The following is a 228,340-nucleotide window of genomic DNA, read 5'->3' as shown; positions in this document are numbered from 1 at the left end:
TCCAGGCCGTTGTCCAGGGTGATCAGCGCGAAGCGGCCGGCCCCGGCCGGCAGGTCGAAGTGGCGTACGTGCGCCGACGTGACGACCTCGTCGGGAAACAGGTCGGAGGCCTGCTTCAGAAGCTCGGCGGTGGTGCTCACTTGTCCCCCTCGAAGTGCGGGTTCTCCCAGACGACCGTCGCGCCCATGCCGAAGCCGACGCACATGGTGGTCAGGCCGTAGCGGACGTTCGGCTGCTCCTCGAACTGGCGGGCCAGCTGCGTCATCAGACGCACGCCGGAGGAGGCCAGCGGGTGCCCGAAGGCGATGGCGCCCCCGTACTGGTTGACGCGCTCGTCGTCGTCCGCGATGCCGTAGTGCTCGAGGAAGGCCAGCACCTGCACGGCGAAGGCCTCGTTGATCTCGAACAGACCGATGTCGGAGATCGACAGACCCGCCTGGGCGAGGGCCTTCTCGGTGGCCGGGATCGGGCCGTAGCCCATGACCTCCGGCTCGACACCCGCGAAGGCGTACGACACGAGGCGCATCTTCACCGGCAGGTTGTTCTCGCGGGCGAAGTCCTCGGAGGCGATGATCGAGGCGGTCGCACCGTCGTTCAGGCCGGCCGCGTTACCGGCGGTGACCCGGCCGTGGACGCGGAACGGCGTCTTCAGACCCGACAGGTTCTCCAGGGTGGTCCCCGGGCGCATCGGCTCGTCGGCGGTGACGAGACCCCAGCCGGTCTCGCCGCCCTCCGGGTTGGTGCGGCGCACCGAGATCGGCACCAGGTCGGCCTGGATCTTGCCGTTGGCGTACGCCTTGGCGGCCTTCTCCTGCGAGCGCACCGCGTACTCGTCCGCGCGCAGCTTGGTGATCTGCGGGTAGCGGTCGTGCAGGTTCTCCGCGGTCATGCCCATGAACAGCGCGGACTCGTCGACCAGCTTCTCGCTGACGAACCGCGGGTTCGGGTCGACGCCCTCGCCCATGGGGTGTCGGCCCATGTGCTCGACACCGCCGGCGATGGCGACGTCGTACGCGCCGAAGGCGACGGAACCGGCGACCGTGGTGACGGCGGTCAGGGCGCCGGCGCACATGCGGTCGATGGAGTAGCCGGGCACGGAGGTCGGCAGGCCGGCGAGGATGCCCGCGGTACGGCCGATGGTCAGGCCCTGGTCACCGATCTGCGTGGTCGCGGCGACGGCGACCTCGTCGATCTTCTTGGTGTCCAGACCGGGGTTGCGGCGCAGCAGCTCCCGGATCGCCTTCACGACGAGGTCGTCGGCACGGGTCTCGTGGTAAATGCCCTTCGGGCCCGCCTTGCCGAACGGGGTACGGACGCCGTCGACGAAGACGACATCCCTGACGGTACGAGGCACGATTGGCTCTCCTCCAGGGTGCGGGATGGCACTGCTGCGATGCGCTGAGCGCGCGCTCAGGCCCATGCTACTTATGAGTAACGTGACTGCCCAGTCCTGGAGGGGGGAGCGGCGAAGGTCACACGGAAGTGCGCCTCGGGTGGTGGAAGTGCGCCTCGTCCTCGGGCGCCTCTTCAGGGGCGCGGGGAACTGCGTGAGCAACCCCCACGACCCGCGGGCCGGTCCCGACGGTCACCGAAACGCCGTGAGGTGACACCGGGTCCGCGGTGGGCGGCGTGCCCAGCTCGAAGATGCGGGCGTTCCCCGTCAGCAGCCGCCGGGTACGGGCGGGCCGGGACCGGTGCGCGGGTGACGTGAGCACAGGGGTTCCTCTCAGACGGTGGGACAGGCATCCGGACGGTCGTCGGCCCGTGTCATGACGGGCGCCGCGAGGGCACAGATGAGCAGCGGACCGCGGCCGGCCGCGTCGTCGTACCCGAGCCGGACGGTGGCCGGGCCGCACACCACACCGAGCGCGTCGAGCACCCGGACCGTGTAGCGCGCGAGGACCCGCGCCGACGAGCCGCTCGGCGCGCCCGTTCCGGCAGGGGCGTCCGCCCGCAGCCCGGTGACGACGTGCTCGGGCCGTCCGCCCGGGCCGGGGCGGGTGACGGTGCCGACCGTGTACCGGCGGCGGCCGGGCAGTTCGGTCAGCACCAGCTGCGGGCTGCCGGAGTGCTGGGCGGCCGCGTGCCACAGGGCGGGCCAGGCCGTGTCGATCCGGACCTCGTCCGCGCATTCCACCGCGTCGACCGGGGCTCCGGCGGCTGCCGGGGCGAGCAGATAGCCGGCCGCGGGGTGCGACCGCGCCCAGGCCACGGCCTCGGCCGGACACGCGGTACGGATGCCCCGCGGCGCCGGGATCCCCACCCGGGCCAGCCGGGCCGCCTGGGCACCGCGGTCGTATCTCAACGGCGAGGACGCCGGATCGGGTCCGGGGAGGCGAAGCTGCCAGGCGATCCGCTCGGCCAGTTCGATGCCCCCGGTCCCGCCCGCGACGACGGCCGACACCCCCAGCGCCCGCAGCCCCTTGACCGTCTGCCGCAGCCCGCGGTGCACGACGGTGCCGCCGTACCCGGCGGGCAGCGCCGCGTTCCGGTACGCCGGCGGGCGCAGCCGGTGCTCCGGAAGGACGGCCACGGTCCGCCAGCCGTGCCGGGCGAAGGCCTGCGGCCACGGTCTGCCGCCCTCGTACGGCGCGACCACCGCCGCGGTACCGACGGCTGGATCGGTCCCTGACGCGGTTGCGGCGACAGAAAGGGCGGTGGTCATGACGGCGGTCTCCCGAGCGGATGTCGGCGGGGCGGGGTCAGGGTTCGGTCCGCCGCCCCGGCCGGTGAAAGTGTCTGAAAGGGCACTGCCGGGCCGGGTCGGGCCGGCAGCCCCGGCCCCGTGATGCCGAGCCTGTTTGGACCGAGTGGTCTCTTCTGCTCTGCTTCCCCTCTGTGGCGGCCTCGTCCCGCTGAACGGACCGTCGTTTCCCTGTATTTCCGAGCAATCCGAGGGATGTGGGAGACGGTTGCCCAGGTCGTTCGGTCGGCCGAGGGGGCGTGATGCCTGTGGTGTCATGACGGTCTCCCGGCTAGAAGGGACCGTTCGGTCTGTTCTGTCTTCGCCAGTCTGGAACCCGGGCGCGGTCACGTCAAGCGAGGGCCGGTCGCGGGCGGTGCCCGGCGCGACGGCGGTAGTATCTGGACGCTGATCAGCGCGTACGCGAGGGGGCGTCCCGACATCCGTGCGCGGCTTTCCCGGACGAAGCCCGTTCGGTCATGAACCCGTTGGTGGGCCTCGAAGGCGAGATCGAATGAGCAACCCGCGCAGGCCGCGACGCCAGCAGCAACGCGCCATCGACACCCGGCAGCGAATCCTCGACACCGCCGGCGCGCTTTTCGTGAAGGACAGCTACGAAGGCACGTCGGTCGGCGATCTCATCACCGCCGCACGGACCAGCAAAGGGGCCTTCTACCGGCATTTCCCGGGCGGAAAGATCGAAGTGGCGACGGCCATCATGCACAACACGCTGACCATGGACGGCCTGCGGGAACAGCGGATCATGCTCCAGGAAGTGGTCGACATCGGAATGATCCTGGCCCACCGGATCTCCCGCGAGAACGCCCTTCGGGCCGCTCTGCAGCTGTCGTTCCACAGCAATGCGCCGGAGACCTACGGAACTCCGTGGCCGGACTGGATCGCTTTCAACACCGGGCAGCTCACGGAGGCGCGGCGACGCGGTGAGCTGAAGGCTTTCGTCGATGTCGAGGAACAGGCCTGTCAGATCGCGGGGAACTGGGCCGGAGTGGTGCTCATCTCGAACACCCTCGACCGGCACATGCGCAATGTCGAGGCGCGGATCTCCCGCATGTACCGCAATCTGCTGACCGCGATCGCGGTTCCGGACCTCCTGCCCGAGATCGACTTCTCCGTGCACCGTGGCAGGTACCTCTACACCGGGTTCCTGGAGGACCAGGCCGCCCAGGCCGATCCGGCCGACCTGGAACCGCCGCAGGACGAACCGGTCCCGGAGGACCGTGAGCCGCCGTCCGCCTAGGCGGACAGCGCAGCCACCAGCACCGGTGTCACCTGCTCCACCTGCCAGGGCCGGGCGCCGTACCCCTCCAGCGCGGCCCCCACGGTCTCCGCGTCGACCACCTGCGGCGGCTCCCAGCAGAGCCTGCGGACGGTGTCCGGCGCGATGAGGTTCTCCTGCGGCATGGTGAGCTGCTCGGCCAGCGCCGAGACCGCGGCCCGGGCCGCCGACAGGCGTGCCGCCGCGGCGGGGTCCTTGTCCGCCCACGCCCGGGGCGGCGGCGGTCCCGTCACGGGCTGTCCCGGCTGCGGCAGCGCGGGGTCCGGCAGCGCCTTGGCGCGGTCCACCGCCGCCTGCCACTGCTCCAGCTGCCGCCGTCCCATCCGGTGGCCGTAGCCGTTCAGCCCCGCGAGCGCGTGCACGTTGGCGGGCAGCGCCAGGGCGGCCTCCACGATGGCCGCGTCACTGAGCACCTTGCCCGGCGACACGTCCCGCTTCTGGGCGATCCGGTCCCGGGTCTGCCACAGCTCGCGTACCACCGCCAGCTGTCGGCGCCTGCGCACCTTGTGCATACCCGACGTGCGGCGCCAGGGGTCCTTGCGCGGCTCGGCCGGCGGCGCGGCCGCGATCGCGTCGAACTCCTGCCGCGCCCACTCCAGCTTCCCCTGCCGGTCCAGCTCCTTCTCCAGGGCGTCCCGCAGGTCGACGAGCAGTTCGACGTCCAGTGCCGCGTACCGCAGCCAGGGCTCGGGCAGCGGCCGGGTCGACCAGTCGACGGCGGAGTGGCCCTTCTCGAGCACGAAGCCGAGGACGCCCTCGACCATCGCGCCGAGCCCGACCCGGGGGAACCCGGCGAGCCGGCCGGCCAGCTCGGTGTCGAAGAGGCTGCTGGGCGTCATGCCTATCTCGCGCAGACAGGGCAGGTCCTGGGTGGCCGCGTGCAGCACCCACTCGACGCCGGCCAGTGCCTCGCCGAGGCCGGACAGGTCGGGGCAGGCGACGGGATCGATCAGCGCGGTCCCGGCGCCCTCGCGGCGCAGCTGGACGAGGTAGGCGCGCTGGCCGTAGCGGTAGCCGGAGGCGCGCTCGGCGTCGACGGCGACGGGTCCGGAGCCGGCGGCGAAGGCGGCGATCACGCCGGCCAGCGAGGCCTCGTCCACGACCACCGGCGGAATGCCCTCACGGGGCTCCAGCAAAGGGACCGGTGCCCCCGTCACAGAAGATCCGGCGTCGTCCGGAGGGGTGCCCCCGGTGGTGCGCAGTGAACTGTCTGCTGCGGTGTCTTGGGCGTCCGTCACATGTCAAGGGTATCTGTGTGTGGACGGCGCCCGTCGACGGAACGTTCCGTCGACGGGCGCCGGAGGGTCGTAAACCAGTCAGGCCGGTGAAAGATCAGGTCCACGAACGGGGGACAACAGGTTACGGGGCGAAGCCGGGCCGGCGGCCGGTCGGTCCCGTCGGTGAACGTGTGACCGGTCGGTGACCGGCCGTCAGTCACCGGCGATCGGTGGTCGGTGACCGGTGCGGCCGACGGCGGGCGTCCGGCCGTCGACGGTCGGACGTCGGTGGTGGGCCATCAGTGGTAGGCGCCGACAGCGGCAGGCCGTCGGAGGTGGATCGGTCAGTGGATGATGCCGGTGCGCAGGGCCACGGCGACCATCCCGGCGCGGTCGCCCGTGCCGAGCTTGCGGGCGATGCGGGCGAGGTGGCTCTTGACGGTCAGGGCGGACAGCCCCATCGAGACACCGATCGCCTTGTTCGACTGGCCTTCGGCGACCAGCCGGAGCACCTCGACCTCGCGGCCGGAGAGCTCGCGGTAGCCGCCCGGGTGGCTCGGGGCACCCGGGGGGCGGCGGTGCATACGGGCGGCGGAGCCCATCGGAGCGGCACCGGGTCGGGTGGGGAGCCCGATGTTGGTGCGGGTGCCGGTGACGACGTAGCCCTTGACGCCGCCGGCCAGGGCGTTGCGCACGGCGCCGATGTCGTCGGCGGCGGACAGGGCCAGGCCGTTGGGCCAGCCCGCCGCGCGGGTCTCGGACAGGAGGGTCAGGCCGGAGCCGTCGGGGAGGTGGACGTCGGCGACGCAGATGTCGCGGGGGTTGCCGATGCGGGGACGAGCCTCCGCGATGGACGAGGCCTCGATGACGTCGCGCACACCGAGCGCCCACAGGTGGCGGGTGACGGTGGAACGGACGCGCGGGTCGGCCACGACCACCATGGCGGTGGGCTTGTTCGGGCGGTAGGCGACCAGGCTTGCGGGCTGCTCTAGGAGAACGGACACCAGGCCTCCTGGGGTGGGGGGACGGGGCCGGCTTGTGGGGAAGAAGCCGGGACGAACCGTGCTTTCAAGGTCACAGTCGTCTTCGGCACCAAACCCGTCCGCCTTTAGAGAATGATCACGATCTGGTGAGTAACAATACGTGCAATTCGGACACGCGATCGATCATCCGAAGATCGAATCGGTTCGGGCCGTTGCCGTACGGGACAGAAAGTGGCCGTATCGACAAAGGGATGGTCAATGAAGGGTGAGTCGACGGGACTCGGGTGGACAGGGTGATTCGACGGGACCCGGGTGGACGGGTCCCGGTCGCGACGGTGCGGCTCAGCGCGCCTGCGGGTCCCGGCGCTGCGGCAGCGTGACCACCGAGGCGTCGCCGGGGGCGGCCGGCGGCAGGCCCGCGACCTGCGCCAGCAGATCGCACCAGGAGGCGAGATGGGCGGCGGTGTCCGGGACGCCGGTGCGGCCCTCCCGGGGCGTCCAGGAGGCCCGGATCTCGATCTGCGAGGCGGCGGGGCGCGCGGACAGCCCGCCGAAGTAGTGCGAACTGGCGCGCGTCACGGTCCCGCTCGGCTCGCCGTACGACAGGCCGCGCGCCTGGAGCGCACCGGTCAGCCACGCCCAGCAGACGTCCGGCAGCAGCGGATCGGCCGCCATCTCCGGCTCCAGCTCCGCGCGGACCAGCGTGACCAGCCGGAACGTGCCGTGCCAGGCGTCGTGCCCGGCCGGGTCGTGCAGCAGGACGAGACGCCCGTCGGCCAGATCCTGCTCACCGTCGACCACCGCCGCCTCCACGGCGTACGCGAACGGGGCCAGACGCTGCGGGGCGGGCGTCGGCTCCACCTCGACCTGCGGCCGCAGCCGGGCACCGCGCAGCGCCTCGACCGCGGCCCGGAAGGCCGGCGGTACCGGTGGCGCCGCACTCCCGGTATGCCCTTCGTCCTCCTCGGTGTCCTTCCCCTCGCCCATCCCGCCAGCGCCGTCCGACAGTCGTCCCTGAGCCGCAGCCATGCGGGGAAGAGTAAGGGGAACGACGCCTTCGCGCAGGGAGAGACACCACCTAAGGACCATGTAAGGGCGGCGCGGGCCCGGTGTCCGGCGCGTGCGAGACTTGCCGTTGTGAGTGCGAACGGAAGCCCCGCGGGCCAGCAGCCGACAGCGACGTACGACAGTGCCTTCCTGAAGGCGTGCAGGCGTGAACCCGTGCCGCACACCCCCGTGTGGTTCATGCGACAGGCCGGCCGCTCGCTGCCGGAGTACCACAAGGTGCGCGAGGGCGTTCCGATGCTGGAGTCGTGCACGCGGCCCGAACTGATCGCCGAGATCACCCTCCAGCCCGTCCGCCGGCACAAGGTGGACGCGGCGATCTACTTCAGCGACATCGTCGTCCCGCTCAAGGCCATCGGTATCGACGTCGACATCAAGCCCGGGGTCGGTCCGGTCATCGCGCAACCGATCCGCACCCGCGCCGACCTCGCCCGGCTCCGCGACCTCACCCCCGAGGACGTCTGGTACGTCACCGAGGCGATCGGCCTGCTCACCGCCGAGCTCGGCCCGACCCCGCTGATCGGCTTCGCCGGCGCCCCCTTCACCCTCGCGAGCTACCTCGTCGAGGGCGGCCCCTCGCGCACGTACGAGAACGCCAAGGCGATGATGTACGGCGACCCGGAGCTCTGGGCCGACCTGATCGACCGCCTGGCCGACATCACGTCCGCGTTCCTCAAGGTGCAGATCGAGGCCGGCGCCTCCGCCGTCCAGCTCTTCGACTCCTGGGCCGGGGCGCTGGCACCCGCCGACTACCGCCGCTCGGTGCTGTCCGCCTCCGCGAAGATCTTCGAGTCCGTCGCCGGTTACGGCGTTCCGCGCATCCACTTCGGGGTCGGCACCGGCGAACTGCTGAAGCTCATGGGTGAGGCGGGCGCGGACGTCGTCGGCGTCGACTACCGGGTCCCGCTCGACGAGGCCGCCCGCCGCGTCGGCCCCGGCAAGGCGCTGCAGGGCAACCTCGACCCGACCGTCCTGTTCGCCGGCAAGGACGTGGTGGAGACCAAGGCACGCGAGGTGCTCGACGCGGCCGCCGGTCTCGAAGGCCATGTCTTCAACCTGGGGCACGGCGTGATGCCGGCCACCGACCCGGACGCGCTGACCCGCCTCGTCGAGTTCGTCCACACCGAGAGCGAGCGCTGATCTGCTCCGCTACCAGCCGTGCCGGGGCCGGGCCCGCCTGCCGAACAGCAGGCCGCGCGGCTCCGGCGGCGGAGGCGTGCCCGGCTTGAGCGGCCAGGCGAGCACCATGCCGACCAGGAAGCCGACGATGTGCGCCGCGTACGCCACGGTCCCGGCGTCCGAGACGCCCTCGCCGGACGAGTAGACGGCCTGGAGCACGAACCAGAAGCCCAGCACCAGCCAGGCCGGCAGCCGCAGCGGCAGCGGCAGGAAGATCAGGAACGGGACCAGCACCCAGACCCTGGCCCTCGGGTAGAGGACCAGGTACGCGCCGAGGACACCGGCGATCGCGCCGGACGCGCCGATCAGCGGGTCGCCCGACGAGGCGTTGAGGAGTGCGAAGCCGTAGCCGGCCGCGTAGCCGCAGAAGACGTAGAAGAGGAAGAAACGGATGTGGCCCATCCGGTCCTCGACGTTGTTGCCGAAGATCAGCAGGAACAGCATGTTGCCCAGCAGGTGCAGCCAGCTGCCGTGCAGGAACATCGCCGTGAAGACCGACAGCGCGGGTGACTTGTCGTAGCCGGGCGGGCCGACGACACAGCCGGGGCCGCTCCGGCCGATGCCCACCTGGCCGGTCGGGACCACCTGCGGCATCTGATGGTGGATCAGCTCCCGCGGGACCGCCGCGTAGTGGTCCATGAAAGCCTGCAGATGACACAGCTGCGCCAGATCGCTGCCGCCGGCCACCGAGCCGGCTATGCCGGGGGTGAACAGGAAGACGAGCACGTTCGCCGCGATCAGCGCGTACGTCACGTACGGCGTGCGACGCACCGGGTTCACGTCATGAACGGGGATGACCACAGCTGACTAGTGCCCAGGGCGGGGGCGCTCGATGCGCGGCGACCCCCGGTGAACGTCGTCACCCGCGCGTGCGTATGTCCTTGCGACCGACGTGAGGCTCAGGCGACGTGAGGAACAGGCGATGAACGAGCGGGTTACTCCCCAGGCATTCCCTCCCATGCAGGCCCTGCCCGACGGTGAGGCCGAGATCTCCCTTGTCGTACGGCTGCCCTGGGAGGACGTGGCACGGCTCGGCCAGGAGGCGGGGCGGCTCGCCGCGCAGATGCAGCGGCCGGTGACGCTGGACGAGGCGGTGAGCAACCGGCTGCGGTCGACGCGACCGGCGGCGGCGCATGCACGGGCGGGGGCCGAGCAGCCGGCTGCCGTGGCTGCGCCGGGAGGGGCGGGGGTCACTTCGTTGCCGCGGATCAGTGGGACGGCTTGACCGCCGTTGCGGGGTGCGGGTGTGGCTGGTCGCGCCCCGCGGCGGAGCCGCACATCGACCTCGGTGCGGGGTACGCCCCGCGCCCCTGGGTAGGTGGCCCTGAGGCCTGTCAGGAAGCTCGCACCTTCGCCGTGGCTTTCCTCGCCGCCACCAGTACGGGGTCCCACACGGGGGAGAACGGTGGTGCGTAGCCCAGGTCCAGGGCCGTCATCTGCTCCACCGTCATGTTCGCCGTGAGGGCGACGGCCGCGATGTCGACCCGCTTGCCCGCGCCCTCGCGGCCGACGATCTGGACGCCGAGCAGGCGGCCCGTGCGGCGTTCCGCGAGCATCTTGACCGTCATGGGGTTCGCGCCGGGGTAGTAGCCGGCGCGGCTCGTGGACTCGATGGTGACCGCCTCGAACCGCAGGCCCACCCGGAGGGCGTCCTTCTCGCGCAGGCCGGTGCGGGCGATCTCCAGGTCGCAGACCTTGCTCACCGCCGTACCGACGACACCCGGGAACGTGGCGTAGCCGCCGCCCACGTTGGTGCCGATGACCTGGCCGTGCTTGTTGGCGTGGGTGCCGAGCGGGATGTACTGCTCCTGGCCCGAGACCAGGTTCAGGACCTCCACGCAGTCGCCGCCCGCCCAGATGTCCTCGTGTCCGCGCACCCGCATCGCGAGGTCGGTGAGCAGGCCGCCGTGCTGTCCGACGGGCAGGCCCGCCGCCTCGGCGAGGCCGGTCTCCGGGCGGACGCCGATGCCCAGGATCACCACGTCCGCCGGGTACTCGGCGTCCTCCGTGGCCACCGCGCGCACGCTGCCGTCCTGGCCGGTGAGGATCTTCGTGACCGCGGCGTCGTTCACCATGGTGATGCCGAGGCCCTCCATGGCCCCGTGCACCAGGCGGCCCATGTCCGGGTCGAGCGTGGACATCGGCTCGCTGCCGCGGTTGACGACGGTCACCTCGTAGCCCCGGTTGATCAGCGCCTCGGCCATCTCGACGCCGATGTATCCGGCGCCGACCACCACGGCCCGGCGGCCACGCGTGCGTGCCAGCGTGTCGAGGAGGGCCTGGCCGTCGTCCAGGGTCTGCACGCCGTGCACCCCCGGCGCGTCCGCGCCCGGCATGTCGGGGCGGATCGGGCGGGCGCCCGTGCCGATGACGAGCTTGTCGTACGGCGTCCAGGACTCGGCGCCGGAATCGACGTCACGCGTGCGTACCCGCTTCCCGGCCACGTCGATCTCCGTGACCTCGGTGCGCATCCGCAGGTCGATCGCGCGGGCCCGGTGCTCCTCGGGCGAGCGGGCGATCAGCTCGTCCCGCTCCCCGACGTCGCCGCCGACCCAGTACGGGATCCCGCACGCCGAGTAGGAGGTGAAGTGGCCGCGCTCGAAGGCCACGATCTCCAGTTCGTCCGGTCCCCGCAGCCGACGCGCCTGGGACGCCGCGGACATGCCCGCGGCGTCACCACCGATCACGACCAGTCGTTCCCGCCCACCGTTCATGCTCATGCGAACACGCTACGGGGCGCGGTCATTTCGGGCTCGCTCAGGTCTCGCTACCGGGCTGCGCGGGGGAACGGCGCCTGCGCAGGAGCTTCCACCACAGCAGCGCCGCCACGGCCGCCAGTACCGCGAACGGCAGGGCCGCGCCCAGGGCCAGGACGATCCAGCGCAGCATGGTGACGAAGACGTGCCAGCCGCCGGACACGGCGTCCACGAACCCCGGCGAGTCGTCCTTCGCCGCCCGGTGAACCGGCGTCGGGGTCAGGGACAGCGTGATCGTGGCCATGCTCGTGCGGTCCTTCAGGGACGCCTGCTGGGCCAGCAGCGACTCCAGGTCGGCCTCCCGGCTGCTCAACTCCCCTTCCAGGGTGACCACGTCACTGAGCTTGGCCGCCCGGTCCATCAGCTCGCGGATCCGGGCCACGCTGGCCCGCTGCGACCTGACCCGGCTGTCCACGTCCACCACCTGGTCGGTGACGTCCTGCGCCTTCGCGGTGCGCTCGATCAGCTTGCCGGCGCCCTGGAGGTCGCCGAGCACCTGGTCGTACTTCCCGGCGGGCACCCGGAGGACCACGCGGGTGCGTTCACGGCCACCGGAGTCCCGGGTGGTGGTCTCGTCGCCGACGTAGCCGCCGGCGTCCTCGGCCGTGGTGCGGGCCGCGTCGAGGGCCTTCGGCACGTCCTTGACCTGCACGGTCAGGGAGGCGGTGCGGATGATCCGGGTCACCGTGAGGTCGGGTGCGGTCCGGTCGGCCCCGCTGCCGCCGTCCTTGGCGCCCGCGGAGCCCGCCGCCTCCTTGGCGGCGCTGTTCGCGCCGGCCTTGGCATCGCCGGCCGAGCTGCTGCTGTCGGAGGTGGCGTGCGCACCGCATCCGGTGAGGACGAGCGCTGCGGCGAGCAGAAGGCCGGCGAAGGCGGGTCGTACGGGATGGCGCATGGTTCCCCCCGGGGGTGGTGACGACTGACGCGACTTCGACGCCGGGGCGGCGCGGGACGTTCGGGGGCCGACGGTCCCGGTGCGGTCACGGTCCGGACGCGTACGGGTCACCGGGCCGGAGCGGGGCTGTCGGCGGGGTCTGAGAGAGTGGGCCTCATGAGCGCAACGGGCATGGGCCAGGTCGTCGTCATCGGAGCCGGGATCGCGGGGCTGGCCGCGGCCCACCGGTTGCTGGAGCGGGGCGCGCGCGTGACCGTGCTCGAGGCCTCGGAGAGAGTCGGCGGCAAGCTGCTGCCGGGCGAGATCGCGGGCGTGCGGGTCGACCTGGGCGCCGAGTCGATGCTGGCCCGCAGGCCCGAGGCGGTCGCCCTCGCCCGCGAGGCCGGGCTCGGCGAGCGGCTGCAGGCCCCCGCCACCGCCACGGCCGCGATCTGGACCCGGGACGCCCTGCGCCCCATGCCCAAGGGCCATGTCATGGGCGTCCCCGGCACCGCCGCCGCGCTGTCCGGGGTGCTGTCCGACGAGGGTCTCGCCCGCATCGAGCGCGACGCCGACCTGCCCCGCACCGAGGTCGGCGACGACGTGGCGGTGGGCGAGTACGTGGCCGCGCGCCTCGGCCGGGAGGTCGTCGACCGGCTGGTCGAGCCCCTGCTCGGCGGGGTCTACGCGGGCGACGCGTACCGCATCTCGATGCGCTCCGCGGTCCCGCAGCTCTACCAGGCCGCGCGGACCCACGACTCGCTCACGGAGGCCGTCCGGGAGATCCAGGCCAAGGCGGCGGCGAACCAGCAGACCGGGCCGGTGTTCATGGGCATCGAGGGCGGTGTCGGCACCCTGCCGCGCGCGGTCGCCGAGTCGGTGCGCGCCCGCGGCGGCGAGATCCGCACCGGCACGCCCGCGACCGGACTGCGCAGGGAACCCCGGGGCTGGCGGATCACCACGGCCGACCGCGAGCTGCACGCCGACGCCGTGATCGTCGCCGTACCGGCGCCCGTCGCCGCCGGCCTGCTGCGCGCCGAGGCACCCGCCGCCGCGGCCGAGCTGTCCGCCGTCGAGTACGCCTCGATGGCCCTGATCACCCTCGCCTACCGCCGCGCCGGGCTCGACCTGCCCGCCGGCAGCGGCTTCCTCGTCCCGCCCGTGGACGGCCGCACCATCAAGGCGTCCACCTTCGCCTCCCAGAAGTGGGGCTGGATCGCCGACGACGACCCGGACACCGTCGTCCTGCGCACCTCGGTCGGCCGCTACGGCGAGACCGCGGTCCTCGACCGTGAGGACCGCGAGCTCGTGGACCTCTCCCGGCACGACCTGCGCGCGGCCACCGGCATCGACGCCACCCCCGTCGCCACCCGTGTCACCCGCTGGACCGAGGGCCTGCCCCAGTACCCGGTCGGCCACCACGCGCGCGTGGCCCGCGTCCGCGAGCACGTCGCCGGACTCCCGGGCCTCGCGGTGTGCGGCGCGCAGTACGACGGTGTCGGCATCCCCGCCTGCATCGCGAGCGCGTACGCGGCGGTGGACCAGCTGGCGGGCGACCTCAGGGGCGTCGAGGAGCTGACGGCCAACCCGGTGCAGAGCCTGCACGGGGGAGCGGGAGAATAGGGACCATGAGTGACGACGCCTCCACCACCGAGTCCGGCAGGATCCCGAACAAGGGCAAGCTGGCCAAGGACCTCAACGAGGTCATCCGCTACACCCTGTGGTCGGTCTTCAAGCTGAAGGACGTGCTGCCCGAGGACCGCGCGGGCTACGCCGACGAGGTCCAGGAGCTGTTCGACCAGCTCGCCGCCAAGGACGTGACCGTCCGCGGCACCTACGACGTCTCGGGGCTGCGCGCCGACGCCGACCTGATGATCTGGTGGCACGCGGAGACCAGCGACCAGCTCCAGGAGGCGTACAACCTCTTCCGCCGCACGAAGCTGGGCCGCGCGCTCACGCCGGTGTGGTCGAACATGGCGCTGCACCGCCCCGCCGAGTTCAACCGCTCGCACATCCCGGCGTTCCTCGCCGACGAGACCCCCCGCAACTACGTCAGCGTGTACCCGTTCGTGCGGTCGTACGACTGGTACCTGCTGCCCGACGAGGACCGCCGCCGGATGCTCGCCGACCACGGCAAGATGGCCCGCGGCTACCCGGACGTGCGCGCCAACACGGTCGCCTCGTTCTCCCTCGGCGACTACGAGTGGGTGCTGGCCTTCGAGGCCGACGAGCTGTACCGCATCGTCGACCTCATGCGCCACCTGCGCGGTTCCGAGGCCCGCCGGCACGTCCGCGAGGAGGTCCCCTTCTACACCGGGCGCCGCAAGTCGGTGGCCGATCTGGTCGCGGGCCTCGCCTGACGCTTGTCAGTGCCGGCCGGTCTTGCCCTTCAGGGAGTCCCGCAGGTTCTTCCGCCGGGCATGGTCGGCCGGCGCGGTCGCCTTCGGCTCCGCGTGCCCCGCGCACGAGGCGTGCCGCTGCGGGAGCCGGCCCTCCAGCAGGTAGGCCTCCAGGTAGCCGTTCACGCACTTGTTGGGGCCGCCGCCGATGCCGTGCGTGCCCGCGTCCCGCTCGGTCACCAGCACCGAGTCGGACAGGCGCCGGTTCATCTCCAGCGCGCCCGCGTACGGTGTGGCCGCGTCCCGTTCGGCTTGCAGGATGAGCGTCGGCGGCAGCTCGCCGGGGCCCGTGCGCACGTCCAGCGGCTGCTGCCGGGGCACCGGCCAGTAGGCGCACGGCAGGTTCATGAAGGCGTTGTCCCAGGTCTCGAAGGGCGCCACGCGCGCGAGCCGGGTGTTGTCCCGGTTCCAGGCCGCCCACTTCGTCGGCCAGGCCGCGTCGTTGCACTCGACGGCCGTGTAGACCGCGTTGCCGTTCTCCGCCTCGGCGGCCGTCTCCGCCGCAGGTGCCGCCAGCCGGACCAACGGCTTGGCGTCCCCGTGCAGGAACCTCGACAGCGCCTGCGCGCGGCTCGGCCAGAAGTCGTCGTAGTACCCGGCCGACAGGAACGCGCCCTGCAGCTGCCCCGGCCCGACCTTCCCGCCGGCCGCCTTCTTGGCCAGCCGCCTGCTCGCCTTGTCGTAACTCGCCTGCACCTCGGCGGCCGTGTTCCCGAGCTTGTAGACGGCGTCGTTCCTGGCGATCCACTCGCGGAAGTCGGCCCAGCGGCTCTCGAACGCGGCGGACTGCTCCAGGTTGTTCCGGTACCAGACCTGCGACGGGTCCGGGTTCACCGCCGAGTCCAGCACCATCCGCCGTACGTGCGAGGGGAAGAGGGTCGCGTACAGCGCGCCGAAGTAGGTGCCGTAGGAGGCACCCATGAAGGTCAGCCGGTTCTCGCCGAGCGCCGCGCGCAGCACGTCCAGGTCGCGGGCGTTGTTGAGCGAGGTGTAGTGGCGGAGCCTGCTCCCGGAGCGCTTCAGGCAGCCCTGGGCGTACGCCTTCGCCTCCTTGATCCGGGCCTTCTTGTACTCCTCGGAGGGGTGTGCCGGCGACTGCGAGGGCGCTTTGTAGAAGTGCTTGGGGTCGACGCAGGACAGCGGGGCTGAGTGGTCGACGCCGCGCGGGGCGTAGCCGACCAGGTCGTAGGCGGCGGCGATGCGCTTCCACTCGGGCTGCGCGCCGATCATCGGGAACAGCATGCCGGAGGCGCCGGGGCCGCCCGGGTTGTAGACCAGGACGCCCTGCCGGGGGACCCGGCGCTTGCTGTTGTGCGGGTCCTTGTGGGTGGCCACCACGCGGCTGACGGTCAGTCGGATCTGCTTGCCGTCCGGGTGCGCGTAGTCCAGCGGGACGCTCACCGTGCCGCAGCGGAAGGTGTCCGGCGCCTCCAGGTCGGCGGCACACCTGCCGAAGTCGATGCCCGCCACGCGCGCCCGCGCGGCGGCCACGGCGGTGCCGTGCAGTTCGGCCGCCGCCGTGTCCGGGACGCGGGGGGCGCTCCCGGCCGGGGCGGCGGCCAGGGCGGTCAGGATCAGGGACCCGGCGGCCGAGTACAGGGCGGGGGCTTTCATGCGTATCCCTTCGGTGCAACGGCTGCGGTGGCGTGGCGGCAAGGACACCGCAGCGACTGCACGGCAGCAATAAAAGGGATATTTCGACCGGTTGTCGGTGAAGGCAAGCACCATCGGGCCGGTGTCGGCGCAATGCCCCCTATGCGCCCCCGCTCACTCCCGCGGCAGCTGGTCCCGGTGTGCGAAGGCCGCACGCAGCTCCGGTTCGCCGATCGCGCGGATGCCCCGGACGGCGACGGACGCCAGCAACGAGTGGTCGTCGGCCGCGCGGTTCGCCCGCCGGTGCAACGTGCCGAGCAGCCGCTGGCCGGCCGGCGAGGCCCAGCGCGAGTAGGGGTGCACCTCGACCCGGGCGATGGCCAGGCAGCTCAGCGTCAGGGTGAGGGGCAGCGCGAACCAGACGGCGACCAGGTCGCGCGGCATCTCGGTCGGAGCGGGCAGCGTGAGCGCCACGACGGCGAGCCCGAGGATCGCCAGCGCGGCGGCCCGGACCTGCCGGACACCGGAGGCGACCGTCGTCCGCGCCGCCGCGTCGGGCACCGCGAGCCCCGCCCGCACCAGCTCCTCGCCGAGACTGCGCACCGCGTCCGTGTCGGCCGCCGCCGAGCGCACCGGGGCTATCCGGGACTGGCCCTCGGGTCCGATGGCCCCTATCACCGACCGCTCCATCTCGTCCCGCCCCCGCGGGTCCACGACGGTCGCCCAGCCGGTGTGGGCGAGCAGCAGCCGCCGTTGCCGGGCCATGGAGACCAGCGTCACATCGGCGACCCGCGCGGGGCCGCCGGACAGGAACGCGGCCTCGTACAGCGTCAGATCGTGTCCGTGGCCCGCGTCCGCGTCGGCGGCCGCCGTCCGTACGGCGGCCAGGCACAGCCGGGTGCAGGCGGTGCCGGCGACGGCCCAGGCCAGGAGCAGGAGAAGGACCCAGAACATGACATGTTTCTATGCCAGGGTCCTGGCCACCGCCATGCCCTGTTCACATTGCGGACCGAGTGTTGTAGGTATGTGACGTTCCGTTTCCCGTGCAGGTCAGGGGTTCTGGGCGGCCGGCTCCGGACTGGCGGTGGCGGGCGGCAGCGTGTACGTCGGGGACGGCGCCGACGTCGGAGACGGCGCCGACGTCGGCCCCGGTGCGATGGGGGTCGCGTCCGCCGGGGCGACGACGGGCGGTGCGGCCACGGGCGAGGGCGTGCCGGCCAACTGCTGGGCCAGCGTCCCGAAGTCGACGTAACCGGTCGCCTCCAGGACCTTGATGTGGTCCAGGACGGTGCTGTTGGCGTCGTCGGCTAGATCGCGGACCAGGGTGTTCTGGGTGGCGGCGCGGACCTGGGCGACCACGGAGAAGACCCGGCCGTGCGCCAGTCGCACGATGTTCGCGAACTCCCGGTCGAAGTCCTGCCCCTGCGCGGCGTTCAGCGTGGCGAGCCACTGCTGCTGCTGGACGTTCGGCGTGTTCGGGATCGGCACGCCGAGCTGGGTGGCGACGGTGCGGACGTGGGCGTCGAGGGAGGTGTGCCCGTCGACGAGATGCTGCCCGGCCGTCCGTACGGCGGCCGTGGTGCCCTTCTGCTCCGCCATCTCGCCGGCCGGCAGCTCCCAGAGCCCGGCGAGGCGGACCTTCACGACGAAGTCCCGGTCCTGCGCGGACAGCGGGCCGTACGCCGTCGACACGGTCTGGGCGCTGAGCACGTTCACCGAGCCGGTGGGGTCGGAGCGGTCGGCGTACGACCAGATCGGGAACACCAGGGCGGCGAGGGTCGCCGCGAGACAGACGACGATCAGCCCGGTACCGCTGAATATGCCTCGTCCCTGGACGGGGGGTCGGGGTCGCGCACGCATGATGCCTCCTGCACCGCACGGTGGGGGCTTCGCCGTGCGGGGTTGGCATATTACCGAGGGGCCGCCGCAGGGGTGCCGTCGGTCGGTCGGCCGCGGGGGCTTTGTGGCTGGTCACACAGTTCCCCCGCCCCCGGGGCACTAGCCGTGCCTTGGCAGCACCCTCCGCGCCAGGGACCGCCGAGGTGCCGCCCCCGCCCGCTCCAGCCACCACTGCTCCAGCCGCCGGTGAGAGGAACCGTCCCCGGCCCGCAGCAGCGCGCCCGCGAACTCCAGGGCGTCCCGCCGGTAGCCCCCCGTCATCGGCCGCTCCTGCGCGTACGCCAGGAACGCCGTCCGGTATCCCGCCCCCAGGATCTCCGGCAGCTCCGGCGCCACCTTCGCCACCACGTCGGCCCGCTTCGCCGCCAGCGCCCGTGCCTGCACCCCCATCCGCGCCCGGTCGAACCCCTCCGGCACGGGCGTCCCCGCGACCAGCGACGACAGCATCGCGGTCTGCGCGAGCCCGACCCGCTGCCGGACGGCGCCGGGGACGTCGGGGGCGGCAGCCAGCGGCGAGGGCACCCACGGGCCGCCGGCCACCGCGCCCCCGGCCGAGACCGCCGCCCGGATCGCCGCCAGCTCCCCCTGCAGCTCCTCCCGTTCCGGGAAGTTCTCGTCCCGCTCCAGCAGGACTCCGGGCGGCGCGACCCGGGACGCGAGGCCGGTCAGGATGTCCAGGACCGCCGGGGGCACCGGGTGGGCGTGGCTGTCGTGCCAGACACCGTCCCGCTCGAAGCCGCCCGCGACGTGGACGTAGGCGATCGCCTCCACGGGAAGTTCGGCGAGAGCCTTGGCCGGGTCCTCGCCCCGGTTGACATGGTTGGTGTGCAGGTTCGCCACGTCGATCAGCAGCCGTACCCCGGTACGGTCGGCGAGGTCGTACAGGAACTGCCCCTCGGTCATCTCCTCGCCCGGCCACGAGACGAGCGCGGCGATGTTCTCGACGGCGAGCGGCACGGGCAGCGCGGCCTGGGCGATGCGGACGTTCGCGCAGAGCACGTCGAGGGCGTCCCGGGTGCGCGGGACGGGGAGCAGGTGGCCCGCTTCCAGGACGGGCGAGGCCATGGCCGGGCCGCCCGCGCGGACGAACGCGATGTGCTCGGTGACCAGCGGCGAACCGAGCGCCGCCACCCGCTCGGCGAGCGCGGCGAGCCGATCCTCGTCGGGGCGGTCCGCGCCGCCCAGGCCCAGCGAGACACCGTGCGGTACGACCGTCACCCCGCGCTCGCGCAGCCGCCGCAGCGACTCGGGGAGGTGGCCAGGGCAGGTGTTCTCGGCCACGACCTCGACCCAGTCGATGCCCGGCATGCGTTCCACGGCGTCCGCGATCTCCGGCCGCCAGCCGATGCCCGTGCCCAGCCGCTCCAGGGTCATGGTCGTCCCCCTCCTGCCCCGACCTGTTCCGGATGACGGGGGTATGGCCCCGGAGCGCGGCCGCGAACCGTGTTGTCTGCCGCTTCAGAGCAACATTTGAGGTTCGCCGTCGCGCTCCGGGGAGCTCTCGAGCCACCGGCCGAGGGCGCTGCCGGCCGAGGACCCCGCCCTCGGAGTCCTCCGGGTCGCCGGTTCAGTGCCAGGACGTACGGGTGGGGCGGCGACGACGTTCAAACAGACGGCAAAGTTCGCCAGGGACGCCAAAAAGGGCGAGGTCAGCGCAGTGCCGGATGGTCCGCGACCACTGTGCAGCTGCCCGGCGCGATCTCGGTGAAACCGGCGTCCCGCACCAACGGCAGCCCGCTGCTCGTCAGTTCACGCCATGCGGCCGGATCGGCGGCCCGCACGGCGAGCGGGAACCCGGCGTCGCGCCATGCCTCCCGCTCCTCCTCCGACAGCGCCCACCAGGCCAGTTGGGCACCGTGCCCGGCCTGCGCCATCGCCTTCCCGGCCGACATCTCCAGCTCGGGGTTCAGCCACAGCACGGGCACGGACCGGTCGGCGCGCCCCGGCGGCTCGGGGTCGTCCAGCTCGGTCCCGGACACCTGCAGTTTCGCCAGGTCCCGGGGCCACCCGTCCAGGGGAACCGGCGGGAACACCCGTACCTCGGCCGACTTCCCCGTGAGGGTGATCCCGGGCAGTTCCCCGGCCCGCCGCCACTCGGCCCCCCGGGCCCGCCGCACGACCTTCCGGATCCGCGCGTCCTCCCAGTCCCGAACGGCCTGTGCCCACTCCCCGTCGCCGAGAGCCCGCTCGTCACTGAGCATGCTCAGCACGGCCCGGGCAGCGGTTTCGAGTGCGTCGGTCCGCGCAGGCGGTGCCGACTTCTCTATCCGCACGACGAGAGGGAGCACGAACTGGGGTGCTTCGTCACGCGCGGTGGGTTCCGTCTTGAACGGGCTGTCGCCGGGTGACATGGAATCAACGCTCACCCCCTCACCCTAAGGGGCGCTGGGGGCCACCCCCCCGGCCGAAGGCTGGGGGAGGACTGCGCGACCAGCCACAACGCGACCGCGGTCCGAGACGGTGCACGCTCCCACGGCGGGATCGCACGACAATGTCCCCATGCACCGTGATCTTGAACTGGCCGGCGTAGGCCGCCGCTACGGCATACGCGGCCCCTGGGTGTCAAGGGACGTCGACCTCACCCTCACCCCCGGCTCCCTCACCCGCGTGGAAGGAGCGAACGGCACCGGCAAGTCCACCCTGCTCCGCATCGTCGCCGGCATAGACACCCCCACCGAGGGCCGCGTCACCGGCCGCCCCCGTACCGCGTACGTCCCCGAGCGCTTCCCCTCCGCCCTCCCCTTCACCCCCGCCGGCTACCTCACCCATCTCGGCACCGTCCACGGCCTCTCCCGCAGGTCGGCCGCCGCCCGCGCAGCGACCTGGCTGGAGCGGTTCGGCGCCGCGGCCTACGCGGCCACGCCCATGGCCCAGCTCTCCAAGGGCACCTCGCCCGCGCACTGCTGGGCACCGCGGTCGGCGCGCTCACCAACCGCCCGCTGCTGCGCTCGCCGGGCCGGGCGGTGCCCACGATGCTGCTGGCCGCGCTGCTCGCCGTGGTGGTCGGGGGGTCCCCGGCACACGCGGCCGTCAGCGGTCTGGTGACCGGTTCGGAGTCGGGCCGGATCCCCGTCTCCCCCCTGCCGGTGGCCACGGCGGTCCTGCTCACCGCCGCGGCCTTCACCCTGGCCTGCGCCCTCAACGGCCGCCGCTCATCCTGAACAGGCGGCCCGCTGGGCCTCCTGCCACTCACACCGGGGGCACAACGTGATGCCCTTGTACGACTCCGGGTACTCCGTCGGCTCCCGGCACAGCACGCACTCCGCGTACGGCGGTCCCTCCGCCGCCGGCGGCTTCTCGGCCTCGTCGGTCGTGCAGTAGCCCTCGTCGCTCATGCCTCCAGCGTAGGACGGTCACCGGTGACCCGGCGTCTGCCCGATCAGCTCGGAGACCTTCACGAACCGGAAGCCCCGCTTGCGCAGTTCCGGTACGACGGTCCGTACCACCTGCTCGGTGGTCGGGGCGGCGCTGCGGGTGCAGTGCATGACGACCACGGAACCCGGCTTCACCCCGTCCAGCACCTGCTTGGTCACCGCGTCGGCGTCCGTCGCGAAGGCGTCCCCGCTCACCACGTCCCACTGCACCGCGGTGACCCCGAGCGCGCCGACCGCGCGCAGCGCCTGCCGGTCGTAGCAGCCGCCGGGGAAGCGGAAGTACGGCATCGGGTGCGGCACCCCGGCGCGGAGCAGGGCGGCGTAGGCGCGCTCCACGTCCGACTTCATGTTCGCGGCGGCGACCCTCGGAAGGCCGTAGCAGTCGCCGGTGAACGCGTAGTGGCTGTAGGAGTGGTTGGCGACCTCGAACTGCGGATCGCGGCCGAGCGAACGGGCCTGGGCCGGGTACTCGTCGGCCCAGCGGCCGGTCATGAAGATCGTGGCCGGCACCTTCAGCCTGCGCAGGGTCGCGATCAGCGCAGGGTTGTCGAAGTGCTCGCCCTTGGCCGCGCGCGGCCCCTGGTCGGCGGTCATGTCGGCGTCGAAGGTCAGGGCGACGGTCTTGCCCAGGGTGCGCGGACCGTTCGTGAAGACGGGGGCCGTACCGCCGGGCCCGGGGGCGAGCGTGGGCGGCGGGGTGGCGGAGGAGGAGGCCCTGGGGGGAGCCGGGGGGCCGGGGTGGGGGGCCTCGGTGGTGCCACAGGCGGCGAGCGCGGCGCCCAGGGCGACACATACGGTGGTCGTACCGGTAAGACGGCGTGCTAGTCGGATCACCGTACGAACGTAGGTCGGTATGTCCGATTTTCGGGTATGGCGCGACGGGCGGCACGGCCCTGGGTCACCCGGGCGGCGGCCCCGTCCGCGCGGTGGTCTCGTCGATCTCGGCCGGGGCGTCGCCGTTCGGCCCCGGCTGCCGGCCACCGGCCCGCTCCAGGAACCGCAGCAGTTCCACCGGGAACGGCAGGACCAGGGTGGAGTTCTTCTCGGCTGCCACCGCGACGATCGTCTGCAGCAGCCGCAGCTGCAGGGCCGACGGGGTGTCCGCCATCTGCTGGGCCGCCTCGGCCAGCTTCCTCGAGGCCTGGAGTTCGGCGTCGGCGTTGATGATCCGGGCCCGGCGCTCCCGGTCGGCCTCGGCCTGGCGGGCCATCGAGCGCTTCATCGTGTCCGGCAGGGACACATCCTTGATCTCGACCCGGTCCACCTGCACGCCCCAGCCCACGGCCGGGCTGTCGATCATCAGCTCCAGGCCCTGGTTGAGCTTCTCGCGGTTGGACAGCAGGTCGTCCAGGTCGCTCTTGCCGATGATGGACCGCAGTGAGGTCTGGGCCATCTGCGAGACGGCGAACTTGTAGTCCTCGACCTTGACCAGCGCGCTCACCGCGTCGACCACCCGGAAGTAGACGACCGCGTCCACGCGCACGGTGACGTTGTCGCGGGTGATGCCCTCCTGGGCGGGGATCGGCAGCGTCACGATCTGCAGGTTGACCTTGTACAGCCGGTCCACGAACGGGATCACCAGATTGAAGCCGGGCGTCCGCACGTCACCGGAGACGCGGCCGAGCCGGAACAGCACGCCCTGCTCGTACTGCTTGACGACCCGTGCACCGGCGGCCAGGTACAGCGCGCCGACGCACAGCGCCGCCACCACCGCGACCAGCAGCTCCTGAACCATCACGACCCCCAGTCAGAGAGGCCCGATATGTCTGTTGCTGCAACGATATGCCCGGTGGGACGGTCGGGGCCACGGCTCCGGGCAGCTGGTCCGGGCCGGGGTGCCGAGGGGCGTCGGCACCCCGGTCCGGGGCGGCCGCCGGCTCAGGCGGCCGTGACCCTCACCGGCTCGGTGTCCGCGTCGCTGTGCCGCTGGGCCCAGCTCTCCAAAGCGGTCCGGCAGGCGTGATCGAGGTGGTGCAGCCCAGAGAGGTCCACCCGGATCGGGCGGTCCTGGGGCAGCGCCTCCAGGCTGTCCAGGATCTTCGGCAGCCGCAGGAAGGTCGCGTTGCCCGACAGGTGGGCGTCGATCGGTCCCGCGCCCTTGTCGACGACCTCCAGTTTGAGGTGCGAGGCCTCCCAGGCGGTCTTGACGATCGACAGGGCGAGCCCGATCAGCACGCCCTCGAACATGCTCACCGCGACGATCGAGACCGCCGTGACGACGAGGACGACCGCCTCGCCCCGGTGCTCGCGCCAGAGCACGGCCAGCGCGCGCACCGGGATCAGCTTGGCGCCCGAGTAGACCAGGATTCCGGCGAGCGCCGGGATCGGTATGTATCCCAGCACTCCCGGCAGCAGGGCCGCGAACAGCAGGAGCCAGACGCCGTGCAGCACCCGGGACGCCTTGGTGCGGGCGCCCGCCTGGACGTTGGCCGCGCTGCGCACGATCACTGCGGTCATCGGCAGCGCGCCGAGCACCCCGCAGAGCGCGTTGCCCGCGCCCTGGGCGATCAGCTCCTGGTTGTACCGGGTGCGCGGACCGTCGTGCAGCCGGTCCACGGCCGCCGCGCTGAACAGCGACTCGGCGGACGCGATCAGCGTGAACGCGACGATCGTGCCGATCAGCCCGGTGCTCGCCAGTTCGCCGAAGGCGCTCAGCGGGGGCGGCTGGACCGAGTCCAGCAGCCCGTGCACCTCGACGGTGGCGACCGGGAGGCTCAGCAGGAAGGCGGCCAGGGTGGCGAGGCCGACGGCGGCCAACGGTCCGGGGACCGTCCGCACCTTCGCCGGGGCGTACTTCCACAGCACCAGGACCGCGACCGTGCCCGCGCCGAGGGCGAGCGAGGCGAGCGCCGCGCCGTCCCCGAGGGCGTCCAGGAACGCCCCGGGCAGCCCGGCTATCTTCCCGGGGCCGGACTCGGGAGCCTTGGCCGCGAGCGCCGGATACAGCTGCCCGGCGATCAGCACCAGACCGATTCCGGCCAGCATGCCCTCGACGACGGAGACCGAGATGGCCCGGAACCAGCGCCCCAGCCGCAGCACACCCATGGCGATCTGGAGGACACCGGTGACCAGCACGATCACCCCGAGCAGCGGCAGCCCGAACTCCCGCACCGCCTCGAAGACGAGCACGGTCAGACCGGCGGCCGGCCCCGACACCTGAAGGCTGCTGCCCCGCAGCATCCCGGTGACGAGACCGCCCACGATGCCGGTGACCAGGCCGAGTTCGGCCGGGACACCGGAGGCGACGGCCACGCCCACGCAGAGCGGGAGCGCGACCAGGAACACGACGAGAGAGGCGGCGAAGTCCTGACGTATGTAAGGGAACTTGGTCATCGTGGCGCTCACAGGGCCTCGAAGGTGTCGGTGCCGGCGCGGTGTTCGCGCACGGCACCGGTGTGGACCTCGTAGTACCAGCCGCGCAGGGTCAGTTCGCCCGCGGGCAGCTTCCTGTCGATGCAGGGGTACGAGCGCAGCCGCAGCAGCTGGGCGAGCACGTGGTTCTGCACGCCTTCCGCGACGGCCGGGTCCTCGGCCGCCCCGCTCGGCCGCGGTCCGGCGCTGGCCAGCCAGTCCCGTACGGCGGGTACGGCGGTCAGGTCGTCGCCGCGCACCAGCGCGCCGACGGCACCGCAGTGCGAGTGCCCGCAGACGACGATGTCGCGGACGCCGAGCACCTCCACGGCGTACTCGATGGTGGCCGCCTCGCTGGTGGGGGTGGTCGAGGCGTACGGCGGGACGATGTTGCCCGCGGTGCGCAGCTCGAAGAGCTCGCCCGGGCGGGCGCCGGTGATCAGGGCCGGGACGACCCGGGAATCGGAGCAGGTGATGAAGAGCACCTGCGGGGACTGGCCTTCGGCGAGCCTGGCGAACTCCTCAGGGCGTTGTCCGAACGTACGGGCGTTGTCGATGAGGGGCTGCATGGTGTGTGGATTCCTCCTGGCGCGCTACAGCGGCGCGTCGGGCTTGCACGACGTTTGTGGGGGGAGAGGGCGTGAGGAGCCCCGGGCAGAGCCCGTTCCGTCAGCAGCGGAAGACCTGAAGTGCGGCCGGTGAGTGGGCTCTGGACGCTCTCGACGTGCTGTGGTGCCCGGCCGTGGCGGGCACCGGGGTGCGTATGGCCTCGGTGTGCCGTGTGCTGGGCGGACGGTCGTCCGCCCAGCCGGCGGTGGCGCTGCGATGGCGGTCGGCGCTCCGCGGCGAGCCGGGCGGCTCGCCGCAGTGTCCGTGGAGGTCGCGGAGGATGTGCGAACCGGCGCGGACGGCCTTCGCCGAGGACTGCGGCCCGCGCTGGGCTTTGGCCTCGACATGACTGAGGGTGTGCGCGGCTGCGAAGGTTTCCACAGGCGCGAAGAACTGGACGGCGAGCAGGGCGGCGGCCAGGAGCGAAAGCACGGTCCGGGCAGTCTTACCTCGGAACATGAGCCTCCCTCGCGGCAGTTCACGCCTCTCGTGTGCACCAAGCACAAGTCAACGGTTGGTCAAGAAACACGTTAACCCTGCAAAGTTGTTTGCAGGGTTAACTCGGTGTTGCGAGCCGAAGAGAGCGTGAAAAGTGCCGGTGGCGTGGCCTGATCGGGCTCTTGACCCGGCGAGTCCGATCGAATAACGACGCGATCACGGGCGCCTAGTCGGTGGCCACGAGCCCCTTGGCGTCCCTGGCCAGGGCGGTGAGCCGGGATATGGCGCGGAAGTACTTCTTCCGGTAGCCGCCGTTCAGCATCTCCTCGCTGAACAGCCGGTCGAAGGGCAGTCCTGAGGCCAGGACCGGGACCTCGCGGTCGTAGAGCCGGTCCGCGAGGACCACCAGACGCAGCGCGGTCGACTGGTCGGGCACCGGCTGCACGTCCGTCAGGCAGACCGCGGTCAGCCCGTCGGTGAGCGCGCCGTACCGGCTCGGGTGCACCTTGGCCAGGTGATCCAGGAGGTGCCGGAAGTCGTCGAGCGAGGCGCCCGGGGTGGCGTGGGCCGCCTTCGTCACCTGTTCGTCGGAGTACGGCGCCGGTGCCTCGGGCAGGCCGCGGTGGCGGTAGTCCTCGCCGTCGATGCGCAGGGTGCGGAAGTGGGCCGACAGCCCCTGGATCTCGCGCAGGAAGTCGGCGGCGGCGAACCGGCCCTCGCCGAGCTTGCCCGGCAGGGTGTTGGAGGTGGCGGCGAGCGCGACACCCGCCTCCACCAGACGCCCGAGCAGCGTCGACACCAGGACCGTGTCGCCGGGGTCGTCCAGCTCGAACTCGTCGATGCACAGCAGGCGGTGGCCGGAGAGGGTCTGCACGGTCTGCTGGAAGCCGAGGGCGCCGACCAGGTTGGTCAGCTCCACGAAGGTGCCGAACGCCTTCAGGGCGGGCTCGGCGGGCGTGGCGTGCCAGAGGGAGGCGAGCAGGTGGGTCTTGCCGACGCCGTACCCGCCGTCGAGGTAGACGCCGCGGGGCCCGGCCGGTGCCTTGGGCGCCTTCGCCTTCCCGAAGCCGAAGAGGCCGCGCCTGCCCCCGGCCACCGCGTGCGCCCCGCCGAGACCGCCGGCGAACCCTTCCAGGACCCGCACGGCCTCGGTCTGGCTCGGCTGGTTCGGGTCCGGGAGGTAGGTGGCGAAGCGGACCGAGTCGAAGCGGGGCGGCGGCACCATCTCGGCGACCAGCCGGTCCGCGGGAACGTGCGGCGAACGGGCGCACAGGGACAGCGGGGCCGCGTCGGCTATGGGGCTGACCTCGGATGCGGCGGGAGAAGACGACACGGTTACCCATGCTAAGCGCTCGGCCGGAAGTGCCGCGATAGGCCACCGGTCCGCCGCGGCCTCGTCGTGGCTGGTCGCGCGGGTCCCCACGCCCCTCGGGTGCGCTGCCTGACCGCAGCTGACTTCGTCCGACCTGTCCGGCTGCCGTGCCAGACTGCACGACATGCGACGCCTGTTCCCTGTGACCGAACAAACAGCTGCGCGGGCCTTTGGCGGTCCGGCCGAACGGGAGGGGGCCGAGGGTCGCGGTCCCGTCGACCGGGAGTGGAGCCTCGCCGAGCTGGCCCTCGCCTATGCCTACCCCGAGTCCGCCGGGCGGGAGGCGTGGCTGCGCGCCAACATGGTGTCCACGCTCGACGGGGCCGGGCAGCACGACGGCCGGTCGCAGCCCATCTCCGGCGCGGCCGACATGCGGATCTTCGGCACCCTGCGCGGGCTCGCGGACGTCGTCGTCGTGGGCGCGGAAACGGTACGGCAGGAGGGGTACCGGCCGGTACGCCAGCGGGCGGAGTTCGCGGGTGCCCGGGCCGCGGCCGGCCAGGGCGTGGTCGCCGCGGTCGCCGTCGTCACCGCGAGCCTCGACCTCGACTACTCGCTCCCGCTGTTCACCTCACCCCTCGTGCCCACGCTGATCCTCACCGGCGCGGCCGCCGCCCCCGACCGCGTCGCCGCCGCCGAGAAGGCCGGCGCCCGCGTGGTGGTCGCCGGTGACGGGGTCGGCGTCGACCCCGCCCGCGCGGTCCGTGCCCTGGCCGGCCTCGGCCACACCCGGCTGCTCACCGAGGGCGGACCCCGGCTGCTCGGGCAGTTCGTCGCCGCCGGCGTCCTCGACGAGCTGTGCCTGACCGTCTCCCCGATGCTCACGGCGGGCGACGCGCAGCGGATCGCCGGGGGACCCGGTGTCGCCGTACCGCGACGCTTCGAACTAGTGTCCCTCCTGGAAGAGGCCGGATTCCTGTTCGGTCGCTACCGCCGGTCCTGAAATCAGCGGAATGTACCGTTCCGCTTAGCTTCCGGCGGGCAAACTGAATCCGGCAGTACCCGTGCGATCACGGGGCAGGATGGTTTCCGCAGGGGTGCCGGCCCCACGGAGGACAGAGGGTCGTGCGGCCCTCTAGGGAGAAGAGGCGCCTGGTGTTCACAAGCGTTCTGATGATCGAGAAGGCCCTGACGTCCGCCGACGTGGATTTCGTCACCACCTTGCACGGGGACGAGCAGGTCGCCTTCCACGTACTGCTCCAGCCGCGTGGCGACCAGGCGGACCGCCTGCTGCGGGCCATCGACGACATCGCACTCGGCGAACTCGACGAGGCGACGCGCGAGCGCGAGACGCCGGAGGGGGATGCGGCGAAGGGCCCCGCGGAGCAGGCGCTGGACGTGTCCCTGACGGCTCTGCGGGCGGCGGGCAGCACGGCGGAGGGGCGGATGGTCGAGGACCACCCGCTGGACGCGCTGCGCAAGCTGGTGGAAGAGGTGGGCGCGGACGAGGTGATCGTGCTGACCGATCCGCACTACGTGGAGGAGTTCTTCCACCGCGACTGGGCGTCGCGGGCGCGGCACAAGGTGGGGGTACCGGTGCTGAAGCTGTTCTCGCACAGCAAGGTGTAGGCGCCGCAGGAGTGTGGGGTGCGGTGCGTCGGCGGGTGGGTGCGCGGGGGCTGGTCGCGCGGTTCCTCCCCCAGCCTCCGGCCGGGGGTGCCCCCAGCGCCCCTGGCCGGGCGCTGATGCTCGCGCCCCTTGCAGGGCGCCCGGTGTCCGAGCACATAGGCTAGGCACGCTTTCGCACGTCACCGTCTCTGGGAGAAACACATGGCACCCGGCCTTCCTTCCGCCATGGAGCGTCCGCACTTCATCGGGATCGGCGGCGCCGGGATGTCGGGGATCGCCAAGATCCTCGCGCAGCGCGGGGCCGAGGTGGCCGGGAGCGACGCCAGGGAGTCGGAGACCGCCGGGGCGCTGCGGGCGGTCGGCGTCACCGTGCACATCGGGCACGCGGCCGGGCACCTCGCCGACGACGCCAGCTGTGTCGTCGTGTCGTCGGCGATCCGGAAGGACAACCCCGAGCTGGCCCGCGCGGCCGAGCTGGGCGTCCCGGTGGTGCACCGCTCCGACGCCCTCGCCGCGCTGATGGACGGCCTGCGGCCGATCGCGGTCGCCGGCACGCACGGCAAGACCACCACCACGTCGATGCTCGCGGTGTCCCTGACCGCGCTGGGCCGCGGCCCCTCGTACGCCATCGGCGGCGACCTCGACGCGCCCGGCTCCAACGCCCTGCACGGCGAGGGCGAGATCTTCGTCGCCGAGGCGGACGAATCCGACCGCAGCTTCCACAAGTACGCGCCCGAGGTCGCCATCGTCCTCAACGTGGAGCTCGACCACCACGCCAACTACGCCTCGATGGACGAGATCTACGAGTCCTTCGAGACCTTCGCCGGCCGGATCGTGCCCGGCGGCACGCTGGTGGTCAACGCCGACCACGAGGGTGCGCGGGAGCTGACCCGGCGGGTGGCGGGGAAGGTCCGGACGGTGACGTACGGCGAGGCCGCGGACGCCGACGTCCGGGTGCTGTCCGTCGTACCGCAGGGCCTGAAGAGCGAGGTCACGGTCCTGCTGGACGGGACCGAGCTGACGTTCACGGTCTCCGTGCCCGGCCGGCACTACGCGCACAACGCGGTCGCCGCGCTGGCCGCGGGCGTGGCCCTGGGGGTCCCCGCCGCCGAGCTCGCGCCCGCCCTGGCCGCGTACACGGGTGTGAAGCGGCGCCTCCAGCTCAAGGGCGAGGCGGCCGGCGTCCAGGTGATCGACTCCTACGCCCACCACCCGACCGAGATGACCGCCGACCTGGAGGCCATGCGCGCCGCGGGCGGGGACGCCCGGATCCTGGTCGTCTTCCAGCCGCACCTCTTCTCCCGCACCCAGGAGCTGGGCAAGGAGATGGGCGACGCGCTGGCCCTCGCGGACGCCTCGGTCGTCCTCGACATCTACCCGGCCCGTGAGGACCCGATCCCCGGCGTCACCAGCGAGCTGATCGTCGAGGCGGCGCGGGCGGCCGGTGCCGAGGTCACGGCCGTGCACGACAAGGACGAGGTCCCCGCCGTCGTTGCGGGAATGACGAAGCCCGGTGATCTGGTTCTCACCATGGGCGCGGGAGACGTGACGGACCTGGGCCCGAGGATCCTGGAACGCCTGGCGAAGTGAGGGGCTGAGAGTCATGTCGTACGACGTCGAGAAGCCGGACGAGCAGTGGCGGGCGGAGCTGTCGCCGGCCGAGTACGCCGTGCTGCGTCAGGCGGCGACCGAGCCGGCCTTCAGGGGTGAGTACACCGACACCAAGACCAAGGGCGTGTACTCCTGTCGCGCCTGCGGTGCCGAACTGTTCACCTCCGACACGAAGTTCGAGTCCCACTGCGGGTGGCCGAGCTTCTACGACCCGAAGGACACCGACGCGGTCGAGCTGATCGAGGACCGCACCCACGGGATGGTGCGCACCGAGGTGCGCTGCGCGCGCTGCGGCTCGCACCTCGGGCACGTGTTCGAGGGTGAGGGGTACGCCACCCCGACCGACCAGCGCTACTGCATCAACTCGATCTCGCTGCGGCTGACCGCCGACGAGAGCTGAGTCCGGCCGGGCCCGTCTTCGGACGGGCCCGTGGGCCGGGCGGCTGGTCCCCGGACCGGCGCGGATTGAGATTCCGTGAGGGTGCCGGGTGCCGCGCGGTGGTTCCAGGGCCGAAGGGGGCCCGCGTCCGCCGACGTACGCAGCCGCGGCAGGGCGGTCCAGCTCGGCGGAGGAGGCGGGGGGTGGAGCGCCCCGCTGGAAGAGCCGCGATGTGCGGTCAGTCGTCCGCGGCGCCGTCGTGGCTGGTCGCGGAGTTCGCCGCGCCCCTGCGGGGCGCCGCCGAACCCGCCTGCTTCCTCGGCAGCGTCAGGGTGAACACCGTGGTGCCCGTGGCGCCGTCGGCCAGGCCGATGGTCCCGCCGTGCGCCTCCACCAGCGCCCGGGCCACCGACAGGCCGAGCCCGCTGCCGCCGCGGTCCCGGCTGCGGGCCTTGTCGACGCGGTAGAAGCGGTCGAAGACCCGGGCGCGGTCGCCGGCCGGGACGCCGGGGCCGTGATCGGCGACGCTCACTGACGCCGAGTCCGCGGTGACCGTGACCGCGACGGAGACCGGGGTGCCGGTGGGCGTGTGGACGGCCGCGTTGGTGAGGAGGTTGTCCAGCACCTGGCGGATCCGGACCGGATCGAGGCGGACCGGCACCGGGTCCGGGCCGGCGGTCACCGTCAGCGGGTGGTCGGCGTGGGCGGCGCGGAAGGCGTCGGCCGCCTCCCGGACCAGTTCCGTCAGGTCTGCCCGCTCCAGCCGCAACGGGGTCTCCACCTCGGCCGCGTCGAGCCGGGCGAGCAGCAGCAGGTCGTCGAGGAGGATGCCCATCCGGGCCGCCTCCGCGCGCAGCCGGGCCAGGTGCCGCTCGCGTTCCTCGGGCTCGTTGGCGGCGGCGTACTGGAAGAGGTCGGCGTAGCCGCGTACCGACATCAGGGGGGTGCGCAGCTCGTGCGAGGCGTCCGCGACGAACCGGCGCAGCCGTTGCTCGGCCTCGGCGCGCACGGCGAGCGAGTGGTCGATGTGCTCCAGCATCGTGTTGAAGGCGGTGCGCAGTTCCTCGACCTCGGGGCCGCCGCCCCGCTTCGCCGCCCGTAGCGGCAGCCGGGCCGCCGACTCCGTCAGGTTGTGCGAGGCGATGCCGTGGGCCGTGTGCGCCATGTCGCTCAGCGGTTCGAGACCGTGCCGCAGCAGTCGGCGGCCGAACACCACCAGCGCCAGCAGCGCCAGCCCGAAGGCCACCACCTGGACCGTCACCAGCTGCCGTACCGTCGCGTCGATGCTGTTCGTCGGCGCCCCGCTGACCAGCACCACCCCCGGCTCCACCGCGCAGCCGCGCAGCCGGTACTGGCCCTCGCCGGTCAGGTCCTCGGTGCGCAGCACCTCGGTGCCTGCGGCGATCTGTGCCTTCGCCACCGAGGTGAGCGGGGCGATGTCCGCGGGCAGGTCGCCGCTCTCCTCGGGCTCGCGCAGCACCGGGGTGCCGTCCGAGACGTCGTACACGGCGTAGTACCAGTGGTAGTACTTCTTGCCCTGGAGCGTGCCGTTCTGCGCGATGCTCTTGGACTGGGCGACCTGAGCCAGCCCCAGCTGGTCGTCCAGCTGGGCCGAGAGGTAGTCCCGCATGTACATCGTCAGCGACGTGCCGACGACCGCGAACACCACCAGCGCCAGCGCCCCGAGCCCCAGCGCCAGCCGGGTGCCCAGCCGCATCGCCCGGTACGAGCGCCGCAGCCGGGCGATCACTCCGCGGCCTGCTGCCGTATGACGTACCCGAAGCCGCGCACGGTGTGGATCAGCGGTTCGCCGTCCTCGTCCATCTTCCGGCGCAGCCGGCTGACCACGAGCTCCACCACGTTCGAACGGCCGCCGAAGCCGTATTCCCACACGTGGTCGAGGATCTGCGCCTTGGTGAGCACGGCCGGCGATTTGCGCAGCAGGTAGCGCAGCACCTCGAACTCGGTCGGCGTCAGGGAGAGCAGCCGGTCGCCGCGACGCACCTCGCGGGTGTCCTCGTCCATCGTCAGGTCGGCGACCCGCAGTACCGAGCGCTGGAAGCCGGGACCGGCGCTGCGCCGCAGGACCGTGCGCAGCCGGGCCATCAACTCCTCCACCGCGAACGGCTTGACCAGGTAGTCGTCCCCGCCCCGGGTCAGCCCCGCGACCCGGTCGGCCACCCCGTCGCGGGCCGTGAGGAACACCACCGGCACCATCGTCCCGGAGTGCCGCAGCCGGTCGAGCACACCGAAGCCGTCGAGGTCGGGCAGCATCAGGTCGAGCACGACGATGTCCGGCCGGAACTCGGCGGCCCGCGCCAGCGCGTCCTCACCGGAGTACGCGGTGACCGCGTCCCAGCCCTCGTACCGCGCGACCGTCGCGACCAGGTCGGCGATCGGCGGGTCGTCGTCCACGACGAGGAGTCGTACTTTTTCCACCCGCTCATACTGCGGCACGCGGCCGTGGCCGCCAGACCCGTGCCCTCACCGAAAACACATCGATAACCAGTTGAAAGTCGTCCGACAGGAAAACGACAGCGGCCACGGGTGAAGCTCGACTCCCAGGACCCGACCAAGGAGCGGCCCACCCGTGACGACCGTCCCAGCACCCCCTGCGCCCCCTACGCCCCAGGGTGGTGGCCCGGCCCGCCCGTCCCCGACCGGCTGGCCCCGCGCGAACTGGCCCGGCTCGTGCCGGACATCGCCGACCGGGACGTCTTCCTGTGCGGGCCGCCCCCGATGATGAACGCGGTCCTGCGCACCCTGGGTGACCTGGGCGTGCCCAAGCCGCAGATCCACTTCGAGCGTTTCAGCCTGGCGGGATGAGAGAGACACCGTGCAGCGAGCCATACCCGTCGTCGTCCTGAGCATCGCGGGCCTGGTCCCCGTCTGGCGCTACGAGCCGTCGACCGGCGGTACGACCACCGCCGGCACGTCCGCCGCCGAGCCCGCACCGAGTTCCTCGGCCGCCGCCTCTTCGGGGACGGTGGTCAAGGGCACCACCGTCACCACGGACAAGGGCCCGGTGCAGGTCCGGGTGACCTTCTCCGGGGACAGGATCTCCGCGGTCACGATGCTCCGGCAGCCGAACCATCCGCAGACGGCGGCCGCCGTGCCGGTGCTGGTGTCGGAGACACTGAAGGCACAGAGCGCGGACGTGGACACCGTGTCCGGGGCGGATGCCGTGGCCACGGCCGCCTTCGCGATGGGTGCCGAGGGCGTGGTATGGGCGGCCGCGCATCCCGGCTGTGAGGTGTTCGCGGTGGACGCGGGGCGGCAGGTGCTGCGCACGGCGGGCTTCCCGGTCGCGGGGGAGCGGCCGGCGGCCGCCTGACGCGTCCCGGCGGCTCAGCGGACGGGGGAGGGGTGCTCCTTCGCCAGGCGTGCGACGGACTCCGCGGCCGCGTCCAGCGCCGCCGTCCGCTCCTGGTCGGTCATGCGGGCCGGCGCGTGGGTGACCACCGGATCGAGGACCTGGAAGCCGACGAACTCCAGCATTCCGCGGCGGATGTGGAACAGGAAGTCGTCCAGCGCGCCGTAGGTGCCGCCGGGCCGGAACGCCTCGCCGGAACCGCCGGTCGTGACCAGCAGGACCGCGCGCTTTCCGGCGAGGGCCCCCTGGTCGAAGAGCCCGTGCTCCCCGCCGAAGACCTCGCCCATCACGAAGACCCGGTCGATCCATCCCTTGAGGACGGCGGGCAGCGAGGACCACCACAGCGGGAACGACAGCACGAGCAGGTCGGCGGCGAGCAGCCGGTCGAGATGGTCGCGGACGGCCGCGTCGAGCGTCCCCGCCGCGACGGCCCGCATCTGCTCGGCCTGCGGCTTGAACGGGCCGTCCACCGGTGCGAATTCCTCGCGGCCGAGGACCGGGGCCCAGCCCTCGGCGTAGAGGTCGAGGACGTCGACGCGGTATCCGGCCTCGCGCAGGACCCGGGCGGCGGTGGTCATCTGGGCGGTGTTGAACGAGCGGGGCTCGGGGTGAGCGTGCACGATCAGTGCGGCGGGCGCGGCATCGGCGGCATCGGCGGCAGCGGAGGTCGACATGAGGAGATCATATCGACATATTGCGATGCGTCAATGGGAGTTGGGGGTCAGAGAGCGGTGCCGATCGTCTCCGCCAGCCGCGCCAGCCGCTCCTCGGCACGTCGGTAGTGGGTGAACTTGCCCACCCTCGTGGGGTGTACGAGCCCGGCCCGTTCGAGGGTGCTCATGTAGCTGGAGACCGTCGACTGGGAGAGCCCGGACTTGGCCTGGATGTGCATGACGCACACGCCGACCGACCGGCGGTCCGCGATCGGCTCGTACGCGGCGAAGTGCGTGTCGGGATCCTTCAGCCACTGCATGATCTGCAGCCGGGCCGGGTTGCCGAGGGCCTTGAACACCTCGATCAGGCCGTTCGGGTCCAGTTCCGCCGTCGCTGCCATGTGCCACCGTTCCCGTCGATCACTCCGACACACCACGATATCTCGATGCGAAGGGGGAGCGGGTCGGCCCATGTGGGACGCGTCCAGTCGGCACGGACCGCTGTACGCGCTCACGGCAGTGCCGTGCTTCTTCACCCGGGTCGCGACCTCGGAGTCGGTGCCTGACCGCCGTTGGGGCGGTCCTGGGGCTTCACCGGGCGAGGAATGGAAATCAGGCAACCCGCAGGTGGCGCACGGCGGACGACGGGCAGGTCACAAACTGAAGAGGATCAGTCAGCTGCCAAAGCGCTGAAACACTTCCGGTTTAGACTCTGGCAGAACAGCCTGCGCCACGGCGACCGTGGTCGATATCTGGGCACTTTCTGGCAAACCCGAAGGGTATTCGGCGTTTTGATACGGATAGATTCAGTCACCAAGCGGTACCCGGACGGTACGGTCGCCGTCGACCGGCTCTCCCTGGAGATACCGGACCGTTCGATCACCGTCTTCGTCGGCCCCTCGGGCTGCGGCAAGACGACGACCCTGCGGATGATCAACCGGATGGTGGAGCCCACCGAGGGCCGCATCCTCCTGGACGGCGCCGACATCCACGCGCAGCCGGTCAACACCCTGCGCCGGTCCATGGGTTACGTCATCCAGAACGCCGGTCTCTTCCAGCACCGCACCATCATCGACAACATCGCCACCGTGCCCCGGCTGCTCGGCTGGACCAAGCAGAAGGCGCGGGCGCAGGCGGCCGAGCTGATGGAGCGGGTGGGTCTGGACTCGGCGCTCGCCAAGCGGTACCCGTACCAGCTCTCCGGCGGCCAGCAGCAGCGCGTCGGCGTGGCCCGGGCGCTCGCCGCCGACCCGCCGGTGCTGCTGATGGACGAGCCGTTCTCCGCCGTCGACCCCGTGGTCCGCAAGGGTCTCCAGGACGAACTCCTGCGTATCCAGGACGAGTTGGGCAAGACCATCGTCTTCGTCACCCATGACATCGACGAGGCGATCAAGCTCGGCACGATGGTCGCCGTGATGCGCACCGGCGGCCATCTCGCCCAGTACGCTCCGCCGGCCGAACTGCTCACCGACCCCGCGGACGCCTTCGTCGAGGACTTCCTCGGCGCCGACCGGGGCATCCGGCGGCTCTCCTTCTTCCCGTCCGCGGACCTGGAACTGCAGACCGCCCCGATCGTCGCGATCGACGCCGACGCCGCCCGGCTCGGCGCCCGCGCCACGGCCGGCGCGCCCTATCTCCTCGTCACGGACCTGGACGGCAGGCCGCTCGGCTGGGGCGAGCCGCGGACCCTCTCCGCCGGCTCGATCCGCGCAGAGCAACTCGTCCCGTACGGACGCCCTTTCGTTCCCGGCCGCGACTCGCTGCGCGCCGCCCTGGACGGTTCCGTGCTCTCGCCGACCGGCTGGGCCGTGGCCGTGGACGGCGAGGGACGCGCGGTCGGCGTCGTCTCCCAGCAGGTCATCGGCGCCGCGATCCGCACCGCCCACGCCGAGGGCCGCGACGACGCGAAGGTCGGGGGATGAGCGGCTTCTTCGACATCCCGAGCGACCTTCAGAACACCTACTTCGGCCTGATCGGCCTGCACCTGCGCGAGGCCCTGATCCCCGTGCTGGCCGGCCTCCTGGTCTCGCTCCCCGTCGCCCAGCTCTGCGTGCGCTTCCGCTGGCTGTACCCGCCGGTGCTGGGCGTGACCACGATCCTGTACGCCATCCCCTCGCTGGCCTTCTTCGTCGTCCTCATCGACTACACGGGCCAGACCGAGACGACGGTGATGATCCCGCTCGCCGTGTACAGCCTGGTGGTCCTGGTCCCGGCCATCGTGGACGGCGTCCGCTCGGTCCCGGCCGAGACCCTGGCCGCCGCCACCGCGATGGGCCTCGGCCCGGTACGCCGGTACTTCCAGGTGCAGCTGCCGATCGCCGTCCCCGCCATCATCGCGGGCCTGCGGGTGGCCACCGTGTCCAGCATCTCCCTGGTCAGCGTCGGCATGCTGATCGGCAACCAGGGCGCGCTCGGCAACCTGCTCAACGACGCGAACATCTACCACCGCCCCGAACTGGCGGTGAACTCGGTCGTGACCACCGCCGTGCTGGCCATCCTGGCCGACGCCGTCCTCGTCCTCGTACGCCGTGTGCTGACGCCCTGGATGCCGAAGGAGAGCGCCCGGTGAACGTCCTCAACTTCATCCACGCCTTCTTCAGCGACAGCAGTCACTGGCACGGCTACGACGGCATCCCCACCCGGCTCTGGGAGCACGTCCAGTACTCCCTGGAGGCGCTGGCCTACGCGGCCGTCATCGGCCTGCCCATCGGTCTGGTCACCGGCCACTACGGGCGCGGCGGCAACACCCTCGCCCTGATCGCCACCGCCGGCCGGGCACTGCCCAGCTTCGGTCTGCTGGTCCTGATGTTCATCTGGCTCGGCTTCGGCATGCTGCCGGTGATGATCCCGCTGGTGATCCTCGCGGTGCCGCCGATCCTGGTCACGACGTACGAGGCGATGCGCTCGGTCGACCCGTCCCCGGTGGACGCGGCTCGCGGCATGGGCATGCCGGAGTCACGCGTCCTCTTCCAGGTCGAACTCCCGGTCGCCCTTCCGCTGATCCTCAGCGGCCTGCGCTCGGCGGCGATCCAGATCGTCTCGACGGCGACCATCGCGGCCTACGTCAGCCTCGGCGGCCTCGGCCGCTACATCATCGACGGCCTCTACCAGAAGAACTACGAGAAGGTCGTGGGCGGCGCCACCCTGGTGGCGGCGATGGCCCTGGCGACGCTGGGCATCTTCTGGGCGCTGCAGCGGCTGACGGTCTCGCCCGGAGTACGCCAGGGCAACTGACTCAGGGCGCTGGGGGGTACCCCCGGCCGGAGGTCGGGTGGGGAACTGCGCGCTCAGGCACACACGGCCCGCAGCTCCCCACCCACCGCACTACTCCCCACTGCGCGCCAGCGCCAGTTCCAGCACAACGAGCAGCGCATCCCGCACAGAACCCCGTTCCCGCGCGTCGAAGACGACCAGCGGCGTACCGTCGGCGACATCCAGCGCCCACCGCACCTCGTCCAGCGTGTGCTCGACGCGTCCGTCGAACGCGTTGATCGCGACGGCGAACGGAATCCCCTTGTGCTCGAAGTAGTCGACCGCCGCATAGCAGTCGTCGAGGCGACGCGTGTCAACGATGACGAGCCCGCCGAGCGCGCCTTCCACGATGTCGTCCCACATGAAGCCGAACCGTTCCTGCCCGGGCGTGCCGAACAGGTACAGCTTCAGTGTCGGGTCGATGGTGATGCAGCCGAAGTCCATCGCCACGGTCGTGGTCGTCTTGCGCGGGGTGAGCGAGAGGTCGTCCACACCCGCCGCGACCTCGGTGATCGAGGCCTCGGTGGTCAGTGGCTCGATCTCCGAGATCGAGCCGACGGCGGTGGTCTTGCCCACGCCGAAACCGCCCGCGATGACCATCTTCACCGGCAGCGGCGGCCGGACGGCCGTACGCCCGGTGCCACGGGTCAGCGAGTCAGTCGGTGTCACGGAGTACCCCTCGGGAGTCGGGGATGGCCCGCAGGCCATCGATAACCCTGCGCAGGACGGACGAGTCGTGGGTGGCCTCGAAGTCGGGCACGTGCACCGTCAGCTGCCCGGCCTCGCGCAGGTCTTCGGCCAGCACCCGGACCACGTTCAGGTGCAGCCGCAGCCGGGCCGCCAGTTCCGCGAGCGACTGCGGAATCCGGCACGCGGCGATGATGTCGTGCTGCTCGAAGGAGAGCCGGTCCAGGGCGGTGAGTCCGGCGGCGGTGGCCACCACCTGGGTCTCGACGGGCATCGCCGGTCCGGAGGCGCTGTCCGCCACCCGGCCGGCGGTGACCAGGAACGGCCGTACGGCCGGGGCGGGGCCGACCGGGTCCGGGCCCGGAGGCGGGTCCGCCATGGCTGTGTCTTCCTCTCTCGGCCTTCTCGGCTGTGCCGACCGGCGATGCCGGTCAGCGCGTCTGTGGGACGCCGACGCTGTTCTTCAGTTCCAGGACGAGCTGCGGACTGAGCGCCGTACCCGCGCGGTTGGCGAACAGCGTCATCTCGTAGGCGATGTTGCCGAGCTTGGCCTCCTTGTCGGCGACCACGCCGAGCACGGCGCCGCTGCCGATCGCGGAGACGATGACATGGCCGCCCTCCAGGTCGATGATGACCTTGTTGAGGCCGCCCAGGCCGTAGTTGCCGGACGCGCCGGCGGCCAGGCTGGTGATGCCGGAGACGATCGCGGCCAGTCGCTCGGAGTGGGCGCGCTCACGCAGTTCCGAGACCGCGATCAGCAGACCGTCGGAGGACACGGCGATCGCGTCGACCACGCCGGCGGTCTCGGTGGCGAAGCGGTTCAGCAGCCAGGTGAAGTCGGCTGCGGCCGCCTGCAGGTCGGTCGGCGTGACGCCGCCCGTCGGGGTGTCACCTGTCGACGTGCTCACTGCTCGGCTCCTTCCGGAAGGTGGTTCTGGTCCTGCGGGGGGTGCAGGGGGTCGGTGCGCGGTGCGGGCCGTTCGTAACTCCCGGTGTCGCCCTCGCGCCGGGCGCGTTCCACCGCCGCCTCGAACTCGTCCAGGGCGTCCCGTTCGGCCTCGGCGTCGCGGGTGCGCGGCGTCTGGGCGAGGGTCTGGGCGGCGCCGACGGTGGTGCGCAGGGTCGCGCCGCGTACCCGGCGGCGCAGCGGGCGGGGCCCGTCTGCGGAGTCGGGGACGGCGTCTGCGTCCGCGCCGGCGGGGGGTTCGCCGGAGCGTGCGGCCGGGATCAGCGGGGGCTGCGGCGGCTCGGGCTCGGGTGCGGACTCGCGGCGCGGCAGCCGGCGGGGGAGCGGGCTCTCCTGCTCGGCCCAGGAGGGCACCGCGACGGCGGGGGTCGGGCCGGTCGGTTCGGCCGCTGCCGTGGGCGCCGCCGGTATCGCCGGCGCCACCGGTACGGCAGGACCGCCGGCGCCGGTCGGCTCCGTGGTGAACGGGGTGCCGGAGGTGTTCGCCACCGCGCTCATCGTCAGCAACAGGCGGGTGGGCAACGTCACTTCGGCGGTCACACCGCCGCCCGGGGTCCGGGTCAGCTCGACGCCGATCTCCCAGCGCCGGGCCAGCGCACCCACCACGAACAGACCGAGCACCTTGGTCGGCACCAGGTCGAGGCGTTCACGGCGGATCAGGCGCTGGTTCTCCTCGGCCAGCCGCTCGGCGCTCATGCCGAGGCCATGATCGGTGACAACGATGTGTGCGCCCGCCTCGCTGGAGCGGACGGTCACCTCGACGGGGCTGCCGGCCGGCGAGAACGACACCGCGTTCTCCAGGAGTTCGGCCACCATCAGCGTGAGGTCGCCGATGATGTCCGGCTCGATCATGGCCTCCGTGCCGGCGTACAGCCGTACCCGCTGGTAGCCCTCGATCTGGCCGAGCGCGGCCCGGACCACGTTGGACACCGGGGTCGGCCCCGCGGCCAGCACGGTCTCGCGAATGCCGGCCAGCAGCATCAGGCTGTCGGCGTTGCGGCGCAGGCGGACGGCGATGTGGTCGATGGAGTAGAGGCGTTCGAGGAGGGCCGGGTCGGTCTCGGCCCGCTCCACCGCGTCGATGAAGGCGAGCTGGCGGGTGGTCAGGTTGCTGACGCGGCGGCCGACGTTGCCGAACATCTCGGCGGTGTTGCGGCGGCTGAGCACCTGGCGTTCGAGCAGGGCCGCGGCGGTGGTCTGCACCTGGTTGAACGCCTCGGCCAGGTCGCCGATCTCGTCGCGCGCGGTGACCGGCATGTCCCGCAGCCGGGGCGGGCCGGAGTCCTCGGCGTCGTCGTCGGCGACGCGGGCGAGTTCGCGCCCCGCCACCTCGGCGACCTCGTGCGCGACCCCGGTCAGGGCCTGCACCGGGCGGATCACCGAGCGGCGGACCAGCGCCGCGAGGGTGATCCAGAGGACGAAGCCGAGCAGCGCGCCGCTCAGCAGCAGCACGGCCCGCAGTTCGGCGGCGCGGTCGGCGGCGTCGGCCCGGTCGGCGATCTGGCCGATGAGCGAGGTGGTGATGGTCAGCCGGGCGGTGGCCTGCTGGAGATAGGCCGGGTAGTCGGTGAGCGCGTCCTTGACTGCCTGCCGGATCTGGTCCTGGTTGCCGGACTGCAGCTTGGTCGGGTCGATCTGCAGCTCGGCGAAGGACTCGGCGATGGTGCTCTGGGCCTTGGTGTGCTCGACGTCGGCCAGCTGCCGCGCCTGGCCCTCGGTGGCGAACCGGCTGAACCGTTCGGCCTGGTGCTGGTACAGGTCGTAGGCGCCGACCGCGTTGGTGAACTCGATCAGGGCGTTGGTGTCACCGGTCGTCGCCGCGAGCACGTTCGTCTCGAAGGCGCCGTGGGCGGCGTCCGCGCGCAGCAGCGAGTCCAGCAGGTTGCCGGTGAAGGTGTCGGCGAGGTTGGCGTTGCGGTCCAGGCCGAGGCCGTCGATCAGGTCGTTGGACGCGTTGGTGTAGGCCGGGTCGATGTTGTCGGCGGGGAGGTAGGACTGCTCGACGGAGTCGCGGAGGCTGGACAGCCCCTCGATCTGCCGCAGGGCGGCCGCCTCGCTGTCCGGCAGCCGGTCGCCGAAGGTGTCGCGTACCTCCGCGACCTGGGAGTCCACCGTCTTCTGGGCCGCGCGGTAGGCGGCCGCCGAGGGGGTGGAGTAGCCGGATTCGTAGCGCGCGGAGAGCAGGATCGCCTGCTGGTGCTCCGCTTCGACGCTGTCCACGAGGCGTGCCACCTGCGCGCTGTCCCGGACCGTCTGCGCGACGTCCTCCGCGCTGGTGGACTGCCCCAGCAGGTCGGTGAAGACGTAGGCCAGCAGTACGGCGATGACGGCGAGCGGGACACCGACCAGCAGGTTGAGCTTGCGCCGGAAGGGCCAACGGTCGGCGAAACCCCGTATCCCGCCCCGCGCCTGGGCGGGCCGGACGGGCGCGTCCACCTGGTTCGTGGACACCGGGCCTCCTTCATGAGGGTGTCTGGTCTGGGGGGCGTCTTCACCCCGAGCTGTTGCTGAACGACACCGAGTAGCGGGCCCCGTGCACCGCTGTGACCGATATCAACTGCCGTGAGACTACAGCGTTCTTGAAGCTCGATTCCGCTTGCTCTTTATCAAGAATCCGTTACAAAGAGACCGCTCTCCGTCCACAACTGGCCACGGATCGAAGCCAATCGGTAACCCGGAGGCACTTGACTCACCGAGAACCGGCTGGATTGGATCGTCGGGAGTGGTTCGCAACAGCCCGTGGCGCAACAGCTCCCGCGTGGTTCGCAACACCCCCACCCTTCCCACAGCTCCCGGAACGGCAACCGTGACTTCCAACACCCTTCCCAGCAGGTCAATCCGGACATACCGAGGCGTGGCGGCCGTCGCGCTCGCCGCGACGACGGCCCTGCTGGCGGGCTGTTCCTCCTCCTCCAGCGACAGCAAGTCCGACCCGCTGTCGGACAGCAAGGCGAGCGGGGACACCGTGGTCGTCGGCGCCAACAACTTCGCCGAAAGCAACCTGATCGCCGACATCTACGGCGAAGCGCTCAAGGCCAAGGGCGTGAAGGTCACCTACAAGCCGAACATCGGCAGTCGTGAGACGACCTACGGACTGCTCAAGAACGGGTCGATATCGGTCCTGCCCGAGTACAACGGCGCCCTGCTCGCCTACCTCGACCCGAAGGCGGCCCCGAAGACCATCGAGGAGACCACCTCGGCCATCGAGGCCAAGCTGGACTCCAAGCTGACGCTGCTGAACCCGGCGGCCGCGCAGGACAAGGACACGGTGACGCTCAACGCGGCCACCGCCGCCAAGTACAACCTCACCGAGAAGTCCTCCATAGCCGACCTCAAGACCATCGCCAAGGACCTGGTCATCGGCGCCTCGCCGGAGTTCCAGACCCGTCAGCAGGGCCTGGTCGGCCTGAAGTCCGTCTACGGCCTGGAGTTCAAGTCCTTCAAGGCGCTCGACGCGGGCGGCGCGCTCACCCAGGCCGCTCTGAAGAAGAACGCGGTGCAGGCCGGCGACATCTTCAGCACGGACCCGACCATCACCAAGGAGAAGTTCGTCGTCCTCCAGGACCCGAAGAACCTCTTCGGCTTCGAGAACGTCCAGCCCCTCGTATACAAGAGCGCCCTGAACCAGACGGCCACCGACGCCCTCAACGCCGTCTCCGCCAAGCTGGACACGGCGACCCTGCTGGACCTGGACACCCAGGTGCAGTCGGGCAACAAGGACCCGCTGGACGTCGCCCAGGCCTGGCTGAAGAAGGTCGGCCTCAGCAGCTGACCGTGCCCGACCTGCCACGGATCGTCCCTGGACCCTCCTTGGACCGTGTCGTGCTCGACGGCAACGGCCTCGGCCTGACCGGACTCGTCCGGCTGGCCGACGCCGTTGCCGTTCCCCTCGTGCCGTCCGAGGCGCTCGACCGGGTCCGCCGGGCCCACGAGCGCGCCGGGCACCTCGCCGCCCGGGGCCGCTGGTACGGCCGCGGCACCGGCGTCGGCGCCCACCGCTCCGTCACCGTCGCCCCGGCCGACGCGGCCGGCCACACCGTGCGCCTGCTGCGCAGCCACGCCGGCGGCGCGGGCCCGCTGCTGCCGGCCCGTCAGGCCCGCGCGCTGCTGGCCGTCCGGGCCAACCAGCTGCTGGCCGCAGGCTCCGGCATCCACCCCTCCTTCGTCACCGGGCTGACCGAGGCGCTGCGCCTCGGTGTGCACCCCGCGGTCAACGAGTACGGCGGGGTCGGCACCGGCGACCTCGCCGCCCTGGCCCAGACCGGCCTCACCCTGATCGGCGAACGCCCCTGGCTCACCGCGTCCCCCGACGCCGAACTGCCCGCCCCGCTCACCCTCCGCCCCGGCGACGCGCTCGCCCTCCTCAGCAGCAACGCCCTCGCCCTGGGCCGGGCCGCCCTGGCCTGCCACGACCTGGACGTGCTGCTGCGGGCCACGCACGCGGTGGCCGCCCTCTCCCTGGCCGCCGTCTCCGGATCCGCGGAGGCGTACGCCCCCGAGGTGCACGCCCTGCGCCCGTACCCCGGCCCGGCCAGGGCGGCGGCGGAGGTACGACGTCTCCTCGCGATCCCCGGCCACCCGGTCACCACCGGCCGCCGCATCCAGGACCCCTACGGCTTCCGCGCCTTCCCCCAGGTCCACGGTGCGGCCCTGGAGGCCGCGGACCGGCTCCGCCACGTCATCGAGACGGAGATCAACTGCCCCACGGAGAACCCGGTCCTGGCCCCCGACGGCAACGTCTACCACCACGGCGGCTTCTTCGCGGCCCCGCTCGCCCTGGCCCTGGACGGCCTCGACCTCGCCCTCCTGCAGACCGCCCAGCTCTCCGCCGCCCGCCTCCAGGCCCTCACCCGCCCCGACCTCACGGGCCTGCCCGCCTTCCTGACCGCGGGGCCGGCCGGCAGCTCCGGCACGATGATCCTGGAGTACACCGCCAACTCGGCCCTGGCAGAGCTCCGTTCCAGCGCGGCCCCGGCGTCGGCGGGCCACACCGTCCTCTCCCACGGCCTGGAGGAGGCCGCGAGCTTCGCGGACCAGGCGGCGAAGCAGGCGGAACGTGCGGCCGAGGCCTTCCCGGTGGTACTGGCCTGCGAACTGGTCGCGGCCGTACGGGCGTTGCGGATGGGCCCGGTGGAACCGACGGTGCCCGCCTTCACACTGGCGGCAGCGGCCCTGTCGGCAGACATGGAGGACCGTGCGCTGACAGGTGACGTGACGACGGCGATGGAACTGCTGCCCCTCCTGGCCGACGTGTGAAAAGCGCCCGCGTACTGGCGGCGGGCGTGAGTCTCACGCCCTGGCCGATCGGCCTGACGGTGCCGTCGAACGCCGTACAGCAACCGGGGGCGACACCGGGCGTGGCGGTCCTGGGGAGTGCCTGTCCGGACGGCTCGGCGGTGACGGCCTGCGCCGTGGCCGTGCGCCCGGCCGCGCTCTGCTGGGCCACGAGCCGGCGGATGTGAGCGCTCCCCTCCCGCCGGCCCCGGCCCCGGCCTCGCTGCGGTCCGGTCAGAGGTCGAACTCGTGCGGCGGCAGGTCCAGCGTGTAGCACGCCTCGCGGACCACGGCCTGCTCGGTCTTGTCGAAGTCGCCGTCGGCGCCGCCGATCACGATGCCGATCTGGATGACGGCCCGCGCCTCGGCCGGCTTCTTCTTCGCCTTGGCCACCTCCTGGAGCACACTCACCTTGCCGAAGGCGAAGTCGGCGGTCAGCTTGTTCAGGTTCTCCTCGAAGCGGCGGCGCAGGTCGTCCGCCGGGAAGTTCTGCAACACCTCGTTGGTGGCGATCAGCTGGGCGACCCGCTGGCGCTCGGCCGGGTCGATGGTGCCGTCGGCAGCGGCCACGAGCGCGCACATCGCCATGCTCGCGTCCCGGAACGCCCCGCTCTTCAGGTCGTTCTTCTTCGCCACCAGCTGGGTCTGCATCTGCGTCGCGGAATCCTTGATGCGGTCCCACAGGGCCATGCGCACTCACTCCTCGGTCGGAAAGCAGCCTGCTTGCCAAAAAATTACTTCTACAACACCGTAGAAACTTGCGCGGCGGCCGATAAGTTCCCGCGCCCTAAACTGTCCCTCCGGCCCGGTGGACAGAGCGCGGTGGACAGGAGGACCACGACGGTGGCGACGGTGCCCGGCAGCGGCTACGCGGACCCCACCGCGGACGTGCTCGCGGAGGCGGCCGCGGCCTTCGGGCTGCTCGCCTCGCCCGCCCGGCTGCACATCGTCTGGGCGCTGGCCCAGGGCGAGAGCGATGTCACGGGCCTCGCCGAGCGGGTCGGCGGCGCGCTGCCCGCGGTCAGCCAGCACCTCACGAAACTGAAGCTGGCCGGCCTCGTCCGCTCCCGCCGGGAGGGCCGCCGCCAGGTGTACCTGGTCGACGACCCCGACGTCGTCGACGTCGTACGCCTGCTCGTCGGCCGTCTCACCGCCCGCACCACGAGCGCCGAAGTCCCGGCCCCCCGACAGCTCCATGGCCTCTGAGGGCGAGGCAGCCACCTCGCTGCAGGTGCTGCGCCGGCTGGACACGGGACCGCGCGGGCTGACCGAGGCCGAGGCCGCGGCCCGGCTCACCGATCTCGGCGCGAACTCCCCGCCCCTGCCGCACACCGCCTCCTGGCCGCTGCGCTGCGCCCGTGCCCTGCGCGACCCCTTCACCGCCGTCCTCCTCACCCTCGGCCTGGTCTCCGCCCTGGTCGCCTCCTGGGGCACGGCCGTCGTCATCCTCGCGCTGGTCGCCGTCAGTTGCGGACTGCGCGCCGCGGGCGAACAGCGCGCCGACCGCTCGCTGGCCGCCCTGCGCGAACTCGTCGCCGGCACCGCCACCGTGCTGCGCCGGGCCGGCCCGGAAGCGGAGCCACGTCCGCGTGAGGTCCCGGTCGCCGACCTGGTCCCGGGCGACGTCGTCCGGCTCGGCCCCGGCGACCTGGTCCCGGCCGACGTACGGCTGCTGCGCGCCCGTGGGCTGACCGTGCACCAGGCCGTGCTGACCGGCGAGTCCGTGCCGGTCGCCAAGGCCGCCGCCGACGTCCCGGCCGCGGCGGCCTCGGGGCCCTTCCAGGAGCCGTACCTCTGTTTCCAGGGCAGCGGGGTCGCCTCGGGCAGCGCCACGGCGGTGGTCGTGGAGACCGGGGAGCGGACCCGGTTCGCCGCCGCGCAGTGCGTCGCGGGCGGGCGACGGGAGGCGAGCGCCTTCGACCGGTCCGTGCACGGCATCTCGTGGGTGCTCATCCGCTTCATGCTGCTCACCCCGCCGCTGGTCCTCATGGCCAACGCCGCCCTGCGCGGCCGCGGTCTCGAGACACTGCCCTTCGCGGTCGCGGTCGCCGTCGGGCTCACCCCCGAGATGCTCCCGGTGATCGTCACCACCTGCCTGGCCCGGGGCGCCGCGCTGCTGGCCCGCGCCCACCGGGTCGTCGTACGACGGCTGCCCGCCCTGCACGACCTGGGCGCGGTCGACGTGCTCTGCCTCGACAAGACCGGAACCCTCACCCAGGACCGGCCCGTCGTGGAACGCGCCCTCGGACCCGACGGTGCCGACGACCCCGAAGTGCTGCGCTGGGCGGCCGTCGGCGCCTGGTGGACCCTGCAGCTCGCCGAACTGCCCGTCCCCGACGCCCTCGACGAGGCCCTCCTCACGGCCGCCGGGCCGGTCGGGGAGGAGTACGACGGCGTCGGCGCCGTCCCCTTCGACCCCGGGCGGCGCATCGCCACCGCCGTCGTCGCCGGCCCCCTCGGCACCCACGTCCTCGTCACCAAGGGTGCCGCCGAGGACGTACTGGACCGCTGCGACCTCGACCCCGCCGAACGCGAGCGCCTCCTCGCCCTCGCCGCCCACGAGGCCGGCGCCGGGCTGCGGGTCCTCGGTGTGGCCACCGCCCGGCGCCCGGCCCGCACCCGCCCCCGCGCGGCCGCCGACGAGTACGGCCTCACCTTCCGCGGCCTGGTCACCTTCCGCGACGCCCTCGCACCGGGCGCGGCCGAGGCCCTGCGCGGCCTCGCCGGCCTCGGGGTCAGCGTCCGTGTCCTCACCGGCGACCACCCGTCGACCGCCGCCCGCGCCTGCCGGGACCTCGGCCTGGCCGCGGGACCGGTGGCCGTGGCCGGTGACCCCCTCGACCCGGACGCCGTCGTCGTCGCCCGCTGCACCCCCGAGGACAAGGCCCGGATCGTCGCCGGGCTGCGGGCCGCCGGGCACACCGTCGGATTCCTCGGGGACGGCGTCAACGACGTGCCCGCCCTGCGCGCGGCCGACGTCGGGATCGCGCCGCGAACGGCCGTGGACCTCGCCCGCGAGACGGCCGACGTGGTGCTGGCCGACAAGGACCTCGGCGCGATCGGGCACGCCGTCACCGCGGGCCGGCACAGCAGCGCCAACATCGCCTCCTATCTCCGGGTCACGCTCTCCTCCAACCTCGGCAACGTCATCGCGATGCTCGCCGCCGGCCTGCTTCTCCCCTTCCTGCCGATGCTCCCGGTCCAGGTGCTGGCCCAGAACCTCTGCTTCGACGCCGCCCAGCTCGCCTTCGCGTACGACAGGCCCGGACCTGCGGCCCTGCGCCGCCCGACCGTGCTGCGGCCGCGTGCCTTCCTGCGGTTCATCACCGGCTTCGGGGTGCTCAACGCGGTCGCCGACCTCGCCACCTTCGGCGTCCTCGGGCTCGCCCTGCGCGGCCCCGACGCCCTCGACGACGAGGCCGTCTTCCACTCCGCCTGGTTCACCGAGAACCTGCTCACCCAGGCCCTGGTGATGTTCCTGCTGCGCTGCGGCACCCGCTCCGGGCCCGTCGGCCGCGCCGCCGCCGTCCTCGCCGCCGTCGGCCTGCTGCTGCCGCCCGGCCCGCTGGGCGCGGCCCTGGGCATGACCGGCCTGCCGCCCGCCTACTACGTGCTGCTCGCCGCCGTCCTGGGGCTGTACGCCCTGGCGCTGCGGACGGTTCGGGCGGTGCGGGCACGCCACGACCGGCGGTAGCGATGGCGGGCCGGGTCCGGGGGGCGTTTCTCCCGCCGGGTTGTACAGTTGCGCAATGTAGCAATCGTCGCTGCTCGGCCGGGGCGCATGCAGCGCCCTCCGTCGGCACGGAAAAACGTGAGAAAGGGAGGGGGCGGTCATGCTCCGCAACGGACTCGAACCCTGGCATCTGCTGGTCGTCGCGATCGTCTTCATCGTGCTCTTCGGTTCCCGGAAGCTGCCCGACACCGCCCGCGCCCTGGGCAAGTCGATGCGCATCCTGAAGAGCGAGGCGAAGGCCATGAAGACCGACGACACGGCCGCGGCGGCGCCGGTGGAGCCGACGTCGGTACAGATGGCGGCGGAGCCGGCCGCGGCCGCCGCGCAGCCGGAGCCCAGGACGGTCGGCGAGCCGACCGTCTCCGCGAGCTGACCCCGCCCCGGCGTCAGTCCTCGTCCCCCTCGAAGAAGTCCCCGATCTCGTCGACCACCTCGGCCGCCACCATGCCACCGACCACCCCGAGCGCGAGGCCCGCCGCACCGGCGGCGACCGCCGTGCCGAGGCCCGGTCCGGAGCGCGGGTGGCCGTCGTGGTGTCCGCCGTAGTGGTGCGCCCCGCAGTGGAGCCCTCCGCCGTGGTGCTCGCCGTGGCCGTATGCCGCGTGGGCGCCGTAGGCCTCCCGGTGGGCGATCAACTGGCGGATCCAGCCGTCGACCTCGCTGCTCCAGTCGAGGGTGCGGGCGTCCTCGTGGTGGACCGTGAAACGGGTCAGCGCGTCGTGCCCGGCGGAGAACAGGCCACCGCGCTTGTCCGCTTCCAGGACCACCTCCAGGCCGGCGGGGGAGGCGAGGAAGGTCAGCTCGACCTCGGTGACCGCGTGCGCGTACTGCGGCGCCGGGGCCAGCTCGACCTCCTGGTAGAACGGCAGGTGCTGGCCGGTGCCGCCGATCCGGCCGTACTCCAGGTCCGCTGAGCGGAAGCCGAAGCCCAGCCCGCCGAGGGCCTCGAGGACCGCCTCCTGGACGGGCAGCGGCCCGACGGTGAGCGGGTCCAGATCGCTTTTGTCCCGGGCGCCGGCCACCCCGACCTCCGTGCGCACCCCGAGCAGGATGCCCAGCGGCTGGCCGTGCAGCTCGGTGACCGGTGTCTCCCACGGCACCGGCACGCTGAACGGAACCTCCCGCTCCTCCTCCGCGCCGAGCCGGAAGCCGCCGCCCACGGTGAACCGCTCGAAGACGACCGCGCCCTCGCTCTCGCTCTCCTCGTGCTCCGCCTCGACGCGCGCGAGCAGCTCGAGTCCGATGTGCTCGACGTCCACCGCCGCCGAGCCGCCCTTCAGCCACACCCGCCCCGACAACACCCCGCCGGGCACCACCGCGCCACCGTCGAGCACCGTGTCCACCGAGGGACCGCCGACCCCGATCGCCCCCAGCAGCCGTTTGAACACCATGAAGCCGCCGCTCCTTCGCCGTACTCGTCACGCACACCCCGGCCGGCCACACGCCGTCCGGCTGCCCGGTGAACTCACGACAACGGCAAAGAAGTTCCCAAGTCACCTGTTCGGGGGAGCGCGCCTCGACAGGGCGCCGGGGGAGTCCCCGGCCGAAGGCCGGGGACGCGGCGCGCCGAGCTCCCCGGACATACCGGAGGAGGCGGACGGAAACCCATCGGCCCGCCTCCTGCGGTATGTGTCAGACCGCTTCCGCACCCTCGCCGAACCCCTGCGCCGCCGCCCGCGCGGCCTTGCGCCGCTTGCGCCGGCTCACCCGGGGCTCCTGGTCCGGCAGCCAGCCGAAGATCAGGCAGCTGCCGACGGCTCCGAGGAGGAGGCCGACGAAGAAACCGCCCAGGTTGGAGGTGACCCAGCTGCCCAGGGAACACAGCATGCCGAGGATGGAGTAGAAGAGGCGCTGTCCGGGGCTGAAGAGGGTCAGCAGGCCGCACAGCACCATGATCACCGGCAGCAGGTATCCGACCACACCCTGCATGCCGACATGGATGATGACGTCCAGCGAGGCCTTCTCGGTGAGCAGGATCCATCCGCCGCCCAGGGTCAGCAGCAGCCCGCCCAGGAACGGCCGACGGGCCCGCCAACCGCGGAAGGCGGGCCGCCACCCCTGAGGTGGAGTGTCTGTGCCGGACATCAGCAACCCGTGTCGCTGAAGCTGAGTTTCAGGCCGGGAAGCGTGAACGTCCCGGCGGTCGTCTTGTAGTTGGTCTGCCGCAGGTTGTCGATGTGCACGGTGTCGGCCTGCTGGCTGAAGACGCCCGCCGGTCCCTGGACCCCGGCCTTGTCGAGGGTGCTCGCGTCGTTGCCGATCTCGATGTTGTTGAAGGATGCGTCGCCCGACAGCAGGGTCGAGTCCGTGGTCAGACCGGTCGCCTGCACCTTCGACGAGCCGCTGCCCGCCTTGATGAGCAGGTTGGTGCCGCCGAGGTCGACGCTCTGGCACAGGGAGTCCAGAGTCGCCTTCTTGATCGCGGAGGTGACGACCAGCACATCGCCGCCGGTGTCACCGGCGTTCGGGCTGTCCTTGATCATGTGGTCGAGCGCACCGAACTGCTCGAAGCCGGTGCCGTCGAGCGACTTGGCGGTGACCGTGAAGGGCATACCGGAGATGTACAGCGACACCCCCAGCGCCCCCTGCGCGGTCAGGACCGCGAGCCCCGCGAGGCCCAGCGCGGCCGGCACGGCCATCACGGCGGCCCGGCGTGCCCGGACCCGTCCGCGTCTCGGTGCCCCTCCGGTGTCCCCGGTGGTGTCTGGTGTTTCGGAAAGAGAACCGCTTCCCGGGTTCTCAGGCGTGTCGTCGGCGGACGGAACGTCCGGGGACTCGGCCATGTCTGCTCCCATGCATTAGTCACGCGGGTTGGGCTTCAGTGGCACGTTGTCCTGGCGCGGACAGCGGCTGCCGCGCACGCCTCCTCACAACTCCCGGCGGGTGCAAGGGCTTTCTCGTTACGCAGCAGTAGCCAAGCCGCAAGTTACCGGCGGTTACTTTTCAGGGTCAAGACAGTTGTGAAAAAAGGGTGTTGAATTCGCGTCAATTGTGTTCCGACCATGCATTCCCATGATCGAATGCTCAACTCCCTTGCTCGGCCTTGACGTTGACGGCCAATCAGGTCTACAACTCTCCCTGGTTTCCATCGGATCCGTGGCGCCGGATCCGCCGAGCGGCATCGACCGCTTCCCGGCCTCTTCGATCACCGCTCCGCTCAGCGGCGTCGGCTCGGTCGCTTCCCCCCAGGGACCGTGCCCGAACGCCTCTTGACCGGCCCGGCCGGAGGCCTAACCCCCCCCAGGCTTTCGGCCGGTGTCCGGCCTGGCTGCCGTTGCCGGCCCGTCACGTACGGAGAAGGCGTGACGAGCCGGCAACGGCCGACGCCGCATTCGCGCGCCCCGGAACCCCCCATCTCACCCCACGCAGAACCCCCCTAGGAAAGAGGCACCCGCATGCGTACGCGTAACCTCCTCGCTCTCGCCGGTACGGTCGTCGCCCTCTCGGTCGCGGCCACCGTCCCGGCCTCCGCCGACGGCGCCGTGCTCACCACGGGCAGCGCCGGCGGCACCGCCGTCGCGGTCGGCGACACCCTCAGCGCGTCGCTGGCCGGCGGCACCACCGCCACCCTCTACTCCAGCGCCACCAGCACCAGCGGCATCACCTGTGCGGCCTCGACCTTCACCGCGACGGTCACCGACAACCCGGCCGCCTCCGGCACCGCCACCGAGTCGGCCGGCGCGCAGACCTTCAGCAGCTGCACCAGCAACGTGACCGGCGTGACCGGGGTCTCCAGCATCACGGTCAACAACCTGCCGTACACCACCACGGTCTCCTCGGACGGCACGGTCGCGGTCACCCCGCCGAGCGGCTCGACCATCCAGACCACGGTGAAGCTGACCACCCTCCTGGGCAGCATCACCTGCGTCTACCAGGCCCCGAGCCTGGCCGGTACCAGCTCCAACACCGACAACAGCCTCGCCTTCAGCAAGCAGGCGTTCACGAAGTCGTCCGGCTCCATCCTGTGCCCCTCCGCCGGCTACTTCACCGCCAAGTACGCCCCGGTCAGCGACAACGGCGCCCCCGTCTTCGTCAACTGACCCCCTAACACAGGCCGTCAGCGTCGACGCAGACGCAATGCCAGGGCGGCGCCGCCGGTGAGCACCAGCACCGCCGCGGCGCCGCCCGCCAGCAGTGGCGCCGACGGGCCCGAACCGGGGTCCGTGTCGGAGGCCACCGGAGTGCTGTCGGCGGTGGTGGGCCCGGTCGTCGGGGAGACCGGGGTCGCCGCCGCCGTCCGCTGTGCCCGCGAGGCATCGCTCTCCGAGGCGCCGGGAGCCGGTGTCCTGGTCGGTCGTGGCGTCGTGCCCGCGGTCGCGCCGCCGTCCTTCTGGCCGCCCTGCGCCGCGCCCTTCGCGGCCTCCTTCTCCGGCGCCTTCTTCGCCGTGAACACCACGTCGGAGCATGAATAGTAGGTGTCCGGCGTGCTGCTGGTCTGCCAGACGGTGTACAGCACCTGACGGCCCGTCCGGTCGGCCGGCAGCGCCGCGGTGAAGTGGTACGCACCGTTCGTCAGCGGCGGGTCCTTGAACTCCGCGAAGGGCTGCGCGGGCAGCTCGGACCACGTCAGCGGCTTCGCCGGGTCGTATCCGGGCTTCGTCAGGTACAGCTTGAACGTGCCGGAGTGCGCGATCGTCGCGGCGTACGTCATCGTCATCCGGGCGCCCGGGGCCAGTTCGGTCGCGGGCCAGTCCGCGCGCGCCAGGTCGAGCCCCTTGTACGCCGGCAGGCTGCCGCCGCACAACCTGCCGTCCGGAATCACCTGCCGGTCCCGGCCGTTCACGCCCGCCACCCGGATGTCGTCCCACGCGACGAAGTTCTGTCCGCTCGCCGCGATCGCCGCCCTGCAGGCCGCCGTCGCGGCACTGCCGCCGCTCGGGGAGCAGCCGTAGGCCCGGCTCACGGGATAGGTGGGCGCGCCGTGCGCCCGGGCGGACCCCGCCGCCCACGACAGGAGCAGGAGCGGGGCCGCGGCGGCGGCTCCCGCGACTCTCAGGCGGGTGGTCGTCCGGGTCATGCGGGACGTCTCCTCGGCGGGCGCGGGTAGGGGGTTCTGCCGCATTGAGTACGGAAAGCGGCGCCGCGCCGTTCAACGCGGTTGGTCACGGGGCCGGTCGACATGCGGGCCAACGGATGGATCGTCCGGTTTGCCGACTTTCCGGGCGCCATTGAGAACCAACCGCGCGGCTCGTATCGTGTCGATCACCGATGGCCGCCCGGTCGACCGCGGCGCTTCCGGAAACCGGCGCGAACACGAGGGAGGAGCGCGTTCTGATCCCGTGCGTTCGTGCACTGCGGGCCCCTGTTCACGTGTCCCCACGCTCGCCCCGCACGTGTCCGGCACCAGGTCCCGCACAGTTGCCTCCCGTTGCCGCACGGTGAGCTATCGTGTGCGTGGGGTGAAAAACAAACCGCATGCCCCGTCGGTTTGGCAGCCCAGACGTCGTTGAAGCCGTGCAGTACCGAAGCCGTGAAGGAGCATCGAGTCGATGGCGAGGCAGCTACGCGCGGAGCAGACCCGCGCCACGATCATCACGGCCGCCGCCGACCTCTTCGACCGGCACGGCTACGAATCCACCAGCCTGAGCGAGATCGTCGAACACGCGAAGGTCACCAAGGGGGCGCTCTACTTCCACTTCGCCGCCAAGGAGGACCTGGCGCACGCCATCATGGAACTCCAGTCCCGCACCTCCGGCCAGCTCGTGCGGGAGATGGACAGCCGCGGCTACTCCTCGCTGGAAGCCCTGATGCGTACCACGTTCGCGATCGCACGGCTCTCCGTGGACGGCCCGATCCCGCGGGCCGGCCTGCGCCTCGCCACCGCGGACGTCACCGTACGGCCGCCGCTCAGGCACCCGTTCACCGAGTGGCTGGAGTTCGCGACCCGCAAACTCACGAGCGCCGTGAAGGAGTCCGACATACACCCGGACATAGACGTCGGCGCGGTCGCGCACTCCCTGGTCTGCTTCTTCGTCGGCACCCGGGTCGCCGGCCGCAACCTGGAGCCGGTGGGGCGGCTGCCGCGCAGGGTCGCCGAGATGTGGCACCTGATGATCCGCAGCCTGGTCCCGGTGCACCGGCGGGCCCGCTACCTGACCCTCGCCACCCAGCTGGAGCGCGAGATCAGAACCGCCTGACAGGTGCTGTGCGGTGCGGCGGAGCCGGGCGGCCCGCGCGATAGCGTGGCGCTCATGCCCGACTCCGCCCAGCCGCCCGTGATCCTCGGCACCACCGGCCCGTTCCCGCACAGCGTGCTGGCCGAACGGCACCCCGCGATCATCCGCCAGGTGCGGGACGCCTTCCCGTACGGCCCCGAGCAGCACCGCGCCCTCGACGCGCTGCTGCACAACTGCACCGAGGGCGTGATCGAGCCCCTGCCCGCCGACGCGGGCGACTGGCGCGACTGGGGTCTGGACGCCCACATCGGCCGGTCCTGGTTCGACGTGCCGTGGCTGTGGTCGGAGAGCTACTTCTACCGCAGACTCCTCGACGCCGTCGGCTACTTCGGCCCCGGCCCCTGGCAGGGGATCGACCCCTTCCGCCCCTTCAAGCTCGCCGAACTCGACGCCAAGGAGACCGACGAGGAACTGGCCGCGCTCGACGACCTCGGCGACGACCCGGACCGCGCCCTGCTGCACGGCTCCCTGTGGGGCAACCGCGCCGACCTCGGCTTCCGGCTCTCCGCCGCCGAGTCGGGTGAGGCCGTCGCCGCCCTGGTCGCCGACGACAGCGCCGCCCTGTGGCCGCTGCTCCACGGCGGCGGCACCCTGTGCCTGGTCGCCGACAACGCGGGCCGCGAACTCGTCCCCGACCTGCTGCTCATCGCCCACCTCCTGGACACGCACCGCATCGCCCGCGCGGTCCTGCACATCAAGCCCTGCCCGTACTACGTCTCCGACGCCACTACCACCGACGTGCTCGACGCCCTGCGCAGGCTCATCGCGGCCCCGGGCGCCGCCGCCGGTTACGGCCGTACCCTCTGGTCGGCGATGGCCGACGGCCGCCTCACCGTGCGCGCCCACCCCTTCTCCTGCGCCCCGCTGCCGTACGCCGAGATGCCGGGCGACCTGCGCGCCGAGTTCGCCTCCGCCGCGCTGACGATCTTCAAGGGCGACCTCAACTACCGCCGTCTGGTGGGCGACCGGCTCTGGCCGCCGACCACCCCCTTCGCCGACGTCACCGCCTGGTTCCCGGGCCCGGTGGCCGCGCTGCGCACCCTCAAGTCCGACGTGGTCACCGGCCTCTCCGCGGACACCGAAGCGGCCCTGGACGCGGCCGAGGGGGAGCACTGGCGCACGGCCGGCACCCATGCTTTGATCCAGGTCAACCCAGGTGCATCGGCAGCGACTTGAGTCCGTTGATGAAGTTGGACACGAGCCGCCCGGCGGGGCCGGCCGGCTCCAGGACGGCCGGGGCCTGCGCGTAGAGCGTGCGCAGTTGGAGCCGGGCGAAGTGGGCGCCCAGGCAGACGTGCGGCCCGTCCCCGAAGGACACGTGCGGGTTCGGCGCCCGGGTGAGGTCGAGGCGGTCGGGCCGGGTGAAGGCCCGCTCGTCACGGTTGGCCGAGGCGTGCAGCACGACCACCTTGTCGCCCTCTCCGATGCGCCGGCCGCCCAGCTCGGTGTCCCGCGCGGCGGTACGGCGGAAGGTCAGCACCGGGGGATGCCAGCGCAGCAGCTCGTCCACCGCGCTGTCCGGGGCCGCCTTTCCCGCACGCAACAGGTGGTAGGAATCCGGGTGTTGGGCCAGCGCCAGCAGTCCGCCGGGGGCGGCCGAGCGCACCGTGTCGTTGCCCGCGACGGTCAGCAGGAAGAAGAACATCTCCAGTTCGCCGTCCGCGAGTCCGGCGTCGTGGGCGAGGGCCGTCATGACGTCGTCGGCCGGGTGCCGGCGCTTGTGCGCAGCAAGTTGCCGGGCGTACCCGAACATGTCCCGGAGCATCGCGGGCGACCGCGGATTCACCGGCCTGCCTTCTCCGTCGAGCGTCCCGGGACCGCCCTCGTCCGGGTCCTGGTAGCCGATCACCCGCTGCGTCCAGTGCAGCAGCAGCCCCCGGTCGCTCTCCGGGACACCCAGCAGATCGGCGAGGTTGAGCAGCGCGTACTCGTCGGTGACGGCGGCGACCAGGTCCACGGTGCCGTCCCCCGCCCGCGCCGTCGCCAGCGCCCCGGCGAACAGGGTCCGCGCCCGCTCCCGCACCGCGGCCGCGAAGCGCTCGATCCGCCCCGGCGTGAAGGCGCGGCTCACCGAGCGCCGCAGCCGCCCGTGGTGCGGCGGATCCTGGTTGAGCATCATGCGCCGGATGAACGGCAGGTCCTCCGGGTCAGGATCCCGGATCTGGGTCGCGCCGAGCCGTGACGAGTACGTCCCCGGGTCCTTGAGCACCCGCACCACGTCCGCATGCCGTGCCACCGCCCAGAACCCCGGGCCGGCCGGCCAGCCCAGCACCTCCGGCTCCCGTTGCCAGGACACCGGGTGATGGTCGCGCAGGACGCGGTAGTCGGCGTACGGCACGGTGACCGCGTACCGGCGCGGATCGAACACATCGGGTACGGGCGGGGCTTCACCGCCGCCGACGGAGAGGGTCATGCGACCACGGTGGCCCGTGCGGCGGGGCCGGGCAAGACGGGCCGCAGCAGGGCGGCAGCCCGAAGGTGCGCTCCGCGCACGCCTCGCGGGGGCCCTGTCCGCCCGGAATTCCCGGATTTCCGTCCCGGTTCACGCGATGGTGTGATCATGTGGCGCGCGGTGGATGGCCCTTGTGACGCTCGGGTAGGGCCCCGGCCATGACGCAGCCGTTCGAACTCCCGCACTTCTACATGCCGTATCCCGCGCGGCTCAACCCGCACCTGGAGGAGGCCCGGGCCCATTCCACCGAGTGGGCCCGCGAGATGGGCATGCTGGAGGGGTCCGGGATCTGGACCCAGGCCGACCTGGAGGCACACGACTACGGCCTGCTGTGCGGCTACACCCACCCCGACTGCGACGGCCCCGCCCTGTCGCTGATCACCGACTGGTACGTGTGGGTGTTCTTCTTCGACGACCACTTCCTCGACATGTACAAGCGCACCCAGGACCGCGCCGCCGGCAAGGCCCACCTCGACCGGCTTCCGCTGTTCATGCCGCTGGACCCGGCGCAGCCGGTGCCGGAGCCGCAGAACCCCGTCGAGGCGGGCCTCGCCGACCTGTGGGCGCGCACGGTGCCGTCGATGTCGGTCGACTGGCGGCGGCGCTTCTCGGTCGCCACCGAGCACCTGCTGAACGAGTCGATGTGGGAGCTGTCCAACATCAACGAGGGGCGGATCGCCAACCCCGTCGAGTACATCGAGATGCGCCGCAAGGTCGGCGGCGCCCCCTGGTCGGCCGGGCTGGTGGAGTACGCGACGGCCGAGGTGCCCGCCGTCGTCTCCGGCGCACGGCCGCTCAGGGTGCTCATGGAGACCTTCGCCGACGCCGTGCACCTGCGCAACGACCTGTTCTCCTACCAGCGCGAGGTGGAGGACGAGGGCGAGAACAGCAACGGTGTCCTGGTCCTGGAGACCTTCTTCGACTGCACGACGCAGGAGGCCGCCGACGCGGTCAACGACATCCTCACCTCCCGCCTCCACCAGTTCGAGCACACCGCGCTCACCGAAGTCCCGGCTCTCGCCGCCGAGAAGGGCCTCACGCCCGACCAGGCCGCCGCGATCGCCGCCTACACCAAGGGTCTCCAGGACTGGCAGTCCGGCGGCCACGAATGGCACCTGCGCTCCAGCCGCTACATGAACCAGGGTGCCGTCCCCTCCTCGCCCTGGCAGCAGCTCTCCGGCCCCGGGACCGCCGCCGCGGACGTCGGCGCCTTACTGGCCGCGGCAGCCGCGGAGCGCCTGCGCGCCTACACTCATGTGCCCTTCCAGCAGGTCGGCCCCTCCCTCCTGCCCGACTTCCACATGCCGTACGAGGTCGAGCTCAACCCGCACCTCGACGCCGCCCGGCCCCGGCTGGCCGCCTGGATGCACGGCACCGGCATGCTGTCCGAGGGCGTCTGGGACGAGGACCGGCTCGCCGCCGCCGACCTCGTGCTGTGCGCCGCCGGCCTCGACCCCGACGCCGGACCCGAAGAACTCGACCTCAGCGCCCAGTGGCTGGCCTGGGGCACCTATGCCGACGACTACTACCCCCTCTGCTTCGGCGTCCGGCGCGACCTGGCCGGTGCCCGGCTCGCCACGGCCCGCCTCTCGGCCTGCATGCCCCTCGCCGACGAACCCGTACCGGTGCCGGCCACCGGCATGGAACGCGGCCTCGTCGACCTGTGGGCCCGCACCACCGCCGGGATGGGCCCCGAGGACCGGCTCGCCCTCAGGGAGTCCGTCGACCGGATGACCGAGAGCTGGCTGTGGGAGATGTCCAACCAGCTCCAGCACCGGATCCCCGACCCGGTCGACTACCTGGAGATGCGCCGGTCCACCTTCGGTTCGGACCTGACCCTGAGCCTGGCCCGCCGCGGCCACGGCCCCGCGATTCCCCCGGAGGTGTACCGCAGCGGCCCGGTGCGCTCCCTGGAGAACGCCGCCATCGACTACGGCATGCTCGTCAACGACGTCTTCTCCTACCAGAAGGAGATCCAGTACGAGGGCGAGCTGCACAACGCCGTCCTCGTCGTGCAGAACTTCTTCGGCGTCGACTACCCGACCGCGCTCCACGTCGTCCACGACCTGATGACCCAGCGGATGCAGCAGTTCGAACACGTCGTCGCAAGCCAACTGCCGCTCGTGTGCGACGACTTCGAGCTGTCCGCCGAGGCGCGCGAGGCCATGGACGCCTACGTCCGCGACCTGCAGAACTGGATGGCCGGCATCCTCAACTGGCACCAGCACGTCGACCGCTACCAGGCGGACCACCTCGCCCGCCGGGCCCACGGCTTCGTCCCGGACCGCCCCCCGCTCGCCCCGGTGCTCCCGGTCGGCTGACGACCCCCGTCGCGCGGCTCCCTACCGGAGGGAGGCGTGCAGACCCCGGGCCCGCTCGGCCTGCGCCAGGTCGCCGAGCCGCTCGAACTCCGCGGCCAGCCCGAGCAGCGGTGCCGGATCGAGGTCCGTGCCGCTGCCGGGACGCAGCAGCAGGCTCTGGTCCACGAACATGTTGTCCAGGCTGCGGATCAGCGCCACCCGGGCGAGCTCGGGCATTCCCTGCTCGGCCGCCAGCCGCACCCACGTGGACAGCGGCTCGGCGGCCGGGTCGCCGGGGACCTCGTGCCGTACCGACTCCCACAGGGGCGGTCGGGGGTGCGGGTCGAGCAGGTCGTAGGCGCCGCCTTCGTCCGCGTTCAGCAGGAGGAAGTCGGGCTCGGTGCGCAGCAGGGCCGTGTGCAGCATGCCGAGCAGTTCGATGGGGGAGCGGTCGGGCAGGCCCAGGGCCGACCGGAGTTCGGCGCGCTCCTCGTCGATGCCGTGGTACTCGCGGATCTCCTCCTCGATCTCCGCCACGCGCGCCAGGATCGCCGTCCCGCCGTCCGCCGGAGACAGGTGCAGGAGGTCACGCCAGCCCGGCAGGCCGATCATGATCTCCAACGCCTCGTCGACGGACGACCCTATGATCCCGGCCGAGCCCTCCGAGTCCGCGTACAGCAACGAGCCGTCCGCGCAGACGAAATAGGTGCCGCCGGTGCCGCTTCCCGCCACCGCTTCCAGCGGGCCGCCGGAGGCGAGACGAACCGGCTCGGCATGGCCGTGGACGGCCCGGTCCAGGTCGAAGTCAAAGGGATACGCCGCGAGTTCGGCCAGGCGGCGGTGTTGCCGAAGCAGCCGCAGACAGTGATCGGTCATGTCACAGAACGTAACAGCCGCCACTGACAACGAGGTCCGACGACAACGAGGTCCGACGACGACGAGGTCCGACGACGACGAGGTCCGACGACGACGGGGTCCGACGACAACGAGGTCCGACGACGACGAGGTCCGACGACGACGGGGTCCGACGACGACGGGGTCCGACGACAACGAGGTCCGACGACGACGAGGTCCGACGACGACGGGGTCCGACGACGACGGGGTCCGACGACAACGAGGTCCGACGACAACGAGGTCCGACGACAACGAGGTCCGACGACAACGAGGTCCGACGACCACGGGGTCCGACGACCACGGGGTCCGACGACCACGGGGAGCGTGGCGGCCCGGCGCGGGGCGGTCTCGGCAGGACCGTCCTTCCCGCCGTCCCGCCGTCCCGCCGTCCCGCCGGTAGGGTGGCGTGTTCGTTGTGCCGGCCGGAGATACGGAGCGATGGATCACGCATGGATGCTGAAGGCGACGGCAGCCGGACGGCCGCCCGCGACTTCGAGACGCTCCGGATCCGACGGGTGTCCGGCTCCGCCACGGGCGTGAACTCTGTTGTGGCCGAAGCGGTTCCGGCTCCGGGTGAAGGTTCAGGCGCCGAGCGGTCTTCCGGTCTCATGAAGTCCAGCGCTCTGATGGCGGCCGGCACCCTGGTTTCCCGTCTGACCGGTTTTCTGCGCACTCTGGTCATGGGGGCCGCGCTGGGTGTGGGAACGCTCAACGACACCTATCAAGTGGCCAACACGCTCCCCACCATGATCTACGTGCTGGTCGGCGGAGGAGCCCTCAACGCGGTCTTCATCCCGCAGTTGGTGCGGTCGATGAAAGAGGACTCCGACGGAGGTGCCGCGTACGCCAACCGTCTCATCACCCTGGTCGTCACGTTCCTCGGCTCGGCGACCCTGATATGTGTCGTGGCGGCGCCGGAGTTCATTCGCGTCATGTCGCCCTCGATGGCCACTCACCCCGACCAGATGCGGGTCGCCGTCGCCTTCACCCGCTACTGCCTGCCCACCATGTTCTTCATGGGGATGCACGTGGTGATGGGTCAGATCCTCAACGCCCGGGGGCGGTTCGGCGCCATGATGTGGACGCCCGTCCTGAACAACATCCTGATCATCGCCGCCTTCGGGTCGTTCGCGTGGGTTTTCGGCACGGCCTCGCGCTCGGGAATCTCGGCATCGACGATCACACCGCAGGGAATACGGCTGCTCGGTGTCGGCACTCTTCTGGGGCTGGCGGTTCAGGCACTGGCCATGGTCCCCTACCTGCGCGACTCGGGATTCCGGACCCGCCTCCGCTTCGACTGGCGTGGCCATGGCCTCGGGAAGGCTCTCGGCCTGGCGAAATGGACTTTCCTGTTCGTGCTCGTCAATCAGGCCGGCATGGTCGTCGTGACGCGCCTTGCCACCGCGGCCGGCGCGACCGCGGAGAAGACCGGACACCCCGGCACCGGCATCACCGCGTACAACTACGCGCTTCTCCTCTGGCAGATGCCGCAGGCCATCATCACCGTCTCCGTGATGACAGCCATTCTTCCCCGCATCGCCCGCGCGGCCGCCGACGGCGATCACGGAGCGGTCCGGGACGACATCTCACAGGGCCTGCGTACGTCAGCGGTCGCCATCGTTCCCTGTGCTTTCGCGTTCCTCGCTCTCGGGGTGCCGCTGATCCAACTGCTCTACGCCGGAGCCGGGGAGGAAGGAGCCCGCAACATCGGCTTCGTTCTGATGGCCTTCGCCCTGGGGCTGATCCCCTACTCGGTGCAGTACGTGGTACTGCGCGGGTTCTACGCCTACGAGGACACCCGGACGCCCTTCTTCAACACCCTCGTCGTCGCGCTCGTGAACGCCGCCGGATCCTTCGCCGCCTATCTCCTGCTCCCCGCGCGGTGGGCCGTGACCGGCATGGCCCTCACTTACGGCCTGGCCTATGTCATCGGCGTCGGCGTCGCCTGGAAACGGCTCCGCGGCCTACTCGGCGGTGACCTCGACGGCCGTCGGGTCGTTCGCACCTACGCCCGTCTCGTCGGGGCCGCCCTTCCCGCGTCCCTGGCGGCCGGATCCGTCGCCGGCTGGCTGATGACAGCGATTCACACCCCCGCTGTCGCCGCGCTCACGGCACTCGCCGTCGGATCGACCGTACTGATCGCTCTGTTCGTCCTTCTCGCGCGCTTGATGCGCATCAGCGAAGTCGACGCCATGGTGAACATGGCGCGGGCTCGTCTCGGCCGCTGAACGACACGGCCGGCCGGGAGCCCGACGACGGGCCCCGCCTGACGCCGACGCGCGCGCCCGCTCGTCAGTCTCACTCGTTCGTGTCTCGTCGCGCCCGCGTGCGCCGGGTAGAGCTCGGGGTGGAGGCGAACCATGGAACAGACCGCATTGCGTCCCAAGCCGATCCCAGGTCAGGAGCGCGGGGACAGCCCCCCACCCGACCCGGCCCGCCGTCCGCACGCCGCGCGCCGCCGCGGCCGCCATCTCAGGACCCTGCTGTTCGGAACGTTCGTCGGCACCGTCCTGGTGCTGTCCGGGATCGGCCTCGGCACGGTGGGCGCCACGGTGATCGGCATGAGCAGGCTGGCCGAACTGCGGCAGCAGACCCCGCCGCCGGCCCCGACCCACGCGCCCCCGGCCACTCCGACCCCCTCGCCGACGCCCGCCGCGACCCTGGGCCTGGAGGCCGTCGACGCGGAGAAGGTGGGCGCGCTCGTGGTGGGCGTCCATGTGCCGGGGCCGGGCTACACGGCGGGGCTGGTCAGGGGCGACGTGCTGCTCCAGTTCGGCGGCACCCGGATCGACAGCGCGGCCGACCTGGTCCGGGCGGTGACCGACGCCCGGCCGGGGAAGGAGGTCAGACTCACGGTGCGGCACGCGAGCGGGGGCTACCAGCAGCTGACCGTGGTGCCGGGCGTCGTCGTCTGAGACACCCACACGGACGCGCCCCAAAGGGGCGCGGGGAACGGCCCGAGCAGCCACAACTCACCCGCACCGGCACCACAACCGCGAATCACCACAATGGCTTCGCCCGAACCGGCTCGCGCACCCCCGCCGCACCCGGCAGGATGCTCCCGGAGGCACCCTCACCCGCGCAAGGAGGCCCTGGATGACCGGCACCGCCGCCCCCTTCACCGCCGGCGACTACAAGTCCCGCATGACGCGCGCTGCGCACACCGCGGCGGACGCCGGGCTCGCCGGTCTTCTGATCGCCCCCGGCCCCGACATGGTGTGGCTCACCGGCTACACCCCCACCGCGGTCACCGAGCGGCTCACCCTCCTCGTCCTGGTTCCCGGCAGGGACCCCGTGCTGGTCGTCCCCACCCTGGAGGCCCCCGACGCCGAGAAGGCCGACGGCGCGGCGGTGCTGACCCTGCGGGACTGGACCGACGGCACCGACCCCTACGCCGTGACCGCCGGGCTGCTCGCCGAGGACGGCCGCTTCGGTATCAGCGACAACGCCTGGGCCATGCACCTGCTGGGCCTGCAGCGGACACTCCCCGACACCTCCTACGCCTCCCTCACCGACGCGCTCCCCATGCTCCGCGCCGTCAAGGACGCGGCCGAGCTCGACCTCCTCGCCGCCGCCGGAGCGGCCGCCGATGCAACGTTCGAGGAGATCCGCAAGGTTCCCTTCGCCGGCCGCCGCGAGTCCGACGTCGGCCACGACCTCGCCGACCTGCTGCGCCGCTTCGGCCACGAACAGGTCGACTTCACCATCGTCGGCTCGGGGCCCAACGGCGCCAACCCGCACCACGAGGTCGGCGACCGGGTCATCCAGGACGGCGACATGGTCGTCCTCGACTTCGGCGGCCTCAAGGACGGCTACGGCTCCGACACCACCCGCACCGTGCACGTGGGCCCGCCGACCGCCGAGGAGCGCGAGGTGCACGACATCGTGCGCGCCGCCCAGGAGGCCGGCTTCCGGGCCGTACGCCCCGGCGCCGCCTGCCAGGAGGTCGACCGGGCCGCCCGCGCGGTCGTCGCCGACGCCGGGTACGGCGAGTTCTTCATCCACCGCACCGGCCACGGCATCGGCGTCACCACGCACGAGCCGCCGTACATGATCGAGGGCGAGGAGCAGCCGCTGGTGCCGGGGATGTGCTTCTCCGTGGAGCCCGGCATCTACCTGCCCGGCCGCTTCGGCGTGCGGATCGAGGACATCGTCACGGTGACCGCGGAGGGCGGCCGTCGTTTCAACAACACCACCCGCGAGATGGTTGTCGTGGGCTGACCCACCCGGCCCCGGCACCACCGCCCGCCCCTACCCCATCCCGAACGGCAACGGCGCGATCCATGACCCAGGCTCCGACTCCCACCGCGGACACCGTCCGTCGACTGGTCCGTTCGCTGCTCAAGGAGAGCGCGGACGACGCCTCGGGCCCCGACGTGCGGCCCGTCGCGGAGGGCGGTGGACACTCCACCTGGTGGGTCGGCACCCGGCACGTGCTGCGCCTCGCCCCCGACCGGGAGGCCTCCGTCCGCCAGCGCCGCGAACTGCGGCTGCGCGACCTGATGCGGCCGCATCTGCCGGTCGCGGTCCCGGCCGGGGTGGCGACCGGCGAGTGGGCGCCGGGGCTGACGTACACGCTGGACACCGTGATCCCCGGCGGTACGGCCGAGGAGCACGACGTCTCCGCGGTGGGCGAGGCGGACCTGGCCGGGCTGCTCACCGGGCTCCGCGAGGTGCCGGTACGGCAGGCCGAGACGCTCGGCGTGCCGCGCACCCCGCCGCGGTCCCTGGAGGCGCTGCGCAGGATGGCGGTGCCCGCCGCCGAACGGCTCGCCGCCGCCGACGAGTTCGACCCGTCCCGGCTGCTCCAGCTGACCCCGCCGGGCGCCGCACAGCTCGCCGCCCAGCCCGGTACCGCCGTGCTGGTCCACCACGACCTCAAGGGCGAGCACCTGGTGGTCAGCGCCGACGGCAGGGTGCGCGGCGTCCTCGACTGGACCGACGCGGCGGTCGGCGACCCCGCCGAGGACATCGCCGGGCTCGCCCTCGCGGTCGGCTCCGGCGCGGCCGTCCGCGCGGCCACGCTCGCCGGCTACGGCGCCCGGCCCTGCCTGCGCGGCCTGTGGCTGGCCCGCTGCGACACCGTCGTCCGGCTCACCGACCGCCTCGAAGGCCGCGGCGACAGCCCCCTGCCGCTGCTGCGCACCCAACTCCGGCGCGCCTGGGAGACGATCCTGCTGGAACGGGTGACGGAACTGCGCGAGGACACCGGGGGCACCGAGGACGACGAGGAGCTGTAGCGGGCCGCCCGGAGCAGGAGCCGGGCCGGGGTCAGGCCTGGGTGAGCACCACGCACGACTCGCCCGGCACCCGCAGCATCCCGTCCGGGTCCGGTGCCGCCACGGTGTCCCACGCGGCCAGCACCTCCACCCGCCCGGTGCCGAGCGGGATCGCGGCCGGCTCCGTGCCCAGGTTCACCGCCACCCGAACGTCCCCGCGCCGGAACGCCAGCCAGCGTGCCGCCTCGTCGTACGCCACCTTGGTGTCGGCGAGATCGGGATCGGTGAGGTCCGCCTGCTCACGGCGCAGCGCCAGCAGGCGCCGGTACCAGGCCAGCACGCGCGCGTGCGGCTCGCGTTCCGGTTCCGACCAGTCCAGGCAGGAGCGGTCCCGGGTGGCGGGATCCTGCGGGTCGGGCACGTCCTCCTCGGCCCAGCCGTGCGCCGCGAACTCCCGCCGCCTGCCGCGGCGTACGGCCTCCGCGAGGTCCGGGTCCGTGTGGTCGGTGAAGAACTGCCAGGGGGTGCCGGCCGCCCACTCCTCGCCCATGAACAGCATCGGTGTGAAGGGCGCGGTCAGGCTCAGCGTGGCGGCGCAGGCCAGCAGGCCGGGGGAGAGGGACGCCGAAAGCCGGTCGCCCTGGGCGCGGTTGCCGACCTGGTCGTGGGTCTGGGTGTAGCCGAGCAGCCGGTGCCCGGCCACCCGCGCGCGGTCCAGCGGGCGGCCGTGCCGGCGGCCGCGGAAGCTGGAGTACGTGCCGTCGTGGAAGTAGCCGCCGGTGAGCGTCTTGGCGACGGCGGCGAGCGGGGCGCGGGCGAAGTCGGCGTAGTAGCCCTGGGACTCGCCGGTCAGCGCGGTGTGCAGGGCGTGGTGGAAGTCGTCGTTCCACTGCGCGTCCAGGCCGAACCCGTGCTCCGCGCGCGAGGTGATGACCCGCGGGTCGTTCAGGTCGGACTCGCCGACCAGGAAGAGCGGCCGGCCCGACTCGGCCGCCAGGCCGGCCACGGCGGACGACAGTTCCTCCAGGAAGTGGCACGCGCGCGTGTCGCACAGGGCGTGCACCGCGTCCAGGCGGAGCCCGTCGATCCGGTAGTCGCGCAGCCAGGCCAGCGCGCTGCCCACCAGGTACGCGCGCACCTCGTCCGACCCGGGCGCGTCCAGGTTCACCGCCGAACCCCAGGGCGTCTGGTGGGCGTCCGTGAAGTAGGGCCCGAACGCGGGCAGGTAGTTGCCGGAGGGGCCGAGGTGGTTGTGCACGACGTCCAGGACGACACCCAGACCGAGTTCGTGGGCCCGGTCGACAAAGCGCTTCAGTGACTCGGGGCCGCCGTACGGCTCGTGCACCGCCCACAGCGAGACGCCCTCGTACCCCCAGCCGTGCCGCCCGGGGAACGGGCACAGCGGCATCAACTCCACGTGCGTGACCCCCAGTTCCCGCAGGTGGCCGAGGCGGGCGGCGGCCGCGTCCAGGGTGCCCTCGGGGGTGTACGTGCCCACGTGCAGCTCGTAGAGGACCGCGCCGGGCAGCGCGCGCCCCGGCCAGGCGGCCCGCCACTCGTGGCGCTCGTGGTCGACGACCGCGCTGAGCCCGTCGGGCCCGTCCGGCTGGCGGCGCGAGCGCGGGTCGGGCAGCACCGGGCCGTCGTCCAGCGCGAACCCGTAGCGGGTGCCGTCCTCGGCCGCCGCCTCCCCGGTCCACCACCCGGACCGGTCCGGGTCGCGCTCCAACGCGCGCTCGGCGCCGTCGCAATGGAGCGTCACACGGTCTGCCTGCGGTGCCCACACCTCGAACTGCACGGACGGTCCCCTTCGTCTGGCTCATCGTGAGGTAGTACGTCCATCGTGCCGTGAAAAGAGATCAATCCGCTTTGAATCCCGGCTTTGCGGAACGGGTGTCGCCGTCCGTACGCGCGCGGGACGGCCGTTTCCCCGTTTTCTGGACACCCGGGGTTCACTGACCCAGAATCGGCAGCGTGACGTCGTCCTTCGAGTTCCACACCTACCCCGCGCGGCTGTCCGACGCGGAGCGCGACAAGGCGCTGAGCCTGCTGCGTGACGGCGTCGCCATGGGACGGCTGTCGCACGACACGTTCGTGCGCCGCATGGAGCTGGCACTCGCCGCCCGCCGCGCCGACGAACTCGCCGCGCTCACCGCCGACCTGCCGCAGGAGAACCGCTTCGCGCGCCTGCTCTTCGGCACCGTCGAGGCCGTCTCCGGCTTCACCGTACGGCTGCGCCGGGCCTGGCAGGCCGAGCGGCTGCCCAAGCTGCTGCTTCCGCACCCGGGCAACGGTCATCCGCTGCGTATCGGCCGCGACCCCGCCAGCGGGCTGCGGCTCAACCACGAGACCGTCTCACGGGTGCACGCCGAACTCCGCCACCAGGGCGGCCTCTGGGTCCTCAGGGACCTCGGCTCCACCAACGGCACGACCGTGAACGGCCGCAGGGTGACCGGCGCCGCCGTCGTCCGCGAGGGCGACCAGGTCGCGTTCGGCCGAATGGCGTTCCGGCTCGCGAGCGACTGAACCGCGGGCCCGTCCGCCGCCACCTGGCCGTGTCCCGTGCGATGGCCGAAAAGTGATTCTCCGTCGCGGTGTTGACGTACCCCGCAAGTCGTGACTGACTGTGCGTGAACCGTGCACACCATGTGAATCGACGGCACCGCTCTGTGGAGGTGTGACCTGCCGCCCCTCCTCCAGTACCCGTCCGTCGACGAGCTCGCCTCGCGGGCGGCCGCGCTGGTCGCCGACCGCCCCCGGGACGCCCGGCTGCGCAGGGTGGGGACCTCCCGCGCGGGCACCCCGATGTGGCTGCTTTCCATCGGTCACGGCACCCGGCACGTCCTCGTCGTCGCGGGCCCGCACGCCAACGAACCCGTCGGCGGCGCCACCGTGCTCCGTCTCGCCGACCGGCTCCTCGCCGACCCGAGGCTCACCGAGGACGCCGACGTCACCTGGAACCTGCTGCTGTGCCTGGACCCCGATGGCGCACGGCGCAACGAGGGCTGGCTGGCCGGGCCGTACACCCTGGGCCACTACTTCCGGAACTTCTTCCGGCCCGGCTTCCTGGAGCAGCCCGAGTGGCTGCCCGACGGGGCGGAGGCCGCCGCGCTGCCCGAGACCAGGGCCCTGCTCCGCCTCCAGGACGAGCTGCGGCCCTTTCTCCAGTGCTCGCTGCACGGCGTCGACGTCGGCGGCGGCTTCGTCGAGCTGACCCGCGAGCTCCCCGGCCTCGACCGGCGCCTCGCGCACACCGCGACCCGGCTCGGCATCCCCCGCGAACTCGGCGCCTACGACACCCTGTACTGGCCCGCCCTGGGCCCGGCCGTCTACCGCGTCCCGCCGCCCCGCCGGGGTGACCTGGCGGCCGCCATCACCGAGGCAGCCGTCGAGTCCACCTGGTTCCACCCCTACCGGCACGGCACGGTCACCGCGATCGTCGAGGCGCCCATGTGGGGCGTGGCCGCCGTCCAGGACGGCACACCGCCCGCCGACCGGGACGCGGCGCTGCGCTCGGTGAGCCGGACGCTACGGCGCGACACGGAGCTGCTGGACGGTGTCCTGGCCCGGATCCGGCCGCAGCTGTACGCGGCGCCGGACGCGGCCCGGCTGCTCGCGCCGGTCGACGACTACCTGCTGGTCCGCCCCGGCCTCGCCGACGCCTGGGACCCCGACGCGGGCGCCGGCAGCGCCCGCCCGCTGCCCCCGCTCAGCTCCGCCCACCTGGCCGCCCTGCGCATCGCCGGGCGCCGGCTGGTCCTGCGCACCGCCGGGATGCTGCACCAGCTGCTGCGCAGCACCGGCCACGACCCGGCCGCCGCCCTGCCCGACCTGGACCGGCTGATCGACATCTGGTGCGCGGACTACCACGACGTCCTCGGCGCGCGCTGGATCGCGGTCGCACGCCAGGCGGAGTACCAGACGAGGGTGGTCCTGAGCGCCTTCGAACTGGCACGCCGCCACGCGCGCGTGACGGCCCGATCGGGTGAGCCGGACTGGGGAACCGCGTCCGCCGTGCCGATGCACGGGGAATGACACATCTCAGCAAAGCGACAGCGGCCTGCGGTGCCCTGCTGGCCGCGGCCGCCCTCCTCGCCGCCGGCCCGGCCCAGGCCGCGCCAGCCGCGACGCACGGCGGCGACTACCTGTACCTGACCGTCACCCAGGGCGAGAACCAGTCGGACGACGCGCACGGCGCCGTCCTGCTGTGCGACCCGCCCCAGGGGTACGCGCACGCGGCCGAGGCCTGTGCGGAACTCGCCGCGTCGGGCGGTGACATCGCCCGCATCACCCCGGCCAAGGACGCGATGTGCCCGATGGTCTACGCCCCGGTGACCGCCCAGGCGCGCGGGCAGTGGAACGGCAGGCCGATCGAGTACCGCGAGACGTTCCCGAACGCCTGCCAGATGGCGGCCAGGACCGGACCGGTCTTCGCCCTCGACGACTGAGCCCGAGGGCGGCGTGCGGCCCCCCGGGCCAGGACCCGGCCCCGGGCCTCACGCCGCCTGCTCACGCGCGTGCTGGGCGGCCGCCAGCACCGTCCTGGACTGATGCTCCACCTGGCGCTCCAGCGGCACCCAGCGGGCCTGGAAACGCTCGCCGTAGGCCTCGCACCAGGAGGCCACCAGTTCCTCCAGCCGCGGCGCCGCGCGGTCCTCCGCCTCCCGCAGCACCCGCAGCAGCATCGACGCGGCCCGCAACGGCAGCCGCCGTCCGAAGGCGTCCACGCTGCCGACGTACGCCATCGTGGTGTCGACCGGCGGCCGCTGGATCCAGTCCTCGGCCAGCCCTGGGATCAGCCCGAGCGCCCACCGGGCGGCCCGCAGCAGCGGCCCGTCCAGGCCGCCCAGGGCGTCCAGCCTGGGCAGCGCCTCGGCCAGCAGCCGCTCCACCTCCCGCGAGTCCCGCTGCAGCCGGAGCGCCAGCCGCCGCATCGCCGCCGCGGGGGCCGGGTGCGGCGCCGGGTCGTCGACCAGGTCGCTCGCCCACATCGGCACCTCGACCACCGCGGTGAGACCGCCGTACCGGTGCGCGTGGTACCAGGTGCTGTGCCGTGCGTCGTCCGGCATGCTCGGGTACGCCACCCCCGTCTCCGGGCCCGGCATCACCCGCACCCCGGGCCCGGAGTGCGGCCAGCCCGCGGCGTCCGAGGCACCCGTCTCCACCGGGATGTGCAGCTCCGCGGCGGACTTGGCGAACGGTTCGGCGAGCCCCGGCACGTCCCTCGTCAGCTGCACCCAGCTGCCGCCCAGGTCGGTGCCGTGCAGGGTCACCTGGAGGTAGGGGCGCAGTTCGTCGATCACCCCGAGTAGGGCCCGGGTCTCGGGCGGCAGCCGGTCCGGCGGCAGCACCGACGGCGACCACTCCGGCTGCTCGGGGCCCGCCGGCCGGTAGAAGCCGAGGTGGTAGTCGAACAGGCTGCGCGGGGCCGGGGTGACGTGCAGGCTCGCCCCGTCCGGGTCCGCGCAGAGCAGGAAGTGCCAGGAGTTCGTCGCCCGCAGCTCCCGCTCGTTCAGCACGCGCTCGGCCAGTACCTGGAGGGTGCCGCCCCCGGTCGGCTCGTTGGCGTGGGCACCCGCGACCACCAGGACCGCCCGCCGGGCGTGTCCGACGGACAGCAGGTGCAGCGGTCTGCCCGCGCGGGATACGCCGATCTGCCGCAACGTGCACAGGCCGGGCCGGTGCGCGGCCAGCGCCCGGGCGGTGGCGACGAGTTCGGGAACACTGGGGTAACGCAGCTCCGGCAGGAGACTCACCCCCGACTTGTCCGCCCGGCTTCGCATTCCCCAGTCCCGCACGGCATAGGTGAACTGTCAAGAACCTCCCGGGGGAGGCTCCAGGGGGCGCCCAGAGGCATCTGCCGTCGGCCGGTGGGGCTTGTCGGCGCCGACAGGGGTGCGAAGCCACTACGGGGCGCGGAACGGCTCCGCGCGCCGATAACCGACGCGGTCTGCGACCGGCAAGTTTCAGCAAACCGACGGATCAGCCACATATTCACTCGTACGAGTGAATTCTGGTACCAGTACCCGCCAGTTCCAGCCAGACCCCTTCAGCCGTGTCAGTCCTCTGTTAAAGCCCTCTGTCGGTTCCTGTCGGCCCCCCCCTCGGTTCCTGTCGGCCCCCGGTCAGCCCTCGTCTCCCACCCGCTCCAGCAGCGCCACCGGCAGCCCCTCGAAGAGCTCGCCCGCACGCACGTGCCCCGTGAACTCCCGCTCCGGAGCCAGCAGGTCCGCCCAGCGGCCCGGCGGCAGCGGCAGGACCGTGTCCCGCCAACCGCCCGCTTCGGCCAGCCGCAGCGACAGCCGGGTCACCGCCGTGACCACCTCCCCGGAGCGCGCGAACGCCAGGCAGTGCGCGGCGGCCGGCCCCGTGGCGGCCAGCGGCGTGTACGACGCCGTGCCGCCGAAGACGTCCGGGCGCCGCGCCCGCAACCGCAGCGCGGCCGCCGTCACCGCGTCCTTCTCGCCCGGGTGTTCCGGCGGGAAGGCGGCCGGCCGCCGGTTGTCCGGGTCCACCAGCGCCCGGTACTCGCCCTCCGTGCCCTGGTAGACGTCCGGCACCCCCGGCATCGTCAGATGGACCAGGGCCGTCCCCAGCACGTTCGCCCGCACATGCGGCTCCAGCGCGGCCCGGAAGTCCGCCACGCGCTCTCCTGGCGCCCCGCACGGCCCCGCCGCGACGAACGAGACCACCGCCTCCTCGTACGGCGGCTCCTGCTCCGTCCAGCTCGTGTACAGGCCCGCCTCCCGCACGTGCTTCACCAGCGCCCCCCGGACCCGCTCCGGATCCGCCGGGCCGAGCCCGAACACCGTCTGCCAGGCCGCCCAGGCCAGCTGCGCGTCCGGCACCCCCTCCTCGTCCCGGGTCACCTCGGCCAGCACGTCCACCCAGCGCTCCGGGCACTCCGTCAGCACCGCGAGCGCGGCCCGTACGTCGGCGCTGCGCTTGGTGTCGTGCGTCGTCACCACCGTCCCGGTGAGCGGCCAGTCGCGCTGCACGCGCGCGCAGTACGCGTGGAAGGCGTCGGGGGACACGCCGGGGCTGCCCGGGTCGCCGCCCACCTCGGTCGCCGACAGCAGCGGCACATAGCGGTAGAACGCCGTGTCCTCCACGGACTTGGCCCGCAGCGCCGACGCGGTCTGCGCGAACCGCGTGCGGAACTCCTCGACCTCCGGGCCGTCCCCCGCCAGGAGCAGCCCGCGCACCACGTCCACCGCGCCGCTCTCTTCGGGCACCACGAAGGCCCGCCGGGCCTCCTCGGCGGCCTCCGGGGTGACCACGGAGGCCACGTCGCCGGAGGCGTACGGCCGGTACACGCGCATGCGCACCAGCAGCTCCTGCAGCGCGGTGCGCAGCGCCCAGGGCGCCCGGTCGCGCAGCGCGGGGTCCGGCGACGTCGCGCACACGCGCGTGGCCGCCCGCGTCAGCCGGTCCGTCTCGGCCGCCAGCTCGTGCGTGATCACCTTGTACGCCGCCCGCCGGACCGTGGCCGCCCAGTCGCCGCCCCGGTCCGTCTGCGGGGCCGCGAAGCTCCGGTAGCCGCCGAGCAGTTCAGCCGCGCCCGCGGTATCCGTGAACAGGCCGTCCACGTGCCGCAGGGCGTCGTACCCGGTGGTCCCCGCGACCGCCCAGCCGGCCGGCAGGTGCTCACCGTCGGCCAGGATCTTCTCCACCACCGTCCAGCGTCCGCCGGTCGCCTCGTGCAGCCGCGCGAGATAGCCGTCGGGGTCGGCGAGGCCGTCGGGGTGGTCGACGCGCAGCCCGTCCACCACGCCCTCGTGCAGCAGCTGGAGGATCTTGGCATGGGTGGCCTCGAACACCTCCGGGTCCTCCACCCGCACCCCGATCAGCTCCGAGATGCTGAAGAACCGCCGGTAGTTCAGCTCGGTGCGGGCCAGCCGCCACCACACCGGGCGGTACCACTGGGCGTCCAGCAGCTCCGGCAGCGGCAGGTCCGCCGTGCCGTCGCGGAGCGGGAAGGCGTGCTCGTGATACCGCAGCACGTCCCCGTCGACCGCCAGCTGCCCCAGCACCTCGCCGACCGGGCCGCCCAGCACCGGCACCAGCAGCTGCCCCCCCTGTGCCTCCCAGTCGATGTCGAACCAGCGCGCGTACGGCGACTTCGGACCCTCCCGGAGCACCTCCCACAGGGCGTGGTTGTGCCGGGGGGACATCGCCATGTGGTTCGGCACGATGTCCACGACGAGGCCGAGACCGTGCTCCCGCGCGGTCCGCGACAACGCCCGCAGTCCCTCCTCGCCGCCCAGCTCCTCGCGCACGCGCGCGTGGTCGACCACGTCGTAGCCGTGCATGGAGCCCGGGACGGCCTCCAGGACGGGGGAGAGGTGGAGGTGGGAGACGCCGAGCGAGGCGAGGTACGGCACGGCGGCTCGGGCGGCCGGGAAGGGGAAGCTGGGCTGGAGCTGGAGTCGGTAGGTGGCTGTCGGCACGGTGAGGGCGGTTCGCTCGGCTGTCATGCGGACGTATGTACCCGTCTGGTCGGCTTCTGTGTCACGGGGTGCGGTACCCCGCCCCAAAGGGGCGCGGGGTCGTGTCGACTCCGCGGCTCCACCGCGTGGACGGGACCAGCCCCCAACGGCCCGCACCTGCCCAACGGCCCGTCGGAGCACGCATCCCTACGCCGGCCTCTTCAACACGGTCAGGCTCCGGCCCACCAACGTCAGACGTTCGCCGCCGTCCACCTTCGGTCCGGCCGACACCGGCTCCGCCTGCGCCGTGTCGACGACCACCTCCCACTGCCGGCCGTGGTTCACCGGGACCACGAAGTCCAGCGGCTCCGGCGACGCGTTGAACATCAGCAGGAACGAGTCGTCGGCGATCCGCTGGCCCCGTGTGTCCGGTTCCGAGATCGCGTTGCCGTTGAGGAAGACCGTGAGGGCCGACGCCTGGGCCGAGTCCCAGTCCCGCTGGACCATCTCGTGGCCCTCGGGGGTGAACCAGGCGATGTCGGAGAGCTCGTCGTGGGTGCCCTCCACCGGGCGGCCGTGGAAGAAGCGGCGGCGCCGGAAGACCGGGTGCTCCTTGCGCAGCCGCGCCATCGCGCGCGTGAAGGCCAGCAGCTCGCTGTCGTCGTCGGGGGCCGGCCAGTCCACCCAGGACACCTCGTTGTCCTGGCAGTACGCGTTGTTGTTGCCCTGCTGGGTGCGGGCGAACTCGTCGCCGTGGCCGAGCATCGGCACGCCCTGGGACAGCATCAGCGTGGCGATGAAGTTGCGCATCTGCCGTTCGCGCAGTTCGAGGATCGCGGGGTCGTCGGTGTGGCCCTCGGCGCCGCAGTTCCAGGACCGGTTGTGGCTCTCGCCGTCCCGGTTGTCCTCGCCGTTGGCCTCGTTGTGCTTGTCGTTGTACGACACCAGGTCGTGCAGCGTGAAGCCGTCGTGGCAGGTGACGAAGTTGATGGAGGCCAGCGGGCGGCGGCCGTCGTCCTGGTAGAGGTCGGAGGAACCGGTCAGCCGGGACGCGAACTCCGCCAGCGCGCGCGGCTCGCCGCGCCACAGGTCGCGCACGGTGTCCCGGTACTTGCCGTTCCACTCCGTCCACAGCGGCGGGAAGTTGCCCACCTGGTAACCGCCCTCGCCGACGTCCCAGGGCTCGGCGATCAGCTTCACCTGGGAGACGACCGGGTCCTGCTGCACCAGGTCGAAGAACGACGAAAGCCGGTCCACCTCGTGGAACTGCCTCGCCAGGGTCGCCGCGAGGTCGAAGCGGAAGCCGTCGACGTGCATCTCGGTGACCCAGTAGCGCAGTGAGTCCATGATCATCTGGAGGACGTGCGGGGACCGCATCAGCAGCGAGTTGCCGGTGCCGGTGGTGTCCATGTAGTAGCGCGGGTCGTCCGTCAGCCGGTAGTAGGACGGGTTGTCCAGGCCCCGGAAGGACAGCGTCGGGCCCAGGTGGTTGCCCTCGGCGGTGTGGTTGTAGACCACGTCGAGGATCACCTCGATCCCGGCCTCGTGCAGCGCCCGGACCGCCGACTTGAACTCCAGGACCTGCTGGCCGCGGTCGCCCCAGGAGGCGTACGCGTTGTGCGGGGCGAAGAAGCCGATGGTGTTGTAGCCCCAGTAGTTGTTCAGGCCCATGTCGACCAGCCGGTGGTCGTTCATGAACTGGTGGACCGGCATCAGCTCCAGGGCCGTGACGCCGAGCGCCGTCAGGTGCTCGACGACGGCCGGGTGGGCCAGGCCCGCGTAGGTGCCGCGCAGCTCCTCCGGCAGGCCCGGGTGGCGCATGGTCAGGCCCTTCACATGGGCCTCGTAGATCACCGTGTGGTGGTACTCGGTGCGCGGCCGCCGGTCGTCGCCCCAGTCGAAGTACGGGTTGATCACCACCGACGTCATGGTGTGCGGCGCCGAGTCCAGGTCGTTGCGCTTGTCGGGGTCGCCGAAGTGGTAGCCGTACACCTCCTCGCCCCAGCGCACCGACCCGCTGACCGCCTTCGCGTACGGGTCGAGCAGCAGCTTCGCCGAGTTGCAGCGCAGCCCGCGCCCGGGGTCGTACGGGCCGTGCACCCGGAAGCCGTACCGCTGTCCCGGCATCACGCCGGGCAGGTAGGCGTGCCGGACGAAGGCGTCGCTCTCCCGCAGTTCCACCGCCGTCTCGGAGCCGTCGTCGTGCAGCAGACACAGCTCCACTCGGTCCGCGGCCTCCGTGAAGACCGCGAAGTTGGTCCCGGCGCCGTCGTACGTGGCGCCGAGCGGATATGCCTCTCCAGGCCAGACCTGCATGAAGTCGACTCTTCCAGGTGTGTCCTGCGCCCGGGGGCGCCTTGGTCATGAGTCTGCCCGAAAGTAATGGAACCCCTCGTGACTTACGTCCCTCTTACCCCGCGACCAGTGCACACAGCAGCCCGTGTGGCGACGTGTGCCGAACCAGTGGGGCAATCACGTACTCCCTGTGACCGAGGGGGAGTAGGGGGAAGATGTGCGCAAGATAGTGCACCGCCATCTGGGCAAGGTGGTGGCCGGTGCGGGACTGGCGGTCGCGGGGACCGCCGTGATGGTCGGGATCACCCTGCCGGGCACGGCGGGGGCGAACGAGTCGGGAGGCGGCGACGGGAACGGCGCGGTCGCCGCACAGCAGGCGGGCCAGGGACAGGACGCCGTCAAGCCGGGCGTGGTGGAACAGGCGCCGGCCGAGGGGAAGAAGGGCACGGGCAGCGACCCGCTGACCGACGACGAGACCAGGCGCGTCGAACAACTCGCTCTGACCAAGCAGATGTTCAGCGCCGGGGAGAACGTCGAGGGCCGGCGCGGCCCGCAGCGGCTCAGCGTCGATCTCGCCGAGCCGGACGCGAACGAACTGGACAGCTCGGACGCGCCGCGCCGCGCGGACGTGACGTTCTACGACTACCGGGACGACACCCTCGTCACCCGGACCGTCAACCTCGACACCGGCAAGGTCGAGCACACCACCAGCAGCAAGGGCGTCCAGCCGCCGCTCAGCCACGACGAGAACGTCGAGGCGATCAAGCTGCTGGTCGCCGACCCGCTCGGCGCCGGCCTGAAGGCGGACTTCAAGGACGCCACCGGCACCGCGCTGACCGATCCGGAACAGCAGCTGCTGCTCAACAGCGCGGTGTACCGCGCGACTCCGGGCGCCCAGCCCGCCGCCCTCGGCACATGCGGCCAGCACCGCTGTGTGCGGCTCTTCCCGAAGGTGAAGAACGGGCCGTGGATCGACGCCAGGTCGCTCATCGTCGACCTGAGCGCGCGCAAGGTCGTGAAGCTCGGCCGCTGAGCCGGCCCCTCCGTTCACCTTTCCACCTGCATCTCCCGTACCAGGAGTCACTTCGTCATGCCCGTGAACCTGCGCGCGAGCACGCGCGTGCCCAGAATCCGTCATGCCCGCAGGACGGCCGCGGTGGGCCTGGCCGCGGTCGCGCTGGCCGCCGGCGCCACCACCGCGGCCGGACCCGCCGTCGCCCAGCCGAAGCGGGCCGCCGCGGCCGCCGCCGACTGCTCGGCCGCCTACCGGATCGAGCAGAAGCTCTCGACCGGGACCACCTGGCGGATGTGCTGGCGCTACGACAGCAAGGCCGGACTCGTCCTGGAGCACATCTCCTACCAGCCCAAGGGCGAGTCGGCCCCCATCAAGGTCCTCTCCAGCGCCCGCCTCGCGCAGATCGACGTCCCCTACGACGACGGCAGCGTCGAGTACGACGACCTGACCGGCTTCGGGTTCGCCCAGGGCCTGGTGCCGCTCGACTCGGCCGAGTGCCCCGGCGGCACCATCAAGACCGTCAAGGTCCCCGAGGCCTGGGACCCGGCCCACCCCAACGTCAACGGCCTGTGCACCACCACCCGTTCGCGTGGCCACGCGTACCGGATGCAGGCCGACACCGGCAACCGGGTGTACCAGCAGCAGGGCAAGGACCTGCTCATCTACACCGTCAACAAGGTCGGCTGGTACGAGTACATGACCGAGTGGCGGTTCCAGGACGACGGCACGATCAACATGAACGTCGGCGCCACCGGCAGCCTCTCGCCGGGCGACTACGACGCCGGGGACGGCCGCGGCTGGCCGATAGGCAAGGGCGCCCACGCCTACGCCACCAGTCACGCTCACAACGTCTTCTGGAAGCTGGACTTCGACCTCGACGGCTCCTCCAAGAGCCGTGTCGAACAGTACGACTCGAAGGTCAGCGCCCCCACGCGCGGCCAGGAGGCGCCCACCGACAAGACCACCCTCACCGATGTCACCAAGGAACTCGCCGGCGACGCCGAGAACATGCGCTGGTGGCGGGTGGTCAGCACGGCCGGCAAGAACAAGGACGGGCACGCGCGGTCCTACGAGATCGTTCGGGGTGCCAGCAACAAGTACCCGGGCCACGCCTTCACTTCGCACGACGTCTACTTCACCCAGTACGACAAGTGCGAGCAGTTCGCCAGTAACAACCCGGGCTGCCCGAGCGGTCACCCCAAGACCGTCGACAAGTTCGTGAACGGGCAGACCCTCACCAACCCCGTGGTCTGGGTGAACGTGGGTTTCCACCACATCGCGCGCGACGAGGACCAGCAGCCGATGCCGGTCCACTGGCAGGGCTTCTCCATCGCCCCGCGCGATGTCACCGCTATGAATCCGCTCACTCCGGCAGCTCTTGCTGATCAGAACGGTCAGCCCGGAAACGGTAGTTGAGAAACGACCTGTCCATCCGGCTGCACCGCCGACCACTCCCGGAGTACCCTTCCTTGATCGTTGGCACAGGGAGAGCTCGGGGGAGCGGAAGGCGGTGCACGGGTGGGCTCGGGAGGCCTGGAGCTGCCCCCTGGTGACGAGGGTCACGAGGGGAACTCCACAGACGTCCCGCCCGGCGCGGTGTCCCTGGCCCGGCCGATGGACGCCACGGGCTCCATCGGGCCGGAGCTGGAGTGGGACGCCGACGCCTGGCTGGAGGTGCGTACGCGCGCCCAGCGGGCCGGCCGGGCCTACATCTGGCTGAACCTCGTCGAGCAGCGGATGCGCGCGGTCGTGGCCGCCGTGCTGCGGCCCATCTACGAACCCGTCCACGGCGACGAGTGGGTGGTCGCCGCCGCCGGCCCGGCCGGCCAGGAGTGGGTCCAGCGGGCCGTCGCCGTGCGCGAGGTCAGCCGCCGCAAGGGGTACCTGCTCGATCCCGCCGACGACAACGTGCTCAGCTTCCTCACCCTGCCGCAGCTGCGCGAGCTGATGGTCCAGCACTGGCCGTGCTTCGAGCCGTACTTCGACGAGCGCCGGGACGTCGAACTCGCGCTGGACGAGCTGGAGGTGACCCGCAACGTCGTCTCCCGCAACCGGGCGCTGTCCGGGGCCGTCCTCGACCAGGCCGAGCGTGCCTCCGCCCGGCTCCTGGAGATGCTCGGCGCGGGCGGCGACGTGCCCTCGGCACGCCGGCTGCCGGTGGACGCGGTGGAGGACCTGGTCGGCGACCGCTACGCCGACGTCGTCGCCGTCCACCCCGACCGGGTCCGCCTCATGCGCCAGTTCCCGGCCGAGGACCTCTTCGGCGGGGCCCGTCGCCTGGACGCCATCGGCATCGGCCTCAACCTGCTCGTGCAGAACTTCTCCGGCCGCCGGCTGGTGCGCCTCGCCGAGACCGGCTGCCGGGTCCGCCTCCTCTTCCTCAACCCCGCCTCCAGCGCGGTCAAGCGCCGAGAGCGCGAACTCGGGATGAAACGGGGCGAGCTGGCCCGCTCGGTCGAGATGAACATCCTCCACATGCGCCGCGTCCGCTCCCGGCTGCGCGATCCGGGCGCCTTCGAGATCCAGGTGTACGACGACACCCCCCGCTTCTCCGCCTACCTGGTCGACGGGGACGGCGCCGACGGCGTCGGGATCATCCAGTCCTATCTGCGCGGGGCGCGCGGGATGGAGTCACCGGTGCTGGTGCTCCGCAACGGCAGCAAGGTGGTCAAGTCGGACGACGTCGTGGAAACAGGTCTCTTCCCGACGTACCGCGAGGAGTTCGAGACGGCTTGGGCGGATTCGCGCCCGGTGTCCTGACGCGTGCCCGCGACGGTGACCCGTGGGTAAGCGGAACGCGGTCCTCTGATTGTCAGTGGGGCATGCGAGGGTGGAGACCACTGGGGGAAAGCACCACCAAGAAGGGGGGCCGCCCATGGGCTGGCACCAGGAGCTCCTGATCGGCTTCGACCTGGAGACGACGGGTACGGATCCGCGCGAGGCGCGGATCGTCACGGGGGCCGTGATCGAGGTCAGGGCCGGGCAGGAACTGGGCCGCCGCGAGTGGCTGGCGGATCCGGGCGTGGAGATCCCGGCCGAAGCGGTCGCGGTGCACGGCATCAGCAACGAGCGGGCGGCGGCCGAGGGCAGACCGGCCGACCAGGTCGCCGACGCCCTCGCGGACGTCCTCACCGGCTACTGGAAGACGGGCGTCCCGGTCGTCGCCTACAACGCGACCTTCGACCTCACCCTGCTCTCGGCGGAGCTGCGCCGGCACGGACTGCCGTCCCTCTCCGACCGCCTCGGCGGCCTCGACCCGGCACCGGTCGTCGACCCGTACACCATCGACCGCTGGGTCGACCGCTACCGCCGCGGCAAGCGGAACCTGGAAGCGGTGTGCGCCGAGTACGGCATCACCCTCGCCGCCGCCCACAACGCCTCGGCCGACGCGCTCGCCGCGGCGCGCCTGGCCGGTGCGATAGCCGAGCGGCACCCGAAGATCGCGGCGCTGGGTCCGGCGGAGCTGCACCGGCGCCAGGTGGAGTGGTACGCGCAGTGGGCGGCGGACTTCCAGCAGTTCTTGCGGCGCAAGGGGGAGGCCGACGCGGTGGTGGACGGGGCGTGGCCGTTGCGGGAACTGGCCGGCGCCGTCTGAGTGCCGGGCCGGTCACGTGGTTCGTTTGCCGCGGGCCGGTGGGGGCTGGGCGCGCCCACGCGGCGGAGACGCACAGGGACACAACTCCACGCCCCTGAAGGGGCGCCGTGGTTCAGAAGGGATACCACCGCACCGACTCGTCGCCCTCCCGTAGCGACGCCACCCGGCGCTCGAATTCCGCCAGGGCCTTCGGGTTGCTCGGGGCGTGCTGGGCGACCCATGCGCAGCTCGCCGTCTCCCGGGCACCGCGCAGCACGCCGCACCCCTCCCACTCCCGCACATCCCATCCATAGGCCTGGGTGAACGCGTCGTACCCCTCGGCGGGCAGCCCGTACCGGTCGCGGGACAGTGCCATCACCACCAGGTCGTGCTCGCGCAGGTCCGAGGAGAAGGTCTCCAGGTCGACCAGGACCGGGCCGTCCGGGCCGACGTGCACATTGCGGGGGAGCGCGTCCCCGTGGATCGGCCCCGGTGTCAGATGGGGTGTCAGCGCGGCCGCGGCCGCGGCGAAACCGTCCCGGCGCTCCCGGAGATACGCCGCGTCGGCGGGGTCGATCGCCGCGCCGGCCAGCCGCAGCCAGCGCTCCACACCGTCCAGCAGCTCGCGGGGCGGCAACGCGAAGGGAGGAGAGGGCAGGGCGTGCACGATCCGCAGCAGTTCGGCCAGATCCCGCGGCTCGGCCGGCCGCACCGGATCCGGCAGCCGGTGCCACACCGTCACCGGGTGGCCTGCGACGAGCAGCGCCTTCGGCTCGGCGGCGCGTACGGCCGGTACGTCCGCCTCCGCCAGCCATCCGGCGATCGCCAGCTCACGCCGGGCCCGGTCGAGGAGCTCGGCGTCCCGGCCGACCTTCACCACCAGGTCCCCGGCCGCGAACACCGCGTTCTCGCCCAGCGCCAGGAGCGGGGCGTCGGCCGCCGCACCGGGCAGGACACCCGCCGCGGCCAGTACGTCCCGCGCCCGTGCCTCGTCCATCGCCCGCCTCCGTGTCCGTTCCCGGCGCCCGGGTGCCCGCCGCTGTGCGGGTGCACACGGCGTCGCCTTCTCGCCGTCCGGCGGCCAGTCTCGCATCCGCGGAGGTGGGACGGTGTGCGCGGTGTCTTGACGGGGCAACCGGCCTTCACGACCATGTCCAGGCCCGGCCGGGCCGCGCAAAGGGGGACGACGTGGCATTGGTTACCGACGTGGCGAGTGCGGGGCGGCCGGCCGCCGCCCGTGTCAACGGCCGCGGCGCCTGGTTCCTGGTCCTGCCCGCCCTGATCCCGATCCTCGTGCTGAGCGTCGGTCCGCTGCTCTACGGGATCCTGCTGGCGTTCACCGACGCCCAGTCGGGCCGGACCGCGGCGACGCGGTGGATCGGCGGTCTCAACTTCCGGGACCTGCTGCACGACACCCTCTTCTGGGAGTCGTTCCGGATCGGCCTGGTCTGGGCCGTCGGCGTGACCGTGCCCCAGTTCCTGCTCGCTCTCGGCCTCGCCCTCCTCCTCGACCAGGAGTTGCGGCTGCGCTGGCTGGCCCGCGCGCTCGCGATCGTGCCGTGGGCGATGCCCGAGGTCGTCGTCGGCATCATCTGGCGGCTGGTCTACAACCCCGACGCGGGTGTCCTCAACGTGACCCTGCGCGACCTCGGCCTCGGCGACGGCCGGGACTGGCTGAGCGGTCTCGGCACCGCCCTGCCCGCCGTGATCGTCGTCGGCGTCTGGGCCGGGATGCCGCAGACCACCGTCGCCCTGCTGGCCGGACTCCAGAACACCCCGCGCGAACTGCACGAGGCGGCCGCCGTGGACGGCGCCGGCGCCTGGCGCCGCTTCCGCGCGGTCACCTGGCCCGCCCTGAGGCCCATCGCGCTGGCCGTCACCGCACTCAACCTGATCTGGAACTTCAACTCCTTCGCCCTGGTCTACGTCCTGACCAACGGCGGCCCCGGCGGCAAGACCCGGCTGCCGATGCTCTTCGCCTACGAGGAGGCCTTCCGCTACGGCCAGTTCGGGTATGCGGCAGCGATGGGCTGTGTGATGGTCGCGGTGATCGCGGTGCTGCTGGCCGTCTTCCTGACCGGCCGGCTGCGGGGCGGTGAGGACGCGTGAGGACCCGTACCGCAGCCCGCGCCGGCCAGTACGCGGCCCTGCTCGCCTATCTTGTCTTCCTGGCCTTCCCGCTCCTGTGGCTGCTCTCCACCGCCTTCAAGTCCCCGCAGGAGCTCGGCAGTCTGCATCCGACCTGGATCCCCAGGCACCCCACCCTGGACAACTTCCGCCAGGCCTTCGACGAGCAGCCCCTGCTGCGCGCCGGCCTCAACTCGCTGCTCGCCGCGCTCGGCGCCGCGCTGATCGCCGTCGTGCTCGCGACCCCGATGGCGTACGTCATGGCCCGGCGCCGCACCGCTCTCTCCCGGGCGGCGACCGGGTGGGTGGTGATCAGCCAGGCGTTCCCGTTCGTCCTGGTGATCATCCCGCTGTTCCTGGTGCTGAAGAACCTACGGCTCGTCGACTCCCTGTTCGGGCTGGTGCTGGTGTACGTGGTGTGGGCGCTGCCGTTCGCGCTGTGGATGCTCGTCGGATACGTCCGCGCGGTGCCCGTGGAACTGGAGGAGGCGGCGGCCGTCGACGGGGCCGGCCGGCTGCGGACGCTGGTGTCGGTGACGGCACCGCTGCTGGCGCCCGGGATCGTGGCGACCGGGCTGTTCGCCTTCGTCACCGCATGGAACGAGTTCTTCTTCGCGCTGGTGCTGCTGAAGACTCCGGAGAAGCAGACCCTGCCGGTCGTCCTCACCCACTTCATCGGGGCGGAGGGCGTCGCCGACCTGGGCCCGCTGGCGGCCGCCGCCTTCCTCGCCACCCTGCCCTCGCTGGTCGTCTTCGCGCTGGTCCAGCGGCGGATCACGGGCGGGATGCTCGCCGGGGCGGTGAAGAGCTGATGCGCACCCGGATCGGCTCGGCCGTCGTCGCACTCCTCCTGCTGCTCGCGGGCTGCACCTCCGCCGCCCGCACCGGCGGCCCCGTCACCCTGCGGTTCCAGTCCCTGGCCTGGCAGGACGAGTCGGTCGCCGCCAACAAGGAGCTGGTGAAGGAGTGGAACGCCACCCACAGGGACGTCAAGGTCGAGTACGTCCAGGGCAGTTGGGACAGTGTCCACGACCAGCTGCTGACCTCCTTCGAGGGCGGGGAGGCGCCGGACATCATCCACGACGCCTCCGACGACCTCGCGGACTTCGCCTATGGCGGCTACCTCGCCGACCTCTCCGGTCTGCTGTCCCACCGCCTGAAGTCCGACATACCGCAGCGCAGTTGGCGGACGACGACCTTCGGGAACGGCATCTACGGGGTGCCCTTCCTCCAGGAACCGCGGGTACTGATCGCCAACAGGACCTGGCTCGCCGAGGCCGGGGTGCGGATCCCCACCCCCGCACACCCCTGGACATGGGTGGAGTTCCGGAAGATCACCAAGCGGCTCTCCGGCGACGGCAGGTACGGCGTCGCCTGGCCGCTCAAGGAGCCGGTGTCCGCCACGCTCAACCTGTCGCTGTCGGCCGGCGGGCAGCTCTTCCGCCGGGGCGCCGACGGCAAGGTGACCGTGCGGTTCGGGGCCGCCGACCAGGTCGTGCCGCGCACGGTCCACGACCAGGTGAACATCGACCACAGCGCGCCCGGCTCCACCCTGGGCAGCGGCGGTTCGGACACCCTGCCGGGCTTCTTCGGCGGCAAGTACGCGATGGTCCCGCTCGGCTTCTCCTACCGCCAGCAGATCGTCCAGCAGGCACCCAAGGGCTTCGACTGGGAGGTGCTGCCCGCCCCGGCCGGTGCCGACGGGCTCGCCCAGGGCGTCAGCCCACAGACGCTGTCCGTCGCCGCGGACAGCCCGCACAAGAGGGAGGCGGCCGAGTTCATCGACTTCCTGCTGCGGCCGGAGAACATGGTCCGGCTGGCGCTGGGCGACTGGATGCTGCCCACCGGCACCCAGGCCCTGCAGGACCCCGCCCTGCACACCGCCAAGTACGGCTGGGCCACCGGCACCGCCCTGGCCGGACACCTCAGCCCGGCCCCCGCCCAGACGGTCCGCGGCTACCCCGAGTGGAAGGACAAGGTGGCCACCCCGGCCCTCCAGGAGTACTACAGCGGCGCCGTCGGCCTCGACGAACTCCGCCGGCGCCTGGAGAAGGACGGCAACCTGGTACTGGCCCGCTACCAGCGCTGAGGCCCGCAAGGGACAGGGCCCGTCGGCTCCCCCGGAGACCAACGGACCCTGTGTCGAAGGGCGTTGCCGCACCTGTCACCGCACGGCTCAGACCGGCAGCCGCTCCTGCTCGCCTCGCGCCGCCGGCGCGACCGCCTCCGGCGACTCGTCGTGCGTCAGGTCGGGCAGCCACCGTAGCCAGCTCGGCAGGTACCAGTTGCGCTCGCCGAGCAGGGCCATCACCGCCGGGAGCAGGACGCCCCGGATGACGGTCGCGTCGATGAGGACCGCGGCCGCCAGGCCCACGCCCATCTGCTTCATGGACTGCATGGACAGCGTGCCGAAGATCGCGAACACGGCGACCATGATGACGGCCGCGCTGGTGACGACCCCGGCCGTGGTGACCACGCCGTGCTGGATCGCCTCCCTGGTGGACCGGCCGCGCAGCCGGGCCTCGCGGATCCGGGAGACCACGAACACGTGGTAGTCCATCGACAGGCCGAACAGGATCACGAAGAGGAACAGCGGCAGCCAGGTGACGATCGCGCCGACCCCCTCGGCGCCCACCAGCGAGGCGCCCCAGCCGTGCTGGAAGACGGCGACGAGGATTCCGTAGGCGGCGCCCACCGAGAGCAGGTTGAGCAGGATCGAGGTGACCGCGACCGTCAGCGAACGGAACGAGAGCAGCATCAGGAGGAAGGCGAAGACGACCACGAAGGCGAAGACCGGGACGACCGAGCCGAGCAGCTGGTCGTTGAAGTCCTGGTTGCCAGCGACGTTGCCGGTGATCGGCGCCTGCACGCCGGCGACCTTGCCGAGCGTGGCCGGCCGTACGTCGTCGCGGAGCTTGTGCAGGCTCTGGCCGGCCCTGTCCATGTCCGAGCCGCCGACCAGCGGCACGGTGATCAGGGCGACGTTCTGGGCGTCGTGCAGCTTGATGTCGACCGGGCCGCGGGAGGCGCCCGAGCTGATCGCCCGCTCCTTGAAGTCGGTCAGCGCCTGCCGGACCTCGGGGGCGTTGATGTCCTTCGCCCTGACGACCACCTCGGCGGGCTCGGAGCCGCCCGGGAAGGCCTGGTTGACGCGGTCGTAGGTCTGCACGATCGGCAGTGAGTTCCCGAACTCCTGGTCCAGGGTGAGCTGCGAGGTCTTCATGCCGAGGGCGGGCGCGGCGACCGCGAGCAGGGCGCCGACCGCGACGAGCACGGAGACCAGCGGCTTGGCGAGGACCCCTCGCAGCACGGCGGTCCAGAAGCGGCTCTCGGACGGCCCGTGGGCTCGCTTGCGGCGGCGCAGGAAGGGGATGCGGCCCTTCTCGACCCGGTGGCCGAGCAGCGAGAGCAGCGCGGGGAGCACGGTCACGGAGCCGACCATGGCGACCGCGACGACCATCAGGGAGGCCAGGCCCATCGCCTCGAACTCGGCGAGGCCGGTGAACAGCATGCCCGCCATCGCCACGCACACCGTGACACCGGAGACGATGATGGCCCGGCCGCTGGTGGCGGCGGCGATCCGCAGCGCGGCGTCCGCGCCCCGGCCGGCCTCCCGTTCCTCGCGCTCCCGGCGCAGGTAGAACAGGCAGTAGTCGACGCCGACCGCCATGCCGACCAGCAGCATCACGGAGTTGGCGGTGTCGCTCATCGGCTGCAGGTGGCTGACCAGGCCCATCAGGCCCATCGTCGCCATGATCGCGGTGATCGCCAGACCCACCGGCAGCAGGGCCGCCACCAGCGCGCCGAACGCGATCAGCAGGATGCCGAAGGCCACCGGCACGGCGGAGTACTCGGCGCGCTGGAAGTCCTTGCCGAAGGCGTCGGCGTACTGCTTGTTCATGCTGGCGCCGCCGATCTCCTCGATCCGCAGCGTGCCGTGCGCCTTCTGCACCCCGGCCACCGCGTCCAGCACCGGCTGCACCCGGTCGCCGGCGGTCCCGGCGTCGCCGCGCATGTCGAACTGGACCAGCGCGCTGCGGCCGTCCTTCGAGATCGTGCCGGTGACGTACGGCGAGGTGACGTCCGTGACCGTGCCGGTGCCGTCGACGGCCTTCACGACGTCCGAGACGGCGGCCTTGAAGGCGGTGTCCGTGGCCTGGACGGACGGGTCCTTGGCCTGGATCAGGACGGTCTCGCTCGCGGGCTCCTTGATGCCCGCGTCGTCGATGATCTGCGCCGCGGTGTGGGTCTCGCCCCTGAGCTGGTCGCTCTCGTCGACGTCGACCCGGCCGGCCGCCGAGCCGAGCCCCATCGCCAGGACGACGAACAGCACCCAGATGCCGACGGCGGCCCAGCGGTGCCGGGCGCTCCAGCCGCCGGCCCGGGCGGCCAGCCCCCGGACCCGCGCCTCTCCGTTCCCCTTCACGGGATCCATGACGGAACCGCCCCCTCGTGTGCGGTGACGACCCCCCGGCCGCCACGATCTCTTCACGACTTCCTTCGTTCGATTCGAAGGTATGGGGCCGATAAGACCGACTCCTCGTGCTGCCCGGTGAAGTACGGCGGCTGTCCCTCGTCGCCGAGGAGGATGTCGGGCCCTTACATCTATCCACCCATCTCGGGGGTGATGATCAGGGACGCCCCTTCCGACGACGGTGATCCTCTTTGTGATGACGAAACCTTGTTGAACAAGTCACAGGTGCGTGTAGGAGTTGATCCGGGCCGGTCCGATCGGCCAGAGTTTCGGGCAGCCCGGCATGCCGGCACGGCCGTCGTGCCAACCCCCACGGGGCACGACGGCCGTTCTAAGGTGTTCGAATGACGAGGTATGCGGCGCTGCTGCGCGGGATCAACGTGGGCGGCAGCAAGAAGCTCCCGATGGCCGAACTGCGCACACTGATGAGCGGACTGGGGTACGACTCCGTCCAGACCTACCTGCAGAGCGGACAGGCCGTCTTCACCACCGCCGACACGGACGCCGACTCCCTGGCGGCCGAGCTCGCCGGGGCGGTCGAGGAGCGGTTCGGCTTCGCCGTCGACGTGCTCGTCCGCGACCACGCCTACCTGAAGGCCGTCGAGGCGGCCTGCCCGTTCCCGGCCGCCGAACTGGCGGCCAGGCAGCTGCACGTCACGTACCTCTCCGCGCCGGTCACCGCGGAGCGCTACGCGGACATCGACCCGGCCGCCCACCTCCCCGAGGAGTTCCGCCTGGGCGACCGCGCCCTGTACCTGTACGCCCCGGACGGCCTCGGCCGCTCCAAGCTCGCCGAGGCGCTGTCCCGGCCCCGGATCCACAAGGGGCTGACCGCCACCACCCGGAACTGGAACACGGTGGTCAAACTGGTGGAGCTGACGGCCCCGGGAGCATGACCGCCCGGCACCGCGCCCCTGCCCCGGGGGCCGGGCGACGGCTGTGCGAGGCTCCTCCCATGCGCTACATCATCATCGGAGCGGGGGCCGTCGGCGGCGCGGTCGGCGGGCGGCTGGCCGGCGCGGGACACGAGGTCGTCCTGGTGGCACGGGGCGCGCACCACGCGGCGCTGCGGGACGCCGGGCTGCGGCTGACGGTGCCGGACGGCGAGTACACCTACCGGCTCCAGGCCGTCACCGGGCCCGGGGAACTGGGCGAGTTGCGCGCGGACGACGTCCTCGTCCTCGCCGTCAAGACACAGGACACCGTGACCGCCCTCCAGGCCTGGGGGCCGGCGCCGGTCGCGGGCGGTGGCACGGCGGCGCAGCGGCTGCCGCTGTTCTGCGCCCAGAACGGCGTGGAGGGCCAGCGCCTGGCTCTGCGCGTCTTCCGGCACGTCTACGGCGTCTGCGTCTGGCTGCCGTCGACCTTCGTCGAACCCGGTGTCGTCTCCGCGGGCGGCGCCCCCCTCACCGGCATGCTGCACCTCGGCCGCCACCCGCACGGCACCGACGCGACCGCCCGGCTGGTCGCCGCCGACCTGGAGACGTCCCACTTCGAGGCACCGGTCGTGCCCGACGTGGCGCGCTGGCAGTACGCCAAGCTGCTCTCCAACCTCGGCAACGCCCTGGAGGCGGTCGCCGGGCCCCTCGCCGACGACGCGGCCGTGACCCTGTTCCAGCGGGTGCGGGCCGAGGGCGAGAGGGTGCTCGACGCCGCCGGTATCGCGTACGCGAGCGTCGCGGAGCAGAAGGCGCTGCGCGGCCACAAGGTGGACCTGGTCCCGCTGCCCGGTGCCCCGCGCGGCGGCGGTTCCTCCTGGCAGTCCCTCAGCCGCGGCACCGGCACCATCGAGGCGGACTACCTCAACGGCGAGATCGGGCTGCTGGGCCGCCTGCACGGCGTTCCGACGCCGCTCAACGACCTGCTGCAGCACCTCGCCAACGCCTTCGCGCGCGAGCGCCGGGTGCCAGGCTCGATGCCGTTGGGGGAACTCGCCCGCCTCGCCGAGGAGGCCGCACCCGCGCGGTCAACTCTTTGACAGGGTCCGGCCGTCGAGAATCCGGACCGGTAAGGGCCCTGGTGTGACATGTTCGCCGGACACGGCGCAGAAGTAAGTGCGCCGGCCACCGCGCGACGCTCGCGAGAGCCCGCCGCGGGCCGGCCTGTTCGCGGTCCGACGGACAGGGGAGCGCCGGACCGCGAACACCGGGCCTTCGGTCAGCGCTCAGGCCCCGACCGCCGCCAGGGCCGGGGTGCGCGCCGCGTCGTACCGCTCGAGGAGCACCCGCGCCACCTCGGGCGCCGGGCCGAGCACCTCGGCCAGCACGTCCGCCTCCGCCGCGCCCCGGGCGATGCGGTCCGGCAGGAAGCCGGGGGCGAGGACGTACGGGGCCACCGCGACCCGGGCGCAGCCCAGCTCGCGGAGTTCGGGTACCGCGTCCTCGGTGCGGGGGAGGGAGGCGGAGGCGAACGCGGGCCGCACGGCGCACCAGCCGGTGCGCTGCCAGTCCCGCGCGAGACGTGCGATCACGGCGATCGCCTCCGGGTCGCTGGACCCCGCCGAGGCCAGCACGACCCCGGTCGAGGACCTGTCGGCGGGGGTCAGCCCGGCCTCGTAAAGCCGCCGTTCCAGGGCCGACAGGAGCAGCGGCGAAGGGCCCAGCACCTCCGCCTGCCGGATCCGCAGCCGGGGCGGCGCGTCCCGCAGTACCGCCGGGATGTCGGCCTTCGCGTGGAAGGCGCGGGTCAGCAGCAGGGGGAGGGCGACGACGTCCCGGACGCCCTCCGCCGCCAGGGACTCCAGCACCCCGTGCACGGACGGGATGGTGAAGTCCAGGAAGCCCGTCTCCACGCGCAGCCCGGGCCGCAGCGACCGTACCCGGCGCACCAGGGCGTGGACGGTCGCGGCGTGCCGGGGATCGCGGCTGCCGTGGGCGATGACGAGGAGAACGGGCTTCGTACGCATGGACCTCAGCTCTTCACCAGCAGGCCGCGGCTGCGCAGCACCCACCGCTCCAGCGGACTGAAGATCAGCAGGTCGATCGCGATGCCGACGAACAGGATCAGGATGATCGCCTCGAACACCATGGCCATGTCGCTGGCGGTGCGCGCGTTCTCCAGCAGCTGGCCGAGGCCCACGCCGAGGTCGGGGAAGCTCGCGATGATCTCCGCGGCCATCAGCGAGCGCCAGGAGAACGCCCAGCCCTGCTTCAGGCCCGCCACGTAGCCGGGCATGGCGGCCGGCAGCACGACGTGCCAGATGCCCTTGGCGCCCGTCGCGCCCATGGTGCGCCCGGCCCGCAGGAACAGCGGCGGCACCTGGTCCACGCCGGACACCAGGCCGTTGGCGATGGAGGGCACCGCGCCGAGCAGGATCACGGCGTACATCATCGAGTTGTTCAGGCCCAGCCAGATCACGGCCGGCGGCACCCACGCCACCGACGGCAGCGACTGGAGGCCGGACAGGATCGGGCCGATCGCCGCCCGCACGAACCTCACCCGTGCCACCAGCAGCCCCAGCGGGGTGCCGATGAGCAGCGCGAAGAGGAAGCCGAGCAGGCCGCGGCTGACACTGGTCCAGATGTAGCCGAGCAGGTCGCCCTTGAGCCAGGCGTCCTTGAACGCGTCGCCCACCGCCGTGGGCGAGGGCAGCTTGGACGGGTCGTCGACGACCGGGACGAGCAGCGTCCAGACCACGAGGACCACGGCGAGCGCGATGACCGGCGGCAGGATCGTGCCGGTGAAGGTCTGGCGGAGGGTCGGGCGGCTGGTGGCCGCCGTCTCCAGGGCGTCGAGGCCGGCCTCGACACTTCCGGCGTCCTTGGCCGGCGTCGTCTCAGTGCTGGCCATGGCGGCGGATCTCCCCACGCAGTACATCGGTGATCTCGAGGGACAGTTCGGCCACCGGCGCGTCCTCGATGCGGCGCGGCTGCGGGATGCCGACCTCCCACTCACGGGCTATCCGGCCCGGCCGGGACGACAGCAGGATCACCCGCTGGGCGAGCCGCACCGCCTCGCGCACGTTGTGCGTGACGAACAGGACGGACAGGCCGGTCTCCTCCCAGATCCGGGTCAGCTCGTCGTGCAGCACGTCCCGGGTGATGGCGTCCAGGGCCGAGAACGGCTCGTCCATCAGCAGCAGCCGGCTCTCCTGGGCGAGCGAACGGGCCAGGGCCGCCCGCTGGCGCATGCCGCCGGACAGCTCGTGGACGCGCTTGTCGTACGCGCCCTTCAGCCGGACCAGTTCGAGCAGTTCCTCGGCCTTGCCCCGGCGGTCGTTCTTGGGAACCCCCCTGAGTTTCAGGGCGAGTTCGATGTTCTTGCCCGCGGTCAGCCACGGGAAGAGGGCGTGCTCCTGGAACATCAGGGCGGGCCGCCCGTCCGTCGTGATGGCGCCCGCGGTGGGCTGGTCGAGCCCCGCCACCAGGTTCAGCAGCGTGGACTTGCCGCAGCCCGAGGCCCCCAGGAGGGTGACGAACTCGCCCGGCGCGACATCGAGGGTGATGTCGTCCAGGACGAGCTGCTGCCCGCCCGGAGTCGCGAAGGACTTCGAGACATGCTCAAGGCGTGCCGCGTACTCGACCGACTCGTCGGCCTTGGCGAGTGTCGTGGTCGTGGCCATGGTCGTCACCTCCTGGGATCTCGTCGGGACCGGCGTCAGCTGCTGCCGAGACCGGCGGCGTCGACCGGGCTCTGGCCGTCGGCCTTCAGCACCTTGTTGAGGATCGTCAGGTCGTAGATGTTCTTGAGCAGCGGGTCGGTGAGCAGACCGGCCTTGACGGCGTGCTGGGCCTCGGTGTTGAGGGTGGAGGCCAGCGGGTCGTCGGTGAACTTGATGGACGACCAGGCCGAGTTGAGGACGTTGTCGGGCAGCGCCTTGCCGGAGTCGGCCGCCAGCTGCTTGTTCGCCGAGGCCTTCGCCGCGTCCGGGTTGGCGTTGATCCACTTGTTGGTCTCGACCGAGCCCTTGAGGACCGCTTCGACGACCTTCGGGTGCTCCTTGAGGAACTTCTGCGACACGATGATGTTCGTGATCACGAACTTCTTGTCGGGCCACAGCGTGGACTCGTCGAGCAGTACCTTGCCGCCCTCGGCGACCAGCTTGGACGCGGTCGGCTCCGGCACCCAGGCACCGTCGACGGAACCGGCCTTGAAGGCGTCCGGGGTGATCTTGTTGTCGGTGCGGACGACCGTGACGTCACCCTTGCCGCTCTGCGCGTCGACCTTCCAGCCCTGGTCCGCGATCCAGTTGAGGAACGCCACGTCCTGCGTGTTGCCCAGCTGAGGCGTCGCGATCTTCTTGCCCTTGACGTCCGCCAGCGACTTGATCTTCTTCGGGTCGACGACCAGCTTCACGCCGCCGGATGCCGATCCGCCGATGATCTTCAGGTCGGTGCCGTTGGACTTGGTGTAGCCGTTGATCGCCGGGGAGGGGCCGATCCAGCCGATGTCGATGGAGCCCGAGTTGAGCGCCTCGATCTCGGACGGGCCCGCGTTGAAGATGGCGTACTTGGCCTTGGTGGCGCCGAGCTCCTTCTGGAAGAAGCCCTTCTGGTTGCCGACCAGGGCGGTCGCGTGGGTCAGGTTGCCGAAGTAGCCGATCTTGACGGTGTCGAGACCGTCGATCTTCTTGGCCCCGGCGGCGACCTTGGTGGTGTCGCTCTTGTCGGAGTTCGACCCGTACCCGCAGGCGGCGAGCGTGAGCAGGGGGAGTGCGGCGAGCGCGGCTATGCCGCGGCGAAGGAGCGTTGAGCGGTTGGCAGGCACGGGAGGCTTTCCTCTCGTTGGCCCGGCTGGTCACGGTCTTTCAGGTCGTGGCCGGGAGGTCGGCAGGTCTTCGTCGCATCCGGGACGTCGGGTGGGGGGACGGGGCGCGCAGGCAGTGCGCGTACGTCAGGACGCACATCGCGCCACCCCGCCCTGCCCGCTCCCGAGGTCGCCGCTGCCGACGCGGCCGCCCTCCTTCGCGAACGTCGAGTAGACGTCGGTCATCGTCATGTCAGAAGTCCCAGCCGTCGTCTTCGGACTCGTCCTTGACCGGCTCGGGGGAGGCGAACGACTCGCCGACCATGCCCGCGGTGAGCGTGGTGCCGTCGGCGGGGTCGATCAGGATGAACGAGCCGGTGCGGCGCGAGTCGGCGTAGGAGTCGACCGGCAGCGGCTCGGCGGTACGGATCTTCACCCGGCCGATGTCGTTGGCGACGAGCTGTCCCGGGTGCGGGTGCAGGGACAGGTCGTCGAGCGTGAGGCGGGACGGGATGTCCTTGACGACCGCCTTGACGGTGCGGGTGCCGTGCTTGAGCAGCACCCGGTGGCCGACGGTCAGCGGCTGGTCGGCGACGTGGCAGACGGTCGCCTCGACGTCCTGGGTGGTCGCCGGGGCGTCCTTCGTCGGGACGATCAGGTCGCCGCGCGAGACGTCGATGTCGTCGGCGAGCAGGAGGGTCACCGACTGGGTGGTCCAGGCCGCGTCGACCGGCTCGCCGAGCAGGTCGATGCCGGAGATCGTCGTGGTACGGCCGGACGGCAGGACCGTGACCTCCTCGCCGACGTGGAAGGTGCCGGCCGCGATCTGACCGGCGTAGCCCCGGTAGTCCGGGTGCTCGGCGGTCTGCGGGCGGATCACGTACTGCACCGGCAGGCGTGCGTGGCAGTGGCTCAGGTCGTGGGCGACCGGGACGGTCTCCAGGTGCTCCAGGACGGTCGGGCCGCCGTACCAGTCCATGTGCGCGGACGGCTCCACGACGTTGTCGCCGACGAGCGCCGAGATCGGGATCGCGGTGACCTCGGGGACGCCCAGCTCGGTCGCGTACGCCGTGAACTCCTCGGCGATCCCCGCGAAGACCGGCTCCTGGTAGTCGACCAGGTCCATCTTGTTGACGGCGAGGACGACGTGCGGGACGCGCAGCAGGGCGGCGATCGCGGCGTGCCGCCGGGTCTGCTCGACGACCCCGTTGCGGGCGTCGACCAGGACCACGGTCAGCTCGGCGGTGGAGGCGCCGGTGACCATGTTGCGGGTGTACTGCACGTGGCCGGGGGTGTCGGCGAGGATGAACCGGCGCTTCGGGGTGGCGAAGTAGCGGTAGGCGACGTCGATGGTGATGCCCTGCTCGCGCTCGGCGCGCAGGCCGTCGGTCAGCAGGGCGAGGTCCGGGGCGTCCTGGCCGCGCGAGACGGACGCGCGCTCGACGGCCTCCAGCTGGTCGGTGAGGATCGACTTGGAGTCGTGCAGCAGCCGTCCGACGAGGGTGGACTTGCCGTCGTCGACGGAGCCCGCGGTCGCGAACCGCAGCAGGGTGGTCTCGGCGAGGCCGAGGTCCGCGGTGCTGGTCGTGGTGGTCATGCTTAGAAGTACCCCTCGCGCTTGCGGTCTTCCATCGCGGCCTCGGAGAGCTTGTCGTCGGCACGGGTGGCGCCGCGCTCGGTGAGCCGGGAGGCGGCGATCTCGGCGATCACCTTCTCGATGTCGTCGGCGTCGGAGTCGACCGCGCCGGTGCAGGACATGTCTCCCACGGTCCGGTAGCGCACCTGCCGCTTCTCGACCGTCTCGCCGTCCTTCGGGCCGCCCCAGTCACCGCCGGTCAGCCACATCCCGCCCCGCATGAACACCTCGCGCTCGTGGGCGAAGTAGATCTGGGGAAGCTCGATGTCCTCGCGGGCGATGTACTGCCAGACGTCGAGTTCGGTCCAGTTGGAGAGGGGGAAGACGCGGACGTGTTCGCCGGGGGCGTGGCGGCCGTTGTAGAGGTTCCACAGTTCGGGGCGCTGGCGGCGCGGGTCCCACTGGGAGAACTCGTCGCGCAGGGAGAAGACGCGTTCCTTGGCGCGTGCCTTCTCCTCGTCGCGGCGGCCGCCGCCGAAGACGGCGTCGAACCTCTCGCTCTGGATCTTCTCGGTGAGGGGCACGGTCTGCAGCGGGTTGCGGGTGCCGTCGGGGCGTTCGCGCAGCACACCGCGGTCGATGTAGTCCTGTACGGAGGCCACGTGGAGGCGCAGCCCATGGGCGGCCACCACGCGGTCGCGGTATTCGAGGACCTCGGGGAAGTTGTGGCCGGTGTCCACGTGCAGCAGGGAGAAGGGGATCGCGGCGGGGGCGAACGCCTTCAGGGCGAGGTGGAGCATGACGATGGAGTCCTTGCCGCCGGAGAAGAGGATCACCGGCCGTTCGAACTCGCCGGCGACCTCGCGGAAGATGTGGACCGCCTCGGACTCCAGCGCGTCCAGGTGGGACAGGGTGTACGGGGTGCCCGTGCCCTCCCCGTGCGCCGCCACGGTCGTCGTCATGCCAGTCCCTTCCCGCTCAGCAGGGCGTACACGGACGCCGCGGACTCCTGGACGCTCTGGTGCTGCGACTCGATCCGCAGATCGGGCGTCTCGGGCTCCTCGTACGGGTCGTCGACGCCGGTCAGCCCGGTCAGCTCGCCCGCGGCCTGCTTGGCGTACAGGCCCTTCACGTCGCGTACGGAGCACACCTCGACCGGGGTCGCCACGTGCACCTCGACGTACGCGGTGCCGTTCTCCGCGTGCCGCTTGCGGACCGCGTCGCGGCTGTCGGTGTACGGGGCGATCACCGGGACGAGCGCCTTGACGCCGTTGCGGGCCAGCAGTTCGGCGACGAAGCCGATGCGCTGCACGTTGGTGTGCCGGTCCTCGCGGCTGAAACCGAGGCCCGCCGAGATGAACTCGCGGATCTCGTCGCCGTCGAGTACCTCGACGAGATGGCCCTCCTCGCGCAGCCGGCCGGCCAGCTCGTACGCGATGGTGGTCTTGCCGGCGCTCGGCAGACCCGTGAGCCAGACGGTGGCTCCGGTCGTCACGTCGTTCTCCTGGTTCGTCGATCGGGTCGTCTGATGGAGCGTCCGGTGGGTCGCCTGCGTCGCGGAGGGCCCGGTGGTCGTCATCCGTGCAGTCCGCACTCGGTCTTGGCCCGCCCGGCCCAGCGCCCGGCCCGCGCGTCCTCGCCCTCGAGGACCCGGCGGGTGCAGGGGGCGCAGCCGACGGAGGTGTAGCCGTCCATCAGCAAGGGGTTGGTCAGTACGCCGTGTTCGGCGACGTAGGCGTCCACGTCGTCCTGGGTCCAGCGGGCGATGGGGGAGATCTTGACCTTCTGCCGCTTCTCGTCCCAGCCGACGACCGGGGTGTTCGCCCGGGTCTCCGACTCGTCGCGGCGCAGTCCGGTCGCCCAGGCGGTGTAGTTCTCCAGACCTCGCTCCAGTGGCAGCACCTTGCGCAGCCGGCAGCACAGGTCGGGGTCGCGGTCGTGCAGCTTCGGGCCGTACTCGGCGTCCTGCTCGGCGACCGTCTGGCGCGGGGTGAGGGTGATGACGTTGACGTCCATCACCGCCTCGACCGCGTCCCGGGTGCCGATGGTCTCCGGGAAGTGGTAGCCGGTGTCGAGGAAGACGACGTCCACGCCCTTCCGGACGCGAGAGGCCAGGTGGGCCACCACGGCGTCCTCCATGGAGGAGGTCACGCAGAAGCCCTTGCCGAAGGTGTCCACCGCCCACTGGAGGATCTCCAGGGCGGAGGCGTCCTCGAGGTCACGGCCGGCCTGCTCGGCCAGCGCCTTCAGATCGTCGGTCGTTCGCTCTTCCTGAGCCGTGGTCATATCTGTTCCCCTCCAGCTTCGGAGTGCTTCAGCCCCCGGGCGAGCAGTCCCAGGAACTTCAGCTGGAATGCGCGGTTGCAGGCCGCGCATTCCCAGGCGCCGTGGCCCTCCTCACTGGGACGCAGATCCTCGTCGCCGCAGTAGGGGCAGTAGAACGGGGCGGCCCGCTCACTCATGAGAGGGCCTCCTCACTGGCGCGGGCCGCCCAGGCGGCGAACCGCTCGCCGTCCGCGCGCTCCGCCTGGAAGCGCCTGAGCACCCGCTCGACGTAGTCCGGCAGTTCCTCCGAGGTCACCTTGAGACCGCGGACCTTGCGGCCGAACCCGGGCTCCAGGCCGAGCGCGCCGCCCAGGTGCACCTGGAACCCCTCGACCTGCTCGCCCCGGTCGTTCAGGACCAGCTGGCCCTTGAGACCGATGTCCGCGACCTGGATACGGGCGCAGGCGTTCGGGCAGCCGTTGAGGTTGATGGTGAGCGGCTCGTCGAAGTCCGGCAGGCGGCGCTCCAGCTCGTCGATGAGCGAGCTGCCGCGCTGCTTGGTCTCGACGATCGCGAGCTTGCAGTACTCGATGCCGGTGCAGGCCATGGTGCCGCGCCGGAACGAGGACGGCCGGGCGGTCAGGTCCAGCGCCTCCAGGGCCTCGACCAGCGACTCGACCTGGTCCTCGGCGACGTCGAGGACGATCATCTTCTGCTCGACGGTGGTCCGCACCCGGCCCGAGCCGTGCGCCTCGGCGAGGTCCGCGATCTTCGCCAGGGTGGCGCCGTCCACCCGGCCGACCCGCGGGGCGAATCCGACGTAGAAGTTGCCGTCCTGCTGGCGGTGCACACCGACGTGGTCCCGCCAGCGCGACACGGGCTCGGCGGGCGCCGGTCCGTCGACGAGGGAGCGCTTGAGGTACTCGTCCTCCAGCACCTGGCGGAACTTCTCCGCGCCCCAGTCGGCGACCAGGAACTTCAGCCGGGCGCGGGTGCGCAGCCGCCGGTAGCCGTAGTCCCGGAAGATGCCGATGACGCCCGCCCAGACGTCCGGGACCTCCGCCAGCGGCACCCAGGCGCCGAGCCGGACGCCGATCTTCGGGTTGGTGGACAGGCCGCCGCCGACCCACAGGTCGAAGCCGGGGCCGTGCTCGGGGTGCTCGACGCCGACGAACGCGATGTCGTTGATCTCGTGCACCACGTCAAGGAGCGGCGAGCCGGAGATCGCGGACTTGAACTTGCGCGGCAGGTTGGAGAACTCCTTGCTGCCGATGTACCGCTTGTTGATCTCGTCGATCGCCCAGCTGCCGTCGATGATCTCGTCCTCGGCGATGCCGGCCACCGGCGAGCCGATGACGACGCGCGGGGTGTCGCCGCACGCCTCGGTGGTGGACAGCCCGACCGCTTCCAGGCGGTTCCAGATCTCCGGCACGTCCTCGATGCGGATCCAGTGCAGCTGGATGTTCTGCCGGTCGGTGACGTCCGCGCTGCCCCGGGCGAACTCCTGCGAGATCTCGCCGATCACCCGCAGCTGCCGCGTGGTCAGCCGGCCGCCGTCGATCCGCACCCGCAGCATGAAGTACTTGTCGTCCAGCTCCTCCGGCTCCAGGATGGCGGTCTTGCCGCCGTCGATGCCGGGCTTGCGCTGCGTGTACAGGCCCCACCAGCGCATCCGTCCGCGCAGGTCGTTGGGGTCGATCGAGTCGAAGCCGCGCTTGGAGTAGATCGTCTCAATGCGTGTCCGCACATTGAGACCGTCGTCGTCCTTCTTGAACTGCTCGTTGCCGTTGAGCGGGGTGAAGTGCCCCATGGCCCACTGACCCTCGCCGCGGTGACGGCTCACCTTGCGGCGGGGCGCGGAGGCGGGGTTCTGCGGGGTGGCGGCCATGGCGATATACGTCCTTCAGACGGCGGGGAAGCGGCTCTGACCTGCGCTTGCGGGCGCGCGGAAGCATGTCTGCGCGGCACTGCGCAAGGAGGGTCTGGACAGGGAGACGCGGCGGTGCTGTGCTCTCAGCCCGCCGGACAGATGGCGCTGGACATGCGGCCGAGGTCGACGTGCCGCCGACTCACCAAGGCAATTCCAGTTCCAGACATGACGGAAGCGTGTCACGCGGATCTCCGGCCAGTCCACCATTGTCCGCGATTCGGACCGATCTATTCTGAATAGTGAGACGGAGTGCTGTGGGTCACGCCCCGTCCCGCGCGGGGGTGTACGCCCCGGGCCACGGTCCGGGCGTCGGGACGTCCGGTTCCTCCTCGGCCTTCGTGTCGAAGAGCCGGAACCCCCGCCGCTGATAGTTCGCCATCGCGTGCTCGCCGTCCAGGCTGCACGTGTGCAGCCACACCCGCTTCGTCGGCGGCAGCCCCTCCCACCGCTCCGCCAGGTCCCAGGCGCGCGCGGCGCCGTACGAGAGCAGGTGACCGCCGATGCGGCGGCCCCGGAAGGCCGGGACCAGCCCGAAGTAGACGATCTCCACCACGCCGTCGTCCTGCGGTTCGAGTTCCACGTAGCCCGCCGGGGTGCCCCGGTCGTATGCGACCCAGGTCTCCACGCCCGGCCGTGACAGGTGCTGCCGCCAGCGGGCGTGGCTCCAGCCCAGCCGGTCGGTCCAGCGGATGTCGCCGCCGACCGAGGCGTACAGGAAGCGGCTGAACTCGGGGGAGGGCACCTCGGCGCGGACGATCCGGACCGCGTCGCCGTCGGGGGCGGCGGCGGGCAGGAGGTCGGCGGGGGAGGTCTGCTCCAGGGACCAGGTGGTCACGACGATGCTGCTCATGGGGGCCAGGCAATCATCCCGGCCCCGGACGTGTCGACGGCCGTTATCCGAGTGACGCGTCGATCGAGCGCAGCGGGACCGAGAACAGCATGCGGTCCGTGACCGACCACACCTCGCCCGTGTCGGGCGCGTAGGAGAGCGAACCGGTGCGCTCGCCCCAGCAGCGGTGCGAGGCGTCCGAGCCGCAGCGGGTTCCGTCCGCACCCTTCGTGTCCTGCCGCCACAGGCTGCCGTGCCCGTCCATGGCGCCGGGAAGGTGCCCGACGTACCACTCGGAGCCGGTCGCGCCCGGCGGCCGGTAGGACAGGACGCCCCGGATCTCCGAGGCCCCGGTCCGGTACGCCTCGACCGCGTCCACCCGGCCGGAGGCGTCCGTGGCGAGCAGACCGGCGCGCCGCGGGTTCTCGTCGAACGCGTACCGCCACAGCCGGGCGTTCCGCTCGCTGCCGGCGGGCGTCCACTCGCCGAGGACCAGGCTGTCCGGGACCGTCCCCCGGTCCACGGAGAGCGCTCCCGGACAGGGCGCCCCGGTCCGGGAGCAGGCCCCGGCGGTGAACCGGTACGAGCCCACGGCGGGCATCACGTACCGGAAGCCGTCGGCCGACCAGCCGTCGGACGTCCGGCCGACCGCGTCGGTCAGCACCGAGGCGCGCTGGATGCGGTTCAGGTCGTAGACGTAGAGCGCGTCGGCGCTGTCCTGGACGGTGGTGACCAGCAGCCGGTCCCCGTACCAGGCCATGCCGGAGATCTGCGAGGTCAGCCCCCGGTAGTCGCTGCCGCCTTCGGTGGGCACCGTCAGCAGGACCCAGGAGTAGGCGGGGTGGGCGGGGTCGTTCGCGTCGATCACCGCGACCCTGGCCAGGCCCCGGGAGGCGGCGGGGCCGGTGGAGGTGCTGTGCGTCCAGCCGGCGAGCACGACGCGGTTGGCGCCCCACAGGCCGTCGTCGTCCGCCTCCGAGGAGGTGGTCACCGAGGCCGGCCGCCAGTCGTCGGTGAGGGTGTCGGTGGGATCCCAGCAGTACGCCTTGGTGGCGGCCGGGCTGACCGGCAGCGAGTCCCGGTCGTCCGCGTCGCAGTCGGCCGCCCGGCGCAGGGTGTGGTCGGAGGCGGCCAGCACGTCGGCGACCCCTACCGTGCCGCCCATCGCCGAGGCGAGCCGGTCCAGCGAGCGGCGCGGTACGAGATGCTCCCGGAGCTGCAGCCGGGCGGTGTCGGCGGTGGCGGTCAGGGGCTTCAGCGCGCCCGGGTCCTCGGCGACCGTGGCCTGCGAGGCACTGACGATCGTGGCCGCCGCGGTGAGCGCCAGCGCGGTGCCGGCCAGGGCAGCGCGCAGGGCCGTACCCCGTCTGCGCCGCCGGTGTCTGCCGCGATGCTTCATGTCTCCTCCCGAGACGGGCCAACTGCGCCTGATGGTCAAAGCGTTGACCATGGAGCAGGTGGGGAGCCCGTACCGGGATGCTACGGCAGCCGGGGCCGCCGTATCTCGAAGACCCCGCAAATATGCGGAACATACCGCCCCGACTGCCACGGATGCGTCACATGCGGCCGTGTCCGTACGGCCGTGTCCACCGAACACGGCCGTGTCAGGTACGTCAGGGCGTCCGGGAGGCCGCCACCGCCGGGGCGGTCGAGTACGGCAGCAGGTCGCGCGGGTCGTCGGGGAGCAGCACCTCGACCTCCGCGTCCTCCCGGAAGCGGTACGGCCGGTGGTCGAGCAGCGCCCCGAGGTACCGCCGGATCCTGGACATCTCCGCACGTACGGTCACGGTCCGCGAGGCGTCCCCGAAGACGTCCTCGGCCAGCCCCGCCGCGCTGCGGCCGCCCCGCCGTACCGCCAGCAGATACAGCAACTCGGCGTGCCGGGGACTGAGTTCACGGGACCACGAGCCCGTACCGCCGCCGACCGTCACGGAGGGCCGGCGCGGCCGGGCCAGGTCGAGCACGAGCCGGCCGCCGCCCGCCGGAGCCGGCTCGTCCACCGCCCGCAGCAGCCAGCCCCCGCCCAGCGGCTCCACCACGCAGAGCCCCAGCGCCGGCAGCCACCGGCGGCCCGGCGAAAGCGACTTGGGCAGCGCGAGCCGCCGCGGATACGGCATGCCGGTGACCGCCGCGGTCCAGCCGTCGGCGTCCACCACCAGCGCCCGCCCGCCCAGCCGGGCCAGCACGGGCGCCGCGACCGCCCGCAGCCGCTCCAGCGCTTCCAGGTGCAGCTCCCGCAACCGGGCCTCGGCGAGCTTCGCCACCGAGTTCACCCAGGCCAGGGTCGCCGGATGCATCGTCTCCAGCGGGCCGCTGACGTCCACCACCCCGAGCAGGCTGCCGTCCCGGGGGTCGGTGATCGGGGCGCCGGAACACGTCCAGGAGCCGTGCGAGCGGACGAAGTGCTCGGCGGCGAACACCTGCACGGGCCTGCGCACCACCGCCGGGGTGCCGACCCCGTTGGTCCCGACGACGTCTTCGCGCCAGTCGGCGCCGAGTTGGAAGCCCAGCCCGTCCGCCTTGCGCAGCACCGGCGAGGATCCCTCCCGCCACAGCACCCGGCCGTCGGCGTCCGCCACCACCATGATGTGCTGGGCCACGTCCGCGACCGAAAGCAGCCCCTCGCGCAGCACCGGCAGCACGTCCTTGAGGGGTGACTCCTCACGTCTGCGCCGGACTTCGTCGGCGGACAGCAGCCCCGCACGGAAGTCGTGGTCGGGGTCGACACCGCTGCGCAGCATCCGCCCCCAGGACTGTTCGATCACCGGCCGGGGAGAGACGCGCCCACGCTGTCCGGCGAGTCTGGCCTCGCGCACCTCGCTCAGTACCCGCGCCGCCTGCGCCGCGTTCTTCGCGGCGAGTCGCGCCACGTCCATCGGCGGGTTCCCCACTCAGGTCCTCCCGGATACGCCTCGGAAAAGGCATCGATGAGTCGCTGTCAAGCCGTCCGGGCGGCGGTTTCCGGTCCGACTGCGCGTCTTATACTGCCGTTTTCCGGTGCCGGAGGCACACAGTCCACGCACAGTCACCGATATGTTGCAACCCCTTGCAACCCTGGTGGACCGGCCGGGGGTGGCCGAAACTTGAGCCGACGCCGTGGCGTCAGCGGCCTGACATGGGCCGACGAGGCGGGGGTGGTGCCGTGTCGGCGCAGCACCACCCCCACCTGCGGCGCCGGCCGTCGCGGCAGGTGGTGCGTGGTCCGGTGCGTTGGCGGCCGACGGTTGTGGAGGGTTGCCCGCGCGGTTCCTCCCCCAGCCTTTCGGCCGGGGGGACCCCCAGCGCCCCCATAGGCAGGGCGGGTTCCGGATCTCAGAAGGTGACCCGGGATCGGTCCACGATCGCCCTGAGGTCCAGGCCGCCCGGCAACGTGCCGAAGGTCGAGCCCCAGTCGTTGCCCAGGCGGGACGCGCAGAAGGCGTCCGCGACTTCCGGTGGGGCGAAGCGGACCAGCAGCGAACCCTGGAGGACCGTCGCAAGCCGTTCCACCAGCCGCCTGGCGCGGGACTCCATGCCCTCCAGGTCGGCGAGTTCGGAGAACAGGTCCTTCACGGCGCGGTCCAGGCGGTGGTCGGCGCCGTGGGCGCGGCCGATCTCCTGGAGGTAGGCGTCCAGGGCGCCCGGTTCGCGCCGCAGGGCGCGGAGCACGTCCAGGGCCTGGATGTTGCCGGCGCCCTCCCAGACGGAGTTGAGCGGCGACTCGCGGACCAGCCGGGGCAGACCCGACTCCTCCACGTAGCCGTTGCCGCCCAGGCACTCGGCGGCCTCCACGACCAGCGGCGCGCAGCGCTTGGTCACCCAGTACTTGGCGGCCGGCAACGCCAGCCGCAGCAGCGCCCGTTCGCTCTCGCTCCCGTCGTCGTAGGCGGCGGCCAGCCGCAGCGCGAGCGTGGTCGCGGCCTCCGACTCGACCGCGAGGTCGGCCAGGACGCTGCGCATCAGCGGCTGGTCGGCGAGGACCGCGCCGAAGGCCTCCCGGTGCGTGGCGTGGTGCACGGCCTGCGCCACCGCCTGCCGCATCAGCCCCGCCGAGCCGAGCACGCAGTCCAGCCGGGTCGCGGCGACCATCTCGATGATGGTCCGCACCCCGCGCCCCTCCTCGCCCACCCGCCGCGCCCAGGTCCCGTCGAACTCGACCTCGGCGGACGCGTTCGACCGGTTGCCGAGCTTGTCCTTGAGCCGCTGGAGGAGGAAGGCGTTGCGGGTGCCGTCCGCCAGGACGCGCGGCACGAGGAAACAGGTGAGGCCGTCCGGCGCCTGGGCCAGCACCAGGAAGCCGTCCGACATGGGCGCCGAGCAGAACCACTTGTGCCCGGTCAGGGTGTACGTGCCGGCCTCGGTGAGCGGGGCGGCGGTGGTCGTGTTCGCCCGGACGTCACTGCCGCCCTGCTTCTCCGTCATGCCCATGCCGAACAGAGCGCCGGCCTTCCGCGCGGCCGGCCGTAGCTCACGGTCGTAGATCGTCGAGGTCAGCAGCGGCTCCCAGGCGGCGGCCTGCTCCGGGTCGGTGCGCAGCGCGGGCACCGCCGCGTTGGTCATCGACAGCGGGCAGCAGTTGCCGGCCTCCACCTGGGTCCAGACCAGGAAGGCGGCGGCCCGCCGGACGTGCCCGGACGGCCGCGTCCATCCGGTGGTCAGGCCCGCGCCGACGCCCTTGCCGAGCAGCCGGTGCCAGGCGGGGTGGAACTCGACCTCGTCGATCCGGTGGCCGTAGCGGTCGTGGGTGCGCAGCCGCGGCGGGTACTCGTTCGCCTGGGCACCCCACTCCTGCACCTGTGCCGAGCCGGCCGAGACGCCGAGCCCCGACAGCTCCGCGCGCACCTCGTCGATCAGCGCCGGGCCGGTGTGCCGCTCGACGGCCTCGACCAGGGCCCGGTCGGCACCGAACAGGTCGTACCCGACCAGCGGAGGCGGCTGGTTGGTCACGGTGTGCGTGGTGTTGCCTGCCATGTCTGCGAACCTACCCGGGAAGGCGGCGGTGGCATCCAGCCTGACACAACGGCCCCGGTCACCGCGCCCGCCCCGGCCGGCGGCCCGCGAGGTGAGGAGGGCCCCGGACGGCGGATACCGTTAGGGCGTGCAGCCAGCAAGCGAAACCCCCGAGCGGCCCTCCGGCCGGCTCCACCGGGCCAGGGCCCTCTACCGGAACGTCTCCAAGCGCAGGACGGCCTGGCTGCTGCTCAAGGACACCGTCAATTCCTGCATGGAGTACCGCATCCTCGGCCTCGCCGCCGAGGCCGCCTTCTTCACCCTGCTGTCCGTCCCGCCGCTGCTGCTCAGCCTCATCGGACTGCTCGGCTACGTCGACGCCTGGACCGGCGCCGACACCATCGCCAGCCTGGAGAACAACCTGCTGGAGGCCTCCCGCACGGTCCTGTCCGACAAGGGCGTCAAGGAGATCGCCGAGCCGATCCTGCACGACGTGATGAGGGGCGGCCGCCCCGACGTCATCTCCATCGGCTTCCTGTTCGCCCTGTGGTCGGGCTCCCGCGCGGTGAACGTCTTCATCGACACGATCACCGTGATGTACGGCCTCGACGGCGTCCGGGGCATCGTGAAGACCCGGATCGTGTCCTTCCTGCTCTTCGTCGCGGCGCTGCTGATCGGCTCGGTCGCGCTCCCGCTGATGGTGGCCGGGCCGGACGCGGTGGTCGGGATCGTGCCCTGGTCGGAGACGCTCGTACAGGTCCTGTACTGGCCGGTCGTGATCGTCCTTTCCATCGTCTTCCTGACCACGCTCTACCACGTGTCCGTGCCGGTGCGCTCCCCGTGGATCGAGGACGTGCCCGGCGCCCTGGTCGCCCTGGCCATGTGGGTCCTCGGCAGCTTCCTGCTGCGCATCTACCTGACCAACACCATCGAGGGCGCGACGATCTACGGCTCCCTCGCCGCGTCCGTCGCCGTGCTGCTGTGGATCGGCGTCTCGGCCTTCGCCGTGCTGGTCGGCGCCGCCGTGAACGCCGCGATCGACCGGGTCTGGCCGGCCGCCGCGACGGCGGCGGCACGCGCCGCCAACGAGCGGCTGCGGGAGGCCCAGGTGGCCGAGTACGTGGCCCGCGCGACCGCGGCGGCCCGGGAGGCGGGGCCGGACGACCCCGACGACCCGGACATGCCGTCGGAGTTCCCGGAGCGGTGGTCCCGGTTCCTGCCGCCGGAGGACGTCACGGCGCGGTTGCGGGCGCATGTGAAGAGCACCCATCCGCCCCACAAGCCGGAGGCCTGAGGGCCGACGCCGGGTTCGGTTCGGGGGATCGCCTCGCCGGCGGCGTGCGGGCGCGTCGTGGTCGCCCGCGCAGTTCCTCCCCCGGCCTTCGGCCGGAGGTACCCCCAGCGCCCCCTGAAGAGGCGCGTCTACGCTGGCGTCCGTGTACAAGGAACGGGCGTCTCGGCTCCCCCGTGCGGTCGTCTGGGCGAACGCGCCCGGCGCGGGTGGCGCCGGGCGGGTGCTGCCCGACGGCTGTATGGATCTGCTCTGGCACGAAGGGCGGCTGCTGGTCGCCGGGCCCGATACACGTGCCTACGTCACCGGGGGCGGCGGAGGTGAGTGGGTGGGGCTGCGTTTCTACCCCGGTACCGCGCCCGCCCTCCTCGGCGTGCCCGCGTACGCGCTGCTCGATCAGCGGGTGGAGCTGAGTGACCTGTGGCCGGCCGCCGACGTGCGGCGGCTGCGGGACCGGGTCAAAGGGGCGGGCGATCCCGCCGCCGCGCTGGAGGAGATCGCCCTGGAACGGACCCGGCCCGCCGACCCGCCGTTGCGGCGGCTCGTCGAAGCCCTGGGCGCGGGGTGGTCCGTGGCGGCTGCCGCCGACGAACTCGGACTCGGCGCACGGCAGTTGCATCGGCGCAGTCGGGCCGCCTTCGGCTACGGGCCCAAGACGCTCGCCCGGGTGCTCCGGATGCAGCGGGCGCTCGCGCTCGCCAGGGCCGGGGTTCCGCTCGCGGAGACGGCGGTCCGGGCGGGGTACGCGGATCAGCCCCATCTGTCCCGGGAGGTACGGGAACTGGCGGGGCTGCCGTTGCGCCGGCTACTCGGCGGGTAGCGGCGCGAACAGGTCCACGCCGTTGCCGTCGGGGTCGTGCACGGTGGCGTACCGCTGGCCCCAGAACGCGTCCCAGGGCTTGAGCTCGCCGTGGTACCCGGCGCCGACCAGGTCGGCGTAGAGGGCGTCGACCCCGGCGGGCGAGTCGCAGCGGAAGGCGAGACCCACCCGGCCGCCGTCGGCCGGTGGGCGCCAGGCCGGGTGGAAGGAGCGGATCGTCGCCTCGGTGTCCAGGGCCAGGGTGAGCCCGCCGGGCAACTCGGCCTCGACGTGCGGCTGTTCCTCGGCACCGGGCGGGAACTCCAGGCCGAGGCGACGGTAGAAGGCGAGGGAGGCGGCCAGGTCGGAGGTGACGAGACCGATCACGGCGAATCGTGGAGTCATGCCGTCACCGTAGGCGGCTGCCACCGGCCGGTCTTGAAGGAATCGGACACGCGGTTCAGCAGAAGGCCACCGGACCGGACGGCCGGTGTCGCCGTCGGCCGGCCGCCACTCCGGCAACGTGCCGCCCCCCGGCCTTCGGCCGGGGCCGCCCCTTGCCGGTGCGGTACCGGTGGCTCCGGACGCGAGAAGAAAACCGGTCCCCCGTGGAACGCCTGTGCGGCACGATGGGGCCATGATCCGTGCCGTGCGCGTCCTGCCGCCCCTGCTCCTCGCCGCCGCCCTGCTCACCGGGTGCGGCACCGAGAAGGCGGGACCCGGCGCCTCCGGGGGTTCCGGCGCCCCCGCCGACCCGTCCGAACTGGCCTCCAGGGAAGCGGCGTTGGGGATGGCCCCGGAGATGGTCTACGTCACCGACGCACCGGGCTTCACCCTCGCCCAGCAGTCCGTCGGTGTCCAGGGCGACGACGGCTTCTCCGCCTCGTACGCCGACGACGACGGCGCCGTCATCCACCTCTACACCGACCACCTGCGCTACGCCGGGCAGCACAGGTACGAGGTGTCGGAGAAGGACTGCGTGGTGTGGCTGGAGGGCGAGGGCGGGGTCTCCGACGCGGTGCTGGGCAAGGCGCTGCGTGCCGTCCACCGCCCCACCGCCGCCGAACTCGACACCCTGCTGCCCACCCTCGACCCGGCCTTCACCGACGACCAGCCGGTGCAGCGCGGCGACCTGCCGAGCGACGGCGGGGCGCCCGACAACAGCGTGCCGACGCCGGGCCTTTGAGCCGGCCCCGGCCGTGGGCGATCATGCGGGCATGGCCCCTCGACTGCTCGTCCACACCCGCACCACCGGCTACCGGCACGACTCCATCCCCGACGCCCTCGCCGCCCTGCGGGAGTTCACCGGTGCCGACATCGACGCCACCGAGGACCCGGCCGCCCTCGAACGGCCCCTGGACGGGTACGCGGCCGTCGTCTTCCTCTCCACCAGCGGCGAGATCCTGACCCCGGCGGGGCGGGCGCGGCTCGCCGCCCACATCGAGGCCGGCGGCGGCTTCGCGGGCGTGCACGCGGCGGCCTGCACCGAGGACGACTGGCCGTACTACGGCGAACTCCTCGGCGCCCGCTTCGAGCGGCACCCGGCGTACCAGCCCGGCCGGGTGCTCGTCGAGGACCACGACCACCCCGCGACCCGGCACCTGCCCGCCGTCTGGGACTTCACCGACGAGTGGTACGACTTCCGCGACAACCCGCGCGGCCGGGTCCGGGTCCTGCTGCGCGCCGACGAGACGTCGTACGAGGGCGGCGGGATGGGGGAGGACCATCCGCTCGCCTGGTGCCGCGAGCAGGGGGCCGGACGGGTGTTCTACACCGCCCTCGGTCACGCCCCCGAGGCCTACCGGGATTCCGGCTTCCTGGCCCACCTGTACGGGGGTGTCGCCTGGGCCGCACGGCTGGTCCAGTGACGTTTCTCCGGTGAACCGGATCCGCCATTGGGGTGAGTAAAGGTCGCGCACGGAGATAGTCACGTGCGTATCTAGAGATGCTCTTGTCTTGGCAAAGGGCTGCAGAGACGCGGAGGCCGGTCGTGCCGACGCGCCACCCACCCACAGGAGGAGCCGGACCTTGACTTACGGGAAGAAGCTGCGCGAGCAGATCGCCGGGCCGGGGACCACCCCGCTGATCGGCGTGTACGACATGTACTCGGCGTCGATCGCGGCCAAACACTACGACGGGATGTTCGTCTCGGGCTTCGGCTTCGCCGCCTCGTACTACGGCCTGCCGGACATCGGGTTCATCGCCTGGCCCGACATGGTGGCCTTCGTCCAGCGACTGCGGGGCGCGTTCCCGCACCACCACCTCCTCGTCGACATCGACGACGGCTACGTCGACCCCGAGGTCGCGTGCCACGTCGTGGAGGGACTTGAGCGGATCGGCGCCTCCGGGGTGATCCTGGAGGACCAGAAGCGGCCGCGCCGCTGCGGGCACGCCGACGGCAAGCAGGTGCTGCCCCTGGAGGAGTACCTGGACAAGCTGGAGAAGGTCCTGGAGACCCGCCGGGACCTGGTCGTCGTGGCCCGCACGGACGCCACCGACGAGCACGACATCCTGCACCGCGCGGAGCGCCTCGCCGCCACCGACGCCGACGTGATCCTCGTCGACGGGGTGCGCAGCGAGGAGTGGATCCGCCGGATCCGCAAGGTCGTCGGCGACAAGCCGCTGCTCTTCAACCAGATCGCCGGCGGCAAGTCGCCCCGCCTCTCGCTCACCGAACTGGACGAACTCGGCGTCGACGTCGCGATCTACTCCACTCCCTGCCTGTTCGCCGCACACGAGGCGATGGACTCGGCGCTGAGCGAGCTGAAGTCCGCGGACGGCCGCCTGCCGTCGGTCGACGCGGCCGGCGGCGTGGGGGTCAAGGCGTCCACCACCCTGCTGGAGCGCAACATCGCCCGCGAACGGCTCGACGAGCCCGAGGGCGTGGGCGTGTGACGAACCCGGGGGTGCGGCTGCGGGCGGCCGCGGTGGTCGCCGCAGCCCTGCTGGGCGGGGCCGCGGCACCGGCCTGTGCGGGCGGGAGCCTGATCACCGTGCTCGACAACTCCCACGCGGACTCCATCCTCGAGGTGGACCGCACGGCCAACATCCAGGCCGGGAGAGGGACGGCCGGCAGCGACCACGACGGCAGCGCCGTGGACGCGATCCAGGCGCTGATGGGGGAGCCGCGGCAGAACGACGACGACTGAGCGGGCGCCCGGGCCCGACCGGCCGGTGGGGAACTGCGCGACCGTTGTGGCTGGTCGCGCAGTTCCTCCCCGGCCTTCGGCGTCAGTCCTCGGTCAGGTCCAGCCGGCCGTTCTCGTCCAGCTCCACGTCCTCCTTCGGGTCGTGCTCGTCGGTCGGGGTGGCGGCCACCGTGGCGTGGTGCTGGGCCGGGGCGACCGTCTGGGTCGTGGCCCGGGCGGTGCCCAGGGCCGTGGTCACGGCGGCCGCGGCCAGCACACAGGCCGCAGCGGTGCGCAGGGTGAGTTTCATGCCCCGGAAACGATCTTGATCAAGGGGTGGTCACCGTCGTACAGCCGAACGGGCCGCCGAGGCCGCCGTACTCGCCCGCACCACCAGTCCGGTCGGCAGCGGGGTCCGGGTGCCCTCCGGGCGGTCCCCGTGCATCGTCCGGGCCAGTCGTCGAAGCGACCGCACTCACATCGTCCGGCGCCCGCACCCCGCGCTCGGCCAGTGCCGCGTACACCCCGAGCGCAGGCGGCTATCCCGCGATCGGTGTGCGCGGACCACGCACTGGCCGGTTCTGCCGGGTCGGTGACGGCGAACGCTCCGCGTCACCGTCACCAGATTCGCATCACCCCCCGGCGTGAAGGCCGAAGCGCTTCGCGTGGATTCCGCTGGTCGCGCGTATTCGTCCGGCCGCCGTGCGCGCAGGAATACCGGGAGCACATGTGGTGCTCTTGTCGTGCCGACGTAGTGGCACGCGCGGCGGGAGGAGCTGGTGGCGGATGACGACGGACCGGACGGACCCCGTGGCCGGCACCCCGTACGGGGCGGTGCGCGGCAGGTGGGAACACGGAGTCGCGGTGTTCCGCGGCATCCCGTACGCCGCCCCGCCCTTCGGGGAGCACCGGTTCCGCCCGCCCGTGCCGCCCGAGCCCTGGGACGGCGTCCGGGACGCGGGCGCGTTCGGGCCGACGGCACCCAAACCGCCGTACTCGCCGGCGTTCGCGCGGTACCTGTCCGACCCGGTGATCCCCGGCGACGACTGCCTCAACCTCAACGTGTGGACCCCGGAGCCGGGCCCCGGCGCCCGGCTCCCGGTCCTGGTCTGGCTGCACGGCGGCGCGCTGACCAGGGGCTCCTCGGCCGTACCGGTGTACGACGGGCATGCGTTCGCCCGGGACGGGGTCGTCCTCGTCTCGGTGAACTACCGGCTGGGCGTGGAGGGCTACGGCCTGTTCCCCGACGTCCCGCCCAACCCCGGGCTGCGCGACCAGCTCGCCGCGCTGCGCTGGGTCCACGACACCATCGCGGCCTTCGGTGGCGACCCGGACCGGATCACCCTCTGCGGCCAGTCCGCCGGGGCCATCAGCACCGGCGCCCTGCTCGCCGCCCCCCAGACCCAGGGCCTGATCCGCCGGGCCGTCCTGCAGAGCGGCCCGCCCGAGGCCTCGGAACGGGACAAGGTACGGCGCATGGTCCGCCGGATGGCCAACCGGCTCAGGATCCCCGCGACCGCCCAGGCCTTCGCCGAGGTGGACCGCGGACTGCTGCTGCGCACCCAGGCCGAGGCGGGCCGGCTCAGCAGCCCCGTCCTCGGCGGCCCCGCCTTCGGGATCGTCGTCGACGGCGACCTCGTCCCGCGCGACCCGCTCCAGGCCCTCCTCGACGGCGGGGCGGCGCCCGGCGTCGACCTCCTGATGGGCTGGACCCGCGACGAGTACCGGCTCTGGCTGGTCCCCGGCGGCCTCGTCGACCACGTCGAGCGGCTCGGTCCGGTCGCCTTCGCCGGCGCCATGGCCCGCTGCCACGCCGGCCACGAGGTGCCGCGCGGCTACCGCACCCTGCATCCCGACGCCGGCCCCGCCGAGACCGTCGGCCAGATGGTCACCGACCACCTGCTCCGCCTCCCGCTGCACCGGCTGGCCGAGGCCCGCCCGGGCAGCTCCTACCTCTACGAGTTCGCCTGGCCCTCCAACCGGCCCGGCCTCGGCGCCTGCCACGCCCTGGAACTGGGCTTCGTCTTCGACACCGGGGAGGACCCCGACTCGGTCCGGCTGGCCGGCGAGGGCGCCCCGCAGGAGCTCGCCGACGCGATGCACGGCGCCTGGGTCCGGTTCGCCACCACCGGCGACCCCGGCTGGCAGCCCTGGGACGACACCCACCCGGTCCGTGTCCTCGGCGACGGCGAACCCCACACCGTGTCCGGCCCCCGGGACGCGGAGTTCGCCCTCTGGACCTCCGGCGCACCCGCGCCGCACCCCGAGCGAACCGCCGAACTCGGCCTGGCGGTACGCCGGCTGCGCCGCTCAGTCACCGCCGTACGCCGTCACTGAATCCGTACCACCACCCCGTGCGTGCCGAGCAGCAGGTGGTCGACGGGCACCAGCGCCCCCGCAGGGGCGCGGGGACCTGCGCGACCGGCCCAGAACGACCTGCAGCCGCACACCGGCAGAACCGCTACCGCCTCACACCACCCCCGCGATCCCGGCAATCGCCTCCGGCCCCACCCGACAGCACCCCCCGATCAACCGGGCCCCCGCCGCCCGCCACCCCGTCACCTGCTCGGTGTCGAACAACGACCGCCCCGTCCACGCCCGTGCCTCCGCGTCCCACACCTCACCGCTGTTGGGATAGACGACCACCGGTTTCCCCGTCACCCGCGCCGCCACCTCCACCGCACGGTCGGCATCCTGGGGCGCACAGCAGTTCACGCCCACGGCGATCACCTCGTCCACGTCGGCGGCCAGGGCGAAGGCCTCCTCCAGCGGCTGTCCCGCCCGCGTGAGCCCACCGGCCACGCTGTACGACAGCCAGGCCGGCACCCCCAGGCCGCGCACCGCCCGCAGCAACGCCGCCGCCTCGTCCGCGTCCGGCACGGTCTCCAGCGCCAGCACGTCCGGCCCCGCCCCGGCCAGCACCTCCAGGCGCGGCCGGTGGAACCGCTCCAGTTCCCCGACGCTCAGCCCGTACCGCCCCCGGTACTCGGAGCCGTCGGCCAGCATCGCCCCGTACGGCCCGACCGACGCGGCCACCCACAGCGGCCGTACGATCCCCTCCGCGCGCGCCCGCCGGACCGCGTCGCGCCCCAGCTCCACGCTCAGCGCGAGCAGCCGGGCGGCCTCCGCGTGCGGGATCCCGCGCTTGCCGAAGCCCTCGAACGTGGCCTGATAGCTGGCGGTGATCGCGACGTCGGCGCCGGCCCCGAAGTACGCGAGATGGGCGTCGCTGACCGCGTCGGGCCGGTCGGCCAGCAGCCGCGCCGACCACAACTCGTCGCTCAGGTCGTGCCCCGCGGACGCCAACTGGTTGGACATGCCACCGTCGAGCACGACCGTCCCGGCGGCGAGGGCGTCGGCGAGGCTGGGGGAGTTGTCGCTGGTCATGCCCCCGACGCTAGTCGACCCGGCACCGGAGCCGCCATGACGGGCGTCGCCCGACGGCAGCACGACGGCAGCACGACGGCAGCACGACGGCGCCACGGCGTCCGCCGCTACGCTCACTCCCGTGACCGTCACCATCGTCCGCGCCTGCCTGCGCGACGGCCGCGGGGGCAGCCCCACCGCGGTCCTGGACGACACACCGCTCACCGACGACGAGCGCCGCGAGGTACCCGTCCGTGCCGGAACGTCCCACGCCGTGTTCCTCTCGGCGGACCGGGACGGCGGCGGGGCCGCGCTGCGCTTCTTCACCGCCGAGGGCGAACTGCCCGGCTGCGGCCACGGCACGATCGCGGCGCTGGCCGTACTGGCCCGACGCGCCGGCACCCACGAGGTCACCCTGCGGACCCGGGGCGGCACCCTCGAAGGCCGGGCGATCCGGCACGACGGCAACGGCGGCCTGGCGGCCTGGTTTGCACCGGGCCCGGTCCGCCTGCGCGCCCCCGAGGGCGGCGAACACGACGAAGTACTGGCCGCCCTGGGCGTCGCCGGGCACCCTGCCGGCTGTGTCGTCGCCACCCTGGGACGGCCCCGGCTCCTCGTTCCGCTGCCCACCCGGGCCGCTGTCTCCGCCCTGGCCCCGGACCTCGACCGCCTCCGCACCGCCTGCGACCGGCTGGACCTGCTCGGCTGCTACCTCTACTCGGTCCCGACCTCCGAAGGCCGGGTGACGGCCCGCATGTTCGCCCCGTCGATCGGCGTCCCGGAGGACATCGCCAACGCCAACAGCACGGCCTGCCTGGCCGCCCACCTCGCCCGTGCGGGCCTGCGCGGCGTCACCGCCGACATGGGCGACACACTCGGCACCCCGGCGGCCATCAGGGCCACCGCACGCCACGGCCCGGACGGCCCGGAGATCCTCGTGGGCGGCACGGCGGAAATCACCCCGGCCCCGGCCTAGGCGGTCAGGCCGGGTGCCTTCTGCTCCCGCGGCGGCTGCTCAGGTCGGTGCCCGCGGCGGACATGTCTAGCGGCCAGGGCGATCCGGCCCACCACCGTCAACGGCCGCTCCTGCAAAGCCAGTTCGGGCGGAAGTGGCCGATCAGGCCCGTGCCCCGCCGCCTGCGAGGGCGCCGACGGCCGCCGCGGTGGTGGTGTGGAGATGGGTGCGCACCTGACCGGAGGCGGGGCCGCACTGCCGTGGACAACCGAAGACGCGCCCGCGACCCGCTCGTTCAGAAATCGCTTTCCCCCTTGTCGTGCCGGACCCGTTGACCTTCTCGTGACGCGCCCTTACCTTTTCGCCGATCTCAGAATCCCCCAGAACCCACCAGGAACAATCAAGGAGCGTGTGTGAGATGAGACGTGCGTGCGCGATCCTGCTGTCCCTCTGTCTGGCGGTGGTCGGCGCCCTGGCCGCCGCGGGACCGGCCGCGGCCGCCGCCCAGACCGTCACCAACGGCACCCGCTTCACCGACACCTCCGGGAACGTCGTCCACGCCCACGGCGGCGGGGTCATCAAGGTCGGCAGCTACTACTACTGGTTCGGCGAGGACCGCAACTCCGACAACACCTTCAAGTCGGTGGACGCCTACCGCTCCAACGACCTGAAGACCTGGGAGTTCCGGGGCCACGTCCTCACCCAGTCCTCCGCCGCCGAACTCGGCACCGCCTACATCGAGCGCCCAAAGGTCATCTACAACGCGTCCACCGGCGAGTTCGTGATGTGGATGCACAAGGAGAACGGCGTCGACTACAGCCAGGCCCGCGCCGCCGTCGCCGTCTCCGACACCGTCGACGGCACCTACACCTACCGGGGCAGCTTCCAGCCGCTCGGCCAGTACATGTCCCGCGACCTGACCACCTTCGTCGACACCGACGGCACCGCCTACATGGTCTCGGCCGCCAACGAGAACGCCGACCTGCACATCTACAAGCTCACCGCCGACTACACCGGCATCGCCGGCCTGGTCGCCAACCCCTGGGCCGGCGCCGGCCGCGAGGCCCCGGCCCTCTTCAAGCGGGGCGGCGTCTACTTCATGCTGACCTCGGCCGCCACCGGCTGGAACCCCAACCAGCAGAAGTACGCCACCGCCGGCTCGCTCGCCGGACCCTGGACCTCCTGGACCAACGTCGGCGACTCCACGGCGTACGGTTCCCAGACCGCGTACGTCCTCCCGGTGAGCGGCACTTCGGGCACCTCGTACCTCTACATGGGCGACCGCTGGGGCAACTCCTTCGGCGGCACGGTCAACGACTCCCGTTACGTCTGGCTGCCGTTGACCTTCCCGACCGACACCTCGATGTCGATGTCCTGGTATCCGGAGATCTCCGTCGACACGGCCGCCGGCACGGTCACCGGCACCAGCGCCACCTACGACACGCTGATCGCGCGGCACAGCGGCAAGTGCGCCGACGTGCCGAACCAGTCCCTCCGGGAGGCCGTCGCGATCAGCCAGTACACCTGCAACGGCGGCACCAACCAGAAGTGGTGGTTCAAGGACCTGGGCACCGGCTACTACGAGCTGCTGGGCCGCGGCAGCTCGCTCTGCCTCCAGGAGAACGACACGAACGTCACCCAGGAGGACTGCACCGGCGCCACCGCCCAGCAGTGGTCGGTCGTCACCTCCGGCTCGTACGTGAACATCAAGGCCCGGACGTCCGGTGAGTGCCTGGACGTGAGCGGCGTGTCCACCGCCAACTCGGCCGCCGTCATCACGTACGCGTGCAACGGCGGCACGAACCAGCAGTGGGCACGCGGAACGTGACGGTGCCTCGGCTCAGGCCGGCAGGTCGATCGCGTCGATCGACGTGCCGGCGCTGAGGAATGGCGTCGTCCCCGAGCCGCTCGCCACGTAGATCTTCAGCGTGCTGCAGGGGGCGGGCGCGTAGGTCCAGGAGCCCGGCTCGTCGTCGAGGAACAGGCCGGCCTTCACGCACACGTTGAATCGATTTCGCGAAAGTGCCTTCGTTTTCATGGAGTTGGCAGTTCATGGAAATCGATCCAGGGGCTGGAAAGCGCTTGTCAGATTGGGGTACGGTCCGCGCCAGGGTGTCGCCACGACGGAGGAGTCCCGGGTGAGACGTTTCAACGGTGCCCGCGCCATCGCGCTCCCCGCGGCCGTCCTCGCCGCCTGCGTCCGCCACGAGCATCGGCGGCGAGACCCGCCGCTCGCTCCTCCCCGAGACCGCCGTCGCACCTCTGGGTACCGTCCGGCCGGCGCACAACGACAAGACGGAGAAGGGCGGGCGGCCGGTGTCGGTCACACCCATCGTGTGCCGCTGGTTCGGTGCCGACGGCACGCCGAACAACGACACCGCGCTTCTGGTCAACGGGCTCGGCGTCAATCATCCTGAGGTGATCCGCTCGGTCGCCGCCGCCGAGGACGTGCCGCTGGTCGACCTCACGGCGACGACCAAGGCGCTGGTGGAGTCCCTCGGCGCGGAGGGCTCCAAGGCGCTGTACCTGCACGACGAGACGAAGCCGAACTGCTCGCCCAGCACCTGGTGTCCCGGGGCACCGTGCGGGCGGGATGAGCGCCTGGGGCGTCCCGACCGGAACCGGGGCGCCCCAGGTCTTGACGGCGCGAGGTCGGTACGAGGTCCGGTACGAACGAGATTCGGTACGAACGAGAAAGAGCCCCGATGCAGCTGCCTCCCGAGGACCGCGGCCCCAGCCCGCGCACCGGCTACACCCGCGCCCACTGGGAGGCCGCGGCCGACGTGCTGCTCGCCGCCGTCGAGCCGTACGCCACCCCGGACCGCGCCCTCTACCACCTCCCCGGCGACCACCAGAGCTGGTCGGGCCGGCTCTCCGACGGCCTGGAGGGCTACGCCCGCACCCTGCTCCTCGCCGCCTTCCGCCGGGACGAGACCGTGCTCCAGCGGTACGCGGACGGCCTCGCGGCCGGTGTGTCGGGCGTCTGGCCGCGCATCGAGGACCGCAGCCAGCCGCTGGTCGAGGCCGCCTCGATCGCCCTGGCCCTGCGCCTGACCCGCCCGCTGCTCTGGGACCGGCTCGACGACGCCGTACGGCAGCGCGCCGCGGCCTGGCTCGCCGACGCGCTGAACGCCGAACCCTGGCCCTGCAACTGGGAGTTGTTCCCGGTGACGGTCGGCGGCTTTCTGGCCGAGACCGGACACGAGCGGGAGGCCGCGCAGCGGGCCGTCGAGCGCGGGCTGGCCCGCATCGAGGACTGGTACGCCGGCGACGGCTGGTACACGGACGGCGACGGCCGCAAGTACGACTACTACAACGGCTGGGCGATGCACCTCTACCCGGTGCTGCACGCCTGGCTCGCCGACGACGAGAAGCTGCTCGACCTGTACGGCGGCCGCCTGGAACGCCATCTCGTCGACTACGCCCGCCTGTTCGGCGGCGACGGCGCCCCCATGCACCAGGGCCGCTCCCTGACGTACCGCTTCGCGGCCACCGCCCCGCTGTGGCTGGGCGCGCTCATCGGCCGTACGCCCCTGTCCCCCGGAGAGACCCGGCGGCTGGCCTCCGGAGCGCTGAAGTACTTCCTGGACCGGGGCGCGGTGGACGCCCACGGGCTCCTGACCCTCGGCTGGCACGGTCCCGACACCGCCGTCCTGCAGGGCTATTCGGGCCCGGCCTCCCCGTACTGGGCGAGCAAGGGCTTCCTCGGCCTGCTGCTCCCGCCGGACCACGCCGTGTGGACGGCCACCGAGGAACCGGGCCCGGTGGAGCGCACCGACGCGGTCACCCCGATCGCACCCGCCAACTGGCTGCTCCAGTCCACGCGTGCGGACGGGGTGATCCGCCTTCACAACCACGGCAGCGAGGACGTCCGCTACGACCCCTACTACACCCGGCTCGGCTACTCGACCGTCACCGCGCCCTCGGCGTCGTACGACAACAGCGTGCTCGTCGGCGACGACCCGAGCCGCACGCGGATCGAGCCGCTGGGCGTGGGGGAGGACTGGGCGGCCTCGCGGCATGCGGCCGGTGCGGGCGCCCGGGTGACCGCGGTCGTCCTCGTGCGCGGGGCCGTGGAGGTGCGGGCCTTCCTGGTGTCGGGGGCGGAACCCGGGACGTCCGTGCGGGCGACCGGGTGGGCGGCACCGGAAGGCCTGCGGTCCGAACTGCTGCCCGCCGTGGGCCTCGACGACACGTTGACCGGGGTCACGGGGGAGGGCCCGACCCTGTTCGTCGCCCTGAGCCGGCTCACCGGGGCGGTGGACGCCGAACCGCTGGAAGAGACGGTGACCGTCCGCGCCGAAGGGGAGCGGGAGCTGACCGTTCTGTGGAGCGGGGGCCCTGGGATCCGGATCCGGTGGCACGACTCCGGCGTGGACGTGCGGCACACCGCGGAGGGCTGAGCCGCGGTGGCCACGACGCCGATCCGCGGGCGGACGTCCCCCTGGTCCCGGTCGGTGCCGAGGGCGTTGCGCAGGAACGTCGTGGCCTGGTCGACGGCACCGCGGGCGGCCTCGGACTCGCTGAGCGAGTCGAACATCATGAAGTCGTGGACCGTGCCGTCGTAGCGCACCGTGGTCACCGGGACGTCGGCCGCCCGGAGCTTGGCGGCGTACGCGTCGCCCTCGTCGCGCAGCACGTCGGCCTCGTCGACGATCAGCAGAGCGGGCGGCAGGTCGGAGAGGTGCTCGGTGGTGGGCTGGTGCCGGGTCAGCCGTTCACCCCCGTGTAGTGCCCCAGCGCCCACCGCCACAGCCACCTCGACGCCAGGTACGCCAGCAGTCCGACCAGGGGCGAGCCCGCCGCCAGCCAGTAGGGGACGACGGCGGAGTGGCCGTGGCCGGTGAGGACCGCGGCAGGGAGGTAGGCGACGAAGGCCAGCGGAAGGCCGTAGGTGAGCAGTCCGCCGACCGCCCGGGGCAGCACGTTCAGCGGGTAGCTGCCGAAGGTGCCGAGGAGTTCCTCCAGCCAGCGGCTCCAGTAGTCGGCGGCCGGGTAGCGCAGCGAGGCACAGGCCACCACCGTGAACAGGGCCGCCTCCAGCAGCATCCCGCCCAGCACCGCCGCGATCAGGTAGGAGACGCGGCCCGCCGACCAGTCGAGGTGACTGCGGCCGAGCGCGCCCGCCATCAGACCGGCGGCCACCGTCAGGTCGCCGATCGCGTTGGTGGGGAAGTACTCCAGCTGCACCTGCCGGTGGACGGGCAGCGGACGCAGCAGGTAGGCGTCGATCCTGCCCTCCTGGATGTACCGGCCCACACCGTGCACCCGGCCCAGCAGCAGCACGAACAGACCGTGCGCCAGCATCCGCGTGGCCGGGATGAGCAGGACGTCCGAGCTGTCCCAGCCGCCCATCCCGGTGAACCGGGTGAGCAGCACCGTGGCGAACACGATCACCGACACCTGCCAGACCGCGCCGATCGCGATCATCATCAGGAACTCGGTGCGGTACTCCAGCTGCGCACGGAAGTTGAGGCGCGTGATGCGCCAGGCGATCCGGACGGCGTTCAACGGCCTCAGCCTCCCTGGGAGATGACACGGCGGGCGGCTCGCCGCCACACGAAACGGGTGAAGAGGTGCAGCGCCACGACCCAGCCGGCCTGGACGCCGAGCTGGAGACCGGCGTCCGACAACGGGATCCGGCCCACGTAGAGCGACAGCGGCACACTCAGCGTCGCCTGGAAGGGCAGGACGGAGCTGAGCGTGATGAACCAGTGCGGGAAGAACCACAGCGGGGCGTACACCCCGGACAGCAGGTTCTGCGCGAAGACCAGGATCAGCATCGCCGCGCTGTTGCGCAGCGTCCAGAAGCAGAACTGGTCGATGAGGAGCATGACGTAGTACAGGACCAGCTGACCGAGCAGCAGACTGAGCGCGGACACCGCGGCCACCGAGGCCGACCGCGGGGGATCCACCACTCCGGCCGCCAGACAGACCGCGTACCCCGCCGACGCCCAGGCCAGCCCGTACAGTTGCTCGCCGACCGCGCGCAGCGCGTGATAGCGCTGAGGCGGCAGCGGGCGCAGGTACCAGTAGACGATCGTGCCGAAGTGCATGTGCTGCATGACCGAGTCCCGGCCCGCGTACTGGTCCAGCTCCCGCAGCCGGGAGGCGAGCACGGCCAGCACCGCGTAGGTGACCGCCTGCCCGCGGTCCATGCCCGCCGTCGTACCCGACTGGGCGTACAGGCCCCGCCACAGCGAGGCGACCAGCACCACCTGCACGGTCAGCCGCAGCAGCACCCCGGTCATCCGGGGCGGGGTGTACAGCTCGCCGAGCGGGGTGACCCGGGCGGCGCGCCAGGCGTACAGGAGGGCCATCTCAGACCGCCTCGGCCTTCGCCTGCGCGTAGGCCGCCCGCATGACGTCCTCCAGGTCCGCCTCGTCCACCGCCACGCCGGTCACCTCGTACCGCTCGATGACCTGTTTCAGTGCCTCGTGGACCGTGGGCGCCGCGGCGCCGTCCGGGCCGAACACCACCTGCGGGCCCTCCCGGTGGAGCAGGGCGATGCCGGGCAGCGGGCCGACCGGGGTGTGCGCGTCGGCGAGGGTGGCCCGCACCTGCCAGGTCGAGCCGAACCGGCGGCGCATCTCGTCCAGGGTGCCGTCCAGCACCAGCCGCCCGTGGTTGACCAGCACCACCCGCTCGGCGAGCCGCTCGACCTCGGTCATGTCGTGCGTGGTGAGCAGGACGGTACGGCCGCGCTCGGCCACCTGGTAGCGCAGGAACTCGCGGACCTGCTCCTTCACCACCACGTCCATGCCGATGGTCGGCTCGTCCAGGAAGACGACCGGCGGGTCGTGCAGCAGGGCGGCGGCCAGGTCGCAGCGCACCCGCTGGCCGAGCGAGAGGTGCCGCACCCGGGTGTCCCAGAAGGCGGAGAGTTCGAGGAGGTCGTCGAACTCCCGCAGGCGTGCCGCGTGTTCGGCCTTCGGCACCTCGTAGATGTCCCGCAGGATCGCGAACGACTCCCGCACCGGCAGGTCCCACCACAGCTGGGTCCGCTGCCCGAACACCGCCCCGATGTTGCGGGCGTTGCGCTCCCGTTCCCGGTACGGCACCACGCCCGCGACCCGGGCCTCGCCGGCGGTCGGGGTGAGGATCCCGGTGAGCATCTTGATGGTGGTCGACTTGCCCGCGCCGTTCGGGCCGAGCAGGGCGAGGAGTTCGCCCGGGGCGACGTCGAAGGTGATCTCGGAGACCGCCTGCTTCTCGACGCGTTCGGGGTTGACCAGGGACCGCAGGGCGCCCGCGAAACCGGGGCGCCGGACGGTGGTGTGGAAGGTGCGGGACAGACCGCGGACCTCGATGGTTCCGGCCACGCTGGGTACTCCCTCGTTCCGTGCACGACGTACGGCCGGTCGGCTTGGGAGGCCGACCGGCCGCGGATACGCCACGACGGTCGCAGAGCGCCGAGTAGCCCGGCAATGGACTAATCGACGGGCGATGTGGACTAATCGATCACCTGGACGGCGGCGTCCACGGCCGGGCGGACCGGATCGACGGCCGGGAAGGCGGAGGCGGTCAGCGGGCGGCCGGCACGGTGCGGCCCGGCCGTCCGCCGTTGCGCAGGCCCACCGACCGCAGCGCGCCCTCCAGGGCGAACGTGGCCGCGCCGAGGCAGACCGGGTCGGTCGGGATGGGGGAGAGGACGATCTCGGTGGCGGCGAACGGCCGTCCGAGCGCGTGCCGCCGGACCGCCTCGCGCACCTCGGCCAGCAGCGGCTCGCCGAGTCCGCGGGCCACCCAGCTGCTGAGCACGACCAGTTCGGGGTTGAGCAGATTGACCAGGTTGGCGATCCCGGCGCCGATGTACCGGGCCGTGTCCCGTACGACCGCGACCGCGACCGGATCGCCGTCCGCCAGGCCCCGGGCCAGTGCGCCCACGGTGGCCGTCTGGTCGTCCGGGTGCAGCAGCGGGCTCTGCGGGCTCGCCTCCCGGAGGTTGAGCATGATGCCGGGGGCGCCCACGTACGTCTCGACGCAGCCGCGGTTGCCGCAGTGGCACGGGCGCCCGTCCAGCACGAGCGTCGTGTGGCCCCACTCCCCGGCGCTGTTGCTGACCCCCCGGTGCAGGCCGCCGCCGAGCGCGAGCCCGGCCCCGACCCCGGTGCCGAGGTTCACCACCACGGTGTCCCCGCGGCCCCGCGCCGCCCCGAACCACTGCTCGGCCACCGCGCAGGCCCGCAGCGGGTTGTCCAGGTGAATGGGGTAGGCGATGTGTTCGGCGAGCAGGTCGAGCAACGGCACGTCGTGCCAGTCCCAGTTGGGCGCGTACTCGGCGATGCCGGTGGCCCGGTCCACCTGACCCGGCACGCTCACCCCGACGCCCAGCACCCGCGCGCCCTCGATCCCGGCCTGCGCCACCACCGTGCCGACCGTGGCCGCCACCTGGCCCACCACCTGCTCCGGCCGGTTCTCGCCGGGGCGCATGTCCTCCTCGGCGCGGGCCAGCACGTTCAGGGCGAGGTCGAACAGCTCGACGTGCACGTACGTCTCGGCTATGTCGACGCCGATCAGCGCGCCCCCCGAGGCGTTGACCGCGACGAGTCCCCGGGGCCGGCCGCCCGCCGAGTCCTCGAAGCCGACCTCCGTGATCATCCGCAGCTCCAGCAGCTCCCCGACGAGGGTGGCGACCGTGGCCAGGCTCAGCCCGGTGACGGCCGCCAGCTCCTGCCGGGAGGTGGGAGACTCGGCGATGATGTGCCGCAGTACCTCGTAGCGGTTGGCGGTGCGGATGTCACGTGATGTGTGCTTCACGCGGGGCAACGCTATGGCCTGGGAAGCGCTTTCGACAAGGCATTACGCTAAGGGTTTGATTAAGTCGGTCAGCCCTGCAGGACCTCCGCCACGAAGGGGTTCGTGAACTTCCCGTCCGGGTCCAGGTCCCGGGCCAGGGCGCGGAACTCGCCGAGACGCGGATACCGTTCGCGCACGTCCGCCGCCGGGACGGCGAAGACCTTGCCCCAGTGCGGCCGCGGATCGAACGGCTCCAGCGCCTCCTCCAGCCGCCGCACCACGGGCAGTACGGCCGCCAGGTCGTCCACCCAGGTGAAGTGCAGGGCGACCGAGTCCCGGCCGTGGGCGGGGCTGAGCCACTGCGGATCGGCGGCGATCGTCCGCACCTCGCAGGTCTGCAGGACCGGGGAGATTGTGTGCCGGACCGCGTCCACGGCGTGCAGTGCGTCGAGGGCCGTCGTCCTCGGCAGCAGGTACTCGGACTGGAGCTCGTCCCCGCTGCTCGGCGTGAACTCCGCCCGGAAGTGCGGGAGCCGCTCGTGCCAGGGGCCCGGCACGCCGAACTGCTGGGTGCAGTTGCCGGCCGGCATCCCCGGCACCGGGTGCATCGCCTCGGTCGCGGGCGCGGCCCACTCGAACTCCGTGGCGGGCCGGTCGGTGCGCCGCTTCACCCACACCTGCCGGAAGCCCGGCGCCCGCCAGTCGGTGAACAGGCTGACGCTGTAGGCGGCGCCGGAGACGGCCGGGAAGTCCAGGCCGTCCAGGGGGAGTTCGGTGTACACAGTCTGCGCCATGTCGTATGCCGCCTCGAGGTCCAGGGTGAGCGCGGTGACGGCCCCCAGTGCCCCCAGCGAGGTCACCGCCCCCTCGAACCCGGCCTCCCCGCGCGCGATCCTCGCCGTCGAGCCGTCGGCGAGGACCAGCTCCACCTCCCGCACCGGCGCCGCGAGCGACCCGTTGGCCACCCCCGAGCCGTGGGTGCCGGTGGCGACCGAGCCGGCCACCGAGATGTGCGGCAGCGAGGCCATGTTGGGCAGCGCGAGGCCGTGCGCATGGACCGCGCGGGCCAGCTCGGCGTACCGCACCCCGCCCGCGACCCGGACCGTACGGGCCGCGGTGTCCACCTCGATCACCGGCGGCAGCCCGGCGAGCGAGACCAGCACGCCGTCCGGGCCCGGGTCGGCGATGCGGTTGAAGGAGTGCCCGCTGCCCAGCACCCGTACCCGCGCACTGCCGGCCACCAGCGACCGCAGCGCGTCGAGCGACTGCGGGCGGTGGAACTCCTTCGCGGTGTACGTGATGTTGCGTGCCCAGTTGGTGACCGTCTGTGCCGGATCCGTCATCTCTGCCGTCCCATCTCTGCCGTCCCGTCCCTGTCGTTCGCCGGAGAGTGCCGGCCGTCCTGTGGGCAGTGTCCGTCCCCGCCGGGCAGTGCCTGTCCATTGACCCTCTCATTGGCCGAGACCTACTGTAGAGACCGGTTGCTATCCGTGCGTCACCGAGGCGGAAGGTCACCTCCTTGCCCGAGCGTCTCCAGGCACTGTTCGCCATGACTGCCCAGAACATGCCGCACATCTTCCCGCCGGAGGTGCTCGCGCGGCTGTGCGAGCACGTAGAAATCGATCCCACTCTGGTGGCGCAGGACTTCACCGACCCCCGGGTACGGGAGACCCTCGCCCGCACCGAGGTCCTGGTCACCGGCTGGGGCTGCCCGGTCCTGGACGCGGCAGCCCTGGACGCGGCGCCGAAACTTCGGGCGGTGCTGCACGCGGCCGGCTCGGTCAAGGGCTTCACCACGCCCGAGGTGTGGCGGCGCGGCATCGTCGTCTCCTCGGCCGCGGCCGCCAACGCGCTGCCGGTCGCCGAGTACACCCTGGCGATGATCCTGCTCACCGGGAAGGACGTCTTCGCCTTCCGCGACCAGCTGCGCACCCGCCGCGCCTTCCCCTACGGCGGCATCGTCCCCGGCGTCGGCAACTTACACCGCAGGGTCGGCATCGTCGGCGCCTCCCGCATCGGCCGCCGCCTGATCGAACTCCTGCGCCCCCACGACCTGTCGGCCGCCCTCTCCGACCCCTATGTGGACGAGGCGGAGGCCGCCCGGCTCGGCGTCCCCCTGCTGCCCCTCGACGACCTGCTGCGCACCTCGGACGTCGTCACCGTGCACGCCCCCCAGACCCCGGAGACCCGGCACCTGCTCGGTGCCCGCGAACTCGCCCTGATGCCGGACGGATCGGTGCTGATCAACACCGCGCGCGGCTCCCTCGTCGACCACGACGCCCTCGTCGAGGAGCTGCGCACCGGCCGCCTGACCGCGATCCTCGACGTGACCGACCCGGAGCCGCTGCCCGCCGACTCCCCCCTCTTCGACCTCCCGAACGCCTTCCTCACCCCGCACCTGGCCGGCTCGCAGGGCAACGAGCTGGCACGGCTCGGCCGCACCGTCGTCGAGGAGGCCGGCCGGCTGCTCACCGGTGCCGGCCTCCGGCACGCCATCGACCACACGGCCCTGGAGCGGACCGCGTGACGGGCCGTCCGCCCGGCGTCCCCGGCCGCCTCGTAGGGTGACCTGAACACCTGACGAAGGGGAGCCGAGCGGTGGCGAAGCGGACGCAGCCGGCGCCGACCGGGGACGCCTCGACGGTACGGGACGTGGCCGCGCGGGCCGGGGTCTCCGCGTCGACCGTCTCCCGGGTCCTCGGCGGCACCTACCCGGTGGCCGCGGCCACCCGTGCCCGGGTCCTGAAGGCCATGCACGAGCTGGACTACGTGGTCAACGCGCACGCCCGCGCCCTCGGCGGCGCCACCAACAACACGGTCGCGTGCGTCGTCGACGACGTCACCGGCCCTTTCTACGCGCACATCGCCCGCGGGGTCGAGGAGCAGGCCTCGGCGGAGGGCCGGCTGTGCATGCTGTGCACCACGCACGGCGACCCGCGCCGCATCCTCGCCGTAGTGGAGACCATGCGGGAACAGCGGGCCGACGCGGTGATCGTGGTGGGCGGCGCCCTTAAGGACAAGGCCTACCACGACCGGATGACCCACTTCGCGCACGCCCTGGACCGGTCCGGCTCCCGGCTGGTGCTCGTCGGCCGCCCGCCGCTCGGCCCCGGCGTCCCGGCCACGGTCGTCGACTACGACAACGAGGGCGGCGCCTTCGCCCTCACCGGCCACCTCCTCTCCGGCGGCCACCGGCGCATCGCCTACCTCGGGCGGGTCCCCGGCCTTTCCACCAGTGCCCAGCGCGTCGCCGGCTTCACCCGCGCCCACGAACTCCTCGGCCTCGCCCTGGACCCCGGCCTCGTCCTCGACGGCGTCTTCTCCCGCTCCTACGGCTACCGGGCGACCCGTGAACTCCTCGCCTCCGGGCGCGACTTCACCGCGATCTTCGCGGCCACCGACATGATCGCCACCGGCGTGATCCAGGCCCTGCGGGAGTCCGGCCGCCGCATCCCCGACGACATCGCCGTGGCCGGCTACGACGACATCCCGGTCGCCCGCGACGTCTACCCGACCCTCACCACGGTCCACGTACCCCAGGAGGAACTGGGCCGTGCCGCCGTCCGCCTCGCCCTGCACCGTGACGAGCTGCCGGACGGACAGCATCTGGTACTGGGGACGCATGTGGTGCTGCGGGAGTCGACGCGGCGGGCTGCCGGCAGCTGAGAACCTGACGCGCTGGGGCTGCGGATTTCGTAGTCTCGTGCGTTCCTCATTGCTGTGATCATCGATCGTATGGTCATCAAGTCGCGATATCGGTAGTTTGCGGGTATGACGCCCGACCCGCTGCCCCCGCGCCTTCCGGTCACCGAGCTCACCCGCCATCGCCGGCTGCGCGAGCAGGGCAGCCTCGACCGGGCCGATCTGGAGGCGATCCTCGACGCCGGGTTCGTCTGCCATCTGGGGGTGGTGGTCGAGGGGCGGCCGCTGGTCGTGCCCACGGTGTACGGGCGGGACGAGCGGCAGCTGTACCTGCACGGCTCGGTGGCGAGCCGCAGCCTCGCGGGCGGGACCCCGCTGTGCGTCACCGTGACCCACGTCGACGGCCTGGTGCTGGCGCGGTCCGTCTTCGAGCACGGCGTCAACTACCGCAGTGCGGTGATCCACGGCACGGCCCGCAAGGTGACCGACCCGGAGGAGAAGCTGGCGGGGCTGCGCCTGCTCACCGAACACACGGCCCCCGGCCAGTGGTCCTACGCCCGGCTGCCGAACCGCAGGGAACTCGCCGCCACCACCCTCCTCGCCCTCTCCCTTGAAGAGGCCTCCGTCAAGATCCGTACCGGCGCGCCGGAGGACGGCGACGGACCGGACGCGGAACTGGGGCTGTGGGCCGGCGTCCTGCCGCTGACCTCGACCTGGGGTGCGCCGGTGACGGACCCCGCACTCCCCCCGAACACCCCCGTACCGGGACACATCGCGCGCCGAGAGGGGACCCGGCACGCCTGACCGCGGGGCGGGGGCATACCGTGAGGAGCTGAACGCCTGAGCCGGGAGGAGACACGGGATGGGCAGCCGTACCGCGCTGGTCGAGGATCTGATGGAGAGGTTCCCGCACGTACCACGGGAAGCCGTCTTCAAGGAGGACCTGCTCCGGGGCGGTGTGGCCTTCGACCCCTCCGCGCTGAGCGACAACGAGAGCGGCGAGGTCAAGCCGAAGTCGTACTTCATCTTCTCCTTCGACCACGGCACCCTGCCCGAGCTGGGCGAGGCCGCGCTGCGCCGGCCGCCGGAGGAGATCATCCTCACCGGGGGCCCGTACGACCTGCGGCGGACCGTGGTGTCGGTGCGCGTGAACCCCACCTCGCCGTACCGGGTGGCCGCGGACGAGGAGGGCATGCTCGGGCTCTACCTCGACGGGAAGCGGATCGCCGACGTCGGCGTGCCGCCCATGCCGGAGTACTACCGGCACAAGCTCTCCAACGGGAAGTCCGTGATGGAGGTCGCCCCGACCATTCAGTGGGGCTACCTGATCTACCTCACCGTCTTCCGGGTCTGCCAGTACTTCGGCGCCAAGGAGGAGTGCCAGTACTGCGACATCAACCACAACTGGCGCCAGCACAAGGCGGCCGGGCGGCCGTACACGGGTGTGAAGGACGTCGAGGAGGTCCTCGAAGCCCTGGAGATCATCGACCGCTACGACACCGCGAAGGTGTCCACCGCCTACACGCTCACCGGTGGCGCGATCACCAAGACCGTCTCCGGGCGCGACGAGGCCGACTTCTACGGGCACTACGCCAAGGCCATCGAGGAGCGGTTCCCGGGCCGGTGGATCGGCAAGGTGGTCGCGCAGGCGCTGCCGCGGGACGACGTGCAGCGGTTCAAGGACTACGGCGTGCAGATCTACCACCCCAACTACGAGGTGTGGGACGAGTACCTGTTCAAGATGTACTGCCCGGGCAAGGAGCGGTACGTCGGCCGGGACGAGTGGCACAGGCGGATTCTGGACTCCGCAGAGATCTTCGGCGCGCGGAACGTGATCCCCAACTTCGTGGCCGGCGTGGAGATGGCCGAGCCGTTCGGGTTCAAGACCGTCGACGAGGCGATCGCGTCGACCACCGAGGGGCTCCGCTTCTTCATGTCCCACGGCATCACGCCCCGCTTCACCACCTGGTGCCCGGAGCCGACCACCCCGCTCGGCAAGGCCAACCCGCAGGGCGCCCCGCTGGAGTACCACATCCGGCTGCTGCAGGCCTACCGCCAGACGATGGAGGACTTCGGGCTCTCCTCCCCGCCCGGCTACGGCCCGCCCGGCCCCGGCCGCGCCGTCTTCTCCGTCAGCTCCTTCATGGACAGCCTGCCGGCCAGGGAACCGACGGAGGTGTGACGCGGGACGGGCGCAGGTGACTTTCGGGAACGGTGAGTCGAAACGCGGTCGCTGTCCGTACTAGGGGTCGGAGTTGTGGGCCGCGGCGGGCGCGAGCGCGCTTTCCGGCCGGCCGGCACGGGAGTTGACGTGAGACCGGGGACCGGTGGTACGGGTGACGGGGAAAATCCGTGGCACGACCACCGGTAAGCGGTTTCGCACACGCCGCTTGTCAGTTGTGCAGGAGACGTGAAAAGCTCTGGCCCTGCCGTGAGGTTCCCCCCAACTCCGTTGCCGATACGGTGAGTTGACCTTGCTTTGGATGCAGGAGACCCATGCCCGACCTGCCGACCCCTCAGGACGCCGCCGAGTCAGCGCTGTTCTCCGAATGCTGGGACGCGGTGCTCTCCTACGCCGACCTGTGCACGTCCGGCTCTCTGACGGCCAATCAACTGGCCACCGAGGCCTTCACGCTCGGCATGCGCGAGGCCCGCGAGTCGGACTTCGCGCCGGTCCGCAGCTCCGGACGGCGCGCCGCCCGGCTCCCGATGATCCCGCTGCTGCTCACCGCCGTGCGCAACACGGCCGCCGGCTGGGAGTCCGGCGGGCTCGGGCACAAGCTCGACCCGGACCTCAGGCTGTGGCTCAACTCCGAGAAGGCCGCCCGCTACACGGGACCGCCGCTGCAGCGGCCCGTCGCGCTGCGCGGCCTGCGCGACATGCAGGAGGCCGACGCCTCGCTGCTGTGGCTCGCCGAGGTGGAGGCGCTGCCACTGCCCTCGGTGGCGCGCCGGCTCGGCCTCGACCAGACCGTCGTCGCCCAGGAACTGGAGCAGGTGCGCGCACTCTTCCGCGACCGCTGCCACCGTGCCCATCTCGACTCGCCGATGGCCGCCGAGTGCCGCAGCTACGCCCGGCTCCTCGACGCGGTCACCCGGTCCTCCGCCGCCGACACGCCCGAGGACCTCTCCCGGCACCTGGCCACCTGTGTGCAGTGCGCCGAGGCCGCCGCGTGTCTGCGGCTGCACGGCGGCGGACTGCCCGCGGCGCTCGCCGGCGGGGTCATCGGCTGGGGCGGCCTCGCCTACCTGGAGCGCCGCCGGCGCGCCGCCGAGGTGCGGCTCGGTGTCGCGGGCCGCCCGGCCACCGCGGACAACGACGGCGGCGACCCCAAGGAGAGCGGCGGCCGGGGCAAGGTGCTGCGGCACGGTCTGCTCGGTGCGGCGGTGCTGATCTCGCTGGTGGCGCTCGGCGTGTCGATGATGCCGATGGGCGGCGGCTCCGGCGACGAGACGGCCGCCGCCTCCCGCGACGACCGTCAGCCGGTCGCCGACCCCACCGCCGACGTCCCTTCGGGCGACCCGACCGCCACGCACACCACGTCCGCCTCCGCGGCCCCCTCCTCCTCGGCCGCCACCGGGAAGCCGGGCCACAGGAATCCCGACCCGGAGCCCCAGGGCACCTCCTCGGCCACGGCGGGCACCGGCCACCACGGCACCGCCTCCGCCGACCCCACCACCTCCGCGGCGGCCGCCTGCCAGGTCTCCTACGACCTGGTCAACCAGTGGACCGACGGCTTCCAGTCCACCGTCACCGTCACCACCTCCCAGGCCCTGACCGGCTGGCGGGTCCAGTGGTCCTTCCGGGACGGCCAGAAGGTCACCCAGATGTGGGACGCGACCGTCAGCCAGGACGGCGGCCGGGTCACCGCCGACGCCGCCGACTACAACCAGACGGTCACCGCGAACGGCACCCTGTCCTTCGGCTTCCTCGGCACCTGGCGCGGCAGCAACTCGGCGCCGTACGCCTTCACGCTGAACGGCAGCGCCTGCTCGCTGAACTGAGCGAGCGGGGCCGCCCGCACGGCCGGCGGCCGGGCGGACCCGGGAGGGCGGGTCCGCCCGGCCGCCGGCCGCACGTCAGGCTGTCCTTCCCGACGCCTCAGTCAGCACTGTGACTTGTAGAAGTACTTGCTGACCGACGGCTCGTTCATGTTGTCCTTGGTGATCGCCACCATGTTCGTGCCGATCGACTTGCTGACCGACTTGCCCTCGAAGGAGTTGGCGAGCTGGTCCACCGCCTGCCGGCCGATCGCCGCCGGGTCCTGGGCGACCAGCACCTGCAGCGTGCCAGCCTTCAGGGAAGCTATCTCGTCGGGCTCGGCGTCGAACGCGGCCACCTTCACCGCGCCCTCCTTGCCGGCCTGCTTCAGACCGGTGGCGATGCCCTGACCGGTGTTGGTGTTGCCCGCGAACACCCCGCCGAGGTCCGGGTGGGCGGCGAGCGTCGACTGGATCTGGGAGGCCGCGGTGGCCGGCAGGTCGTTGTCGTACAGCGTGGGCAGCACCTTGATGCCCGGGTACTTGCCCATCTCCTCGGTGAAGCCCTTGATCCGCGCGTCGGTCGTCGACACACCGGGCTTGACGCTGATGACGATGACCGAGCCCTTCTCGTTCATCAGCTTGGCCAGCGCGTCGGCGGCGACCTGGCCGCCCTTCTCGTTGTCCGACGAGATCCGGGTGATACCGACCGACGTGTCGGTCACCGTGGTGTCCACCAGCGCCACCTTGGTGCCGGCCGACTGGATCTGCTTGAGCGACGGCGTCAGCGCGCTGGTGTCGACCGGCGAGATCAGCAGCCCGTCCGGCCGGGACGCGGCCGTCGAGTCGAGCAGCGGCCGCTGCACCGACACGTCCCACTGCGCGGAGCCGTCGGCCGTGAAGTCCATCCCCTTGGCCTTCGCCTCCGCCTGCGCGGCACAGGTCATGGTGATGTAGAACGGGTCGCTCTTCACCCCGGTGATCAGCCGGACCTTCTTGCCCTTGGCGCTGCCCGAACCTCCCGAGCCGCCACCGTCGTCGGACGAACCGCACGCCGAGGCCCCCGCGCCGAGGGCCAGCACCGTGCCCACTGCGACCAGCAACCGACGCCTGCTGCGAATGTTCCCCATCACCGAGTCCTCCTTGACCACGAGCGATTCAGTCGTGTGCTGCGATTCCGTCATGCGCGTTCCCGGGTCTTCCTGCGCAGCTGGTCGATGTAGACCGCCACGACCAGCACCACACCCACCGCCACGTCCTGCCAGTACTGCTGGACGCCGATCACGATCAGCCCCGTGGTCAGCACCGCCGGGATGAACACACCGATCACCGTGCCCAGCACCGAACCCCGGCCGCCGAACAGGCTGGTGCCGCCGAGGACCACCGCGGTGATCACCTTGAGGTTGTCGGTGGAGTGCCCGGCGATCGACGTCGTGCCGTACGAGGCCAGCCACATCACCGCGCCGAGCCCGGCCAGCAGCCCCATCAGGCCGTACACCTTGACCAGTTGCCGGCCCACCGGAATGCCCGCCCGCCGGACCGCGGTCGGGTTCGAGCCGATCGCGAGGGTGTGCTCGCCGAACCGGGTGCCGGCCAGCACCGCACCGAAGATCGCGGTCACCACGGCCGCCAGGATCACCATCCAGGGGATGCCCAGCACCTTGCCGAAACCGAGGCTGTTCTGCAGGTGCGTGGAGGCCGCCCCGGCCGGATCCTGTCCGCCGGTGGCCAGCTCGGCGATCCCCAGGGCCGCGCCGAGCCCGCCCAGCGTCACGATCAGCGGCGGCACCTTGCCGGTCGCCACCACCGCACCCTGCAAGGCCCCCCACGCCGTGCCCACCGCCAGCGCGATGACGACACAGAACGCGACCGTGCCCCAGCCCGAAGTCGCCCCGCCGTGATGGATGTTGTACTCGCCCGCCGCCACCGCGGCCAGCACCAGCACCGAGCCGATGGACAGGTCGATGCCCGCCGTGATGATCACGAACGTCATGCCGACGCCGAGCACCAGGTAGATGGCCGCGTTCACGGCGATCTGGGTGATGTCGTACGTGGTGAAGAACTTGCCCGGCGCCGCGATCGTGAAGAACAGGACCAGCGCCACCAGGATGACGAAGGTCCACAGTTCGTTGAGGGTCGCCACGCGGCGCACCCAGTCGGGCACCGCGGACCGGCCGCCCACGTCCGCCGGGGCCGCCGCCTTCTCGCTCTGCGCCGTCATCGTGCGCCCTCCGCTTCCCCGGTGCCGTTCGGCCCGTCCAGCGAGCCGGTCATCGCCCCGACCAGCTCCTCGATCGTCGTGTCGGCGGCGGTGTACGACGCGACGCGCCGGCCCAGCCGCAGCACCTCCACCCGGTCCGCCACCGACAGCACCTCGGGCATGTTGTGGCTGATCAACACGACGCAGATGCCCCGGTCGGCGACCCTGCGGACGGTCTCCAGGACCCTGGCGCGCTGGACGACGCCCAGCGCCGCGGTCGGCTCGTCCATGAAGATGACCTTGTGGGCGAAGGCGACCGCACGGGCCACCGCGACGGACTGCCGCTGACCGCCGGACAACGTTGTCACGGGAGCCGTCACATCCTTCAGCTCCACACCGAGTTCGGCGAAGGCCTTGACGGCCTCGCGGCGCATCGCGGGCCGGTCGAGCACGCCGATGCGGCCGAGCAGGCCCCCGCGCACGATCTCCCGGCCGAGGTAGAGGTTGGCCGCCGCGTCCAGGTCGGGCGCGAGCGACAGGTCCTGGTAGACGGTCTCCACGCCCTGCCGCTGGGCGTCCATCGGACCGGAGAACCGCACCGGGGCGCCGTCCAGGCGGACCTCGCCGGCGTCGGGGGCGAGCACGCCCGACAGGACGTTCACCAAAGTGGACTTGCCGGCACCGTTGTCACCGATGAGGGCGACGACCTCGCCGGGGTATGCCGTGAAATCGGCGCCCGAGAGCGCCTGGACGTGGCCGAAACGCTTGACCACCCCATGTGCCGTGAGCAGTGGTTCCCTTGCAGAGGCCATGTCGTGCCTTCTGGTTGGTATCGTTAACAGCTTGGCTGATTCTTGGGGCGCCCACAGCGGGGTGTCAAGGGTGGTGCAGCCGGTCGCCGAGGGGCCTGGTCGCGCCCTCATCTCCCGTTGTCCGCACAGCTGTTGACACGCGTGCGAGTTGGTAACGTTAACGAGTCGACGCTCAACCGTGACGCAGGTGGAGGACGTGGCGTGGCAGCCACCCGGCCGACCATGAAGGACGTTGCCGCGGAAGCGGGCGTCAGCACGATGACGGTGTCCCGCGTCGTCAACGGCGATTCGGCCGTCGCCCCGCGGACCGCCGCACGGGTGGAGGCGGCGGTCCGCAAGCTCGGCTACCAACGCGACGACGTCGCACGGCAGTTACGGCGCACCCACGAACTGAGCCAGATCATCGGCCTGTTGGTCGACGACGTGACCGACCCCTTCATGGCCGCGGTCGCCTCCGCCGCCGAGGACGTCGCCCGGCAGCGCGGCAGCATCATGCTCATCGGCTCCAGCCATGCCGACCTGCGCCGCGAGCGCGAGGTGATCGACGCGTTCACCGCCCGCCGCGTCGACGGCCTGATCCTCACCCCGGCCGCCGGCAGCCACCACTTCCTGCGGCCCGCGCAGGCCCAGGGCACGAAGATCGTCTGCGTTGACCGGGCGGCGACCGGTCTGGACGTGGACGCCGTGGTGGTCGACAACTTCGGCGCGGTGCGCGAGGCCGTGGAGCAGTTACTGGCGCACGGCCACCGCAGGATCGGCTACCTGGGCGACACGCCGAGGACCTGGACGTTCGGCGAACGCCGGCGGGGCTATCTCGCGGCGCTGGCGGCAGCGGGCGTCCCGGTCGACCCCGCGCTGCTCAGGGACGGCGTGCGGACCGGTCCGGAGGCGGCCGCGGCGGTCACCGCGATGCTTGCGCTGCCCGACCCGCCGACGGCGCTCCTCGCCGGCAACGAACTGCTCGCCTTCGGCGCCCTGACCGCGGCCCCCCGCGACCTCGCCTTCGTCGCCTTCGACGACTTCACCCTCGCCGCCCGGCTGACCCCGCCGGTCACGGTCATCGCCCAGGACCCGGTCGCCCTCGCCACCAGCGCGGCCCACCTCCTCTTCGCCCGCATCCACGGCGACATCTCACCCCCGCGCACGGTGGTCATGCCGACCCGTCTGATCCGACGGGGCTCGGGGGAGATACCCGGGCCGTTCGGCGCAGGTGGATAGCGCGCCGACGCGGGGACGCCCGGCCGCCTACCGGGTGCGGGCCGGCGGGGGCTGGTCGCGCAGTTCCCCGCGCCCCTTCAGGGCGCCTCGTCGTGCCATCCACGGCGACATCTCACCCCCGCGCACGGTGGTCATGCCGACCCGTCTGATCCGACGGGGCTCGGGGGAGATACCCGGGCCGTTCGGCGCAGGTGGATAGCACGCCGACGCGGGGACGCCCGGCCGCCTACCGGGTGCGGGCCGGCGGGGGCTGGTCGCGCAGTTCCCCGCGCCCCTTCAGGGCGCCTCGTCGTGCCCCGTCAGGGGCGGGGAACTGCGCGACCAGCCACGACGGTGGCGCAGTCGAGGGGCGGCGGTGTGTCGCGGTGCTTTCGGTGGGGGCTCAGGTGGTCGGGGTGCGGCGGCCGCCCCGGCGGCCGGAGCCGTGGGGGTTCTTGCCGGACGCACTGCCGGTGGTTCCGCCGGGCGGCGTGCGCCGCCGGGACCCGCGGTCGTCCTTGCCGGACGCGGTGCCGGCGGCCGTACCGGCCGCGGCTCTGCGCTCGCCACCACGGCCACCCGCACCGGTGGCGGTCCCCTGGCGGCCGCCCTCCGCCCCGGCGGCCCGGCGGCCCGAGCCGCCGCCGGAACGACTGCGTCGGCTGCCGGACCGGGGGGCGGTCTTCCGGTCCGTGCGGGGCGACGCGGCCGGCGTCGGCTGCGGGACCTCGATGACGATGGGGACGCCGGAGGGCTCGCGGGCGCCGGTGAGGGTGGTCAGTTCGGCGTCGCCCGACGCGATGCGGGCCGTGCGGGGGCGGATGCCCGCGTCCGACATGAGCCGGGTGACGTCCCGCTTCTGCTCGGGCAGCACCAGGGTGACGACGCTGCCGGAGCCCCCGGCGCGGGCCGTACGGCCGCCCCGGTGGACGTAGTCCTTGTGGTCGGTCGGCGGATCGACGTTCACGACGAGGTCGAGGTCGTCGATGTGTATGCCCCGGGCCGCGACGTTCGTCGCCACCAGCGCGGTGACCTGGCCGCTCCTGAACTGTTCCAGGGTGCGGTTGCGCTGCGGCTGGGAACGGCCGCCGTGCAGCGCCGCCGCGCGGACACCGACGGACAGGAGCCGCTTCGCGAGCCGGTCGGCGGACCGCTTGGTGTCGAGGAAGAGGATGACCCGGCCGTCGCGGGCCGCGATGCGCGTGGTGACGGCCTTCTTGTCGGTCTCGTCCTGGACGTGCAGGACGTGGTGCTCCATCGTGGTGACCGCCCCCGCGGACGGGTCCACGGAGTGCACCACGGGGTCGGTCAGGAAACGCTGCACCAGCCGGTCGATGTTGCGGTCGAGGGTGGCCGAGAAGAGCAGCCGCTGTCCGTCGGGCCGTACCTGCTGGATCAGCTTGGTGATCTGCGGTAGGAAACCCATGTCGGTCATCTGGTCGGCCTCGTCCAGCACCGTGATGCGGACGTCGCCGAGCACGCAGTCCCCGCGTTCCACGAGGTCGTTGAGCCGGCCGGGACTCGCCACGACCACCTCGGCGCCGCGCCGGAGCGTGGCGGCCTGCTTGGTGATCGACAGTCCGCCGACGACCGTGGCCACCCGGAGGTTCACCGCCGTGGCGTAGGGGGTCAGCGCGTCCGTGACCTGCTGGGCGAGCTCGCGGGTGGGCACCAGCACGAGCGCGAGGGGCGCCTTGGGCCGCGCCCGCAGCCCTGCCGTACGGGCCAGGAGCGCCAGCCCGAAGGCGAGGGTCTTGCCGGAGCCGGTGCGTCCCCGTCCCAGCAGGTCCCGGCCGGCCAGCGAGTTGGGCAGCGTGGCGGCCTGGATCGGGAACGGGGTGGTCACCCCCTGCGCGGTCAGGGTCTTCAGCAGCGCCGCGGGCATGTCCAGGGCGGCGAATTCGTCGACGGCGGGAAGTCCGGGCGTCGTGTTCTCCGGCAGCCGGAACTCACGCGCCGCCGCCCCGGACGGCGGGGACGACGGGGACGACGGGGTGCGCCTGTTCGGCTTCTGGGGCCTGCGGGACATGCAGCTGTCTGCCTTCCTGGGAACAGCACAAACCGGGGTCCGCACCATGACGATACGGACCCCGGCGGGTGGATGAGCGTCCGGCGATCAGGCGGGGACGATGTTCTCCGCCTGCGGGCCCTTCTGGCCCTGCGTGACGTCGAAGGAGACCCGCTGGCCCTCCTGGAGCTCACGGAAGCCCTGGGACTGGATGTTCGAGTAGTGGGCGAACACGTCCGGGCCGCCGCCGTCCTGCTGGATGAAGCCGAAACCCTTTTCGGCGTTGAACCACTTCACGGTTCCCTGTGCCATGACCTTCTCCGATCTGTAGGCAGAGGCCCCATCCGGAGATGCCGGTAAAACAACTAATGCGCCTGCAGGAGAAACATTCCCGTCAGGCGCACATAGGTTCATGGGTACCACAACTGCAACACCACAACTTTAGCACAGCCCTCAGACCCGGTCCGGAGCGCGGTCGGTCTCGGGCCGTTCGAGGCGCTCCGCGGCCGTCCACCGCGGGAGCATCACCAGCGCCGTACCCAGGGCCAGGCCCACGGCGGGCAGTACGGGGAACCGCCCGTCGGGCGCGAAGCCCCGCACGGCGAACCGGGCCAGGGCGGCGACGGCCATGGCCAGCCCGGCCCACAGCGGCCAGGCACCGCGCAGACCGGCGTCCGGGACGGTCCGCCCGTACAGCACGCCCAGCCCGCGTTCCAGCGGCCGGAGCGCGCGGACGACACCGGCCAGGACGGCGCCGAGCACCAGCAGCCACGGCACGCGCAGCGCCCACCAGGCCGCGGACCCGAGCGCCGGCTCGGGCGCGAGGCCGGTCAGGTAGAACGCGGCGGCGACGACCAGGACCGGCAGCATGTGCCACAGGTACAGCGTCATGCTGGCCGCGCCCACCGGGCGGACCGCCCGCCACACCCGCTCGCGGTCCAGCAGCCGCCGCAGCGGCGGCGCGGCGAGGAGGCTCACGCCGACCTGGGCGACCAGCCACGCCAGCATCGCGGCCGACGGCGGGTTGGTGTTGCTCGGACTCTGCCCGGTCACCAGGATCAGGCTGACCGGGAACGGTCCGAGGGCCACGAGCGCGGCGAAGGCCAGTGCGCCGCCCGCCGCCATCGCGAGCGGTACGAGCCGGTGACCGGTCAGCAGCCCGTCCCGCCAGCAGAACCCCAACTGGTAGGCGACACCCCACACGAGCACGTAGTTCAGCAGTCCGACACCGGGCGTGTGCGCGGCCACCACGAGCACGTCGGCCACCAGGGCGACCGCCCCCAGCACCGGCGGGACCCGCGCCCCCCACCGCAGGTGCGCCGCGTACAGCACCGGAGTGAGAGCGCTGAGCAGCAGATACACCGGCAGGAACCAGAACTGCATCCCCATCGCCCAGCCCACCAGCGCCAGCGTGTCCGCGTCCACACCGGCCGCGCTGCAGACGCCGACGGCGAGCAGCACCGCACCGCTGTAGACCGCCACCGGCAGCAGCAGCCGCAGCGCCCGCCGCCCCAGCCACCCCGCGGGCGTGCCTCCGGCCGCCCGGGCCCGCGCCCAGGAACCGCCCGCGGCATGGCCCCCGGCCAGGAAGAACAGCGGCATGATCTGGAACCCGAGGGTCAGCCACTGGGTCCAGTCCACGGTCGCCAGCAGCTCCGGGGCGTCGATCCGCCCGTCGGGCTCCCGGACCAGGGCGGTGATCAGCCAGTGGCCGAGCACCACCAGCACGATCGCCCACGCGCGCAGGAAGTCGACGTACCGGTCTCTGCTCATGGCCGTCATGATCCCGGGGCCCCTCGCCCGTCGTGGCGGAAGGCTCCGGCCGCAACCAATTCGTGCCCGGTACGACACCGTCCGCGAGGCCGGACCGCGACCCGGCCCCGGCCCCGGTCGCGCGGAAGTCACCCCGCCCCCGAGCCGTAATTCGGTGGCGGCGCGGTGCGTGCGGCTTCTAAGGTCGGCGACGTCGGAGCGGCTGCCCCTCGGGGCTGCCGCGGGTGACCGGGTTCGGTCAGGTTCGATCAGGGAGGTGTTGACCGATGGCTGTCGTTGCGATGGGCGCTGCCCGCGACCAGAAGTTCATCCATTCCACCTCCGCGGCCACCGGCTGACCTCTCGACATCCCGGGGCCGCCCTGTGAAGGGTCACCCTTGACTTCCAGCTCCACTGTTTTCTCCGCGCTCGCTCCCTACGGCTGGGACGAGGCCTGGGCGAAGGAGTTCGCCCCCTACGACGCCGAAGGCCTGCTCGCCGGGCGCGTCGTCCGCGTCGACCGCGGGCAGTGCGACGTCGTCACCGCCGGCGGGCCGCTGCGCGCCGACACCGCGTTCGTCACCCCGCCCGACCCGATGCGCGTCGTGTGCACCGGCGACTGGGTCGCCGTGGAACCCGGCGGCAACCCCCGCTACGTACGCGCGTATCTGCCGCGCCGTACCGCGTTCGTGCGCTCCACCTCCTCCAAGCGGTCCGAGGGGCAGATCCTCGCCGCCAACGTCGACCACGCGATCGTCGCGGTGTCCCTCGCCGTCGAACTCGACCTCGGCCGCGTCGAACGGTTCCTGGCGCTGGCCTGGGAGTCCGGGGCGCAGCCGGTCGTGGTCCTCACCAAGGCCGACCTGGTCCCGGACCCGGTGACCCTCGCGCACCTCGTCCAGGACGTGGAGACGACGGCCCCGGGCGTGCCCGTCCTGACGGTCAGCGCGCACGCGGGCGACGGCCTGGACATGCTCGTCGCCCTCGTCGGTTCCGGGACGTCGGTCCTGCTCGGCCAGTCCGGTGCCGGCAAGTCCACCCTCGCCAACGCGCTCCTCGGGGAGGACGTGATGGACGTCCGGGCCGCCCGGGACGTCGACGGCAAGGGCCGCCACACCACCACCACCCGCAACCTCCTCGCGCTTCCGGGTGGGGGCGTCCTGATCGACACGCCCGGACTGCGGGGCGTGGGGCTGTACGACGCCGAGACCGGCGTCGGGCAGGTGTTCGCCGAGATCGAGGAACTGGCGGACGGCTGCCGGTTCTCCGACTGCGGACACGAGAGCGAACCGGGCTGCGCGGTGCGCTCCGCGGTGGAGTCCGGAGAACTACCCGTACGCAGGCTGGAGAGCTACCGCAAGCTGATGCGGGAGAACCAGTGGATCGTCGCGAAGACGGACGCCCGGCTCAGGTCCGAGATGAAGAAGGACTGGAAGAAGCGGGGCGCGGAGGGCAAGGCGGCGATGGAGGCGAAGCGGGGGCGGTGGCGGTAGCGGGGCCGCCACACCCCTGGCGGGGCGCTCCGCTCACGGAGCGCCCCGCCATGTCCGATTCCCGCCAGCCCTCCGTCCTTCCGTCGCCCACACTTGAACCGTGATGGACGAGGACACCAGGTACGAGGCGGTCCGCAGCCGGGACGCCCGGTTCGACGGCGCGTTCTTCTTCGCCGTCGAGACCACCGGCATCTACTGCCGTCCCAGCTGCCCCGCCGTCACCCCGAAGCGGCGCAACGTCCGTTTCTTCCCCACCGCGGCCGCCGCGCAGGGCTCCGGGTTCCGGGCCTGCCGGCGGTGCCGCCCGGACGCGGTACCCGGCTCCGCCGAGTGGAACGCCCGGGCCGACGTCGTCGGCCGGGCCGTACGGCTGATCGGTGACGGTGTGGTGGACCGGGAGGGCGTCGGCGGGCTCGCCGACCGGCTCGGCTACAGCGCACGCCAGGTGCAGCGGCAGCTCACCGCGGAACTGGGCGCCGGTCCCGTCGCCCTCGCCCGCGCCCAGCGGGCGCACACCGCGCGCACGCTGCTGCAGACCACCGAACTGCCCATCACGGAGATCGCGTTCGCGAGCGGTTTCGCCAGCGTGCGGCAGTTCAACGACACCGTCCGCGCCGTGTACGCGACCACCCCGAGCGGGCTGCGCGAGGCCGCGCCCGGCGGTCGCGGCGCGCGGCGCGGCTCCCCGGCCGCCGGCATCCCGCTGCGGCTCGCCCACCGCGGCCCCTACCAGGCCGGCCCGGTCTTCGACCTGCTGGCACAGGAGGCCGTGCCCGGCGTGGAGGAGGTCACCGGCACCCCCGGCACGCGCACCTACCGCCGTACCTTGCGGCTGCCGTACGGCCACGCGGTTGCCGCCGTCGACGAACGGACCGGTACGACGCGCGCGTCCGGTACGGGCCTCGGCGCCCACCCCGGCGGCTGGCTCGAAGCCCGGCTGCGCCTCACCGACCCGCGTGACCTGACCACCGCCGTGCAGCGGCTGCGGCGGCTGTTCGACCTCGACGCCGATCCGTACGCCGTCGACGAGCGGCTCGCCGAGGACCCGCGGCTCGCCCCGCTGGTCGCCGCCCGGCCGGGGCTGCGGTCCCCCGGCGCCGTCGACCCGGCCGAGGCCGCCGTACGGGCCCTCGTCGGCACCGCGGGTGCCGAGCGGCTGGTCCGGCGGTACGGCACGGCGCTGGACGCTCTGTCCGGCGGCCCCACGCACCTGTTCCCCGAGCCCGCGGTGCTCGCCGCGGCGGAGCCCGGGGGCAGCCTCGGCGCGCTCGCCGCGGCACTCGCCGACGGGACGCTGCGGCTGGACCCGGGCGCCGACCGGGACGAGGCGGAGGCGGCGCTTCGGGCCCTGCCCGGGATGGACCCGGAGACCGTCGCCGCCGTCCGCGTCCGCGCCCTCGCCGACCCCGACGTCGCCCTGCCCGGCCTCGACGCCCCGGACGAGTGGCGGCCCTGGCGCTCGTACGCCACCCGTCACCTGCTGGTGGGCGGAGCACCGAGGCCCTGACGCCGAACCAGGGCCGGGGACACCCACCGGCGCTTGCCGGGTGCCGCCGCGCCCACCCGTGCCGCCCCGCGGCACGCCTGCCCGCGGCCGGGTAGCTGTGCGGCGCACCTCACCGCCCGGCCTCCTCCCCGTGCTCCGCCACCCGGGTGGTCTCCAGGTCGAGTCGCTGTTCAGGGCACCGCCCGTATGTCACCTTCCCCTCCAGTAGGCCTCGGAAGGGCGGGTGTGGATGGGCAAGGTCGGGCGGGTGCTCGTCGTGGCGTTGTTGTCGGTGATGGGGGTGAGCGGGCGGGCCGGGGCCGACCCCGAGCCCTCGCTCTGGGCCGGGAGCTGGGAGGCCGCGCCCTCCGGTACCGAACCGGCGGTGCCCGGCGCCGCGTACCGCAACGTCGTTCACCTGAGCGTCGGCGGCGGCGAGGTACGGGTGCGGGTCAGCAACCGGCTGGGCGGCGCCCCGCTCCGGCTCGGGGCGGTCACCGTCGCCCTGCGGCAGGGCAGCGGCCCCGCCGCCGTACCCGGCTCGATGCGCGCCGCCACCTTCGCCGGCGCCGGCACCGCCGTCGTACCCGTCGGACGGGACCTGGTCAGCGACCCGGTGCCGCTCGCCGTGACGGCCGGCGCCGACCTGCTGGTCAGCGTCGAGACCCCCGGCGACTCCGGGCCCGCCACCTACCACCGGGTCGCCCTGCAGACCAGCTACCTCGCACAGGACGGCGCCGGGCGGGCCGACGACGCGGACGGCGGCGCCTACACCCGCACCACCGGCCACTGGTACTACGTCACCGGCGTCGACGTGCGGGCCGTGACCCGCGGCACCGTGGTCGCCTTCGGCGACTCCCTCACCGACGGCAACGGCACCAGCATGGACGCCAACCACCGCTGGCCCGACCGCCTCGCGGAGCGGCTGCGGTCCTTCCGGGTCGGCGTCCTCAACGCCGGCATCTCCGGCAACCGGCTCCTGCTCGACAGCACGGGGGGACCGGCGGCCCTCAGCCGCCTGGACGCCGACGGGCTCGACCGGAGCGGGGTCCGCACCCTGGTCCTCCTCGAAGGCATCAACGACATCAAGGGCACCCCGGAGGTCACGGACCCCGCCGACCTCGTGCGGGCCTACCGGGCCATCGTGGCCCGCGCCCACGAACGGGGGATCCGGGTGGTCGGCGCGACCCTCACCCCCTACGAGGGGTACAGCGCCTACACCGCGGCCCGGGAGGCGGTACGGCAGCGGGTGAACGCGCTGATCCGCACCGGACACGTCTTCGACGCGTATGTCGACTTCGACGCGGTCGTACGGGACCCGCAGCAGCCCGGCCGGATCCGGCCCGCCTACGACCCAGGCGACCACCTGCACTTCAACGACACCGGCACGCGCGCCCTCGCCGACGCCGTCCAGCTCTCCGACCTGCTCTGAACGCTCAGCCGGCCCAGACCACCGCGGTCAGCCGGCCGGCCGCGACGAGCAGGCAGGCGAACAGCTCGGCCAGCACGCTGGAGCCGCCCGCGTCCATCGCGGCGCGCAGGGCGGCCCACGCCTCGGCCCGGCGGCCGAGCCGGAGGCGTTCGTGCAGGTAGATCCCGGCCAGGAAACCGGGGACCGCGCCGAGCACGGGGAGCAGCACGAAACCGAGGACGGCGCCGGTACCGGCGCACACGCTCATCCGGGGGGGCGCCGCTCGCCCGCAGCCGGCGTGGGGGCAGGACCCAGCGGACCACCAGCGCCACCAGCAGCACCAGGGTCGCCCCGACCAGGACCGTCCAGGCCACCGGGCGCGGGTCGTACAGCGCCCACCACAGCACCGCGGCCCACACCAGCCCCGTCCCCGGCACCCCGGGCACCAGCACCCCGCACAGGCCGAGCACCAGCACCAGGCCGACCAGCAGGAGTTCCCCTGCTCCCATCCGCCCGGAGTGCCGGACGGCGGACGCACGCGCAGGTCAGTTCCGGGTCACCCAGCCCCGCTCGTACGCGTGCCAGCCCAACTGCATGCGGGTCGACACCCCGGCCAGCTCCATCAGCCTGCGCACCCGGCGCTGCACGGTCCGCAGGCCCACGTCGAGCTGCTTGGCGACGCTTGCGTCGGTGAGGCCCGCCAGCAGGAGCGACAGCACCTCCAGGTCGGTGGCGTCGGGACCGTCCGGTTCCTCCTCTACCACGCCGGTCGCACCGAGCCGCAGTGGCAGCGCCTCCCGCCACACCGACTCGAACAGGCCGCTCAGGAGTTCCAGCAGACCGCTGGCGTGCACCACCAGGGCGGCGGGCTCCGCGCCCTGCGAGGTGAGCGGGACCAGCGCCAGCGCGCGGTCGGCGACGACCAGCTTCGTCGGCACCCGCTCCGCCACCCGCACCTGCTCGTTACGGCCGAGCGCGGCCGTCAGCTCCGGGACGGCGCCCGGCAGGCCGAGCGCCGTCCGCTCCACCACCACCCGGTAGCGCACGCCCCGGTCCGCGGCCTGTTCCTCCGCCTCGTTCTCCGTCCCGGGGACGGCCACCGGCTTGTCCGTGACCAGCGCGCACACCTCGTCCAGGGCGCCCAGCTGGAGCTGGCGGAACCGCCGGGCGACGGCCGGGGCGCCGGTGACCACCTCCACCAGGTCGTGCACCGCGGGCTCGGCTGCCGCCGCCCGGTACTCCTCCGCGAGCAGCGCCGCCGTCAGCTCCGCCTTCTCCAGTTCGTGCCGCTGCTGGGCGAGCAGGGCGCCCAGCGCGACCCCGGGCGGCGCCGCGACCCAGCGGTCCGGCCGGCCCGGGGACCGGGCCGCGAGCCCGTGCCGCTCCAGCCGGCGCAGCGCGCGCTCGGTGTCCGGCTCCGCCAGCGTCAGACGCCGTGCCAGGCCCGGCACGTCGGCGGGGCCCGCGGACACCAGCGCCCGGTACGCCGACTCGTCCCGGTCGTCCAGCCCCAGCGCTGCCAGCATCGGCTCGTGTCCCTCCCTCGACGTGCGGTGGCATGGCGGGAACCGGCCACGGCGCAAACCCGCCGTTGCACATCATCGCCGTACCGCGGGTCACTCTGCCAAGATCACGTCACCGCAGCACCTTCGCACGGGAAACCGATGCGCCATGCACAGCTGACCACCCGGAAGCCCCGTCATCATCTGGCCTTCCGGCCGTCGCCACGGCGTTCGGCCCTGCGAAGGGTGACCGGCCCCACGACGCGCGTACGCGTGGGGGATCTGGGGCCGGTCACGCCGGTGTCGCCGGGTGGTTCTCCCGTGGGGGGTGGGACCACCCGGCGACTCACACGTGTCAGCACCGGCGCTCCCTCCACTGCGGTCACTCCCCGCCCGGCTCGCCTCCTCCGCGTCCTCCGTGTCGTCCGCCCCGCGCGTGTCGCCGATTCCCTCTCCGTGTAAGGGTGTTCGGGATGTCCCTCGCCACGCCTTTCGGGAGGGGGTCGGGTGCGGGATTTTCCTGATGCCCCGTTTTCATCCGGCCCCGGCGGTGGACAATTAGGGGCATGAGCCAGCCAGGGGGTAGGCCCACCCGTCACGACGACGACTGGTGGGGGCAGTTGTACGACGACTCCACCGAGGACACCGGACCCACGGCCGCGCCCGATTCCCTGGACGACCGTTTCGCCTCGGCGAAGAGGACGGTGGGGGGACGGCGGGGCGTCACCGCGGAGCCGGACGACGAGCCGCTCCCGCCGACGGTGCCGGCCCAGCGGGCGCCCGCAGCCCCCGCCGAGGGCACCGGGGCCGCCGCGCAGACCTGGCCCTGGGACGTGGACGACCAGGAGCCGCCGGCGGACGACGACCCGGCGGACCTCCACCCCGCCACCAGGACCGACCTGCCCGGCCCGCCCGCCTACGCGGCCCAGGAGACTCGGGACGCGTATGCGGCCCAGGAGACTCCGGACGTCTACGCCGCCGAGGAGACTCGGGACGTCTACGCCGCCGAGGAGACTCGGGACGTCTACGCCGCCGAGGAGACTCGGGACGTCTACGCCGCCGAGGAGACTCGGGACGTCTACGCCGCCGAGGAGACTCGGGACGTCTACGCCGCCGAGGAGACTCGGGACGTCTACGCCGCCGAGGAGACTCCGGACGTCTACGCCGCCCGGGACACTCCGGACGTCTACGCCGCCCGGGAGACTCCGGACGCCTCGGCCGTCCTGGCCGTCCCGGCCGCCGCCTCGGCCTCCTCCGTCGACTACGTCGGCTCCGGACCGCCCACCTACGACGCCGAGCCCACCGCCCTGCCCGCCGCCGACCCCGACGAACTCGACGACCTGGTCTCCGACACCGTCCTGGACGGCGCCCGGTACGGCGCCTGCACCCTGCGGGCCGTCTCGCAGCGCGGCGACTCCGCCCGGTACCGGGGCGAGCCGCGCCGCGACGCCCTGCTCACCGCCCGGTTCGGGACCGGCGAACAGGCCCTGGTCCTGGTCGCGATGGCCACCGGCGCCCGCGCGACCCCCGGCGCGCACCGGGCCGCGGCCGAGCTGTGCGAGTGGATCGCCCGGGCCGTCGGCCGCAGCCACCAGCGGCTCACCGACGACATCCAGGCCGCCCGGCGCGGCGACCTCAAGTCCGGCCTGCACCGGCTCACCGACCGCAGCCTCGGCAAGCTCCGCGCCAGCGCCGCCGAACAGGGCATCGCCCCCGAGGAGTACGCGGCCAGCCTGCGCTGCCTCCTGCTGCCCGCTCACCCCCAGTGCCGAACCCGCGTCTTCTTCGGGGTCGGCGAGGGCGGCCTGTTCCGGCTGCGGGGCGGTGAGTGGCAGGACATCGAACCGCGCGTGGACACCGACGCCGCCGGTGAACCCGTGCTCGGCTTCGGCTCGCTGCCCTCCGAGACCCCGGCCGGCGACCGGCTCACCATGGACCTCGGCATCCCGACCCCGCCCAGCCCCTACGAACCGGCTCCCGAACCGCCCCGCGCCCCGTTCCTGTTCCGGGCCTCGGTAGCCCGCCCGGGTGACGCGCTCGTGATGTGCACGGGCGGTCTCGCCGAGCCGCTGCGCGGCGAACCCGCACTCTGCGCCTACCTGGCCCGACGCTGGTCAGGCCGCACCCCGCCGGGTCTCGCCGCGTTCCTCGCGGACGCCCAGGTCCGGGTCAAGGGGTATGCCGACGACCGTACGGCGGCGGCCGTCTGGGAGGCGTGAGCGCGGCCTCTGTGGATACATGGAAGGGCATCGCGGGGGAAGCCGGAGATCCGCGCAGCCGAAGGGTGCCCGACCGCCATGGCCAAGCAGAACGTCGCCGAACAGTTCGTCGACATCCTCGTCCGCGCCGGTGTGCGCCGTCTCTACGGCGTCGTCGGCGACAGCCTCAACCCGGTCGTCGACGCCGTCCGCCGCAACTCCGCCATCGACTGGATCCACGTCCGCCACGAGGAGACCGCCGCCTTCGCGGCCGGCGCCGAGGCCCAGATCACCGGCACCCTGGCGGCCTGCGCAGGCTCCTGCGGCCCGGGCAACCTGCACCTCATCAACGGCCTCTACGACGCGCACCGCTCGATGGCCCCTGTCCTCGCCCTCGCCTCCCACATCCCCTCCAGCGAGATCGGCCTCGGCTACTTCCAGGAGACCCACCCCGACCGGCTCTTCCAGGAGTGCAGCCACTACAGCGAACTGATCTCCAGCCCGAAGCAGATGCCCCGGCTGCTCCAGACCGCCATCCAGCACGCGGTCGGCCGCAGCGGGGTCAGTGTGGTCAGCCTGCCCGGTGACATCGCCGACCAGCCCGCCCCGGAGCAGTCCGCCTCGGCGGCCATCGTCACCTCCCGCCCCACCGTCCGCCCCGGCGACGCCGAACTCGACAAACTGGTCGCGATGATCGACGCGGCGGACAAGGTGACCCTGTTCTGCGGCAGCGGCACGGCGGGCGCCCACACGGAGGTCATGGAACTGGCCGGGAAGATCAAGTCCCCGGTCGGGCACGCCCTGCGCGGCAAGGAGTGGATCCAGTACGACAACCCGTACGACGTCGGCATGAGCGGGCTGCTCGGCTACGGTGCCGCCTACGAGGCCACCCACGAGTGCGACCTGCTGATCCTGCTCGGCACCGACTTCCCGTACAACGCCTTCCTCCCCGACGACGTGCAGATCGTCCAGGTCGACGTCCGCCCCGAGGTCCTCGGCCGCCGCTCCCGACTGGACCTCGCGGTGTGGGGCGACGTGCGCGAGACGCTGCGCTGCCTGGTGCCGCGGGTGCAGGCCAAGGAGAACCGGCGCTTCCTCGACCGGATGCTGAAGAAGCACGCGGACGCGCTGGAGGGGGTGGTGAAGGCGTACACGCGGAAGGTCGAGAAGCACGTCCCGATCCACCCGGAGTACGTGGCCTCGGTCCTCGACGAACTCGCCGACGAGGATGCGGTGTTCACCGTCGACACCGGCATGTGCAACGTATGGGCGGCCCGCTACCTCTCGCCCAACGGCCGCCGCCGGGTCATCGGTTCCTTCTCGCACGGCTCGATGGCCAACGCGCTGCCGATGGCGATCGGCGCCCAGTTCACCGACCGGCGGCGGCAGGTCGTGTCGATGTCCGGGGACGGCGGGTTCGCCATGCTGATGGGCGACTTCCTCACCCTGGTCCAGTACGACCTGCCGGTGAAGGTGGTCCTGTTCAACAACTCCGCGCTGAGCATGGTCGAGTTGGAGATGCTGGTGGCGGGGCTGCCCGCGTACGGCACCGCGAACACCAACCCGAACTTCGCCGCCGTCGCCCAGGCCTGCGGCGCCTACGGGGTGCGGGTCGAGAAGCCGAAGCAGCTCGCCGGCGCGCTCAGGGACGCCTTCCGGCACAAGGGGCCGGCCCTGGTCGACGTGGTCACCGACCCCAACGCCCTGTCCATCCCGCCGAAGATCAAGGCCGAGATGGTCACCGGATTCGCGCTCTCCGCCTCCAAGATGGTCCTCGACGGCGGCGTGGGCCGGATGGTCCAGATGGCCCGCTCCAACCTGCGCAACGTGCCGCGGCCGTGAGTCAGCCGGTGGTCGGCACCCACTGGCGGACGCCGTCCACGAAGCCGTACCAGTAGTGCGGCAGGCCCTTGATGGAGCTGGTGCGGAACGGCCGGCCGTGGTCGTCGATCCGCACCGTGCCGCTGCGGCCCTGTGACGACCAGTCGAGTTCGAGGTACCAGCGGCAGTCGCAGCCCGAGGCGCTCGCGCTGACGCGCAGCACCTCGGGGTCGGTGGCCGAGACCCGGTAGGGCAGGTGCATGGTCGAGACGGTCTTCCCGTCGGGACCCTCACCGGCCACCGGGCGCGCGATCGGGCGGTCCTTGTCCAGGTTCACGTCGAAGTACCGCGGGGTGAGCCCGCCGCCGCAGCCGTCGGCCATGGAGTAGGCGATACCGGGCGCGGGAGCCGTACGGCCGACGACGCGCACCCGCAGCGCCTCCAGGACGACGGCGGTGGACGAACGGCCCTGCACGGAGACGTCCACGATCGTGTTGCCGCCGTGCACCGCGTTCTGGGTGGCCGCCCAGGTACCGGCGTCCTGCGGGGCGGGTGGCGGCGGGACCTGCGCCGGCTGCTTGTCGATGACGTAGTCGTGGTCGCAGCCCAGTTCCCACAGCTGCGAGTTCGCGGTCCAGGTGAGGGGGACGGCGGTCGGGGCCGGGGTGCCGGGCGTGCCGCCGGCGGGGGAGGAGGCCTTCGCGCCGCCGGGGCCGGACGGCGACGAGGCCGAGGACGAGGGCGGGGACGAAGGTGACGGGGTGGCGGAGTTCAAAGCCGGACCGGTGGTGCCGCCGCCGTGGCGCTCGGCGTCACCGGCGGCCGTCGTGGCGGCGGAGCGGGGGTCCCGGGCCGCCGCGCCTGCGCCCTGCCGGTCGTCCGGGAGGGCGGCCAGGGTGCCCAGCGTCGCCAGGAGCACGGTGGCCACGGCCGAGGCGACCAGCGTGCGACGCCGCCGGTACCAGGGCCGGGCGGCGGGGGCCGCTTCCGGTGCGGGGACCGCTTCCGCCGAGGGCTCCGAGGGGGCTTGCGGAATCCGCGCGGGTTCGGAGGTACGGGTGTCCGTCGGCCCGGACTCCGTGCTCTCCTCACCGCGTGGTCGCTGGCGGGCCGCGACCGCGCGCAGCCAGTGTTCGTGGAGTTCGAGCCGTTCCCCCGGTGTCGCCCCGCAGAACGCGGCCAGGCGTTCCACCGGCGCGAAGTCCAGCGGCACCGCCTCGCCCGCGCAGTAGCGGTGCAGGGTGGAGGTGTTCATGTTCAGGCGGCGGGCCAGCGAGCCGTAGCTCCGGTCCGTACGGTCCTTCAACTGCCGCAGCAGCGCCGCGAACTCCTCGACGTCGTCGCGCACAGCACCTTCCCCCGCTCGTCCGTATCCCAGGCACTCATATACCTGCACGTCAGCAGGGCTGGGATGGTTCCAGGCCGGCGAAACCGGCGGTAGCGGTTGCCGTTCGCCGAGGTGACGGCCGATGCTTCTGGTGTCGCACCGACCAGGGCCGGACCGACCATCCGGCGCCGTCGGCGGCATCCCACACCCATGCACCGACCCACGGGGGAACACCCATGCCCAAGCGCACCCGAGCAGGCGCGCTCACTGTTGTCGCCGGCGCCGCACTCGTCGCCGGTACCGCGCTCGCCGCTCCCGCGGCGGCCGTACCCAAGGCGCCCGGCTTCCTCAGGGCGGCCGACCTGCCGCCGCGGGCCGGCACCTCCTGGACGGCCGGCAAGGTCACCGCCGGCATTCCGGAGGAGGTCAAGCAGGACATGTGCATCGGCGTCGGGCTCGGAGGCGGCCAGGACTCCTGGTACCGGAAGTTCCGGACCGACCTCGACACGAGTGCCCGTCAGGTCAGCGCCGAGCTGCCCAGCGTCAGCCTGGCGAAGGGCCGGTTCGCGAAGCTCGACGAGGACATCGTGTCCTGCGCGGACCGGATCGAGATGGAGGATCCGCAGATCAGGGCGACGTTCCAGGACCACGGCACCCTCCCGGTCGGGGACGGCGCCCATGTCTACGCCCTGCGTACCGTGACCGCCTGGGGCGCCAGTGACATCCGGCTGATCGCCCTCGGCAGGGAGGGGCGCACCGTCACCGTCGTGGACTGGGGGCAGCTCGGCGGCTTCGTGGACGCGCCCGTGAAGGCCTTCAAGAAGACCACCACCACGGCCGTGAACAAGCTGCACTGACACGCGGTCACCAGAACCGGGGCCGCCCTCTTCCTCGGGGGAGGGGAGGGCGGCCCCAGACGCAAGACACAACGCAAGACACAAGACGCGAACACGCGAACACGCGAAGACACAGAAAACGGGGAACAGACATGAGCAGCAAGACCCGCGCCGTCCTCACCGCCGGCGTCCTCGCCGTGGCCCTCGGGCTCGGCGCCACCGCTCAGGCCTCGGCCGGCGCACCGCGCACCGTCAGTGGCAACCCGGCCGACAACATCACCCGCATCGCCGACTTCTACGGCGCCTACATCGACGCGGAGAGCGACCCGGACGGCAGCGGCAACCTGCCCACCGCGCTGCGTGCCTACTACATCGCCCCGACCTACCTGAAGAAGCTGAAGGCCTGGGAGAACCGCGAGCACGCGGACGGGGTGCTGCGGGCGCAGAACACCCCGCTCAAGTGGAAGGTCACGGACAACGGCACCCGGAAGTACACGGAGGCCGTCATCACGCTCACCTGGAGCCGCAACACCACCTCGAAGCTGGTCGTCGACATGACCCGTGACACCCACAAGATCGTCAACATCGGCACCAAGGGCCTCGGGAGCAAGTAGCCGGAAGGACAGGTTTCGGCCAGGTTCGCCGGTGCCGTGGACCGTGTGAAACAGCTCGCGGGGTTGTGTACGGGGCTGAATCACGCCGGGTCCACGGCACCCTTGGCGCGTACGGGGCGGTCCGGGCGGCGACGTACCGGCCGGAGCGGGCCCGGGACATGGCCGAACACCCGGTCGTCATCGGCGTGACATGACTGGCCCGTGCCCGAGCGGGCATGGATCCCCGTGAACGTGTTCGATCAGGAGGGGAACCGGCAGACAGCGTGCGGGCGGGGGTCATGAACAGTCAGGCACGAGGGGGCGGTCCCGTGGCCATCGGGGCCTCCTCGGCGCAGACGGCGGGGGAAGAGACCGACACGACGGAACGGGGAAACCCGTCGCAGCTCAGGCGCCGGCTGGGACGGTCGGACCTGCGGGCGGTGCCCGAGGCGCGCAGGGAACTGCGCGAACTGCTGCGGCACTGGGGGCGGCCCGGCCGCTCCGAGATAGCGGAACTGCTCACCAGCGAACTCGTCACCAACGCGCTCGTCCACACCGACCGGGAGGCAGTGCTGACGGCCGTCGTGGAGCAGAGCCAACTACGGGTGGAGGTGCGGGACTTCGTGGCCCGCAGGCCGCGGATGCGCGCCCCGGACACCGACTCCGACGACGGCACGCACGGCCGGGGCCTGGTCCTGGTCGACGCCTTCGCCGACGCGTGGGGCGTCCAGCCGCACGAGGTCGGCAAGTCGGTCTGGTTCGAACTGGACGCGGAGGCCGCCTAGTCGGCGCCCGACACCCGACGGGACGGGGGCGTGACCGTGATGGTCACGCCCCCGTCCCGAGGTGCTGTGCGGCAGCGGCAGGCGGTCAGCCGAACTGCTGCTCGAGGTCCTTGAGCTTGCGCTCCAGGGAGTCGAGGCGCGGCAGCGCCATTGTGTCGTCCTCCGCGGTCAGGTCGACCGTGATCGGGTCAGACCCTTTGCGGACGGGCTGAAGGGAGGGCCGCTGGCGTACGGGCAGCTGCTCCGGCGCCGCTATGGCAGGCTCCGCAGTGGGCTGGGAGGCGCGCTCCACCTGGTGCACCTCGTCCTGCCTGCCGACGCGTCCGACGAATCCCCGGTGGCCTCGGCTTATGGCCTTGAGCTGAGCCTTCTCCAGACGGTGCTGCTCGCGGCGGCGCAGTCGGTTCTCCTCCTTCTGCCGCTTGTCGTCGCGCACCTCCTCGACCGCCTCGTCCAGGCTGCGCACACCCTCCAGGAGCATCAGCGACCAGGCCCGGTAGGTCTCGACGGGAGCGCGCATCCAGCGCACGATCCGGATCTGGGGCAGCGGGCGCGGCACCAGGCCCTGCTCGCGCAGCGCGGCCCGGCGGGTCTGCTTCAGCGCGCGGTCGAAGAGCACGGCCGCCGAGAGCGACATGCCGGAGAAGAACTGCGGAGCACCGTCGTGGCCGCCGCCCCTCGGCGCGTGCACCCAGTTGAACCAGGCAGAGGCGCCCGCGAACGTCCACACCAGAATCCGGGAACCGAGCGCCGCGTCACCGTGGCTGGCCTCGCGCACCGCGAGGACGGAGCAGAACATCGCCGCACCGTCCAGGCCGAACGGCACCAGGTACTCCCAGCCGCCGGACAGGTTGAGGTTCTGCTGGCCGAAGCCGACCAGCCCGTGGAAGGAGAGCGCGGCGGCGACCGCCGCACAGCAGAACAGCAGGACGTAGGAGGCGGTGGCGTATATGGCCTCCTTGCGCCGGCGGCGCTCCTCGCTGCGCTCCCACGAGTCGTCCTTCGCGTGCTCCCCGCCGGACCGCTTGGAGCGCGCAAGCACCGCCACCGCGACCAGCATGCCCAGGAGCAGTACGGCGCCGGGTAGCAGCCAGTTCAGCGATATGTCGGTCAGTCTCATCTAGGGGTCCCTTGCATTGGGATAGGGCGTATCGCCCGCCATAGTGGCCCAATCCCACTGGCCCTCAGGGGGTTTCGGGGCAAGAGGCCGCCAAGGAAGTGCAAGGGGATGCCCCAGGACGGCATTCTGCTCGAACTGCCGCGTGAGGGGCGGGAGTTGAGTTCGAGTAAGACTACCCATACGGGTGGTTCCTCGGAAAGTTCCTGCGGCAAGTGAGGAAGTTGTGAATCTCCTGTCCGCGCAGGGGTGCCCTTGCCGTCGGCGATCTTAGTGGATGCCGGCGGGTGCCGAGTCCCGGGGGGTGGGTCTCACGGGTCCTGAGGGGTCCTCAGGCCGCTTCGGCCGCCGCGAGTTTGGCGATCCGTTCGTCGTCGCAGGTGCGCGGGCAGGTGGCGCAGGTGTCCTCGGGGCGCAGCGTGTAGTACATGCAGCAGCTCGCCCGGTCCCGGGTCGGCAACGGCTCCCCGGCCGGCCCCGACAGCACCCGGAAGGCGGCCGAGCCGACGTACGGCCTGGTCGAGCCCGGGAGCAGCCGTTCGAGTTCGCGAACGGCCCGTGCCTCGTCCCCGAGCAGTCCCGCGACGTACCAGAGCCCCTCGACGACCTCGTCCGTCGCCATCCCCCACAGTGCGCGCCCGCGCCGCCGCATCCGCGGCCCGAAGCCGGCCAGGACCGGCTCCAGGTGCTCGGCGACGGCCGCCCGCACCTCGGCCCGCAGCGCCTCCTCGCCGGCCACCACGACCGCGCCGGGCAGCGCCGCCGCCGGGTCGTCCGGGAGGCAGGCGAAGGAGCCGACCCGTACGGCCATCCGGCCCGCCGTACGGTCGTACGACACCGCGGTCGCGGGGAGGCGGGGGACCCGGCGGTCCAGGAACCAGGGGAGGGTGATCAGGAGGCAGGCGGCCCAGCCGTAGCGGTACAGGCCGAAGGTGGCGACCACGTCGGCGCGGCCCGGCTTCCCCTCGTCCCGCAGGATCTGGTCCTCGTCCCAGGCCAGGAACGCGTCCAGCCCGGGGCCGCCGGCCGCCAGCTCGGCGGCGCCGACCCAGCCGCCGCCCCGGGGTGCCGGTTCGCCGGGCCCCAGCTCCGTGACCGCCAGGTCCGGGCAGACCTCGGCGAGGCGCGCGTAGGCGGCGGAGACGGGGGAGGGCACGGGCTACCACCGATCGGGTGCGGGCCGACAGTCGGATAAGTAAGCCTTACCTTACCCATCCGTTCGGAAATTTGAACCAGCGCCTCGTACGCCTAAGGTGCTTGACGGACCAGTAACAACCCGTCGTTAATGACCCAAGTGCCGACGAGCCGGAGGAGGACCCGTGAACCAGCGCGCGCACCCGGCTCCCGCCGGAACGGCCGGGGTGCCGGCGCAGTCGCGGTCCCAGGAGTCGGCACGGGAGGTACCCGGCTACCCCGCCGGCCCGCCTGCCGCACGGGGTGAGCACACCCACAGCGAGCCGCCGATCCCGCAGCCCAGGCCCGTCGTGCAGCGCGCGTCCGTGCGCGGGCAGATCCTCGACGCCCTGCGTACCGCCCTCGTCAGCGGGGAGCTGGCGCCCGGCGAGGTGTACTCGGCGCCGGCGCTGGGGGAGCGGTTCGGGGTCTCCGCGACGCCGGTCCGCGAGGCGATGCAGCAGCTGGCACAGGAGGGCGCGGTCGAGGTCGTGCCCAACCGCGGGTTCCGCGTCGTCGAGCGGGGCGCCCGCGAGCTCGCGGAGCTGGCCGAGGTACGGGCACTGATCGAGGTACCGGTGCTGCTGCGGCTGGCGCGCAGCGTACCCGCCGAGCGGTGGGCCGCGTTGCGGCCGCTCGCCGAGGAGTCGGTGCGGGCCGCGGCGACCGGCTGCCGGGCCACCTACGCCCAGGCCGACCGGGCCTTCCACCGGGCGGTGCTCGCCCTCGCGGGCAACGAGCAGCTGGTCCAGATCGCCGAGGACCTGCACCGCCGAGCGGTTCCGCTGCATGGGGCACGGGCCGACCTCATGGCGGACGCGGCCGAGCACGCCGCGCTGCTGGAGGCGCTGGCCGCGGGGGAGCAGGACGCCGTCCGCAGGCTCGCGACCGGGCATTTCGCCGCCGCGGGCTGACAAGGGAGGGCGTTTGCGCGGCTTCCCGCCGTGCGGGGGGCGGCCGGGGCCGGGCGTCGGGACGCGGTGGGTGTCGGGACCGCCCTGGCGGCGCGGACCGGGGGCCGGGTGCGCGTGCGTGGTGGCCTGTCGCGCAGTTCCCCGCGCCCCTGACGGGGCGCGGCACTCGCGTCAGCTCCACAGCTGCGGGCAGGCACCCCGCAAGCGCCGATGAGCCTCCGCCCCCCCCGCCCCAGCCTCCTCAGTTGCCCTGCGCCGTCTTCTGGTACGCGTCGTGCCAAGCGGCCTTCGCGCCCGAGTCGCCTATGCGGTAGACGTCGACGACCGCGCCGGCCGCCACGGCCACCGACAGCACGCCGACCACGATCCGCACCGGGAGGGCCGACCAGCGGGCGCCCTTGCCGGGAGCCTGCTCCTGGCCAGTGCGTCGCGTCGCCCACCACACCACCGTGGCCAGTACGAACAGACCCAGGGCCCACGGCAGCAGACCGTCGCCCAGGTCGGTGTGCCGGCGGACCAGGGGGTCCTCGGTCACGTGCCGCTCCAGCCACTCGCCGGCCTGGGTCGTCAACGGCACGCTGACCAGGGCGACCAGGGCGAGCCCCGGCAGCAGTGCGCCCAGTCGCCGGGCGGCCCGCGGCCACAACGAGGCGGCCACGAGGGCGAGGGCCGTCAGCGGGATCAGGATGACGACGATGTGGACCAGCAGGACGTGGGCCGGCAGCCCGTTGACGGTGCTCATGGCGAAGCGCTCCTGTGAGGGGGGAGTCGGGGCGCGTCAGCCTGGCACAGCAGATTCTCAGTTTCCTCTGAGTCGGGTCTCAGGCCGTCGCCGCTCCCGGAGCCGGCGGAGTCAGCTGCCGCGCCAGCCAGGTCGGGACGCCGCCCAGGAGGCGGAACAGACGGCCGGCCTCCTCACGCAGGCGCGACGCCTCGGGCTCGGACTCCGTGTCGGCCAGGGAGGCGAGCGCCGGCGCCGTGCCCACCAGGTAGCCCAGTTCCTCCCTGATCCGCAGCGACTCCGCGAAACCGTGCCGTGCCTCCGCCAACTCCCCGTCCCGCAGGGCCAGTCCGGCGAGGTGACGCCAGGTGAAGGAGAGCAGGAGCGGGTCGGCGTGCGCGGTGGCGGCCGCGTGGGCCCTGCGGTAGGCGGCACGGGCCGCCTGCGGGGAGCCGGTGAGGTTCTCCGCCAGCAGACCCCGGCGGAAGTCGAGGAGGGCCCGGCCCGGCGCCCCCGGAGGGATCAGCGCCGCCGCCCTGCCGAGCGCGGCCCGTGCCTCGTCCGCCCGGTCGCGGACCCCGTGCAGGGTCGCGGTGTAGGCGAGTTGACCGCGCTCACACGCCGCCGCACCCCGCTCCTCGTCGGTCCGGGCCACCGCCTCCGCCGTCCGCAGCGCGTCCTCGGCCTCCTCCCAGCCCCCCTCGGTGTACAGACACCGCTCGACCATCAGCCCTGCCCGCTGCAAGGTGGACGACGCCGTGTCCGACGGCAGCAGAGCCGCCGCGTCGGCCCAGCAGGCCCGCGAGCGCAGCCGCCATACCGCGGTCTGGAGCGGATCGTCACCAGCGGTCGTTCCGTTCCCAGACATGGCGGAGTACGCCACGTTGCCCTCCCCTAGCGCGCCGTCGAGCAGTGAAGTGGTGGCGGCATTCCAGCACCGATCGCCACGCGGGGCCAAGAGGGTGGGTGAATAATTTCACAAAGTCGTGGGACGGCGAAGCCGCTTGGCGCGAGCCGGTCGCCTCCCCGCGTGACCTCAGCTCATCCGCAACGCCAAGAAGAAATCGAGCTTGTCCTCCAGCCGGGACAGATCCCGGCCCGTCAACTGCTCGATCCTCCCCACGCGATAGCGCAGCGTGTTGACGTGCAGGTGGAGACGGGTGGCACAACGGGTCCAGGAGCCGTCGCAGTCGAGGAACGCCTCCAGGGTGGGGATCAGTTCGGCGCGATGACGGCGGTCGTAGTCCCGGAGCGGATCCAGGAGGCGGGCAGTGAACGCGCGGCGGACGTCGTCCGGGACGAAGGGGAGCAGCAGGACGTGCGAGGCCAGTTCCTGGTGACCGGCCGCGCACACCCGGCCCGGCCGGGCCGCGGCCACCCGGCGGGCGTGCCGGGCCTCCTCCAGGGCACCGCGCAGCCCCTCCGCCGAGTGCACGGCCGCGCTGACGCCGAGAGTGACCCGGCCGTCGTCGTCGAGACCCGCCGCCAGCGGGGCCCGTACGGCCTCCAGGAGGGCGTCGGCCTGGATACCGGACTCGGAGCCGTCGTGCTCGGCGGTGACGGCCGGCAGCGGGACGAGGGCGATCGCCTCGTCGCCGGTGTGGGCCACCGCTATCCGGTCGGACGGCTCCGGGCCGGTCGCCAGCGGGTCGACCAGGATCTCCTCCAGCAGGGACTGGGCGACCGGGCCCCCCTCGACCTCCCCGCCGTCCCACTCGACCCGGGCCACGACCACCTGCCAGTGCGGGGCCGTACCGAGCCCCGGCAGCAGGACCGGCGCGGCCACCCGCAGCCGGGCCGCGATCTCGGCCGGGGCCGCACCCGTCTGCACCAGCTCCAGGACCTCCTGCGCGAGCCTGCGCCGCACCGTCCGCGCCGCGTCACGGCGGTCGCGCTCCACCGCGATCAGCTGGGTGACACCCTGAAGCAGGTCCAGCCGCTCCTCCGGCCAGTCACCCGCGTCCGCCTCGACCGCGAGCAGCCAGTCCGACAGCACGGTCTCGCGCACGTCCCGGGCACCCTGCGGGGAACGGCCGCTGGACCGGATCGGGAAGAGGGAGTAGGTCGTGCCGCCGAGCAGTACGCGATGCGGGCCGCGGCGCCCGGTGCGGGTGGCGGCCAGGTGCTCGGCGGCCAGCCCGGCACAGGCCTCGGCGGGCAGCGCGGGCCCGGACACCTTGGAACCCGCGATCAGGCGCCCGGCCGGGGACAGCACCCACGCCCGCAGGTCCAGGTCGGAGCCCAGCAGGTCCAGGACCACGTCAGGCCCGCCGCCCGCCGGACCCGAGGTCATCATCCGCCGGTGCCGGTCCACCACGGCCGCCAGGTCCCCGGCACGCTCGCCGCTGACCTGCCGCACGACATGCTCGGTGATCGTCGCGAAGGCCACCGACTCGTGCACCGCGAAGAGCGGCAGACGATGCCGCGCGCAGGCCACGGCCAGATCGTCCGGGATGTCGCCCAGCTCCGCCTCACCGGCCGCCAGCGCGGCCACCCCGGCCTGCACCAGCAGCCGTACGAACGGCTCGGAGTCCGCCGCGTCCCGGCGCCACGCCAGGCCCGTCAGCACCAGCTCACCACCGGAGAGGTAGCGGCTCGGGTCGCGCAGGTCGGTGGTCATCACCCCGCGCACGGTACGGTCCAGCTCGTCCTCGCCGCCGAGCAGCCGCAGGCCCAGCGCATCGGTGTCCAGCAGTGCGCGCAGCCGCATCTCGTCGCCGCCGTTCTGTGTCTCGAAATCTACGATGAATCCTGAAAGGTCACGGGGGGAGGCACCCGGCGGGCGCCTCCGCGGGCCGTCACCGAGGGCTGCCGGGCCGCCACCGGCGGTCGCCAGGGCGTTTCCTGCGTTTCCACAGGAAAACCAAGGGGTTACTGATGACCTCCGTTCATACGAATCTACAAGATGCCCGTGCTGGCCAGCCAACTCCTTCATGGTTTCAGTGACTGACCCCGCTGGAGTAAGGGGCGGTGTACTGGCGGCATTCCGCGTTAACAGGACATGAACGAGCCGGGCCCGCCGCACACGGATTGGCTCAATCCACACGACTCACGAGTCTCACGAGACGGAGAAGAGAGCCGGTCATGGACTTCCTTCGCCCCGCCAGCTGGGAGGAGGCGCTCGCCGCGAAGGCCGAGCACCCCACCGCAGTGCCGATCGCGGGTGGCACCGATGTGATGGTCGAGATCAACTTCGACCACCGCCGGCCCGAGTACCTCCTCGATCTCAACCGCATCGGCGATCTCTACGAATGGGAGGTCGGCGAGGAGAGCGTACGGCTCGGCGCCTCCGTCCCGTACACCAGCATCATGGAGAACCTCCGCGCCGAACTGCCCGGTCTCGCCCTCGCCTCGCACACCGTCGCCTCCCCGCAGATCCGCAACCGCGGCGGCGTCGGCGGCAACCTCGGCACCGCCTCCCCGGCCGGCGACGCCCACCCCGCGCTCCTCGCGGCCGGCGCCGAGGTCGAGGCCGAATCGGTGCGCGGCACCCGGCTCATCCCCATCGACGACTTCTACACCGGCGTCAAGCGCAACGCCCTCGCGCCGGACGAGCTGATCCGCGCGGTGCACGTGAAGAAGGCCGACGGACCACAGCAGTACTCGAAGGTCGGTACGCGCAATGCCATGGTGATCGCCGTGTGCGCGTTCGGGCTCGCCCTGCACCCCGAGACGCGGACCGTGCGGACCGGCATCGGCTCGGCCGCTCCCACGCCGGTCCGGGCGAGGACCGCCGAGGACTTCCTGAACGCGGCGCTCGACGAGGGCGGCTTCTGGGACAACGGAAAGATCATCACCCCGTCGGTCGCCAAGCAGTTCGCGGACCTGTGCGCCGCTGCCTGCAACCCGATCGACGACGTCCGGGGCACCGCGAACTACCGCCGCCACGCGGTCGGCGTGATGGCCCGCCGGACCCTCACCTGGACCTGGGAGTCGTACCGCGGCACCACCGGGCAGAACCCTGAGCAGAAGGGGAGTGTCGCCTGATGCGCGTCAACTTCACCGTCAACGGACGCCCGCAGGAAGCCGACGACGTGTGGGAGGGCGAGTCCCTGCTGTACGTGCTGCGGGAGCGGCTCGGCCTGCCCGGTTCCAAGAACGCCTGTGAGCAGGGGGAGTGCGGGTCGTGCACCGTCCGGCTGGACGGGGTGCCCGTGTGCTCGTGCCTGGTCGCGGCGGGGCAGGCGGAGGGGCGGGAGGTCGTCACCGTGGAGGGGCTGGCGGAGTTCGCGGAGCGGCGGGCCTGCGGAGCGGACAGTGCTATGTCACATGTCACGCGTGACACCTCGCAGAACTGGCAGCCCAAGCCCCCCACCGACTCCCGGACCGGCGAACACACCCCACTCTCCCCCGTCCAGCAGGCCTTCATCGACGCCGGCGCCGTCCAGTGCGGCTTCTGCACCCCGGGCCTCCTCGTCGCCGCCGACGAGATGCTGGAGCGCAACCCCAACCCGAGCGACGCGGACATCCGCGAGGCGCTCTCGGGCAACCTGTGCCGCTGCACCGGCTACGAGAAGATCATGGACGCGGTCCGTCTCGCGGCCGCCCGGCAGGGAGAGGCGGTCTGAACCGGATGCCCACCAACAGCGCCCCCCTCGGCACCCCCACCAAGGTCACCCAGGGCTCCCAGACCAAGGGCGGCATCGGCGAGTCCACGCTCCGCCCGGACGGCACCCTCAAGGTCACCGGAGAGTTCGCGTACTCGTCCGACATGTGGCACGAGGACATGCTCTGGGGCCAGATCCTCCGCTCCACGGTCGCGCACGCCGAGATCGTGTCCATCGACACCGGCGAGGCCCTCGCCCAGCCCGGCGTCTACGCCGTCATGACCTACGACGACCTGCCCACCGAGGTGAAGAACTACGGCCTGGAGATCCAGGACACCCCGGTCCTCGCGCACGGCAAGGTCCGCCACCACGGCGAGCCGGTCGCGATCGTCGCCGCCGACCACCCGGAGACCGCCCGCCGCGCGGCCGCCAAGATCAAGGTCGAGTACCGCGAGCTGCCCGTCATCACCGACGAGGCCTCGGCCACCGCGCCCGACGCGGTCCTGGTCCACGAGGGCCGCGACGACCACCACGTCGGCCACGTCCCGCACCCCAACATCGTGCACCGCCAGCCGATCATCCGCGGCGACGCCGACGAGGCCGCGAAGCGGGCCGACGTCATCGTCAAGGGCGAGTACTACTTCGGCATGCAGGACCAGGCCTTCCTGGGCCCCGAGTCCGGCCTCGCGGTGCCCGAGGAGGACGGCGGCGTCCACCTCTACATCGCCACCCAGTGGCTGCACAGCGACCTGCGCCAGATCGCGCCCGTCCTCGGCCTGCCCGAGGACAAGGTGCGGATGACGCTGTCCGGCGTCGGCGGCGCGTTCGGCGGCCGCGAGGACCTGTCGATGCAGATCCACGCCTGCCTGCTGGCCCTGCGCACCGGCAAGCCCGTCAAGATCGTCTACAACCGCTTCGAGTCGTTCTTCGGCCACGTCCACCGCCACCCGGCCCGGCTCTACTACGAGCACGGGGCAACGCGCGAAGGCAAGCTGACCCACGTCAAGTGCCGGATCGTCCTCGACGGCGGCGCGTACGCCTCCGCCTCCCCGGCCGTGGTCGGCAACGCCTCCTCGCTCGGCATCGGGCCGTACGTCGTCGACGACGTCGAGATCGAGGCCATCGCCCTCTACACCAACAACCCGCCCTGCGGCGCGATGCGCGGCTTCGGCGCGGTCCAGGCGTGCTTCGCTTACGAGGCGCAGATGGACAAGGTGGCGAAGCAACTCGGCATGGATCCTGTGGAGTTCAGGAAGCTGAACGCCATGGAGCAGGGCACGGTCATGCCGACAGGACAGCCGGTGGACTCGCCGGCCCCGGTCGCCGAACTCCTGCGCCGGGTCAAGGCGATGCCCCTGCCGCCCGAGCGCCAGTGGGAGAGCAGCGAGGGCGCGGACGTACGGCAGCTGCCCGGCGGTCTGTCCAACACCACGCACGGCGAGGGCGTCGTACGCGGCATCGGGTACGCGGTCGGCATCAAGAACGTCGGTTTCTCCGAGGGGTTCGACGACTACTCGACCGCGCGGGTGCGCATGGAGGTGGTCGGCGGTGAACCGGTGGCCGTCGTGCACACCGCGATGGCGGAGGTCGGGCAGGGCGGGGTGACCGTCCACGCGCAGATCGCGCGGACCGAGCTGGGCGTGGCGCAGGTGACCATCCACCCGGCCGACACCCAGGTGGGTTCGGCGGGTTCGACCTCGGCCTCCCGGCAGACGTACGTCACCGGCGGTGCCGTGAAGAACTCCTGCGAGCTGGTCCGCGAGCAGGTGCTGGAGCTGGGCCGCCGCAAGTTCGGCACGTACCACCCCGCCTGGGCGACCGCCGAGCTGCTCCTGGAGGGCGGCAAGGTCGTCACCGACGGCGGTGAGGTGCTCGCCGACCTGGCGGACGTCCTCGGCGACGAGGCCGTGGAGATCGAGGCGGAGTGGCGGCACCGGCCGACCGTGCCGTTCGACCTGCACACCGGGCAGGGCCACGGCCACGTCCAGTACAGCTTCGCCGCGCACCGCGCGGTCGTCGAGGTGGACACCGAGCTGGGCCTGGTCAAGGTGATCGAGCTCGCCTGCGCCCAGGACGTCGGGAAGGCGCTCAACCCGCTCTCCGTCGTCGGTCAGATCCAGGGCGGTACGACCCAGGGCCTGGGCATCGCGGTGATGGAGGAGATCATCGTCGACCCGAAGACCGCGAAGGTCAGGAACCCGTCCTTCACGGACTACCTGATCCCGACCATCCTCGACACGCCGACCATCCCGGTCGACGTCCTCGAACTCGCCGACGACCACGCCCCGTACGGGCTCCGTGGCATCGGTGAGGCCCCGACCCTGTCCTCGACCCCGGCGGTCCTCGCGGCGATCCGCGACGCGACCGGCCTGGAGCTCAACCGGACACCGGTCCGCCCGGAACACCTGACTGGCAACGCGTAACACCGCCCGAACGGCAGCCCGGCGCCGGGCGGTTGTCCAACCACCCGGCGCCGAACCCACAAGCGTGCACTTCCGGGCCGTCCCCCGGGTCATGCACTTCCCAAATCCCGCGTGCCGCCGAAGGCATCGGCACGCGCGGGGGCCCCTGTGAACCTTGGGAGAAGGCACCATGACCCAGCAGTCACTCGAACCCAGGACGACGGCCGACGACGCGGGCGAAGGAACCCGCGTCCCGGCCGGACGGTCCTGGCTCGACCGCTACTTCCACATATCCCGGCGCGGATCGAGCGTCGCGCGGGAAGTGCGCGGCGGCGTCACCACCTTCATGGCGATGGCGTACATCCTCCTGCTCAACCCCCTGATCCTGTCCGGCAAGGACGCGGCCGGGGACACCCTCGGCCAGAAGGCGCTGATCACCGCGACGGCGTTCGCGGCGGCCTTCACCACGCTGCTGATGGGCTTCGTCGGCAAGGTGCCGCTCGCGCTCGCCGCCGGCCTCTCCGTCTCGGGCGTGCTCTCCTCGCAGGTCGCCCCGCAGATGACCTGGCCGCAGGCGATGGGCATGTGCGTGATGTACGGCGTGGTCATCATGCTGCTGGTCGTCACCGGCCTGCGCGAGATGATCATGAACGCGATCCCGCTCGCGCTCAAGCACGGCATCACCATGGGCATCGGCCTGTTCATCGCCCTCATCGGCTTCTACAAGTCCGGCTTCGTGCACCAGGGCAAGGCCACCCCGGTCACCCTCGGCCCGGCCGGTGAACTGGCCGGCTGGCCGGTGCTGCTCTTCGCCGGCACCCTGCTGCTGATCTTCATGCTGCAGGCCCGGAACGTCCCCGGCGCGATCCTGATCGGCATCATCAGCGGCACCGTCGTGGCGGCCGCGCTCAACGGCCTCGGGGTCGTCGACCCCAGGCAGTGGGCCAACGGCGCCCCCGAACTGCACGGCTCCGCCGTCTCCATGCCGGACTTCTCGCTCTTCGGGCACGTGGAGTTCGGCGGCTGGGGCAAGGTCGGCGCGATGACGGTGGCGATGATCGTCTTCACCCTGGTGCTCGCCGGGTTCTTCGACGCGATGGCCACCATCATCGGCGTCGGCACCGAGGCGAAGCTGGCCGACGACAAGGGGCGGATGCCGGGCCTGTCCAAGGCGCTGTTCATCGACGGCGCGGGCGGCGCGATCGGCGGGGTCGCGGGCGGCTCCGGGCAGACCGTGTTCATCGAGTCGGCCACCGGCGTGGGCGAGGGTGCCCGTACGGGTCTGGCCTCCGTCGTCACCGGCCTGTTCTTCGCGGCCTGCCTGTTCTTCACCCCGCTCACCGCGATCGTCCCGCAGGAGGTGGCCTCGGCCGCCCTGGTGGTCATCGGCGCGATGATGCTGATGAACGCCCGGCACGTGGACTGGGCCGACCGGGCCACCGCCATTCCGGTGTTCCTGACGGTCGTCCTGATGCCCTTCACCTACACCATCACCACCGGTGTGGCCGCCGGGGTGATCTCCTACACCGCCATCAAGGCGGCTCAGGGCAGGGCGCGGGAGATCGGGGCATTCATGTGGGGCCTGACAGGGATCTTCCTGGTCTATTTCGCCCTCGATCCCATTGAGGGCTGGCTGGGCGTCCACTAGACGCTCCGCTGGTGCGGCCGTGACGGGCCGGCTGTCGTCCGCGGGTTCGTCACGGCTGGTCGCGCGGTTCCTCCCCCAGCCTTCGGCCGGGGGTACCCCCAGCACCCCTTCGGGGGCGCCTGACCCTGACCTCGTCTAAGGAGACCGAGACATGCTGGACATCGCCGAGGAGCTGAGTCGGTGGGTCGCCGACGGGCGGGGCTTCGCCGTGGCCACGGTGGTGGCGGTCGGGGGGAGCGCGCCGCGGCAGCCCGGCGCCGCTCTCGCGGTGGATGCCGAGGGGACCGCCGTCGGCTCCGTCTCCGGCGGCTGTGTGGAGGGTGCCGTGTACGAGCTGTGCCGGCAGGCGCTGGAGGACGGGGAGACCGTTCTGGAGCGTTTCGGGTACAGCGACGAGGACGCCTTCGCCGTCGGACTGACCTGCGGCGGCGTCATCGACATCCTCGTCACCCCGGTCCGGGCGGACGACCCCGCCCGGCCGGTGGTCGCGGCGGCCCTGGCCGCCGCCGCTGGCGGGCGGGCGGCGGCCCTCGCGCGGGTCGTCACCGGGCCCGCGGAGCTGCTGGGGCGCGCCCTCCTGGTGGACGCCGACGGTGCCCACCAGGGCGGTTTCGGCGCCCACCCGGAGCTGGACCGCACGGTCGCCGCCGAGGCCGCCGCCCTCCTGGACGCGGGCCGCACCGGCACCCTGGAGATCGGCGAGCAGGGCTCTCGGTGCGGAGCACCGCTCACGGTGCTGGTCGAGTCGTCCGTCCCGCCGCCCCGGATGATCGTCTTCGGTGCGATCGACTTCGCGTCCGCGCTGGTCCGGGTCGGCAAGTTCCTCGGCTACCGGGTGACGGTGTGCGACGCGCGGCCCGTCTTCGCGACGCGGAACCGTTTCCCGGAGGCCGACGAGATCGTCGTCGAGTGGCCGCACCGGTACCTGGAGCGCACGCACGTCGACGCCCGTACCGTCCTGTGCGTCCTCACCCACGACGCCAAGTTCGACGTCCCGCTGCTGCGGCTCGCCCTCCGCCTCCCGGTGGCCTACGTCGGCGCGATGGGCTCCCGCCGCACCCACCTCGACCGCAACGAGCGCCTGCGCGAGGTCGGCGTCACCGAACTGGAGCTGGCCCGCCTCCGGTCGCCCATCGGCCTGGACCTCGGCGCCCGTACGCCCGAGGAGACCGCACTGTCGATCGGGGCCGAGATCGTCGCGCACCGCCGGGGCGGCAGCGGGGTCTTTCTGACCGGCGCGCACACCCCGATCCACCACGACGCGACGTCGGCGGCGCTCCCGGCGCGCCGGATCGGGTCGGTGGCCTAGTGCCGCAACAGGCAACGTTCGCCCCGTCACGACGCCCGGCACGCACTCTCGCCGCACCGGACGGAAGCCCAAGTACATCCAGTACGAGGACTTCCGGCCGGCACGCCGAGAGCACGCACCGGACGCCGCTCCTTGACGGGCAAACGTTGCCTGCCGCGGCACTAGCCACCGGCTGACGGCACCTTGTCACGGCCGCCTGAGGAGTGAGTTGACCGCCCGGCCGAACACCGCGCGGGAGGCCCGGCGGACCAGTGGGTCGAAGAGCGACGGCAGCCCCCGGATCCGCAGTTCCTCGTGCCAGACCACCCGGGTGCGGCCACCGGGCCCGGGGTGCACCTCCAGTTCGGCCCAGCCGAGCACCACCCGGCCGTGCTTGACCAGGCGGCACCGGCCGGAGCCGCCGTCCTGCGGTGGCTCCCAGACGGTCACCTCCATGGGATCGTCGAACGAGAGGGGCCCGAGCCCGGAACGGGCCACGAAGACCGTGCCCTCGTGGGTCGGGGGATCGGTGAGCACGGTGACCCGGGTCAGCGGAACCACGTCGGCGTGCCGGGACCACTCCGTGAGCCGGCGCCAGGCCTCGTCGATCGGCAGCGGAGCCGTCCGCTGAAGGAGGAAGTTGACCACGGCACGATCGTAGGGAACCGGCCACCCTGCGCGGGTCGCACACGGGATGTTCACCGGCCCGGCAGATTCGTCCACCCCCGGCCGGAGCAGGGCCCGGCCTCTTCGACCCGGCGAGGATGTCCGGCGGGCCGTCGACGATCCCGGCGCCCGGCACGCAGACCGACAGGTTCTCGATGCCGGCCGCGGCCGGGCCGGGCAGGCGGAGCCGGTGGCCGTTCCCCCGGACGGCTCGGCCTTCGGTGCCTCGGGGTGTGACCATGGAGGAAGGAGACTCCGACCCCGCCCGGAGAGGACGAACCGTGCGCTACCGGGACCGCGCCCACGCGGGCCGCGAACTCGCCGCCGTGCTCGGCGAGTTGCGCGACGAGGGCGCCCTGCCCGACCCGATCGTGCTGGCGCTGCCCCGGGGCGGTGCGGCCGTCGCCGCCGAGGTGGCGCGCGAACTGTCGGCCCCGCTCGACGTGCTCGTCGTACGCAAGATCGGAGCCCCTTTCCACGAGGAGTTCGGCGTCGGCGCGATCGCCGGGGACGACCCGCCGCTCCTGGACCTGGCGACCCTGGCCCACCTGGACCTGAGCGAGGACTCCCTTGCCCCCGTCGTCGAGCGGGAGCGACAGGAGCTGCGCCGCCGCGAGCGCCGCTACCGTGCGGGCCGGCCACCGCCCGCACTGCGCGGCCGTACCGTGCTCGTCGTCGACGACGGCCTCGCCACCGGCTGCACCGCCCGGGCCGCGCTCCGTCACGTACGGCGCCGGAGCCCCGCGCGGACCGTGCTGGCCGTCCCGGTCGGCGCCCCCGACTCCCTGGACGCGCTCGCCGCTGAGGCCGACCTCGTCGTCTGCCCGTACCGCCCGGCCGTGTTCAGCGCGGTCGGGCAGTGGTACGACGACTTCGGGCAACTGACGGACGACGACGTGCTCGACGCGCTGCGCCGGGCCTGACCGGGACGGGGCGCGCGGTGCCGGAGCTGGCCGGGGTCGAGGCACGACGCCGCTTCGCCGCGGCCCGGGTGGCCCGGCTCGCCACCGTGGACGGGAACGGCCGCCCCCATCTGGTGCCTGTGGTCTTCGCCCTGCACGGCGCCGACGGGATCGTCACCGCCGTGGACCACAAACCCAAGAGCACCACCCGCCTCAAACGGCTGCGCAACATCGCCGCGCGGCCGTCGGTGTGCCTGCTCGCGGACGCCTACGACGAGAACTGGGACCACCTGTGGTGGGTCCGGGCGGACGGCGAGGCGGTCGTGGTCCCCGCCGACGCGGCGCTCGTCGGGCCGCTGCGCGCCAAGTACCCGCAGTACCGGGAACACCCGCCGGCCGGCGCGGTCGTCCTCGTGACCGTGACGCACTGGACCGGCTGGCAGGCGGCGCCACTTTGACCCGGCCGGTCCGGCCCGCCGGAACGCGGCCTTCTCGCGGGCCCGGGGCCCGCTGGATACGATGTGGGTGATGGCGACGCGCATCGCGGGCTACGAGGTCCTGGGCGAGATCGGGCGCGGCGGCATGGCCGTCGTCTACCGTGCCAGGGACCTGCGTCTGGACCGGACCGTCGCCCTGAAACTGCTGGCCCCCGAGATGGTGCGCAACGACACCTTCCGCCGCCGTTTCACCCACGAGTCACGGGTCGCCGCCGCCATCGACCACCCCCACATCGTGCCGATCTTCGAGGCCGGCGAGACCGACGGCGTGCTGTACATCGCCATGCGCTACGTCTCGGGGCCCGACCTGCGCGCCCTGCTGGACGAGGAGGGCGTACTGCCGGTGGACGCGGCGCTGCGGATCGCCGCGCAGGTCGCCTCCGCACTCGACGCGGCGCACGAGCACGACCTGGTGCACCGGGACGTGAAGCCCGGCAACGTGCTGGTGGCACGGGGCACGGACAGCGACCACCCCGAGCACGTCTACCTCACGGACTTCGGGCTCACCAAGAAGTCGCTGTCGCTGACCGGGTTCACGACGGTCGGGGAGTTCGTCGGCACCCTGGACTACGTGGCACCGGAGCAGATCTCGGGGCGCCCGGTGGACGGACGCTGCGATCTCTACAGTTTCGCCTGCGTGGTCTTCGAGATGCTCGCCGGCGGTCCGCCGTTCGTCCGGGACGAGGACATCGCGCTGCTGTGGGCCCACCAGTACGACGCCCCGCCCGCGCTGAGCGAGGTGCGGGCCGGGCTGCCGCCGGGGCTCGACGACGTGTTCGCCAGGGCGCTGGCCAAGGCCCCCGAGGACCGGTACGGCTCCTGCCTGGAGTTCGTGGCAGCGCTGCGGGGCGCCGCGTACGGCCCCGGACCGGCAGGGCAGCCCCCCGTCCACCGGGACGCCGGCCGCGCCCCGACGGCCGGCCGCGACACCGTCCGCACCCCGACCGTCGTCCGGGACACCGCGGACACCCCGCACCCGCCGGCCTGGGCCCGCCCGGTGTTCCGCCGCTAGTCCGCTCAGTCCGCTCAGTCCTCGGCCAGGTGCTGTTCGGCCCAGACGGTCTTGCCGGTGCCGCCGTGCCGGGTGCCCCAGCGCCGGGTCAGCTGGCCGACCAGGAGAAGTCCGCGTCCCCCCTCGTCGTAGGTGTGGGCCCGCCGCATGTGCGGGGCCGTGTTGCTGGAGTCGAACACCTCGCAGATGAGGGTGCGGTCGTCGTGGATCAGCCGGAGCCGGACGGGCGGGCGGCCGTACCGGAACGCGTTGGTCACCATCTCACTGACGATGAGCTCGGTGATGAACGCCGCCTCTTCCAGATGCCATTCGGCCAGCTGCTCGGTGGCCAGTTTGCGGGCCTCGGCGACCGCGGCGAGGTCGAAGGGGAGCTCCCAGGTGGCGACCCGGTCCGCGTGCAGGGCCCGGGTGCGGGCGACGAGCAGGGCGATGTCGTCGTCGGGGCGGTGGGTCAGCATGGACGTCAGGACGCGGTCGCAGACGGTGTCCACGGTCTCGGCGGGGCGGCCGAGTGCGGCGAACATCGTGTCGAGCGCGTCGTCGATGTCGTGCTCGCGGGGTTCGAGCAGACCGTCGGTGTAGAGGGCGATCAGGCTGCCCTCGGGGAGTTCCGTCTCGTACGACTCGAAGGGCAGGCCGCCGAGGCCGAGCGGGGGCCCGGCCGGGATGTCGAGGAAGCGGACGGTGCCGCCGGTGACCACGGCGGGCGGCGGGTGGCCGGCCCGGGCGGCGCACAGCCGCCGGGTGACGGGGTCGTACACGCTGTACAGGCAGGTCGTGCCGACGCCGCCGGCGGCCTCGGCTGCGTTGTCGGCACCGGCCTCCTCGGCGGAGAGATGGACCACCAGGTCGTCGAGGTGGCTGAGGAGTTCGTCGGGCGGCAGGTCGACGTCGGCCAGGGTACGCACGGCGGTGCGGACCCGGCCCATGGTGGCGGCGGCCCGCATGCCGTGGCCGACGACATCGCCCACGACGAGCGCGACCCGGGTCCCGGACAGCGGGATGACGTCGAACCAGTCGCCGCCCACCCCGGCCTGGCTGACCGAGGGCAGATAGCGGCTGGCGATGTCCAGGGCCGACTGTTCGGGCAGCGTCTGCGGGAGCAGGCTGCGCTGCAGCGTCATCGTGGTGGTGTGCTGGCGCTGGGCGCGGGCGGCGCTCTCGATGCTGGTGGCGGTGCGCGCCGCGAGCTGTTCGGCGAGCCACAGGTCGTCCGCGTCGAACGGCTCGGTCTGCCGGTTCCGTCCGAAGAGGGCCACACCGAACGTGACGTCGCCCGCCCTGAGCGGCACCGCCAGCAGCGAGTGCGTCCCGCTCTCCCGGATCCACCCGGCGGCCTGCGGATCCTCCCGTTCCCAGCGGCTCACGACCTCGTCGCCGCCCGGGTACACCGTGCCCCGCCCCTCGGCCAGGCACCGCCCCGACGGCGACCACGGCGGGCAGTGCAGCACATCGCCGGAGGGCCGCGGGAGCGCGGGCGCGTCGGGCAGCGACCGCACGGCGGCCCGGCGCAGGGCGACACCGTCGGGCGGCGGCGCGCCGGGCCGTTGCGGATGCCCCCGGGCGACCTCCTCCGCGCGCGGGGGAGCGTCCAGCAGGTCCACGGCGCACACGTCGGCGAATTCGGGGACGGCGACCTCGGTCAGCTCCCGTGCGGTGCGCTGCACGTCGGAGCTGGTGCCGATGCGTACCCCGGCGTCGCCGAGCAGCAGCATCCGGCGCCGTACCAGCTGCCGGGGCGCGTCGGCGTGGGCCGTCAGGGCCACCGCCCGCACCCGGCCGCCCGAGTCCGCCAGCGGCGTGAGCCGGGCGTGCCAGGTGCGCTCCGGGGCGGCCGGATCCAGATGGAGCAGGATCTCCTGCGGTCCGGCGCCGTCCAGGACCCGCCGCATGCTCGCCTCGGCCTCGGCGTTGCCCTCGTACGGCACGACGTCCGTCAGCCGCAGCCCCCGTATCATCCCCTCCGCCAGCGACAGCGTGCGCTGCGTCGCGATGCTCGCCCGGGCCAGCCGCAGTTCCTCGTCGAAGACGGCGGCAACGCAGGGCGACTGCTGGAAGGCCCATTCGCCGAGCGCCTGTCCCGCGGCGGTCGCCGCGGGACCGGTCACCGCGGACACCACCTGCCACTCCGCGCCGCCCGCCCGTTCGCCGGGGGGCCTGCGGTGGACCAGGACGTCCTGGTCCAGCCGGTGCCCGTCGCGATGGCGCAGTGCGACGGTCCCGCTCCAGCGCGGTCCGGCCGCCGCCCTCCGCCAGGCGTCCCGGTCCGGTTCGGCGAGGAGCCGGGCGGCCGGCTGCCCCAGGATCTCGGCGGGCGGGTAGCCCAGCAGCTGCCGGGCCCCGTCGCTCCAGCCGGTCACGGCACCCTGCTCGTCGACCGTGACCGAGGCGGTGCGGGCCCGCTGGGGCACGGCGTGCGTCTGCGCCGGGTGACTGGGAGGGGTGGGAGGTCGTTCCATCGACGCTCATCCTTCGCGGAACCTGCACGGCCGGCTCTCTCCCCAGGATGATCCCGGCCGCCACGGAGCACCAATCCGCCGCGGCGGCCACTCGGGGTTTCGCCGCCCGTCCGCGGGAGGTGCCTGTGACGCGCCTGTGACAGTCGGGGGACACCGTCATGACGTCGCCTTGTGAGGGTTTTGTAAACGGACAAATCGCCCCTGTCGGATCGATCGGTCAAGGAATCCCCCATGAGCTTCACCGCACTCACCCAGCACACCGAGACCGCCGCCGCGCTGGCCCCGCGTGAGCGCGAGACGCTGAAGCACATCGCCGCAGGCTGCACCTACCTCCAGGCGGCGCGGCAGATGGGGCTCTCCAGGCACACGGTCGACGCCTACCTCCGCCGGATCCGCGCCAAGCTCGACATCAACACCACCGCCGAGCTCACCCGGCTGGCCATCTCCCTGGGACTGTGATCCCGCTCCGCCCGACAGATCCGCCCGTGCCGTGACAGCGTGGGAGCAGCGGCTGAGCACGGTGGTGTCCTGGAGGCGGAGATGACGGTGAACGGGCTCGGACTGGTGGTGCACGGCGGGCGCGCGGAGGCGGTGGACGCGGCCCGTGTCGTACGGGCGTGGGCCGCGGAGCACGACGTGCGGTGCACGGACATCGACGTGTGGCACGACGGCGGACGGCACCACTCAGGGGAGGAGGTCGCGGCCGCCGGGGATCCCGACCTGATCGTCACCCTCGGCGGGGACGGCACCTTCCTGCGCGGCGCCCGGCTCGCCGCCCGCAACGACGCGCTGGTCCTCGGCGTCGACCTGGGCCGGGTCGGCTTCCTGACCGAGGTGCCGGTCTCCTCGGTGCGGGAGGCGCTGGACGCGATCCGCGAGGACCGCTACGCCGTCGACAGCCGCCTGCTGCTCACGATGCGCGCCTCCCGGCGCCTGGAGGTGCCGGCCGACATGGAGCGGCTGATGCAGTACGGCCGCGGGCCGCTGCTGCCGCCGCCCCAGGTCCGCACCGACTGCGAGCAGGACACCGACTGGGGTGTCCCGCTGCACGTCGCCGCGGTCAACGACATCGTCCTGGAGAAGCTGTCCCGGGACCGCCAGGTCTCCGTCGGCGTCTACGTCTCCGGCCGGCTGCTCGCCTCCTACTCCGCCGACGCGCTGCTGGTGGCGACGCCGACCGGCTCGACCGCCTACAGCTTCGCGGCCGGCGGCCCCGTCGTCTCGCCGTGCGCGGAGGCCCTCGTCTTCACCCCGGTCGCCCCGCACATGACGTTCAACCGCTCGGTCGTCACCGCCCCGAACGAGGCGGTCGGGCTGCGCGTCCTGGAACGCTCGGGACAGGCCGCGGTCAGCGTCGACGGCCAGGTGCGCGGCGTCCTGGAGCCGGGGGACTGGATCGGCGTCTACGCCGCTCCGACCCGGCTGCGGGTGGTCCGGCTCGCCGCGATGGACTTCTACGGCCGGCTGCGCGAGCGCATGAACCTGACCGACGCCCCGGCCGCCGTCGCCGACGGCACCCCCGCCCCCCTGTGGTCGTCGCGCACGCCACCGCCCGGCGACCTCTCCCATCTCTCCCTGCCGCTCATGGCGGCGGACTACGCAGGGGCGAAGGATCCGTGCGCCGACTGGAAGGACGGTGTCGCCCCCGCACTGGAGAAGTCGGCCTTCCCCGGTCCTGCGCGGGAAGGCGACGGCCACCCATGACCACCGGCTCCCCGGCTGCGACGGTTGCGTGCCGGCTGGTGAAGAGCTCGTCCCAGGCGCTCGCCGTAGGTCAGGGTGAGGGCGTCAACCGAGGAGTACACGCCTTGCGGTAGGCGGCCCCCGGGGAGTGCGGGCCGCCCCCGCCGCGGCGGTCCGCGGCGGCCGGCGGGCGGCCGTCACGAGGCGCGTCACCGCGTCCGCGGCCGGTGCGCGCCCACGCGCGCCGCGACCGGGCATCGGCACCCTCTACCGGCACGCTCCTGATGGACGGCCTGCGGACGGGAACTCCGGCCCGCGCCGAGGGGCACGAGCCGGAGCGGTGGTTCGGTTCAGGTGCCGGTCAGTCCGCGGACCGCACCGTCGGCATGGCGAGCGCGACCGGGCCGGTCTTGCAGGAGTCGTGGCAGTCCTTCTCCAGGCTGCAGCACAGCGAGCAGATCGCCCCGGAGTGGAACGGGCAGCCCGCCACGTCCGGCCGCTCGAAGTCGGTCGCGCACACCGTGCAGGTCAGCGTGGCCGCCGACGGCAGCCCGTCCGGGCCGAGCAGCGGTTCTTCGAGGTCGTCGACGCGGGCGATGTAGTACTTCCCCTTCGTCAGCACCGCGAACAGCGGCGAGAGCACCATCGCCAGGAAGAGCGCGACGAACGGCGAGTACGCCTTGCCGTACGCGCCGAAGGCGTTGAAGTACGCGGCGATCGACACCGCCGACGCGATCAGCATCGAGCCGAAGCCGACCGGGTTGAAGTTGTGCAGGTGGGCCCGCTTGAACTCGATGTAGGACGGGCTCAGCTTCAGCGGCTTGTTGATGACCAGGTCGGCGACGACCGCGCCGATCCAGGCGATCGCCACGTTGGAGTAGAAGCCCAGCACGGTGTTGAGGAAGCCGAAGACGCCGCCCTCCATCAGGGCCAGGGCGATGCCGACGTTGAGGAAGATGTAGACCACACGCCCGGGATGACGGTGCGTCAGCCGGGAGAAGAAGTTCGACCAGGAGAGCGAACCGGAGTACGCGTTCGTCGAGTTGATCTTTATCTGGGAGAGGATCACGAAGAACGTGGCCAGACCCAGCGCGACCGGCGCGGCGAACGTCCTGAAACCGGACACGTACTGCTGGATCGGCTCGTTGGCCTTGGCCAGGCCCACGCTGCCGGCGATGTAGAAGGCGAGGAACGCGCCGCCGATCTGCTTGGCGGCCCCGAGCACCACCCACCCCGGACCGGCGGAGAGCACCGCACCCCACCACTTCCGGCCGTTCTCCGGCGTCTTGTCCGGCATGAACCGCAGGTAGTCCACCTGCTCACCGATCTGCGCGATCAGCGACAGCGCGACGCCCGCACCCGCGCCCACCCCGAGCATGCTGATGCCCGACCCGGTCGGCGAGTTGCCCGCGAAGTGCGTGAACTCCGAGAACTTGCCGGGCTCCTGGATCGCGATGGACACGAACGGCGCGACCATCAGCACCAGCCACACCGGCTGCGTCCACACCTGCATCTTCGACAGCGCGGTCATGCCGTAGACGACCAGCGGCAGGATGACGACCGAGCAGATCAGGTAGCCGACGGCCAGCGGGATGTGCAGGCCCAGTTCCAGGGCCTGCGCCATGATCGAGCCTTCGAGGGCGAAGAAGATGAAGGTGAAGCTGGCGTAGATGACCGAGGTGAGCGTCGAGCCGAGGTAGCCGAAGCCCGCGCCCCGGGTCAACAGGTCCATGTCGATCGAGTACTTGGCCGAGTAGTACGAGATCGGGATGCCGGTGAGGAAGATGACCACGGCCGCGGTCAGGATCGCCACCAGCGCGCTGGAGAAGCCGTTGGAGACGGCGATCGAACCGCCGATGGCGAAGTCCGCGAGATAGGCGATGCCGCCGAGCGCGGTGGTGGCGACCACGTAGGGGGTCCAGCGGCGGAAGGACTTGGGCGCGTACCGCAGCGAGTAGTCCTCCAGCGTGTCGTTCTGTGCCCAGTCGCTGTACGTGCGCTTGCCGTCCGTCCCGTCGTCCGTCACGGCCGGTGGCGCCTCTTTGCCGACGATCTCCGTCACGACTCTGCCCTCTCTCGTCCCCGGTCGTTTGCACGGAAGAGTCGCGGCGCGCTGTTTCCCGAACGTTTCACCTGCTTTAAAAGACAAAGCTTGATACTTCCCGTGGGAAGTATTGGGTCCCGAGGGCGAGTTGGGGTCAGAGCTGGGCGACGACGTGGAAGTCGAAGGCGTCCGCCCGTGCCAGGTACAGCCGTTGGGCGAGATGGTTGCCGCGCAGCCGTACGGCACCCCGCGGGCCCTCGTACGACACCGCGTCGCCGACCGCGCACATCGCCCGCACCTCCAGCGACCGGGCCCGCTCGGCCAGGGCCGCCAGCAGCCGCACCCCCTCGAAGCAGGACTCGCCGAGGCTGCCCACCACCGGGGCGTGCACCCCGAACCGGGCCGCGTGCCGGGCGCCGAAGTCGAGGCTCTCGGCGGTCGCGAGGGTCTCGAAGAAACCGGCCGCCGCCCACAGCCCGTCGGTGCCCTCCGCGCCGGTGGCCAGCAGGATGTTCTCGTCCATGTGGGTGCTCAGGCGCAGGCACCGCTGGTGCAGCCCGTACCCGGCGAACGCCCGGTTGAAGCGGGCCGCGTCCGCGCCCACCAGCAGCATCAGCACCGCGTCCGCCTCGCACCGCTCGATCCGGCGCAGCACCGGACCGAACCCCTCCGTCCCCAGGGGCACGAACACCTCGTCCCGCACCCGCCCGCCGCACTCCCGCGCGTACGCCCGTGCCGTGCGCGCGGTCACCCGCGGCCAGACGTAGTCGTTGCCCACCGTGCACCAGCGCCGCACCCCGGCCGCCTCCGTCAGCAGCCGCATCGCGGGCAGCAGTTGGGCGACGTCGGTCTCACCGGTCAGGAAGACGCCGGGAGTCCGCTCGCCGCCCTCGTACTGCGCGGTGTAGACGTACGGCACCCGGCCCGCGATCCGGGGCAGCAGCGCCTGCCGTACCGCCGAGGTGTGCCAGCCGACCACCCCGTCCACGGCGCCCAGCGAGACCAGCGCCCCCACCTCGGCCGCCACCCGCGCCGGCGGCGCCCCGCCGTCCACGGTGACCAGCCGGACCTCCCGGCCCAGCACCCCGCCCGCCGCGTTCAGTTCCTCCACGGCCAGCCGCGCGGCCGACTCGCAGGACGGCCCGAGGACCCCCGCCGGCCCCTGCAACGGCACGACCAGGGCGAGGAACAGTGTGCCGCTCCCGTCGGACGGCGCCGGACGCATCGGCCACCTCCGTGCGGGCATGGGGAACGCGGATTCCGGTCCCGGGCCCCGGCGCCGTCGCCAAGACTCGTATTCTGCGCGCACAGTAGACCTACCGGAAGGACACCGGCAATGCCGTCCGTACCCTCCTCGCCGGACCTCGCCCACCTCCTCAGCCATGCCGAGCGGCGGGTCGTGCGGCGGCTGGCCGCGGTGCTGGCCGAGGAGGACTGCACGGTCGAGGAGTGGCGGGTCCTGTCGCTCGTCGGGGACGGCCGGGGGCACCCCATGTCCGAGATCGCCGAGCACGCCCTGATGCCGGCGCCCAGCCTGACCAAGCTCGTCGACCGCATGGTCGCGGACAACCTCGTCCACCGCCGACCCGACCCGCACGACCGCCGCCGCGTCCTGCTCCACCTCACCCGGCGCGGCGAGGACCTGCACGGACGCGCCGCCCGTCGGGTCCACGACGACCAGGCCCGGCTGCTCGGAGAGCTCGGCGACGGCGCGGCCCTGGCGGATCTCCTCGCGCGGCTCACGGCGGCGGCCGAGGCCCGGTCGGCCGACCTGGGGCCGTCAGTCCTCCCGTAGCCGGATCGCCGCGGCGGGTCAGTTCGCGCGGCCTCGGGGACCCGGCCGGCGGGGTCACCAGCCGGTGAACAGCAGGTGGTTCAGCAGCAGCCCGAGCAGTGCCTGCGCCGCGAGCCAGGCGCGCGACCGGGGCAGGAACGCGCAGGCCGGCAGCAGCCACATCGCGAACGGCAGCCAGATGCGCTCCGTCTCCGCCTTGCTCATCCCGGACAGGTCGGCGAGCAGCAGGGCCAGCAGGGCGGCACCCACGAGGAAGGCGAGACGCTTCTGCGCAGGGGGCGCGGTGCGGTGGCGGACCAGCACGGCACCCGCCCGCCGCAGCCCGGCCACCGTCGCCAGGCCCGTGATGACCACCGTGCAGGCCAGGTTGGCCCACACCCAGTAGCCGTACGGCCGGGTTCCGCCGACGCCCTGGTAGTAGCGGGTGACCAGCAGCCGGTATCCCTGCCACCAGTCGAACCCCGCGAGGGTGAACACGAGCGGGACGACCGCCGCCCCGGCCACCAGCAGCGCGAGGACGACAGGGCGGGCCCGGACCCGGCGCCGGCCGAGCACCAGTACGGCCGCCCCGATCAGCGCGAAGAGCGTCAGGCCGTACGACAGGTAGCAGGTCAGTCCGTACAGCAGTCCCGCAGCCGCCGCCCAGGCCACGGACCGGCCGGTCACCGCGAGCGCCAGCAGGGCCACCGTCCAGGCGGCGACCGCCGCGAAGTACCCGTCCGCCGAGGCGCCCACCCACACCGCGGCCGGGGCCATCACCAGGAAGGGCGCGGCCCGCCGGGCCAGCCGCTCGTCGGCCAGGGCCCGCACCGCGACCAGCACGGCGACGCAGGCCGTCGAACCGACCGTGATGCACCAGGCCCCGGCCCAGCCGCCGCCGCCCAGCCCGATCCGGTCCAGGAGGACGAAGGTGAGCGTGGCCGCCGGCGGATGCCCGGCGATGTGGGCCGGCCAGGGCTGCGGCGTGCCGCTGACGATGTGGTGGGTGAAGTCCCGCAGGGCCGCCGGGATGTCGTGGAAGCGGGAGATGACCGTCAGGTACTCGTTCGGGCTGGTCAGCCTGCCCGCCACGCCCCGCTGCCAGCCGTCCACCAGCGCCAGCGACCACGTCCAGGCCAGACAGGCGCCCCAGGCCGCGCCCAGCAGCCCGCGCCAGGGCAGCCGTACGGCCAGGTTCGGCCCGTACGCCACCACCGCGACCGCGACCAGCACCGCGGCCGGGGTGCCCGGGCCGACGTGCGGGTCCCAGTCGGCGAACAGCGGCGGCCAGTGCACGAACAGGACGCGGTAGGTGTCCTGGAGGTGCCGGCCGACCAGGACGGCGCCGAGCACCAGCAGGGCGGCGGCGAGGACGGCGAGCAGATCGGCGTACCGATCACGGAGCGAAACGCGGGTCACACCGGAACGCTAGGGCGGCGACCGCGCGAGAGAGTGGATCAAGCGGCTGACGTCAGAATTTCGTCATGGGTCGCGTGCCCGTTCCGCGGCTTTCCCCGGCCTACGGTCGGACCATGAGACCCGACGATCCACGGCTCCCCACCTCGCCCGGCTTCTGGCGCAGCCCGCTGCGCGGCACCTGGTTCACCTCGGTGCTCGGACTGGTGCTGCTCGTCGGCATCACCGTGCTGTTCGTGACGGGACTGGTGTCGTACGCCGCGTACAACCCGGACCTGGCCCCGGTGAACGACCAGACCCCGGACAAGGGCATCCTCGGCTTCTACCTCTTCTCCTGGCCGACGAACCCGTACTGGCTCTACCGTGCCACCCAGGGCCTGCACGTCACCCTCGGCATCGCCCTGATCCCGGTGCTGCTCGCCAAGCTGTGGTCGGTGGTGCCCAAGCTGTTCACGCTGCCCCCGGCCCGCTCGCTGGCCCACGCCCTGGAACGGGTCTCGCTGCTGCTGCTGGTCGGCGGCGGCCTCTTCGAGTTCACGACCGGCGTCCTCAACGTGCAGCTCGACTACGTCTTTCCCGGCTCGTTCTACCCGCTGCACTTCTACGGCGCCTGGGTGTTCTTCGCCGCCTTCCTGGCGCACGCGGCACTCAAGACGCCGACGGCGCTGCGGGCGGTCCGGGAACGCCGACAGCACCGGGACGAGGGGGAGTTGGAGACCCCCAGGCCGGACGCGCCCACCGTCTCCCGGCGCGGGGCGCTGTGGTTCACGGGCGGCGCCTCCCTGCTGCTGCTCGTCACGACGGCCGGGCAGAGCATCGGGGGCGTGTGGCGCCGCACCGCGCTGCTCGCACCGCACGGCGGAGCCGACCCGGGCAGCGGTCCGGACGGCTTCCAGATCAACAAGACCGCCGCCTACGCCGGGATCGACGCGCGGGAGACCGGACCGGAGGCGTGGCGGCTCGTCGTCACCGGACGGGACGGCCGGACGGTCCGCCTCAGCCGCGCCGAACTGCTCCGGCTGCCCCTGCACAGCGCCGCGTTGCCGATCGCCTGCGTCGAGGGCTGGTCGACCTCCGACCAGTGGTGGCGCGGGGTGCGGCTGCGCGACCTCGCCGCGCTCGTCGGCTACGACACCGACCCGCCGGACGTGCTCGTCGAGTCCGTCCAGCGGCACGGCGCCTTCCGCCGCGCGGCCCTGCGCGCGAACCAGGTCGCCGACCCGCGCTCCCTGCTCGCCCTTCAGGTGAACGGCGAGGACCTGTCCCCCGACCACGGCTACCCGGCCCGCGTGATCGTGCCTGCCGCACCCGGTGTCCTCAACACCAAGTGGGTGGCCCGGATGACCTTCGGAGACCTGTGATGCGCCCGCGCCTCGTCATCGGCAGCCCCCTGCAGATCCTCCTGCTGGCCTGCTCGTTCGCACTCGCCGCCTATGCCGGGGTACGGCTGCTGGCCGGCGACTGGCTCGGCGTGGCCCTGTGGGTGGTGGGCGCTGCGCTGCTGCACGACCTCGTCCTGCTGCCGCTGTACGCGCTGGCCGACCGGGCGGTGACGCGGGGGCTGGGCGCCACCGGGCGCCGGGAGTGGACGATGTACGTCCGGGTCCCGGCCGCGCTCTCCGCGCTGCTCCTGCTGGTGTGGTTCCCGCTGATCAGCGGGATGGTGGCCGGGCACTACCGGTCGGCCACCGGCCGGTCCGTGGACGGCTACCTGGCCCGCTGGCTGCTGATCACCGCCGTGCTCTTCGGCGGCTCGGCGCTGCTGCTGGCGCGCCGGGCGCGCAGGGCGGCGAAGCGGCGCCCGCCGGTCTCCCACTGAGCCTCCGGCTCCCAGCCCCGCGCGTACCGCAGCAGGGCCGGGGTGCCCAGCCGCGCCCAGCGGAAGGGGGCGCCGACGGCTTCCCGGGCGTCGGTGAGGTGGACGTCGGCGCGTTCGTCGACGTCCATCGGCGCGGTCTCGGCGATCAGCAGCCCCCCGGGGGCGAGGAGTCGAGCCACCCGGCCGAGCAGGGCGCGCGGATCGCCGCCGATGCCGATGTTGCCGTCCATGAGCAGGACGGTGCCCCAGCGGCCCTCGCCGGGCAGCGGCTCGAAGACCGAGCGGCGCAACGCCTGGCCGCCCAGCCGCACGGTGTGGTCCACGGCGGCCGCGCTCACGTCGATGCCGAGGACGGTGCGGCCCCGGACGGCGAGTTCGGCGACCAGCCGCCCGGGGCCGCAGCCGACGTCCAGGACCGCGCCCTCGCAGCGGTCCAGGACGGCCAGGTCGACCGGGTCGGCCCGCGCGCACCAGCGCTCGACGTCCAGGGGCAGCAGCCAGCCGTCGGTGCGGCGCAGGAACAGCGGGCCGTGCCCGGCGCGCAGCGCGGCCGCGTAGGGGTCGGCGCCGGTCCAGCCCGTCCGGGGGACGGGCGGCGAGGTGGTCATCGGCGGTCCGTTCCGCTGGGGGCCGCGCACCGGGACAGCAGGGCCGCGAACCGGCCCTGCGGGACGAGGGCGGCGACGGCGGCCGCGTCGGCCGCGGTGTCCACGTCCCGGAGCCGGGGGAGGTCGCACACCCGCAGCCCGGCGCCGACGAGGCGCCGCCGCTGGACGGCGCCGGTCTCCGGCGTCGACATCGGCACCCCGCGCAGCAGGGCCGGGTCGGGGTCGGCCAGCCCCAGCGCCCAGAACCCGCCGTCCTCGGCGTCGCCGAAGTACGCGTCGCACTCCGCGAAGTCCACGGTGAGCAGGGCCGGGGTGACCTGCGGGGTGTCCATGCCGATGAGGAGGGCGGGGCCCGCGCAGTGCGCGAACGCGTCGGCGAGCCGCTCGTCCAGCCCTCCGCCGCACTGCGGCACGACGTCGAAGCCGGGCGGCAGCCAGGGGCCGGGTTCCCCGTCGAGCACCAGCACGCGGCGGGCGGCCGGGGCCGCGGCCACGGCGTCCAGGGTGTCGGCGAGCGACGCCTCGGCGAGCGCGGCGGCCTGCGCGGGCGAGAAGGGCGGGGTGAGCCGCGTCTTGACCCTGCCGGGGCGGGGTTCCTTGGCGATGACTAGGAGGGTGGTCATGCGGGGGTTCCTTGGGGAGCGCGGGTGGGTGGGGGCTGGGGGCGGGGGTGGGGGCGCGCACCAGCGCGGCCGGCTGCCGCCGCGCCCACCGGTGGCCCCCCTGCGGCACGCCTGCCCGCAGCTGAGTGGCTGCGGCGGGCGTAGCGCCCCGTAAGGGCGCCGGGGTACCCCCCCGCCGAAGGCTGGGGGGACTGCGCGATCAGCCCCCGCCGACCGGCACCCGAGGTCGCTCCCTCAGCACCCGGCTCATGTCCCGCACCGCCTGAAAGGTGCCTCGCCAGGTCCCCGTCACCTTCGACGCACCGGTGCGCGGCAGGTACGCCACCTCGTGCTCGGTGATGCGCCACCCCGCGTCGGCGGCGCGAACGACCATCTGCAGGGGATAACCGCTGCGCCGGTCGTCGAGCGACAGCGCGAGCAGCCCCTCACGGCGAGCCGCCCGCAGCGGACCGAGGTCGTGCAGGCGCAGGCCCGTGCGGCGCCGCAGCATCCGTGCCAGCGCCAGATTCCCCGCGCGGGCATGCGCGGGCCACGCGCCCCGCCCCTCGGGACGCCGCCGGCCGAGCACCAAGTCCGCCTCGCCGTCCAGGACTTCCCGCACGAACGGCACGAGGAGCCCCGGGTCGAGCGAGGCGTCGCAGTCGCAGAAGCACACGATGCCGGCGGTCGCCGCGGTCAGTCCCGCGTGGCACGCCGCGCCGAAGCCGCGCCGTGCCTCGTGGACGACGGTCGCCCCGTACGCCCGGGCGATGTCCGCCGAGCCGTCGGTGGAGCCGTTGTCCACCACGAGGGCCCGCCAGCCCGCCGGGATCCGGCCGAGCACCCAGGGCAGCGCCTCCGCCTCGTTCAGACAGGGCAGGACGACGTCCACGTCCGTCGCCGGGGACGGAGAGGGAGAAGAAGGTGAGGTGGTCACGGCCCTCACCCTACGAACACGAACAGGACATTCCGGGCTTCGGCTGCTTACGAAACGCGGACGTCGGCGCCCGGCGGCACCGGCGCCCCCCGCCTCCGCGGTTTCTTACGAAACGCGGACGTCGCACCCCGGGCCCAGGCCCGGCCGCGACACCCGCGACGGCCCGGTGCGAGGGTGGAGGCATGCAGCAGCCGTACGAGCTCACCGAGGCCGGGACCACCGCCGGTGCCGCCCGGGTCCTGGTCGTGGACGACGACCCGACCGTCGCCGAGATCGTCGCCGGGTACCTGGACCGCGCCGGGTACCTGGTCGACCACGCCGATGACGGACCCACCGCCCTGACCCGCGCCGCCGCCCACTGGCCCGACCTGGTCGTGCTCGACCTGATGCTGCCCGGCATGGACGGCCTGGAGGTCTGCCGGCGGCTGCGCGGCCACGCCCCCGTCCCGGTCATCATGCTCACCGCGCGCGGCGACGAGGACGACCGCATCCTCGGCCTGGAGGTCGGCGCCGACGACTACGTCACCAAGCCCTTCAGCCCCCGGGAGCTGGTCCTGCGGGTGGAGTCGGTGCTGCGCCGCAGCCGCCCCGCCCCCACCGACCGGTCCTTCTCGTCCGCCGGGCTCACCCTGGACCCCGGCGCCCGGCGCGCCACCAAGGACGGCAACGAACTCGCCCTCACCTTGCGGGAGTTCGACCTCCTCGCGTTCTTCCTGCGGAACCCGGGACGGGCGTACGGCAGGGAGGACCTGATGCGCGCGGTGTGGGGCTGGGACTTCGGCGACCTGTCCACCGTCACGGTCCACGTCCGCCGGCTGCGCGCCAAGGTGGAGGACGACCCGGCCCGGCCGCGGCTGATCCAGACGGTGTGGGGCGTCGGCTACCGCTTCGAGCCGAACGGAGAGGACGACCGGAACGGCCGAGGCGCCCAAGGCGGCCCGGGCGGACGGGAAGGGGCGGCCTGACATGCGCGACACCCTCCTCATCGCCCTGTACGCCTTCGCCGGCGCCGCCGGTACCGGACTGCTCGGGGCGGCCGCGCTGCGCCTGCTGCGGCGCCGCTCGCTGACCGCGTCCCTCACGGTGGTCGCCGTCGTCGGCGTGGTCGCGATGCTCGCCGGCACCCTGGCGGTCGCCTGGGCGATGTTCCTCTCCTCGCACGACCTGTCCGTGGTGACGACGGTCGTCGCGATGGCGGCCGTGGTGTCCCTCGCGACCGCGCTGATACTGGGCCGCTGGGTGGTCGCCCGCAGCCGTGAACTCGTCCTCGCGGCACGTTCGTTCGGCGAGGACGGCGACTTCGCCGCGCCGCCGGTCCCGACCACCGCCGAACTGGCGGAGGTGAGCCGCGAACTGGCGGCGACCAGCGCGAAGCTCGCCGAGTCCAGGGAGCGGGAGCGGGCGCTGGAGACCTCGCGACGGGAGCTCGTAGCCTGGATCTCGCACGACCTGCGCACCCCGCTGGCCGGTCTGCGCGCCATGTCGGAGGCCCTGGAGGACGGCGTCGCCACCGACCCCGACCGCTACCACAAGCAGATCCGCACCGAGGTCGAGCGCCTCAACGACATGGTCGGCGACCTCTTCGAACTCTCCCGCATCCACGCCGGCACGCTCGCCCTGAGCCCGAGCCGGATGTCGGTGTACGACCTCGTCGGCGACGCCCTCGCCGGTGTCGATCCGCTGGCCCGGGAGCACGGGGTACGGCTGGTCGGCGACCGGGTGGAGCCGGTGCCGGTCGAGGTGGACGGCAAGGAGATGAGCCGGGTGCTGGGCAACCTGCTGGTGAACGCCATCCGCCGGACGCCCCCCGACGGCACGGTCGCGGTCGCCGCCGAACGGTCGGCCGGGGGCGCCGTCGTCCTGTCCGTCACGGACGGCTGCGGCGGCATCCCCGACGAGGACCTGCCCCGCGTCTTCGACACCGGCTGGCGCGGCACCCACGCCCGGACCCCGCCGGCCGGGGCGGGCCTCGGTCTCGCCATCGTGCGCGGGATCGTCGAGGCCCACCAGGGCCGGGCCACCGTGCACAACATCCCCGGCGGCTGCCGCTTCGAGGTCACCCTCCCCGCGGCGCCGTGACACGGGTGGCTACCGCGCCTGTGCGAACTCCCGCATCCCCTCGGCGAACCCGACCTCGGCCTTCCACCCCAGCGCGGCCCGCAGCCGGGCGGAGTCGGCCGTGATGTGCCGTACGTCGCCGAGGCGGTACTCCCCGGTGACCACCGGCAGCGGCCCGCCGTGCGCCTCGGCCAGCGCGCGGGCCATCTCGCCGACGGTGTGCGGCTCGCCGCTTCCGGTGTTGTACGCGGTCAGCACCCCCGGCGCGGAGCCCGCCTCCAGCGCCGCCACGTTGGCGGCGGCCACGTCCCGGACGTGCACGAAGTCCCGGCGCTGCCGCCCGTCCTCGTACACCCGGGGCGCCTCGCCCCGGGCCAGCGCGGAACGGAAGAAGGAGGCGACGCCCGCGTAGGGCGTGTCGCGCGGCATCCGGGGCCCGTACACGTTGTGGTAGCGCAGCGACACCGCCGAACCGCCCGTCGACCGGGCCCACGCGGCGGCCAGATGCTCCTGGGCCAGCTTGGTCGTGGCGTACACGTTGCGCGGATCGACGGGCGCGTCCTCGCCCACCAGCCCCGGCGTCAGCTCCTGCCCGCACACCGGGCAGTTCGGCTCGAACCGTCCCGCGTCCAGATCGGCGACCGCGCGCGGCCCGGGCCGTACGACACCGTGCCGCGGGCACGCGTACCGCCCCTCCCCGTACACGACCATCGACCCGGCGAGCACGAGGTGGCCCACCCCCGCCTCGGCCATCGCGGTGAGCAGTACGGCCGTGCCGAGGTCGTTGCGGGAGACGTATTCCGCCGCGTCGCCGAACCCGGCCCCCAGGCCGACCATCGCGGCCTGGTGGCAGACCGCGTCCACGCCCGCGAGGGCCCGCCCCACCGCCACCGGGCTGCGCACGTCGGCGCCCGGGTCGTCCCGCACGTCGAACACGACCGCCTCGTGCCCACGCGCGGTCAGCGCCTCGACGACATGGGACCCGATGAACCCGGCACCGCCGGTGACCAGTACACGCATGGGGCCACGCTAGGCGCGCGCGGCCCCCGGACCACGCGCCCACGCCCGCACGTCACGACTCCGTAAGGCGCCGTCCGCCGGTAGGGCTCCTCGCGGTCGACGCCCCCGGTCTCCACCGGCGCACCGGCGGGAACGCCTGCGGTACCCGGGCCGGTTCCTCGGCGTTGCCGTCTCGCGGACCCGGACGTCCCGCACCGTCCGCGCCTCGCACCACGTGCCGTCGCCGGGCCGCCGCCCCCGGACGGCGCGCGCGAAGAGGGCCGGCTCCGGCAGGGTCTCCTCGAAGCCCCCGGAGACCTTGGCGGGGACGGCCGGGCGCGGTGGCTGAACGGCTCGGCCGGGGGCCACGTACCTGTCGCTGTGGGCGGTTCCGTGCCGCCGAAAGGCATCGGTGCCGCGCGGCAGCCGATGGTCACAGGAAGGCCGAACCATTTCCGTGGATGCGAGTCGCCCAACCGGCAGCGCTCTCGACCTGGCCGTCCCCGCACGCCGGGAGGAGACCGGGACCGGGGACGGGAACGCGCCCGAGCCCCGGCGGCGGGCGCCCGCGCAACTGCGGGGCCTGGACGGCCTCCGCGGCCTGGCGGCGCTGTACGTCGTGCTGTTCCACTGCTGGCTGTACACCTTCCCCGGCTATCCGCACAGTTCGGCGCCGCCGTGGCTGGGCGGGCTGATGTTCGGGCGCCTCGCAGTCGTCTTCTTCCTCGTGCTGTCCGGGTTCTCCCTGGCGATCTCCCCGGCGCGGCACGGCTGGCGGCCCTCCGGTGCCGGCGAGTTCCTGCGCCGGCGCGCCTGGCGCATCCTGCCGCCGTACTGGGCGGCGCTGGCCCTGAGCCTGCTGGTCTCGTGGTGCGTGGTGCCGGCCTCGCACTTCGGGCCGCCCACCGGTGCGACGGTCCTGGTGTACGGTCTGGTCGCCCAGGACATGGTCACCGCCCCGACGCCGAACGGCGCGTTCTGGTCGATAGGGGTGGAGGCCGAGCTCTACCTCCTCTTCCCCCTGCTCCTCCTCGTCCGCCGGCGCTGGGGCGCGGCGGTCCTGGCCGCGGCGGTGACACTCCCGGTGGTCGTCCTCGGTCTGACGGCGCCCGGCGCCAACCCGGTGGAGGGCGACAACTGGCTCGCACCCCATCTCGCCCCGGTGTTCGCCGCGGGCGTCGCGGGCGCGGGCATCGTCACCGCATCGGACCGGGTGCGGCGACTGCCGTGGGGATGGTTCGCCGTCCTGGCCGCCCTGCCGGTGCTGGTCCTCGGCGCCGTCCGCGGTTCCGCCTGGACGGTGAACCACTACTTCTGGATCGACCTCGCCGTCGCCCCCGCCATGACGATGCTGCTCGCCGCCGTCGCCACCGGGAAGCCCGCCCTCCTCCTACGGCTCCTGACGGCACGTCCCGTCCACGGCCTCGGCAGCTTCTCCTACAGCCTCTACCTGATCCATCTCCCGATCGTCCTGGCCGTGATACGCCGCATCGCCCCGCACTTCGTGTCGCCGGGACTGCCCACGTTCTGGTTCACCCTGGCGGTGGGTCTGCCGGTCTCGACATGCACGGCGTGGCTCTTCTCCAGGTTGTTCGAAATTCCATTCAAAAAGAACAGGTCCTGGAAATCCTTTGTCGCGGCTCGTTCCGGTGCCGCGGTCCGTTCGCCGGGCATCAGCCCGTGACGGTGGACTTCTGGCCGGTGGGAGTGACGGCGTGCCACTCCCCGTCCTTCCCCTGGCCGTTCGTCTGTCCGGCCGCCGTGTCGCCGACGTACCGGTAGAGCGGCCAGCCGGCGAGGGTGAGCTGTGTCCGGCCGTTGCGGTGGACCGTGCCGAGAAGGCTCTTGTCCACCCCCGAGGTCTGTACGGACTCCGGCACGATCACCGGCAGCCACGTCTTGGTGCAGGCGCCGGAGCACGTCCACTTGGAGGGGTTCGCCTCGTCCTTGTCGTAGCGGTAGAGGGTCAGCCCCTTGTCGTCGGTGACGATGCTGCCCAGCCCCTGGGCCGTCCTGGTCGTCACCACGGCGGTCGTGGCCGTCCGCCCGCTCGCGGAGCTGCCGCCGACGGCCGGTGCGGAGGTCACCGGATCCGCGGTGGCCGACGTGACCGGGGCGGCCGGGGCGGCGTTGCCGGTGTCGGTGCCGTTGGAGGAGCCGCACGCCCCCAGCAGGAGAGCGGAGGCGAGCCCCAGGGCGAGGCTCGGGCCGATGCGTCGCGGGATCAAGGAAGGTGCCCTTCGTCGGAGTCGCGTCTACCTGCCCCTTCAGTACGTCGGCCGGCTCCCGCCCGCTCAGCCGCCGCGCTCACGTGACGCACTTTTGACCATCGCCGGACACCCGCAGCGGATCGGCCGGTTCGTCGCCGTCCCGGTCGTAGGTGCTCCCGTCGAGGAGCCCGGGGCAGCCGGCAGGAGCGTTCCCGGAGCCCGGGGAGTGGTCCGGGACCGGGTGAGCAGGTTGCGGTTGTCCGGGAACCGGGCGAGTCCGCGCTGGTGGCCGAGGTCCGCCCGCAGCCGGGTGCGGACGGAGCCGGGGTCCTCGTGGACCAGGCGGCCGTAGAGCCGCTTGCCGTACAGGACACCTCGGACCGGGACGGATCAGCCCGCGGAGGTGTTGTAGTTGACGATCCCCTCCACCATGAGAGCGGTCGCACCCGGCAGCGGGCTGTCCACCCCCTTGCCCACCACGTCGGGTAACCGGTGCGCCTCCTCCTCGGTCGCCGCCACCATGCCCCAGAAGGCGTTGAAGCCCGAGGGGTCCGCCGGTTTGTCGGCGGCCGCACCGACGGTCAGGACGCCGCCCTCCCCGGCCACGGCGAGCGCGCCCATCTGCCGCAGCGTGCCGGGGTCCCGCTCTTCGGCGGCCACCACGCTCCACCCCGTCACCGTCACGCACCGCAGAGCGGCGAGAAGGCTGCCGGCGCTGTCCTGCCCGGTCAGGACGATGTCGGGCAGGACCAGGGCCACCGGCCCCCGGGTCATCGGCAGACCGGAGCGGATCGCGCCCTCGAGGCCCGGTTCGAGCGACTCGTCCTGGTAGACGAAGACCATCTGAAGGGTCCTGGCATAGCGGGCGAGATAACCCACCGTGTCGAGCTTGTGCGGCCCGAACACGACGACCACGCGCACGTCGAGGCCGCTGTCGGCCAGTGCGACGACGGCTTCCAGGCTGCGGTCCAGCACGGTGACCCCGGGGGCCAGACAGTGCAGCTCTTTCGGGTAGGGGGCGCTGAAGCGCGTTCCGAATCCGGCGCAGGGCAGGATGATCGAGACATCGGGGACGGGCGCGGAAGAACGATGCATGGAGTGGCTCTCGGATTCTGTCGTCGACCGGGGAACCTTGCGCGCCTTGCCGTTGTGTGCGGACATGCTCGCGATCACCGTAATGACCGGAGCGGCTCCAGGCGAGACGGCCGTCGGCCCGCGAGGGCCCGCACCGCGCCCGCATGGAGCACGACGTGCCTGGGTATCCAGCACCACGGTGCTCGCGGAACCTCCGCCGCCTCCGGTGTCACACACGTAAGGGCCACAACGCAGGGAAGACCGAGCGAAAGAGGGCGCTGGATGCGGGTGCTGTTGTCCACCTACGGGACGCGAGGCGACGTCGAACCGCTGGTGGCCCTCGCGGTGCGGTTACAGGCGCTCGGCGCCGAGGTGCGCATGTGCGCCCCGCCGGACGCGGAGTTCGCGGAGCGGCTCGCCGGGATCGGCGTGCAACTGGTGCCGGTAGGGCCGCCGGTGCGGGGACTGATGCGCGATACGGGTCTGCCGACAGCGGCGGAACTGTCCCGCCACCGGACCGAGATGGTCGCCACGCAGTTCGACGTCTTCCCCGCGGCGGCCGCCGGCTGCGACGTGCTGGTGGCGGCCGGCCTGGCACAGATCGCCGCGCGCTCCGTGGCCGAGGCCGCGGGCATCCGCTACGTCTACGCGTGCTACTCCGCGGTCAACCTGCCGTCGCCCCACCACGCCCCGCCACCGCGACCGGGCTGGCCCGAGCCGGCGGCGGACGACAACCTCGCGCTGTGGGAGCGCGACGCCCACCAGGTGGACGCGCAGTTCGGCGAGGTGCTCAACCACCACCGGGCAGCGATCGGCCTGCCACCCGTCGACAACGTACGCGACCACGTCTACACCGACCGGCCGTGGCTGGCGGCGGACCCGGTCCTGGGACCGTGGCGGCCGGCCCCCGGCCTCGACGTCGTGCAGACGGGTGCCTGGACCCTGCCGGACGAACGCCCGCTCCCGGCCGACCTGATGGCGTTCCTGGACGCGGGGGAGCCGCCGGTCTACGTCGGGTTCGGCAGCATCAGCCCGTCGCCGGACATCGCCCGCAGGGCCGTCGAGGCGAGCCTCGCCCAGGGGTACCGGGTGCTCGTCTCCCGGGGCTGGGCGGACCTGGCCCTGCCCGAGGTCCGGGACGACTGCCTCGCCGTCGGCGAGGTCAGCCACCAGCGTCTGTTCCCCAGGACGGCCGCCGTGGTGCACCACGGCGGCGCGGGCACGACACTGACGGCAGCCAGGGCGGGCGTGCCCCAGGTGGTGGTGCCCCTCCGGCTGGCGGACAACCCGTACTGGGCGCGCCGGGTGGCGGACCTGGAGATCGGCGCGGCACTGGACGAACCGGATCCGGCCGCCGACACGCTGCGCCTCGCCTTCAAGACGGCCCTCGCCCCCGAGACGCGGGCGCGGGCCGGGGCACTGGCCGCCGGCCTCCGCACCGACGGAGCGGAGACGGCCGCGAACCTGCTCCTCGCCACGCTCCGCTGAGCGGCGCCCGCCCGGCTACTTCGCCCGACCGCCCCGACGGCCGGCTGTTAGCGTTCGGACGCATGGCGGACAGCGTGTACGTGGGCAAGGCGGGCAAGGACGCGGCACTGGACCGGGGATGGCTGCTCGGGCACTTCAAGGAGCCCGACGACCCCCGGCACAGCCAGGCGGTCGAGGTCAAGTGGGGCGTCCACGCGCGCGGCGAACAGCGCACCCAGTGGGTGCGGGGCGAAGTGCGCACAGCGCTCCTGGTCCTGGTCACGGGCCGCTTCCGCATGGAGTTCCCCGGCCGCAGCGTGCTCCTCGAGGAGCAGGGCGACTACGTCGTCTGGGGCCAGGGGGTCGACCACTCCTGGTTCGCGGAGGAGGAGTCTGTCGTCCTGACCGTGCGCTGGCCTTCCGTGCCGGGATACGCGGTGCGGTAGGACGCCGTGACGGGCGCCCCTGAGGGTGGTCGGCGCCCCGAACCGGGAGGACGTCGCCGAGGTGCAGAAGAACCTCCGGCCGATGATCGAGGGCGGTGCCGTGCGGTTGGTCGTCGAGCGCGCCGGGACAGCCGGAGCGCACCGCGCATGCGCGAAGCTCCTGGCAGAAGGGGTTGTTCATCTTCGACAACCCATCTGCCAGGAGCTCGGCCGTGCCGATACGGCAACCAGCGTGCTCCACAAGCAGGTTGGACCCACCGGTGCCGGGAGGCGGTCAGCAGGTGAGGTTGGAGCCTGCGGGGACGCCGAGGATGGAGGTGAAGGAGAGGTAGTCGTTGACGCGGTCCTGCATCTCGGCGGTGTTGCCGCCGTTGCACTCGATGCTGCCGTTGATGCTGCGGATGGTCTCGCCGAAGCCCGCGCCGTTGACCATGGCGTTGTGTCCGGTCATCGTGCCGGGGCCGGTCTGGGTGTTCCAGTACCACAGGCCGGTCTTCCAGGAGACCGCCGGGTCGGAGGCGACCAGGCCGGGGTTGTCCAGCAGGTCGATGCCGAGGGCGTCACCGGCGGCCTTGTAGTTGAAGTTCCAGCTGAGCTGCATCGGGCCGCGTCCGTAGTAGGCGTAGGTGCCGGCGGGGCAGCCGTAGGGCTCGCTCGCGCAGTAGTTCCCGGACTGGTCGACCTCGTTGATGTAGACGAGGCCGCCGGTCTCGTGGTCGACGTTGGCCAGGAACGCCGCGGCCTCCTGCTTCTGCACGGTGGCACTGCCGGTGGTGGCGAAACCGGGGTAGGCGCTGAGCGCGGCCACCAGGCCGCTGTAGGTGTAGAAGGAGTTCCGGTTCGGGAACATCTGGTTGAACTGGGCTTCGCTGACAACGAATCCACCGGTACCGCCGCCCCCGCCCCCGCCCCCGGAGCCTCCGGTGCAGGTGTAGGGGGACCAGTACCAGGTGCTGACGGTGGGGTCGTACCCGGGGTTGTCGTGGGTGGCGATGTAGTACTGACCGTTGGGGGTGTACTTCACGATGGCGCCGGTCGCGTAGGACTGCCCGGCGGCCCAGGCGGGGTAGTTGCAACTGCCGCCGGTGCCTCCTCCGCCGGAGCCACCGCAGGCTCCTTGGTCGGCCCAGACCTCGGCGACGCCGGGCGTCTCGCCCTGCGTCCACCACTTGGCCTGCCAGTTGTCGCCGTGGTAGGAGGCGGTCATGCCGCCGGTGTAGACCGCGCCGGAGCTCCAGGCCGCGGCGCAGTCCGCCGCCGCCGCGGGGCTCGCGGTGCCGAGGACGGTGAACGCGCCGAAGAAGCCGGCCAGGATGACGAGGAAAGCTGTCATGGACCTGCCATAAGCAGATCTGCGGGACCCGCGGGGCATGGTGGTGCGCATGCGCCACTCCAGAGGTAGGGGGCGAGTGGTACCCCAGCAGCAAAGCGTGATTGGTCCAGACCAGTCAAGGGCGAGGTTCGGACTTTTGCCTGCGCATGAGCGGTGGGCAATTCCCTTGCCCCACGGCCGGTCTGCAGGCGTCTGACGGACGGTCCGGGATCCGCGCCGCCTCCGGACGCCGGCAAGGGCCGTGTCCTGTCCCACGGTCGGTGCGGGCGGTCCCCGCCAGGCCGACGGACGGGAGAGGAGTCACTGACAACACCGCCGGTAGGGACCGCGAGTCGGGAGGCTCGCGGTGCGCGATCGACGTACAGGGCCTCCGCGCCTTACCTCGCGGGTGCGGTTCGGGTCGCCATGTCGACGTCAGCCGCGGTGATGAGGCGATCCTGCTGCGCGCGGCATTCGGCGTGCCGGAGGCGGACGACCGCGTCGAGTCCGCCGCCGGGGGCTGCCTCCAGGGTGACCTCGCCCCCTCCGGCGCGGGCGAGGTGCCGGACCAGCGGCAGGCCGAGGCCGGTGCCGTCGTGGTCGGCGTGGGGGGCTCGCCAGAACCGGTCGAAGGCCCGGTGCCGTTCGGCCTCGGTCATGCCGGGGCCCTGGTCGATCACATGCAGCTCGGTCATGGGCGGGGTGCGGGTGCCTTCTGCGGGTGTGGTGACGACGGCCAGCGTGACGGAGGTTCCGGGCGCGGACACACGGAGCGCGTTGGAGAGCAGGTTGTCGATGATCTGTTCCAGCGCGCCGGGGACTGCCAGCACCGGCGCGGGCGCGCCTCCGGACACGACGATGTCGACCTGCTGTTCGGCGGCGAAGGCCGTCCAGATGTCCGCGCGGTCGGAGACGACGGCATTCAGATCGGCGGCCGCTGCCCGGATCTCCGTGTTCTCCAGCCGGGCGAGCGCGAGCAGCCCCTGCACCATGCGGCTGAGCCGCTCCAGCTCACCGAGCGCCGTGTCGAGGCTGTCCTGGGCGCAGGGGGCGAGGTGCGGCTCGAAGTTCTCCAGGCGCAGCCGCAGTGCGGTCAGGGGTGTCTTCAGCTGATGTGACACGTCGGAGGCGAACGCCTGCTGAGCCTGGAGCAGGTGCTGAAGCCGGGTCGCGGTCCGCGTGAACGACGCGGCGAGCCTGCGCAGTTCCGGTGGCCCGTGGTCGGCGGCCGGGGGATCGGTGATCCGGCCTTCGGCGAGCTGTGCGGTGGCGCGTTCCAGGGCCTGCACGGGGCGGGTGATCGACCGCGCGAGAGCGAACCCGATCAGGGAGGCCGCGGCGAGTACTCCGAGACCGACGGCGGCGAGCACCAGCCAGGTGGTGCGCACCCTGGCCTGGAGCGGGCCCAGCGCGTACACCGTTCGCACCACACAGGCGACGGCCGGGTTGGACCCGCCCGGCACGGTGACGAAGAGGAGTTCACCGTCCGCGGACGGGGCCCTGTGCGTGCCGACGGTGGGCCGATCGTGCAGTGCCGTGGAGATGTCCGGCTCGGCGGACAGGTCCTTGCCGACGGCGGCGTGGCCGGCGGTGTCGGTGAGGACGGTGCCCCGGCGGTCGGCGACGAGCACGGTACCGCCGGTCCGCCGCCCGTACGCGCGGGCGAGGTCGGGCAGGTCGGCCGTCAGTCCGTGCTCCATCTTGTCCTCGCAGACCTCGGCGAGCGTCATCGCCCCCTGCTCCGCCGTGCGGGAGAAACGGGCCGTTTCGCTGCGGCCGTAGAAGACGCCGAAGGGCACTTCGAGCGCGAGCAGGACGAGCAGTATCAGGCTCAGGTGGCTGAGCAGGAGGCGACGGGTCACGAGATCTCCCCGTCGCGTGTCCGCACTGCGGCGGACGGGGCGTCGGGATGTGCCGGGGGGACGAGGCGGAAGCCGATTCCGCGGATGTTCTCGATCCAGGAGGCGTCGCCGAGTTTGCGCCGGAGCGCGGCGATGTGGACGTCCAGGGTCTTGGTGGGGCCGAAGAAGTGAGGTTCCCAGACCGTGTCGAGGATCTGCCGGCGGGAGCAGACCGCACCGGGGTCCTCGGCGAGGCAGCTGAGCAGGTCGAACTCCTTGGGCGCGAGGGCGATGGACGTCCGGTGCAGGTGCACCTGCCGGGTGCGACAGTCGATGGTCAGCGGGCCGATCCGCTGGATGTCGGGTGTCCCGGGATGACCGAGCCCGTCGGGGGGCTGCGAAGATCCGCGCTGGGGGTTCGGAACGGCTGGGCGGGCGCGTCGGGTGACGGCCCGGATCCGGGCGACGAGTTCCCGTACGCCGAAGGGCTTGGAGACATAGTCGTCCGCGCCCAGTTCGAGCCCGAGCACACGGTCCACCTCGTCGTCCCTGGCCGTGATCATGATGATCGGTACGGACGAGCGGGACCGCAGCGTCCGGCAGACGTCGATGCCGTCCATGTCCGGCAGCCCCAGGTCCAGCAGCACCATCGCCACCTCCGGCGCGGCGAGGCCCTCGGCCCCCGTTCTGGCGTGTTCCACGACGAACCCGAAACGGCGCAGCCCCTCCGCCAACGGACCGGCCACCCGGTCGTCGTCCTCGATCAGCAAGACACGCATGCCGAAAGGCTCACAGACACCGGCCGCGGCGCGTGGTGCAAACGCCGCAAGCTCCCCCGAGTCAGTGATCTTCCACGGTCGGCTCATTCGCTGTGGCGTGGCTTCTTGACGACATCAAAGGCCTGGCCAGCGTGGCGTTAGCCAACGGTTAAGACCTCGGACGCCGGCCCGCGGTCGCCCGGGCGACAGCCGGAATCTGATCCAAGGTCAGTGCGCCGTCCCCGGTGTCGGCCTCGGCCGGACGGGCCGGAGCCGTGTGAGGCGAAACGCCGCTTCGGGGGTGTCCGCGACCGCTCGCTGTCTTCGCTCTGGCAATTCCCTTGATCGTCTTCCCGTAGCGTCGGCCGGGCGGTCGGTGCCACCGGAGCACCACCGGACAACCCGCCACCGCGAGAACCAGGGACACCGCATGTCCATCGACGACCGCATGCCCATTGCCGACCTGCGCCGCATCCGCCCGGACCTGGTGGAGCCCTTCGCGACCGCGCTCCCGGGAGCACGCGCCACCGTGCTGTCCCGCCTGTGGGGCGCCCTCGGACGAGAACCCCTGCCCGGTGTGACCACGCGTCGCCGTGAGTCCGGAACTCTGGTTGTCGAACTGCGCCGGGGCGGTTCGCTCTCGGCGCCCGAGGCGGGCGCGCGGCCCTTTGCCGACGTTCCGCGGGACTTCGCCGTGTCGGGGCCCGAGGGGCCGATCGGCGACCCGGCGCGGCTGCTGGCACAGCTGGGCCTGCGAACCCCCGCGGCGGAGCGGCTGGCCGCCGAACTCGACAACAGCGTCTTCAACCTGGCCCTCGCCAGAGCGGCGAACGCGGACCGGAAGGCCACTCCGGCCGACTCGGCGGACGCCGAGCAGGCGGTCGTCGACGGCCACCCGCAGCACCCCTGCTGCCGGACACGCACCGGCATGTCCGTCGCCGACGTGCTCGCCTACGCGCCCGAACACCACCCGGTCGTACCACTGGCCCTGGTCCGGGTCCCGGGCGACCGCTGGCAGGGCGCCGGCGACTGGCCGCGGGCACTGCGGGACGGCGACGCGTTCCTGCTGCCGGTGCACCCCTGGCAGCGGGACCACGTGCTCAGGCACCACCGCGACCTGACCACCGTGGAGGAGACGGTCCCGGCCCGCCCGCTGCTGTCGCTGCGTACCCTCGCACCGCTCGGCGCGCTCCCCGGCTGCCACGTCAAGACCGCGCTCGACGTCCAGGTCACCAACTACCGGCGCACCATCTCCCCGGCCGAGGTCGCCGACGGGCCCCCACTGTCCGAGCTGGTCTCGGCCGTCCTCGACAAGGCCGGACACGGCGACAGCCTGCGCGTCCTGCGGGAGCTGGGCGGCGGCTCGGTGCGCGTGGACGGACAGCCTTCCGCGAGCCTGACGGCCATGATCCGTGAATCCACCGAGTGCCACCTCGACGCCGGGGAGATCGCGGTACCGCTCACGGCCGTGCACGCGACCGGAGCCGCCGCGGTGTCGGGGGACCCGGTGCGCTGGCTTGCGGACCTCGCCGGCCTCGTCCTGCCGCCGGCTCTGACGCTGCTGTCCATGGGGGTGGCGCTGGAGGCACACGGCCAGAACACCCTCGTCGTCCTGCGGAACGGTCGGCCGGTGCGGGTGCTGTACCGGGACCTGGACGGCGTACGGGTCAGCCCGCGCCGCCTGGCCCGGTGCGGCTTCACACTGCCGCCGCTGCTCGGCACCCGCGCCGGCGACGACATCGGCGCGCTGCGCACCAAGCTCTTCGGTGGCCTGGTCAGCGGGGTCTTCAGCGAACTGGTCGACGTCCTCGGCCGGACCCGGGCGGCTGAGCCACGGGCGCTGTGGGGCACGGTCGCCGAGGCCGGACGCCGCGTCTTCGCCGACCTGCCGGACCAGGAGGACGCGGAAGCGTTCTTCGGCGACACGATGCCGCTGAAGGCGACGATCGCCATGCGCCTGTCCGAGAACCCGGGTGCCGCGCAGTGGACGTCCGTTCCCAACCCCCTGGCGCTCTGCCGTTGACCCCTGACCCCCGACCGCTGTCCCACTGGAGCGACCACATGACCACCGACACGGCCCCCCACACCGAGAGCGCCACCACCGTCCTGTCCCCGGCCGCGGAGCCGTCGCGGACGGCCGACCTCGTCACGACCCACACGCTGCTCAACTGCCTGATCCGCGAGGTGTCCGCCCCCGAGCGCCAGGTGACGGTCGCCGACGACCACCTCCTGGTCCGACTGCCCCGCCGGGGCCTGCTGCTGCGTGCCGCGCTGCGTCGGACCTCGCTGATCGGGGCCCATCGCTTCCAGGGCTCGGCGCAGCGGCTCGACGGCGACTCCTGGGTGACCGTGGACTGGCGCGAGCTGGCCCGGTGCATCCAGGACGAACTGGAACAGCGCACGGGTCTGGCCAACGAGGAGTTCCTGGCTCAGGTGGCGGACAGCCGGGAGACGATCCGCGTCGTACTGCAGGAGCGGGCGGGCACCCGGGCGGCCGCGGACCCGTACGTGGCCTCGGAGCAGTCCCTGGTGTTCGGTCACCGTTTCCACCCCACTCCCAAGGCCCGTACCGGGGACCCGGCGGACTGGCTGACGTACGGCCCGGAGACCGGCACCCGCTTCCGCCTGCGCTACCTGGCCGTGCGCCGCCACCTCGTCCGGGAGGAGGGCGAGCCGCACGTGCTGGACGCGCTGCACCCGGTGGCCGACCCGGAGTTCGCCGTGCTCCCCGTCCACCCTTGGCAGTACCGGATGCTGAAGGACCACGACCGGCTGCGCGAGGCGATCGCCGCCGGGGACGTCGTGGACACCGGCACGGGCGGCCCGGAGCTGGTGCCCACCGCATCGGTGCGGACGCTGTACGCCCCGGAGACCGACGCGTTCCTGAAGTTCAGCCTCAACGTCCGCCTCACCAACTGCGTTCGCAGGCACGCGAGTTACGAGCTGTCCGGGGCCGTTGCCCTCAACCGGCTGCTCCAGCCCGTCTTCGCCCGGCTCACCGACCGCTTCCCGGGCTGCGCGCTCCTGGCCGAGCCCGGCTACCGCACCCTGGCCGCGTCCGGCGACACCGCCCTCCTGGAGGGCCTCGGCGTCATCGTCCGCTCCGGGCTGCGCCACCATCTGCGTCCCGGGGTCACCCCCCTGCTCGCCGCCGCGGTGGCGGACGAGTATCCGACCGGCGCGGCCCACGTCTCCCGGCTGCTCGCCCGCGGCGACGGCGACATCCTGGCCTGGTGGGACGCGTACCTCGGGCTGTTGCTGCCGCCGGTCCTGGCCGCCTACTTCGAACACGGCGTCGTGCTCGAACCTCATCTGCAGAACGTCGTCGTCGGCGTCGGGGCCGACGGCACGCCCCAGCAGATGTTCTTCCGCGACCTGGAGGGCACCAAGCTCCTGACCAGCCGTCACGGTCCGGCCCTCGACGAGCTCCCGGACGACGTGCGCGGTCCCCTCACCTACGATCCCGAACACGGCTGGAACCGGGTCGCGTACTGCCTCCTGGTCAACCACACCGCCGACATGCTCAGCGCCCTGGCCGACCTCGACCCTGCCCTGGAACCCGCCCTGTGGGGCCTGGTCCGCGACCATCTCGCCGGCTACGCCCGCACCGCCGCCGACCCGCCCCGCCTGCGTGCCCTGCTGTCCGGCGTACCGCTGCCGGCCAAGGCCAACCTCCTGCTGCGCTGGTCCCGCAAGGCCGACCGGCACGCTGCCTACGTGCCCCTGCCCAGCCCGCTCGGCGCGGACTTCCCCCACGAGGTGGTCCGGTGAGGCCCGAGACGCACGACCTCGTCGCCGCGCTGCCCGAGGACGACCTGCCCGCCTACGTCTACGACCTGCCCGACCTGCGCGAGCACGTGCGCGCGATCCGGGCCGCACTGCCGGACCGCGTCGAACTGCTCTACGCGGCCAAGGCCAACGCCGACCCCCGGATCCTGCGCACCCTCGCCGAACACGTCCACGGCTTCGAGGTGGCCTCCGGAGGCGAACTGGACCACGTCCGCGCCACCGTCCCGGGCGCAGCGATCGCCTTCGGCGGCCCGGGGAAGACGCAGCAGGAGCTCGCCCGCGCGCTGGAGGCGGGAGCCGAGCGCCTGCACATCGAGAGCGAACACGAACTCCGCCTGCTCAGCACCCTGGTGGGCGACCGGACCGTGGACGTCCTGCTGCGTGTCAACCTGCCCGTCGACGTGGGCCGGGTCGCCCTGGCCATGGGCGGCGGGCCGTTCGGCATGGATCCCGTACAACTGGACCGCTGCCTGGAGGTGATGGAGGCGGTCCCGGGCGTCCGGCTGCGCGGTCTCCACTTCCACCTTGCCAGCGGGCTCCAGGCCCAGGCCCACCTGCTGCTCGCCGACAAGGTCCTCGCCTGGGCCGAGAGCTGGGCCCGCGACCGCGGAGTGGACCTGCGCGAAGTCAACGTGGGCGGCGGCATGGGCGTCGACTACACCCATCCGCCCAGGGTGTTCGACTGGCCCGCCCTCGGCGCCGGACTGCGCCGGATCCTCGCCCGCCACCCCCACCTCACCCTGCGGATCGAGCCCGGCCGCTCGGTCACCGCCTACTGCGGCTGGTACGTCACCCAGGTCCTGGACATCAAGTTCAGCCGGGGGCACGCGTTCGCCGTACTGCGCGGCGGCACCCACCACCTGCGCACCCCGGCCGCGAAACAGCACGACCAGCCCTTCGAGGTGATCCCCGACGGCACCTGGCCGCGGCCCTGGAACCGTCCGGAGGCCAGGGACGAGCCGGTGACGCTGGTCGGGCAGCTGTGCACGCCCAAGGACGTCCTGGCGAGCCGGATCATGACCGAACGGCTGCGCGTCGGCGACCGCGTCGCCTTCGCCATGGCCGGCGCCTACGCGTGGAACATCTCCCACCACGCGTTCCTCATGCACCCCCACCCGACCTTCCACCACCTCGACGACGAGGCCAGTACGCCCGTCGCGGGCGACACGTATGCCCGTCAGATGTCATGAACGCCGTCTTCCGCCTGCCGGCGACGCACGCGCTCGCCGTCCCCGGCTTCCGGCGCTACCTGCTCGGACAGCTGGTCTCCAACATCGGCACGTGGATGCAGCGCGCCGCCCAGGACCTGCTCGTCCTCCACACCACCGGCAACAGCGGCAGCGCGGTCGGCATCGTGACCGCGCTGCAGTTCCTGCCGCAGACCCTGCTCGGCCTGACCGGGGGCGTGCTCGCCGACCGGTACCCCAAGCGGCGGACGCTGCTCCTGACCCAGACGGCGATGGCCGCCCAGTCGCTCCTGCTGGGACTGCTCACGGTGACCGGAGCGGTGAACCTGCCGTCCCTCTACGCGCTGGCCTTCGCCCTCGGCACCGCCACCGCCGTGGACAGTCCCGCCCGCAACGCCTACATCTGCGAACTCGTCTCCCACGAGCGCGCGGCCAGCGCGGTCAGCCTGAACGCCGCCCAGTTCAACACGGCCCGCGCCATCGGGCCGGCCCTCGCCGGCCTGGCCGTCGCGGCCTTCGGCACGGGCCCGGTGTTCCTCCTGAACACCGCCTCGTACCTGGCCGTCCTCTACGGCCTGATCACCATCCGGACCGACGTACCGGACGTCGCTGTCCGCGCGCGACCGGGCCGCACCCGAGCGCGCGAGGCACTCCGCCACATCGCCGCAACCCCGGAACTGCTGCTGCCGGTCACCCTCGTCGCCTTCGTCGGCACCTTCGGTCTCAACTTCCAGGTCACCGTCTCGCTCGTCGCCCTCACGGTGTTCCACACGGGCGCCGCCACCTTCGGCTACCTCTCCGCCGCCTATGCTCTGGGCAGCCTCCTGGGCGCGATCCACTGGGCCAACCACGGCAGGCCCCCCACCGTGCGCCGTCTGGTCTCCGCCACGATCGGCTTCGGCGCACTGGAGGTCGCGCAGGGCCTCATGCCGGGCTACGGCTCGTTCCTGGTCCTGCTGTTCGTCACCGGATGTGCCGCGGTGACCGTGACCACCACCGCCAACGCGCTCATCCAGCTCCATGCCGACCCACCGCTGCGGGGCCGCGTCCTGTCCGTCTACTTCCTCGTGCTCCTCGGCGGCACCCCCGTCGGCGCACCGCTGGTCGGTCTGGTGTCCGACACTCTCGGCGCCCGCTTCACCCTGGTCCTGGGCGGGGTCGTCTCGCTCGCCACCGCGCTCGCGCTCTCCGTCCTGTTCGGGAGCCGAACCCGACGGCGGATTCGCATCACGGAGCCGACCCCGGTGACCGGCTCACCCTTTGCTCCGGTCCCGGCGGAGCGGGAGCGGCAGCCCGGCCTCTGACCGGGGCCGCAGGGGGCCGGTTGTCTGCGCGGTGCGGGAGCAGCTTACTCTTACAACATGTAGGAGAGGGTGGGGGTGGGGCCCCGACTGAGGAGTGGCGAGAATGAGCGAACACCGGCGCCGATCGTCGGGGCGGACCATACCGTCCGCCCCTGACGGCATGCACAACGGTGGCCGGGCCGCGGCGCGCAGGGCTGCGCAGTCCCGGGGCGGGCGCGCCCGCCGAACTGCCGGCACCCGACATGCGAACGTCGCACGGCCCGGCCGGCGGAGCCTGATCGACTACCCGCGCGCCGGACGACGCGGTGTCCGGCGGTGGCTGCCGTCGTGGAAGCTGGTGTCCGGCACTTTCCTGCTTTTCGTCGGCGGCCTGCTGGGGCTGTTCGGCTACGCCTACGCCACCACGACCATTCCCAGTGCGAACCCCAGTACGCAGGCGCAGAGCAACACCTACTACTGGTCGGACGGCTCGGTGATGACCACCCAGGGGGCCACCAACCGGCAGAACGTCGACCTCGCCCAGGTGCCGAAGCTCGTGCAGTGGGACTTCCTCGCCGCGGAGAACGCGACCTTCTACACCGATCCGGGCGTCGACACGCAGGGCATGCTCCGGGCCGTCTACCACATGGCCACGGGAGGTGAGGTGCAGTCGGGGTCCACCATCACCCAGCAGTTCGTGAAGAACACCTACCTCAGCCAGGACCAGTCGGTCACCCGCAAGCTCAGGGAGATCATGATCTCCCTGAAGATCGGCGGCCAGCTGTCCAAGCAGCAGATCCTGCAGGGATACCTCAACACCTGCTACTACGGCCGGGACGCCTACGGCATCGAGGCCGCGGCCCGTACCTACTACCACGTGCACGCCTTCCAGCTGAACGTCAGCCAGGGTGCCTTCATCGCCGCCGCGGTCAACGAGCCGAGCCTGCTGATGCACGCCGACACCGATCCGCAGGCCAAGGCCCAGGCCAAGGCCCGCTGGACGTACGTGCTGGCCCGGATGGCCAAGATCCACAAGATCACCGACGCCCAGGAACAGCAGTACCTCGCGGCGGGCTTCCCCACGCCCAAGCCGTACGCGCCGTCGGCGGGCATGGCCGGGCAGACCGGGTACCTGGTGCAGGCCGCGGAGAAATACGTCGAGGCCCACACGTCCCTCACGGACCAGCAGCTGGGCCACGGCGGCTACCAGATCTTCACCACCTTCGACAAGAAGAGGGTCGGCGCCCTGTCGGCGTCCGTCGCGACGATGGAGCGAAAGCATCTCGATCCGCGGCACCGCACGGCCGACAAGGACGTCCAGGTCGGCGCGGCGTCGATCGATCCGTCCACCGGCGCGATCGTGGCGCTGTACGGCGGGGCCGGCTGGAACAAGGGGCACTGGACGGACAACGCGGACGCGACCGGTGTGCCGGTCGGCTCCACCTTCAAGCCCGTCGACCTGGCCGCCGCGCTCGACCACGGCGCCGTCCTCTCCCCGGGGCAGGCGCCCTCACCGGTCACCCCGGCCTCGAAGTTCGACGGCGACGACGGCATCACCATCAAGAACCAGCAGGGCCAGGAGCTGCCGGACTCGAACGACCCGACCGGTCTCCTGCACCAGCGCAACGACGTGTCCACGAAGTGGGGGTACATCACCCTGCGCAAGGCGATGGAGCAGTCGGTCAACACCCCCTACGTCCAGCTCGGCGAGTACGTCGGCTACCACAACGTGGAGGACGAGGCCCTGAAGGCGGGGCTCCTGCGCACCAGCCTGCAGTACGACACCCCGGGCTTCTACATCGGTACCTCCACACCGTCGGCGATCCGGATGGCGGACGTGTACGCCACCTTCGACGACGGCGGGGTCCAGCACGAGCCGTACTCGGTGACCAAGGTCGTCGCCGACGGCCGGCAGCTGGCCGGCTTCGACAAGCCCAAGGGCACCACGGCCATGCCCGCCTCGACCGCCGACACCGTCACCGACGTCCTCCGAGGCGTCGTCAAGAGCGGCACCGGTACCAATGCCCAGGCCCTGGGCCGCCCGGCAGCCGGCAAGACCGGTACGACCGACGACTACAAGTCCGCCTGGTTCATCGGCTACACCCCGCAACTGACCACGGCCGTGAGCATGTTCAAGGAGGATCCGAAGAACGCCGGCCTCCAGTCGATGCAGGGCGTCGGCGGCTACGCCAAGGTCTTCGGCGCCGACATGCCCACCGAGGTGTGGACCGGCTACATGACCGCCGCCCTCCAGGGGCAGCCGGTCCAGCAGTTCCCGCCCGCACCCGCGCTCGGCCAGTCCACGGACGAACTCGGCGCGCCCTCGCCCACCCCCTCCGCCACCGTGACCCAGAGCACACCCTCGGCCACCCCGACCGTGTCGGCCACTCCGACCCCCACCACCGCACCGTGCCGCGGGCACGGGCGGCACTGTGTCCGTCCGACTCCGACCGACACCTCCGGAACCACCGCCGGTACCGGCGGCGGCCTCCTCGGCGGCACGACCGGCGGCAACACCTCACCCACACCCACGCCGACGGGCAGCACACCGGCGCCGGGGGGCGTCCGCGGCCGGCCCTGAGCCGTCGCATCGCCCGCGGCTGCAACCGCGGTCCGATTCCTGCCCGGGTCATGGCGGAACGCGGCCGACGCGCGTGGTGGCCCGGAGGGAGCGTCCCCAGCCGCAGGGCAGGCCGGGGACGCCGTGTTCGCGGGGGGCGACGGTCCTCGCTCCGGCAGGTCAACGGCCCCGCCTTGGATCTACAAGATGTAGTAGATTAACCGGGTGGACACTCAGGCGTCGTCGCCATGTCGTTCGCGCGTCACCTCGCAGGCGCGAGGTGACCGGCGACGCAGCCCGTATCCCCATCGCCGCCCGCTCAACCCGTGAGCACGCGGCGCATTCACAAGGACGGAAGGACCTCCCGCTATGGCCGCGGCCGCCACCGCGCAATCGGCCCTCGACGGATCCGGCATCGACGGCTCGTTGTTCACCTCGGTCACCGATTTCGCCCGTGACACCAAGTGGCTCAACACGCCCATGGAGGTGTGGACCAACCTTGGTCTCGGGGTCTTCGCCGTCCTCATGATCGCGGGCTGGTGGACCGCACGGCGCCGTGGCCCGCGGGCGATGACCCTCGCGCTGGCCGCGCCGGTCGCCGTCCTGACAGCCTTCGCCGTCGCCGAGGTCGTCAAGAAGCTCGTCGCGGAGGTGCGGCCCTGCCGGTCGATGCCCCACGCCTTCATCGTCGACACCTGCCCGGCACCTTCGGACTACGCCTTCCCCAGCGGGCACGCCACCGTCGCCGCGGCGACCGTGGCGGCGCTCTTCCTGCTCGACCGCCGGCTGAGCGCCGTCGCCGCCGTGTTCGCCGTGGTGGAGGGCTTCAGCCGGGTCTACGTCGGCGCCCACTACCCCCACGACGTCCTCGGCTCCGCCGCCGTCGCCCTCCCGGTCGCCTTCCTCGTCAGCTCGGCGTTGGGCCGCTGGGCCACCCCGCTGGTCGGCTCCCTGAGCCACGGCCCGCTGCGCCCCCTGCTGGCGGCCGAGCTCGCCGCCACCACGACGCCGGCCCGGGAGGCCGCTTCGGCCGGGGATCCACTGTGACCACCCACCCGACGGCGTGACCTCGTAACCTCTTGACCTCTTGCGGCGGCCCGGAACGACCAGGACCAGGGGGCCGGCGGCAGAGGGCAGAGGACCGCCGCCCGGCAGGTCAGAAGTGCCGCTCCGCGTGGTCCGGACGATCAGGGGCGGCACGGCAGCCCTCCGGTCCGTGCCCAAGGGCGTCCCCGTGGCCGGTCGGCGCGGCAGCGGCGGTGGCCGCACCGGCCTGCCCCCTGCACAGCGCGTACTGCGCGCTGTCCAGCATGCGGTCGCTGTCCGAGGCGGCGTTGGCCAGGCTCGCGCAGCAGACGGCCAACAGCAGAGCGCCCGCCAGCAAGGGCAGGCGGCGACGGGCCGGCGGCGGGGCCAGCAGGGCCCGTACCCGCTGGGGCACCACCCCGCCGGTCGCGGCCAGCGCGGCGGGACGGGAGGCACCGGCGGACGCCAGGGCGGCGCGGCCCACGGCGTGGGCGACGACCGTACGGTCGCCGACCCGCTCGGCGGCCTCCTCGTCGGCCCAGCGCTCCAGGACGAAGTCGCCCGCGACGGCCACCGGTCGCAGCAACGGGTTCAGGGCGGCCGTGAGCCGCCACACGCTCTGGAAGACGTGGTGACGCCCGCGCAGATGCGCCCGCTCGTGGGCGAGGAGTGCCTCGCGCTCGGCGTCACCGAGACGGCGCAGCATCCCCCGGGAGACCACGATCCGGCCCGGTGACCCAGGCAGTGCGAAGGCCAGCGGGGCATCGTCGTCGACCACGGCCAGCTCCGTGTGTCCGGGCAGGGCGGCGCACTCCCGCCGGGCCCGCAGCAGGTGGCGGCCCTGCCGGACGGCGGCCACGCCGAGGGAGACGACACACACCGCGAGCACCAGGGTGCTGACGGCCGCGACCACGGCGTAGACGGGATCCTGGGAGCGCAGCGCGGACACGGACCAGCGGCCCTCCTCCGCTATCTGCGGGATCTGTGCCACTCCGGTGAAAGCCAGCAGGGCGAGGGATCCCGCCCATCCGGCCGCCGTCACCAGCGCTGCGCAGGCCAGCCCCAGGGCCGCCGGGCGCGGGGGCAGCCGGTGCGCCACAGGCGGTGCGAGCACGGCGAGTGCGGCCGTGACGAGGAACGGGATGTAGACGCTGATCAGCACCGGCTCACCGCTCTCCGGGCGAACGCCGGCTCTCGGGGGGTACGTCGTCGTGCCCGGCCAGCAGCTGATGCAGCAGGTGTTCGTCCTGTTCGGACAGCTCCGAGACGAAGCGGGCCAGCACCGCCTGGCGGTCGGAGCCACCCGTCAACAGGGAGTGCATGCGCTGGGCGGTGTGCGACGCCTCGTCGCGGGCCGGCTCGTAGGCGTAGCCGCGGCCCTCGCGGTGCCGCACCAGCATGCCCTTGTCATACAGCCGGGACAGGATGGTGAGCACGGTCGTGTAGGCGAGGCCGCCCGGCAGCTGTTCCCGGACCTCCCGCGCGGTCCGTGGACCGTCGGCGGCCCAGAGCGCGGCGAGCACATCGCTCTCCAGTTCGCCGCGCGCCCGCCTGCCGGACGCCTCGTGGGCTTCCTCGTCCGCCTGGCCCGTCACCTCGCCGTCCGCCTTCCCTCGCGGTCATTCGCGTACAGGCTACCCGGCCATCTCCTACTTGCTGTAGGACGTGTCCTTGCGGGAGACCGCCAGGTAGCCGACGAAGCAGGCGATGGCGACCGTCCAGGCGAGGGTGACCGGACCGAGTCCGAACCCGAGGCCGCCACGGGTGTGCCCGAGTGCCATCCAGTCGGCGAGGGATGCGCCCAGCGGGCGGGTGATGACGTACGCCGTCCAGAAGGCGGGCACGGCGGCCAGCATGCCGAAGCGGTGGGCGAGTGCGGGCACGCAGATCGCCACGGCGAAGAGGACGGCCGAGCCGAAGTAGCCGAGGCCGGCGGTCGCGGTGAGGTCGCCGGCGGCGGTGCCGAGGGCGAAGGTGGCCAGCACGGCGCCCCAGTAGAAGAGCTCCCGGCTGCGCGTGGTGATGCTGTGGATGGACAGGGTGCGCTCGACGGCGTACCAGAGGGCGAAGACCGCGGCCAGCGTGACGAGGAAGAGCGGGGTGGACACGATGTACGGCACGCCGAGACCGACGTGCAGCACGTCGGCGGCCATCGTGCCGAAGACGCTGACCATGACGACGGCCGTCCAGTAGACCCAGGCGACGTAACGGCGTACGGCGAACTGCACGGCCAGGGAGAGCGCCAGGGCGAGACCTCCGAGGCCGACCGCCGGCACCGGGCCGAGGACCTTGGCCAGCAGGTCCGACGCGGTCTCGCCCATCCCGGTGGTGAGAACCTTGATGATCCAGAAGTAGGCGGTCACTTCCGGCACCTTGTTCGCCATGGTGCGCACGGAGGTGAGGGGGCGGTCGTCGAGGAGACGGTCTGTGGTCATGATGCGCACGATGACATGGCCGTCTCCCGCTGCCCCCGGTTCCTTTACCGTCGCTTGGGTACTTCTGGTGCATGAATTTCACTGCCGCGCGTTCAACCTGACCACAACCTGAACGCCTCACCGAAGTCCCTGGTCACGGCGGGTATCGAGATGATATGACTGCTCGCCGCCGCTCTCGTCCCGCCCGGCCGCCCTGGCGAAATGTGAGATTCCGTACGATTCCCGAGTGCCTACTACATCACGTAGAGGCGGGGCGTATGGTGGGCGCATCGCAGGAGCTGGCAGCCTTCCGGCCCGTGCCGACCTTCTGTCGTCGGCCGCGCCAGGGTGACATGCGGGAGCGGATGCTCCCGGCGGGCGCCCAGGGTCCCAGAAGAGGTCCACAAGGCTTTGGCCGGCCAGTTGTCCGTCTGCGCTCATCCACCGAAAGGACCCTGCTCCATGACGGCACCGATTCCGGCGGCGTCCCAGTTGGCTGTGAACGTGCTCGACGCCCACTCCCTGCTGGCGGCCTTCGGCGTGCTGGGTGTCGCGGTGGTGATGTTCGCCGAGACAGGACTGCTGGTCGGGTTCTTCCTGCCGGGTGACTCCCTGCTGTTCACCGCCGGGCTGCTGTGCACGGGGTCGGCGCAGGGAACCCTGCATCTCTCTCTCGGCCCCCTGCTCGTGGCGGCGGCGGCAGGCGCGCTGGCCGGGGCTCAGTGCGGATACCTGCTCGGGCGGAAGGCCGGTGGGGCGCTGCTGGCTCGCAGCCGCTCCCCGCGACTGCACGAAGGAGTGAGGCGCGCCGAGGAACTCCTGGAGGGCTACGGGTATGCCAAGGCCATCGTGCTGGCCCGTTTCGTGCCCGTGGTGCGCACCGTCCTCAATCCGGTGGCGGGCGCGCTGGAGGTGCCGGTACGGACGTTCACCCTGTGGCAGGCCGTCGGCGGGCTCGTGTGGAGCGTCGGCCTCACCCTCGCGGGGTACGCGCTCGGGTCGTCGATCCCCAACGTCGACCGCTACCTGCTCCCGTTGGTGGCACTGATCGTCGTCGTGTCTCTGGTCCCCCTCGTCGCCGAGGTGTACCGCGGGCGCCGGGCGGCGCGGGCGGATCGCGCGCACCACCAGCGCGCCGGGCGGGGAAAGTAGAGAACCGTTGCCGGAGTACCTGGGGTCAGCCTGTGGCTTTCATTGTGGTGTGTGAGGACGACGCGGCGGTCCGTGACGTCCTCAAGCGGGCACTCGAGCACGACGACCATACGGTCGCCGTCGCTTCCACCGCGGACAGCCTGCTGAGACAACTCGAACCGGTCCCTCACCTGGTCCTCCTGGATCTGGGACTCCCGGACGCCGACGGCCGCGATGTCTGCCTGGCGCTGCGGGCCCGTGGCGTCGACGCCCCGGTGCTGATGCTCACCGCTCTGGACGGCATGCATCACAAGGTGGGCGGCTTCGAGGCGGGAGCCGACGACTACCTGACCAAACCGTTCGACATCCCGGAGCTGCTGGTGAGGGTCCGTGCCCTGCTCCGCAGAACAACCGCGACGACCTCACCGCGGGGCGTCGTTCTCGATCCGGCGAAACACGTCGTGACCCACGGTTCGACGAGCGAGAGCCTGACGCCGACCGAGTTCCGGTTGCTGGGCAGGCTCATCGCCTCGCAGGGCGACGCGGTACGCCGCCACGCCCTCGTCGCCGCGGGCTGGCCCCACGGCGCGCAGGTCAGCGACAACACCCTCGACTCCTACGTTCGCCGGCTGCGGACGAAACTCGGCGCGCTGGGCGTGGCCGACCGGCTGGCGACCGTCCGTGGGGTGGGCTACCGATGGGAGTGACGGGCTTCCGCGGGAGGGTCGTCGCTCTCGCGGTTCTGATCGCGACAGCGGTGGTCGCGGTGCTGGTGGTGGTCTCGCACGTGCTGCTGAGCCAGGTGACCGACGCGGACGCGAACGCGCTGGCGCACACCCGTGCGGAGGCGGTCGCGGCGAACGTGGCCGTACGCGGCGGCCACGTCGTGCTGATCGAGGGCGGCAACGAAGCGCTGGACACGGTCTCGTGGGTGTACGCCGACGGGCACCTCATCGACGGAATCGTGCCGGGCAGCGTCCTGGAACGCGTCGACGCGCTCGTCGGCTCCGGACAGTCCCAGACCACCACGGCCGGCAGCCACCTTCTGTATGCCCAGCCGATCCGGCTGCAGGGCCACCAGGTCATGGTGGTCGTGAAGGTGGATCTGACACCGTACGAGACGTCGGAGCAGCGCAGCCTGACGATGTCGCTGATTCTGGGCGGCATCTCGATCGTGCTCGCGGGCGTCGTCGCGCGCCTCGTGGTGGGTCGTGCGTTGCGGGTGGTCCACGAAATGGCCGCTCTCGCCGACGAATGGGGCGATCACGAACCCGGGCGCCGATTCGACCTCGGCGTTCCGCGCGATGAATTCGGGGAGCTCGGGCGAACTCTCGACCGCCTGCTCGACCGCGTGGACCACGCGCTCGCGGACGAGCGCCGGCTCACCGACGAGATCGCCCACGAGCTGCGGACGCCCCTGACGGCCCTGCGGGGCGAGGCACAGCTGGCGCAGCTCTCCGGTCAGCAGGTGGCGCCGGAGGCCGTTCTGACCGAGGTCGACCGCCTGAACACGGCGATCACCACGATCCTCGGTGCCGCCCGGACACGGATCGACGGCGGTACCCGTTGCGATCTCAGGGCGGCGGCGCGACAGGCGATCGCCGGTCGCTCCATCGAACTCGCCGTCCCGGCCGACGTCGACGTCGCCGTGGCGGCCGAGCTCGTCGTGGCTGTGCTGTCACCCCTGCTGGAGAACGGCCTGCGGCACGCGAGTTCGCGCGTCTGGGTCACGGCGCGCGTCCAGCCCGAGGGGGTCGTGATCGATGTCCTCGACGACGGCCCGGGGTTCGACCCGGCGGAGGTCGACCGGGTCTTCGAAGCGGGCGTGACCGGCGGCGACGGGAACGGGTTGGGGCTGGCGGTGGTGAAGCGCCTCGCCGTGTCCGCGGGAGTGGCGGTCCGTGCGATCGCGGACGGTCACGGTCGCGTCGAGGTGACCTTCCCCACGGCAGAGGCGATCGCGTAGTCAGGTTGTGTGCAGGTTGGTCACACCAACCTCATTGCATGACAACGACAAGCGAAGTCCGCACACGCCACAGCGGGCGGCTGATGCTGAACAAGGTTCCCGAGGTCACCATCTGGTTCTGGGTGATCAAGATCCTGTGCACGACCGTCGGTGAGAGCTTCGCCGACTGGATCAACATGAAGCTGGGCGTCGGCCTGGTGAACACGGCCTGGATCTTCACCGCGGTGTTCGTCGTGGTCCTGGGCGTCCAGCTGCGGCTGAAGCGGTACGTACCGTTCCCGTACTGGCTGACCGTGGTCGTCGTCAGTGTCACGGGCACGCTGTACACCGACATCCTGACCGACCAGCTCAACGTGCCGCTGTGGATCAGCACCACGGTGTTCTCGGTCCTGCTCGCCGTGGTCTTCGGCACGTGGTGGCTGCGCGAGCGCACCCTCTCGATCCACTCGGTCAACACGCTGCCGCGCGAGTCGTTCTACTGGCTCACCGTTCTGGTCACCTTCGCGCTCGGCACCGCGACCGGCGACTGGACCCTCGAACTCACCGGCTGGAGCCCGGGCGTCTCGGTCCTGCTGCCGCTCGGCCTCATCGCGGCGATCATGCTGCTGTGGAAGTTCGGCGCGAACCCGGTGCTGTCCTTCTGGCTCGCCTACATCCTGACCCGCCCGCTGGGCGCCAACATCGGTGACTGGCTCGCCTCCCCGAAGGTCGCCCAGCCGGGCGAGCCCACCGGCCTCGCACTGGGCACCTTCACCACCAGCCTGATCTTCCTCGGCCTGATCCTGGCGACGGTCGTCTACCTGACGGTGACACGCTCCGACGTGATCGAGACCTACGACGCCACGCACACCCCGCAGACCACCGCCAACCCGCGGAGGGAGCGCACCGCGCTGGCGGGCTTCGGCCTCCTCGCCGTCGCCACCGTGGGCCTGCTGGTCTGGGCGCACAGCCAGCCGCACGTCGGACCGGCGCCAGAGGAGGACGCCACCTCCACCGTGCACCTCGCCCCCGGCCAGGCCGTGAAGAAGTTCCCGTCCACGAAGGTCGACGCGCTGCGGACCCTCGCGTCGACCTCGCTCAGGGACGTCCAGTCGGGTAACGCCACCGGGGCCCACACAGCCACCCAGTCGCTGCGGGACCTCTGGGATGCCGACCAGGCTTCGCTGCAGCCGCTGGACAACACCGGATGGACGTTCCTCGACGCCCAGATGGACCAGGTCCTGAAGACCTTCGGCATCGACCACTCGAACCCGCCGATGTCGTCCGCCCACCAGGAGGCCGAACTCCGCACCCTCCTCGCGGACATGCGCTGACGGACCTGGTCCGCGCCGACTCCGCAGGGTTCCCGGCGGTCAGGATGTGCTCAGGTGGTCCCTGGCACGGTCGGGCCTCATGGCGCACCAGACAGCAGAAACCACGGCGGCCTCACCGGTCGATGCCGCGGCGTCCCCGGGCCGCCGGTTGCGCCGGAACAAGGTGCCCGAGGCCACCGTCCGCCTCTGGATCGCCAAGGTGCTGTGCACGCCGGCCGGGGGGACCGCCGTCGACCCGCTCGACCAGAAGGCCGGGCTCGGCCTGACCGAAGTCTCGGTGCTGACGGGCGTCCTGCTGCCGGTCGTCCCGGCCGTGCAGTTCCGTACGGGCGCCTGCCGTGCCGGCGTGTACTGGTCGGCCGTCGCGCTGTCCGGCGTCGTCGGCACGCTGGTCGGCGACGGTCTCACCGGCGGCACGGGGGTGCCGCCGGAAACCGGCACCCTCGTCTTCGCGATCGTCCTCGCGGTGGTCTTCACAGCCTGGTGCCGGTGCGAGCGGACGCTGTCCGTCCACAGCATCGACACCCCGGGCCGCGAGTCCTTCTACTGGCTCGCCGTCCTGGGCACGTTCGCGCTCGGTACCGCCGCCGGCGACCTGGTCCCGGCGCGGACGGACTTCGCCCACTGGCTGTCCGCGGTCCTGTTCGCCCTGGTCATCGCCGCGGTCGCCCTCGCACACCTCGCGCTCGACCTGGACCCGGTGTGGAGCTTCTGGATCGTCCACGTCCTCGCCCGTTCGGCGCGGCCGTCGGCGACTGCCTCTCGCAGCCGGTCCGCGACGGCGGAGCGGGCCTGGGCACCGTCGTCACGAGCGTGCTGTTCCTCGGGGTCGTCCTCGGTCTTGCGGTGTGTCCGGCGGTGACCCGGAAGGACGTCACGCGGCCGCAGGAAACCGTGCGCCACGCCGCCTGAGCAGGGAAGGAGCAGGCGTTCAGGAGGTGTCCAGGTTGTCGCTGCCAAGGTCGTTGAGCGAGCGCCTCACCGCGGTCGCCCCTTCACACAAGGAGCCCCCCACCTTGCAGCAGCCGAACCACCTCACCGATCTCGACGTCGCGAGCACGACGAAATCGGTGATGAAGAAACTGCCCGAGGTCACCCTCGTCTTCTGGATCATGAAGATCGCGGCGACGACCCTGGGCGAGACGGCCGGCGACCTCTTCTCCCAGACCCTGAAGCTGGGTTACTTCCTCACCACGATCGCGCTGTTCCTGATCTTCGTGGTGACCCTCGTCGTCCAGCTCAGGTCCCGCCGCTACAACCCGTTCTTCTACTGGACGGTCATCCTGTCGACCAGCATGGCCGGCACCACGATGTCCGACTTCATGAACCGCGACGCCAGCACCAGGTACCTGTCCGGCGGAACCACCTCGCTCGGCTGGGGACCGCAGGGCCTCGGACTCGGCTATCCGGCCGGCGCGGCGATCCTCATCTCCATCCTGCTGGTCGTCTTCGCGGTCTGGCGGCTGAGCGGGATGACGTTCCAGATCCGCGACATCGTCACCTTCCGCGGCGAGGCACTGTTCTGGTCGGCGATCCTCGTCTCCAACACCCTCGGCACCTCCATGGGCGACTTCCTGTCCGACAGCTCCGGCCTCGGCTACGCGGGCGGCGCGCTGCTGGTGACCGGGCTGCTCGCCGTACTGGTCGCCCTGATGAAGGTGCCCGTGGTGCCGAACGTCCTGCTGTTCTGGATCGCGTTCGTCCTCACCCGCCCGCTCGGCGCCACCGCGGGCGACTTCCTGACCAAGCCGGCCGCCAAGGGCGGCCTCGATCTCGGTACCCCCGGTTCTTCCGCGGTCCTCCTTGCCGTCCTGCTCGGCCTCATGGCCTACGCACACGTCCAGGAGGGCAGGACCGCGGCGAGCGGCGCCTGACCTGACCGGTGAGACCAAGGGCGCAGTGACGCGTAGTACCGCGGTACGACCCGGTGGGTGTGGATCAGCCCGCGGTACCACCGAATCGAGGTGTTTCGCCTCTTAGCGTGGTCGGTGAGGCGCCAGGGGCGACAGACGGGCGCCGGTTCCCACAGGAAGAGACGCGCATGATCGACGCTCAGCAGCTGACCAAGAGATACGGCGAGAAGACGGCCGTCGACGGGCTGGACTTCGCCGTGCGGCCGGGCACGGTGACCGGGTTCCTGGGCCCCAACGGCGCGGGGAAGTCCACGACCATGCGCATGATCGTCGGGCTCGACGCGCCGACCAGCGGGTCGGTGACGGTCAACGGGCGGCACTACGCCGGCCACCAGGCACCGCTCCAGGAGGTCGGGGCGCTGCTGGAGGCGAAGTCGATCCACCCGGGCCGCTCGGCCTACAACCACCTGCTCGCGCTCGCGCTGACCCACGGCATTCCGCGCCGCCGGGTCGACGAGGTGATCGAACTGGCCGGCCTCGGCAGCGTGGCGAAGAAGCGGGCCGGCGCGTTCTCCCTCGGCATGGGGCAGCGGCTCGGCATCGCGGCGGCGCTGCTGGGCGATCCGCAGACGGTGATGCTGGACGAGCCGGTCAACGGGCTCGACCCGGAGGGCGTCCTGTGGATCCGCAACCTGCTCAAGGCCCTCGCCGGTGAGGGCCGGACCGTGTTCGTGTCGTCGCACCTGATGAGCGAGATGGCCCTGGTCGCGGACCATCTGATCATCGTGGGGCGCGGGCGGCTGCTGGCCGACACCACCGTGGCGGACCTCGTCCGGGAGGCGGGCGGCGACACGGTGCAGGTGGCCACCCAGGAGCCGGCGCGGCTGCGGGAGGCACTGGCAGGTCCCGGTGTCGACATCACCGGCCGGGCCGGCTCCGAGGAGCTTCAGGTGACCGGGCTCAGTGCCCGGGAGATAGGCCTGAAGGCGGCCGAGCACGGGATCGCGCTGTTCGAACTGACCGCGCGGACGGTGTCGTTGGAGGAGGCGTTCATGAACCTGACCAGGGATGCCGTGGAGTACCACGGCTCGACCGGCATCGAGACGCGCGTGGCCGAGGGGAGTGCGGCATGAGCACCCTCACCGCGCCCGTCGAGGCGTCCCCGGCCACCCCCGCCCGCCCCGCGTACCGGGTGACCGGGCGGCGCGTACTGGCCTCGGAGTGGGCCAAGCTGTGGTCGCTGCGCTCGACCTGGATCACCCTGGGCCTCGGTCTGCTCTTCCTCGTCGCTTTCGGGCTCATCGCCGCGAACCACTACAGGTCCGGCGTCGGCTCCCCGCACCAGGACCGGGACTTCGCCACCGCGACGGCCCTGAGCCTGTCCCTCTTCGGCACCAACTTCGCCCAGCTCGCCCTCGGCGTGCTCGGCGTGCTGGTCACGGCGGGGGAGTACTCCACCGGGATGATCCGTTCCACGCTCACGGCGGTACCGCGCCGGCTGCCCGTGCTGTGGTCCAAGGCGGCCGTGTTCGGGCTGGTCGCGCTGGTGGTGGCCACGCTGGGCGCGTTCGTCGCCTTCCTGTTCGGCAGCCAGATCGTGTCGGGCACGCCCGCGGCCATGGGCCTCTCGCACGCGGGTGTCGTACGGAGCCTGCTGGGCGCCGGGCTCTACCTCGGCCTGGTCGGCGTCATCGGCACCGCCCTGGGCGCCCTCCTGCGGTCGGTGGCCGGCGGTATCTCGGTCCTGGTCGCCTCCCTGATGCTGGTCCCGGGCCTGATCTCGCTGCTGCCGAGCTCCTGGCAGAACGACATCAGCCCCTACCTGCCGTCCAACGCGGGCGAGTCGATGTTCGCCCTCACGCACGACACCACGACCCTGTCGCCGGGCGCCGGACTGCTGGTCTTCCTCGGCTGGACGGTGCTCGCGCTGGCGGGGGCGGCGTACCGGCTGGTGCGCAGCGACGTCTGACCGCCTGCACCATGGGCAGGTGACAACCTTGACCACCAGCGTGATCACTGACGACGTCAGCGGGATGGGACCGCTGGTCGCCCGGTTCGCCCGGGCCGGCCAGCGGCTCCGCCAGGCGGACCGGGCCCGCCCGTGGGTGCTGGACACCGCGGTGGTGGTGCTGGTCCTGCTGATGTTCTGTCTGCCGGACCTGCTGCACCACGGCGGCGCGGTGGACGGGGACGGGGATGACCGGCACAGGTTCCGGTTCGCCTTCACCCAGCTCCCCCTGGCGGCCGTGCTGGCCCTGCAGGCCGGTCTGGTGCTGCCGTTGCTGTGGCGGCGGCGCCGGCCCCTGGCGGCCTTCGGCGCCATCGCCGCGGTCTTCGTCCTGCAGTGGTCGCTGGATGCCGTGCTGCGCGCGGACGTCGCCCTCTTCGTCGCCCTGTACAGCCTGGCCCTGCACGGGCAGCTGCGCAGGCTGCCGTGGGCCTGCGCGGTCATGGCCGCGGGGATGGTGCTGGTCGCGGTCCGGGTCTCGCCGGCCGTGTCCGTCTGGGACGCCCTGTTCTTCCTGCTGAGCACGGCGACCGCGGCCCTGGCCGTCGGCCTGATGGTGCGGACCCGGCGGGCCCAGCTCGCGGGGCTGCGGGAGCGGGCGGCGCGGCTGGAGACGGAACGCGACCAGCGCATCAGACTCGCGACGGCGACGGAACGCGCCCGGGTGGCGCGTGAGATGCACGACATCGTCGGCCACAACCTGTCCGTCATCATCACCCTCGCCGACGCCGGCGCGTACGCCACCGACACCGCTCCCGAACGCGGCAAGGAGGCCCTCCAGCTCATCGGCGACACCGGCCGCACCGCCCTCGGCGAGCTGCGCCGGGTGCTCGGCGTCCTGCGCGAGGCGTCGGACGGTGTCCGCCGGGCGCCCGAACTCAGCCCTCAGCCGGGCCTCGCGGACATCGAGACGCTGTGCGACGGCGTACGCACCGCAGGGCTTGAGATCGTCTACCGCACCGTCGGCGAGGTGGACGCCCTGGACCGCGGGATGCAGCTGACGGTCTACCGCATCGTCCAGGAAGCCCTGACCAACACCCTGAAGCACGCCGGTGCCGGCACCCAGGTGAACCTGACGGTCGTCGTCGGGGACGAGCGGCTCGTCATCCGGATCCGGGACAACGGCCCGGCCGGACCGGCCGGCCCACGGAACGAGGAAGGACACGGACTGGTGGGCATGCGCGAACGAGCGGCGCTGTACGGAGGGACCGTGAGCGCCGGACCCGCGGCCGACGGGGGCTGGGCCGTGCAGGCCGTCCTCGACCTGACACCGCAGGGAGGCGCCCGGTGACCACGGTGCTCGTCGTCGACGACCAGCAGCTGCAGCGCTACGGCTTTCGGGTGCTGCTCGACTCCATGCCCGAGACGGAGGTGGTCGGCGAGGCCGCGAACGGCGCCGAGGCCGTCCGCAGGACCGCCGAACTCCGTCCCGACGTCGTGCTGATGGACGTACGGATGCCCGGCATGGACGGCATCGAGGCGACCCGCCGGATCGCCGGGGCCGGGGGGCGGTCCCGGGTCCTGGTGCTGACCACCTTCGACATCGACGAGTACGTGCATGCCGCCCTGCGGGCCGGCGCCAGCGGTTTCCTCCTCAAGGACGCACGCCCCGACGAGCTCCTCGCCGGGATCCGAGCGGTCGCCGGAGGTGACGCGGTGATCGCGCCGGCGCTCACCCGCCGCATCCTGGACGAGTACGCCCGGCACGTGCCGGCCGACAGGGGCGACGCGGGCGAGGACCCGCGCCTGGCCTCCCTCACCGAACGCGAGCGTGAGATCCTCGTCGCCATCGGCAAGGGCTGGACCAACGGTGAGATCGCCGCTCGCTTCGTCGTGGCCGAGTCCACGGTGAAGACGCACGTGGGCCGGGTCCTGGCCAAGATCGGCGCCCGCGACCGCGTCCAGGCCGTGATCTTCGCCTACGACCAGGGAATCGCCCGCCCCGGTGCCGGCTGACGGGAACGGGGCGGGCCGAGCGGAACGGCCGTCTTCTCACCTCCCTCTCACCCTACAGACCGTAGGGTGGGATGCCCTCCCGCGCGTTGGAGGAGGAGCCGGCCCCGCGGCCGGTTCGACGGAGTGCGACGACGAGAGGCACACGATGACCGAGGGCCCGAACGCCACGACGAGCGGCGTCCCCCGCCTCGGCCTCCCCGCGCGGGGCGTCCGGACCCGCCGCCCCCGGGGCGAGCCCCGGCTCGGGGCCGTGGCTGCCGCCTTCACGCTCGCCCAGATCGTCCTCGTACGGCCGGACTTCGGTCTCGGCTGGGACGAGACCGTCTACGTCAGCCAGGTCAGCGGTCACGTTCCCGCCGCCTACTTCAGCGCGCCCCGCTCCCGCGGCATCTCACTCCTCGTCGCGCCGGTCGCGTCGTGGTCCGACTCCACCGTCCTGCTCCGGATCTACCTGGCCGTCCTGTCCGGCCTCGTCCTCTACCTCGCCCTGCGCGTCTGGCGAGGCCACCTCGGGCCCGGCGTCCTGGCCCTGGCCGGCGCCCTGTTCGCCTCGCTGTGGGTGACGCTGTTCTACGGTTCCGAGGCCATGCCCAACTACTGGGTCGCCATCGGCGCCCTGGCCTGCGTCGGCTGCTTCCTGCGGGCCCGCGCGAACGCCCGCGACCGGGCGGCCTGGTGGGGGGTGTTCGCGGGCGCGGCACTGATGGCGTGGATGCGCCCGATGGACGCGGTCTACGTCGTACTGCCCCTGCTCGTGCTCTCCGTGCGTCGGCCGCGGCTGCTCGTCGTGCTCGGCATGGGCCTGGCGGCCGGTGCAGGCGAGTGGGTGATCGAGGCGTACACGAGCTACGGCGGCCTCGCCCAGCGCCTGTCCGCCGCCTCCGCCATCCAGGGCGGACTCGGCTGGCACCTCGCGGTGGCCGACCAACTGCGCAGTCTCGGCGGACGTACGCTGTGCCGGCCCTGCACCGGAGCGGCCCCCGGCCCCGTGGTGACGTTGTGGTGGTTCGTGCTGCCGCTCCTCGCCGTGCTGGGAGCGGTGGCCGCCGTGCGCGCCCGGCGCGCGCTGCCCGTGCTGCTGCCACTGGCGTGCGCGGTCACGGCTGCCGTCCCCTACCTGTTCCTCATCGGCTACGCGGCCCCCCGCTTCCTGCTGCCCGCCTACGCCCTGCTCGCCCTGCCCGTCGCCCACGGCCTCGCCCACCTGGTCACCGCCCCGGCCGGCCGGACGGCTCGCACCGTCGCCGTCGGACTGGTGGCGATCGGTGTGGCCGGTCACCTGGCCGTGCAGTACGTCGTCCTGGAGCACACGGTCGACAGCTCCGCGGCCTCCCGCGCCGAGTGGTCCCGCACCGCCGCCGCCCTCCGCACGCTCGGTGTACGGCAGCCCTGCCTGCTCAGCGGGTACGACGCCGTGCCGATCGCGTTCTACTCCGGCTGCGGCTCCGCCCAGACGGCGGGACACGACGCCAGCACCACCGTGGCCGAACTGGGCCGCGCCGCTCACCGCACGTCCTTCGCCGTCCTCGCTCCACCGGAGGGCCGCCCGCCCGCCTACGCGCGCACCTGGCCCGCGGAACAGGCCGGCGGTCTTCGGGCGTACGTGGCGCCCGGTGCACGGCAGGCAGGGGGACCGAGGTGACCGCTGCCGAGAGCCTGCCGATCACTGTGGGCAGGCGCCCGTACGTCCAGCTGGGCATCACCCTGCTCGCGCTCGCCGCCGCCGGCTGGGTGCTCGCCGCGCACCGGGCCGCGCTGGACAGCGGCACCGACCGGCTGGCCGCCGCCGACCGGGAGTGGCTGGTGCTCGCCTGCCTCGCCGCGATGGGCACCTGGGTGTGCGCAGCCGTCGCACAGCAGGGGGCGGTGCTCGAACGGCTGCCCAGGGGGCGGCTGGTGGCGGCGCAGTTCGCGGCCGGCGCCGCCAACCACCTGCTTCCGGCGGGGGCCGGAGCGACGGTGGTCAACCTGCGGTTCCTGAGGCGGTGCGGGCTGTCCACCCGGCGCTCGGCGACCGCGCTGGCGGTGAAGGCGGCCGTCGGCGGATCGGTGCGGTGTGTGCTGGGGGTGGCCCTGCTGGTCGCCTCGCCCGGCACGGTCCCTGGCTCCGCGCGGGGGGTCCCACATCTCCTGGTCCTGCTCCCGGTGGCGGCCGCGGCCGTCGTCCTGGCGGTTGCGGTCAGCGGCCGCCTCAGACGACTGGTGGCCCGGTCCTTCGCCGACGTGCGGGACGTGCACCGGTGCCGAGCGCGGGCCTGTGCGCTGTGGGGCGGGTCGGTCGCGTTCGCTCTGCTGCATGCCGCTGTGGTCCTCGCCGTGACCCACGCGATCGGCCTCGGTCTCCCCGCAAACCGCGTGGTCATGGCCTACCTGGTCGCCAGTGGTGCGGCAGCGCTGCTGCCGACGCCGGGCGGGCTGGGGTCTCTGGACGCCGCGCTCGCCCTCACGCTCACGGCGGCGGGCGCGCCGGGCGCGGCGGCGGTGACGGCGGTCCTCGGCTACCGCCTGCTGACCGGGTGGCTGCCATTGGCCCCCGGACTCCTGGTCCTTGCGCTGCTGGCCCGCCGCTCGGCCCTGTGAGCCGGCGAGGTGGTCGTCGTACCCGGGTACTCCGCGTACTCCGCCTGGCCCCGAATCGGTCGAACTCCTCGGCCCGCAGAGGGACTTCGGAACCGGGCGGGGCGCAGCGCCGGGCCGTCGCGCCGACGGCCGGATCGCCCGTCCGCACCGGCTCCCGGGGCTGCACGGCTGACCCTGCTGTCCGCCCGGCGGCGGTAAGAGACGGGTGTCTTACCGGTGGGTGGTTTCACGCGAACCGCTTACCGACTACGTCCTTGTAGACGCCAGGTGAACTGGAGATGATCGAGACGGGGCGCCCCTGCGTCCCTGCCCTGAACGACGGGAGCGTGACCTCCGTGCCGGGGCGGTCGGACGAGCCTCCGGCCCGGCGGAACCGGCCGGCCCAACCCCTGCGGTCGCCGCCCGGCGGGGACGAGGCAGAGGAGACAGATCTTGACGGACACCCATAGGGGCGGAACGGGCGTCGAGATCCGTCCTCGTACCGCGGCGCACCTGGCGGCACCGCCCGCTGCCCGGGCCCCGGCCCTCGGCCTCCCGGACGCCGCACCCCAGCAGTGGCACCGGGGCATGACCCTGCTGGCCGCGATCAGCCTGTTCATCGGCACACGCGCCGCCTGGACGACCGCGATGGCCTCGCGTCCACCGGTGGCCGCCGTCATCTCCGTCTGCTACGCCTCGATCCTCGTCTGTGCCGTCCTCGCCCTCCTCGTACCGAGCCGACGGGGCCTGATCAGGGTCGACGCGGCGGTACTGGTCACCGCCGTCGCACTGGTGATCTGCGGCTACCTGCTCGACCACGCGGGCGCGGACGAAGCCGCGCTGACCTCCCAGGCCGCGGACCAGATCCTGCACGGCCGTCCGGTCTACGGCCGATCGTGGCCCTGGTTGTTCGGCACACACGGGGTCGGGATCACCAAGACCATGTCCGGCGGCGCCGACTACACGTACGGCTACCCTCCGCTGACCGCCCTGCTGGCCGCACCGGTGTACGCCGTCCTCCACTCGACGGCAGCCGCGACCGTGGTCCCCACCGCCGCGCTGCTGGCCTCCTCGGTCCTGCTGTGGTTCCTGCTGCCGGCGCCCTGGCGCTCCGCCGGCACGGCCGTCTGCCTCGGCTTCGGCCTCCTGCCCCACTACGCCTACGCCGGCTACCCGGCCGTCACGGCCCTCGCCCTGCTCGTCCCCGTCGTGGTCCGCTGGCCCCGCACGGGCGAGCGCGGCCTCCTCGGACCAGGGGGCGTCCTGCGCGCCGCCTGCCTGGGGGCCGCCTGCGCCGCCCAGCAACTCGCCTGGTTCCTCGCCCCGTTCCTCCTGATCGGCCTCTACGCCGTCCGGCGCGGTGAACTCGGCCCCCGGCGCGCCCTCGTCGTCACCGCCCGCTACACGGCCACCGCCGCCCTCGCCTGGTCCGCGGCCAACGCGTACTTCGCCGTCCAGGACTTTCCGGCCTGGCTGAACGGAATCCTGCTGCCACTGGAGCAGAAGGCGATCCTGCACGGCCAGGGCGTGATGGGCATCTCCTACTACTTCACCGACGGCAGCAGCCGCCTCGACTACTACTCCTACGGCAGCCAACTGCTCCTGCTCGGCCTCCTCGCGGCCACCCTCCTGTTCGTCCGCCGGCTGGGCCCGGCCCTCACCGTCCTGCCGTGGCTCGCGTTCTACCTCGCCACCCGCTCCCAGGACGGCTACTTCCTGATGATGACCCCGCTGTGGCTGGCGGCCGCCGCCACCGTCCCGGCCGCCGCGTTCGCCACCGCCTGGCAGCCACGCCTGCCCCGCCTCATCCGCCGCCGCGCCAAGGCCGTCGTCGCGGCCGGCCTGCTCGCCCCCGCCCTCGCGTGCGTCGCGATCGCCGCCGCGAGCCCGCCGCCGCTGCGCATGAGCCTCGCGCCGCACTTCGCGGAACGTGGCGCACACGTCGAGGTCACCGCCATCGACGTCCGGGCCGTCAACACCACCGGTACGTCACTTCAGCCGCACTTCGCGAGCCGCACCGGCCAGGGCGCCTCCGACTGGTGGACGATCGTCTCGGGACCGGCCGTACTGGGCCCGCACGCCTCCGCCGACTACCGGGTGGAACCCGAGGGCGGCTTCGGCGAGATGCCCCGCGGCCACGGGCCGGGCAGCTCCCTCATCGCCGTCACCGGCACCCCGATGACGATCACTTCCGCCCGCATTCCCGCCGGAAGCTGAGGGCGCGTCAGCCGCGGAGAACGACGCCGGCCGCCCCCACCGGGTGGCGCCGGACAGGGGCGCCATGCGTCATGCGAGCCACGCGGACTCCTTGTGACGTATGCGTGGGGAGACGTCCGAGTGGCCCGCGACAGCCGGCGTGCCCGTGGTGCCGGGTGCGGCCGAGTGTCCCAGGTGCCGGTGCACGAAGTGGATGGCCATCGCGCCCTCACCGGCCGCGGAGGCCACTCGCTTCACCGAACCGCTGCGGACGTCCCCTACCGCGAAGACCCCGGGGAGGCTGGCCTCCAGGGTCATGCACGGGCGTCCGCGGTCCTGCCACACCTCGGGGGAGGCACAGGCTTCCTGGGCCTCCGGCCCGGTGAGGACGAAGCCGCGGGAGTCGAGGGCGACGACGCCGGCGAGCCACTCGGTGTGGGGGTCCGCGCCGGTGAAGACGAACAGGCTCCGTGCCGCGAGCCGGCGGTGCTCACCCGTGCGGTTGTCGACCACGTCGAGTTCCTCCAGCTCTTCCTCGCCGATGACCTCGGTGACCTCGGTGTGCAGCATGACCTCCACCCGCGGATGGCGCTCGACCTGGTCGATCAGGTAGCGCGACATGCTGGCCTCAAGGCTGTCTCCTCGGACCAGCAGGTACACCTTCGGCGCGTACCCGGCGAGGAACAGCACCGCCTGGCCCGCCGAGTTGCCTCCGCCGACGACGGCCACCGGGTCGCTGCGGCACTGCTGGGCCTCGTAGACGGTCGCCGAGTAGTGCACGCTCGTTCCCTCCAGGCGTTCGATGCCGGGCACCTGGAGCCTGCGGTAGCGGGCACCCGTGGCCAGGACGACGGCGCGGGCGGCGATCTCGCTGCCGTCGGCGAACGTCACGACGTAGTGGTCGTCGTCCTTGGCATGGAGACCGGTCGCCTCCAGCGGAAGGCTGATCCCGGCGCCGAACTTGTCGGCCTGGAGCACGGCGCGTTCGGTGAGCTCGGCGCCCGAGATGCCGGACGGGAAGCCGAGCAGATTCTCGATGCGGGACGACGTGCCGGCCTGGCCGCCGGTGGCCATCGCCTCCACCACCGTGGTGCTCAGGCCCTCGGAGGCGGCGTACACCGCGGCAGCGAGGCCGCCCGGTCCGGAGCCTACGATGAGGACGTCGCGGTGACGGTTTCCGGCGGGCAGGGACGGCAGGCCGATGAGCCGGGCCAGTTCCGCGTTGCTGGGATTGCGCAACAGGGTGGTGTCCCGCCAGATGACGAGCGGTGTCTCCGCCGGGCCGACGCCGAAGCGGCGCAGCAGTTCCTCGGCCTCCTCGTCGGTCTCCAGGTCGATCCACCGGTGCGGCAGCCGGTTGCGGACGGCGAACTCGCGCAGCCGCCTGGTGTCGGGCGAGTAGCGCGAGCCGACGATGCGGAAGCCGGCGCCCTGTCCGACGAGGAGCGCGCGACGGCCCAGACAGGCGCGCAGCACGACGTCTCCGATGCTGGAGTCCTGGGACACCAGGTGGCGCAACTGGTCCAGGGGAACGACGAGGACCTCGCCGGGCTCCTTGGCGACAGCGGTGTAGAAGGCCACCTGTCCGTACAGCAGGCCGAGTTCGCCGATGAAGCGCCCGGGGCCGTGCACGCGCAGCAGGTGCTCCTCGGGAGTGCCGTAGTCCTCGATGACGGCGACGGAACCGCTGAGGACGACGAAGAACGTCTCGCAGCGCTCCCCCTCCCGGATCAGCACGTCGTCCGGCGCCATGCTCCGGCGTTGCCCGTGCTCCTCCAGACGTGCGATCTGGTCCTCCGTGAGGCGCGGGTACGCGCCGTAGATGTCCGGGGTCTCCCAGAAGGCGGCCTTGCCCGTTTCCTGCGGCGCCGGTTCCGCGCCCGGCAGCGCCTGGTCGCCGGACATCAGACGAACGCCTCGTGAACGTAGCACCAGCGCCAGTCCTCGCCGGGCTGGAACGACTGCACGATCGGATGCGCGACGACAGCCGCGTGCTTGCGCGCGTGCTTGTTCGGCGAGGAGTCGCAGCAGCCGACGTGTCCGCAGGTCAGGCAGAGCCTCAGGTGGACCCATGGGGAGCCGAGCATCAGACACTCCTGACACCCTTCGGGGGTCAGCGGCTGGACCGGCCGGACAAGCGCGAGGTGGGGATCTGCGTGCAGGGTCATCCGGATCACTCTTTCCGGGCGGTGATCGACTGTTCCACCCACTGGCGCAGAACGGGGGCGGGCGCCGCCCCCGCCTGCCGGGCGACCGTCGCGCCCTTGTCGAGGATCACCAGTGTCGGTACGGCCTGGACCTCGAAACGCTGCGACAGGCGCGGGTTCTTGTCGACGTCGACCTTGACGAGTTTGATGCGGCCCGCGAGGTCGGTGGCGACCTTCTCCAGCGCGGGGCTGACCATGCGGCAGGGGCCGCACCAGGTGGCCCACAGGTCGACCACGACGGGGACGTCGGCCCGCTCGGCGACCTCGGTGAAGTCGTCGTCGCCCGCGTCCACCATCCACGGTAGGGGCTGCTTGCAGTGGCCGCACTTGGGGCGGCCCTCCGCGGCCACGGGCACCCGGTTGGTGCGCCCGCAGTGCGGACATCTGACGGTCGTCGCCTGCATCGTGCTCATGCCGCCCGCGCTCCCTTCACGTCCTCGGGCTGGTCGTAGGTGACGACCAGCTCTCCGTGTTCGGCGTCGACGCGGACCGTCGCGCCGTCCTGGACGTCACCGCGCAGCAGGGCGCGTCCGACCATCGTCTCGACCTCGTGGGAGATGTAGCGGCGCAGCGGCCGGGCCCCGTACACCGGGTCGTAGCCCTGGTGCGCGATCACCTTACGGGCTGCTTCGGTGAGTTCGACGGTGATGCGGCGTTCGGCGAGGCGGCGGCGCAGTTCGTCGAACTGCAGCTCCACGATCCGCTCGATCTGCCGCTCGCCCAGCGGCTTGAACAGCACGATGTCGTCGACGCGGTTGAGGAACTCCGGGCGGAAGTGTCCGCGCAGCTCGCCCATCACCAGGGCGCGGGCGTCCGGCTTGATCTCGCCCTCGGCGGTGGCGCCGTCGAGGAGGTGCTCGGAGCCGATGTTGGACGTCATGATGATCACGGTGTTGCGGAAGTCGACGGTGCGGCCCTGGGAGTCGGTGATGCGGCCGTCGTCGAGGACCTGCAGCAGGGTGTTGAAGACGTCGGTGTGCGCCTTCTCGATCTCGTCGAACAGCACGACCGAGTACGGCTTGCGGCGTACGGCCTCGGTGAGCTGGCCGCCTTCCTCGTAGCCGATGTATCCGGGCGGTGCGCCCATGAGCCGGCTGACGGTGTGCCGTTCCTGGTACTCGCTCATGTCGAGGCGGACCATGTTGTCCTCGGAGTCGAACAGGGCCGCCGCGAGGGTCTTGGCCAGCTCGGTCTTCCCGACGCCGGTGGGGCCGAGGAAGATGAACGAGCCGATGGGGCGGCGCGGGTCGCGGATGCCGGAGCGGGCGCGGATGATGGCGTCGGCGACGAGTTTGACGGCCTCGTCCTGGCCGATGACGCGCTCGCGCAGGATCTCGTCGAGTCGCAGCAGCTTCTCGCGTTCGCCCTCCTGGAGACGGGCGACGGGGATGCCGGTCCAGGCGGCGACGATCTCGGCGATCTCCTCCTCGGTGACGACCTCGCGCAGCAGCCGGTTCTGCCCCTGCTTGGCGGCCAGTTGCTCCTCCTCGGCCGCCAGCCGGCGCTCCAGGTCCTGGAGGCGGCCGTAGCGGAGTTCGGCGGCGCGGTTGAGGTCGTAGGCGCGTTCTGCCTCCTCCGCCTCGTGGCGGACCTGCTCCAGTTCCTGGCGCAGCTCCTGCACGCGGCGGATGGCCTGCCGTTCGGCCTCCCACTGGGCGCGTTTGGCGTCGGCCTCGCCGCGCAGGTCGGCCAGTTCCCTGCGCAGTTCCTCCAGGCGGGTCTTGCTGGCGGCGTCGGTCTCCTTGGACAGGGCCGCCTCCTCGATCTCCAGGCGGGTGACGCGACGGGTGATCTCGTCGAGTTCGGCGGGCATCGAGTCGATCTCGGTACGCAGCCGGGCGCACGCCTCGTCGACGAGGTCGATGGCCTTGTCGGGCAGGAACCGGTCGGTGATGTAGCGGTGGCTGAGGGTGGCCGCGGAGACCAGCGCGGTGTCCTGGATCTTCACGCCGTGGAAGACCTCCAGGCGTTCGCGCAGGCCGCGCAGGATGGAGATGGTGTCCTCCACGCTCGGCTCGTCGACCAGGACCTGCTGGAAGCGGCGTTCGAGGGCGGCGTCCTTCTCGATGTGCTTGCGGTACTCGTCGAGGGTGGTGGCGCCGATCATGTGGAGTTCGCCGCGGGCGAGCATCGGCTTGAGCATGTTGCCCGCGTCCATGGCGCCTTCGGCGGCGCCCGCGCCGACGACGGTGTGGAGTTCGTCGACGAAGAGCAGGATGCGCCCCTGGGCGGCCTTCACCTCGGCCAGCACGGCCTTGAGGCGTTCCTCGAACTCGCCGCGGTACTTGGCGCCGGCGACCAGGGAGCCCATGTCGAGGGCGAACACCGTCTTGTCGCGCAGGCCCTCGGGGACGTCGCCGCGCACGATGCGCTGGGCCAGGCCCTCGACGATGGCGGTCTTGCCGACGCCGGGGTCGCCGATGAGAACGGGGTTGTTCTTGGTCTTGCGGCTGAGGATCTGGGTCACCCGGCGGATCTCCGCATCACGGCCGATGACCGGGTCCAGCCGCCCGGACCGGGCCTCCAGGACCAGGTCGCGGCCGTACTTCTCCAGAGCCTCATAGGCGACTTCGGGGTTGGCGGAGGTGACGCGCTGGTTGCCGCGGACCTGGGTGAGGACGCTCAGGAACGAATCCCGGGTCACGCCGTGCTCCTTGAGCAGGCGTCCGGCGGCGGTCGCCGAGCCCTCCTCGGCCAGGGCGAGCAGGAGGTGCTCCACGGACACGTACTCGTCCTTGAGGCGTTTGGCCTCCCGCTCGGCGGCATCGAACAGGCGGGACAGGCGCTGGGTGACGAAGACCTGGCCGGGTGCCGCGCCGGGGCCGGTGACCTTCGGGCGACGGGACAGCTCCTCGCGCACGGCCGCGCGCAGCTCCTTCGGCTCGGTGCCGGCCTGTTGCAGCAACCGTGGGATCAGGCCGTCCTCCTGATCGATGAGCGCGAGCAGCAGGTGTTCCCCGTCGACCTCGGTGTGCCCCATGCCGATGGCCGCGCTCTGGGCCTCCTGGAGGGCTTCCTGCGACTTCTGGGTGAGACGGTTCATGTCCATGGGGGTGTTTCACTCCTCGTGCCGCGGCCGCGCAGGGCGGCTTCGAGCAGGCTGATGCGGTCGAGCAGGTCGAGCACCAGGCCGATGGATGCGTAGTTGAGGCAGAGGCCGGCGCGCAGCCGCTGGATACGGGCGAGAACCGCCGGGGCCGAGGGGGCGAACACCAGCCGCCCCGCGGGGTCGCGTTCGGCGTCGACCAGCCCGAGGGCGACGAACCGGCGGATCAGATCGGGGTGGAGGCCCGAGCGAAGGGCCACGGCGGCCAGGGAGAGCCTGGGGACGGGCACGAGCGCGTACCGGACAGCCGTCGAGGCGGTGATGTCGACGCCCGTTCGGACCGGACGGGCGCCCACGGCGCTCCGGCCGATGCCTCCCGCTCCTGCGGGTCGGTCGTTCATCGCGTCCTCCTGGGGTCGAACGAGGAAGTGGCGGCGAGCTCCTCGAACAGTTCGCGCTCCCGGTCGCTGAGGACGGGAGGCACCATGACGCGGAGTTCGGCGTACAGGTCGCCGTTCGCGCCGCGCGGGTTCGGCATGCCCTCGCCGCGCAGCCGCAGCCGCCGGCCGCTGGACGAGCCCGCGGGCACCGTGACCTTGGCCGTGCCGCCGCCGGGCGTCGGCACCGGCACGGTCGCGCCCAGGGCCGCCTCCCACGGGGCGACCGGGACCTGGACGTGCACGTCACGGCCGTCCAGCCGGAACTGGGGGTGGGGCTGGATACGTACCCGCAGGTACAGGTCGCCCGCGGCGGCGTCACCGCTGCCCCGGCCACCCTCGCCCGCCAGCCGGATGCGCTGCCCGTCGGTGACGCCCGGCGGCACGTCGACCTCGTACCGCCGCGGCTGCCCGGTGGGGCCGGCGAGGGTGACGGTGCGACGGCCGCCTCGGTACGCCTCCTCGACGGTGAGCGGCAGTTCGGCCTCCTGGTCCGCTCCGGGGACGCCGCCTCGGCCGACGCCGCCTCCGAACATGGAGCCGAGCAGGTCCTCGATGTCGATGCCCTCCGCGCCGAAGCCGTCCCCGAAGCCGGTGGCGTACCGGACGCGAGGACCGCCACCGCCCGCGGTCCGACCGCGGAAGCCGCCGCCCGCTCCGGCCGCGACCCGCTCGTCGAAGTCCTCGGGGATCTTGCGGAAGTCCTCGCCGAAGCGGTCGTAGCGGGCTCGGGTCTTGGGATCGGACAGGACGCTGTATGCCTCGTTGAGGTCCTTGAAGCGTTCCTCCGCCGCGGGGTCCTTGTTGACGTCGGGGTGGTACTTGCGGGCGAGTTTCCGGTATGCCTGCTGGATCTCGTCCTGGCTCGCGGTCCGCGACACGCCCAGCACCTCGTAGAAGTCCCGTGCCATGACCGGTCACTCCCGCTTCGCGACC

General features: G+C 72.5%; 204 protein-coding genes and 7 pseudogenes (2 of these 211 running past the window's edge). 105 read left to right on the top strand and 106 right to left on the bottom strand.

The genetic code is table 11. From position 1 onward, the window contains the following. From BLW82_RS10450 to BLW82_RS10440, 3 genes are all read right to left on the bottom strand, one after another. On the bottom strand, positions 1-140 hold the beginning of the coding sequence (locus BLW82_RS10450) for a 3-hydroxyacyl-CoA dehydrogenase NAD-binding domain-containing protein (protein ID WP_093498527.1). It extends 1,990 nt beyond the left edge of the window; 140 of the gene's 2,130 nt are visible here — the first part of the coding sequence; its start codon is at positions 138-140; the stop codon falls past the left edge of the window. Next, positions 137-1,354, bottom strand: coding sequence for a thiolase family protein (locus BLW82_RS10445; RefSeq protein WP_093498526.1), 1,218 nt, complete (start codon positions 1,352-1,354; stop codon positions 137-139). Before BLW82_RS10445 ends, BLW82_RS10450 begins: the two co-directional genes overlap by 4 nt. A 372-nt stretch (positions 1,355-1,726) precedes the next feature. Then, on the bottom strand, positions 1,727-2,665 hold the full coding sequence (locus BLW82_RS10440; protein WP_143063656.1) for a hypothetical protein: 939 nt from the start codon (positions 2,663-2,665) through the stop codon (positions 1,727-1,729). A 532-nt stretch (positions 2,666-3,197) separates the two neighbouring features. Between BLW82_RS10440 and BLW82_RS10435 the strand changes: the two genes are divergently transcribed. Then, a complete protein-coding gene (locus BLW82_RS10435; protein WP_093498524.1) occupies positions 3,198-3,941 on the top strand; it encodes a TetR/AcrR family transcriptional regulator in 744 nt (247 codons plus the stop codon). Here the strand turns inward: BLW82_RS10435 and BLW82_RS10430 are convergent. The 3 genes from BLW82_RS10430 to BLW82_RS10420 form a co-directional block, all read right to left on the bottom strand. Beyond that, complete coding sequence (locus BLW82_RS10430; protein ID WP_093498523.1) at positions 3,938-5,218, bottom strand: ribonuclease D; 1,281 nt, start codon at positions 5,216-5,218, stop codon at positions 3,938-3,940. The genes BLW82_RS10435 and BLW82_RS10430 overlap by 4 nt on opposite strands. A gap of 323 nt (positions 5,219-5,541) precedes the next feature. After that, complete coding sequence (locus BLW82_RS10425; RefSeq protein ID WP_093498522.1) at positions 5,542-6,201, bottom strand: helix-turn-helix transcriptional regulator; 660 nt, start codon at positions 6,199-6,201, stop codon at positions 5,542-5,544. Between the two features lie 321 nt (positions 6,202-6,522). Then, positions 6,523-7,209 (bottom strand): DUF3000 domain-containing protein, encoded by a 687-nt coding sequence (locus tag BLW82_RS10420; protein ID WP_093498521.1) that lies wholly within the window; start codon positions 7,207-7,209, stop codon positions 6,523-6,525. Between the two features lie 108 nt (positions 7,210-7,317). Here BLW82_RS10420 and hemE point away from each other — a divergent pair, with 108 nt between their 5' ends. Then, positions 7,318-8,385: a uroporphyrinogen decarboxylase gene (gene hemE / locus BLW82_RS10415; protein ID WP_093498520.1), complete on the top strand. Its 1,068-nt coding sequence runs from the start codon at positions 7,318-7,320 to the stop codon at positions 8,383-8,385. A gap of 9 nt (positions 8,386-8,394) precedes the next feature. Here the strand turns inward: hemE and BLW82_RS10410 are convergent, their stop codons facing one another. Beyond that, the gene (locus BLW82_RS10410) at positions 8,395-9,225 is read right to left on the bottom strand and encodes a rhomboid family intramembrane serine protease (RefSeq protein WP_093498519.1); all 831 of its coding nucleotides are present in this window, start codon (positions 9,223-9,225) and stop codon (positions 8,395-8,397) included. 121 nt (positions 9,226-9,346) lie between these two features. On the opposite strand from BLW82_RS10410, the gene BLW82_RS10405 reads away from it, so the two are divergent. Continuing rightward, positions 9,347-9,649 (top strand): hypothetical protein, encoded by a 303-nt coding sequence (locus tag BLW82_RS10405; protein ID WP_177232907.1) that lies wholly within the window; start codon positions 9,347-9,349, stop codon positions 9,647-9,649. Between the two features lie 109 nt (positions 9,650-9,758). On the opposite strand, the gene BLW82_RS10400 is transcribed toward BLW82_RS10405, so the two are convergent. Together BLW82_RS10400 and BLW82_RS10395 are read right to left on the bottom strand one after the other, a co-directional pair. Next, complete coding sequence (locus tag BLW82_RS10400) at positions 9,759-11,144, bottom strand: FAD-dependent oxidoreductase (RefSeq protein ID WP_093498518.1); 1,386 nt, start codon at positions 11,142-11,144, stop codon at positions 9,759-9,761. Between the two features lie 37 nt (positions 11,145-11,181). After that, positions 11,182-12,075 carry a DUF4349 domain-containing protein gene (locus BLW82_RS10395; RefSeq protein ID WP_093498517.1) on the bottom strand — a complete coding sequence of 298 codons (894 nt, stop codon included), beginning with the start codon at positions 12,073-12,075 and terminating at the stop codon, positions 11,182-11,184. A 156-nt stretch (positions 12,076-12,231) separates the two neighbouring features. On the opposite strand from BLW82_RS10395, the gene hemG reads away from it, so the two are divergent. Both hemG and hemQ read left to right on the top strand, forming a co-directional pair. Continuing rightward, positions 12,232-13,677, top strand: a complete 1,446-nt coding sequence (hemG, locus tag BLW82_RS10390; protein ID WP_093507979.1) for a protoporphyrinogen oxidase — start codon at positions 12,232-12,234, stop codon at positions 13,675-13,677. Positions 13,678-13,682: 5 nt separating this feature from the next. After that, positions 13,683-14,414 (top strand): hydrogen peroxide-dependent heme synthase, encoded by a 732-nt coding sequence (gene hemQ / locus BLW82_RS10385; protein WP_093498516.1) that lies wholly within the window; start codon positions 13,683-13,685, stop codon positions 14,412-14,414. Positions 14,415-14,420: 6 nt separating this feature from the next. Here hemQ and BLW82_RS10380 read toward each other — a convergent pair whose 3' ends face one another. From BLW82_RS10380 to BLW82_RS10360, 5 genes are all read right to left on the bottom strand, one after another. Continuing rightward, positions 14,421-16,067 (bottom strand): alpha/beta hydrolase, encoded by a 1,647-nt coding sequence (locus tag BLW82_RS10380; RefSeq protein WP_093498515.1) that lies wholly within the window; start codon positions 16,065-16,067, stop codon positions 14,421-14,423. A 153-nt stretch (positions 16,068-16,220) separates the two neighbouring features. Beyond that, on the bottom strand, positions 16,221-17,000 hold the full coding sequence (locus BLW82_RS10375; protein WP_093498514.1) for a TIGR04222 domain-containing membrane protein: 780 nt from the start codon (positions 16,998-17,000) through the stop codon (positions 16,221-16,223). Between the two features lie 96 nt (positions 17,001-17,096). Further along, a complete protein-coding gene (locus BLW82_RS10370) occupies positions 17,097-17,906 on the bottom strand; it encodes a DUF4142 domain-containing protein (RefSeq protein WP_093498513.1) in 810 nt (269 codons plus the stop codon). A gap of 138 nt (positions 17,907-18,044) precedes the next feature. After that, on the bottom strand, positions 18,045-19,313 hold the full coding sequence (locus BLW82_RS10365; RefSeq protein ID WP_093507978.1) for an MbnB/TglH/ChrH family RiPP precursor modification enzyme: 1,269 nt from the start codon (positions 19,311-19,313) through the stop codon (positions 18,045-18,047). A gap of 281 nt (positions 19,314-19,594) precedes the next feature. Next, positions 19,595-20,296: an aminoacyl-tRNA hydrolase gene (locus tag BLW82_RS10360; protein ID WP_093498512.1), complete on the bottom strand. Its 702-nt coding sequence runs from the start codon at positions 20,294-20,296 to the stop codon at positions 19,595-19,597. A gap of 148 nt (positions 20,297-20,444) precedes the next feature. Between BLW82_RS10360 and BLW82_RS10355 the strand changes: the two are divergent. Then, a pseudogene (locus BLW82_RS10355) lies at positions 20,445-20,837 on the top strand (ATP-binding cassette domain-containing protein); the annotation flags it as partial. Beyond that, positions 20,828-21,106 (top strand): annotated as a pseudogene (locus tag BLW82_RS10350) (ABC transporter); the annotation flags it as partial. The pseudogenes BLW82_RS10355 and BLW82_RS10350, both read left to right, overlap by 10 nt. Here the strand turns inward: BLW82_RS10350 and BLW82_RS10345 are convergent. The 7 genes from BLW82_RS10345 to zapE all read right to left on the bottom strand — a co-directional run bounded on the left by BLW82_RS10345 (position 21,098) and on the right by zapE (position 27,050). Next, positions 21,098-21,280, bottom strand: coding sequence for a hypothetical protein (locus BLW82_RS10345; protein WP_093498511.1), 183 nt, complete (start codon positions 21,278-21,280; stop codon positions 21,098-21,100). The pseudogene BLW82_RS10350 and the gene BLW82_RS10345 sit on opposite strands and share 9 nt — an antisense overlap. Before the next feature lie 18 nt (positions 21,281-21,298). Then, complete coding sequence (locus tag BLW82_RS10340; RefSeq protein WP_093498510.1) at positions 21,299-22,153, bottom strand: polysaccharide deacetylase family protein; 855 nt, start codon at positions 22,151-22,153, stop codon at positions 21,299-21,301. A gap of 64 nt (positions 22,154-22,217) precedes the next feature. Beyond that, a complete protein-coding gene (locus tag BLW82_RS10335; RefSeq protein WP_093498509.1) occupies positions 22,218-23,054 on the bottom strand; it encodes a slipin family protein in 837 nt (278 codons plus the stop codon). Positions 23,055-23,197: 143 nt separating this feature from the next. Beyond that, positions 23,198-24,652 (bottom strand): SulP family inorganic anion transporter, encoded by a 1,455-nt coding sequence (locus tag BLW82_RS10330; RefSeq protein ID WP_093507977.1) that lies wholly within the window; start codon positions 24,650-24,652, stop codon positions 23,198-23,200. Positions 24,653-24,660: 8 nt separating this feature from the next. Beyond that, positions 24,661-25,239: a carbonic anhydrase gene (locus BLW82_RS10325; protein WP_093498508.1), complete on the bottom strand. Its 579-nt coding sequence runs from the start codon at positions 25,237-25,239 to the stop codon at positions 24,661-24,663. Positions 25,240-25,339: 100 nt separating this feature from the next. After that, positions 25,340-25,711: a hypothetical protein gene (locus BLW82_RS10320; protein ID WP_256215744.1), complete on the bottom strand. Its 372-nt coding sequence runs from the start codon at positions 25,709-25,711 to the stop codon at positions 25,340-25,342. A gap of 232 nt (positions 25,712-25,943) precedes the next feature. After that, a complete protein-coding gene (zapE, locus tag BLW82_RS10315; RefSeq protein WP_093498506.1) occupies positions 25,944-27,050 on the bottom strand; it encodes a cell division protein ZapE in 1,107 nt (368 codons plus the stop codon). A 163-nt stretch (positions 27,051-27,213) separates the two neighbouring features. Between zapE and BLW82_RS10310 the strand changes: the two genes are divergently transcribed. The 4 genes from BLW82_RS10310 to msrB all read left to right on the top strand — a co-directional run bounded on the left by BLW82_RS10310 (position 27,214) and on the right by msrB (position 30,669). Continuing rightward, on the top strand, positions 27,214-28,032 hold the full coding sequence (locus tag BLW82_RS10310; protein ID WP_093498505.1) for a pyrimidine reductase family protein: 819 nt from the start codon (positions 27,214-27,216) through the stop codon (positions 28,030-28,032). 152 nt (positions 28,033-28,184) lie between these two features. Beyond that, entirely contained in the window at positions 28,185-28,658 is a 474-nt protein-coding gene (locus BLW82_RS10305; protein ID WP_093498504.1) for an indole-3-glycerol phosphate synthase, read from the top strand. A 201-nt stretch (positions 28,659-28,859) separates the two neighbouring features. Continuing rightward, complete coding sequence (gene murC / locus BLW82_RS10300; RefSeq protein WP_093498503.1) at positions 28,860-30,248, top strand: UDP-N-acetylmuramate--L-alanine ligase; 1,389 nt, start codon at positions 28,860-28,862, stop codon at positions 30,246-30,248. A gap of 13 nt (positions 30,249-30,261) precedes the next feature. Continuing rightward, positions 30,262-30,669, top strand: coding sequence for a peptide-methionine (R)-S-oxide reductase MsrB (gene msrB, locus BLW82_RS10295; protein ID WP_093498502.1), 408 nt, complete (start codon positions 30,262-30,264; stop codon positions 30,667-30,669). Positions 30,670-30,886: 217 nt separating this feature from the next. Here msrB and BLW82_RS10290 read toward each other — a convergent pair whose 3' ends face one another. Together BLW82_RS10290 and BLW82_RS10285 are read right to left on the bottom strand one after the other, a co-directional pair. Further along, positions 30,887-32,398 carry a sensor histidine kinase gene (locus tag BLW82_RS10290; protein WP_093498501.1) on the bottom strand — a complete coding sequence of 504 codons (1,512 nt, stop codon included), beginning with the start codon at positions 32,396-32,398 and terminating at the stop codon, positions 30,887-30,889. Then, complete coding sequence (locus BLW82_RS10285) at positions 32,395-33,087, bottom strand: response regulator transcription factor (protein ID WP_093498500.1); 693 nt, start codon at positions 33,085-33,087, stop codon at positions 32,395-32,397. The genes BLW82_RS10290 and BLW82_RS10285 overlap by 4 nt, the downstream gene beginning before the upstream one ends. A gap of 204 nt (positions 33,088-33,291) precedes the next feature. On the opposite strand from BLW82_RS10285, the pseudogene BLW82_RS10280 reads away from it, so the two are divergent. Both BLW82_RS10280 and BLW82_RS10275 read left to right on the top strand, forming a co-directional pair. Continuing rightward, positions 33,292-33,474, top strand: a pseudogene (locus tag BLW82_RS10280) (oxidoreductase); the annotation flags it as partial. A 10-nt stretch (positions 33,475-33,484) separates the two neighbouring features. After that, positions 33,485-33,982: an FMN-binding protein gene (locus BLW82_RS10275; protein WP_093498499.1), complete on the top strand. Its 498-nt coding sequence runs from the start codon at positions 33,485-33,487 to the stop codon at positions 33,980-33,982. Positions 33,983-33,996: 14 nt separating this feature from the next. Here BLW82_RS10275 and BLW82_RS10270 read toward each other — a convergent pair whose 3' ends face one another. After that, complete coding sequence (locus BLW82_RS10270) at positions 33,997-34,695, bottom strand: NAD(P)H-dependent oxidoreductase (RefSeq protein WP_093498498.1); 699 nt, start codon at positions 34,693-34,695, stop codon at positions 33,997-33,999. A 47-nt stretch (positions 34,696-34,742) separates the two neighbouring features. Beyond that, positions 34,743-35,075, bottom strand: coding sequence for an ArsR/SmtB family transcription factor (locus BLW82_RS10265; protein WP_093498497.1), 333 nt, complete (start codon positions 35,073-35,075; stop codon positions 34,743-34,745). Positions 35,076-35,465: 390 nt separating this feature from the next. Between BLW82_RS10265 and BLW82_RS10260 the strand changes: the two genes are divergently transcribed. Genes BLW82_RS10260 through BLW82_RS10250 form a run of 3 tightly spaced genes read left to right on the top strand, consistent with a single transcriptional unit; the run spans position 35,466 to position 37,908 of the window. Then, positions 35,466-36,596: an ABC transporter ATP-binding protein gene (locus BLW82_RS10260; RefSeq protein WP_177232905.1), complete on the top strand. Its 1,131-nt coding sequence runs from the start codon at positions 35,466-35,468 to the stop codon at positions 36,594-36,596. Beyond that, positions 36,593-37,243 carry an ABC transporter permease gene (locus tag BLW82_RS10255; RefSeq protein WP_093498496.1) on the top strand — a complete coding sequence of 217 codons (651 nt, stop codon included), beginning with the start codon at positions 36,593-36,595 and terminating at the stop codon, positions 37,241-37,243. The genes BLW82_RS10260 and BLW82_RS10255 overlap by 4 nt, the downstream gene beginning before the upstream one ends. Next, on the top strand, positions 37,240-37,908 hold the full coding sequence (locus tag BLW82_RS10250) for an ABC transporter permease (protein ID WP_093498495.1): 669 nt from the start codon (positions 37,240-37,242) through the stop codon (positions 37,906-37,908). The genes BLW82_RS10255 and BLW82_RS10250 overlap by 4 nt, the downstream gene beginning before the upstream one ends. A gap of 90 nt (positions 37,909-37,998) precedes the next feature. Here the strand turns inward: BLW82_RS10250 and BLW82_RS10245 are convergent, their stop codons facing one another. Genes BLW82_RS10245 through BLW82_RS10230 form a run of 4 tightly spaced genes read right to left on the bottom strand, consistent with a single transcriptional unit; the run spans position 37,999 to position 42,031 of the window. Then, entirely contained in the window at positions 37,999-38,595 is a 597-nt protein-coding gene (locus BLW82_RS10245) for a GTP-binding protein (protein ID WP_093498494.1), read from the bottom strand. Beyond that, positions 38,582-38,992, bottom strand: coding sequence for a DUF742 domain-containing protein (locus BLW82_RS10240; RefSeq protein ID WP_093498493.1), 411 nt, complete (start codon positions 38,990-38,992; stop codon positions 38,582-38,584). The genes BLW82_RS10245 and BLW82_RS10240 overlap by 14 nt, the downstream gene beginning before the upstream one ends. Before the next feature lie 52 nt (positions 38,993-39,044). After that, entirely contained in the window at positions 39,045-39,521 is a 477-nt protein-coding gene (locus BLW82_RS10235; protein WP_093498492.1) for a roadblock/LC7 domain-containing protein, read from the bottom strand. Beyond that, positions 39,518-42,031, bottom strand: coding sequence for an ATP-binding protein (locus BLW82_RS10230; RefSeq protein ID WP_093498491.1), 2,514 nt, complete (start codon positions 42,029-42,031; stop codon positions 39,518-39,520). The genes BLW82_RS10235 and BLW82_RS10230 overlap by 4 nt, the downstream gene beginning before the upstream one ends. Before the next feature lie 355 nt (positions 42,032-42,386). Here BLW82_RS10230 and BLW82_RS10225 point away from each other — a divergent pair, with 355 nt between their 5' ends. Genes BLW82_RS10225 through BLW82_RS10215 form a run of 3 tightly spaced genes read left to right on the top strand, consistent with a single transcriptional unit; the run spans position 42,387 to position 45,042 of the window. Further along, complete coding sequence (locus BLW82_RS10225) at positions 42,387-43,352, top strand: ABC transporter substrate-binding protein (RefSeq protein ID WP_093498490.1); 966 nt, start codon at positions 42,387-42,389, stop codon at positions 43,350-43,352. A 38-nt stretch (positions 43,353-43,390) separates the two neighbouring features. Then, positions 43,391-44,836, top strand: coding sequence for an aromatic amino acid lyase (locus BLW82_RS10220; RefSeq protein WP_256215743.1), 1,446 nt, complete (start codon positions 43,391-43,393; stop codon positions 44,834-44,836). 26 nt (positions 44,837-44,862) lie between these two features. Then, positions 44,863-45,042: a hypothetical protein gene (locus tag BLW82_RS10215; protein WP_143063655.1), complete on the top strand. Its 180-nt coding sequence runs from the start codon at positions 44,863-44,865 to the stop codon at positions 45,040-45,042. Between the two features lie 46 nt (positions 45,043-45,088). Here BLW82_RS10215 and BLW82_RS10210 read toward each other — a convergent pair whose 3' ends face one another. Next, a complete protein-coding gene (locus tag BLW82_RS10210; protein WP_093498487.1) occupies positions 45,089-45,544 on the bottom strand; it encodes a tellurite resistance TerB family protein in 456 nt (151 codons plus the stop codon). 153 nt (positions 45,545-45,697) lie between these two features. Between BLW82_RS10210 and BLW82_RS10205 the strand changes: the two genes are divergently transcribed. The 3 genes from BLW82_RS10205 to tatA all read left to right on the top strand — a co-directional run bounded on the left by BLW82_RS10205 (position 45,698) and on the right by tatA (position 48,960). After that, on the top strand, positions 45,698-46,060 hold the full coding sequence (locus BLW82_RS10205; protein WP_093498486.1) for an ArsR/SmtB family transcription factor: 363 nt from the start codon (positions 45,698-45,700) through the stop codon (positions 46,058-46,060). Further along, the gene (gene mgtA, locus BLW82_RS10200) at positions 46,050-48,548 is read left to right on the top strand and encodes a magnesium-translocating P-type ATPase (protein ID WP_093498485.1); all 2,499 of its coding nucleotides are present in this window, start codon (positions 46,050-46,052) and stop codon (positions 48,546-48,548) included. Before BLW82_RS10205 ends, mgtA begins: the two co-directional genes overlap by 11 nt. A 139-nt stretch (positions 48,549-48,687) precedes the next feature. Next, positions 48,688-48,960, top strand: coding sequence for a Sec-independent protein translocase subunit TatA (gene tatA, locus BLW82_RS10195; protein ID WP_093498484.1), 273 nt, complete (start codon positions 48,688-48,690; stop codon positions 48,958-48,960). Positions 48,961-48,973: 13 nt separating this feature from the next. Here the strand turns inward: tatA and BLW82_RS10190 are convergent, their stop codons facing one another. The 3 genes from BLW82_RS10190 to BLW82_RS10180 all read right to left on the bottom strand — a co-directional run bounded on the left by BLW82_RS10190 (position 48,974) and on the right by BLW82_RS10180 (position 51,370). Continuing rightward, on the bottom strand, positions 48,974-49,978 hold the full coding sequence (locus tag BLW82_RS10190) for a sporulation protein (protein ID WP_093498483.1): 1,005 nt from the start codon (positions 49,976-49,978) through the stop codon (positions 48,974-48,976). A gap of 241 nt (positions 49,979-50,219) precedes the next feature. Beyond that, positions 50,220-50,672, bottom strand: coding sequence for a DUF6114 domain-containing protein (locus BLW82_RS10185; protein WP_177232904.1), 453 nt, complete (start codon positions 50,670-50,672; stop codon positions 50,220-50,222). Continuing rightward, complete coding sequence (locus tag BLW82_RS10180) at positions 50,672-51,370, bottom strand: DUF6230 family protein (protein WP_093498481.1); 699 nt, start codon at positions 51,368-51,370, stop codon at positions 50,672-50,674. Before BLW82_RS10180 ends, BLW82_RS10185 begins: the two co-directional genes overlap by 1 nt. A 612-nt stretch (positions 51,371-51,982) precedes the next feature. Between BLW82_RS10180 and BLW82_RS10175 the strand changes: the two genes are divergently transcribed. Then, on the top strand, positions 51,983-52,627 hold the full coding sequence (locus tag BLW82_RS10175) for a Tat pathway signal sequence domain protein (protein WP_093498480.1): 645 nt from the start codon (positions 51,983-51,985) through the stop codon (positions 52,625-52,627). A 17-nt stretch (positions 52,628-52,644) separates the two neighbouring features. Here the strand turns inward: BLW82_RS10175 and BLW82_RS10170 are convergent, their stop codons facing one another. After that, positions 52,645-53,604, bottom strand: a complete 960-nt coding sequence (locus tag BLW82_RS10170; protein ID WP_177232903.1) for a lytic polysaccharide monooxygenase — start codon at positions 53,602-53,604, stop codon at positions 52,645-52,647. Positions 53,605-54,076: 472 nt separating this feature from the next. On the opposite strand from BLW82_RS10170, the gene BLW82_RS10165 reads away from it, so the two are divergent. Together BLW82_RS10165 and BLW82_RS10160 are read left to right on the top strand one after the other, a co-directional pair. Further along, positions 54,077-54,724: a ScbR family autoregulator-binding transcription factor gene (locus BLW82_RS10165; protein ID WP_093498478.1), complete on the top strand. Its 648-nt coding sequence runs from the start codon at positions 54,077-54,079 to the stop codon at positions 54,722-54,724. Between the two features lie 54 nt (positions 54,725-54,778). Then, positions 54,779-55,939 (top strand): damage-control phosphatase ARMT1 family protein, encoded by a 1,161-nt coding sequence (locus BLW82_RS10160; RefSeq protein WP_093507975.1) that lies wholly within the window; start codon positions 54,779-54,781, stop codon positions 55,937-55,939. Here BLW82_RS10160 and BLW82_RS10155 read toward each other — a convergent pair. Then, positions 55,911-57,176, bottom strand: a complete 1,266-nt coding sequence (locus tag BLW82_RS10155) for a cytochrome P450 (protein ID WP_093498477.1) — start codon at positions 57,174-57,176, stop codon at positions 55,911-55,913. The genes BLW82_RS10160 and BLW82_RS10155 overlap by 29 nt on opposite strands. A gap of 197 nt (positions 57,177-57,373) precedes the next feature. On the opposite strand from BLW82_RS10155, the gene cyc2 reads away from it, so the two are divergent. Next, complete coding sequence (gene cyc2, locus BLW82_RS10150) at positions 57,374-59,536, top strand: germacradienol/geosmin synthase Cyc2 (protein ID WP_093498476.1); 2,163 nt, start codon at positions 57,374-57,376, stop codon at positions 59,534-59,536. A 21-nt stretch (positions 59,537-59,557) separates the two neighbouring features. On the opposite strand, the gene BLW82_RS10145 is transcribed toward cyc2, so the two are convergent. Beyond that, complete coding sequence (locus BLW82_RS10145; protein WP_177232902.1) at positions 59,558-60,391, bottom strand: hypothetical protein; 834 nt, start codon at positions 60,389-60,391, stop codon at positions 59,558-59,560. Between the two features lie 431 nt (positions 60,392-60,822). Here BLW82_RS10145 and murJ point away from each other — a divergent pair, with 431 nt between their 5' ends. The 4 genes from murJ (at position 60,823) to BLW82_RS10125 (ending at position 65,649) form a co-directional block, all read left to right on the top strand. After that, complete coding sequence (gene murJ, locus BLW82_RS10140; protein WP_256215741.1) at positions 60,823-62,637, top strand: murein biosynthesis integral membrane protein MurJ; 1,815 nt, start codon at positions 60,823-60,825, stop codon at positions 62,635-62,637. Between the two features lie 132 nt (positions 62,638-62,769). Beyond that, positions 62,770-63,324, top strand: a complete 555-nt coding sequence (locus BLW82_RS10135; RefSeq protein ID WP_093498474.1) for a PDZ domain-containing protein — start codon at positions 62,770-62,772, stop codon at positions 63,322-63,324. A 181-nt stretch (positions 63,325-63,505) separates the two neighbouring features. After that, positions 63,506-64,630, top strand: a complete 1,125-nt coding sequence (locus BLW82_RS10130) for an aminopeptidase P family protein (RefSeq protein ID WP_093498473.1) — start codon at positions 63,506-63,508, stop codon at positions 64,628-64,630. A gap of 62 nt (positions 64,631-64,692) precedes the next feature. Then, entirely contained in the window at positions 64,693-65,649 is a 957-nt protein-coding gene (locus BLW82_RS10125) for an aminoglycoside phosphotransferase family protein (RefSeq protein ID WP_093498472.1), read from the top strand. Positions 65,650-65,680: 31 nt separating this feature from the next. On the opposite strand, the gene treZ is transcribed toward BLW82_RS10125, so the two are convergent. Further along, on the bottom strand, positions 65,681-67,426 hold the full coding sequence (gene treZ, locus BLW82_RS10120) for a malto-oligosyltrehalose trehalohydrolase (protein WP_093498471.1): 1,746 nt from the start codon (positions 67,424-67,426) through the stop codon (positions 65,681-65,683). A 176-nt stretch (positions 67,427-67,602) separates the two neighbouring features. Between treZ and BLW82_RS10115 the strand changes: the two genes are divergently transcribed. The 3 genes from BLW82_RS10115 to BLW82_RS10105 all read left to right on the top strand — a co-directional run bounded on the left by BLW82_RS10115 (position 67,603) and on the right by BLW82_RS10105 (position 70,076). Then, on the top strand, positions 67,603-68,154 hold the full coding sequence (locus BLW82_RS10115) for a DUF1707 and FHA domain-containing protein (RefSeq protein WP_093498470.1): 552 nt from the start codon (positions 67,603-67,605) through the stop codon (positions 68,152-68,154). A 141-nt stretch (positions 68,155-68,295) separates the two neighbouring features. Beyond that, entirely contained in the window at positions 68,296-69,663 is a 1,368-nt protein-coding gene (locus BLW82_RS10110) for a M14 family zinc carboxypeptidase (protein WP_093498469.1), read from the top strand. After that, positions 69,660-70,076 carry an SSI family serine proteinase inhibitor gene (locus BLW82_RS10105; protein ID WP_093498468.1) on the top strand — a complete coding sequence of 139 codons (417 nt, stop codon included), beginning with the start codon at positions 69,660-69,662 and terminating at the stop codon, positions 70,074-70,076. Before BLW82_RS10110 ends, BLW82_RS10105 begins: the two co-directional genes overlap by 4 nt. A gap of 48 nt (positions 70,077-70,124) precedes the next feature. Here the strand turns inward: BLW82_RS10105 and BLW82_RS10100 are convergent, their stop codons facing one another. The 3 genes from BLW82_RS10100 to glgX all read right to left on the bottom strand — a co-directional run bounded on the left by BLW82_RS10100 (position 70,125) and on the right by glgX (position 76,373). Beyond that, positions 70,125-71,384, bottom strand: coding sequence for a M14 family zinc carboxypeptidase (locus BLW82_RS10100; protein WP_093507974.1), 1,260 nt, complete (start codon positions 71,382-71,384; stop codon positions 70,125-70,127). Between the two features lie 369 nt (positions 71,385-71,753). Continuing rightward, on the bottom strand, positions 71,754-74,105 hold the full coding sequence (gene treY / locus BLW82_RS10095; RefSeq protein WP_177232901.1) for a malto-oligosyltrehalose synthase: 2,352 nt from the start codon (positions 74,103-74,105) through the stop codon (positions 71,754-71,756). Positions 74,106-74,264: 159 nt separating this feature from the next. Then, entirely contained in the window at positions 74,265-76,373 is a 2,109-nt protein-coding gene (gene glgX, locus BLW82_RS10090; RefSeq protein WP_093498467.1) for a glycogen debranching protein GlgX, read from the bottom strand. Positions 76,374-76,569: 196 nt separating this feature from the next. Between glgX and BLW82_RS10085 the strand changes: the two genes are divergently transcribed. From BLW82_RS10085 to BLW82_RS10070, 4 genes are all read left to right on the top strand, one after another. After that, a complete protein-coding gene (locus BLW82_RS10085; protein WP_093498466.1) occupies positions 76,570-77,385 on the top strand; it encodes a Tat pathway signal sequence domain protein in 816 nt (271 codons plus the stop codon). Between the two features lie 57 nt (positions 77,386-77,442). Then, complete coding sequence (locus BLW82_RS10080; protein ID WP_093498465.1) at positions 77,443-78,783, top strand: copper amine oxidase; 1,341 nt, start codon at positions 77,443-77,445, stop codon at positions 78,781-78,783. Positions 78,784-78,885: 102 nt separating this feature from the next. After that, a complete protein-coding gene (locus tag BLW82_RS10075; protein ID WP_093498464.1) occupies positions 78,886-80,127 on the top strand; it encodes an SAV2148 family HEPN domain-containing protein in 1,242 nt (413 codons plus the stop codon). 115 nt (positions 80,128-80,242) lie between these two features. Further along, positions 80,243-80,962, top strand: a complete 720-nt coding sequence (locus tag BLW82_RS10070) for a 3'-5' exonuclease (RefSeq protein WP_093498463.1) — start codon at positions 80,243-80,245, stop codon at positions 80,960-80,962. A 112-nt stretch (positions 80,963-81,074) separates the two neighbouring features. On the opposite strand, the gene BLW82_RS10065 is transcribed toward BLW82_RS10070, so the two are convergent. Beyond that, positions 81,075-81,938 (bottom strand): phosphotransferase enzyme family protein, encoded by an 864-nt coding sequence (locus BLW82_RS10065; protein ID WP_093498462.1) that lies wholly within the window; start codon positions 81,936-81,938, stop codon positions 81,075-81,077. A 197-nt stretch (positions 81,939-82,135) separates the two neighbouring features. Between BLW82_RS10065 and BLW82_RS10060 the strand changes: the two genes are divergently transcribed. The 3 genes from BLW82_RS10060 to BLW82_RS10050 are packed head-to-tail and all read left to right on the top strand — an operon-like array spanning position 82,136 to position 85,157. Beyond that, the gene (locus tag BLW82_RS10060) at positions 82,136-83,050 is read left to right on the top strand and encodes a carbohydrate ABC transporter permease (protein WP_093498461.1); all 915 of its coding nucleotides are present in this window, start codon (positions 82,136-82,138) and stop codon (positions 83,048-83,050) included. Further along, positions 83,047-83,880, top strand: coding sequence for a carbohydrate ABC transporter permease (locus tag BLW82_RS10055; RefSeq protein ID WP_093498460.1), 834 nt, complete (start codon positions 83,047-83,049; stop codon positions 83,878-83,880). The genes BLW82_RS10060 and BLW82_RS10055 overlap by 4 nt, the downstream gene beginning before the upstream one ends. Continuing rightward, entirely contained in the window at positions 83,880-85,157 is a 1,278-nt protein-coding gene (locus tag BLW82_RS10050) for an ABC transporter substrate-binding protein (RefSeq protein WP_093498459.1), read from the top strand. Before BLW82_RS10055 ends, BLW82_RS10050 begins: the two co-directional genes overlap by 1 nt. 87 nt (positions 85,158-85,244) lie before the next feature. Here the strand turns inward: BLW82_RS10050 and BLW82_RS10045 are convergent, their stop codons facing one another. Then, a complete protein-coding gene (locus tag BLW82_RS10045) occupies positions 85,245-87,503 on the bottom strand; it encodes an MMPL family transporter (protein ID WP_093498458.1) in 2,259 nt (752 codons plus the stop codon). A gap of 383 nt (positions 87,504-87,886) precedes the next feature. Between BLW82_RS10045 and BLW82_RS10040 the strand changes: the two genes are divergently transcribed. Together BLW82_RS10040 and BLW82_RS10035 are read left to right on the top strand one after the other, a co-directional pair. Further along, positions 87,887-88,438, top strand: a complete 552-nt coding sequence (locus BLW82_RS10040; protein WP_093498457.1) for a DUF1697 domain-containing protein — start codon at positions 87,887-87,889, stop codon at positions 88,436-88,438. A gap of 59 nt (positions 88,439-88,497) precedes the next feature. Further along, the gene (locus BLW82_RS10035) at positions 88,498-89,520 is read left to right on the top strand and encodes a ketopantoate reductase family protein (RefSeq protein ID WP_093498456.1); all 1,023 of its coding nucleotides are present in this window, start codon (positions 88,498-88,500) and stop codon (positions 89,518-89,520) included. 186 nt (positions 89,521-89,706) lie between these two features. Here BLW82_RS10035 and BLW82_RS10030 read toward each other — a convergent pair whose 3' ends face one another. The 15 genes from BLW82_RS10030 to BLW82_RS09960 all read right to left on the bottom strand — a co-directional run bounded on the left by BLW82_RS10030 (position 89,707) and on the right by BLW82_RS09960 (position 104,777). Next, entirely contained in the window at positions 89,707-90,447 is a 741-nt protein-coding gene (locus BLW82_RS10030) for a sirohydrochlorin chelatase (protein WP_093498455.1), read from the bottom strand. Positions 90,448-90,452: 5 nt separating this feature from the next. Then, positions 90,453-91,331: an ABC transporter permease gene (locus tag BLW82_RS10025; protein ID WP_093498454.1), complete on the bottom strand. Its 879-nt coding sequence runs from the start codon at positions 91,329-91,331 to the stop codon at positions 90,453-90,455. Beyond that, positions 91,318-92,103 carry an ABC transporter ATP-binding protein gene (locus tag BLW82_RS10020; RefSeq protein WP_093498453.1) on the bottom strand — a complete coding sequence of 262 codons (786 nt, stop codon included), beginning with the start codon at positions 92,101-92,103 and terminating at the stop codon, positions 91,318-91,320. The genes BLW82_RS10025 and BLW82_RS10020 overlap by 14 nt, the downstream gene beginning before the upstream one ends. 35 nt (positions 92,104-92,138) lie before the next feature. Then, entirely contained in the window at positions 92,139-93,248 is a 1,110-nt protein-coding gene (locus tag BLW82_RS10015; protein ID WP_093498452.1) for an aliphatic sulfonate ABC transporter substrate-binding protein, read from the bottom strand. A 232-nt stretch (positions 93,249-93,480) separates the two neighbouring features. Then, the gene (locus BLW82_RS10005) at positions 93,481-94,824 is read right to left on the bottom strand and encodes a sulfate adenylyltransferase subunit 1 (protein ID WP_093498450.1); all 1,344 of its coding nucleotides are present in this window, start codon (positions 94,822-94,824) and stop codon (positions 93,481-93,483) included. A gap of 2 nt (positions 94,825-94,826) precedes the next feature. Beyond that, positions 94,827-95,765 (bottom strand): sulfate adenylyltransferase subunit CysD, encoded by a 939-nt coding sequence (gene cysD, locus BLW82_RS10000; RefSeq protein ID WP_093498449.1) that lies wholly within the window; start codon positions 95,763-95,765, stop codon positions 94,827-94,829. Beyond that, a complete protein-coding gene (gene cysC, locus BLW82_RS09995) occupies positions 95,762-96,382 on the bottom strand; it encodes an adenylyl-sulfate kinase (RefSeq protein WP_371131322.1) in 621 nt (206 codons plus the stop codon). Before cysC ends, cysD begins: the two co-directional genes overlap by 4 nt. Beyond that, complete coding sequence (locus BLW82_RS09990; RefSeq protein ID WP_093498448.1) at positions 96,379-97,089, bottom strand: phosphoadenylyl-sulfate reductase; 711 nt, start codon at positions 97,087-97,089, stop codon at positions 96,379-96,381. Before BLW82_RS09990 ends, cysC begins: the two co-directional genes overlap by 4 nt. Continuing rightward, positions 97,086-97,265, bottom strand: a complete 180-nt coding sequence (locus BLW82_RS09985; protein WP_093498447.1) for a hypothetical protein — start codon at positions 97,263-97,265, stop codon at positions 97,086-97,088. The genes BLW82_RS09990 and BLW82_RS09985 overlap by 4 nt, the downstream gene beginning before the upstream one ends. Beyond that, positions 97,262-98,956 carry a nitrite/sulfite reductase gene (locus tag BLW82_RS09980; RefSeq protein WP_093498446.1) on the bottom strand — a complete coding sequence of 565 codons (1,695 nt, stop codon included), beginning with the start codon at positions 98,954-98,956 and terminating at the stop codon, positions 97,262-97,264. The genes BLW82_RS09985 and BLW82_RS09980 overlap by 4 nt, the downstream gene beginning before the upstream one ends. Before the next feature lie 125 nt (positions 98,957-99,081). Next, complete coding sequence (locus tag BLW82_RS46250; protein ID WP_309500612.1) at positions 99,082-99,165, bottom strand: putative leader peptide; 84 nt, start codon at positions 99,163-99,165, stop codon at positions 99,082-99,084. Between the two features lie 92 nt (positions 99,166-99,257). Further along, positions 99,258-99,848, bottom strand: coding sequence for a GNAT family N-acetyltransferase (locus BLW82_RS09975; protein WP_093498445.1), 591 nt, complete (start codon positions 99,846-99,848; stop codon positions 99,258-99,260). A gap of 43 nt (positions 99,849-99,891) precedes the next feature. Beyond that, complete coding sequence (locus BLW82_RS09970) at positions 99,892-101,226, bottom strand: hypothetical protein (protein WP_093498444.1); 1,335 nt, start codon at positions 101,224-101,226, stop codon at positions 99,892-99,894. 214 nt (positions 101,227-101,440) lie between these two features. Then, positions 101,441-102,703 carry a helix-turn-helix domain-containing protein gene (locus tag BLW82_RS09965; RefSeq protein WP_177232900.1) on the bottom strand — a complete coding sequence of 421 codons (1,263 nt, stop codon included), beginning with the start codon at positions 102,701-102,703 and terminating at the stop codon, positions 101,441-101,443. A gap of 436 nt (positions 102,704-103,139) precedes the next feature. Then, complete coding sequence (locus BLW82_RS09960) at positions 103,140-104,777, bottom strand: acyl-CoA dehydrogenase family protein (protein WP_093498442.1); 1,638 nt, start codon at positions 104,775-104,777, stop codon at positions 103,140-103,142. 127 nt (positions 104,778-104,904) lie between these two features. Between BLW82_RS09960 and BLW82_RS09955 the strand changes: the two genes are divergently transcribed. Together BLW82_RS09955 and BLW82_RS09950 are read left to right on the top strand one after the other, a co-directional pair. Next, positions 104,905-106,050: a YihY/virulence factor BrkB family protein gene (locus BLW82_RS09955; protein ID WP_093498441.1), complete on the top strand. Its 1,146-nt coding sequence runs from the start codon at positions 104,905-104,907 to the stop codon at positions 106,048-106,050. Positions 106,051-106,192: 142 nt separating this feature from the next. After that, complete coding sequence (locus tag BLW82_RS09950; protein WP_093498440.1) at positions 106,193-106,867, top strand: helix-turn-helix transcriptional regulator; 675 nt, start codon at positions 106,193-106,195, stop codon at positions 106,865-106,867. Here BLW82_RS09950 and BLW82_RS09945 read toward each other — a convergent pair. Next, on the bottom strand, positions 106,853-107,251 hold the full coding sequence (locus BLW82_RS09945) for a VOC family protein (RefSeq protein ID WP_093507971.1): 399 nt from the start codon (positions 107,249-107,251) through the stop codon (positions 106,853-106,855). The two genes, BLW82_RS09950 and BLW82_RS09945, sit on opposite strands and share 15 nt — an antisense overlap. A 232-nt stretch (positions 107,252-107,483) precedes the next feature. Between BLW82_RS09945 and BLW82_RS09940 the strand changes: the two genes are divergently transcribed. The 4 genes from BLW82_RS09940 (at position 107,484) to BLW82_RS09925 (ending at position 109,995) form a co-directional block, all read left to right on the top strand. Beyond that, positions 107,484-108,032 carry a hypothetical protein gene (locus BLW82_RS09940; protein WP_093498439.1) on the top strand — a complete coding sequence of 183 codons (549 nt, stop codon included), beginning with the start codon at positions 107,484-107,486 and terminating at the stop codon, positions 108,030-108,032. A 31-nt stretch (positions 108,033-108,063) separates the two neighbouring features. Next, positions 108,064-108,714 carry a ThuA domain-containing protein gene (locus tag BLW82_RS09935; RefSeq protein ID WP_093498438.1) on the top strand — a complete coding sequence of 217 codons (651 nt, stop codon included), beginning with the start codon at positions 108,064-108,066 and terminating at the stop codon, positions 108,712-108,714. A gap of 160 nt (positions 108,715-108,874) precedes the next feature. Further along, complete coding sequence (locus BLW82_RS09930; protein ID WP_093498437.1) at positions 108,875-109,741, top strand: isocitrate lyase/PEP mutase family protein; 867 nt, start codon at positions 108,875-108,877, stop codon at positions 109,739-109,741. Further along, the gene (locus BLW82_RS09925; protein WP_177232899.1) at positions 109,738-109,995 is read left to right on the top strand and encodes a hypothetical protein; all 258 of its coding nucleotides are present in this window, start codon (positions 109,738-109,740) and stop codon (positions 109,993-109,995) included. The genes BLW82_RS09930 and BLW82_RS09925 overlap by 4 nt, the downstream gene beginning before the upstream one ends. Positions 109,996-110,077: 82 nt before the next feature. Here the strand turns inward: BLW82_RS09925 and BLW82_RS09920 are convergent, their stop codons facing one another. Further along, the gene (locus BLW82_RS09920; protein ID WP_093498436.1) at positions 110,078-110,284 is read right to left on the bottom strand and encodes a hypothetical protein; all 207 of its coding nucleotides are present in this window, start codon (positions 110,282-110,284) and stop codon (positions 110,078-110,080) included. 30 nt (positions 110,285-110,314) lie between these two features. Then, a pseudogene (locus BLW82_RS45325) lies at positions 110,315-110,507 on the bottom strand (LacI family transcriptional regulator); the annotation flags it as partial. A 253-nt stretch (positions 110,508-110,760) separates the two neighbouring features. On the opposite strand from BLW82_RS45325, the gene BLW82_RS09915 reads away from it, so the two are divergent. After that, complete coding sequence (locus BLW82_RS09915; RefSeq protein ID WP_177232898.1) at positions 110,761-112,311, top strand: carboxylesterase/lipase family protein; 1,551 nt, start codon at positions 110,761-110,763, stop codon at positions 112,309-112,311. Between the two features lie 132 nt (positions 112,312-112,443). On the opposite strand, the gene mmuM is transcribed toward BLW82_RS09915, so the two are convergent. Then, positions 112,444-113,361 (bottom strand): homocysteine S-methyltransferase, encoded by a 918-nt coding sequence (gene mmuM, locus BLW82_RS09910; protein WP_093498435.1) that lies wholly within the window; start codon positions 113,359-113,361, stop codon positions 112,444-112,446. A 121-nt stretch (positions 113,362-113,482) separates the two neighbouring features. Here mmuM and BLW82_RS09905 point away from each other — a divergent pair, with 121 nt between their 5' ends. Both BLW82_RS09905 and BLW82_RS09900 read left to right on the top strand, forming a co-directional pair. Beyond that, positions 113,483-114,316: a PhzF family phenazine biosynthesis protein gene (locus BLW82_RS09905; RefSeq protein ID WP_093498434.1), complete on the top strand. Its 834-nt coding sequence runs from the start codon at positions 113,483-113,485 to the stop codon at positions 114,314-114,316. Between the two features lie 397 nt (positions 114,317-114,713). Continuing rightward, positions 114,714-116,123: an RICIN domain-containing protein gene (locus BLW82_RS09900; RefSeq protein WP_093498433.1), complete on the top strand. Its 1,410-nt coding sequence runs from the start codon at positions 114,714-114,716 to the stop codon at positions 116,121-116,123. A 12-nt stretch (positions 116,124-116,135) separates the two neighbouring features. Here the strand turns inward: BLW82_RS09900 and BLW82_RS43870 are convergent, their stop codons facing one another. Continuing rightward, positions 116,136-116,333, bottom strand: a complete 198-nt coding sequence (locus BLW82_RS43870; protein WP_143063654.1) for a hypothetical protein — start codon at positions 116,331-116,333, stop codon at positions 116,136-116,138. A 233-nt stretch (positions 116,334-116,566) separates the two neighbouring features. Between BLW82_RS43870 and BLW82_RS45320 the strand changes: the two are divergent. Further along, a pseudogene (locus BLW82_RS45320) lies at positions 116,567-116,857 on the top strand (carbohydrate esterase); the annotation flags it as partial. A 143-nt stretch (positions 116,858-117,000) separates the two neighbouring features. Continuing rightward, the gene (locus tag BLW82_RS09890) at positions 117,001-118,698 is read left to right on the top strand and encodes a DUF2264 domain-containing protein (protein ID WP_093498432.1); all 1,698 of its coding nucleotides are present in this window, start codon (positions 117,001-117,003) and stop codon (positions 118,696-118,698) included. A gap of 53 nt (positions 118,699-118,751) precedes the next feature. On the opposite strand, the pseudogene BLW82_RS46245 reads toward BLW82_RS09890, so the two are convergent. The 6 genes and pseudogenes from BLW82_RS46245 to BLW82_RS09860 all read right to left on the bottom strand — a co-directional run. Further along, a pseudogene (locus BLW82_RS46245) lies at positions 118,752-118,991 on the bottom strand (alpha/beta hydrolase); the annotation flags it as partial. 14 nt (positions 118,992-119,005) lie between these two features. Then, positions 119,006-119,806, bottom strand: a complete 801-nt coding sequence (locus BLW82_RS09880) for an ABC transporter permease (protein ID WP_093498431.1) — start codon at positions 119,804-119,806, stop codon at positions 119,006-119,008. 5 nt (positions 119,807-119,811) lie between these two features. Then, positions 119,812-120,615 (bottom strand): ABC transporter permease, encoded by an 804-nt coding sequence (locus BLW82_RS09875; protein ID WP_093498430.1) that lies wholly within the window; start codon positions 120,613-120,615, stop codon positions 119,812-119,814. Position 120,616: 1 nt separating this feature from the next. Then, positions 120,617-121,618: an ABC transporter ATP-binding protein gene (locus tag BLW82_RS09870; RefSeq protein WP_093498429.1), complete on the bottom strand. Its 1,002-nt coding sequence runs from the start codon at positions 121,616-121,618 to the stop codon at positions 120,617-120,619. A 202-nt stretch (positions 121,619-121,820) separates the two neighbouring features. Continuing rightward, positions 121,821-123,056 (bottom strand): ROK family transcriptional regulator, encoded by a 1,236-nt coding sequence (locus BLW82_RS09865; RefSeq protein WP_093498428.1) that lies wholly within the window; start codon positions 123,054-123,056, stop codon positions 121,821-121,823. 68 nt (positions 123,057-123,124) lie between these two features. Beyond that, positions 123,125-124,378 carry an FAD-binding protein gene (locus BLW82_RS09860; protein WP_093498427.1) on the bottom strand — a complete coding sequence of 418 codons (1,254 nt, stop codon included), beginning with the start codon at positions 124,376-124,378 and terminating at the stop codon, positions 123,125-123,127. Positions 124,379-124,554: 176 nt separating this feature from the next. Here BLW82_RS09860 and BLW82_RS09855 point away from each other — a divergent pair, with 176 nt between their 5' ends. From BLW82_RS09855 to BLW82_RS09835, 5 genes are all read left to right on the top strand, one after another. Then, positions 124,555-125,562, top strand: a complete 1,008-nt coding sequence (locus BLW82_RS09855; RefSeq protein ID WP_093498426.1) for a hydroxyacid dehydrogenase — start codon at positions 124,555-124,557, stop codon at positions 125,560-125,562. A gap of 71 nt (positions 125,563-125,633) precedes the next feature. Beyond that, positions 125,634-126,701, top strand: coding sequence for a LacI family DNA-binding transcriptional regulator (locus BLW82_RS09850; RefSeq protein ID WP_093498425.1), 1,068 nt, complete (start codon positions 125,634-125,636; stop codon positions 126,699-126,701). A 105-nt stretch (positions 126,702-126,806) separates the two neighbouring features. Further along, positions 126,807-127,481, top strand: a complete 675-nt coding sequence (locus BLW82_RS09845) for a pyridoxamine 5'-phosphate oxidase family protein (RefSeq protein WP_093498424.1) — start codon at positions 126,807-126,809, stop codon at positions 127,479-127,481. Between the two features lie 58 nt (positions 127,482-127,539). Then, positions 127,540-128,859 carry a radical SAM protein gene (locus BLW82_RS09840; protein WP_093498423.1) on the top strand — a complete coding sequence of 440 codons (1,320 nt, stop codon included), beginning with the start codon at positions 127,540-127,542 and terminating at the stop codon, positions 128,857-128,859. A gap of 314 nt (positions 128,860-129,173) precedes the next feature. Beyond that, a complete protein-coding gene (locus tag BLW82_RS09835) occupies positions 129,174-130,682 on the top strand; it encodes a cellulose-binding domain-containing protein (protein WP_093498422.1) in 1,509 nt (502 codons plus the stop codon). 101 nt (positions 130,683-130,783) lie between these two features. Here the strand turns inward: BLW82_RS09835 and BLW82_RS09830 are convergent, their stop codons facing one another. Genes BLW82_RS09830 through BLW82_RS09820 form a run of 3 tightly spaced genes read right to left on the bottom strand, consistent with a single transcriptional unit; the run spans position 130,784 to position 133,670 of the window. Continuing rightward, on the bottom strand, positions 130,784-131,842 hold the full coding sequence (locus BLW82_RS09830; protein ID WP_256215737.1) for an ABC transporter substrate-binding protein: 1,059 nt from the start codon (positions 131,840-131,842) through the stop codon (positions 130,784-130,786). Next, positions 131,839-132,879 (bottom strand): ABC transporter permease, encoded by a 1,041-nt coding sequence (locus BLW82_RS09825; protein WP_093498421.1) that lies wholly within the window; start codon positions 132,877-132,879, stop codon positions 131,839-131,841. Before BLW82_RS09825 ends, BLW82_RS09830 begins: the two co-directional genes overlap by 4 nt. After that, positions 132,876-133,670, bottom strand: coding sequence for an ATP-binding cassette domain-containing protein (locus BLW82_RS09820; RefSeq protein ID WP_093498420.1), 795 nt, complete (start codon positions 133,668-133,670; stop codon positions 132,876-132,878). The genes BLW82_RS09825 and BLW82_RS09820 overlap by 4 nt, the downstream gene beginning before the upstream one ends. A 201-nt stretch (positions 133,671-133,871) precedes the next feature. Between BLW82_RS09820 and BLW82_RS09815 the strand changes: the two genes are divergently transcribed. Further along, positions 133,872-134,888, top strand: coding sequence for a LacI family DNA-binding transcriptional regulator (locus tag BLW82_RS09815; RefSeq protein ID WP_371131321.1), 1,017 nt, complete (start codon positions 133,872-133,874; stop codon positions 134,886-134,888). 382 nt (positions 134,889-135,270) lie between these two features. On the opposite strand, the gene BLW82_RS09810 is transcribed toward BLW82_RS09815, so the two are convergent. The 3 genes from BLW82_RS09810 to BLW82_RS09800 all read right to left on the bottom strand — a co-directional run bounded on the left by BLW82_RS09810 (position 135,271) and on the right by BLW82_RS09800 (position 138,648). Next, positions 135,271-136,896, bottom strand: coding sequence for a DEAD/DEAH box helicase (locus BLW82_RS09810; RefSeq protein WP_093498418.1), 1,626 nt, complete (start codon positions 136,894-136,896; stop codon positions 135,271-135,273). 87 nt (positions 136,897-136,983) lie between these two features. Continuing rightward, entirely contained in the window at positions 136,984-137,187 is a 204-nt protein-coding gene (locus tag BLW82_RS09805) for a cold-shock protein (RefSeq protein ID WP_016578941.1), read from the bottom strand. Positions 137,188-137,328: 141 nt separating this feature from the next. Further along, positions 137,329-138,648, bottom strand: a complete 1,320-nt coding sequence (locus BLW82_RS09800; RefSeq protein ID WP_093507967.1) for an acyltransferase family protein — start codon at positions 138,646-138,648, stop codon at positions 137,329-137,331. Positions 138,649-139,025: 377 nt separating this feature from the next. Between BLW82_RS09800 and rsgA the strand changes: the two genes are divergently transcribed. The 3 genes from rsgA to BLW82_RS09785 all read left to right on the top strand — a co-directional run bounded on the left by rsgA (position 139,026) and on the right by BLW82_RS09785 (position 143,038). Then, on the top strand, positions 139,026-140,120 hold the full coding sequence (rsgA, locus tag BLW82_RS09795) for a ribosome small subunit-dependent GTPase A (RefSeq protein WP_093498417.1): 1,095 nt from the start codon (positions 139,026-139,028) through the stop codon (positions 140,118-140,120). A 103-nt stretch (positions 140,121-140,223) separates the two neighbouring features. Then, positions 140,224-141,627, top strand: coding sequence for a bifunctional transcriptional activator/DNA repair enzyme AdaA (locus BLW82_RS09790; protein ID WP_177233280.1), 1,404 nt, complete (start codon positions 140,224-140,226; stop codon positions 141,625-141,627). Positions 141,628-141,856: 229 nt separating this feature from the next. Then, the gene (locus BLW82_RS09785; protein ID WP_093498415.1) at positions 141,857-143,038 is read left to right on the top strand and encodes an SGNH/GDSL hydrolase family protein; all 1,182 of its coding nucleotides are present in this window, start codon (positions 141,857-141,859) and stop codon (positions 143,036-143,038) included. A gap of 4 nt (positions 143,039-143,042) precedes the next feature. On the opposite strand, the pseudogene BLW82_RS09780 reads toward BLW82_RS09785, so the two are convergent. Then, positions 143,043-143,526 (bottom strand): annotated as a pseudogene (locus BLW82_RS09780) (DUF456 domain-containing protein). Between the two features lie 36 nt (positions 143,527-143,562). Further along, the gene (locus tag BLW82_RS09775; protein ID WP_093498414.1) at positions 143,563-144,543 is read right to left on the bottom strand and encodes a helix-turn-helix transcriptional regulator; all 981 of its coding nucleotides are present in this window, start codon (positions 144,541-144,543) and stop codon (positions 143,563-143,565) included. A gap of 542 nt (positions 144,544-145,085) precedes the next feature. Here BLW82_RS09775 and BLW82_RS45315 point away from each other — a divergent pair. Together BLW82_RS45315 and BLW82_RS09765 are read left to right on the top strand one after the other, a co-directional pair. Further along, positions 145,086-146,738, top strand: a complete 1,653-nt coding sequence (locus BLW82_RS45315) for a protein phosphatase 2C domain-containing protein (RefSeq protein ID WP_256215736.1) — start codon at positions 145,086-145,088, stop codon at positions 146,736-146,738. Between the two features lie 78 nt (positions 146,739-146,816). Continuing rightward, complete coding sequence (locus tag BLW82_RS09765; protein WP_093498413.1) at positions 146,817-148,559, top strand: pyruvate dehydrogenase; 1,743 nt, start codon at positions 146,817-146,819, stop codon at positions 148,557-148,559. Position 148,560: 1 nt separating this feature from the next. Here the strand turns inward: BLW82_RS09765 and BLW82_RS09760 are convergent, their stop codons facing one another. Continuing rightward, complete coding sequence (locus BLW82_RS09760) at positions 148,561-149,886, bottom strand: helix-turn-helix domain-containing protein (RefSeq protein WP_256215735.1); 1,326 nt, start codon at positions 149,884-149,886, stop codon at positions 148,561-148,563. A gap of 215 nt (positions 149,887-150,101) precedes the next feature. Between BLW82_RS09760 and BLW82_RS09755 the strand changes: the two genes are divergently transcribed. The 3 genes from BLW82_RS09755 to BLW82_RS09745 all read left to right on the top strand — a co-directional run bounded on the left by BLW82_RS09755 (position 150,102) and on the right by BLW82_RS09745 (position 152,079). Further along, a complete protein-coding gene (locus BLW82_RS09755; RefSeq protein ID WP_093498411.1) occupies positions 150,102-150,722 on the top strand; it encodes a hypothetical protein in 621 nt (206 codons plus the stop codon). 131 nt (positions 150,723-150,853) lie between these two features. Further along, positions 150,854-151,315, top strand: a complete 462-nt coding sequence (locus BLW82_RS09750; RefSeq protein WP_093498410.1) for a hypothetical protein — start codon at positions 150,854-150,856, stop codon at positions 151,313-151,315. 308 nt (positions 151,316-151,623) lie between these two features. Further along, a complete protein-coding gene (locus tag BLW82_RS09745; RefSeq protein WP_093498409.1) occupies positions 151,624-152,079 on the top strand; it encodes an ATP-binding protein in 456 nt (151 codons plus the stop codon). Between the two features lie 85 nt (positions 152,080-152,164). On the opposite strand, the gene BLW82_RS09740 is transcribed toward BLW82_RS09745, so the two are convergent. Next, the gene (locus BLW82_RS09740; RefSeq protein ID WP_093498408.1) at positions 152,165-153,199 is read right to left on the bottom strand and encodes a DUF2637 domain-containing protein; all 1,035 of its coding nucleotides are present in this window, start codon (positions 153,197-153,199) and stop codon (positions 152,165-152,167) included. 328 nt (positions 153,200-153,527) lie between these two features. After that, the gene (locus tag BLW82_RS09735) at positions 153,528-154,352 is read right to left on the bottom strand and encodes a (2Fe-2S)-binding protein (protein ID WP_093498407.1); all 825 of its coding nucleotides are present in this window, start codon (positions 154,350-154,352) and stop codon (positions 153,528-153,530) included. A 163-nt stretch (positions 154,353-154,515) separates the two neighbouring features. Here BLW82_RS09735 and BLW82_RS09730 point away from each other — a divergent pair, with 163 nt between their 5' ends. Then, positions 154,516-155,283, top strand: a complete 768-nt coding sequence (locus tag BLW82_RS09730; protein ID WP_093498406.1) for a GntR family transcriptional regulator — start codon at positions 154,516-154,518, stop codon at positions 155,281-155,283. Positions 155,284-155,524: 241 nt separating this feature from the next. On the opposite strand, the gene BLW82_RS09725 is transcribed toward BLW82_RS09730, so the two are convergent. The 3 genes from BLW82_RS09725 to BLW82_RS09715 all read right to left on the bottom strand — a co-directional run bounded on the left by BLW82_RS09725 (position 155,525) and on the right by BLW82_RS09715 (position 158,714). Continuing rightward, positions 155,525-156,025, bottom strand: coding sequence for a DUF2231 domain-containing protein (locus BLW82_RS09725; RefSeq protein ID WP_093498405.1), 501 nt, complete (start codon positions 156,023-156,025; stop codon positions 155,525-155,527). Positions 156,026-156,104: 79 nt separating this feature from the next. Beyond that, the gene (locus tag BLW82_RS09720; RefSeq protein WP_177233279.1) at positions 156,105-156,872 is read right to left on the bottom strand and encodes a hypothetical protein; all 768 of its coding nucleotides are present in this window, start codon (positions 156,870-156,872) and stop codon (positions 156,105-156,107) included. A gap of 168 nt (positions 156,873-157,040) precedes the next feature. Further along, positions 157,041-158,714 (bottom strand): PucR family transcriptional regulator, encoded by a 1,674-nt coding sequence (locus BLW82_RS09715; protein ID WP_093498403.1) that lies wholly within the window; start codon positions 158,712-158,714, stop codon positions 157,041-157,043. Between the two features lie 374 nt (positions 158,715-159,088). Between BLW82_RS09715 and BLW82_RS09705 the strand changes: the two genes are divergently transcribed. From BLW82_RS09705 to BLW82_RS09685, 5 genes are all read left to right on the top strand, one after another. Further along, on the top strand, positions 159,089-159,991 hold the full coding sequence (locus BLW82_RS09705; protein WP_093498401.1) for an FAD binding domain-containing protein: 903 nt from the start codon (positions 159,089-159,091) through the stop codon (positions 159,989-159,991). Next, on the top strand, positions 159,991-160,572 hold the full coding sequence (locus tag BLW82_RS09700) for a (2Fe-2S)-binding protein (protein WP_093498400.1): 582 nt from the start codon (positions 159,991-159,993) through the stop codon (positions 160,570-160,572). The genes BLW82_RS09705 and BLW82_RS09700 overlap by 1 nt, the downstream gene beginning before the upstream one ends. Before the next feature lie 5 nt (positions 160,573-160,577). Next, positions 160,578-162,974 carry a xanthine dehydrogenase family protein molybdopterin-binding subunit gene (locus BLW82_RS09695; protein ID WP_093498399.1) on the top strand — a complete coding sequence of 799 codons (2,397 nt, stop codon included), beginning with the start codon at positions 160,578-160,580 and terminating at the stop codon, positions 162,972-162,974. Positions 162,975-163,143: 169 nt separating this feature from the next. Beyond that, positions 163,144-164,601 carry an NCS2 family permease gene (locus BLW82_RS09690; protein WP_093498398.1) on the top strand — a complete coding sequence of 486 codons (1,458 nt, stop codon included), beginning with the start codon at positions 163,144-163,146 and terminating at the stop codon, positions 164,599-164,601. A gap of 151 nt (positions 164,602-164,752) precedes the next feature. Then, positions 164,753-165,910, top strand: a complete 1,158-nt coding sequence (locus BLW82_RS09685) for an XdhC family protein (RefSeq protein WP_093498397.1) — start codon at positions 164,753-164,755, stop codon at positions 165,908-165,910. 186 nt (positions 165,911-166,096) lie between these two features. On the opposite strand, the gene BLW82_RS09680 is transcribed toward BLW82_RS09685, so the two are convergent. Then, the gene (locus tag BLW82_RS09680; RefSeq protein ID WP_093498396.1) at positions 166,097-166,537 is read right to left on the bottom strand and encodes an SRPBCC family protein; all 441 of its coding nucleotides are present in this window, start codon (positions 166,535-166,537) and stop codon (positions 166,097-166,099) included. Positions 166,538-166,836: 299 nt separating this feature from the next. Between BLW82_RS09680 and BLW82_RS09675 the strand changes: the two genes are divergently transcribed. From BLW82_RS09675 to BLW82_RS09665, 3 genes are all read left to right on the top strand, one after another. Beyond that, entirely contained in the window at positions 166,837-167,478 is a 642-nt protein-coding gene (locus BLW82_RS09675) for a phosphoribosyltransferase (RefSeq protein WP_093498395.1), read from the top strand. A gap of 17 nt (positions 167,479-167,495) precedes the next feature. Next, the gene (locus tag BLW82_RS09670) at positions 167,496-167,915 is read left to right on the top strand and encodes a TIGR03668 family PPOX class F420-dependent oxidoreductase (RefSeq protein ID WP_093498394.1); all 420 of its coding nucleotides are present in this window, start codon (positions 167,496-167,498) and stop codon (positions 167,913-167,915) included. Between the two features lie 61 nt (positions 167,916-167,976). Beyond that, entirely contained in the window at positions 167,977-168,966 is a 990-nt protein-coding gene (locus BLW82_RS09665; protein ID WP_093498393.1) for a serine/threonine-protein kinase, read from the top strand. A gap of 14 nt (positions 168,967-168,980) precedes the next feature. Here BLW82_RS09665 and BLW82_RS09660 read toward each other — a convergent pair whose 3' ends face one another. Then, the gene (locus BLW82_RS09660; RefSeq protein WP_093498392.1) at positions 168,981-171,425 is read right to left on the bottom strand and encodes a SpoIIE family protein phosphatase; all 2,445 of its coding nucleotides are present in this window, start codon (positions 171,423-171,425) and stop codon (positions 168,981-168,983) included. Between the two features lie 231 nt (positions 171,426-171,656). Here BLW82_RS09660 and BLW82_RS09655 point away from each other — a divergent pair, with 231 nt between their 5' ends. After that, positions 171,657-171,884 carry a response regulator transcription factor gene (locus BLW82_RS09655; protein ID WP_093498391.1) on the top strand — a complete coding sequence of 76 codons (228 nt, stop codon included), beginning with the start codon at positions 171,657-171,659 and terminating at the stop codon, positions 171,882-171,884. A gap of 81 nt (positions 171,885-171,965) precedes the next feature. Further along, positions 171,966-173,129: an NAD(+)/NADH kinase gene (locus BLW82_RS09650; RefSeq protein ID WP_093498390.1), complete on the top strand. Its 1,164-nt coding sequence runs from the start codon at positions 171,966-171,968 to the stop codon at positions 173,127-173,129. A 340-nt stretch (positions 173,130-173,469) separates the two neighbouring features. On the opposite strand, the gene BLW82_RS09645 is transcribed toward BLW82_RS09650, so the two are convergent. Together BLW82_RS09645 and BLW82_RS09640 are read right to left on the bottom strand one after the other, a co-directional pair. Continuing rightward, complete coding sequence (locus BLW82_RS09645; protein ID WP_371131320.1) at positions 173,470-175,170, bottom strand: hypothetical protein; 1,701 nt, start codon at positions 175,168-175,170, stop codon at positions 173,470-173,472. Between the two features lie 136 nt (positions 175,171-175,306). After that, positions 175,307-176,377: a substrate-binding domain-containing protein gene (locus BLW82_RS09640; RefSeq protein ID WP_093498389.1), complete on the bottom strand. Its 1,071-nt coding sequence runs from the start codon at positions 176,375-176,377 to the stop codon at positions 175,307-175,309. Positions 176,378-176,488: 111 nt separating this feature from the next. Between BLW82_RS09640 and BLW82_RS09635 the strand changes: the two genes are divergently transcribed. Continuing rightward, positions 176,489-176,947 carry a MarR family winged helix-turn-helix transcriptional regulator gene (locus BLW82_RS09635; RefSeq protein WP_093498388.1) on the top strand — a complete coding sequence of 153 codons (459 nt, stop codon included), beginning with the start codon at positions 176,489-176,491 and terminating at the stop codon, positions 176,945-176,947. 54 nt (positions 176,948-177,001) lie between these two features. On the opposite strand, the gene BLW82_RS09630 is transcribed toward BLW82_RS09635, so the two are convergent. Then, positions 177,002-178,345: a hypothetical protein gene (locus tag BLW82_RS09630; protein WP_093498387.1), complete on the bottom strand. Its 1,344-nt coding sequence runs from the start codon at positions 178,343-178,345 to the stop codon at positions 177,002-177,004. 113 nt (positions 178,346-178,458) lie between these two features. On the opposite strand from BLW82_RS09630, the gene BLW82_RS09625 reads away from it, so the two are divergent. Both BLW82_RS09625 and BLW82_RS09620 read left to right on the top strand, forming a co-directional pair. Further along, positions 178,459-179,703, top strand: coding sequence for a molybdopterin-dependent oxidoreductase (locus BLW82_RS09625; protein ID WP_177232896.1), 1,245 nt, complete (start codon positions 178,459-178,461; stop codon positions 179,701-179,703). Beyond that, the gene (locus BLW82_RS09620; RefSeq protein WP_093498385.1) at positions 179,703-180,161 is read left to right on the top strand and encodes a hypothetical protein; all 459 of its coding nucleotides are present in this window, start codon (positions 179,703-179,705) and stop codon (positions 180,159-180,161) included. Before BLW82_RS09625 ends, BLW82_RS09620 begins: the two co-directional genes overlap by 1 nt. Here the strand turns inward: BLW82_RS09620 and BLW82_RS09615 are convergent. From BLW82_RS09615 to BLW82_RS09605, 3 genes are all read right to left on the bottom strand, one after another. After that, positions 180,050-180,769, bottom strand: coding sequence for a class I SAM-dependent methyltransferase (locus BLW82_RS09615; protein WP_093498384.1), 720 nt, complete (start codon positions 180,767-180,769; stop codon positions 180,050-180,052). The two genes, BLW82_RS09620 and BLW82_RS09615, sit on opposite strands and share 112 nt — an antisense overlap. After that, complete coding sequence (locus tag BLW82_RS09610) at positions 180,766-181,392, bottom strand: TIGR04282 family arsenosugar biosynthesis glycosyltransferase (protein ID WP_093498383.1); 627 nt, start codon at positions 181,390-181,392, stop codon at positions 180,766-180,768. Before BLW82_RS09610 ends, BLW82_RS09615 begins: the two co-directional genes overlap by 4 nt. A 199-nt stretch (positions 181,393-181,591) precedes the next feature. After that, complete coding sequence (locus tag BLW82_RS09605; RefSeq protein ID WP_177232895.1) at positions 181,592-182,317, bottom strand: glycosyltransferase family 2 protein; 726 nt, start codon at positions 182,315-182,317, stop codon at positions 181,592-181,594. 173 nt (positions 182,318-182,490) lie between these two features. Here BLW82_RS09605 and BLW82_RS09600 point away from each other — a divergent pair, with 173 nt between their 5' ends. Continuing rightward, positions 182,491-183,273, top strand: a complete 783-nt coding sequence (locus BLW82_RS09600; protein WP_093498381.1) for a response regulator transcription factor — start codon at positions 182,491-182,493, stop codon at positions 183,271-183,273. A 1-nt stretch (position 183,274) separates the two neighbouring features. Further along, a complete protein-coding gene (locus BLW82_RS09595) occupies positions 183,275-184,387 on the top strand; it encodes a sensor histidine kinase (RefSeq protein WP_093498380.1) in 1,113 nt (370 codons plus the stop codon). Between the two features lie 9 nt (positions 184,388-184,396). Here the strand turns inward: BLW82_RS09595 and BLW82_RS09590 are convergent, their stop codons facing one another. Then, the gene (locus tag BLW82_RS09590; RefSeq protein ID WP_093498379.1) at positions 184,397-185,386 is read right to left on the bottom strand and encodes an NAD-dependent epimerase/dehydratase family protein; all 990 of its coding nucleotides are present in this window, start codon (positions 185,384-185,386) and stop codon (positions 184,397-184,399) included. A gap of 436 nt (positions 185,387-185,822) precedes the next feature. Between BLW82_RS09590 and BLW82_RS09585 the strand changes: the two genes are divergently transcribed. Beyond that, on the top strand, positions 185,823-187,049 hold the full coding sequence (locus tag BLW82_RS09585; protein ID WP_256215732.1) for an acyltransferase family protein: 1,227 nt from the start codon (positions 185,823-185,825) through the stop codon (positions 187,047-187,049). On the opposite strand, the gene BLW82_RS09580 is transcribed toward BLW82_RS09585, so the two are convergent. Beyond that, on the bottom strand, positions 187,039-187,593 hold the full coding sequence (locus tag BLW82_RS09580; protein WP_093498378.1) for a hypothetical protein: 555 nt from the start codon (positions 187,591-187,593) through the stop codon (positions 187,039-187,041). The two genes, BLW82_RS09585 and BLW82_RS09580, sit on opposite strands and share 11 nt — an antisense overlap. Before the next feature lie 372 nt (positions 187,594-187,965). Continuing rightward, on the bottom strand, positions 187,966-188,736 hold the full coding sequence (locus BLW82_RS09575; RefSeq protein ID WP_218162363.1) for a glycosyltransferase family protein: 771 nt from the start codon (positions 188,734-188,736) through the stop codon (positions 187,966-187,968). Positions 188,737-188,931: 195 nt separating this feature from the next. On the opposite strand from BLW82_RS09575, the gene BLW82_RS09570 reads away from it, so the two are divergent. Both BLW82_RS09570 and BLW82_RS09565 read left to right on the top strand, forming a co-directional pair. Then, the gene (locus BLW82_RS09570) at positions 188,932-190,137 is read left to right on the top strand and encodes a glycosyltransferase (RefSeq protein WP_093498377.1); all 1,206 of its coding nucleotides are present in this window, start codon (positions 188,932-188,934) and stop codon (positions 190,135-190,137) included. Positions 190,138-190,199: 62 nt separating this feature from the next. Continuing rightward, the gene (locus tag BLW82_RS09565; RefSeq protein WP_093498376.1) at positions 190,200-190,562 is read left to right on the top strand and encodes a cupin domain-containing protein; all 363 of its coding nucleotides are present in this window, start codon (positions 190,200-190,202) and stop codon (positions 190,560-190,562) included. 274 nt (positions 190,563-190,836) lie between these two features. On the opposite strand, the gene BLW82_RS09560 is transcribed toward BLW82_RS09565, so the two are convergent. The 3 genes from BLW82_RS09560 to BLW82_RS09550 form a co-directional block, all read right to left on the bottom strand. Beyond that, positions 190,837-191,895 carry a glycoside hydrolase family 19 protein gene (locus BLW82_RS09560; RefSeq protein ID WP_093498375.1) on the bottom strand — a complete coding sequence of 353 codons (1,059 nt, stop codon included), beginning with the start codon at positions 191,893-191,895 and terminating at the stop codon, positions 190,837-190,839. Positions 191,896-192,272: 377 nt separating this feature from the next. Next, positions 192,273-193,736: a sensor histidine kinase gene (locus BLW82_RS09555; protein ID WP_093498374.1), complete on the bottom strand. Its 1,464-nt coding sequence runs from the start codon at positions 193,734-193,736 to the stop codon at positions 192,273-192,275. After that, positions 193,733-194,494, bottom strand: a complete 762-nt coding sequence (locus BLW82_RS09550) for a response regulator transcription factor (protein WP_093498373.1) — start codon at positions 194,492-194,494, stop codon at positions 193,733-193,735. The genes BLW82_RS09555 and BLW82_RS09550 overlap by 4 nt, the downstream gene beginning before the upstream one ends. A gap of 409 nt (positions 194,495-194,903) precedes the next feature. Here BLW82_RS09550 and BLW82_RS09545 point away from each other — a divergent pair, with 409 nt between their 5' ends. The 6 genes from BLW82_RS09545 (at position 194,904) to BLW82_RS09520 (ending at position 204,339) form a co-directional block, all read left to right on the top strand. Beyond that, positions 194,904-196,496 (top strand): IucA/IucC family protein, encoded by a 1,593-nt coding sequence (locus tag BLW82_RS09545; protein ID WP_256215730.1) that lies wholly within the window; start codon positions 194,904-194,906, stop codon positions 196,494-196,496. Positions 196,497-196,534: 38 nt separating this feature from the next. Further along, positions 196,535-198,244, top strand: a complete 1,710-nt coding sequence (locus tag BLW82_RS09540) for an IucA/IucC family protein (RefSeq protein WP_093498372.1) — start codon at positions 196,535-196,537, stop codon at positions 198,242-198,244. Continuing rightward, entirely contained in the window at positions 198,241-199,452 is a 1,212-nt protein-coding gene (locus BLW82_RS09535; RefSeq protein ID WP_093498371.1) for a type III PLP-dependent enzyme, read from the top strand. The genes BLW82_RS09540 and BLW82_RS09535 overlap by 4 nt, the downstream gene beginning before the upstream one ends. Then, a complete protein-coding gene (locus BLW82_RS09530; RefSeq protein ID WP_093498370.1) occupies positions 199,449-200,753 on the top strand; it encodes an MFS transporter in 1,305 nt (434 codons plus the stop codon). The genes BLW82_RS09535 and BLW82_RS09530 overlap by 4 nt, the downstream gene beginning before the upstream one ends. A 337-nt stretch (positions 200,754-201,090) precedes the next feature. After that, positions 201,091-203,313, top strand: a complete 2,223-nt coding sequence (locus BLW82_RS09525) for a transglycosylase domain-containing protein (protein ID WP_256215729.1) — start codon at positions 201,091-201,093, stop codon at positions 203,311-203,313. Between the two features lie 348 nt (positions 203,314-203,661). After that, positions 203,662-204,339: a phosphatase PAP2 family protein gene (locus tag BLW82_RS09520; protein WP_093498369.1), complete on the top strand. Its 678-nt coding sequence runs from the start codon at positions 203,662-203,664 to the stop codon at positions 204,337-204,339. Between the two features lie 109 nt (positions 204,340-204,448). On the opposite strand, the gene BLW82_RS09515 is transcribed toward BLW82_RS09520, so the two are convergent. From BLW82_RS09515 to BLW82_RS09505, 3 genes are read right to left on the bottom strand one after another with little or no spacing between them, the layout of a single operon-like run. After that, a complete protein-coding gene (locus BLW82_RS09515; RefSeq protein WP_093498368.1) occupies positions 204,449-205,480 on the bottom strand; it encodes a M56 family metallopeptidase in 1,032 nt (343 codons plus the stop codon). Between the two features lie 4 nt (positions 205,481-205,484). Further along, the gene (locus BLW82_RS09510) at positions 205,485-205,913 is read right to left on the bottom strand and encodes a BlaI/MecI/CopY family transcriptional regulator (RefSeq protein WP_107408517.1); all 429 of its coding nucleotides are present in this window, start codon (positions 205,911-205,913) and stop codon (positions 205,485-205,487) included. Positions 205,914-205,967: 54 nt separating this feature from the next. Then, positions 205,968-206,753: a COG4705 family protein gene (locus BLW82_RS09505; protein ID WP_093507960.1), complete on the bottom strand. Its 786-nt coding sequence runs from the start codon at positions 206,751-206,753 to the stop codon at positions 205,968-205,970. A gap of 441 nt (positions 206,754-207,194) precedes the next feature. Here BLW82_RS09505 and BLW82_RS09500 point away from each other — a divergent pair, with 441 nt between their 5' ends. From BLW82_RS09500 to BLW82_RS09440, 13 genes are all read left to right on the top strand, one after another. After that, positions 207,195-207,884 (top strand): DedA family protein, encoded by a 690-nt coding sequence (locus BLW82_RS09500; RefSeq protein ID WP_093498367.1) that lies wholly within the window; start codon positions 207,195-207,197, stop codon positions 207,882-207,884. 32 nt (positions 207,885-207,916) lie between these two features. Continuing rightward, positions 207,917-208,570, top strand: a complete 654-nt coding sequence (locus tag BLW82_RS09495; RefSeq protein ID WP_093498366.1) for a response regulator transcription factor — start codon at positions 207,917-207,919, stop codon at positions 208,568-208,570. Then, positions 208,561-209,829, top strand: coding sequence for a sensor histidine kinase (locus BLW82_RS09490; protein ID WP_093498365.1), 1,269 nt, complete (start codon positions 208,561-208,563; stop codon positions 209,827-209,829). Before BLW82_RS09495 ends, BLW82_RS09490 begins: the two co-directional genes overlap by 10 nt. 38 nt (positions 209,830-209,867) lie before the next feature. Then, positions 209,868-211,142 carry a COG4705 family protein gene (locus BLW82_RS09485; protein ID WP_218162362.1) on the top strand — a complete coding sequence of 425 codons (1,275 nt, stop codon included), beginning with the start codon at positions 209,868-209,870 and terminating at the stop codon, positions 211,140-211,142. Positions 211,143-211,221: 79 nt separating this feature from the next. Beyond that, a complete protein-coding gene (locus BLW82_RS09480; protein ID WP_371131319.1) occupies positions 211,222-212,004 on the top strand; it encodes a COG4705 family protein in 783 nt (260 codons plus the stop codon). A 154-nt stretch (positions 212,005-212,158) separates the two neighbouring features. Next, positions 212,159-213,016 (top strand): COG4705 family protein, encoded by an 858-nt coding sequence (locus tag BLW82_RS09475; RefSeq protein ID WP_218162361.1) that lies wholly within the window; start codon positions 212,159-212,161, stop codon positions 213,014-213,016. A gap of 167 nt (positions 213,017-213,183) precedes the next feature. Beyond that, positions 213,184-214,128 carry an ABC transporter ATP-binding protein gene (locus BLW82_RS09470; protein WP_093498363.1) on the top strand — a complete coding sequence of 315 codons (945 nt, stop codon included), beginning with the start codon at positions 213,184-213,186 and terminating at the stop codon, positions 214,126-214,128. Further along, the gene (locus BLW82_RS09465) at positions 214,125-214,964 is read left to right on the top strand and encodes a hypothetical protein (protein WP_093498362.1); all 840 of its coding nucleotides are present in this window, start codon (positions 214,125-214,127) and stop codon (positions 214,962-214,964) included. The genes BLW82_RS09470 and BLW82_RS09465 overlap by 4 nt, the downstream gene beginning before the upstream one ends. 64 nt (positions 214,965-215,028) lie before the next feature. Next, complete coding sequence (locus BLW82_RS09460) at positions 215,029-216,294, top strand: sensor histidine kinase (protein WP_093507958.1); 1,266 nt, start codon at positions 215,029-215,031, stop codon at positions 216,292-216,294. After that, entirely contained in the window at positions 216,291-216,959 is a 669-nt protein-coding gene (locus tag BLW82_RS09455) for a response regulator (protein WP_093498361.1), read from the top strand. The genes BLW82_RS09460 and BLW82_RS09455 overlap by 4 nt, the downstream gene beginning before the upstream one ends. 145 nt (positions 216,960-217,104) lie before the next feature. Next, positions 217,105-218,601, top strand: coding sequence for a hypothetical protein (locus tag BLW82_RS09450; protein WP_093498360.1), 1,497 nt, complete (start codon positions 217,105-217,107; stop codon positions 218,599-218,601). Continuing rightward, complete coding sequence (locus BLW82_RS09445; RefSeq protein WP_093498359.1) at positions 218,598-219,539, top strand: lysylphosphatidylglycerol synthase domain-containing protein; 942 nt, start codon at positions 218,598-218,600, stop codon at positions 219,537-219,539. The genes BLW82_RS09450 and BLW82_RS09445 overlap by 4 nt, the downstream gene beginning before the upstream one ends. Positions 219,540-219,971: 432 nt before the next feature. Continuing rightward, positions 219,972-221,735 (top strand): hypothetical protein, encoded by a 1,764-nt coding sequence (locus BLW82_RS09440; RefSeq protein WP_371131318.1) that lies wholly within the window; start codon positions 219,972-219,974, stop codon positions 221,733-221,735. 69 nt (positions 221,736-221,804) lie between these two features. Here the strand turns inward: BLW82_RS09440 and BLW82_RS09435 are convergent, their stop codons facing one another. The 7 genes in view from BLW82_RS09435 to grpE are tightly spaced (at most 6 nt apart) and all read right to left on the bottom strand, a layout consistent with a single transcriptional unit that may run on beyond the window. Beyond that, the gene (locus BLW82_RS09435) at positions 221,805-223,619 is read right to left on the bottom strand and encodes an FAD-dependent oxidoreductase (RefSeq protein WP_093498358.1); all 1,815 of its coding nucleotides are present in this window, start codon (positions 223,617-223,619) and stop codon (positions 221,805-221,807) included. Further along, positions 223,619-223,882, bottom strand: coding sequence for a UBP-type zinc finger domain-containing protein (locus BLW82_RS09430; RefSeq protein WP_093507956.1), 264 nt, complete (start codon positions 223,880-223,882; stop codon positions 223,619-223,621). The genes BLW82_RS09435 and BLW82_RS09430 overlap by 1 nt, the downstream gene beginning before the upstream one ends. Positions 223,883-223,887: 5 nt before the next feature. After that, a complete protein-coding gene (gene trxA, locus BLW82_RS09425; RefSeq protein ID WP_093498357.1) occupies positions 223,888-224,334 on the bottom strand; it encodes a thioredoxin in 447 nt (148 codons plus the stop codon). Beyond that, the gene (gene clpB / locus BLW82_RS09420; protein ID WP_093498356.1) at positions 224,331-226,970 is read right to left on the bottom strand and encodes an ATP-dependent chaperone ClpB; all 2,640 of its coding nucleotides are present in this window, start codon (positions 226,968-226,970) and stop codon (positions 224,331-224,333) included. Before clpB ends, trxA begins: the two co-directional genes overlap by 4 nt. Then, positions 226,961-227,368, bottom strand: a complete 408-nt coding sequence (locus BLW82_RS09415; RefSeq protein WP_093498355.1) for a chaperone modulator CbpM — start codon at positions 227,366-227,368, stop codon at positions 226,961-226,963. Before BLW82_RS09415 ends, clpB begins: the two co-directional genes overlap by 10 nt. Further along, entirely contained in the window at positions 227,365-228,315 is a 951-nt protein-coding gene (locus tag BLW82_RS09410) for a DnaJ C-terminal domain-containing protein (protein ID WP_093498354.1), read from the bottom strand. The genes BLW82_RS09415 and BLW82_RS09410 overlap by 4 nt, the downstream gene beginning before the upstream one ends. 6 nt (positions 228,316-228,321) lie before the next feature. Continuing rightward, positions 228,322-228,340, bottom strand: partial view of a nucleotide exchange factor GrpE gene (grpE, locus tag BLW82_RS09405; RefSeq protein ID WP_093498353.1) — the final stretch only. It continues 590 nt past the right edge of the window; 19 of the gene's 609 nt are visible here — the last part of the coding sequence; its start codon lies beyond the right edge, outside the window; the stop codon is at positions 228,322-228,324.

The organism is Streptomyces sp. Ag109_O5-10 (assembly GCF_900105755.1).
Taxonomy (GTDB): Bacteria; Actinomycetota; Actinomycetes; order Streptomycetales; family Streptomycetaceae; genus Streptomyces.
The sequence above is the reverse complement of the archived record's forward strand: the minus strand, read 5'-3'. Positions and strand labels throughout refer to the sequence as shown.

Coding starts and splice junctions, on each gene's coding strand:
- BLW82_RS09500 (WP_093498367.1), top strand. CDS start 207,195: ATGACGGCACCGATTCCGGCGGCGTCCCAGTTGGCTGTGAACGTGCTC.
- clpB (WP_093498356.1), bottom strand. CDS start 226,970: ATGGACATGAACCGTCTCACCCAGAAGTCGCAGGAAGCCCTCCAGGAG.
- BLW82_RS09690 (WP_093498398.1), top strand. CDS start 163,144: ATGACCCAGCAGTCACTCGAACCCAGGACGACGGCCGACGACGCGGGC.
- BLW82_RS10145 (WP_177232902.1), bottom strand. CDS start 60,391: ATGACCGATCACTGTCTGCGGCTGCTTCGGCAACACCGCCGCCTGGCC.
- BLW82_RS10050 (WP_093498459.1), top strand. CDS start 83,880: ATGCGCACCCGGATCGGCTCGGCCGTCGTCGCACTCCTCCTGCTGCTC.
- BLW82_RS10240 (WP_093498493.1), bottom strand. CDS start 38,992: ATGGCGGACCCGCCTCCGGGCCCGGACCCGGTCGGCCCCGCCCCGGCC.
- BLW82_RS10330 (WP_093507977.1), bottom strand. CDS start 24,652: ATGACCAAGTTCCCTTACATACGTCAGGACTTCGCCGCCTCTCTCGTC.
- BLW82_RS09845 (WP_093498424.1), top strand. CDS start 126,807: ATGACGCCCGACCCGCTGCCCCCGCGCCTTCCGGTCACCGAGCTCACC.
- BLW82_RS09590 (WP_093498379.1), bottom strand. CDS start 185,386: ATGCGTGTACTGGTCACCGGCGGTGCCGGGTTCATCGGGTCCCATGTC.
- BLW82_RS09965 (WP_177232900.1), bottom strand. CDS start 102,703: ATGGACGTGGCGCGACTCGCCGCGAAGAACGCGGCGCAGGCGGCGCGG.
- BLW82_RS09920 (WP_093498436.1), bottom strand. CDS start 110,284: ATGAAACTCACCCTGCGCACCGCTGCGGCCTGTGTGCTGGCCGCGGCC.
- BLW82_RS09435 (WP_093498358.1), bottom strand. CDS start 223,619: ATGTCCGGCGACCAGGCGCTGCCGGGCGCGGAACCGGCGCCGCAGGAA.
- BLW82_RS09740 (WP_093498408.1), bottom strand. CDS start 153,199: ATGAGACTGACCGACATATCGCTGAACTGGCTGCTACCCGGCGCCGTA.
- trxA (WP_093498357.1), bottom strand. CDS start 224,334: ATGAGCACGATGCAGGCGACGACCGTCAGATGTCCGCACTGCGGGCGC.
- BLW82_RS09625 (WP_177232896.1), top strand. CDS start 178,459: ATGAGACCCGACGATCCACGGCTCCCCACCTCGCCCGGCTTCTGGCGC.
- BLW82_RS43870 (WP_143063654.1), bottom strand. CDS start 116,333: ATGAAAACGAAGGCACTTTCGCGAAATCGATTCAACGTGTGCGTGAAG.
- BLW82_RS10070 (WP_093498463.1), top strand. CDS start 80,243: ATGGGCTGGCACCAGGAGCTCCTGATCGGCTTCGACCTGGAGACGACG.
- hemG (WP_093507979.1), top strand. CDS start 12,232: ATGAGCGCAACGGGCATGGGCCAGGTCGTCGTCATCGGAGCCGGGATC.
- cysC (WP_371131322.1), bottom strand. CDS start 96,382: ATGACGACCACCGGGCCCTCCGCGACGCAGGCGACCCACCGGACGCTC.
- BLW82_RS09505 (WP_093507960.1), bottom strand. CDS start 206,753: ATGACCACAGACCGTCTCCTCGACGACCGCCCCCTCACCTCCGTGCGC.
- BLW82_RS10130 (WP_093498473.1), top strand. CDS start 63,506: ATGACCGGCACCGCCGCCCCCTTCACCGCCGGCGACTACAAGTCCCGC.
- mmuM (WP_093498435.1), bottom strand. CDS start 113,361: ATGACCAGCGACAACTCCCCCAGCCTCGCCGACGCCCTCGCCGCCGGG.
- BLW82_RS09715 (WP_093498403.1), bottom strand. CDS start 158,714: ATGCGGCTGCGCGCACTGCTGGACACCGATGCGCTGGGCCTGCGGCTG.
- BLW82_RS09975 (WP_093498445.1), bottom strand. CDS start 99,848: ATGAGCAGCATCGTCGTGACCACCTGGTCCCTGGAGCAGACCTCCCCC.
- BLW82_RS09960 (WP_093498442.1), bottom strand. CDS start 104,777: ATGGCAGGCAACACCACGCACACCGTGACCAACCAGCCGCCTCCGCTG.
- BLW82_RS10310 (WP_093498505.1), top strand. CDS start 27,214: ATGCGACGCCTGTTCCCTGTGACCGAACAAACAGCTGCGCGGGCCTTT.
- BLW82_RS09700 (WP_093498400.1), top strand. CDS start 159,991: ATGCGCGTCAACTTCACCGTCAACGGACGCCCGCAGGAAGCCGACGAC.
- msrB (WP_093498502.1), top strand. CDS start 30,262: ATGTCGTACGACGTCGAGAAGCCGGACGAGCAGTGGCGGGCGGAGCTG.
- BLW82_RS09615 (WP_093498384.1), bottom strand. CDS start 180,769: ATGACCACCTCGCCGCCCGTCCCCCGGACGGGCTGGACCGGCGCCGAC.
- BLW82_RS09705 (WP_093498401.1), top strand. CDS start 159,089: ATGGACTTCCTTCGCCCCGCCAGCTGGGAGGAGGCGCTCGCCGCGAAG.
- BLW82_RS10325 (WP_093498508.1), bottom strand. CDS start 25,239: ATGCAGCCCCTCATCGACAACGCCCGTACGTTCGGACAACGCCCTGAG.
- BLW82_RS10185 (WP_177232904.1), bottom strand. CDS start 50,672: ATGTCCGGCACAGACACTCCACCTCAGGGGTGGCGGCCCGCCTTCCGC.
- BLW82_RS10170 (WP_177232903.1), bottom strand. CDS start 53,604: ATGACCCGGACGACCACCCGCCTGAGAGTCGCGGGAGCCGCCGCCGCG.
- BLW82_RS10035 (WP_093498456.1), top strand. CDS start 88,498: ATGCGCTACATCATCATCGGAGCGGGGGCCGTCGGCGGCGCGGTCGGC.
- BLW82_RS09660 (WP_093498392.1), bottom strand. CDS start 171,425: ATGGAACGACCTCCCACCCCTCCCAGTCACCCGGCGCAGACGCACGCC.
- BLW82_RS10105 (WP_093498468.1), top strand. CDS start 69,660: ATGACACATCTCAGCAAAGCGACAGCGGCCTGCGGTGCCCTGCTGGCC.
- BLW82_RS09790 (WP_177233280.1), top strand. CDS start 140,224: ATGGACGAGGACACCAGGTACGAGGCGGTCCGCAGCCGGGACGCCCGG.
- BLW82_RS09650 (WP_093498390.1), top strand. CDS start 171,966: ATGACGGTGAACGGGCTCGGACTGGTGGTGCACGGCGGGCGCGCGGAG.
- BLW82_RS09665 (WP_093498393.1), top strand. CDS start 167,977: ATGTGGGTGATGGCGACGCGCATCGCGGGCTACGAGGTCCTGGGCGAG.
- BLW82_RS09725 (WP_093498405.1), bottom strand. CDS start 156,025: ATGAGCACCGTCAACGGGCTGCCGGCCCACGTCCTGCTGGTCCACATC.
- BLW82_RS10135 (WP_093498474.1), top strand. CDS start 62,770: ATGGAACAGACCGCATTGCGTCCCAAGCCGATCCCAGGTCAGGAGCGC.
- BLW82_RS09530 (WP_093498370.1), top strand. CDS start 199,449: ATGAACGCCGTCTTCCGCCTGCCGGCGACGCACGCGCTCGCCGTCCCC.
- BLW82_RS09900 (WP_093498433.1), top strand. CDS start 114,714: ATGAGACGTGCGTGCGCGATCCTGCTGTCCCTCTGTCTGGCGGTGGTC.
- BLW82_RS10175 (WP_093498480.1), top strand. CDS start 51,983: ATGCGTACGCGTAACCTCCTCGCTCTCGCCGGTACGGTCGTCGCCCTC.
- BLW82_RS10045 (WP_093498458.1), bottom strand. CDS start 87,503: ATGGATCCCGTGAAGGGGAACGGAGAGGCGCGGGTCCGGGGGCTGGCC.
- BLW82_RS10065 (WP_093498462.1), bottom strand. CDS start 81,938: ATGGACGAGGCACGGGCGCGGGACGTACTGGCCGCGGCGGGTGTCCTG.
- BLW82_RS45315 (WP_256215736.1), top strand. CDS start 145,086: ATGAGCCAGCCAGGGGGTAGGCCCACCCGTCACGACGACGACTGGTGG.
- BLW82_RS09655 (WP_093498391.1), top strand. CDS start 171,657: ATGAGCTTCACCGCACTCACCCAGCACACCGAGACCGCCGCCGCGCTG.
- BLW82_RS09915 (WP_177232898.1), top strand. CDS start 110,761: ATGACGACGGACCGGACGGACCCCGTGGCCGGCACCCCGTACGGGGCG.
- BLW82_RS09520 (WP_093498369.1), top strand. CDS start 203,662: ATGGCCGCGGCCGCCACCGCGCAATCGGCCCTCGACGGATCCGGCATC.
- BLW82_RS09620 (WP_093498385.1), top strand. CDS start 179,703: ATGCGCCCGCGCCTCGTCATCGGCAGCCCCCTGCAGATCCTCCTGCTG.
- BLW82_RS10155 (WP_093498477.1), bottom strand. CDS start 57,176: ATGACCCTCTCCGTCGGCGGCGGTGAAGCCCCGCCCGTACCCGATGTG.
- BLW82_RS10270 (WP_093498498.1), bottom strand. CDS start 34,695: ATGTCGACCTCCGCTGCCGCCGATGCCGCCGATGCCGCGCCCGCCGCA.
- BLW82_RS09540 (WP_093498372.1), top strand. CDS start 196,535: ATGACCACCGACACGGCCCCCCACACCGAGAGCGCCACCACCGTCCTG.
- tatA (WP_093498484.1), top strand. CDS start 48,688: ATGCTCCGCAACGGACTCGAACCCTGGCATCTGCTGGTCGTCGCGATC.
- BLW82_RS09810 (WP_093498418.1), bottom strand. CDS start 136,896: ATGTCCCGCAGGCCCCAGAAGCCGAACAGGCGCACCCCGTCGTCCCCG.
- BLW82_RS10400 (WP_093498518.1), bottom strand. CDS start 11,144: ATGAGCATGAACGGTGGGCGGGAACGACTGGTCGTGATCGGTGGTGAC.
- BLW82_RS09410 (WP_093498354.1), bottom strand. CDS start 228,315: ATGGCACGGGACTTCTACGAGGTGCTGGGCGTGTCGCGGACCGCGAGC.
- BLW82_RS09755 (WP_093498411.1), top strand. CDS start 150,102: ATGCCCAAGCGCACCCGAGCAGGCGCGCTCACTGTTGTCGCCGGCGCC.
- BLW82_RS09785 (WP_093498415.1), top strand. CDS start 141,857: ATGGGCAAGGTCGGGCGGGTGCTCGTCGTGGCGTTGTTGTCGGTGATG.
- BLW82_RS09635 (WP_093498388.1), top strand. CDS start 176,489: ATGCCGTCCGTACCCTCCTCGCCGGACCTCGCCCACCTCCTCAGCCAT.
- BLW82_RS09765 (WP_093498413.1), top strand. CDS start 146,817: ATGGCCAAGCAGAACGTCGCCGAACAGTTCGTCGACATCCTCGTCCGC.
- BLW82_RS09940 (WP_093498439.1), top strand. CDS start 107,484: ATGATCCGTGCCGTGCGCGTCCTGCCGCCCCTGCTCCTCGCCGCCGCC.
- hemQ (WP_093498516.1), top strand. CDS start 13,683: ATGAGTGACGACGCCTCCACCACCGAGTCCGGCAGGATCCCGAACAAG.
- treY (WP_177232901.1), bottom strand. CDS start 74,105: ATGACAGCCGAGCGAACCGCCCTCACCGTGCCGACAGCCACCTACCGA.
- BLW82_RS10020 (WP_093498453.1), bottom strand. CDS start 92,103: ATGGCCACGACCACGACACTCGCCAAGGCCGACGAGTCGGTCGAGTAC.
- BLW82_RS10435 (WP_093498524.1), top strand. CDS start 3,198: ATGAGCAACCCGCGCAGGCCGCGACGCCAGCAGCAACGCGCCATCGAC.
- BLW82_RS09875 (WP_093498430.1), bottom strand. CDS start 120,615: ATGGCCCTCCTGTACGCCTGGCGCGCCGCCCGGGTCACCCCGCTCGGC.
- BLW82_RS10040 (WP_093498457.1), top strand. CDS start 87,887: ATGACGAGGTATGCGGCGCTGCTGCGCGGGATCAACGTGGGCGGCAGC.
- BLW82_RS10190 (WP_093498483.1), bottom strand. CDS start 49,978: ATGGTGTTCAAACGGCTGCTGGGGGCGATCGGGGTCGGCGGTCCCTCG.
- BLW82_RS09835 (WP_093498422.1), top strand. CDS start 129,174: ATGCCCGACCTGCCGACCCCTCAGGACGCCGCCGAGTCAGCGCTGTTC.
- BLW82_RS10360 (WP_093498512.1), bottom strand. CDS start 20,296: ATGTCACCCGGCGACAGCCCGTTCAAGACGGAACCCACCGCGCGTGAC.
- BLW82_RS09820 (WP_093498420.1), bottom strand. CDS start 133,670: ATGGCCTCTGCAAGGGAACCACTGCTCACGGCACATGGGGTGGTCAAG.
- BLW82_RS09460 (WP_093507958.1), top strand. CDS start 215,029: ATGGGACCGCTGGTCGCCCGGTTCGCCCGGGCCGGCCAGCGGCTCCGC.
- BLW82_RS09970 (WP_093498444.1), bottom strand. CDS start 101,226: ATGAAGCATCGCGGCAGACACCGGCGGCGCAGACGGGGTACGGCCCTG.
- BLW82_RS10405 (WP_177232907.1), top strand. CDS start 9,347: ATGAACGAGCGGGTTACTCCCCAGGCATTCCCTCCCATGCAGGCCCTG.
- BLW82_RS09470 (WP_093498363.1), top strand. CDS start 213,184: ATGATCGACGCTCAGCAGCTGACCAAGAGATACGGCGAGAAGACGGCC.
- BLW82_RS09985 (WP_093498447.1), bottom strand. CDS start 97,265: ATGAGTGAGCGGGCCGCCCCGTTCTACTGCCCCTACTGCGGCGACGAG.
- BLW82_RS09990 (WP_093498448.1), bottom strand. CDS start 97,089: ATGACCACGGCTCAGGAAGAGCGAACGACCGACGATCTGAAGGCGCTG.
- BLW82_RS09560 (WP_093498375.1), bottom strand. CDS start 191,895: ATGACAGCTTTCCTCGTCATCCTGGCCGGCTTCTTCGGCGCGTTCACC.
- BLW82_RS09640 (WP_093498389.1), bottom strand. CDS start 176,377: ATGCGTCCGGCGCCGTCCGACGGGAGCGGCACACTGTTCCTCGCCCTG.
- BLW82_RS09480 (WP_371131319.1), top strand. CDS start 211,222: ATGGCGCACCAGACAGCAGAAACCACGGCGGCCTCACCGGTCGATGCC.
- BLW82_RS10080 (WP_093498465.1), top strand. CDS start 77,443: ATGCCCGTGAACCTGCGCGCGAGCACGCGCGTGCCCAGAATCCGTCAT.
- BLW82_RS10255 (WP_093498496.1), top strand. CDS start 36,593: ATGAGCGGCTTCTTCGACATCCCGAGCGACCTTCAGAACACCTACTTC.
- BLW82_RS09550 (WP_093498373.1), bottom strand. CDS start 194,494: ATGCGTGTCTTGCTGATCGAGGACGACGACCGGGTGGCCGGTCCGTTG.
- mgtA (WP_093498485.1), top strand. CDS start 46,050: ATGGCCTCTGAGGGCGAGGCAGCCACCTCGCTGCAGGTGCTGCGCCGG.
- BLW82_RS09935 (WP_093498438.1), top strand. CDS start 108,064: ATGGCCCCTCGACTGCTCGTCCACACCCGCACCACCGGCTACCGGCAC.
- BLW82_RS09840 (WP_093498423.1), top strand. CDS start 127,540: ATGGGCAGCCGTACCGCGCTGGTCGAGGATCTGATGGAGAGGTTCCCG.
- BLW82_RS10395 (WP_093498517.1), bottom strand. CDS start 12,075: ATGCGCCATCCCGTACGACCCGCCTTCGCCGGCCTTCTGCTCGCCGCA.
- BLW82_RS09750 (WP_093498410.1), top strand. CDS start 150,854: ATGAGCAGCAAGACCCGCGCCGTCCTCACCGCCGGCGTCCTCGCCGTG.
- BLW82_RS10380 (WP_093498515.1), bottom strand. CDS start 16,067: ATGAAAGCCCCCGCCCTGTACTCGGCCGCCGGGTCCCTGATCCTGACC.
- BLW82_RS09490 (WP_093498365.1), top strand. CDS start 208,561: ATGGGAGTGACGGGCTTCCGCGGGAGGGTCGTCGCTCTCGCGGTTCTG.
- BLW82_RS10335 (WP_093498509.1), bottom strand. CDS start 23,054: ATGGTTCAGGAGCTGCTGGTCGCGGTGGTGGCGGCGCTGTGCGTCGGC.
- BLW82_RS10210 (WP_093498487.1), bottom strand. CDS start 45,544: ATGGCCCTGTGGGACCGCATCAAGGATTCCGCGACGCAGATGCAGACC.
- BLW82_RS09545 (WP_256215730.1), top strand. CDS start 194,904: ATGTCCATCGACGACCGCATGCCCATTGCCGACCTGCGCCGCATCCGC.
- BLW82_RS09595 (WP_093498380.1), top strand. CDS start 183,275: ATGCGCGACACCCTCCTCATCGCCCTGTACGCCTTCGCCGGCGCCGCC.
- glgX (WP_093498467.1), bottom strand. CDS start 76,373: ATGCAGGTCTGGCCTGGAGAGGCATATCCGCTCGGCGCCACGTACGAC.
- BLW82_RS09485 (WP_218162362.1), top strand. CDS start 209,868: ATGACAACGACAAGCGAAGTCCGCACACGCCACAGCGGGCGGCTGATG.
- BLW82_RS46250 (WP_309500612.1), bottom strand. CDS start 99,165: ATGTCTGGAACTGGAATTGCCTTGGTGAGTCGGCGGCACGTCGACCTC.
- BLW82_RS09775 (WP_093498414.1), bottom strand. CDS start 144,543: ATGCTGGCAGCGCTGGGGCTGGACGACCGGGACGAGTCGGCGTACCGG.
- BLW82_RS09685 (WP_093498397.1), top strand. CDS start 164,753: ATGCTGGACATCGCCGAGGAGCTGAGTCGGTGGGTCGCCGACGGGCGG.
- BLW82_RS09610 (WP_093498383.1), bottom strand. CDS start 181,392: ATGACCACCCTCCTAGTCATCGCCAAGGAACCCCGCCCCGGCAGGGTC.
- BLW82_RS10345 (WP_093498511.1), bottom strand. CDS start 21,280: ATGAGCGACGAGGGCTACTGCACGACCGACGAGGCCGAGAAGCCGCCG.
- BLW82_RS10160 (WP_093507975.1), top strand. CDS start 54,779: ATGCCCGACTCCGCCCAGCCGCCCGTGATCCTCGGCACCACCGGCCCG.
- BLW82_RS09860 (WP_093498427.1), bottom strand. CDS start 124,378: ATGACGGATCCGGCACAGACGGTCACCAACTGGGCACGCAACATCACG.
- BLW82_RS09890 (WP_093498432.1), top strand. CDS start 117,001: ATGCAGCTGCCTCCCGAGGACCGCGGCCCCAGCCCGCGCACCGGCTAC.
- BLW82_RS10165 (WP_093498478.1), top strand. CDS start 54,077: ATGGCGAGGCAGCTACGCGCGGAGCAGACCCGCGCCACGATCATCACG.
- BLW82_RS09565 (WP_093498376.1), top strand. CDS start 190,200: ATGGCGGACAGCGTGTACGTGGGCAAGGCGGGCAAGGACGCGGCACTG.
- BLW82_RS09575 (WP_218162363.1), bottom strand. CDS start 188,736: ATGTCCGCACACAACGGCAAGGCGCGCAAGGTTCCCCGGTCGACGACA.
- BLW82_RS09805 (WP_016578941.1), bottom strand. CDS start 137,187: ATGGCACAGGGAACCGTGAAGTGGTTCAACGCCGAAAAGGGTTTCGGC.
- BLW82_RS10440 (WP_143063656.1), bottom strand. CDS start 2,665: ATGACCACCGCCCTTTCTGTCGCCGCAACCGCGTCAGGGACCGATCCA.
- BLW82_RS10030 (WP_093498455.1), bottom strand. CDS start 90,447: ATGCGTACGAAGCCCGTTCTCCTCGTCATCGCCCACGGCAGCCGCGAT.
- BLW82_RS09825 (WP_093498421.1), bottom strand. CDS start 132,879: ATGACGGCGCAGAGCGAGAAGGCGGCGGCCCCGGCGGACGTGGGCGGC.
- BLW82_RS10375 (WP_093498514.1), bottom strand. CDS start 17,000: ATGTTCTGGGTCCTTCTCCTGCTCCTGGCCTGGGCCGTCGCCGGCACC.
- murC (WP_093498503.1), top strand. CDS start 28,860: ATGGCACCCGGCCTTCCTTCCGCCATGGAGCGTCCGCACTTCATCGGG.
- BLW82_RS10025 (WP_093498454.1), bottom strand. CDS start 91,331: ATGGCCAGCACTGAGACGACGCCGGCCAAGGACGCCGGAAGTGTCGAG.
- BLW82_RS09945 (WP_093507971.1), bottom strand. CDS start 107,251: ATGACTCCACGATTCGCCGTGATCGGTCTCGTCACCTCCGACCTGGCC.
- BLW82_RS09450 (WP_093498360.1), top strand. CDS start 217,105: ATGACCGAGGGCCCGAACGCCACGACGAGCGGCGTCCCCCGCCTCGGC.
- BLW82_RS09600 (WP_093498381.1), top strand. CDS start 182,491: ATGCAGCAGCCGTACGAGCTCACCGAGGCCGGGACCACCGCCGGTGCC.
- BLW82_RS09465 (WP_093498362.1), top strand. CDS start 214,125: ATGAGCACCCTCACCGCGCCCGTCGAGGCGTCCCCGGCCACCCCCGCC.
- BLW82_RS09830 (WP_256215737.1), bottom strand. CDS start 131,842: ATGACGGAATCGCAGCACACGACTGAATCGCTCGTGGTCAAGGAGGAC.
- BLW82_RS10265 (WP_093498497.1), bottom strand. CDS start 35,075: ATGGCAGCGACGGCGGAACTGGACCCGAACGGCCTGATCGAGGTGTTC.
- BLW82_RS10125 (WP_093498472.1), top strand. CDS start 64,693: ATGACCCAGGCTCCGACTCCCACCGCGGACACCGTCCGTCGACTGGTC.
- BLW82_RS10180 (WP_093498481.1), bottom strand. CDS start 51,370: ATGGCCGAGTCCCCGGACGTTCCGTCCGCCGACGACACGCCTGAGAAC.
- cyc2 (WP_093498476.1), top strand. CDS start 57,374: ATGACGCAGCCGTTCGAACTCCCGCACTTCTACATGCCGTATCCCGCG.
- BLW82_RS09695 (WP_093498399.1), top strand. CDS start 160,578: ATGCCCACCAACAGCGCCCCCCTCGGCACCCCCACCAAGGTCACCCAG.
- BLW82_RS10420 (WP_093498521.1), bottom strand. CDS start 7,209: ATGGCTGCGGCTCAGGGACGACTGTCGGACGGCGCTGGCGGGATGGGC.
- BLW82_RS10370 (WP_093498513.1), bottom strand. CDS start 17,906: ATGCGTGCGCGACCCCGACCCCCCGTCCAGGGACGAGGCATATTCAGC.
- cysD (WP_093498449.1), bottom strand. CDS start 95,765: ATGACGACGACCGTGGCGGCGCACGGGGAGGGCACGGGCACCCCGTAC.
- BLW82_RS10005 (WP_093498450.1), bottom strand. CDS start 94,824: ATGACCACCACGACCAGCACCGCGGACCTCGGCCTCGCCGAGACCACC.
- BLW82_RS09430 (WP_093507956.1), bottom strand. CDS start 223,882: ATGACCCTGCACGCAGATCCCCACCTCGCGCTTGTCCGGCCGGTCCAG.
- BLW82_RS09415 (WP_093498355.1), bottom strand. CDS start 227,368: ATGAACGACCGACCCGCAGGAGCGGGAGGCATCGGCCGGAGCGCCGTG.
- BLW82_RS09570 (WP_093498377.1), top strand. CDS start 188,932: ATGCGGGTGCTGTTGTCCACCTACGGGACGCGAGGCGACGTCGAACCG.
- BLW82_RS09800 (WP_093507967.1), bottom strand. CDS start 138,648: ATGAGCAGAGACCGGTACGTCGACTTCCTGCGCGCGTGGGCGATCGTG.
- BLW82_RS09980 (WP_093498446.1), bottom strand. CDS start 98,956: ATGGCCGCCACCCCGCAGAACCCCGCCTCCGCGCCCCGCCGCAAGGTG.
- BLW82_RS09720 (WP_177233279.1), bottom strand. CDS start 156,872: ATGTCTGGGAACGGAACGACCGCTGGTGACGATCCGCTCCAGACCGCG.